General features: G+C 37.9%; 184 protein-coding genes, 8 tRNA genes, 2 pseudogenes and 1 other annotated feature (2 of these 195 only partly in view). Of the genes and pseudogenes, 162 read left to right on the top strand and 32 right to left on the bottom strand.

Translation table 11 applies throughout. From position 1 onward, the window contains the following. The 15 genes and pseudogenes from NAG76_14780 to NAG76_14850 form a co-directional block, all read left to right on the top strand. On the top strand, positions 1 to 879 hold the 3' end of the coding sequence (locus NAG76_14780; GenBank protein ID URN93101.1) for a hypothetical protein. 2,484 nt of this gene lie to the left of the window's left edge; only the last 879 of its 3,363 coding nucleotides appear in the window; its start codon lies off the left edge, out of view; the stop codon is at positions 877 to 879. Positions 880 to 881: 2 nt separating this feature from the next. Next, positions 882 to 2,111, top strand: a complete 1,230-nt coding sequence (locus NAG76_14785; GenBank protein ID URN93102.1) for a DUF2220 domain-containing protein — start codon at positions 882 to 884, stop codon at positions 2,109 to 2,111. A gap of 120 nt (positions 2,112 to 2,231) precedes the next feature. Continuing rightward, the gene (locus NAG76_14790) at positions 2,232 to 3,116 is read left to right on the top strand and encodes a hypothetical protein (protein URN93103.1); all 885 of its coding nucleotides are present in this window, start codon (positions 2,232 to 2,234) and stop codon (positions 3,114 to 3,116) included. Further along, on the top strand, positions 3,113 to 6,691 hold the full coding sequence (locus tag NAG76_14795; GenBank protein URN93104.1) for a DEAD/DEAH box helicase: 3,579 nt from the start codon (positions 3,113 to 3,115) through the stop codon (positions 6,689 to 6,691). The genes NAG76_14790 and NAG76_14795 overlap by 4 nt, the downstream gene beginning before the upstream one ends. Before the next feature lie 278 nt (positions 6,692 to 6,969). Further along, entirely contained in the window at positions 6,970 to 9,021 is a 2,052-nt protein-coding gene (locus NAG76_14800; protein URN93105.1) for an AAA family ATPase, read from the top strand. Further along, the gene (locus NAG76_14805; protein ID URN93106.1) at positions 9,018 to 10,712 is read left to right on the top strand and encodes an ATP-dependent helicase; all 1,695 of its coding nucleotides are present in this window, start codon (positions 9,018 to 9,020) and stop codon (positions 10,710 to 10,712) included. Before NAG76_14800 ends, NAG76_14805 begins: the two co-directional genes overlap by 4 nt. A gap of 1,952 nt (positions 10,713 to 12,664) precedes the next feature. Further along, complete coding sequence (locus NAG76_14810; GenBank protein URN93107.1) at positions 12,665 to 13,195, top strand: DsbA family protein; 531 nt, start codon at positions 12,665 to 12,667, stop codon at positions 13,193 to 13,195. Beyond that, entirely contained in the window at positions 13,192 to 13,995 is an 804-nt protein-coding gene (locus NAG76_14815) for a transporter substrate-binding domain-containing protein (GenBank protein URN93108.1), read from the top strand. The genes NAG76_14810 and NAG76_14815 overlap by 4 nt, the downstream gene beginning before the upstream one ends. Positions 13,996 to 14,064: 69 nt before the next feature. After that, positions 14,065 to 14,748, top strand: a complete 684-nt coding sequence (locus NAG76_14820; protein ID URN93109.1) for an amino acid ABC transporter permease — start codon at positions 14,065 to 14,067, stop codon at positions 14,746 to 14,748. After that, positions 14,745 to 15,488 carry an amino acid ABC transporter ATP-binding protein gene (locus NAG76_14825; protein URN93110.1) on the top strand — a complete coding sequence of 248 codons (744 nt, stop codon included), beginning with the start codon at positions 14,745 to 14,747 and terminating at the stop codon, positions 15,486 to 15,488. The genes NAG76_14820 and NAG76_14825 overlap by 4 nt, the downstream gene beginning before the upstream one ends. Before the next feature lie 502 nt (positions 15,489 to 15,990). Continuing rightward, a complete protein-coding gene (locus tag NAG76_14830) occupies positions 15,991 to 18,024 on the top strand; it encodes a PBP1A family penicillin-binding protein (GenBank protein ID URN93111.1) in 2,034 nt (677 codons plus the stop codon). Positions 18,025 to 18,166: 142 nt separating this feature from the next. Continuing rightward, a complete protein-coding gene (locus tag NAG76_14835; GenBank protein ID URN93112.1) occupies positions 18,167 to 18,682 on the top strand; it encodes a hypothetical protein in 516 nt (171 codons plus the stop codon). A 381-nt stretch (positions 18,683 to 19,063) separates the two neighbouring features. Then, positions 19,064 to 19,279 (top strand): annotated as a pseudogene (gene rsgA / locus NAG76_14840) (GTPase RsgA). After that, positions 19,276 to 20,292: an aminoglycoside phosphotransferase family protein gene (locus tag NAG76_14845; GenBank protein URN93113.1), complete on the top strand. Its 1,017-nt coding sequence runs from the start codon at positions 19,276 to 19,278 to the stop codon at positions 20,290 to 20,292. Before rsgA ends, NAG76_14845 begins: the two are co-directional and overlap by 4 nt. A gap of 229 nt (positions 20,293 to 20,521) precedes the next feature. Continuing rightward, on the top strand, positions 20,522 to 21,373 hold the full coding sequence (locus NAG76_14850; GenBank protein ID URN93114.1) for an AraC family ligand binding domain-containing protein: 852 nt from the start codon (positions 20,522 to 20,524) through the stop codon (positions 21,371 to 21,373). 212 nt (positions 21,374 to 21,585) lie between these two features. Here NAG76_14850 and NAG76_14855 read toward each other — a convergent pair whose 3' ends face one another. After that, positions 21,586 to 22,746, bottom strand: a complete 1,161-nt coding sequence (locus tag NAG76_14855) for a glycoside hydrolase family 27 protein (protein ID URN93115.1) — start codon at positions 22,744 to 22,746, stop codon at positions 21,586 to 21,588. 391 nt (positions 22,747 to 23,137) lie between these two features. Here NAG76_14855 and NAG76_14860 point away from each other — a divergent pair, with 391 nt between their 5' ends. From NAG76_14860 to NAG76_14895, 8 genes are all read left to right on the top strand, one after another. Further along, complete coding sequence (locus NAG76_14860) at positions 23,138 to 25,483, top strand: glycoside hydrolase family 95 protein (GenBank protein ID URN93116.1); 2,346 nt, start codon at positions 23,138 to 23,140, stop codon at positions 25,481 to 25,483. A gap of 127 nt (positions 25,484 to 25,610) precedes the next feature. Continuing rightward, positions 25,611 to 26,681, top strand: coding sequence for an alpha/beta hydrolase-fold protein (locus NAG76_14865; GenBank protein ID URN93117.1), 1,071 nt, complete (start codon positions 25,611 to 25,613; stop codon positions 26,679 to 26,681). Positions 26,682 to 26,845: 164 nt separating this feature from the next. Further along, the gene (locus NAG76_14870) at positions 26,846 to 27,619 is read left to right on the top strand and encodes a helix-turn-helix domain-containing protein (protein ID URN93118.1); all 774 of its coding nucleotides are present in this window, start codon (positions 26,846 to 26,848) and stop codon (positions 27,617 to 27,619) included. Between the two features lie 276 nt (positions 27,620 to 27,895). Further along, a complete protein-coding gene (locus tag NAG76_14875; GenBank protein ID URN93119.1) occupies positions 27,896 to 29,605 on the top strand; it encodes an extracellular solute-binding protein in 1,710 nt (569 codons plus the stop codon). A 77-nt stretch (positions 29,606 to 29,682) separates the two neighbouring features. After that, a complete protein-coding gene (locus NAG76_14880; protein ID URN93120.1) occupies positions 29,683 to 30,582 on the top strand; it encodes an ABC transporter permease subunit in 900 nt (299 codons plus the stop codon). A gap of 13 nt (positions 30,583 to 30,595) precedes the next feature. Then, the gene (locus NAG76_14885; protein ID URN93121.1) at positions 30,596 to 31,498 is read left to right on the top strand and encodes a carbohydrate ABC transporter permease; all 903 of its coding nucleotides are present in this window, start codon (positions 30,596 to 30,598) and stop codon (positions 31,496 to 31,498) included. A gap of 92 nt (positions 31,499 to 31,590) precedes the next feature. Further along, on the top strand, positions 31,591 to 33,363 hold the full coding sequence (locus NAG76_14890; GenBank protein URN93122.1) for a histidine kinase: 1,773 nt from the start codon (positions 31,591 to 31,593) through the stop codon (positions 33,361 to 33,363). Then, entirely contained in the window at positions 33,341 to 34,984 is a 1,644-nt protein-coding gene (locus tag NAG76_14895; protein ID URN93123.1) for a response regulator, read from the top strand. Before NAG76_14890 ends, NAG76_14895 begins: the two co-directional genes overlap by 23 nt. Before the next feature lie 67 nt (positions 34,985 to 35,051). Here the strand turns inward: NAG76_14895 and NAG76_14900 are convergent, their stop codons facing one another. Then, positions 35,052 to 36,752 (bottom strand): SGNH/GDSL hydrolase family protein, encoded by a 1,701-nt coding sequence (locus NAG76_14900; protein URN93124.1) that lies wholly within the window; start codon positions 36,750 to 36,752, stop codon positions 35,052 to 35,054. Positions 36,753 to 36,920: 168 nt separating this feature from the next. Here NAG76_14900 and NAG76_14905 point away from each other — a divergent pair, with 168 nt between their 5' ends. The 18 genes from NAG76_14905 (at position 36,921) to NAG76_14990 (ending at position 64,663) form a co-directional block, all read left to right on the top strand. Beyond that, positions 36,921 to 37,361, top strand: coding sequence for a DUF3237 domain-containing protein (locus NAG76_14905; GenBank protein URN93125.1), 441 nt, complete (start codon positions 36,921 to 36,923; stop codon positions 37,359 to 37,361). Positions 37,362 to 37,541: 180 nt separating this feature from the next. Continuing rightward, positions 37,542 to 39,173, top strand: coding sequence for a response regulator (locus tag NAG76_14910; GenBank protein URN93126.1), 1,632 nt, complete (start codon positions 37,542 to 37,544; stop codon positions 39,171 to 39,173). A gap of 233 nt (positions 39,174 to 39,406) precedes the next feature. Beyond that, positions 39,407 to 41,092, top strand: coding sequence for an extracellular solute-binding protein (locus NAG76_14915; GenBank protein ID URN93127.1), 1,686 nt, complete (start codon positions 39,407 to 39,409; stop codon positions 41,090 to 41,092). A 35-nt stretch (positions 41,093 to 41,127) separates the two neighbouring features. Further along, entirely contained in the window at positions 41,128 to 42,876 is a 1,749-nt protein-coding gene (locus NAG76_14920) for a histidine kinase (GenBank protein ID URN93128.1), read from the top strand. Between the two features lie 211 nt (positions 42,877 to 43,087). Continuing rightward, complete coding sequence (locus NAG76_14925) at positions 43,088 to 47,137, top strand: family 43 glycosylhydrolase (protein URN93129.1); 4,050 nt, start codon at positions 43,088 to 43,090, stop codon at positions 47,135 to 47,137. A gap of 145 nt (positions 47,138 to 47,282) precedes the next feature. Continuing rightward, complete coding sequence (locus NAG76_14930) at positions 47,283 to 47,600, top strand: hypothetical protein (GenBank protein ID URN93130.1); 318 nt, start codon at positions 47,283 to 47,285, stop codon at positions 47,598 to 47,600. Positions 47,601 to 47,861: 261 nt separating this feature from the next. After that, complete coding sequence (locus NAG76_14935) at positions 47,862 to 49,247, top strand: extracellular solute-binding protein (GenBank protein ID URN93131.1); 1,386 nt, start codon at positions 47,862 to 47,864, stop codon at positions 49,245 to 49,247. A 124-nt stretch (positions 49,248 to 49,371) separates the two neighbouring features. Then, on the top strand, positions 49,372 to 52,293 hold the full coding sequence (locus NAG76_14940; protein URN93132.1) for an extracellular solute-binding protein: 2,922 nt from the start codon (positions 49,372 to 49,374) through the stop codon (positions 52,291 to 52,293). Beyond that, positions 52,283 to 53,239: a sugar ABC transporter permease gene (locus tag NAG76_14945; GenBank protein ID URN93133.1), complete on the top strand. Its 957-nt coding sequence runs from the start codon at positions 52,283 to 52,285 to the stop codon at positions 53,237 to 53,239. The genes NAG76_14940 and NAG76_14945 overlap by 11 nt, the downstream gene beginning before the upstream one ends. An 8-nt stretch (positions 53,240 to 53,247) precedes the next feature. After that, on the top strand, positions 53,248 to 54,117 hold the full coding sequence (locus NAG76_14950; protein ID URN93134.1) for a carbohydrate ABC transporter permease: 870 nt from the start codon (positions 53,248 to 53,250) through the stop codon (positions 54,115 to 54,117). 15 nt (positions 54,118 to 54,132) lie between these two features. Next, positions 54,133 to 55,593 carry a hypothetical protein gene (locus tag NAG76_14955; protein ID URN93135.1) on the top strand — a complete coding sequence of 487 codons (1,461 nt, stop codon included), beginning with the start codon at positions 54,133 to 54,135 and terminating at the stop codon, positions 55,591 to 55,593. Next, positions 55,590 to 56,216: a YIP1 family protein gene (locus tag NAG76_14960; GenBank protein ID URN93136.1), complete on the top strand. Its 627-nt coding sequence runs from the start codon at positions 55,590 to 55,592 to the stop codon at positions 56,214 to 56,216. Before NAG76_14955 ends, NAG76_14960 begins: the two co-directional genes overlap by 4 nt. Positions 56,217 to 56,231: 15 nt before the next feature. Beyond that, complete coding sequence (locus NAG76_14965) at positions 56,232 to 58,781, top strand: DUF5696 domain-containing protein (GenBank protein URN93137.1); 2,550 nt, start codon at positions 56,232 to 56,234, stop codon at positions 58,779 to 58,781. Between the two features lie 11 nt (positions 58,782 to 58,792). Then, complete coding sequence (locus tag NAG76_14970) at positions 58,793 to 59,680, top strand: sugar ABC transporter permease (GenBank protein ID URN96850.1); 888 nt, start codon at positions 58,793 to 58,795, stop codon at positions 59,678 to 59,680. Between the two features lie 22 nt (positions 59,681 to 59,702). After that, a complete protein-coding gene (locus NAG76_14975) occupies positions 59,703 to 60,650 on the top strand; it encodes a carbohydrate ABC transporter permease (protein URN96851.1) in 948 nt (315 codons plus the stop codon). A gap of 91 nt (positions 60,651 to 60,741) precedes the next feature. After that, positions 60,742 to 62,034: an endo-1,4-beta-xylanase gene (locus NAG76_14980; protein URN93138.1), complete on the top strand. Its 1,293-nt coding sequence runs from the start codon at positions 60,742 to 60,744 to the stop codon at positions 62,032 to 62,034. Positions 62,035 to 62,080: 46 nt separating this feature from the next. Beyond that, entirely contained in the window at positions 62,081 to 63,097 is a 1,017-nt protein-coding gene (locus NAG76_14985; protein ID URN93139.1) for an endo-1,4-beta-xylanase, read from the top strand. A 30-nt stretch (positions 63,098 to 63,127) separates the two neighbouring features. Then, entirely contained in the window at positions 63,128 to 64,663 is a 1,536-nt protein-coding gene (locus NAG76_14990) for a glycoside hydrolase 43 family protein (GenBank protein ID URN93140.1), read from the top strand. 43 nt (positions 64,664 to 64,706) lie between these two features. Here the strand turns inward: NAG76_14990 and NAG76_14995 are convergent, their stop codons facing one another. Continuing rightward, on the bottom strand, positions 64,707 to 65,477 hold the full coding sequence (locus NAG76_14995) for a helix-turn-helix domain-containing protein (protein URN93141.1): 771 nt from the start codon (positions 65,475 to 65,477) through the stop codon (positions 64,707 to 64,709). A gap of 406 nt (positions 65,478 to 65,883) precedes the next feature. Between NAG76_14995 and NAG76_15000 the strand changes: the two genes are divergently transcribed. The 5 genes from NAG76_15000 (at position 65,884) to NAG76_15020 (ending at position 74,534) form a co-directional block, all read left to right on the top strand. Next, on the top strand, positions 65,884 to 66,267 hold the full coding sequence (locus tag NAG76_15000) for a hypothetical protein (GenBank protein URN93142.1): 384 nt from the start codon (positions 65,884 to 65,886) through the stop codon (positions 66,265 to 66,267). Positions 66,268 to 66,674: 407 nt separating this feature from the next. Continuing rightward, positions 66,675 to 68,219, top strand: a complete 1,545-nt coding sequence (locus NAG76_15005) for an ATP-binding cassette domain-containing protein (GenBank protein URN93143.1) — start codon at positions 66,675 to 66,677, stop codon at positions 68,217 to 68,219. A 580-nt stretch (positions 68,220 to 68,799) separates the two neighbouring features. Further along, a complete protein-coding gene (locus tag NAG76_15010; GenBank protein ID URN93144.1) occupies positions 68,800 to 69,555 on the top strand; it encodes an SDR family oxidoreductase in 756 nt (251 codons plus the stop codon). Between the two features lie 55 nt (positions 69,556 to 69,610). After that, positions 69,611 to 70,873, top strand: coding sequence for an MFS transporter (locus NAG76_15015; protein URN93145.1), 1,263 nt, complete (start codon positions 69,611 to 69,613; stop codon positions 70,871 to 70,873). A 499-nt stretch (positions 70,874 to 71,372) separates the two neighbouring features. Next, the gene (locus tag NAG76_15020; protein ID URN96852.1) at positions 71,373 to 74,534 is read left to right on the top strand and encodes a discoidin domain-containing protein; all 3,162 of its coding nucleotides are present in this window, start codon (positions 71,373 to 71,375) and stop codon (positions 74,532 to 74,534) included. Positions 74,535 to 74,620: 86 nt separating this feature from the next. Here NAG76_15020 and NAG76_15025 read toward each other — a convergent pair whose 3' ends face one another. Next, positions 74,621 to 75,790 carry a hypothetical protein gene (locus NAG76_15025; GenBank protein URN93146.1) on the bottom strand — a complete coding sequence of 390 codons (1,170 nt, stop codon included), beginning with the start codon at positions 75,788 to 75,790 and terminating at the stop codon, positions 74,621 to 74,623. A gap of 447 nt (positions 75,791 to 76,237) precedes the next feature. On the opposite strand from NAG76_15025, the gene NAG76_15030 reads away from it, so the two are divergent. The 6 genes from NAG76_15030 to NAG76_15055 all read left to right on the top strand — a co-directional run bounded on the left by NAG76_15030 (position 76,238) and on the right by NAG76_15055 (position 81,155). Beyond that, positions 76,238 to 77,131, top strand: a complete 894-nt coding sequence (locus tag NAG76_15030) for a TIGR01777 family oxidoreductase (protein URN93147.1) — start codon at positions 76,238 to 76,240, stop codon at positions 77,129 to 77,131. A gap of 36 nt (positions 77,132 to 77,167) precedes the next feature. Beyond that, a complete protein-coding gene (locus NAG76_15035; GenBank protein URN93148.1) occupies positions 77,168 to 77,587 on the top strand; it encodes a GNAT family N-acetyltransferase in 420 nt (139 codons plus the stop codon). 119 nt (positions 77,588 to 77,706) lie between these two features. Next, positions 77,707 to 78,108 (top strand): RDD family protein, encoded by a 402-nt coding sequence (locus tag NAG76_15040; protein URN93149.1) that lies wholly within the window; start codon positions 77,707 to 77,709, stop codon positions 78,106 to 78,108. Positions 78,109 to 78,316: 208 nt separating this feature from the next. Further along, positions 78,317 to 78,733, top strand: a complete 417-nt coding sequence (locus tag NAG76_15045; GenBank protein URN93150.1) for a riboflavin kinase — start codon at positions 78,317 to 78,319, stop codon at positions 78,731 to 78,733. 50 nt (positions 78,734 to 78,783) lie between these two features. After that, on the top strand, positions 78,784 to 79,038 hold the full coding sequence (locus NAG76_15050) for a YuzB family protein (protein ID URN93151.1): 255 nt from the start codon (positions 78,784 to 78,786) through the stop codon (positions 79,036 to 79,038). 869 nt (positions 79,039 to 79,907) lie between these two features. Next, positions 79,908 to 81,155 carry an MFS transporter gene (locus NAG76_15055; GenBank protein ID URN93152.1) on the top strand — a complete coding sequence of 416 codons (1,248 nt, stop codon included), beginning with the start codon at positions 79,908 to 79,910 and terminating at the stop codon, positions 81,153 to 81,155. A gap of 149 nt (positions 81,156 to 81,304) precedes the next feature. Here the strand turns inward: NAG76_15055 and NAG76_15060 are convergent, their stop codons facing one another. The 5 genes from NAG76_15060 to NAG76_15080 form a co-directional block, all read right to left on the bottom strand. Continuing rightward, a complete protein-coding gene (locus NAG76_15060) occupies positions 81,305 to 81,514 on the bottom strand; it encodes a YrzA family protein (protein URN93153.1) in 210 nt (69 codons plus the stop codon). A gap of 443 nt (positions 81,515 to 81,957) precedes the next feature. Continuing rightward, positions 81,958 to 82,033, bottom strand: a tRNA-Thr gene (locus NAG76_15065). A gap of 30 nt (positions 82,034 to 82,063) precedes the next feature. Continuing rightward, positions 82,064 to 82,139, bottom strand: a tRNA-Thr gene (locus tag NAG76_15070). Positions 82,140 to 82,170: 31 nt separating this feature from the next. Next, positions 82,171 to 82,246 (bottom strand) — tRNA-Thr (locus tag NAG76_15075). Positions 82,247 to 82,399: 153 nt separating this feature from the next. Next, entirely contained in the window at positions 82,400 to 83,719 is a 1,320-nt protein-coding gene (locus NAG76_15080; protein ID URN93154.1) for a hemolysin family protein, read from the bottom strand. Positions 83,720 to 84,453: 734 nt separating this feature from the next. Between NAG76_15080 and NAG76_15085 the strand changes: the two are divergent. From NAG76_15085 to thiI, 3 genes and pseudogenes are all read left to right on the top strand, one after another. Then, a pseudogene (locus NAG76_15085) lies at positions 84,454 to 84,828 on the top strand (lytic transglycosylase domain-containing protein). A 201-nt stretch (positions 84,829 to 85,029) separates the two neighbouring features. Continuing rightward, on the top strand, positions 85,030 to 86,124 hold the full coding sequence (locus tag NAG76_15090) for a cysteine desulfurase (protein ID URN93155.1): 1,095 nt from the start codon (positions 85,030 to 85,032) through the stop codon (positions 86,122 to 86,124). Continuing rightward, a complete protein-coding gene (thiI, locus tag NAG76_15095) occupies positions 86,121 to 87,350 on the top strand; it encodes a tRNA 4-thiouridine(8) synthase ThiI (GenBank protein ID URN93156.1) in 1,230 nt (409 codons plus the stop codon). Before NAG76_15090 ends, thiI begins: the two co-directional genes overlap by 4 nt. Before the next feature lie 137 nt (positions 87,351 to 87,487). Here thiI and NAG76_15100 read toward each other — a convergent pair whose 3' ends face one another. Beyond that, positions 87,488 to 88,174, bottom strand: coding sequence for a TerC family protein (locus NAG76_15100; protein URN93157.1), 687 nt, complete (start codon positions 88,172 to 88,174; stop codon positions 87,488 to 87,490). A 133-nt stretch (positions 88,175 to 88,307) separates the two neighbouring features. Here NAG76_15100 and NAG76_15105 point away from each other — a divergent pair, with 133 nt between their 5' ends. From NAG76_15105 to NAG76_15125, 5 genes are all read left to right on the top strand, one after another. Beyond that, positions 88,308 to 88,973, top strand: coding sequence for a TerC family protein (locus tag NAG76_15105; GenBank protein ID URN93158.1), 666 nt, complete (start codon positions 88,308 to 88,310; stop codon positions 88,971 to 88,973). Between the two features lie 157 nt (positions 88,974 to 89,130). Further along, on the top strand, positions 89,131 to 89,610 hold the full coding sequence (locus NAG76_15110; protein ID URN93159.1) for a hypothetical protein: 480 nt from the start codon (positions 89,131 to 89,133) through the stop codon (positions 89,608 to 89,610). Between the two features lie 41 nt (positions 89,611 to 89,651). Beyond that, positions 89,652 to 91,493 carry a translational GTPase TypA gene (gene typA / locus NAG76_15115; GenBank protein URN93160.1) on the top strand — a complete coding sequence of 614 codons (1,842 nt, stop codon included), beginning with the start codon at positions 89,652 to 89,654 and terminating at the stop codon, positions 91,491 to 91,493. A gap of 35 nt (positions 91,494 to 91,528) precedes the next feature. Next, positions 91,529 to 91,837, top strand: a complete 309-nt coding sequence (locus tag NAG76_15120; GenBank protein URN93161.1) for a YlaH-like family protein — start codon at positions 91,529 to 91,531, stop codon at positions 91,835 to 91,837. 104 nt (positions 91,838 to 91,941) lie between these two features. Next, on the top strand, positions 91,942 to 93,027 hold the full coding sequence (locus NAG76_15125; GenBank protein ID URN93162.1) for an LCP family protein: 1,086 nt from the start codon (positions 91,942 to 91,944) through the stop codon (positions 93,025 to 93,027). A gap of 165 nt (positions 93,028 to 93,192) precedes the next feature. Here the strand turns inward: NAG76_15125 and NAG76_15130 are convergent, their stop codons facing one another. Next, positions 93,193 to 93,783, bottom strand: a complete 591-nt coding sequence (locus tag NAG76_15130; protein ID URN93163.1) for a YhcN/YlaJ family sporulation lipoprotein — start codon at positions 93,781 to 93,783, stop codon at positions 93,193 to 93,195. 98 nt (positions 93,784 to 93,881) lie between these two features. On the opposite strand from NAG76_15130, the gene NAG76_15135 reads away from it, so the two are divergent. Together NAG76_15135 and NAG76_15140 are read left to right on the top strand one after the other, a co-directional pair. Beyond that, positions 93,882 to 95,219, top strand: a complete 1,338-nt coding sequence (locus tag NAG76_15135; protein ID URN93164.1) for a PhoH family protein — start codon at positions 93,882 to 93,884, stop codon at positions 95,217 to 95,219. A 189-nt stretch (positions 95,220 to 95,408) separates the two neighbouring features. Further along, complete coding sequence (locus tag NAG76_15140; GenBank protein ID URN93165.1) at positions 95,409 to 96,728, top strand: extracellular solute-binding protein; 1,320 nt, start codon at positions 95,409 to 95,411, stop codon at positions 96,726 to 96,728. A 66-nt stretch (positions 96,729 to 96,794) separates the two neighbouring features. Here NAG76_15140 and NAG76_15145 read toward each other — a convergent pair whose 3' ends face one another. Then, a complete protein-coding gene (locus NAG76_15145; GenBank protein ID URN93166.1) occupies positions 96,795 to 97,910 on the bottom strand; it encodes a hypothetical protein in 1,116 nt (371 codons plus the stop codon). Between the two features lie 412 nt (positions 97,911 to 98,322). Continuing rightward, positions 98,323 to 98,559: a DUF2626 domain-containing protein gene (locus NAG76_15150; protein ID URN93167.1), complete on the bottom strand. Its 237-nt coding sequence runs from the start codon at positions 98,557 to 98,559 to the stop codon at positions 98,323 to 98,325. A 268-nt stretch (positions 98,560 to 98,827) separates the two neighbouring features. On the opposite strand from NAG76_15150, the gene NAG76_15155 reads away from it, so the two are divergent. From NAG76_15155 to NAG76_15315, 33 genes are all read left to right on the top strand, one after another. Next, on the top strand, positions 98,828 to 99,475 hold the full coding sequence (locus tag NAG76_15155; protein URN93168.1) for an RsfA family transcriptional regulator: 648 nt from the start codon (positions 98,828 to 98,830) through the stop codon (positions 99,473 to 99,475). A 369-nt stretch (positions 99,476 to 99,844) separates the two neighbouring features. Then, positions 99,845 to 100,798: a 2-dehydropantoate 2-reductase gene (locus NAG76_15160; GenBank protein ID URN93169.1), complete on the top strand. Its 954-nt coding sequence runs from the start codon at positions 99,845 to 99,847 to the stop codon at positions 100,796 to 100,798. A gap of 21 nt (positions 100,799 to 100,819) precedes the next feature. Then, positions 100,820 to 101,209 (top strand): DUF3397 domain-containing protein, encoded by a 390-nt coding sequence (locus tag NAG76_15165; GenBank protein ID URN93170.1) that lies wholly within the window; start codon positions 100,820 to 100,822, stop codon positions 101,207 to 101,209. Positions 101,210 to 101,361: 152 nt separating this feature from the next. Continuing rightward, positions 101,362 to 103,005, top strand: a complete 1,644-nt coding sequence (gene bshC, locus NAG76_15170; GenBank protein ID URN93171.1) for a bacillithiol biosynthesis cysteine-adding enzyme BshC — start codon at positions 101,362 to 101,364, stop codon at positions 103,003 to 103,005. 417 nt (positions 103,006 to 103,422) lie between these two features. Then, on the top strand, positions 103,423 to 104,679 hold the full coding sequence (locus tag NAG76_15175) for an adenosylhomocysteinase (GenBank protein ID URN93172.1): 1,257 nt from the start codon (positions 103,423 to 103,425) through the stop codon (positions 104,677 to 104,679). A gap of 132 nt (positions 104,680 to 104,811) precedes the next feature. Next, a complete protein-coding gene (gene mraZ / locus NAG76_15180) occupies positions 104,812 to 105,249 on the top strand; it encodes a division/cell wall cluster transcriptional repressor MraZ (GenBank protein ID URN93173.1) in 438 nt (145 codons plus the stop codon). A gap of 28 nt (positions 105,250 to 105,277) precedes the next feature. Next, positions 105,278 to 106,228, top strand: coding sequence for a 16S rRNA (cytosine(1402)-N(4))-methyltransferase RsmH (gene rsmH, locus NAG76_15185; GenBank protein ID URN93174.1), 951 nt, complete (start codon positions 105,278 to 105,280; stop codon positions 106,226 to 106,228). 12 nt (positions 106,229 to 106,240) lie between these two features. Further along, positions 106,241 to 106,642: a cell division protein FtsL gene (ftsL, locus tag NAG76_15190; protein URN93175.1), complete on the top strand. Its 402-nt coding sequence runs from the start codon at positions 106,241 to 106,243 to the stop codon at positions 106,640 to 106,642. Positions 106,643 to 106,654: 12 nt separating this feature from the next. Continuing rightward, a complete protein-coding gene (locus tag NAG76_15195; protein URN93176.1) occupies positions 106,655 to 108,937 on the top strand; it encodes a penicillin-binding protein in 2,283 nt (760 codons plus the stop codon). A gap of 405 nt (positions 108,938 to 109,342) precedes the next feature. Continuing rightward, a complete protein-coding gene (locus NAG76_15200) occupies positions 109,343 to 111,280 on the top strand; it encodes a stage V sporulation protein D (protein ID URN93177.1) in 1,938 nt (645 codons plus the stop codon). Between the two features lie 580 nt (positions 111,281 to 111,860). Then, positions 111,861 to 113,261: a UDP-N-acetylmuramoyl-tripeptide--D-alanyl-D-alanine ligase gene (locus tag NAG76_15205; GenBank protein URN93178.1), complete on the top strand. Its 1,401-nt coding sequence runs from the start codon at positions 111,861 to 111,863 to the stop codon at positions 113,259 to 113,261. Between the two features lie 4 nt (positions 113,262 to 113,265). Beyond that, positions 113,266 to 114,222, top strand: a complete 957-nt coding sequence (mraY, locus tag NAG76_15210; protein ID URN93179.1) for a phospho-N-acetylmuramoyl-pentapeptide-transferase — start codon at positions 113,266 to 113,268, stop codon at positions 114,220 to 114,222. Between the two features lie 606 nt (positions 114,223 to 114,828). After that, positions 114,829 to 116,280, top strand: a complete 1,452-nt coding sequence (murD, locus tag NAG76_15215; protein ID URN93180.1) for a UDP-N-acetylmuramoyl-L-alanine--D-glutamate ligase — start codon at positions 114,829 to 114,831, stop codon at positions 116,278 to 116,280. Positions 116,281 to 116,324: 44 nt separating this feature from the next. Continuing rightward, positions 116,325 to 117,422 carry a stage V sporulation protein E gene (spoVE, locus tag NAG76_15220; protein URN93181.1) on the top strand — a complete coding sequence of 366 codons (1,098 nt, stop codon included), beginning with the start codon at positions 116,325 to 116,327 and terminating at the stop codon, positions 117,420 to 117,422. Between the two features lie 5 nt (positions 117,423 to 117,427). Beyond that, positions 117,428 to 118,543 (top strand): undecaprenyldiphospho-muramoylpentapeptide beta-N-acetylglucosaminyltransferase, encoded by a 1,116-nt coding sequence (gene murG / locus NAG76_15225; protein URN93182.1) that lies wholly within the window; start codon positions 117,428 to 117,430, stop codon positions 118,541 to 118,543. Between the two features lie 155 nt (positions 118,544 to 118,698). Continuing rightward, a complete protein-coding gene (murB, locus tag NAG76_15230) occupies positions 118,699 to 119,604 on the top strand; it encodes a UDP-N-acetylmuramate dehydrogenase (protein ID URN93183.1) in 906 nt (301 codons plus the stop codon). A 15-nt stretch (positions 119,605 to 119,619) separates the two neighbouring features. Then, the gene (murA, locus tag NAG76_15235) at positions 119,620 to 120,903 is read left to right on the top strand and encodes a UDP-N-acetylglucosamine 1-carboxyvinyltransferase (protein URN93184.1); all 1,284 of its coding nucleotides are present in this window, start codon (positions 119,620 to 119,622) and stop codon (positions 120,901 to 120,903) included. 71 nt (positions 120,904 to 120,974) lie between these two features. Continuing rightward, positions 120,975 to 121,727 carry an FtsQ-type POTRA domain-containing protein gene (locus NAG76_15240; protein ID URN93185.1) on the top strand — a complete coding sequence of 251 codons (753 nt, stop codon included), beginning with the start codon at positions 120,975 to 120,977 and terminating at the stop codon, positions 121,725 to 121,727. Between the two features lie 289 nt (positions 121,728 to 122,016). Continuing rightward, the gene (ftsA, locus tag NAG76_15245) at positions 122,017 to 123,258 is read left to right on the top strand and encodes a cell division protein FtsA (GenBank protein URN93186.1); all 1,242 of its coding nucleotides are present in this window, start codon (positions 122,017 to 122,019) and stop codon (positions 123,256 to 123,258) included. A 16-nt stretch (positions 123,259 to 123,274) separates the two neighbouring features. Next, positions 123,275 to 124,366, top strand: coding sequence for a cell division protein FtsZ (gene ftsZ, locus NAG76_15250; GenBank protein ID URN93187.1), 1,092 nt, complete (start codon positions 123,275 to 123,277; stop codon positions 124,364 to 124,366). 230 nt (positions 124,367 to 124,596) lie between these two features. Next, positions 124,597 to 125,529 (top strand): sigma-E processing peptidase SpoIIGA, encoded by a 933-nt coding sequence (spoIIGA, locus tag NAG76_15255; GenBank protein ID URN93188.1) that lies wholly within the window; start codon positions 124,597 to 124,599, stop codon positions 125,527 to 125,529. 287 nt (positions 125,530 to 125,816) lie between these two features. After that, on the top strand, positions 125,817 to 126,539 hold the full coding sequence (sigE, locus tag NAG76_15260) for an RNA polymerase sporulation sigma factor SigE (protein URN93189.1): 723 nt from the start codon (positions 125,817 to 125,819) through the stop codon (positions 126,537 to 126,539). Between the two features lie 202 nt (positions 126,540 to 126,741). Continuing rightward, a complete protein-coding gene (locus NAG76_15265) occupies positions 126,742 to 127,134 on the top strand; it encodes a DUF4352 domain-containing protein (protein URN93190.1) in 393 nt (130 codons plus the stop codon). A gap of 118 nt (positions 127,135 to 127,252) precedes the next feature. Next, on the top strand, positions 127,253 to 128,035 hold the full coding sequence (gene sigG / locus NAG76_15270; GenBank protein URN93191.1) for an RNA polymerase sporulation sigma factor SigG: 783 nt from the start codon (positions 127,253 to 127,255) through the stop codon (positions 128,033 to 128,035). Positions 128,036 to 128,272: 237 nt separating this feature from the next. Continuing rightward, positions 128,273 to 128,554 (top strand): YlmC/YmxH family sporulation protein, encoded by a 282-nt coding sequence (locus NAG76_15275; protein URN93192.1) that lies wholly within the window; start codon positions 128,273 to 128,275, stop codon positions 128,552 to 128,554. 301 nt (positions 128,555 to 128,855) lie between these two features. Beyond that, entirely contained in the window at positions 128,856 to 129,707 is an 852-nt protein-coding gene (gene pgeF, locus NAG76_15280; protein ID URN93193.1) for a peptidoglycan editing factor PgeF, read from the top strand. Further along, positions 129,707 to 130,420 carry a YggS family pyridoxal phosphate-dependent enzyme gene (locus NAG76_15285; protein URN93194.1) on the top strand — a complete coding sequence of 238 codons (714 nt, stop codon included), beginning with the start codon at positions 129,707 to 129,709 and terminating at the stop codon, positions 130,418 to 130,420. Before pgeF ends, NAG76_15285 begins: the two co-directional genes overlap by 1 nt. After that, entirely contained in the window at positions 130,420 to 130,872 is a 453-nt protein-coding gene (sepF, locus tag NAG76_15290; GenBank protein URN93195.1) for a cell division protein SepF, read from the top strand. Before NAG76_15285 ends, sepF begins: the two co-directional genes overlap by 1 nt. 81 nt (positions 130,873 to 130,953) lie before the next feature. Further along, a complete protein-coding gene (locus NAG76_15295; protein ID URN96853.1) occupies positions 130,954 to 131,172 on the top strand; it encodes a YggT family protein in 219 nt (72 codons plus the stop codon). 18 nt (positions 131,173 to 131,190) lie between these two features. Next, positions 131,191 to 131,973 (top strand): YlmH/Sll1252 family protein, encoded by a 783-nt coding sequence (locus NAG76_15300; GenBank protein ID URN93196.1) that lies wholly within the window; start codon positions 131,191 to 131,193, stop codon positions 131,971 to 131,973. A 95-nt stretch (positions 131,974 to 132,068) separates the two neighbouring features. After that, positions 132,069 to 132,557 (top strand): DivIVA domain-containing protein, encoded by a 489-nt coding sequence (locus NAG76_15305; GenBank protein URN93197.1) that lies wholly within the window; start codon positions 132,069 to 132,071, stop codon positions 132,555 to 132,557. Between the two features lie 142 nt (positions 132,558 to 132,699). After that, positions 132,700 to 132,973, top strand: a binding site (T-box leader). 54 nt (positions 132,974 to 133,027) lie between these two features. Further along, positions 133,028 to 136,120: an isoleucine--tRNA ligase gene (ileS, locus tag NAG76_15310; GenBank protein URN93198.1), complete on the top strand. Its 3,093-nt coding sequence runs from the start codon at positions 133,028 to 133,030 to the stop codon at positions 136,118 to 136,120. A gap of 870 nt (positions 136,121 to 136,990) precedes the next feature. Continuing rightward, positions 136,991 to 137,308 carry a DUF5665 domain-containing protein gene (locus NAG76_15315; protein ID URN93199.1) on the top strand — a complete coding sequence of 106 codons (318 nt, stop codon included), beginning with the start codon at positions 136,991 to 136,993 and terminating at the stop codon, positions 137,306 to 137,308. Between the two features lie 11 nt (positions 137,309 to 137,319). On the opposite strand, the gene NAG76_15320 is transcribed toward NAG76_15315, so the two are convergent. Next, positions 137,320 to 138,015 carry a molecular chaperone DnaK gene (locus NAG76_15320; protein URN93200.1) on the bottom strand — a complete coding sequence of 232 codons (696 nt, stop codon included), beginning with the start codon at positions 138,013 to 138,015 and terminating at the stop codon, positions 137,320 to 137,322. Between the two features lie 323 nt (positions 138,016 to 138,338). Here NAG76_15320 and lspA point away from each other — a divergent pair, with 323 nt between their 5' ends. From lspA to NAG76_15430, 22 genes are all read left to right on the top strand, one after another. Continuing rightward, entirely contained in the window at positions 138,339 to 138,830 is a 492-nt protein-coding gene (gene lspA / locus NAG76_15325; protein URN93201.1) for a signal peptidase II, read from the top strand. Then, complete coding sequence (locus NAG76_15330) at positions 138,823 to 139,764, top strand: RluA family pseudouridine synthase (GenBank protein URN93202.1); 942 nt, start codon at positions 138,823 to 138,825, stop codon at positions 139,762 to 139,764. The genes lspA and NAG76_15330 overlap by 8 nt, the downstream gene beginning before the upstream one ends. Positions 139,765 to 140,028: 264 nt before the next feature. Further along, positions 140,029 to 141,264: an LL-diaminopimelate aminotransferase gene (locus NAG76_15335; protein ID URN93203.1), complete on the top strand. Its 1,236-nt coding sequence runs from the start codon at positions 140,029 to 140,031 to the stop codon at positions 141,262 to 141,264. A gap of 204 nt (positions 141,265 to 141,468) precedes the next feature. Beyond that, on the top strand, positions 141,469 to 141,876 hold the full coding sequence (locus NAG76_15340) for a VOC family protein (protein URN93204.1): 408 nt from the start codon (positions 141,469 to 141,471) through the stop codon (positions 141,874 to 141,876). 397 nt (positions 141,877 to 142,273) lie between these two features. Further along, complete coding sequence (pyrR, locus tag NAG76_15345) at positions 142,274 to 142,837, top strand: bifunctional pyr operon transcriptional regulator/uracil phosphoribosyltransferase PyrR (protein URN96854.1); 564 nt, start codon at positions 142,274 to 142,276, stop codon at positions 142,835 to 142,837. Positions 142,838 to 142,849: 12 nt separating this feature from the next. Further along, positions 142,850 to 143,749, top strand: a complete 900-nt coding sequence (locus tag NAG76_15350; GenBank protein ID URN93205.1) for an aspartate carbamoyltransferase catalytic subunit — start codon at positions 142,850 to 142,852, stop codon at positions 143,747 to 143,749. A 134-nt stretch (positions 143,750 to 143,883) separates the two neighbouring features. Next, a complete protein-coding gene (locus NAG76_15355) occupies positions 143,884 to 145,170 on the top strand; it encodes a dihydroorotase (GenBank protein URN93206.1) in 1,287 nt (428 codons plus the stop codon). A gap of 28 nt (positions 145,171 to 145,198) precedes the next feature. After that, the gene (gene carA, locus NAG76_15360; GenBank protein ID URN93207.1) at positions 145,199 to 146,338 is read left to right on the top strand and encodes a glutamine-hydrolyzing carbamoyl-phosphate synthase small subunit; all 1,140 of its coding nucleotides are present in this window, start codon (positions 145,199 to 145,201) and stop codon (positions 146,336 to 146,338) included. Continuing rightward, positions 146,331 to 149,552, top strand: coding sequence for a carbamoyl-phosphate synthase large subunit (carB, locus tag NAG76_15365; protein ID URN93208.1), 3,222 nt, complete (start codon positions 146,331 to 146,333; stop codon positions 149,550 to 149,552). The genes carA and carB overlap by 8 nt, the downstream gene beginning before the upstream one ends. Positions 149,553 to 149,757: 205 nt before the next feature. Then, the gene (pyrF, locus tag NAG76_15370; protein URN93209.1) at positions 149,758 to 150,489 is read left to right on the top strand and encodes an orotidine-5'-phosphate decarboxylase; all 732 of its coding nucleotides are present in this window, start codon (positions 149,758 to 149,760) and stop codon (positions 150,487 to 150,489) included. Then, positions 150,482 to 151,129 carry an orotate phosphoribosyltransferase gene (gene pyrE, locus NAG76_15375; protein ID URN93210.1) on the top strand — a complete coding sequence of 216 codons (648 nt, stop codon included), beginning with the start codon at positions 150,482 to 150,484 and terminating at the stop codon, positions 151,127 to 151,129. Before pyrF ends, pyrE begins: the two co-directional genes overlap by 8 nt. 251 nt (positions 151,130 to 151,380) lie before the next feature. Next, positions 151,381 to 152,100: an ABC transporter ATP-binding protein gene (locus NAG76_15380; GenBank protein URN93211.1), complete on the top strand. Its 720-nt coding sequence runs from the start codon at positions 151,381 to 151,383 to the stop codon at positions 152,098 to 152,100. Then, positions 152,063 to 153,130: a biotin/lipoyl-binding protein gene (locus tag NAG76_15385; protein ID URN93212.1), complete on the top strand. Its 1,068-nt coding sequence runs from the start codon at positions 152,063 to 152,065 to the stop codon at positions 153,128 to 153,130. Before NAG76_15380 ends, NAG76_15385 begins: the two co-directional genes overlap by 38 nt. A gap of 3 nt (positions 153,131 to 153,133) precedes the next feature. Next, the gene (locus NAG76_15390; protein ID URN93213.1) at positions 153,134 to 156,055 is read left to right on the top strand and encodes an FtsX-like permease family protein; all 2,922 of its coding nucleotides are present in this window, start codon (positions 153,134 to 153,136) and stop codon (positions 156,053 to 156,055) included. Positions 156,056 to 156,058: 3 nt separating this feature from the next. Continuing rightward, a complete protein-coding gene (locus tag NAG76_15395) occupies positions 156,059 to 156,952 on the top strand; it encodes an ABC transporter ATP-binding protein (GenBank protein URN93214.1) in 894 nt (297 codons plus the stop codon). A gap of 357 nt (positions 156,953 to 157,309) precedes the next feature. Next, positions 157,310 to 157,492: a hypothetical protein gene (locus NAG76_15400; GenBank protein ID URN93215.1), complete on the top strand. Its 183-nt coding sequence runs from the start codon at positions 157,310 to 157,312 to the stop codon at positions 157,490 to 157,492. A gap of 157 nt (positions 157,493 to 157,649) precedes the next feature. After that, a tRNA-Met gene (locus tag NAG76_15405) sits at positions 157,650 to 157,725 on the top strand. 36 nt (positions 157,726 to 157,761) lie between these two features. After that, positions 157,762 to 157,838, top strand: a tRNA-Ile gene (locus tag NAG76_15410). 16 nt (positions 157,839 to 157,854) lie between these two features. Next, positions 157,855 to 157,943, top strand: a tRNA-Leu gene (locus tag NAG76_15415). A 52-nt stretch (positions 157,944 to 157,995) separates the two neighbouring features. Beyond that, a tRNA-Leu gene (locus NAG76_15420) sits at positions 157,996 to 158,084 on the top strand. Positions 158,085 to 158,513: 429 nt separating this feature from the next. Then, positions 158,514 to 161,297 (top strand): S-layer homology domain-containing protein, encoded by a 2,784-nt coding sequence (locus tag NAG76_15425; protein URN93216.1) that lies wholly within the window; start codon positions 158,514 to 158,516, stop codon positions 161,295 to 161,297. A gap of 650 nt (positions 161,298 to 161,947) precedes the next feature. Next, on the top strand, positions 161,948 to 162,163 hold the full coding sequence (locus NAG76_15430; GenBank protein URN93217.1) for a hypothetical protein: 216 nt from the start codon (positions 161,948 to 161,950) through the stop codon (positions 162,161 to 162,163). Between the two features lie 408 nt (positions 162,164 to 162,571). On the opposite strand, the gene NAG76_15435 is transcribed toward NAG76_15430, so the two are convergent. Continuing rightward, a tRNA-Val gene (locus NAG76_15435) sits at positions 162,572 to 162,646 on the bottom strand. 211 nt (positions 162,647 to 162,857) lie between these two features. Here NAG76_15435 and NAG76_15440 point away from each other — a divergent pair. The 3 genes from NAG76_15440 to NAG76_15450 all read left to right on the top strand — a co-directional run bounded on the left by NAG76_15440 (position 162,858) and on the right by NAG76_15450 (position 165,953). Beyond that, on the top strand, positions 162,858 to 163,775 hold the full coding sequence (locus NAG76_15440) for an S-layer homology domain-containing protein (GenBank protein ID URN93218.1): 918 nt from the start codon (positions 162,858 to 162,860) through the stop codon (positions 163,773 to 163,775). A 178-nt stretch (positions 163,776 to 163,953) separates the two neighbouring features. Next, complete coding sequence (locus NAG76_15445) at positions 163,954 to 164,499, top strand: cysteine hydrolase (GenBank protein URN96855.1); 546 nt, start codon at positions 163,954 to 163,956, stop codon at positions 164,497 to 164,499. Positions 164,500 to 164,507: 8 nt separating this feature from the next. Further along, the gene (locus NAG76_15450) at positions 164,508 to 165,953 is read left to right on the top strand and encodes a nicotinate phosphoribosyltransferase (GenBank protein ID URN93219.1); all 1,446 of its coding nucleotides are present in this window, start codon (positions 164,508 to 164,510) and stop codon (positions 165,951 to 165,953) included. 52 nt (positions 165,954 to 166,005) lie between these two features. Here NAG76_15450 and NAG76_15455 read toward each other — a convergent pair whose 3' ends face one another. After that, positions 166,006 to 166,236 carry a DUF3892 domain-containing protein gene (locus tag NAG76_15455; protein ID URN93220.1) on the bottom strand — a complete coding sequence of 77 codons (231 nt, stop codon included), beginning with the start codon at positions 166,234 to 166,236 and terminating at the stop codon, positions 166,006 to 166,008. Positions 166,237 to 166,253: 17 nt separating this feature from the next. Then, positions 166,254 to 166,979, bottom strand: coding sequence for an MBL fold metallo-hydrolase (locus tag NAG76_15460; GenBank protein ID URN93221.1), 726 nt, complete (start codon positions 166,977 to 166,979; stop codon positions 166,254 to 166,256). Between the two features lie 360 nt (positions 166,980 to 167,339). Between NAG76_15460 and NAG76_15465 the strand changes: the two genes are divergently transcribed. After that, positions 167,340 to 167,921, top strand: a complete 582-nt coding sequence (locus tag NAG76_15465; GenBank protein ID URN93222.1) for a copper amine oxidase N-terminal domain-containing protein — start codon at positions 167,340 to 167,342, stop codon at positions 167,919 to 167,921. Positions 167,922 to 168,001: 80 nt separating this feature from the next. Then, positions 168,002 to 168,310: a DUF1292 domain-containing protein gene (locus tag NAG76_15470; GenBank protein ID URN93223.1), complete on the top strand. Its 309-nt coding sequence runs from the start codon at positions 168,002 to 168,004 to the stop codon at positions 168,308 to 168,310. Between the two features lie 129 nt (positions 168,311 to 168,439). On the opposite strand, the gene NAG76_15475 is transcribed toward NAG76_15470, so the two are convergent. Further along, entirely contained in the window at positions 168,440 to 169,909 is a 1,470-nt protein-coding gene (locus tag NAG76_15475; GenBank protein ID URN93224.1) for an aminotransferase class I/II-fold pyridoxal phosphate-dependent enzyme, read from the bottom strand. A 191-nt stretch (positions 169,910 to 170,100) separates the two neighbouring features. On the opposite strand from NAG76_15475, the gene NAG76_15480 reads away from it, so the two are divergent. Next, positions 170,101 to 171,273 carry an MFS transporter gene (locus NAG76_15480; GenBank protein URN96856.1) on the top strand — a complete coding sequence of 391 codons (1,173 nt, stop codon included), beginning with the start codon at positions 170,101 to 170,103 and terminating at the stop codon, positions 171,271 to 171,273. A 98-nt stretch (positions 171,274 to 171,371) separates the two neighbouring features. Here NAG76_15480 and NAG76_15485 read toward each other — a convergent pair whose 3' ends face one another. Next, positions 171,372 to 172,013 carry a DUF1054 domain-containing protein gene (locus NAG76_15485; GenBank protein URN93225.1) on the bottom strand — a complete coding sequence of 214 codons (642 nt, stop codon included), beginning with the start codon at positions 172,011 to 172,013 and terminating at the stop codon, positions 171,372 to 171,374. A gap of 351 nt (positions 172,014 to 172,364) precedes the next feature. On the opposite strand from NAG76_15485, the gene NAG76_15490 reads away from it, so the two are divergent. Both NAG76_15490 and gndA read left to right on the top strand, forming a co-directional pair. Continuing rightward, a complete protein-coding gene (locus NAG76_15490; protein ID URN93226.1) occupies positions 172,365 to 172,961 on the top strand; it encodes a hypothetical protein in 597 nt (198 codons plus the stop codon). Between the two features lie 228 nt (positions 172,962 to 173,189). Beyond that, positions 173,190 to 174,602 carry an NADP-dependent phosphogluconate dehydrogenase gene (gene gndA, locus NAG76_15495; protein URN93227.1) on the top strand — a complete coding sequence of 471 codons (1,413 nt, stop codon included), beginning with the start codon at positions 173,190 to 173,192 and terminating at the stop codon, positions 174,600 to 174,602. Positions 174,603 to 174,609: 7 nt separating this feature from the next. Here the strand turns inward: gndA and NAG76_15500 are convergent, their stop codons facing one another. Beyond that, complete coding sequence (locus tag NAG76_15500; GenBank protein URN93228.1) at positions 174,610 to 174,906, bottom strand: hypothetical protein; 297 nt, start codon at positions 174,904 to 174,906, stop codon at positions 174,610 to 174,612. Between the two features lie 171 nt (positions 174,907 to 175,077). On the opposite strand from NAG76_15500, the gene NAG76_15505 reads away from it, so the two are divergent. The 4 genes from NAG76_15505 (at position 175,078) to NAG76_15520 (ending at position 178,570) form a co-directional block, all read left to right on the top strand. Next, a complete protein-coding gene (locus NAG76_15505) occupies positions 175,078 to 175,611 on the top strand; it encodes a shikimate kinase (protein URN93229.1) in 534 nt (177 codons plus the stop codon). A gap of 23 nt (positions 175,612 to 175,634) precedes the next feature. Continuing rightward, positions 175,635 to 176,936 carry a 3-phosphoshikimate 1-carboxyvinyltransferase gene (gene aroA / locus NAG76_15510; protein URN93230.1) on the top strand — a complete coding sequence of 434 codons (1,302 nt, stop codon included), beginning with the start codon at positions 175,635 to 175,637 and terminating at the stop codon, positions 176,934 to 176,936. A 313-nt stretch (positions 176,937 to 177,249) separates the two neighbouring features. After that, a complete protein-coding gene (locus NAG76_15515; GenBank protein URN93231.1) occupies positions 177,250 to 177,675 on the top strand; it encodes a CoA-binding protein in 426 nt (141 codons plus the stop codon). A gap of 298 nt (positions 177,676 to 177,973) precedes the next feature. Then, complete coding sequence (locus NAG76_15520; protein URN93232.1) at positions 177,974 to 178,570, top strand: YdcF family protein; 597 nt, start codon at positions 177,974 to 177,976, stop codon at positions 178,568 to 178,570. Positions 178,571 to 178,629: 59 nt separating this feature from the next. Here the strand turns inward: NAG76_15520 and NAG76_15525 are convergent, their stop codons facing one another. After that, positions 178,630 to 178,827 carry a hypothetical protein gene (locus NAG76_15525; protein URN93233.1) on the bottom strand — a complete coding sequence of 66 codons (198 nt, stop codon included), beginning with the start codon at positions 178,825 to 178,827 and terminating at the stop codon, positions 178,630 to 178,632. Positions 178,828 to 179,018: 191 nt separating this feature from the next. On the opposite strand from NAG76_15525, the gene NAG76_15530 reads away from it, so the two are divergent. Continuing rightward, positions 179,019 to 180,905, top strand: coding sequence for a glucose PTS transporter subunit IIA (locus tag NAG76_15530; GenBank protein URN93234.1), 1,887 nt, complete (start codon positions 179,019 to 179,021; stop codon positions 180,903 to 180,905). Continuing rightward, positions 180,902 to 182,641 carry a phosphoenolpyruvate--protein phosphotransferase gene (gene ptsP, locus NAG76_15535; protein ID URN93235.1) on the top strand — a complete coding sequence of 580 codons (1,740 nt, stop codon included), beginning with the start codon at positions 180,902 to 180,904 and terminating at the stop codon, positions 182,639 to 182,641. Before NAG76_15530 ends, ptsP begins: the two co-directional genes overlap by 4 nt. Here ptsP and NAG76_15540 read toward each other — a convergent pair. After that, positions 182,638 to 183,168 carry a type 1 glutamine amidotransferase gene (locus NAG76_15540; GenBank protein ID URN93236.1) on the bottom strand — a complete coding sequence of 177 codons (531 nt, stop codon included), beginning with the start codon at positions 183,166 to 183,168 and terminating at the stop codon, positions 182,638 to 182,640. The genes ptsP and NAG76_15540 overlap by 4 nt on opposite strands. Positions 183,169 to 183,448: 280 nt before the next feature. Between NAG76_15540 and NAG76_15545 the strand changes: the two genes are divergently transcribed. From NAG76_15545 to NAG76_15560, 4 genes are all read left to right on the top strand, one after another. Continuing rightward, positions 183,449 to 183,844: a VanZ family protein gene (locus NAG76_15545; protein URN93237.1), complete on the top strand. Its 396-nt coding sequence runs from the start codon at positions 183,449 to 183,451 to the stop codon at positions 183,842 to 183,844. A 99-nt stretch (positions 183,845 to 183,943) separates the two neighbouring features. Beyond that, on the top strand, positions 183,944 to 184,363 hold the full coding sequence (locus NAG76_15550) for a hypothetical protein (protein ID URN93238.1): 420 nt from the start codon (positions 183,944 to 183,946) through the stop codon (positions 184,361 to 184,363). Positions 184,364 to 184,515: 152 nt separating this feature from the next. Next, positions 184,516 to 185,520: a catabolite control protein A gene (gene ccpA / locus NAG76_15555; protein ID URN93239.1), complete on the top strand. Its 1,005-nt coding sequence runs from the start codon at positions 184,516 to 184,518 to the stop codon at positions 185,518 to 185,520. 4 nt (positions 185,521 to 185,524) lie between these two features. Beyond that, complete coding sequence (locus NAG76_15560; GenBank protein URN93240.1) at positions 185,525 to 186,229, top strand: 5'-methylthioadenosine/adenosylhomocysteine nucleosidase; 705 nt, start codon at positions 185,525 to 185,527, stop codon at positions 186,227 to 186,229. 448 nt (positions 186,230 to 186,677) lie between these two features. On the opposite strand, the gene NAG76_15565 is transcribed toward NAG76_15560, so the two are convergent. Together NAG76_15565 and NAG76_15570 are read right to left on the bottom strand one after the other, a co-directional pair. Beyond that, complete coding sequence (locus NAG76_15565; protein URN93241.1) at positions 186,678 to 187,859, bottom strand: acetoin utilization protein AcuC; 1,182 nt, start codon at positions 187,857 to 187,859, stop codon at positions 186,678 to 186,680. 39 nt (positions 187,860 to 187,898) lie between these two features. Next, complete coding sequence (locus tag NAG76_15570; GenBank protein ID URN93242.1) at positions 187,899 to 188,537, bottom strand: GNAT family N-acetyltransferase; 639 nt, start codon at positions 188,535 to 188,537, stop codon at positions 187,899 to 187,901. Between the two features lie 185 nt (positions 188,538 to 188,722). On the opposite strand from NAG76_15570, the gene acsA reads away from it, so the two are divergent. Continuing rightward, positions 188,723 to 190,447 (top strand): acetate--CoA ligase, encoded by a 1,725-nt coding sequence (acsA, locus tag NAG76_15575; protein URN93243.1) that lies wholly within the window; start codon positions 188,723 to 188,725, stop codon positions 190,445 to 190,447. Positions 190,448 to 190,618: 171 nt separating this feature from the next. Here the strand turns inward: acsA and NAG76_15580 are convergent, their stop codons facing one another. Further along, complete coding sequence (locus NAG76_15580) at positions 190,619 to 193,708, bottom strand: transglycosylase domain-containing protein (protein ID URN93244.1); 3,090 nt, start codon at positions 193,706 to 193,708, stop codon at positions 190,619 to 190,621. 385 nt (positions 193,709 to 194,093) lie between these two features. Here NAG76_15580 and NAG76_15585 point away from each other — a divergent pair, with 385 nt between their 5' ends. Together NAG76_15585 and NAG76_15590 are read left to right on the top strand one after the other, a co-directional pair. Continuing rightward, a complete protein-coding gene (locus NAG76_15585) occupies positions 194,094 to 194,621 on the top strand; it encodes a protease (protein ID URN93245.1) in 528 nt (175 codons plus the stop codon). 96 nt (positions 194,622 to 194,717) lie between these two features. Further along, positions 194,718 to 196,238, top strand: coding sequence for an SPFH domain-containing protein (locus NAG76_15590; GenBank protein URN96857.1), 1,521 nt, complete (start codon positions 194,718 to 194,720; stop codon positions 196,236 to 196,238). Between the two features lie 354 nt (positions 196,239 to 196,592). On the opposite strand, the gene NAG76_15595 is transcribed toward NAG76_15590, so the two are convergent. Next, positions 196,593 to 197,171, bottom strand: a complete 579-nt coding sequence (locus NAG76_15595; protein URN93246.1) for a DUF4358 domain-containing protein — start codon at positions 197,169 to 197,171, stop codon at positions 196,593 to 196,595. A 262-nt stretch (positions 197,172 to 197,433) separates the two neighbouring features. On the opposite strand from NAG76_15595, the gene NAG76_15600 reads away from it, so the two are divergent. Further along, entirely contained in the window at positions 197,434 to 197,652 is a 219-nt protein-coding gene (locus NAG76_15600; GenBank protein URN93247.1) for a hypothetical protein, read from the top strand. A gap of 435 nt (positions 197,653 to 198,087) precedes the next feature. Here NAG76_15600 and rpsD read toward each other — a convergent pair whose 3' ends face one another. Next, positions 198,088 to 198,687: a 30S ribosomal protein S4 gene (gene rpsD, locus NAG76_15605; protein URN93248.1), complete on the bottom strand. Its 600-nt coding sequence runs from the start codon at positions 198,685 to 198,687 to the stop codon at positions 198,088 to 198,090. 371 nt (positions 198,688 to 199,058) lie between these two features. Here rpsD and NAG76_15610 point away from each other — a divergent pair, with 371 nt between their 5' ends. The 6 genes from NAG76_15610 (at position 199,059) to NAG76_15635 (ending at position 204,445) form a co-directional block, all read left to right on the top strand. Continuing rightward, positions 199,059 to 200,954 (top strand): diguanylate cyclase, encoded by a 1,896-nt coding sequence (locus NAG76_15610; GenBank protein ID URN93249.1) that lies wholly within the window; start codon positions 199,059 to 199,061, stop codon positions 200,952 to 200,954. A gap of 159 nt (positions 200,955 to 201,113) precedes the next feature. Then, the gene (locus NAG76_15615; GenBank protein URN93250.1) at positions 201,114 to 201,836 is read left to right on the top strand and encodes a hypothetical protein; all 723 of its coding nucleotides are present in this window, start codon (positions 201,114 to 201,116) and stop codon (positions 201,834 to 201,836) included. Between the two features lie 156 nt (positions 201,837 to 201,992). Beyond that, positions 201,993 to 203,117 carry an aminopeptidase gene (locus NAG76_15620; protein URN93251.1) on the top strand — a complete coding sequence of 375 codons (1,125 nt, stop codon included), beginning with the start codon at positions 201,993 to 201,995 and terminating at the stop codon, positions 203,115 to 203,117. Positions 203,118 to 203,217: 100 nt separating this feature from the next. Beyond that, complete coding sequence (locus tag NAG76_15625; protein ID URN93252.1) at positions 203,218 to 203,460, top strand: HPr family phosphocarrier protein; 243 nt, start codon at positions 203,218 to 203,220, stop codon at positions 203,458 to 203,460. Between the two features lie 136 nt (positions 203,461 to 203,596). Further along, positions 203,597 to 203,893: a YlaN family protein gene (locus tag NAG76_15630; protein URN93253.1), complete on the top strand. Its 297-nt coding sequence runs from the start codon at positions 203,597 to 203,599 to the stop codon at positions 203,891 to 203,893. A gap of 171 nt (positions 203,894 to 204,064) precedes the next feature. Further along, on the top strand, positions 204,065 to 204,445 hold the full coding sequence (locus NAG76_15635) for an Asp23/Gls24 family envelope stress response protein (protein ID URN93254.1): 381 nt from the start codon (positions 204,065 to 204,067) through the stop codon (positions 204,443 to 204,445). A gap of 27 nt (positions 204,446 to 204,472) precedes the next feature. On the opposite strand, the gene ftsW is transcribed toward NAG76_15635, so the two are convergent. Both ftsW and NAG76_15645 read right to left on the bottom strand, forming a co-directional pair. Continuing rightward, on the bottom strand, positions 204,473 to 205,675 hold the full coding sequence (gene ftsW / locus NAG76_15640) for a putative lipid II flippase FtsW (GenBank protein URN93255.1): 1,203 nt from the start codon (positions 205,673 to 205,675) through the stop codon (positions 204,473 to 204,475). Positions 205,676 to 205,690: 15 nt separating this feature from the next. Next, the gene (locus NAG76_15645) at positions 205,691 to 206,035 is read right to left on the bottom strand and encodes a YugN-like family protein (protein ID URN93256.1); all 345 of its coding nucleotides are present in this window, start codon (positions 206,033 to 206,035) and stop codon (positions 205,691 to 205,693) included. A 374-nt stretch (positions 206,036 to 206,409) separates the two neighbouring features. On the opposite strand from NAG76_15645, the gene NAG76_15650 reads away from it, so the two are divergent. Next, the gene (locus NAG76_15650; GenBank protein URN93257.1) at positions 206,410 to 207,588 is read left to right on the top strand and encodes an amidohydrolase; all 1,179 of its coding nucleotides are present in this window, start codon (positions 206,410 to 206,412) and stop codon (positions 207,586 to 207,588) included. A gap of 23 nt (positions 207,589 to 207,611) precedes the next feature. Here the strand turns inward: NAG76_15650 and NAG76_15655 are convergent, their stop codons facing one another. Continuing rightward, on the bottom strand, positions 207,612 to 208,442 hold the full coding sequence (locus NAG76_15655) for a lamin tail domain-containing protein (protein URN93258.1): 831 nt from the start codon (positions 208,440 to 208,442) through the stop codon (positions 207,612 to 207,614). A gap of 179 nt (positions 208,443 to 208,621) precedes the next feature. Between NAG76_15655 and NAG76_15660 the strand changes: the two genes are divergently transcribed. From NAG76_15660 to NAG76_15675, 4 genes are all read left to right on the top strand, one after another. Then, positions 208,622 to 210,292 carry a DEAD/DEAH box helicase gene (locus NAG76_15660; protein URN93259.1) on the top strand — a complete coding sequence of 557 codons (1,671 nt, stop codon included), beginning with the start codon at positions 208,622 to 208,624 and terminating at the stop codon, positions 210,290 to 210,292. Continuing rightward, on the top strand, positions 210,289 to 212,040 hold the full coding sequence (locus NAG76_15665; protein URN93260.1) for a hypothetical protein: 1,752 nt from the start codon (positions 210,289 to 210,291) through the stop codon (positions 212,038 to 212,040). Before NAG76_15660 ends, NAG76_15665 begins: the two co-directional genes overlap by 4 nt. A 71-nt stretch (positions 212,041 to 212,111) precedes the next feature. Beyond that, positions 212,112 to 212,588, top strand: a complete 477-nt coding sequence (locus tag NAG76_15670) for a YlbF family regulator (protein ID URN93261.1) — start codon at positions 212,112 to 212,114, stop codon at positions 212,586 to 212,588. A 106-nt stretch (positions 212,589 to 212,694) separates the two neighbouring features. After that, the gene (locus NAG76_15675; protein ID URN93262.1) at positions 212,695 to 212,958 is read left to right on the top strand and encodes a YlbG family protein; all 264 of its coding nucleotides are present in this window, start codon (positions 212,695 to 212,697) and stop codon (positions 212,956 to 212,958) included. Positions 212,959 to 213,095: 137 nt separating this feature from the next. Here NAG76_15675 and NAG76_15680 read toward each other — a convergent pair whose 3' ends face one another. Further along, positions 213,096 to 213,503: a hypothetical protein gene (locus tag NAG76_15680; GenBank protein ID URN93263.1), complete on the bottom strand. Its 408-nt coding sequence runs from the start codon at positions 213,501 to 213,503 to the stop codon at positions 213,096 to 213,098. A 196-nt stretch (positions 213,504 to 213,699) separates the two neighbouring features. Between NAG76_15680 and NAG76_15685 the strand changes: the two genes are divergently transcribed. The 3 genes from NAG76_15685 to NAG76_15695 all read left to right on the top strand — a co-directional run bounded on the left by NAG76_15685 (position 213,700) and on the right by NAG76_15695 (position 216,136). Further along, positions 213,700 to 214,137, top strand: coding sequence for a hypothetical protein (locus NAG76_15685; GenBank protein ID URN93264.1), 438 nt, complete (start codon positions 213,700 to 213,702; stop codon positions 214,135 to 214,137). 242 nt (positions 214,138 to 214,379) lie between these two features. Then, complete coding sequence (locus NAG76_15690; GenBank protein ID URN93265.1) at positions 214,380 to 215,291, top strand: selenium metabolism-associated LysR family transcriptional regulator; 912 nt, start codon at positions 214,380 to 214,382, stop codon at positions 215,289 to 215,291. Continuing rightward, entirely contained in the window at positions 215,282 to 216,136 is an 855-nt protein-coding gene (locus tag NAG76_15695) for a PHP domain-containing protein (GenBank protein URN93266.1), read from the top strand. Before NAG76_15690 ends, NAG76_15695 begins: the two co-directional genes overlap by 10 nt. Positions 216,137 to 217,094: 958 nt before the next feature. Here NAG76_15695 and NAG76_15700 read toward each other — a convergent pair. Beyond that, positions 217,095 to 218,906, bottom strand: a complete 1,812-nt coding sequence (locus NAG76_15700; protein ID URN93267.1) for an NFACT family protein — start codon at positions 218,904 to 218,906, stop codon at positions 217,095 to 217,097. Positions 218,907 to 219,060: 154 nt separating this feature from the next. Here NAG76_15700 and NAG76_15705 point away from each other — a divergent pair, with 154 nt between their 5' ends. From NAG76_15705 to priA, 9 genes are all read left to right on the top strand, one after another. Continuing rightward, positions 219,061 to 221,820: a calcium-translocating P-type ATPase, SERCA-type gene (locus NAG76_15705; protein URN93268.1), complete on the top strand. Its 2,760-nt coding sequence runs from the start codon at positions 219,061 to 219,063 to the stop codon at positions 221,818 to 221,820. Between the two features lie 106 nt (positions 221,821 to 221,926). Continuing rightward, positions 221,927 to 222,760, top strand: coding sequence for a diaminopimelate epimerase (dapF, locus tag NAG76_15710; GenBank protein ID URN93269.1), 834 nt, complete (start codon positions 221,927 to 221,929; stop codon positions 222,758 to 222,760). 24 nt (positions 222,761 to 222,784) lie between these two features. Continuing rightward, positions 222,785 to 224,647, top strand: a complete 1,863-nt coding sequence (locus NAG76_15715; protein ID URN93270.1) for a bifunctional homocysteine S-methyltransferase/methylenetetrahydrofolate reductase — start codon at positions 222,785 to 222,787, stop codon at positions 224,645 to 224,647. 695 nt (positions 224,648 to 225,342) lie between these two features. Beyond that, complete coding sequence (locus NAG76_15720; protein URN93271.1) at positions 225,343 to 225,603, top strand: DUF370 domain-containing protein; 261 nt, start codon at positions 225,343 to 225,345, stop codon at positions 225,601 to 225,603. A 19-nt stretch (positions 225,604 to 225,622) separates the two neighbouring features. Next, positions 225,623 to 226,234 carry a guanylate kinase gene (gmk, locus tag NAG76_15725; GenBank protein URN93272.1) on the top strand — a complete coding sequence of 204 codons (612 nt, stop codon included), beginning with the start codon at positions 225,623 to 225,625 and terminating at the stop codon, positions 226,232 to 226,234. A gap of 16 nt (positions 226,235 to 226,250) precedes the next feature. After that, positions 226,251 to 226,508 carry a DNA-directed RNA polymerase subunit omega gene (gene rpoZ, locus NAG76_15730; protein URN93273.1) on the top strand — a complete coding sequence of 86 codons (258 nt, stop codon included), beginning with the start codon at positions 226,251 to 226,253 and terminating at the stop codon, positions 226,506 to 226,508. A 207-nt stretch (positions 226,509 to 226,715) separates the two neighbouring features. After that, positions 226,716 to 227,240 (top strand): putative metal-dependent hydrolase, encoded by a 525-nt coding sequence (locus NAG76_15735; protein ID URN93274.1) that lies wholly within the window; start codon positions 226,716 to 226,718, stop codon positions 227,238 to 227,240. A gap of 259 nt (positions 227,241 to 227,499) precedes the next feature. After that, positions 227,500 to 228,720: a bifunctional phosphopantothenoylcysteine decarboxylase/phosphopantothenate--cysteine ligase CoaBC gene (coaBC, locus tag NAG76_15740; GenBank protein URN93275.1), complete on the top strand. Its 1,221-nt coding sequence runs from the start codon at positions 227,500 to 227,502 to the stop codon at positions 228,718 to 228,720. Then, positions 228,710 to 230,686: the 5' portion of a primosomal protein N' gene (gene priA / locus NAG76_15745; GenBank protein ID URN93276.1), read on the top strand. Its footprint extends 507 nt past the window's final position; the window shows 1,977 of its 2,484 coding nt (coding positions 1–1,977); its start codon is at positions 228,710 to 228,712; the stop codon falls past the right edge of the window. Before coaBC ends, priA begins: the two co-directional genes overlap by 11 nt.

Here is a 230,686-nt window from a genome sequence, read left to right on the forward strand (position 1 = left end):
TATAGATCCGATAACAAGGGGTGCTCATTAAAGTATACCGACTTAACAAACGATGCCTGGCTAAACGAACTAAACCAACTCCAGGATACTGCTCTTTCTAGCTACGAAGATAAAATTAATCTAGCGAAACACAGAGCGCAGGTACAGTTCCAAGAGGACTTTATAAGTAAATTACGCGCGAATATCGAAAATGTCCGCGATGAGATAAACGATCTCAATCATTCAATTGCTAATTATCCGTTCGGTAGAAATAGATACGAATTCGATATGCGACCTAATCCACAGTATATCGAGTTTTATAAGATGATCATGGATGATCTATTAGTTCAAGGTTTTACGCTGTTCTCTTATGAATTTATGGATAAACATGCTGAAGCTGTTGACTCGCTATTCAAGCAGATTCTTGATACGGGTGAGGATTACTCTCCTGAACATTTGAAGAAATTAGAAGAGAATCTGGCAAAGTTTGTTGATTATAAGACCTATTTAGATTTCGATTTAATCGAGCTTGGTGAAGATGATTCTTCATCCAGATTATCTAAAGACTTATCTACTAAATCTGGTGGAGAAACACAAACGCCGTTTTATATTGCTGTTCTTGCGTCATTTATGCAGACGTATCGAGTAAAGGTTAGTGCTCATAACAATACACCGCGACTTGTTATCTTTGACGAGGGCTTTAGTAAAATGGACCACCAGCGTATCCAAGAAAGTATTAAACTCATTCGAAGCATGGGACTCCAACTCATTATTTCTGCACCAACCGAAAAAATTGCGGATATCGCACCATTAGTGGATCGCAACTTGATCGCAGTCCGAGTTGGGGAGCAGTCTGTCATTAAATCATTTGATCCTGCTGAAATTTTGGAAGGTGAGTAAACATGAACTTCGCTAAAGATATACTAAATGAATTAATCAACAAGTATAATAACAGCTTTCACCGCAAAGGCAGTGCAAAGATTAATCGTAGAATTAAATACGAGTTTACTGAGACTGGTCTTCCTGAGTATTTCCGCGATGGGCTCCAGAATCAAAGAGATATTATCAACCACGAAATGATTATATTAACTGGGATGGATTTTATTTCGATAGATTGGGTCTATGACAATCAAATTATCAATGCAGTGTATTTAAACATTGAAAAATCTGATCGTGTTTGCGAATGGTTGGGTAGACCGAAGATGAGTACAATAATCGAGGAGCGGACTGTTTGGTTTACGCAGCTAGCATCCAAGTTGGAAGGGACTTGGATGCTAGGTTTCGCACAGGATTGTTTGTCCAAACTTAACAAACAAGACCTACCTAGTGTTGCTCATGATCTATCATTGCTGCAACTACTTGAAAAAGCTTTGGTAGGATTAAAAGACAAAGGTGAGGAGTCCTTACCTGAAAGGCTATTTAGTAAAAAGTACTTGGGAGATAGTAAAATTTTTGAGAGGCATTTACGGAATAGAGTTATATCTCTTTATAAGAAATATTCTGGCCAAGTTTATGATTGGGAAGTAGATGTTCATGTCCTTGAAGAATTAGGGATCGAAACATCCAATGAAGAGCCTCAGGTTATTGGAAACATTGTATATGAACTAAACGAGAACCGTATCGATTTAAGTCTTTTTCATTATGGAATTGGCTTGAATAAGCAAATGATTCGGGTTGGGAAAATCTTAGATGTGAAAGCTGATCAATTACTCATTATTGAAAATAAAGCTGTATATCTGGAGTATATCAAAAAACATAAAAAGAATAACGAGGTAGTTGTCTATGTTGGAGGTTTTCCAGGAGTATATAAAAGAATACTATTAATGCAGATTTACAACTCCGCTACTCATAACAGAACTGATTTCAAATCATTCTTTTGGGGGGATATTGATCTCGGGGGGTTCAATATTTTCATTCATATTCGCGAGAGGGTCATACCTGATTTGCAAGCCTACAATATGAACAAGGATATTTTTCTTAAATATAAATACTACGCTGAACCGATAGACATCACGTATAGAACTAAGTTATCTCGCATGGTGGGAGATCTACGCTATGAAACTTTTCAACCAGTCCTAGAAGTTATGCTTAAAGAAGGCCTACGTTTAGAACAAGAAGCGCAGCTTCTTTAATATATTTCATTGATGATAATTAGAATAATTAGTATCTGTTAAAAAACAATTGAAGATATAAAAGTAGAAACAATAAATAAGAAACATGGTAATAAATAAATAATTGGGAGGCGTTCTATAATGTCTTTAAAAATAACTGATATAGAAAAATGGCTTAGAGAAGACAGGAGTCACACAGTCGATCCTAATTACTATCATCTTATGCTGAAAGAAGAACCGAGTGATCGTGCTTTAATTATTAAGCAGCTAAAAAAGTTGTATTACGAAGCTCATGAAGACTATAGACGTCATTTTCGTTCTCTCATGAGGTATTCATTAGACCCGTTAAATCCTTCGGATGAGAAAGATCCCGCCTACGGGTATCCAGAATTATTGGACATGACTACATTAAAAGGGTATTTCGGTGAAGTTTTTGGGGCTATTATAGCAGAAAATTTTGCCCCATTTAATGAGAAAACATGGAAGGTTCCCGCTTTCTTTTTTCGCAATCATCACCAAGCTTTCGATGCTCTTGAAAAATATAAAAGAACAGGAAAAATAAAAAAAGCTACTATGGGGCGAACAGGCGATGACTGTCTGGCTTTTGTAATGGATACTAAGGGTTCAATCAAGAAAGTACTGTTCTGTGAAGCCAAATGTTCAGCAGCCCACAAGAAAACGCTAGTAGATGATGCTTATGAAAAAATAAGTGATTCAATGCCTATTCCAGTTGAAACATTGAGAATTATCGATATTCTCGAAGACTATGATGATGAGGAATCGGCAAAATGGGTAATTGCATTACGTCAACTATATTTAGAAGATAAACCTAGTTGTGAAAGGTTTGATCTGATTAGTTATATTTGTGGTCAACATCCAATAAAAACGAAGACTTGGATTTCTAATAATAAGATCTCTCCTTTATACACAGGAGGGCGTAAGTTAAAGGTAGTCGAATCGCATTTATTTGATATTGATACATTCATTTGTGAAATATACGAAAAGGCGGTAGTTAGTAAACCATGAATGCTGACAATAAATATCCTATAAAAGAATTACGGGAATTTCAAGAGAAGTTTGCGAGTGAGAAGTTGTTACCTAACTTTGCAAAATTATATAGTCATCACACAAGACTAAATTACCAGCAATCAGGTCTTTTAGGTTGGAATGGGACATCGGAATTTAATAATAGAATAAATGATGCAATTAAACTCATTGATGTAGGATTATTTGATAAAAAACACAATGGCACCAATTGGAGAAGTACTTTGCGACGGGCAGGTGAGGTTCTTGAGTGGCTCTCTCATCCTGATCTTAATACAGAAAAATATCCAACGAGATTTCTTTCTGCCGCTTCATACCAGCTTGCAGGTTATCCTGCAATGGCAACTGGTTTATTAAATGCTGAAAATTTTGATTTTGAAGATTCAGATATTCTGAGGTCGTTGCTGTCAGCTGATTTTCCTCAATTGGATATGTATTTGCATGATTATTGGAGTGAAGAGATAGGGCTAGATACTCAGTCTATCCATGAAGAAATGCTCATCAAGGAGTTAATAAGATCGCTCGGTGTACTTAACATGTACATGCGCTGGGGCGAAGAATCTAGAATTTCAATCGCTCAAGAAAAATTAAAAGCTATCAGTAAGTTACAAACACACCATGAAGATCCGATGTCCTGGCTACTTTCCAAATTATGTTCAGAATTATTTGAAGAATATTATAAAAACTCACTTCGTGATCAAGTGAAAAGCTTAAAGTCTTTAATAACAACTGAGGGAGATAAAGCATTAGATAAATATTTGCGTAATAGTTATTTGGGAAAAAAGTCTTTAGTATGGAGTTCTCAAATTAAAGGGATTCAACAATTACTAGAAAACAAATCCTTTGCTTTGTGTACTCCAACTGGTACAGGAAAAACTACAATTGCTGAGCTTGCAATAATCATGAGTTTGTTTAAGCCAAATGAGTTCGATGAAGATTCAAAGTGGATCGAAGAACTGCTGGGAGATTCTCTGCCATCGGCTATTGCTATATACCTAGTTCCTTCGAGGGCACTAGCAACTGAAGTTGAAATAAAACTGAATACGGTATTTAAAGATATTAGTGATAGACCAGTGAAAGTCACAGGACTATATGGTGGAATTGATTGGGGACCTACAGATGCTTGGATAACTTCAAATGAAAAAACTGTATTAATTTGTACTTATGAGAAAGCTGAGGCACTAATACGGTTTTTAGGCCCGCTGTTTTTGTCCAGAGTATCATTAGTTGTCATAGATGAGGCACATTCTATACAATTTGATGGAAAATATGAGAGTCTTATTAGTTCAGATAATCGCTCACTTAGATTAGAGGCTCTCTCTAACCGTTTAGTTATGCATCTCGATGAAAAAAATTCAAAGGTTATCGCATTATCCGCCGTAGCTGCAGGTGGATCAGATACATTAGCACAATGGGTTAGTGGAAGCCAAAATGCACAGGCTGAAGCAACTTCTTATCGTAGTACTCGTCAATTAATTGGTAGATTAGAATGGAGTAAGACAGGAAATTATAGAATTCTCTATGATATCATGAATGGTTCAGACTTGAAATTTGAGAGAACACTTGACGAAGAGAATGTTCCTTTTATACCTAGACCCTTCACCCCATTTCCAATAAGGTACTCTGAGATCCCTAAAATGTTTACAGGAAAGGGTCCCTCTAAAAAACTAAGACCATATCTATTTTGGGCTGCTATTCAAATGGCAAAGAAAGACGCTCTAGGTAACCATAGTTCTGTGTTAATATCCGTCACACAATTTATTAGTGGGTATGCACAGGATTTCTTATATACTCTTGAAAAACTTTTGAAAAAAATTGAAATACCCGAATTTTTTAACGAGCCCACTCAGGAATCAAATAAACAGTTATGGGAGAAGTGTCTTCGTTCATGTGAGGATTACTTTGGTAACAGTTCAGTGGAGTATAAATTGTTGAAAAAGGGAATTGTAGTTCACTATGGAAATATGCCAGGTTTGACTGCCCGTTTACTAGTGGAGGTGATCAATAAAAAAATTGTTTCAATTGTCCTTGCAACTTCAACATTATCTGAGGGGATTAACTTACCATTTGAAACAGTGATAATTCCTACGGTGATTCGAAATCAGGAACTTTTGCCTATTAAGGAGTTCTCCAATTTAGTTGGTAGGGCAGGAAGACCTGGTGTTGCAACAGAGGGAAGGACTTTGGTTATGTTAGAAGATAATCCTCATGACTGGGGAGATAGACAGCCCGCTGTGAATTATTATACTATTTTAAATCAGTTACATAATTTGGAGGGTAATGTCTCTTCAGCAAAAAGTCCTATTGCTGAATTATTAAGAGAACTTGAAAGCAAATGGAATATTGCCTTTAATTCTAACGATAAGAAGCAGTTTATGAAGTGGCTTGAAGAAACAGTTCCTTTAAAAGATGAAGATAATCTAACCATTAATCTTTCATCTGAGGAACTGCTTGATACACTTGATGGAATTCTTATATCTGCAATTGTAGAGCTTGAATTAATTGAGGAAAAAACAATTTCATTATCTGATCTCGAAGCAAAGCTACAAGGCATTTGGAGAAAGAGTTATGCATATTTTGCATCAGTAGAAAGAGAGTATTTAGAAAAAGTTTTTTTGAAACGGGGATTATCCATTCAAAGTAACATATACCCCAATTTTGTAGATAGAAGGAAAATATACCGAACTAGCCTTTCACCAAGATTTGCAAATGAATTGATATCTTTAATGCCTACTATAAAAATGCACTTATCTAATGGTGTTAATTATCATGGGTGGGATACAGATAAAAGATTAGGATTTATTTTAGAATCAGCTAGCATCCTCTTTTCATTAAAAAAATTTCACGTAAAAGAGTCCGTAGGTAGTGGAAAGGATCCGGCTACTATGGAAGAAGTGCTTCGGTGGTGGTTAATTCCGGATCAAACAGTAAGCAAACCCAAATCTACTCAACTTTCTCAATGGGTTAAATATATTAATAGTAGCTTTACTTATCAGTTCAATTGGGGAATAGGTACTGTTATTTCTTTAATCTTGGATGAATTACATGACGGGAGAATCATCCCAACACGATTAGAAGATTGGACTGACTCTGGATTACCTTGGATTATTTTTTGGTTCAAGGAAATGATTACTTGGGGGACCTTAGATCCAGTTGTTGCGTACTTACTAGCTCGTGGTGTTTGTGATACTCGCAAAGATGCTCTAGAACTTGCAACGCAGTACTATGTTTTTGCAAGTGAACTTGATGTTGACGTTTATAATGCTGTTGTTATTCGTGATTGGGTTATACTTCAAAATATTAAATCTTCTAAAGAAAATATTATATTGATGGACGATATCCCCGTACATCTTATAAGGGATTTCACGAACCAATCTACCGTTGAATGGTTGGTGTACCCCATTTTCAGAGAAGATAAATTAATTTGGATTGATCCCGCAGGATATGAACTTGCATATAGCTTTCTGCCGACTAATGCATTATTGGAAATCAGTAAGATAGATTATATTTTGAATTATAAAGAAAAAATTGTAAGAGTAAAAAAATATATTGAGTAGAAATTGAATAGTGCTAGCAGTTGATCTGCTAATAAACATAAATTGTAAATTTGTGGCTTGTTAATGTATACAAGAGATATAGTACAGAAGATAAAGTGCAAATTTAGATTGTGGGTTTCGAATGAAATAATGTACTAAAAAGCATATTTTGAATGTAACATTACAAACTGAGGGTTCTATTTTTTAACTTAGCGGCTTTGTTACATTGCCCCATGGCTCTGTCCTACCGAAATATTCATCAGTTATTATTTAATATCCATTAGAGGGGACTTAAAAATATGTATATATCAAAAATTGGAATAGAAAATTTTCGTAATTTCAAAAGCAAAGAAATACAATTTAATGATGGTGTAAATGTTATTATCGGTCATAATAATGCAGGTAAAACAAACTTAATAAAAGCGTTAGCTTTGGTACTTGATTCTCAAGGAACAAAAAGATTAGATATTGATGACTTTAATAAACATATTTCATTGGATGAACTTAAAGTGAATCCACCTAAAATTAGTATTACTGTTACCCTTAATCAAAGTGTGGATGAAGATCTAAATTCAGATGATTTGGCGACAGTTGGAAATTGGCTTATTAGATTAGAGGAGCCATATGAAGCATCATTGACATATGAGTTTTTTCTTCCTGAAAAAGAGAAAGATAATTATTTGGCGGCTATTATAACGACCACAGATATAGATATGGCATGGAAAATTATAAAGCATGATTATATTAGACTTTACGTTCATAAAATATGGGGAGGAAATACTGTAACACAAACAGTTGCTGATAACGAATCATTGTTGAAATTCGATTTTCAATTTTTAGAAGCTATACGTGATGTTGAAAGAGATATGCTCAGTGGTAAAAATACATTACTAAGAAGTGTACTAGACTTTTTTATGGATTATGAAATAAAATCCGATGTTGTTAAGCTGGAGGAAGATAAAAAAGCAGAAATTAAAAAGAGAAAACAAGATTTTAATGATAATGCAGTTGAATTACTTAAGGAGCTTCAAACAAGAATGAAAGAAGGTAAGAATAAAATCTTATCATATGCTAGAGATACAGGTGCTTCTTTTAATAAGGCTACACCTAATTTTGAAGGAAGCATATCCGATGTTGAGATGTTCTCTGCATTTAAATTAATATTAGAGTATGGAACTGGTATGAAAATACCTGCAACTCATAATGGCTTGGGATATAATAACTTGATATTTATGTCTTTACTTTTAGCGAAGATGCAAGTTAATGCAGATGGTAAATATTTGGGGAGTAACGCTAAAGTGTTTCCTATTTTGGCTATTGAAGAACCTGAAGCCCATTTGCATCCTTCAATGCAACATCAACTTCTGAAATTTTTGAAAAAAAATAAAACGGAGAAAAAAGTAAGACAAATTTTTGTCACTACTCATTCAACACATATTACATCCTCAGTATCTTTGGATGAGATGATTTGCTTGCACAATGAAGCAGGAGAAACATCAGTAGGCTACCCTGGTAAAGTTTTTCCTTCAGATGGAAAGAGTAAGAAGTATGTTCAACGATTCTTAGATGCGACTAAATCCGACATGCTATTTGCGCAAAAGGTGATTTTAGTGGAAGGTATAGCAGAACAATTACTTCTTTCGATATTCGCAAGATATGAAGGTGTGTCATTAGAGGAAAATCACGTCACAGTAATAAATGTTGGTGGCAGATTTTTTGAACATTTTTTGTATTTATTTAATGGTGAAAATCCAAATACATTAAACAAGAAAATTGTCTGTCTGACGGATAGAGATCCAGAAAGACAAATATCTACAGGTGGTAGATTCAATAAATGTTATCCTTTTGAGTATCGTCAAGTTAACGATATTTATAATTATCAAAACAACCCAAGTTCAAATATATATCCTGTCACAAATACAACAACTAATATTGTTGTTTATAGTCAACAAGAAAATTATGGTAAGACTTTTGAGTATGATTTAATTTTACATAATCCTACTCTTGAATTATTGATAACAGAATCAATGAGTAATCAGTCTGAAATTAAAGAACTTATGACACTTTTTAGGGAAAATAGCAACATTACTAGCTACTTTGATAAACTAAGAGACAGTGATGAAAACAAACGTATTATTGAAAGTGTTACTAGAAATACTTCGTTTACACATGATCAGAAATGTAGAGCGATAATAGCAGCTCGATATCTAAATTCTGTCGGGAAAGGGGAAAACGCACTGGAATTAGCATATACCTTAGAAGAAAATCTGAATAAAGTAGGAACATCTGAGTACAAAGAGTTTATAGTTCCTGATTATATCAGACAAGCCATTGCGTGGATAAGCCAATGATTTCAATAAATTCAGATTCTCTAATTTCAATTGATAATCATTTTAGAGTGTCAGCGGGACCCGGAGCTGGTAAAACTCATTGGTTAGTAGAACATATTAAAAATGTATTACATAATTCTAAAAGATTAGGAATGATAAGAAAAGTTGCATGTATTACATATACAAATGTTGCTGTTGATACAATTTTAGGTCGTTTGGGGACTACGTCCCACCATGTTGAAGTTTCCACGATTCATAGTTTTTTATACAAGCATATTGTAAAACCATATACCTCCTTTCTTAATGCCGACTATGGTTTGAATGTAGCATTAATGGAAGGCCATGATGAAATTATATTATCAAATTATTCTTTTTTGAAAGAATGGAAAGAAAGGACTAGACAGCAAAGAATCACAGATGACAAATTACTAGTTGAGGCATTTAAAGCGGCAAAATGGAAATTTGATCAATCAGTTAATCTGGTTGTGAAGCCTGATTACCCACATAGAGTTGGAGCATATTCCATTAAAAATGATTCGTACTATGAATATAAAAGAATGACCTGGGAAAAGGGAGTAATTCATCATGATGATGTTCTTTTTTTCAGTTATCAATTAATTAGAAAACATCCTTTTATTTTGAAAGTTTTAAGATCCAAGTTCCCATATTTTTTTGTTGATGAGTTTCAAGACACAAATCCAATCCAGGTTGCAATTCTGAGATTAATTGGAGAAGAAGAAACAATTGTTGGTATAATTGGTGATAAAGCGCAATCAATCTACGGTTTTCAGGGTGCAGAACCTTCACAGTTTCATTCATTCGTTTTGCCTAATTTGGTTGACTATGTCATGGACGATAATAGAAGAAGCACGAATCAAATTATTGATATATTAAATACAGTACGTTTAGATATAAAACAGAATAAATTTAGAGATGCAGATGGTGATAAGCCAACAATTATCGTTGGTGAAATGCTTGTTGCGCTTAGAAAAGCAAAAGAGTTGAGCAACAATGAACCACTAAATTCGTTATCTAGACTAAATATTACATCAAATGTACTAAAGCAGGAAATTGGAGGCACTTCATTTAACGATAAGTTAATTGAAGAACTTGCTATTAAAGATGCACCAACAAGTGGAAATAATTATAGAAGTAAAGTAGTTGTAGCTTGTTTAATAGCAACGGTACTGGCTCGTGAAGGAAAATATAAAAATGCTATTAAAGAATTAGAGCGAATTTTTAAGGATGAAAAAGACAAAGATAAAAGAAAAAAAAATGCTCTAAGGTCTCTTTGCTTGCTACTATCTAATTATAACGATTTTAAAGACAAATCGCTGTTAGATTTTCATTCAATTGTAAAAATTCATATTAAACCTGATATTTCAAGATTAGCAAATGGTGCTGCTAAAGCTTTTTATGAAGGGCATAGTTTTCAAAAACTAACATTGTGCGTAAAAATTGATGAGGATATTGGAATCAACAAAACAATTCATAAAGCTAAGGGAGACGAATTTCATAATGTGTTAGTTGTTCTGAAAGAAGAAGGTGACATTGAATTTTTAATGAAACCTAATTTAGATGATAAAGAAGAGCAAAGAATATACTATGTAGCAATAAGCAGGGCAATTGAACGATTATATATCAATATTCCAACATTGTCTGAAGATAATTCTGGAAAATTAAAATTGATGTTCGAAATTGTAAGAGTCTAATTAACATTCTAGGTTTAATAGTTATTGATTGTAGATTGTATTTGTTTTGCTTGTCGGTTGAGAATGGATCTAACATATATATTATACAATTTCACTATTTGTCGAATGCATAATCGTGAATATTGTTTATTTATTCCTCACAGAGGATTTCTCAATTTCTGTGATTCATTTAAAGTCTTTATTTAATGGGAACTAATTATTTTTCATCTTTCGTGAGTCACCTTGCTTATTAAATAAGGTTTTCATTCCCTGTTTTTTGCAACAGTCGTGATCCATCACATTGTTGTGGTGTTATGTCTCATTTACTGTGAGAAAAAAAATTGAATTGTATTTATAGTCAACTGAAAATGTAATAGACGTTAAGAAAGTGCATCTTGGTACTAGATGCACTTTCTTTGTGATTTTTTGTAATTATTAGTATATAACTACCTAGAATTGAAAAGAGGAGTTAGCACTATGGAGTTTTTATTAGTACCTGAACCACACAAGGATGAGATTTTTACTAGTTATTTTATAAGGGTTTGTGAAAAAAATATGAAAGTTTATATTGGTTAAAATGAAGAGCAGCCCTGCGTAGGGTTGACTCTAAAAAACTCCGAAAGCCCTTGAATGTATTGGTTTTCGGAGTTTCTTTCATTACTCCGTTCGTTCTAGACTTAAGGTAGTTAATATTCGCGAGAGCAATAAATCCGGTCTAGTACTTTTTTCTACCATAACTATTTTTGTATGGATGCTAGATTAATTGAGAATAAAATAGTATTAACCTTTTGAGGTGATTACTTATGAAAGAATTATTTTTAGTTCGTCTAGAATTATAGAGAGTGAGAGCTTAATTAACAACTATTTATGTCACACTACACTACAAGAAATTATAACTTGATGCTTTCAGCCAACGACTATTTGCTTACAGCATTTATGCTTATTAGTAGATCAATGTCCATCATGCTCTAAGATCATTGTAATTACAGAATTGATGAATGGAGATTACAGCTAATATCATTTAGAAAATAACCTTACTCCCTTTACTGCTACCAAATAACCAGCCAATCGGTTTTATCTCAACAATCGATTCTTTCCAATAACCTAGTACATTTACATTATTTAGGAATAAAAGATGTAAACACTCTTCTCACTATAGCTAGGAATGCATTCTATTTATTAAATGGAACACTATCATTGACTACAGACGGAGTATCTTATGTAATGTGTTACAGCAACATAAAAGAAAGATCATTAACTGTAACAGATTATCTAGAAATGTGGAAGAATGTGCATTATATCCTCCTTAACTTTTCTACCAATTATTATTTCTTCTTGATTCATATATTTAAGAATAAAAACAAGCATATCTTTTACATACAAAAGCACCGTTATGAATTGATGTTGAATGAAATCGGTCTACCTTTAATAAATGAAGAGCTATCCGTAAATATAATGCAATAGTGGAGATTTTGGATTGCGTTGTGAGTGAAGGGAAGGGAAGGGGAGGAAATATCTCGTTGTTGATCAAAAGATTAAAGATCAAATTGTAGATAGACAAAAATATATAAGTAAATCAGTAGCTGCTAGAAAGCTAGGACTATCTATTACATTAGTTAAGGAAGATAGATTATTAAGAAGTAGTTGTTAAAATTGCAGTAGTAGAAAACCTCTATGATTACTTCTTCCGTATTCAAGCGTGCCATATTTTACGAAAAATGTTCCTCTTATAGTTTGAGAATATAACACACTATTTATTATAATTTGTACTACTTTAATTATATGTTGACAATTCCGATGAGTTTAGTTATATTTAATACATAAATTCCTAATTGCAACAATTTTTTATGCATAAGAAGTCCTAAAAATCACATTTACACTATATTTTTTATATTATTAATTTCACCAAACGACTTCACAAACAATGATATATGTAAATCTAGTGAAAAATAATAGAAAAGAGGGTTTTTAATTTGGAAAAAATCAAGAATACACATTTAACGTTAGGTCATAAAGAAGCACCAATAAAAGTAGAAGTGTTCTTAAATCTAGCATGTCCATATTGTGCGTCATTTTATGAACTTGTAGATGAAGTGCTTCTACAATACATAAACCAGAACAAAGTTGAATTAATTGTTAAACATTATGATAAACCTCGAGAAATGCTATTACCAGGAACACTTATCAATCTAAACTTAGACTACAATGATCCTATAAAAACATTAGACAATGTTAAGTCTTTGTTTAAAGAGCAGGGGACATGGGATAAATTCTCAAGTCATGGTATTAAGGAATACATTGAAAAGAATCATGGATTGAAGGAAGAAGAACAGAATATTGAAATTAGTCTTCAAGTGACTGCTGAAGCCATTGCTCGTGAAGTCAAAATGGTTCCAACAGTATTTATCAATCATTTAGAATTTCAATACCCTAAAGAAATTTCCGCTGAAGAATTAATTCAAGTGTTGGAACAACAACTAATAAAGGAGAAAAAACAATCATGAAATTCAAAACACTTTTATTTTTAACTTTAATAGCATCATTAACTATATTACTAGTAGCTTGTGGTAAAAATTCAGATGAAACTTCTGAAAAAAAAGTTTTAAAAGTAGGTTCTTCAGGTATATATCCTCCGTTTATTTCAGTTGACGATAAGGGAAATCCACAAGGTTACGACGTTGAAGTACTAGAGTTAGTAGCTGAATCATTGGGTTATGACATTGAATGGACATTTGCCGAATTCTCAGGGATTTTTGGAATGTTAGATGCAGGTAATATAGATACGGTAGCGAATCTAATTGCAGCTACGGATGAACGTCGTGAAAAATATGATTTTTCTTCGCCATATGCATTCTCAGGAGCAACCCTAGTTGTGCATGAAGACACTAACGATATTAATAGCATTGAAGATTTAAAGGGAAAAAAAGTAGGTGTATTACTTGGTAATAACTTACATAAATTTTTAGAAGATTGGAATAAAGAAAACGGGAACGAGATTATTATTACTCCTTACCAAGATGTAAGTGGTACTTATAATGAGGTAGCCTTAGGTCGCTTAGATGCATTTATTGATGTAAAAATTACTGCTGCTTCTCGTATATCAAAGGAAGGCCTTCCTTTGAAAATTTATGGTGAGGATTATTTAATCAATTACGATTATGCTTTCCCATTTGTTCGATCAGAAGATAATAAAGAGTTCTTGGATTCTTTTAGTTCTGAAATCGAAAAATTATTAAAGGATGGGACTCTGAAAAAACTTTCAGATAAGTGGAGCGCAATTGATGTAACGGTTCCTCACAAGTGATAATAAACGAAAGGCTACTCTTTATAGAGTGGCCTTTCGCTAGTTGACATAAGAAAGGTTGGCTACTGTATGAAGTTTGATTTTGAGTATATGCTCAGTCTATTTCCAGAAATAATAAAATTTTTACCGATTGTTTTATATATAGGTACATTATCGTTTCTATTAGCTATCGTAATTGGATTTTTCTTTTCCATCATTATAAAAAATAAAGTCAAACTACTTTATCCTATTCTAAAAGTCATCATTTCCTATTCTCGTGGAGTACCAACCTTAATTCAAATATTTATTTTATACTTTGGGGCGCCACAAATATTTCCAAGCCTGAGCTCTATGAATGCCATTACAGCTGTTATTATTTCTCTTAGTTTGCGAAATGGAGCCTATTTATCAGAGGTTTTCCGTTCAGCATTTTTGGCGGTGGATAAAGAACAGTATGAAGCATGTTTATCCGTTAATATGACGAAATGGCAAGCCTTACGAACGGTTATTTTACCCCAGGTTGTGCGTATTACCATCCCACCAGCAGGTAACTACTATATTATGATCATTAAAGACACTTCTTTAGCCTTTACTATCGGTGTAATTGATATGATGGCGCGTGCTAAGCTTGAGGCTGCCGTATCGTACAAGTTTTTAGAAGCATATTTGATGGTTGGTCTTATTTACTGGATGATTTCTATTGTGCTTTCGTTCCTACAATCTGAACTTGAATATACTGTTGAAAAGCCCTATCGAAAGGAGGAGTTAAAATGATTAAAATAACGAATCTACATAAAAGCTACGGTTCTACTGTTGTATTAAAAGGAATCGATCTAGAAATTGCTGAAGGAGAAGTTGTAGCTATCATAGGGCCATCTGGTTCAGGGAAATCAACGTTTTTACGTTGTATAAATTTCTTAGAAGAAGCTCAAGTGGGGACTATAGAAATTGATGGAATCAAAGTAGATTTAGAGAATTATACGAAGAAACACGTAAGTGATATCCGTAAGAAAACAGGAATGGTCTTTCAAAACTATGGCTTATTCAAAAACAAAAATGCGCTTCATAATGTATCTGAACCAGTACGCCTAACACGTAATACATCTCGGCAAGAAGCTGAACAATTAGCTTATAAAATTTTAGCTAATGTTGGTCTTCAAGGTAAGGAGCATAATTATCCTGTAGCTCTTTCAGGTGGTCAACAACAACGTGTAGGGATTGCCCGAGCTTTAGCCCTTGATCCATATGTTATTTTATTCGATGAGCCTACTTCCTCGCTAGATCCGGAGTTGGTTGAGGAAGTTTTAATTGTTATGAAATCTGTTATAAATAGTAAACGTACTATGATTGTTGTGACACATGAAATGGATTTTGCGCAAAGTGTGGCAGACCGAGTTGTTTTTATGGCTGACGGAGTCATTGTAGAACAAGGTACGCCAAAGGATATCTTCCAAAATCCGCAAAATGAAAGAACACAAAGATTTTTGAGAAGCTACTTACACAAATCTAAATAAGGCTTGGGAAATTGGAATGACTGCCGGCTTGGAGGGTTATTACGAATAACTTGGTGTTCCATGCAGGACATTTATTCCATGGTCATGGTTACTAATAGGGCTTTTCTTCATTAATTTTTGCAGCAGTCGTAATCCATCACAAAGAATTTTGTGAAGGCTCATTTATCACTGTGAAAAAAATATTAAATTGTATTTATAGTCAACTGAAAATGTAATAGACGTTAAGAAAGTGCATCTTGGTACTAGATGCACTTTCTTTGTGATTTTTTGTAATTATTAGTTTGTAAATATATAACAGAAATTTTTATGGCAAAATATTAATTTGACTATCATTCGATTGCTCCCCATTATTATAGAATATCGACCGCTCTGAGAGCGTTCTTTACTACAGTGGGAGGCATCTATGAATAGTCATAATTTACATAAAAACCAAGGAAACAGCCGGAGGCTCTCCGGCATTTTTAAGTTGCTGAAACGATTCCGAATGTGGATCATCGGGATTGTGTTACTACTTTCGTCGTTATTAGCAATCGGGGCCTATTGGATACATACTCTTGATATCGCGGAACTAGTTGTTCCAATATCTGCTCCGACCCAATTCATAGATCGGAACGGAGAGGTTAGTTCCGAGGTCACTTCTGCAAAAATCGAATATGTGCCAATCGATCAAGTTCCGTTGCATCTCCAACAGGCGATCGTCGCGGTAGAAGATAAGAGATATTATGATCACACCGGAGTGGATATCTTCGGAATTGTTCGCGCGGCTTTCCGTAATGCAAAAGAAGGCGGTGCAGTACAAGGCGGAAGCACGATTACTCAGCAGCTTGCTAAGAACGTATTTTTAACGGGTGAAAAAACATTCTCTCGCAAGATGACGGAAGCTGCTTATGCACTCAAGATCGAGGCACTTTATGATAAGAATCAAATACTCGAAATGTACTTGAATCAAATTTATTTCGGAGAAGGGCAATGGGGAGTGCAAAGAGCAGCCAAGCGATATTTCGGTAAACAAACGAGTGATTTGACATTGGCTGAGAGTGCTTTGCTTGCCGCATTACCGAAAGCGCCAAGTCGATATTCTCCGCTTAAAAATAAGGAGATCGCTTTGGAGCGTCGCAACCTCGTGCTAGGTTTAATGAAAGATGAGGGTTTTATCTCCGAAATAGATTATCAACATGCCAAAGCAGAACCGATTAAAGTGCTGAAGGAAATACCTCAGGAACAGGTCAACCATTTGCTAGGACAGTATGCTTCATATATGGATGAAGTAATCGAAGAGGCCATACGAGTATATGGATTTACCGAGCGTCAACTACTTGCTGGAAATCTACTCATCTACACAGAGCTGGATCCGGCGGTTCAGAACGCAATGGAAGAAACGTACCGCAATGAATCTCTTTTCCCAGAAAGCGCATCCGACCAACTGCTGCAGAGCGGGGCGGTCATCATGGATCCGTCTACTGGGGGGGTACGCGGAATTGTTGGGCAGCGAGGGCAGCATACATTCCGTGGTTTTAATCATGCTACACAGCTTGTCAGGCAACCTGGATCGGTATTCAAACCACTAATTGTCTACGCGCCTGCTTTGGAAAAAGGGTACGATAAAAATTCACAGTTGTATGATGGTCCATTGGATATTAAGGGTTACCGACCTAATAATGTGGATCACTTGACTTTAGGGCAAGTATCGCTCCAAGAGGCGGTTATCCAGTCCAGAAATATTCCAGCGGTATGGCTATTGAACGAAATTGGAATTAATACCGGAATAGAGTTTGTAGAGAAGCTCGGTATTCCGCTAGTAGAGGAAGATCGTAATTTAAGTGTGGCGCTGGGCGGATTGTCTCAAGGAGTGTCTCCACTTCAAATTGCGCAGGGCTATAGTGTGTTCCCTAATCTTGGAGTACAGGTTGAAGCGCATACGATTACAAAAATTACAACTGTAGACGGACAAGTTTTAGCTGAGGCTGAGCACCAACCGGTTGAAGTTATGTCTCCGGAGAACGCTTATGCGATGACCGAAATACTGCAAAATGTTGTAAGGGAAGGTACAGGAAAAAATGCGGCAATAGATCGTCCGGTGGCTGGGAAAACGGGATCGACGCAACTTCCGCAAAGCAAGCAGTTCGAAGGGGTTGCAGGCGGTGTTAAAGATGCATGGTTTGTCGGCTATACGCCAGAGCTGGTAGGTGCGGTTTGGCTAGGCTACGATCTCACGGACAGCAATCATTATTTGACTACATCGGGCGGTCAATACCCTGCTTTAATTTTCAGCAAAATGATGTCCTTAGCCTTAAAGGATGTTCCTGCATCTGAGTTTAAACGTCCTATACTCGAACAAACGAAAGACAAAGAGAGTACTATTATTACGAATAAAACAAATCAGGGAAATAAGAAAGAGGAGGAAGGGAAAAAAGAGAAGAAAGAAGAAAATAAAAAGAAAAAAGAAGAAGAGAAAAAGAAGAAAGAAGAAAAGAAAAAGAAGAAAGAAGAAGAGAAAAGAAAGAAAGAAGAGGAGAAAAGGAAAAAAGAAGAATAGAAAATATGTCTAATAGATAAAATACTAGATTATCGAGGACATTAAACTAACAGGCAGTTTAGTTGAACATTAATTAAAGTGAACGGTATCATAAGTTATATTATTTTGACAAAAAATATTATATTAAAAGGTGAGATCTCGTATGTCATTAGCAAATGATTTTATGATGTATAGGGATGAGATTGAATTGATACGTGCTCAAAACCTAGTGGAATGTGATTTGTACTCAATAATTGCTTGTATCATCAGAGAAAGAAAACAAGGTAATGAGATTTCTTTAAGAGATGTTTCTGTACGGCGGGAAACTGATTTTTCTAAACGATTTAGAGGAAATTCGGGATTTCCAGACTTTGTGATACGGACAAGAGATAAAACCAATAATGCAAATATTCTTGGAGCGGTTGAAGTGAAATATGTGGATGAGGATTTGGATTTGGAAAATCATTTAGAACAGTTAATAGGTCATCTTGATTTCTACAAAAGAGTTATTTACACTAATGGCCTCAAATGGCGGTACTATGTTATAGACGAGATTCAAGAGAACAATGTTATATGGGAGATTGAGCTTGGAGAAATTCAAAATGGAAAAGTCTTATGGTATAAAGAAGATAAATGGACAGAATTATTGAGAAAATTAGATAGTATTAAATGGAATTAAACGTAGCCTTGTGAATTCCGATTTAAGATGTCCGGCATTGAAATTTTTTCTATAATATGTTAATTTATAGACAGCTTAGAGATAAGCAAGTTCCTGACACGAAGGGAGATGTTTTTAATGGCAACTACTTATATGGTGGTTTGGTCTTAAAACTGAATAGCAGGCATACGTAGAAAAAGCGGGATAACGTCCGTATTATTTGGTGTGCCATCCGAAGTAACCTTTCGTGAATATTGCTGTTTGCAAGATACGATGAAGGTCGTATCTTTTTTGCGTCCTGATGCCGCGTGACAGCAGCTTCTTTAGAGGCTGCTTGTCTGTGGCATTTTTGCGTCCAAAAACATCTTTAAAGGAGCTAACAAAAAAACTATGATGAATTTGAAATCGTCACTGCTTAATGCGTTGATAGAACAGAACGTAATGAAGGTTCAGCCAATCCGTGAGGTAGATAGTCGGTGGAGGCATACGACAACGCAACGTCAGCTGTTCTTGTATGTCCAGAATAAAACGAGCTACCTCTTTGACAAGGACTCTAGAAACAAAACGGCCTCCATGTGGAGCAAGCAATCGAGGAAAAACGGAGGATTGAAAATATGAATATTAAATTAGAAACGCTGACCTATGCCTTAAGCCAACTGTTCAAGAAGGATATCATCTCGGCCGACTACCAAACCATGTCATTACAGGGCGGAACTGTGGGAAATGTGTACCTGGTGACGGGAATCGCGGAAACCGCGGAAGTGGAAAAATTGCCGTACCGTATCGTGCTGAAAATCCAGAAGAAATGGGACCGTTACGGTGATCCTGGTTCATGGCGTCGGGAATATGATCTCTATGAGTCAGACTTGGGATCGACGTTCCGGGATACCTTCCGTTGGCCGACATGTTATCACGCCGAGATGAATTCCGAAGAAAATGAATTCCAGCTGTGGATGGAATATATCGATGGGATAACCGGTTTAGACTTGACCGGTGACATGTATGAAGAGGCCGCGCTGGAGTTAGGACGCTATCAAGGCAAGTTGTATGCGGAGCAGCCCGCCGTGCTGCAGAGCCTGACCAACTTGAGCCATTCGGATCTCATGAAGAATACGTATTTGCATTATCGGTCATGGCCGGTCGTTTACGATTATATACGCTCAGAAGACTGCGAATTCCCGCAGAACGTTAGGCAAATGCTCATCGACATCGATGAGCACGCTGACGAGATATTCGCCCGTATTGAAAAATTGCCCCTTGTGCTATGTCACCGAGACTTTTGGGTGACCAACCTGATCTATGCTGAAGGAAAAATCGTGCTCATCGATTGGGATACATGCGGATGGGGTTACCTAGGGGAGGATCTCGCAAGCCTGATTGCTGATGAAGCGGATACCGATCACATGGTTGAATACTATCAGCGATGTGTCCCAGCGTATTACAAAGGATTTTCGGACCATGCGGATGTAACCACTATCGCCAATCATTGCGTCTACGAGCTGATCCTTCTCGTATTCGGGTACAGGCTTGTGGAGTGGTATCTCCACACAGAGGAGCATGACGAGAAGGCGAAGCATGTCGATACGCTTCAAAAAATCTATGAAATGAAGACCAGCCCTGTGCAGGGTTGACATTAATAAGAACTCAGAAAACCCTTGAATGTATTGGGTTTTCTGAGTTTCTTTCATTACGCACTTCATCTTATATATAGAAATATTCGATCTCTAGATAGTATTATAGAATGAATAAAAAAAACAGTTAGTTGCCGGGTTGTTTTTAGTTGTTCGATTACTGTAGACTCTAGGACAGATATTACAACTTGTCTATCATTGCGGAGGGAGATTCCAATACTAGTGGACGATGGAAACAGACACAAAATATGAAGATCTAATAGTAAAGGAAAGCGAGGGGGAAGTTATTCATCGTTTGCACAACGAGGCAGCAATAAGTTACGTTAGTAGCGGCTATAAGCCATGTAATATGCATCAGTGGGGGCCCGGAGTAAGGGATATTTATGCATTGCACTATATTATAAGCGGTCAAGGCTACTATGAAATTGGTCAACAAAAATTTCATCTTCATGCTGGTGAGAGTTTTATTATTTTGCCGCACATTCCAATTTATTATTATCCAGAACCACAAGATCCATGGGAATATGTATGGATTGAGTTCAAAGGAAGCGAAGTGCCGCAGCTGTTAGCATTAACTACCTTGAAGCCGGAATATCCTATTACGAAGGCAGCTCCGCAAAGGATGGACTCTTTTTATGATGTGAGTTCGTATAGCGAATTAAAGGCTTATGAAAAAATACGGTCTGATGCAAAAATTCGTTTGTTGATTTCGTATTACATAGAATTTTATCCGGCAGAAGCTACTTTAGACGATACTGATTATGTAAGGTTATCGAGGGAATATATTGAGCTTCATTATTGGAAGCCTTCTTTGACGGTTACGACTGTTGTAGAGCATGTGAATATTGAACGTAGTTATTTGTTTCGCTTATTTAAGAAGGCAACAAGTATGTCGGTATTAAGCTACGTCACAATGGTTCGTATTCAGCGTGCAAGTGAGTTGTTAAAGGATGCAGGTTTACCAATTAAATCAGTTGCCTATTCCGTTGGATATAGTGACCCATTATATTTTTCAAAGGTATTTAAAAAAGCAACAACTTATAGCCCAACAGAGTATAAGTTGTTGCATCAGAATAAGTAAGGGATTAACGAAACAGTACACATTTACCAGACGCACGATAATATTGAATTAATCGTTCAATTGGCTCGCGTCCACAATTGAGCTTTTCTCCTAAGCAATCAATGCACAGAAAGTCTTTCGTTGTCATAGAGACTAGCTTCAAATAAATGGCAACGTCATCGGTGATAAGTGGCACTCTACAGCTAAAGCAACATCTCATGCTGTTCATGCCTCTACACTAGCCTAGCTCTAATAACGAGGCAATCATGTGCGGGTACGATAGGGGAGAAGCGCTCTTTGAAGATCCCTAGCTCCTTATGCTCCCAGCAATCATACAATGACAATGAAAAGTTTGAAGCGTATGGTAAGCCAATATCCCAAAACAGCAAAGAAATTTCACGTTGGCTATCGCTTAGGTTGAAAAAGCCGATGGCTATGTCTCCATTAGTAAGTACCTTTACAAGCATAAATACTTCGTTATCATGAAACCACTGTGGTTCTGGCTTGATACGGTAAGCCCCACGTGCCTCCAAATCTTGATTTATCGCGAGAATATCTTTATTTAGCAATATATTTTTTGTAGCTGGCGTTGCTTTACGAATATCACTACCGATCATTAGTGGAGAACCCATCATACTCCATAAAGAAAAATGAGTCTTATACTCAATATCACTACAGCCACCTATTTTTCCAATATAGTCGTCGTTGCTACCACCATACATGCCAACAATAAGCATATCCATATCGTTATGACAGAATGAACCAGTATAGCACTCCTTGTCTAGCTGTGAAATGGCTAACTCCTTTATAGAAATCCAGTTATCACGAATATCTCCAGTAGAACGATACATGTGTGCACCTGACTCGCGAATCCAGTGATAGACATTGTCTGCTCCCCAGTTACAAGCAGAAAAAAGAATGTCTCTACCGCAGTTTTTCAGTGCTAGACTCATGCGTTTATAAAGCAACTCGCCAGAAATATGACGAGGCTTGAAGCAATAGTCGTACTTCAAGTAATCTACTCCCCACTCGGCGAACTTCTTAGCATCCTGAAATTCATGTTCAAAGCTGCCAGGATAGCCAGCGCACGTGTGGGTTCCCACACAGGAGTACATCCCAAACTTTAAGCCTTTGGAATGAATATAGTCTGCGAGTGCTTTCATGCCGCTTGGGAACTTCTTGGGATCAGCCACTAAATTTCCATGCTCATCACGTTCCTTCAAACTCCAGCAATCATCAATAACAACATATTCATATCCTGCATCTTTATAGCCCTCAGATACGAATAAATCAGCGATTTCACGAATTAATTGTTCATTAATATCCCATGTGAAAGTGTTCCATGAATTCCAACCAAGTGCAGGGAGCAGGCCAAGCTGCTTATCATTGTTCATCTTAATAAAACATCCTTTTTCGTGTGGTAGAAGCTACAAACATATTTAAGCATAGGCTAGAGAGTGAATCCTATAGTAAAACGTTGCTTACACATGTATAAATGTTGCTTTTTAGTAGTTTCTATCTCTCGTAATCCTACTAGTAACGGTGACAACAGCGAAAGTATTAAATTTGACCATTCGTTGCGCGTTGAAGTAACTGGTTACATTCATGGTAGTTAGTTATCGGATCACAATGATTACAATCACCTTCTCGTGATTTTATAACATAAAATAACAAATTTTGTGAAGAAAATGAAAATAAGGATATTACACTATTAATAGTTATAGTTTAATATGATAATAGTTGCATCTGTACTTAGAGATAGAAGCCATTTTTAGGAGGACAATGATGAATCCACAGTCTGAATTTTGGTACAATAAGCCGGCAGCTAGCTGGAATGAGGCGTTGCCTATTGGTAACGGATTTATGGGAGCCATGGTATTTGGTGATCCTATCGAGGAAAGAATTGCCTTAAATGAAGACAGTGTTTGGTATGGAGGACCTCGAGATCGGAACAACCCCGATGCATTGGCTAATCTTCACTCTATTCGTGAGGCGATTCGTTCAGGGGAGTTAAATCGAGCGCACGATATATCATTGTTGGCGTTGTCTGGTATGCCGGAAACGCAGCGCCACTTCATGCCGCTTGGTGACTTGAACATACAATTTTTCTCGCCTGATACACATCACACAGCAGAGGCTAGTACTGAGAAAGTAGTGGCTACTAGTGAAGTTGAACATTATTTACGAGAGTTGGATATGTCAAGTGGAATTGTTGCTAGTTATTATAAGCAATTCGGTATCTCGTATCGTAGAGAAAGTTTTGTCAGCTATCCTCACAATGTTATGGCGTTTCATTTTACAGCAGATATCCCGAATGCACATAATTTTCGTATCAGATTAACACGTGGTAGCAATCGCTACTATGAAGTCGTATCAAGAGTGAACGCGTGTACATTAATGATGAAGGGTGAATGTGGTGGGGCTCAGGGATCAACTTTTCGTGCCGGGGTACGAGTAATAGCAGAAGGTGGAGAGGTACAAATTATTGGTGAGCATCTCATTGTCAAAAACGCTGATCGTGCGTTGATTCTGCTTGCAGCAGCGACTTCGTTCAGACATGATAATCCTGAACAGTACGTATTGCAACAATTGGATAAAGCTGCGGCTGTAAGTTATGAGCAATTAAGGCAGCAACATGTTGAAGATTTCAATTCATTGTTTAGCCGCGTTGAATTCAAGTTAAAGTCAAAGGAAGATGTAAGTGGCGTGCCTATGAACGAGCGCTTGGAGAGAGTAAAGGGTGGCAAAGAGGATTTGCAATTAATTGAAATATTGTATCAATACGGACGTTATTTACTAATTTCATCTAGTCGCCCAGGTTCATTGCCAGCAAATTTACAAGGCATCTGGAATGAACATATGCAACCACCTTGGGACAGCAAATATACAATTAACATAAATACCGAGATGAATTATTGGCCAGCAGAGAACTGTAATTTATCAGAATGTCATGAGCCGTTGTTCGATCTTCTGGAAAAAATGCGTGATAACGGGCGAGTGACAGCAGCTAAAATGTATGGCTGTCGCGGTTTTGTTGCGCATCATAATACCGATATTTGGGCAGATACTGCCCCACAGGATCGATATGTTCCGGCTACGTATTGGCCGATGGGCGCGGCATGGCTTAGTTTGCATATGTGGGAGCACTATTTGTTCACACAAGATCATGTTTTTTTAAGACAATCAGCATATCCGATTATTACGGAGGCTGCACATTTTTTTCTTGATTTTCTAATTGAAACTAAAGATGGTTTATTAGTAACCAGCCCATCTGTATCACCTGAGAATAGCTATGTTTTACCTAATGGTGAAACAGGAACCCTTTGTGAAGGACCAGCAATGGATAGTCAAATTTTACGCGAGTTGTTTGCTGCATGTATTCGGGCTTCCGAGATATTGCAATGTGATCCGTCATTACGTAAGCAATGGCAGCATATATACTCGCGTTTGCCACAAATTGAAATTGGCAGCGAGGGACAATTGCTTGAATGGTTAGAGGAATATGTGGAACAAGAGCCTGGTCACCGTCACATCTCTCATTTGTTTGCCTTGCACCCAGGTAGTCAGATATCAGTGCATAAGACGCCAGATTTGGCGGCAGCTGCAAAAATAACATTAGAAAAGCGGCTTGCAAATGGCGGAGGGCATACGGGTTGGAGTAGAGCGTGGATTATTAACTTCTGGGCACGGCTTGAAGAGGCAGAATTGGCGTATGAGAACATTGTTGCTCTGATTTCGCATTCGATGCTTCCAAATTTATTAGATAATCATCCTCCTTTTCAGATTGATGGGAATTTTGGAGCGACTGCCGCTATTGTTGAAATGATTTTGCAAAGTCATTGTGACGAACTTAGATTGTTACCTGCTTTGCCTATGGCTTGGAAAGAAGGGCATATGAATGGATTGCGTGCTCGAGGGGGGTTCACTGTGGACGTAGCATGGAAAGATCATCGCTTAATATATACGCGTATATGTGCGACAGAAACGACTACTCATTGCCGAATCCGCACCAATCTTCCTGTTCGCATTCAATCATCTGAGCAAGCTTCTACATTTATATACAGTCAGGATTCTTTTGTAGCGGAATGGCAGGCAATGAAAGGGATTGTATATACAGTATTACCATTATAAGAAAATATATAGAATTTGAACGGTTATCATACCCTTATACCACGTGATAGTATTGATGTAATTATTAAGGTTTTTATCAATGATTACTCAGTATGAAAAACGATAACTAAAGGAGCGATAATAATCTATGGAAAGCATAAATGTAACGGAATTACCTGAGAAATATGTAGGCACGGTTAATAAAGAACTCCAAGGAACTGTTCAAGAGGTTACCTATACGGTAAACAATTATATTAATCTTTCTCGACAACTTGTTACGACAGAAAATATCGAGATACATGAAGCAGGAAGAGAAATCGTTACGGGTGATGCCCTGATAAAGAGATGTAACATCTACTTGCCTGCGGGATATGATCCAAACGACACAGAAGTCAAATACAATGTATTGTATTTACTTCATGGAGTAGGTGGGGATCAATATGAATGGTTAAGAGGTAGTGGTGAGGTCAACGATCGATTCATCATTTGCAATATATTTGATAATCTTATCGCAAATGGCGATATAGATCCGCTAATAATCGTGTTTCCCAATGGAAGAAGTGCCTATGACTGGACGGATAGTTCCTTCAATTCAGAGGGAACCAATATGTTGGGATTCTATTACTTTGATTATGAGTTAAGATATGATCTAATTCCATTTATAGAATTAAACTATAATACATACGCAGATATTACAGATATATCACCTGAGGGTGTAATATATAACCGTACGCGAAGAGCGATTGCCGGGTTGTCAATGGGCGGGATGCAAGCTCTGAACTTGATTCTTGGGGGATACAGACATGATTCCGCGCTATTCACTAGAACTGAGAGTCCTTGGAACAACGGGCTCGACAAGACTGTACTTGCTCCTGGGATGATAGATTTGTTTGATTATGTGGGGGCTTTTTCAAACGCTCCTACGTCGAGTGACGGCAAAACTCTTGGAGCGAGTCTGGCATCATGTACTCATAAGCTTCAATTATTATACACTACCTGCGGAAGTGAAGATGGAATTGCAAATAATAGTTTCTTAAATTCGATAGATCAACTAATACACCAAGCAGGGGATGATCTCGCTCAATATTATGAAATTATAATTCAAGGTGGTCTTCATGATTTCAATGTTTGGAATAATGGTGCCTACAACTTTAGTCGATTGGCATTTAGAAATGGTGATGAACAAGTATTGTCGAATGTAGTGAGGAAGACGCTTTAAGATAAATCGGAGACACAAGCAACTAGCTGACAACATTTCATATAATGTATTCAACCATTAGTATAAAAATTCAACCAATGATTTAGTTGTAAAACTACGCCTCCATATCGTCAAGATATAGATAAGTTATAATTAATTTATAAATTAGGGAGGTGTTTTAAGCGATGATCATGGACAATAATAACTTTGGAGAACGGATTAGTCAGCTTCGTCATGACAAAAGTTTGACACAAGAAAAGTTAGGACTGCTCCTTAATGTTTCAGCACAAGCAGTTTCCAAATGGGAAAAAGGAGACTCCTTACCCGATATTTCGCTTTTAACGGAGTTGGCAAACGTATTTGATTGCACAACAGATTACTTGCTCGGAAGAGCTAGCAATTTGCAAGCTTTGTTGCATCAAATAAGGATGGAACTTCAGAAGACGACCCAAGAGCAAAAAATTAACTTTCTTGGTGAGGTGATTGCTGCATCATCTTACATTGAGCGGCAACCAGCATCACATCCATCTCTAACTCATATCCAGTTAGGTCCAACCGGATTGGGTTTGTGGGCAAAAGATAGATTAGTTTGTATCGCAACATCTCTTTTCTTAAACGAAGCTACTGATGCAATGCATGAAACAGTTGAATTTCCAATGAATATTTTACCCGTGAATATTATTACAGTACTATTTGAGTTATTGCTTGATAATGAAAACTTACAGCCAGATTTCACTCCAATAGAAGAATCAGTACTTCGCTCACGTTTACCTGTGGACATGGATTTTGACAAAGTAATTATAGATTGCATTGAACTCGGTTTTGTGGATAGAGTTCGAGGTGGATATAGACTTAATGTGAAAGGTGATATTGCAACACGTTTGTTTTCAATCGTTCATAGAGTGGTAAGTAAACCTAGTGGGTTTTCCTTAGAGTTTTCGACGACTGAATCACATTAGCTTAGTGAATTGCATGTTTACTAAAACATAGAAACTTAAAAACGAACTATTTTGAATCTTGAAGTTAGAGTTTCAATAATAGCTCGTTTTTTTCATTAGTTTACGCTAGTACATTTGTTATTCTGAATCTCTTTCTTACCCCATTTATTAAAGCGCTTTCATAATTGTAAAGAGAAGTTAATGAATGTAAAGAGATGTATATGGTAGAAGCATAATCTCTTCAATCATAATAAAACTGTAGTCATTTATCTTGATATAGTTGAATGGGGGATGTAAATGAAAAGTATGAAATCTTTATGGTTTAAAGGAACCTCTATTGTATTACTCGCAACTGTAATCCTTTCTGCATGTTCAGGTAACAGTGATTCAAACAATGCAGGAAAAAAAGCGAATAGCAGTAACACTCCGACTTTATTGACAAATGATGAACCACTTGGTAAATATGATCCTCCAATTGAGTTGTCATTTGTTAGAGATTTGAATGACGTTGTGGAAAATAATGTGCTTAGCGTACTTGAAGGTGAAACGATAGAGGACAATCGATGGTCACGCATTTATGAAGAAGAACTAGGGATTAAAATTACGTATGATTGGATCGTTAAGGGAGCATCAACATCTGATCAATATGTTCAGAAAATTAATGTGACACTTGCCTCAGGTGCTCTACCAGATGTAATTCCGGTAGATGCGACACAGTTGAAGCAACTTGCAGATTCGGACCAAATTGAAGATCTTACAGAAATATATGAAAAGTATGCTTCTCCGTTAACAAAAGAGGTTCTGTCTCAGGAGGGAACAAGCCCGTTTGATGCCGTTACTTTCGACGGCAAGCTTATGGCTATTCCACAGCTAGAGTCTTCGATCGAGCGCTCTATGTATATTTGGATTCGTACAGATTGGCTTGAACATCTTGGATTGCAGCCACCTAAAACAATTGCAGATGTGTTAGTTATTTCGAAAGCGTTCAAAGAAAAAGATCCAGATCAAAATGGACAGGATGATACGTATGGTTTAGCTATTACCAAGGATTTATGGGGAGGCGCAATGGGGTTAGAGGGCTTTATGGCAGCCTACAACGCGTATCCTAATATGTGGATTGAGAATGGAGACGGCGAGCTTGTCTTCGGAAGTGTTCAGCCGGAAGTGAAAAAATCTTTGCAGATCTTGCAAGCAATGCATGCAAACGGCGAAATTGATCAGGAATTTGGTATTAAGGATGGAGGTAAGGTGTCCGAACAAATCGCAGCTGGGAAAATAGGATTGGAATATGGTGAGCAGTGGAATTCAATCTGGCCATTGCAGCTTAATCGCAACAATGATCCTAATGCCCAGTGGCAAGCTTTCCCGATTGTATCTGAGTCAGGAGAGAATCCAAAGGTTCCACTTAAATTCAGTACAACTCGTTTCTTCGCAGTGAAGAAAGGTATTGCGCATCCTGAGGCAGTTATCAAATTATTTAACTTGCACCTTGAGAAAAACTGGGGTGAGTCTGCTGAGTTTGATAAATATTATGCACCACCAGAGGCGGAAAGTGTATGGCAATTATCTCCTGTTACACCGTATCCTGCAATGAAAAATGTTGACGCCTTCCGAGCAATTGATGCTGCTCGCAAAGCAGGAGATACTTCTGGCTTGAAGGGGGAAGCAAAAACAATTCAAGAAAAACTAGAGTCATTTAAGTCAGGGACATCAGAAGGATTCGCACTATGGGGCTGGGAACGAATTTATGGTGAACAAGGCTCGATGGGAATTGCCGATCAATACGCTAATAACAATCAGTTTCTAATGGAAAAATTTGTTGGCGCTCCGACACCAACTATGGTAGAACGCAAATCTACATTAGATAAGATGCAAACCGAAGTATTTACAAAAATTATTTTGGGTGGATCTATAGATGAATTCGATCAATTCGTAGCGGATTGGAAAAAGCTTGGTGGTGACCAGATTACAGAAGAAGTGAATGAGTGGTATGCAGCGGCAAAGTAATAGGTAAGGAAAATGCAGAGGAGGAATTGGAAATTCTTCCTCTGCTCACTTTTATTCACCAATGTGGAGGATAAGCTATGAGAGCTAAATTAATTAAAGAACTGCCGCTACATTTGATGATATTACCAGGTCTAATATTCATCATATTATTTTCATATATTCCAATGTCTGGTATTGTCATTGCCTTTCAGAAGTTCATTCCCGCGAAGGGATTGTTTGGTGATCAGAAATGGGTAGGATGGGACAATTTTGAGTATGTAATGAGCTTACCAAGCTTTACACAGGTGATGTGGAATACACTCTTTATTGCAAGTGTCAAGCTTATACTAGGTTTAATTATTCCAATTATATTTGCGATTTTATTAAATGAACTGAAAAATCAAGTCATTAAACGTTCAATACAAACAGCAATATATTTGCCGTACTTCTTATCTTGGGTCGTACTAGGTGGGATACTAATAGATATTCTTTCTCCTTCTGGAGGAATTGTAAATTGGTTTTTAGATATGCTCGGCATATCCAAAATATTTTTTCTTGGAGACAACAATTGGTTTCCATTTACGTTAATTGGGTCAGATGTGTGGAAAAACTTTGGATACGGAACAATCATATATCTGGCAGCCATAACGGGGATCGATCCAGGATTGTATGAAGCCGCTACAATAGACGGAGCAAATCGTTGGCATAAAGTATGGCATATTACTCTACCAGGAATGCGTATGGTTATTGTATTACTATCGGTACTATCGTTAGGACAATTGTTGAATGCTGGGTTTGATCAGGTATTTAATTTATATAGCCCGATAGTTTATGAAAGTGGAGATATTTTGGATACTTTTGTTTATCGGATTGGGTTACTGGATGCACAATACGGTGTAGCAACTGCAGTAGGATTTTTCAAATCAATTATTTCGCTAACGCTAATTTCTATTTCCTATTTTCTAGCTTACCGATTTGCTAAATATCGTATCTTTTAGAGGAGGACGCACAATGGAGAAGCAAGTTGAGCATGTAAAGTTAAGCAGCAAAAAAATTGAATGGTTCCCTTTAATAAATGCCATTGTGTTAATTGTAGTTGCGCTGTTATGTATATTGCCGTTAATTCATATTATTGCAGTATCATTTAGCTCCAGTGCAGCGGCTTCCGCAGGATATGTTAAACTGTGGCCTGTCGATTTCACTTTCGCATCCTATAACTATACAGCTAGTCGAAATGAATTCTGGGGATCTATGATTGTCTCCTTGAAAAGAATCAGTATTGGAACGCCGTTAAATTTACTATTAACGATTTTAATTGCTTATCCGTTATCAAAGGAAACTCACTCTTTTCGTTTAAGAGTTGTATATGCATGGGTATTCTTTATGACCATGCTCTTTAATGGTGGATTAATTCCTTGGTATATAACGGTAAAGGAATATGGACTGCTAGATTCGATTTGGGCGTTAGTGTTACCAGGTGCAGTTCCTGTCTTCAGTGTAGTTTTACTATTGAACTTCTTCCGAGAAATTCCGAAGGAGCTTGAAGAAGCCGCTCTTATGGATGGAGCGAGTCATTGGAGAATTCTTTGGACAATTTTTGTTCCGATCTCTAAGCCAGCACTCGCTACACTTGCTTTGTTTTCTTTGGTTGAACACTGGAACAGTTGGTTTGACGGATTACTACTTATGGGTAATCCCAATAACTATCCATTACAAAGCTATATTCAAACGATTGTTATACAACAGAATCTCTCCAACATGTCACGAGACGCTATGCTTAATTTAGCATTGATTTCAGATAGGACGTTGAAATCATCGCAGATTTTTCTAGGATCTTTACCGATTATTTTGGCGTATCCATTTTTACAAAAATATTTTGTGAAAGGTATTGTTCTTGGTAGTGTCAAGGGATAGCTAACTGATTAAGTATAAATTACTACGATTAGGAGGGCTTTCAAAATTTAGTATATCGTATATAATGAAGAAAAAATTTGGAGGTATCGCCTTTGTTATACCGACTAGATTTTTCACTTCGCAATACTATATTTCTTCGCTTACTCATTACCTTTTTGCTCATTATGCTCCCCATTATGGCATTTGGGGCTTACTTGTATCATTGGATTGTACAGACGGCCAGAGAAGATATTTCAAAAACGGCTGTATCTCAGCTTTCATTCTATATGACTGATCTGGAGAATGAAATTGAACGTATGAAGCTACTGGAATACAGTTTGCTTGATGATGATGATCTTAATAAACTTGCGCTTACGTGGGAAAGAATGGATACAATAGACCGCACAAACAGCATGAATTCCTTAATCAAAAGGCTATTTACGGTTCAGAATAGCAGTATGTATATTGAGGATGTTAGTGTTCATATTGCAACTATTGGAAGAACTATGTCTGCTAATGAAGGGGTAAGAGATTTACAGGTTCAGCGGTTTCATGAAATTAGATCGGTATTTGGCGGTTCAGATTCTGATATTATTGAATGGAATAATGGGTTATTTCTAGGAGCAGCTAAGCAGAGAGGAATAAAGGGGGCAGAACCTTTATTCACAGTTGAAATCGAGTTGAACAACCAGAAGCTGCAGCAGGCATTAGCTCAATTCAATACTTATACGGGCAGTGGTACTGTATTACTGTCAGAGAAGTCTAATGTTATGCTTGGAAGTGTTACGGGAGATCTTGCAAAGGTGCAACTAGCTGATTACCTTGAGTATATAAACTCGTTAAATCCAGAAAATAGCCAACTAGTAACGATAGCAGAGCAGCGTTATTACTATGTAATAGCGCACTCTCCTGACTTAGAAATTACAATTTATCGCTTTATTCCTGAACAAGTTTTTCAGCAACCATTGAATAAATTTTATAAATGGGGATGGATTTTTATTGTTGCAGCAATGGGAATTATAGCTGCGTTTGCATTTTCAACCTATAGATTTATTCATAAACCAATGCTAACACTTGTGAAAAGCTTTAGAAAAATGGAATATGGTGATTTGGATATTTATATAGCACATGAATCAAAGGACGAGTTCCGATATTTATATGGACGTTTCAACCAAATGGTATCGAATTTGCGTGTCCTTATTGATCAGGCTTATAAGCAGAAAATATTGGTACAACGAGCTGAGTTAAAGCAGCTACAATCACAAATCAATCCACATTTTCTATATAATAGTTTTTTTATTCTTAATACGATGGTGCGTACAGGAGACGTTGAACGAATGGAACAGTTCACGACTTTACTTGGTGAATATTATCAATTTGTCACTAGAAATGCATCAGATTTTGTAACCTTGGAGCAAGAAGTGCAGCATGCGAGAATATATACAGAAATTCAGCAAATGAGATTTTCTAGAAGAATGAAAATAGAATTCAATGCGCTACCGAAAGAACTTGATCAAGTACTTGTTCCGAGATTAATTGTGCAACCAATAATTGAAAACGTATTCAAACATAGTTTGGAGAAACGAGTGAGTGAGGGGTTAATAAAAGTACATTTTCATCACAATGAAGAAAGCATTGCTATTATTGTAGAAGATAATGGTGAGCAATTATCGAATGAAGTTCTAATACGGATAGAGCAGGCTATTCAAGATACGAACGAGCACATCGAAACAACCGGAATGGTCAATATTCACCGCAGATTGCAAATTACGTTTGGGATTGAAAGTGGACTAAAAACGGAGCGAAGTGAGCTTGGTGGTTTAAAGGTTAAGCTCCTTTTTTCGAAGGGGGGTAAGCAAGAATATGTACAGAATGTTAATCGTTGATGATGAGGAGATTATTACTGATGGTTTAATGGATATTTTCAGTAGGCTAGATCTTGAGCTTGATTTGTACAAAGCCTATTCTGGTGTTGAAGCGTTAGAGCTATTAAATCGTACAAGGATGGACATCGTATTGTCTGACATATGTATGCCTGCTATGGATGGTCTACAACTGATGGAAACGATCCGCTGGAAATGGCCCCAATGTAAAATTGTTTTCCTGACAGGACATAACGATTTTCAGTATGTATATCAAGCCATCCAAGTACCAGGTGTACAATATGTACTTAAAAATGAAGGCTATACCAAGCTAATCGAAGCTGTTCGACGTTCATATGACGAGCTGGATGAAGACATACGCACTAACCATTTAATTACAGATGCCAAGGAGAAGTTGAATATACTAGAAACACTTGCTCATGGTGATTTTTTTAGATATTTGATTCACGATAGTCCAACACGACAAGCACTTAGCGAGGATTTTGGAAGGTTAAACATTTCGCTGAATTCTGAACTTCCAATTCTTATCGTTCATGGAAACCTGGACTATACGGATTTGGAGCACTCCTATTCAGAACGACAGAATATCGCACTTGAGGTTAAATTTCTTGCAGAAAGTTTTCTATCTGAGAGAACATCAAATATAGGTATACTTGATCGATATGGTGATGTCATTTGGATTATTCAACCGATTCAACATATGACAGAAGGGGACGTGATATTATTCGAACAAACGGTTATGTTTCTAGAAGGAACATTCGAGCTGATTCAGCAAGCGTGTATGAGTTTTCTTCATATTTCAATTTCAATTACTTTAAGCAATGAAGCGATTAGATGGGAGTCGCTTTCGGCTGCCTATGATAAGCTGAGACAACTTCAGCATATGAGACCTGGTGATGGAACTAGTATGGTGCAAAAAGTTTGTTTGCTTGATAGCTTGTCTTGTAGTTCAACAGATTCAGTTCGTGATCAATTACTAAGTAGCAAGCTTGAAGCGTTAGCTATGCATTTGGAAGGGGGAAGGCAAAAAGATTTTAATAAGCTTTTTGAAGAGCTAACGACTTATTCTGTAGTAAGAGATAGAGATTGTCCATATTTGACGGAAGTATATTATGCGATAGCGCTAATGCTACTTTCTTATATCAATAGATGGGAAGTGCAGGATAAGGTCGGACCCTTAACTATGATGCATCTGGAAAGCCATCGATATTGGGTAGATGCATTTAGATTATTAAGAGATCACTCAGAAGCGTTATTTGCAGCTAGAAAATGTGGGGAACAAAAGAGAGCTACAGCAGTCATAAACAAAATACGCACCTACATTGAGGTGCATATTGCTGATGATTTATCGCTTATTCGCTTAGCAGATGAAATGCATTTTAATCCTTCTTATTTATCACGATTATTTAAGCAAGAGTATGGAGTTAATTTGTCGGAATATATTGAGCAATCTAGAATTCGTAAAGCTAAAGAATTGCTTGCTGTAATTGAGTTGAAAATATCGGAGGTCGGTATGCGAGTTGGTTACGAATCTCCACAGTCATTTACTCGATTCTTCAAAAAGTTGACGAGCATAACTCCACAGGAATACCGTCAGTTTTCTGAGAGCCATACTGGAGCTTAAAAATATAGCCCCACTATCGAATTTTGAATTCGGCAGTGGGGCTATAGCTGTAGTACTTATTCTATTCTTATTGCACAACTCCAAAGCCAAGTATTGTGAAGCACTTTTCTTCATGACCTGCTGACATGTGGATCTCAATAGTATGATCATTTGCTTCTTGCTCGTTGAATACAATGATAGGATGGCAGTGTGTCCATTTAATAAGAAGCGGATCCACCGTTTTTACAAGCTTACCGTCCACCAATATATCTGCACTTCCAAACTGATTACTACCGGTATCTTTATATATTAGTAAGAGACTTTTGCAATGTAGCTTCAGTATAAAGCTGTTACTACCCGTTTCTTTGGTATGCATCCAGTTATTTGGAAATTGAGGAGTACGGATGGTCTGATCATCTAATCCCACCGAATGCAAATCAGTATCAGTAGCTTGGAAGCTTCCCTCATAAATTTGAGCGATATGTGTGTTATGAATGCGATCGAGAAGTGAGATGTGAACAAAATCATTACCGATAATAGGCAACTTGTTCAAGTCAATATCCATTTCACTATGTATACTACGATCAACTTTGTCAATTAAGTAACCTAAGCAATCTGCCATTATGGTATGTCCAATGTTTGTGGGATGATAAATATCATAAAAGTATTGTTGCTTCGTAATGACAAGCCCTTCTTGCCTCGTCATACCAAATTGCTCGACTAAGGCATCCTTAACGCTAACCATCGGTAGATCATAATGCTTGCCGACGGGTGAAAGTCGATCCTGTAAGTTCCAATCATTAATAAATACACTAAACAAAAGGATAACAGCAGGCTTATTTGGCTCCTGCAGTGCTCTGAGTACTAGACTTTCGTAGCAAACTCCTTCAGTTTCGTCTTCTGCATCATTAACAGCGAATTCAATGATAACGATATCTGGTTGAGCAGCGCCATGCTTTAATACATCTCTTTCGTAGCGAATCATACCAAGCTCGGATGGAGTACCGCCTACACCAGCTTTTATTAAATGAATATGCTCCCCATTATCCTTACCATATCGTTGCTTGAAGTTAACGTACGATTGATGGGCATAGCATGAATTATGAATGGGTCTTGCGCTGGCGCCTTCAGTAATCGACCCACCAATATAAGCGATGGTTACATCTTCGCCGTTTCGGGCCTTATTAATAGCATTTTTTAATCGAGTATTGTTTCCGAGCTGTAGTAATGATTTACTTATCATATCGCGATATTCTGGAGATTTAGTGTCAATAGGTCCATTTTCTATATGCTGTGGCGATTCATAGCCTTCATTAAAGTAGAAAAATACACTTACTGTGGCTAAGGCACCAGCACGAGAAAATTCAAAGCTCAGCTTGCCAGGCACATCATCTTCTTCTGACCAATCGTAATCACTAAGAAGGATGATCATTTCAGAGCCATCGGTTGGACATAATGTTTTCATACGAGTACCAGTCTCGTATTTGTTCGTCTTTCCCCAGTTTTCATAGATGACGGGCATACTTGGTTGATTCGCCTCATCACACTGGACCGTTATGCCAATGCTGTGTACTAATTGGCGGAAGCCGTTGCAACTTTTTAATAGCTCTAACAGTGTCTCGTCCGCTATTCTACTTGCGTGTTTAGCCATATCAACTAGACGGCCTTCCATATAGATTTCTTGACAAAAACTCCCGTCTGGTTGAGCGTTAGCTTCAATAATAGAATCAAATAGGAAGTAAAATCCGTTACTTCTGTTTGTTATCATCTGTAAAGAATCGTTGGTCATTTATATCAATCCTTTTCTTAGTTATATCTATATTTTAATGGGTTTTATTTCAAATATAAACCTGTTAAAGTATGTTAAGTGTTGCAAAACCAACATGAAAATAAGCTTAAAAAGCAATGTTAACAATGAAATTGTGTGCCTTACTAAACATAAGAGGTGAAATGTAGTATGAGTTATGAAGAAGTATTTACAGTACATGTTAATATTAAGAAAACTATCGAGTTGAAGAATGACGATGGAGATTCAGTTGTAATGATTTCATTTACAGGTAATGTGAGCGGTAAGTATTTCAACGGAGTGGTGTTGGATGGAGCGATAGATACTCAAATTATAGGGAATGTCGGAGATCGACATACCTTATCTGCAAGGTATATGCTTGAAGGAAAGGATCAAACAGGAGAAGTCTGTCGAATTTACATTGAGAACAATGGGGATTTCCACAATCAATGGAATGATGCATCGTTCCGCACTTTTCCTAAGATAGTTACGAATAGTAAAGCATTATCTTTTTTGAATCATGAACTGTTTGTTGGAAAAGGAGTTCAGACGGAAGTAGGAGTAGACATTATTATTTACAGATCTACCAAAATTCAGAATGTTAATATATAATATCTAATTAATAGTAGTTTAACAGTTAAATTAGTAAGAAAAATCTATTGAAATAAATGTATGCGCTTTCTAAAGTGAATAATCTACTGCATAAAGATGATATGTATCACCTTATATACTAGTTCTTCATTAGTAAGGAAGTAACGTGATTGCTCATTAAGCAGAAGGAGTAAACTTTGAATGTATAGACTACTAATTGTAGATGATGAAGAAATTATTACAGAGGCTTTGTACGAAGTATTCAATCAATCCATGAGTGATGAATTAGATATCTGTAAAGCTTACTCAGCAACAGAAGCATTGAATTGGTTAGCACGAACAAGAGTTGATATTGTACTTACCGATATTCGTATGCCAGGTATGAGCGGGCTGGAGTTGATGGAAGAGATTCGGATGTTTTGGCCCAGATGTAGAGTAGTTTTTTTAACCGGTTATAGTGAATTTGAATATGCTTATCAAGCCATTCAAAAATTGAACGTTAGATATTTATTGAAAACAGAAGGCTACACCAAGGTGACTCAAACTGTGCAAGAAGTTATTCAAGAGATTAATACTGAAAATCAAATGAATAATTTATTGCAACAATCACAAGAACATATGGATACGTTGAAATTTTTGGAACAAGGTGAATATTTCAGAAACTTTCTACATGATAGTTACACAACTGATGAGATCCAAAATTTGTTGGTGTTAGAGTTCGAAGGCTTAAATATCGATTTAGATGCAAAAGTCCCTGTGGTGTTAGTTCTTGGTCATTTATCATATCCCTCTGAAGTTGCTTATGTTAAACGAAGTGAAATGATTACATTAACGAGAGCTATTTGGAATTCATTTATGGTAGATCAGATAAACTGTGTTACTCTCGTCGATAAACATGGAGATTTATTATGGTTACTCCAAACATCAGAGCAGGCAGATGAAAAATTTAGCAATCACTTAATTAGATATTTAGAAGGGACTTTAGAATTGATTCAACAAGCATGCTTAGAATCATTAGGTGTCTCTATATCTTTTACAATAAGTGGAAGCGCATGTGAATGGAGCGAAGTAACGAAACAGTATGAACGGCTTAGACAGATGCAAAAGATGAAAATCGGTGATGGCATCTCGTTAATCCAAATTGATCGTAATGAGCAGACCAACACATCAAATTTGAATGAAGGTTTTCGGCTCGCACCTAAGATTGAGGTATTGAGTGCGCACCTAGATGCAGGAAGGTCTGAGGAATTTATCTTATGTTTTAATGAAGTTACGCAACAAACTTTACGAAATAGCGATTTAGTTCAACGTACTATTGAAACCTACTATTCTATTGCATTAATGTTACTAACTCATATTAATCGGTATAATTTACGACATAGTATTGGTGATTATAGTAAATTAATGCGTTTTGATGAACATATGTCAATACAGGAAGCCTCACAGTATCTACAATTATTAGCTGAACGTATATTTAAACATCAAAGCTTAGATGAAAGAGATAGATCAACTATGATTATTCAGAAAATATGTAGATTTATTCAAGAGCATTTAAGTGAGGATTTATCACTCGTACGTTTGGCGGAACTTTATTATTTTAATCCATCTTATTTGTCACGTTTTTTTAAGCAGGAATATGGTATTAAGTTGTCTGAGTATATTGATGAATGTCGGACGAGAAAGGCGAAAGAGTTATTATGTAATGGAGATCTTAAAGTCCGTGATGTAGCTTTATTAGTTGGATATGATGCAGCACATTCATTTACACGTTTTTTCAAAAAAACTACAGGAATGACTCCACAGGAGTACCGAGATTCTATTATAGTGGAATGATAGTGATAGTTTTAGTCGTTGTTTTAGATTTTGTTTGAAGAGTATAGTTGGCTCTTAAGTCGGGCTGATTATACTTTTTTTATGAAGAGTTGTCACTCTAGTATTGCCATATATTAATAGTAGAAATCCTTTATAGATAATAATCGTTAACAAAGTAAAAATTTGCACGTTGATATTAAAATGAGTTACTAGAGATAATGAAATAATATCTTTATGAAAAGAGGGGGAGTCTTATGCACATATTTTTGTTAAAATGGGTCAAGCTAATTGTTTTGACTCTATTGCTGATGCTATTAGTCATAGGTTGCAAGAATGAGAATAGCACGAACAGTATTAATGACGAGCCCTTTGAACAGACCGAATATAGTAATGTATATGATGAGATTGGACTTAGTAAATATGATCCACCCATAGAAATATCTTTCGTCCGTGAAACGAGTGACTCTTTGGAAGATTTATTAAATTTATTACCTGGAGAAACATTAGAAGATAATAGATGGAGCCGAATCTACGAGCAAGTATTAGGCATTACAATTAATTACGATTGGAAAGCGAAGGGGGATTTATATAAACAAAAGCTTAGTTTCTCCGTTTCCTCAGGTCAACTTCCAGATGTTATAAAAGTTAGTTCAGAGCAATTAAGAATATTAAGCAACGCAGGTTTAATACAAGATTTGACGGAAGCTTACAATAATTATGCGACACCATTAACGAAAAATATATTAGAACAAGAAGGAAGCACAACTTTTGATGCTGCCAAAATAGATGGAAAATTAATGGCAATACCAGATACTAATTCCTCCATTGAAGGAGCGATGTATATTTGGCTAAGAACGGATTGGATGGAAGCGCTTAGATTACAGCCACCACAAACGATGAATGACATATTAGAAATTTCGAGAGCGTTTACAGAAATGGACCCAGATCAAAACGGTCAAGATGATACTTTTGGTTTGGCTATTACAAATTATTTATGGGACCCTATAATGAGCATTAAAGGTTTTATGGCGGGGTACGAAGCATTCCCTGAAATTTGGATTGTTGATGATTCAAATAATCTTGTATTTGGTGGAATCCAACCAGAAGTTAAAGCATCACTTTTAGCACTACAACAGTTATATAAAAGTGGTCAACTCGATCCGGAGTTCTCATTTAAGAACGGTGAAAAAGTGAAGCAACAGATTGCTAATGGAACAGTTGGGATGATGTACGGTGAGCAATGGGGCTCGTTTGTTGCGCAATCCAGTCAAGTACTTGATAGTAATGCAGATTGGAAAGCATATCCTATCGTTTCTTTGACAGGTAATCCTGCCAAGATTCCATTAAGATTAAGAACATATCAGTATTTTGCTGTACGCAAAGACTTGGAGCATCCAGAAGCAATTGTCAAATTAATTAATTTGCATCTCGAGAAAAATTGGGGTGAGACTGCTGAATATACAAAGTTTTATAGCTCATCTTATCCAGTGTGGCAGTTATCACCAGTAACTCCATATCCAGCTCAAAAAAACTTAGAAGCTTATCGCCAGATAGCTAAAGCTCGTCAATCAGGGGATTGGACGGGTTTAAATGATGAGGCTCAGTCTATTCAGAAGTTAATTGAGCAGTATTATGCGGGGGGAACAGATAAATATCATGGTTGGGGTTGGGATAAGACGTATGGCGTAGATGGTGCGTTTTCTATCTTGGATGAATATGAAGTTAATGGTCAATTATTATATGAAGCATTTACAGGTGCTCCTACAGAAACGATGATTGAGCGAAAAACATTACTGAACGATTTGCAGCATGAGACATATATTAATATCATTCTAGGTAATTCTATTGAGGAATTTGATCAATTTGTAGAAACATGGCATGAGCTAGGAGGAGCGGAAATAACAAAAGAAGTCAATGAATGGTATCAACATAACAAATGATTCAAGTGGTAATCTAAAGGCTCGGGGGTATTCCGTTGTTTAACTTTCCTGTAACATCACTACGCAGAACGATATTTTTTCGTTCAGTATTCACGTATCTGCTAGTTATTATCCCAATAATTATATTAGGCCTTTACTTATACAACTGGAGCTATAATAATGCTAGTAAAGATATTTCAAGAGCTACCGTGACACAATTAAACTATTATTTAGAGGATTTAGAACGAGAAATAGAGTGGATGGAACTACAACAATTTGATTTAGTCGAGGACGGTGAATTAAGTAAGTTAGCTGTCACATGGGGTAAGTTGAGTAACGTGGAAAGAAGAGCAAGTATGAACTACTTATTACATCGCCTTACATCATTCAAAAATAGCAGTGCCTTTATTAAAGATATTAACGTACACATTTATAGTATTTCCAAAACTATTTCTGCAATGAATTCTGTTATTGAACTTGATGAGCAAGCATATACGCAATTAATTGCTAATGTTTCAAAAAATCGAGATCGATTATATTATTCAGATGATGCTGTTTATCTTATTGCTTCTAAATATGGGGGCGGTAAAGGAGATTTGCCAAGCTATGTCGTTCAGATTGAATTAGATTCAGAGAAGCTGAAAGAGTCGTTGCAGTTACTTAGTATCTATGAAGACAGCGGCTCATTTCTTACTTCCAGTTATTCGGGATATACAGTGATGAGTAATGATGAATCTAAAGATGTAGTTGAGAATTATTTGGAGAAGGTAAAAGAAACTAGAAATTTCTTGACACAGTTAACTGTTAATCAAGAAAAGTATCATATTGACAATGCATATTCAAATAAATTAAAGCTAATGTTAGTCACGTATTTACCTGAGGAGACGGTGAAAAGACCTCTAAGCTTTTTTTATAATTGGGCATGGTTATTTGCAATGTCTTCGGTAATAGCGATTGTCGTTTTTTCATATTCTACATATCGATTTATTCATAAACCATTATTAATGTTAGTCCAAAGTTTTAGAATAATGGAGGCTGGAGAATTAGATCGACCAATCGTTCATGATAAGAAGGACGAATTTGGTTATTTATATACTCGCTTTAATCATATGCTTATCAAATTAAAAAACCTTATAGATCAAGATTATAAACAAAAAATGATGATGCAAAAATCTGAATTAAAGCAGTTACAATCTCAAATTAATCCCCATTTCCTATACAATAGCTTCTTTATATTAAATTCTCTAGCAAAAGTGGGAGATACTGAACGGATTGAACAATTCACAATAATGTTAGGCGAATATTTTAGATTTATTACACGTAATGGCGAGGATCTAGTGTTGTTGTCGGAAGAGATAAAACATTCTCGAATGTATACGGATATTCAAGAACTACGTTTTTCGAGAAGAATTCGTGTGCAGTTTAATGAGTTACCTATGGAGATGGAAACCGTTAAGGTACCTAGATTAATCGTTCAACCTATTATAGAAAATGCTTATGAACATAGTCTTGAGAAGATGAGCGAACAGGGATTACTTAGCATTACATTTGAAAATGTTAATGATACCATCCATATAATTGTAGAGGATAATGGTACCCTCCTATCTGATGAGCAACTATACAAGCTACAACATCGAATCCAGAATAATTCAGAAGAAAATGAAGTGACAGGTATTATTAACATCCATAGAAGACTTAGTTTAACGTATGGTGAGGGCAGTGGACTTGTAGTAGAACGAAGTGAGCTTAATGGGTTAAAAGTTATGATATGCATTCGAATTAATGATGATACACAGTTAAAGTGACTCGAGAGAGTCACTTTTTTAATGGGATTTTGAGGATATGTGGAATTCTATAACTTGAGGGGTTAATCACCCTCAGTTTGACGGGTTGAAGCAAGTATAGTGAAACGTTACGATTTAAGAGGTAGTTCAAAAGCAAGCTTTGATCACAAAAAGTATGTTAACGCTACCTATTCAGCATTGAATACTAATTATACTAGGGAAGGGGCTATTAATGAGGGTTAAATCCAAAAAAACATATATCATATTAGCAATTGTGTTAGTCTGCATTGCAATGCTATTTGTAGAATCTATTCGATTATTTGATAAGAGAGCAGAAATGATGACCGAAGAGGGTAGGATAACTACTAATAACCCTATAATGTGGGCAGATGTACCTGATCCAGACGTTATTCGTGTTGGTAATGACTATTATATGGTAAGTACCAGTATGCATATGATGCCTGGTTCGCCTATTATGCAATCTACTGATTTAGTAAACTGGGAAATTATTGGATATCCGTATGAACGCTTGGAGGACAACGTCGAGCATAATCTTCGAAATGGAATGAACATCTATGGAGAGGGCTCATGGGCTAATAGCTTTAAGTACCACAACGGTAAGTTTTATGTACTTACGGCATCATTGGATTCTGGTAAAACCTATCTATTTAGTACCGAGAATCCAAGTGGAGATTGGGAACGTACTGAATTTAACGAATACTTACATGATCCTGCATTACTTTTTGACGATAATGATAAAGCATATATTATTTATGGGATTGAGAATTTCAATATTAAAGAATTAACTTCTGATTATAAAGCAATTAACCAATCTGGTCTAAATAAACAAATTGTCACATCAGGTCAAGAGGGAATGGAAGGGGCACATGCTTATAAAATTGATGGAAAATACTATATTACTGCCATATGGTGGGAAAAAGGAGGTATTAGACAGCAGTACGTATATCGTTCTGACAACATAAATGGTCCTTACGAAGGAAAACTCGTACTAAGTGATACGACGGGCTACAAAAATAACGGCGTTGCACAAGGAGGATTAGTAGATACACCTGATGGTAGCTGGTATGCTATGCTATTTCAAGATCATGATGCAGTAGGGAGAGTTCCAGTATTAGTACCTGTTCGTTGGAAAGATGATTGGCCAGTTTACGGTAATGAGGAAGGAAAAGTTCCGCTATCATTAAATACAACAGCTAGTAGTAACTTTGTTACGGAATTAACGAAAAGCGATGAATTTAATCAAATTAATCAAGATTTTGATTTAACTGATTTACTAGCGTCTGAGGTGCCTTCAAGTACACAGTCAATGGGCGTAGAGCTGGTAGCCAATGGTCAATTTAATAGCAATATTGCTGACTGGATCGGGAAAGATCAGGCTAAGATAGAGGTTATTATTGATCCTTCGTCTAGTGACAATAACATTGCATATGTTTCAAATCGTACAGCGACGTATGCCGGTATTGAACAGAATTTTACAGGTAAACTTAATAAAGGGCAGCGCTATAAAGCAAGCTTTAGAATAAAGTTTACCGAAGGTCCTGAATCTAAGGAGTTTTTATTAACTGCCAAAAAAGTTAATTCCGGCGAAACGTCTTATGAGAAATTAATAAGTGGTACTGTGAAAAAGAATGAATGGACAGAAATATCTGGAACATTTTCTGTTAGTGATGACCCTGAATTTATCTATTTATTTGTTGAAACACCATGGGTAGCAAAACCTGAAGTTGAGCGGGATATGATAGATTTCTACGTTGACGATATATCAATTAAGAGGGGTCCAGTAACTGCTTTCGAAGCTGCAGAAAGTATGCCTAACGGCTCAAAACTTGGTCTACAGTGGCAATGGAATCATAATCCGAACAATATGAAATGGTCACTAACTGAGCGACAAGGTTTCTTGAGATTAACGACTGATAATGTTGTGAGTAATATACTGGAGGCACGCAATACATTGACCCAAAGAGGCCAAGGTCCTCATAGCTCTGGTTGGACATCAATAGACGCTAGCCATATGAAGGATGGAGATTTTGCGGGGTTAGCCGCCTTCCAGCAAGAGTATGGATTTGTTGGTGTAACTCAGGAAGCGGGAGTTCAGTATATCGTTATGGTCGATAAAGGTATTGAAATTGATCGAACACCTTTAATACAGAAGCAAGTCTATTTCAAAATTGACTTTGACTTTACAACGGATAAGGCTCAATTCTTCTATAGTCTCAACGGTTCGCAATGGACAATTTTTGGGCAAGAGCTACAGATGCGCTACACATTACCTCACTTTATGGGATATCGTTTTGCATTATTTAATTTTGCTACTGAGAACGTAGGGGGTTATGTAGATTTTGACTATTTCAGATTCAGTCCAATAGCAACTGCTCTTAAAACAACTACGGTTCTGAGTGCTTATTTGAAAGAAAGTCATGTTGAACTAAGTAAAGAAAAGGGCAGTAGCTATGAACTAAGTTTATTATTAGATGAATTACCTGAGGAACAGACGTTTCAACAACTTCGTACAACGATACAATTTCCAGATTGGCTTGAAGTTGAACGTATCGTTGCTAATGATCATAATGTGCCTGACGTAGAAATATTTTATGAAGAAGTGACAGGTGGCATAACATTACAAATAAATACTGCAAATGAAACGATGCGATTTTATGAAAATGTGGATTTTAGTAAGAAACTTGTAACGATTACATTTACACTTAAAAAGGAGCTAGTTGAAATGATGAATGGTGAAGTAAAGGTAGACTCTATGGAAATCGTAAATACAGCACAACAGAATGAAAAAATTGATGTAAGTGGAGCAGTATCCAAGCTTAGCTATGCACCACCTGCTCAACCGGTAGGTAAAGATATTTTAAATGGTAATCCGTTGGTATCTCACAAATTTGGAGCAGATCCGTATGCGTTAGTATATAAAGATCGAGTCTATCTTTATATGACCAATGATGTATTTCAGTATGACGAGAGTGGCAATGTCAAGGATAATACGTATGCTAATATTAATAAGCTTTCAGTCATTTCATCAGATGATCTAGTCAATTGGACGGATCATGGCTTTGTTGATGCAGCTGGTCCAGATGGCGCCGCAAAATGGGCAACACAATCTTGGGCACCTGCTGCAGTACATAAGGTGATCGATGGAAAAGATAAATTCTTTATCTACTTTGCTAATAATGCGAGTAATATTGGGGTATTAATGAGTGACAGTCCGACAGGGCCTTGGATTGATCCTATAGGTAGACCACTAATTACAAGAGAAACTCCAGGTGTTGAAAAAGTAACTTGGTTGTTTGATCCAGCTGTGTTAGTAGACGATGATGGCAAAAGCTATATCTACTTTGGCGGGGGTATTACTGAAGGACAGGAAGAGATGCCGAACACTGCTAGAGTGATGGAACTAGGCGAAGATATGATTAGTGTAGTAGGAGAAGCTCAACCAATTCCAGCTCCGTTTATGTTTGAAAATTCCGGCATTAACAAAGTGAATGATAAATACTATTATACGTATTGTTCAAATTTCTATGGTGGTGTTCGTCCTGAGGGAAGCCCAGAAGCTGGACAAATTGCATATATGGTTAGTAACTCACCTATGGGGCCATGGACTTATCAAGGAGTAATTCTGAAAAATCCAGGACATTTCTTTGATGTAGGTGGTAACAATCATCATGCTATTTTTGAGTTTAACGAAAATTGGTATATCGCGTATCATGCACAGACGTTGTCAAAAGCGATGGGAGTTCCAAAAGGATATCGTTCAACTCATCTGAATCAAGTATCCTTTAATGAAGATGGAACGATTCAAGAAATTATTGCCGATTATGAAGGTGTTAAGCAACTGAAATCACTTAATCCATATGTTCGAGTGGAAGCGGAAACGATTGGCTGGCAAGCAGGAGTAAATACGGAGCAGATTAGTGATAACGCGCAGGGATCTTTTTCAAATAGAGTGGTAACAGATATTGATAACGGCGATTGGATAGCAGTTTCCAATGTTGATTTTGGCAGTATTGGTGCTTCATTATTTACGGCAGCAGTAGTCAATGGTAATGTAGCTAGCACCATTGAAATTCGATTAGATAGCCCAGATGGGAAATTAATAGGGGAGCTGTCTATTCCTGCAACAACTGGCCTAGATCAGTACTCTGAGCTTCAAACGAAAATTGAAGGTGCAGATGGAGTTCATCATTTATTTTTAGTGTTTAGAGGAGAAGACAACAGCAAATTATTCAATCTTGATTACTGGCAGTTTCATGAATAGTTAGGATGTAGTTTCCCCCGTATCTATTAGATACGGGGGATTTTCATTTTAAAAGGTAATTCAAAAAGCAGACTTTGATAACGTTGATTAGTCTAGCAGTTTCGTCGACATCGCATCTGAAACGAACTTGGAAAGTACGGTTCGCGTGTACAAGCACGTACACTTGCGCTTCCGCCTTTCTCAAGTAACATTTCACCTGCTCGGTTCTGAAAGCCTGCATTTTGAACTTTCATTGGAATGGGTAATTCAAAAAGCAGACTTTGATAACGATGATTGGTCAGGTAGATTCGTCGACATCGCATCTGAAACGAACTTGGAAAGTACGGTTCGCGTGTACAAGCACGTACACTTGCGCTTCCGCCTTTCTCAAGTAACATTTCACCTGCTCGGTTCTGAAAGCCTGCATTTTGAACTTTCATTGGAATGGGTAATTCAAAAAGCAGACTTTGATAACGATGATTAGTCTAGCAGTTTCGTCGACATCGCATCTGAAACGAACTTGGAAAGTACGGTTCGTGTGTACAAGCACGTACGCGCGAGAAGTGTGCAATCTTTTTGATCATAAGCAATTCTTTACTCATTTTTTTACTGTCTAAAAAAGCTACAGTATTTATTGCTAAAAACCTATAAAGCAACAGGTATTCACCTGAATACAGGCAGGTTGTTGAGCAATATATGAAAGCGCTACACTTCTTATGTAGTTAACTATTAAGGGGGAAAGAAAATGCTAAAGAAACAAAGATTGTTAGTACTGTTGTGTCTTGTTTTTGTTTTAGTAGTCTCTGCATGTAGTGGAAATACAGGGGGTAGCAATGCAGGAAATAATGCTGCACCTGGTACATCTAATGAACCGGTAGTTACAGAAGATGTACCAAATGAAGATGCTGAAGTTGTTAACGAGAACCCAAATGCAACACCTGAAATGGATTTTGATCTTGGTGGTAAAACAGTCAAGTTTGTTGCTTGGTTTGATCTTGCAATACAACAAGATGGCCCGGACAATATCCAGCGCCAGAAAAATCTAGAAGCATTAATGGAAAAACATAATTTCAAAGTTGAGTATGTTGCTTTGACATATGATGAGTATGTTGAAAAGGTATCAGCTTCAATGTTAGCCAATGATCCAGTTGGTGATATTCTCTTGATTTCTAGACCTTGGGCAATTCCAAGTATGGTTCAGCAAGACTTCTTCTGGCCACTTGATGAATATACCAAAAATGATAAAGCATTCAGTCCAAGCGGTAAGAAATTCTCTGAATACGAGGGAAAAACTTACGGATTCTCCATTTATGATGGCGATAATGGTGCAAATGGAATCATCTATAACAAAACATTAATGAACGAATTAGGCATGAAGTCTTTACAAGAGTACGTTAATGAAGACAACTGGAACTGGGATACTTTCATTAAAGTTGCTAAAGAAGGAAACAAAGATACAAATAACGACGGAGCAGTAGACGTTTGGGGTCTTGCGAATGTGTCTATCGATGCGGCAATGGCTTCTAATTTTGCTGACTTCACTAATGGAGATAAACAAGCTTTAGATGATCCAAAAACGCTTGAAGTATTTAATCATATCAGTACGTTTGCAACAGAGAAGCTTGTAAGACCGACAGAAGGTGGAGATTGGACGGAGCCAACACAATTCTTCCGCCAAGCTAACACATTAATGGTTAATGGTTCGATGTATGAAATTGGTGGATATCGTACGGATATGCCTGACTCCGAAATAGGTTTCGTTCCATACCCTAAATCTCCAAGTGCAACAGAATACACTAGCGTTACTGCAGCACCTTCATTTTACGTAATTCCAAAAGCTGTCCAAAATCCAGAGCAGATGGTGTACATCATGGAGAAAATCCAAGACTACGAGTCTGTTAGTGAGTATTCAGCTCAAGCATACTACGAATCAATTTTCGATAACGAAGATGATGTTGCTAACTTAAGAACAGCGAATAAGAAAACACATGCACTAGATAGACAGACTTATCCTTCTTTCCCATACTGGGAGATTCTTGGTGACTTGAATAATGGCGTTTCTGTTTCAACGGTTGTTGAGACGTATAAAGCTAAAGTTCAGGCTGCTGTAGATGAAGTTTGGAAAAAATAGCCACATAAAATAGTAGTAACTTAATGTAAATACAACATTCCTCATGAATAATTAATTGTTGTCTCATGAGGAATGTTGAATAAAGTGCTCAATATTAAAATAATGCATCAGGAGGGGAGAAACGTTGAACACAAGAAAGAAAAAGAAAGTAATTGTTCTAATGGTTCTTGCCGCACTTTTATTATCCCTATGGGCTTTCTCACCTTCAGATTCCACCACTCAAACGTATGTTCATGCTCTAGGTGGTTTCGATGCTGTTACAGGCTCTACTGAAGAAGATGGCTATGCTACTTATTTGAATCGTTATTCAACAGTGGATAAACCTAGTGAGACGATTCGAATCGAAGGGGAGAACTTTTCCGAGACAAATGGAGACGGGTTCGAGATCGTTAACCAGTTTGAAGGATTAGATGGGCAAGCAGTAGTAACTCCTGAAAAAGGCAACATCAGTTGGAATGTATCAATTGAAAAAGCAGGATTATACAATATTAAAATTCATTATTTTCCGTTAGAAGGAAAAAGCTCTTCTATTGAAAGAGAGTTTACCATTAATGGTGAAGTACCATTTAAAGGGGCAGAAATACTATTATTTGACCGAATTTGGGGAAACCGTTATGAAGAAATTCAAAGAGATGACAGAGGCAACGAATTACGTCCTAGACAGGTAGAGAAGCCAGCATGGCAAATAAGTGATTTTAAGGATAGGAATGGATATTTTGAAGATTCGTATTCCTTTTACTTAGACAAAGGTATTCAAACACTTACATTGACCTCATTACGTGAGCCAATGGCTATTGATTACATTGAACTCTATCAGAATAAGAGTCTGAAAAGTTATGAAGAACTGGAAAATGAGTATGAAGCCAAGGGTATTAAAGTTGCCCAGGATCAATATATGATTATCCAAGCTGAAGATGCCATTTCCAAGTCGTCTCCAACTTTATTTCCAGTTTCAGACAGATCTAGTCCTACAGTTATTCCGTACGATGTATCAAAAATCAGAATTAACACAATAGGCGGATTGAATTGGAAACTACCTGGTCAGTGGATTGAATGGGAGATTGACGTCGAAGAGGATGGTTTGTATCAAATAGCATTAAAGCAAAAGCAGAACCAACTTCGTGGTGTCTATGCTACACGGAGCTTGATGATTGACGGGGAATACCCATTTGAAGAAATGAAGCAAATTCGCTTTAAATATGGAAGGGATTGGAATATGAATGTATTGGGTGAAGACGAGCAGCCCTATCTATTCCATCTAACCGAAGGTAAACATCGTATTCGCATGACAGTTTCTCTTGGAGATATCGCTCCATTGCTTCAAACGATCGAGTCTAGTGTACTGGAGCTCAATGAGATGTATCGAAAGGTGTTAATGATTACTTCAAATACACCAGATCCATTCCGCGATTATCAATTGGAGAAGCGTATACCTGATATGACAGAGGTATTCGCTGAACAGGCTGAAATTATTCAAAGCGTAGCGGACTACCTAGAAGAAGCAACTGGAGAACGAAGTGATAAGGTTGCCGTTCTTCACACCATGGTTCAGCAATTGGAGGAAATGGTTAAATACCCTGATAGGGTAGCCAAACAATTGAAATCGTACAAGATCAATGTCGGAGGTTTGGGAACTTGGATTTTGACCGTTCGTGAACAGCCATTATCGCTTGATTATCTTATTGTGGCTTCTCCTGAACAAGAACTACCAAGAGCTGACGCTACAGTACTAGAAGTAGTTGGACATGAACTTGGTGCATTTGTTTCTTCTTATACAGAAGATTATGACAGTATAGGGAACACGGGAGAAAATGATAAGTCGATAACAGTCTGGGTTACGACAGGACGCGATCAGGCACAAGTATTGAAAAGCTTGATTGATGATTCCTTTACACCTGATACTGATATATCAGTAAAGCTTCGTCTTGTACCTGGAAATATTTTATTGCCAGCTACTCTTGCTGGTGAAGGTCCGGATGTAGCAATGCAGCTCGGCGAGGATATTCCTGTAAACTATGCGATGAGAGACGCCGCGGCAGATTTGACAGAGTTTGATGATTTTGATGAGGTTGTAACCAGGTTCCGTGACAGTGGTATTGAGCCTTACAAGTACAATGGAGGCGTGTTTGCCTTACCGGAGCAACAGACCTTTCCAATGTTGTTTTATCGCAAAGACATTCTTGAGGAATTGGAATTGACACCGCCGCAAACTTGGCAAGATATTTATAACATGATCTCAGTGCTCCAGAAGCATAACATGGAGTTTTATTTGCCACTTGAGACTACAAATGCAAATATGGTCCCGAATGCGACATACTCTATGCTTCTTTATCAGAACGGTGGTCAGTTCTACAGTGATGATGATACAAAAAGTGCTTTAGATTCAGAGATTTCCATGGATGCCTTCAAAAAATGGTCGCAATTTTATACTAGCTATAAGTTTCCATTAATAGCAGACTTCCCGAATCGATTCCGTACTGGTGAAATGCCGATAGGTATTGCAGACTATACAACGTATAACATGCTGACGGTTATGGCTCCTGAGATCAAAGGATTATGGGAATTCACCCTTGTACCAGGAACAGAACTTGCTGATGGTACGGTCAATCATGAAGTAGCCAGCCACACAACCGCAGTTCTAATGCTCGAAAACTCGAAAAATAAAGAGATTTCTTGGGAATTTATGAAATGGTGGACGGACAAGGAAACTCAGGTCGCTTACGGACGCGAAATGGAAGGTCTAATGGGCGAGGCGGCTCGTTACCCTACTGCTAACATTGAGGCTCTTGAAGAATTACCATGGCCAATAGAGGATTATAATAATTTGGAGAGTCAGTGGAAATGGGTAAGAGGTATTCCACAAGTTCCAGGTGGATACTTTACTGGAAGACATCTAGATAATGCCTTTAGAAAAGTTGTAAACGCTAGTGAAAATCCTCGTGAAGCGTTATCTGATTATATTTTGTACATTAACGATGAAATTGAAATCAAACGGAAAGAATTTAACTTACCGTATCAGTCAGGGGTGAAAGCTGATGCAAACTGAAAAAGTTACTGGGGTCGCAAAGGAAATCATACGTCCTCAGAAGATATCTAAGTGGGCACATCTCTCAAGCGAGTTGAAACGTAACAAGCATTATTATATTTTAATTAGTCCATATATGACGATTTTCTTTTTATTCACTGTTATTCCGGTCGTTTTCTCATTGGTATTAAGTCTGTTCTATTTTAATATGCTGGAATTTCCTCGATTCGTAGGGTGGCAAAATTATTCCAGACTGTTGCTTAACGACGATGTATTCATGATTGCTTTGAAAAACACTCTTCTCTTTGCGGTTATTACTGGTCCTGTTAGTTATATTGCCTGTTTTTTATTTGCTTGGATAATTAATGAACTGTCACCTAAAGTGCGTGCCTTTATGACATTAGTTTTTTATGCTCCGTCGATTTCAGGCAATGTGTTTTTTATTTGGCTAATCGTATTTTCCGGTGATAGCTATGGTTACTTGAACGGGTTTTTGATGAAAACAGGCATTATTTTAGAACCTATTCAATGGCTTCTTAATGAGAAATATATTTTGCCGATCGTCATTCTAGTTCAATTATGGCTTAGTTTAGGAACGAGTTTTCTTGCATTTATTGCTGGTTTACAGACGGTCGATAGAACTTTGATTGAGGCAGGAGCTGTCGATGGAATTAGAAACCGTTGGCAGGAATTGTGGTTTATTACGTTGCCATCAATGAGACCGCAGCTTATGTTCGGAGCAGTCATGCAGATTACAGGAGCATTTGCAGTTGCCGATATATCAGTCGCACTTGCAGGCTTTCCGAGTGTCAATTATGCGGCACATACTATCGTAACGCATTTAATGGACTATGGTAGTATTCGTTTTGAAATGGGCTACGCTTCCGCCATTGCAACTGTTCTCTTCGGCATTATGCTTGGAACTAATATGCTGACACAAAAAATGCTGAGAAGGATAGGTGAGTAACGTTGGTCATGAAAATGATAGCGATCTTTCGAACACCTAAAAAACTTAATCGTTCTTTTACAGTTAGCTTTATGTTGTTTGCGTTGCTTGCTTTTTTCGGTGCCTTTATGGCTTTGCCGCTAGTTTATGCGGTAAACAATGCATTCAAACCACTCGATGAGTTGTTTATATTTCCACCTCGGTTCTTTGTCAAAAACCCGACGATCGAGAACTTTTTAGATTTAATATCCTTAATGGGGAACTCATGGGTGCCTTTATCTCGTTATATCGCCAATACTTTGCTGATAACGATTGTCGGCACAGTCGGTCATATCCTGCTTGCATCGGCAGCAGCTTATCCGCTTGCGAAATATCGCTTCCTTGGTTCAAAGACATTATTCTCTATAGTTGTGTTAGCTTTAATGTTCTCACCACATGTAACAGCTACACCCAACTATTTAATCATGTCTTGGTTAGGCTGGGTAAATACACATGCATCCATTATTATTCCTGCATTGGCCTTCCCACTAGGATTGTTCCTAATGAAACAATTCATGGAGCAAATTCCTGACGCTTTAATAGAGGCGGCTAAAATTGATGGTGCTAATGAATATAGAATTTATTGGACTATTGTTATGCCCAACGTAAAGCCTGCATGGTTAACTTTAATGATATTGCAATTTCCAATGTTATGGGGAAGTGACGGGGGAAGTTTTATCTACAGTGAGAACTTAAAAACACTTAATTTCGCCTTAGGACAAATTACTGCTGGGGGAATTGCTAGAGCAGGGGTTGGTGCGGCAGTCGCACTATTGTTAATGATTGTTCCAATATCAATGTTTATTATTTCTCAGAGTAGCGTCATTGAGACGATGGCTACTTCCGGGATGAAGGATTAGAGGGGGCTGTGCACGATGTTGACTAGAAACCCCAAAATAAGAAAGGGACTCTTCATGGTACTTTGTTGTCTTATTGGCATAAGTGTGTGGGGAAGTCCAATTCAAGCTAATGGCAATGCAGAATCCTACAACTATTCTTATTGGGGAAGATCAGTTGCTTCTCCTGCCGCCTATCAGGCGACCGGTTCGGTTAATGGGTTGGATATTGGAATAGGGATATTGAAAGAACCTAGCGATATTCAAGTCACATTCGATAATTACATTTATATAATGGATTCTGGCAATAACAGGGTGGTTATTTTAGATCAAAACTATGAATTATTCAATGTTATTGATTCTTTTGAAAATGAAGGAACCATCGAAACATTTCTCAACCCGCAAGGACTTTTTGTAACGCAAGATAAAAAATTGTTAATTGCTGATACTGGACATAAACGTATCGTAGAACTTGACAAGGACAATAGTCTAATAAAAATTATCGAAGCACCACAGTCCGATATGCTAAATTCAAATTTTGATTTCCAACCAGTTCGGGTAGTAGCAGATAAAGCACAGCGAATATATGTGATGTCCATCGGGGTATTTGACGGCTTGATGGAATTTAACGCTGCAGGGGAATTCAATACATTTACAGGAGCAAATCGAGTAACAGTCGATACGCTTGAGTATTTTTGGAAATCAATATCTACAAAAGAGCAACAAAGTAAGATGATTATGTTTACACCTACAGAATTCACAAATTTAGACATAAATGAAGAGGATTTCATTTATGTTACAAATGGTGATAGATCGGGTGACAATATCAAAATGCTAAACGCTCAAGGAAGCGATATATTACGTAGAAATGGATATTTCAAACCGATGGGCGATATAATCTACTATTTTGATGAAGGTCCATCCAGAATAGTAGATATCGATGTGAGTGATAGCGAAATATATTCCGTACTTGATGCAAAAAGAGGAAGGGTTTTTACATACAATGGGGATGGACATCTGTTGTATATATTCGGTGGTCTAGGAAACAAATTAGGAGAGTTTAAGACACCAACAGCAATTACTAGAATAGGAGATGATTTCCTAGTACTAGATAAAGCGCTTGGTGAGATCACGGTGTTCCAAACGACGGAATATGGTCGAATGTTAAATGAGGCAGTTAGAAGTTATTATCGAGGAGATGAAGGAAAGGCATTCGCTTATTATCAACAAACGATAAATATGAACTCCAATTTAGAGTTTGCCTATGGTGGAATTGGTAAGGCACTTCTTCGTCAAGGTGATTACAAAGAAGCAATGTTTTACTTTAAGAAGAGTATGGATCAGAAAAATTATTCCAAAGCTTACTTACTCTATCGTAAAGAAGTGCTTAGGGAATACTTCTCGATCATTATGACAGGCATATTCGTATTGGTGGTTGGATTTACAATTGCAACAAGATACCGGAAGATAGTGCGGAGAAAGAGAGGGGATTTTCATTGAATAGAGATCTTGTGAAATATCCTTTTTATCTCATATTACATCCCTTTGATGGCTTTTGGGAATTGAAATACGAACGCAATCAGAAGCAGAGCTTAATCTTTGCCATTGCCATTCTATTTATGCTTGCTTTAACAAACATTTTGTCCAGTCAGTATAGCGGATTTGTAGTGAATATTGTAAATCCAAAATCAATGAATAGCTTTATGGAAATTATATACGTCATAGTGCCAGTATTGTTCTTTTGCATAGCAAACTGGTCACTAACAACATTGTTAGACGGAGAAGGGAAATTTATTGAGATATTTACTTCAACATGCTATGCACTTATTCCGTTGGTACTTATTAATTTTCCTTGGATTTGGCTAAGCAATGTTATTTCGATGGAAGAATCAGTATTTTATTATTTTTCGAGCAGTCTAGCATTAATCTGGTTTGTGTTTATGCTGTTCATTGGAAATATGACGGTACATCAATTTTCACCATCTAAATCAATTCTAACCATTCTTCTCACTATTGTTGCGATGGGATTTATGGCATTTCTTAGTTTATTATTTTTCAGTTTAATCCAACAGATCGTCTCTTTCATTTCCGTCATTTATCAAGAACTGGCATTGAGAAACTGAGAAAGGAGGGCACAAATGATACAGACTAGAAATATTTTAATGATAGTACTTGTTATAAGCGCAATCATCATTGCAGGTTGTTCAAATTCAACGGATGAGCTTCCATTGGATAGTGCTGCGCTTACAGAGGAATTCATACAAGGAGAATCGTTAAAGGCCTCCTTTACGGATTCGAGACTTGAGGGAATGAAGGGGATTGCCGAGAATAATAACTTACAGTTGTTGGTGATGGAGCAGACCGGGGAAATTGCCGTTATCGATAAAAATAGTAATGAGATTTGGTATAGTAACCCACCTGAAAGTGACTCAGATACCATTGCTATGGGGGTTAATAAGCAATTATTATCTTCACAAATGAAACTCGACTACTACAATATGTCTGGACAGATCAATTCAATTAACTCTAAAACAGATAGTGCAGACTATAAACAGATTAAGTATGAACCAATCTCTAATGGTGTCAGAGTGTCTTATCGATTCGGTAAGTATGAAAAAACCTTGGATAATTTGCCAATGCTCATGAGCAAAAGTCGCTTCGAACAATTAGCAAGTAAATTAGACGAAAAGGGGAGAGCTGCTTTACAAACTGCATATACCGAAGATGAAGAAAAATCGGTATACGTAAGAAGCAACGATAAAATACTTCAAGGAATTCGACTTAAGCGTGCGCTCCAAGCTCTTGAGGATGCGGGTTACACGGAAGAAGATCTATTGAAAGATATTGAAGAACATCAGTTGGACCAGTCAATTTCTGAACCAAGAGTCTTTCAGGCTGCGATAGAATATACGTTGGACGCTAATAGTCTAGTTGCAAAAGTTCCAAGCTCAAGCATTGAGTACCCTGAGGACTATCCTATTAGCCAGCTTTCCATAATGAACTATTTTGGAGCAGGAGGAGTAGAAGAAAAAGGCTCTTTATTTGTCCCGGATGGTTCTGGAGCACTCATTCACTTTAACAATGGAAAAACTCAGTATTCAGCATACCAACAGCAAGTTTATGGAACCGATATGACGCTGGAATCTTACGTATCGGCTGTGAATGAAGAATCGGTTAGACTGCCAGTGTTCGGCATTATTCGTGAAGGCAGTGCATTTTTAGGTATTATTGAAGATGGCGCCGCGGCTGCATCTATTCAAGCTGATATTAGCGGGAAATTAAATAGCTACAACTATGTATATCCCATCTTCACTGTGCTTAATAATGGTGAAGTCACCTTGAATGCGGATGGAAAACAGCGTTCACTACCAAGATTTCAAGAAAATAAGATGAAGTCTGACTTTTCAATTCGTTATACTTTTTTAGGCGGAGAAGAGGCGTCCTATGAGGGGATGGCACATTACTACCAAAAGTATTTGTTGGAAACGAACGGACTTCCTCAGCTTGCAACAGTTAACAAGTCAGAGGATTTACCTTTTTACTTGCAAGTGATCGGAAGCATAAATAAAGAAAAGCAATTTGCTGGGATACCTTATGAATCACTAGAACCGCTTACGACATTTGAACAAACAAAAGGTATTATTACTCAGATGAAACAGCGTGATATTAACCATATCAAACTTCAGTACTCTGGTTGGTTCAATGATGGAATGAATCACAGTATTCCGAATAAAGTTTCTATCGATAAAGTAGTAGGCGGTAAAAAAGATTTCATTGATTTCGCAGCGTTCGCCCAAGAACAAGAGATATCTTTATATCCTGATGTTGCCTTACTGACAGCATACACAGATGATAGATTTAGTACATCAAAGGATGCAGCAAGATCGATAAGAGGGGTTCCCTCTAAAACATATACCTATGATATGGGACTAGATGGTCGCGATAGGTCAACTACTCCTTCTTATGTAATTTCGCCTCGACTTGTCAATAAATATGTCGATGGCATGTTAAACGATCTGCAAAAGCTTCCAATTCAAAGCATATCATTACGGGACTTGGCTGATCAATTGAACAGTGATTATCGTAAAAACAAGCAAATTGATCGGACAGAATCTGAGGTAATATCTATTAATGCGTTGAATCAGATCGGTGAGGCGAATTTAAGTATGATGGCTAATGGTGGAAATTCTTATGCTCTTCCTTTTGTGAGCGACATAACGAATGCTCCAATGTCAAGTAGCAAATTTAAGATTACAGATGAGGAAATTCCTTTTTATCAAATGGTAGTTCGGGGATCCATTAATTATACGGGAGCACCGTATAATCTTTCTACATTTACGAGTGTGGAGCAATATATATTGAAATGTTTGGAATATGGATCAGGTGTCTACTTTGAGTGGATTTATGAACCGAATCATACGGTGAAGGATACCGATTATAACAATCTGTATGCAGTCAATTACGAGTTATGGATGGACCAGGCATCGGAAATTTATAGTAACGTGAACGAGGTTCTACAGAATGTTCAGAATGAGCGAATCATCGCTCATGAAAAGTTGAGCGAGGGCGTCTACAAAACCGTTTACGAGAGCATGTACGTAATTGTGAATTATAATGATTCACAAGTGACAATCGACGGCAGAACTATTGATGCCGAGAGCTATATTACAGGTGGTGAACAATCTTGAAGAAGCTCGGCATGAAACAAAGGACTTATCTACAACAAAAGGCTTTATGGGGGATAATATTTGCTTTTCCATGGATCATTGGCTTCATTTTTTTCTTTCTAGTTCCAATGGTAGATTCCTTGCGGTACAGCTTTAGTTCGGTTGTATCCAGTTCAGAAGGGTTAAACATCAATTTTATAGGTTTTGATAACTTTATTAATGCATTGACTGTAAATGCGAGTTTTAACCGTTCATTAGTCGAAGCTATTGTGAATATGCTCGTTAACGTACCTTTAATCGTCATATTCAGTCTTTTTGTAGCAGTACTACTGAATCAGAAGTTTTTAGGAAGAGCTTTTGCAAGATCAATTTTTTTCTTACCTGTAATTTTGGCTTCAGGAATCATCCTCTCTCTAGAAAGTTCAAGTTTGATTCAAGCTGTTAATGATGAGAACATCGGATCTGGTTTTGCTAGTGCGATGGGTGTTTTTGAACTAGAAAGGATTATGCTTAGAGCAGGAGTAAGTGAAGTTATCGTTGAATATTTAACCGGGGCAGTTGATCGTATTTATCAGATTGTTAGTCAATCTGGGGTACAAATACTAATATTCCTTGCAGCGATCCAGACGATTCCTCCTCAGCTGTATGAGGCATCTACAATGGAGGGCGCTACTGGATATGAATCCTTTTGGAAAATCACTTTTCCTATGGTGAGTCCACTAATTTTTGTGAATATGATCTATACAATTATTGACTCTTTCTCCGTAAATGCACTGACAGATTTGATAAGGCAAACGGGCTTTACCTCATTCAACTTTGGGCTCAGCTCGGCGATGGCATGGATATATTTCCTTGCGATTGCAATTATTTTAGCGACCAGTTCATATATAGTATCCAAAAGGGTATTTTATTATGACTAGGAGGAGGATGAATGAGTTGAAGATTGTAGGTAAATTATTGTCACTAGAACATTGGAAGCGTTGGATCTGGTCAATCGTGAGACTGACGCTTATTGTAGGTCTATCATTCGTTATCTTGTTCCCCATCATTCAGAAAATTTCTACAGCGCTCAAAGATAAATCTGATCTCTATTCACCCGTCGTGGTATGGATTCCAGAGACATATACGCTGGACAATTTTAGACTGGCGATGTCTATTATGAATTATGGGAAAACATTGGTTAACACATTTGCGCTTTCAGGATTAACGACTATTCTAGCTGCGGCGTCCTGTGCACTAGCAGGTTATGCTTTTGCCCGGCTTAAATTTAGAGGAAGCAATTTACTATTTGGAGGTGTCATACTTACAATTCTAGTACCACCTTCAACGATTTTAATTCCCCTATATCTCAATATGAACGACTTTACGTTATTGGGGCTCATTCCTTTATTTACCGGAGGAAAATCTATTAATCTATTAAATACGTATTGGCCTTTTATTTTAACGTCAATTACGGCAAACTCTCTTAAAGCTGGACTATATATATTCATCTTTAGGCAATTTTTTAGGGGAATACCAAAAGAGGTTGAAGAAGCCGCATATATGGATGGTGCAGGTGTCCCTTCAACATTCACTCGCATTATGCTACCTAATGCAATACCTTCTGTTGTTACGGTTGCGCTCTTCTCATTCGTATGGCAATGGAATGATAGCTTCTTTACAACGACCTATTTAACAAGCGGAAAGGTCATGTCTACTCAACTTTCCTCATTACCGTATAATGTTTCCGCTACTCTCCAAGGTGGAGTAGGGGCGACTGTAGATCCGTTTTATTTGAGTATGATTCAAGACACAGGTATATTACTAGCTATTTTACCATTAATAATCATTTACTTATTTGTTCAACGCTATTTTGTAGAAAGTATTGAACGTACAGGAATCGTTGGATAAATAGTAGATAGGTAGAGCGCCATATGTTGAACGTTTAGATTGACAAGTTCACATATGGCGTTACTAATATCCTGCAAAGGTGGATGAAATAGTGAATTCCATATTTAATAAAAAAATATTAGCTATTACCGGCATTGTTATCGTTCTAGTGGTTACATTTTTTATTATTAACTCCTCGAGGAATAATCAAGAGAATATAAAAATTGCTAGTAACGAGGCTGAAAACATTGAAGTTAAACCCGCAAATGAAGTAATAGAGCCAACGGATGATTTAGAACCTAGTCCTACTTTAGAAGTCATAGTGAAAGAAGAAGTAGAGCCATCCGTAGAAGAAGATATTCCATCATTGTACGAAGTATATTCGGATTATTTTCCTATTGGGGCAGCAATAGAGCCTTTCCAAACAAATGGACTAAAGGCAGATTTACTTAAGAAGCATGTCAATTGGATTGTAGCTGAAAATGCGATGAAGCCTGTTTCGCTTCAACCTACAGAAGGAAACTTTAATTGGACGCAAGCAGATCAACTTGTTGAATTTGCAAAGGCGAATAGTATGGAAGTTCGATTCCATACATTAGTATGGCATACTCAAGTAGGAGATTGGTTCTTTAAAGATTTGGAAGGCAAGCCGATGGTTGACGAGACAGACATAGATAAGAGAGAGGCAAACAAACAGCTCTTACTTGAACGTCTAGCTACTCACGTTCGAACGATCGTTAATCGTTACAAAGACGATGTAAAATCATGGGATGTTGTCAATGAAGTTATTGAGCCAGGCGATCCGGATGGTATGAGAGCAAGTGAATGGTATAACATAACAGGGACTGATTACATTGAAACCGCATTTCGTGTTGCACGCGAAGCGGGAGGTCCTGATATTAAGCTCTACATTAACGACTATGGTACAGATGATGTAGTAAAACGAGACCGTTTATACGATTTAGTTAAAGAAATGCTGGAGAAAGATGTACCAATCGATGGCGTTGGACATCAAACTCATATCAGTATAAATTGGCCTCCGGTTGGCTCGATTATTGAGTCTATGGAGAAGTTTGCAGGACTAGGTCTTGATAATCTAGTAACAGAGCTAGATATGAGCTTATATGTATGGGATGATCGCAGTGATTTTGGTGAAGAAATACCCGATCATATTGTTGAAAAACAGGCTGACCGCTACGCTGAATTGTTTGAAGCATTCAAAGAACATAAGGATATTATTGGTGGAGTTGTATTTTGGGGGATTGCAGATGATCATACTTGGCTAAGTACATTCCCAATTACTCGTACAGAAGCACCTTTTCTATTTGATAAACAGCTACATGCAAAACAAGCTTTTTGGGCTGTTGTCGATCCATTGACTAGACAAAAGCTATACAAACAATAGATAAATAGAACATGCACTAATAGAAAAGTAAGGAGGTTATTGACTGATGAAAACAATAAAAAATGAAGGTTTACCAAAGCTATATGAAAAGTTTGAAGAGCATTTTTTAATAGGGGCAGCAGTTAATAAATTTACGGTTAATTATCAAGAGGACTTACTCAAACAACATTTCAATAGCATCACAGCCGAAAATGAAATGAAATTTGAAAGTTTGCAGCCTATTGAAGGACAATTTCAATTTGAAGTTGCAGATCAATTACTAGATTTTGCAAAGGCAAATAAAATGGGCGTAAGAGGACATACACTCGTATGGCATAATCAAACCCCAAATTGGATGTTCGAACAACGTTCAGGTGGAGTTGTTGATCGTGTAACATTATTAGAACGAATGAAAGCTCATATTGACACTGTTGTTACTCATTATAAAGGTGATTTTTATGCATGGGACGTTGTTAATGAGGCTGTATCTGATAGTGGTAATGCTATTTTGCGTTCATCGAAATGGCTTGACATTGCAGGGGAAGAATTTATTGCAAAAGCATTTGAATATGCTCATGCTGCTGATCCTAATGCGCTACTATTCTACAATGATTACAATGAGTGTGATGTTGTTAAAAGAGAAAAAATCTATCGTCTCGTGAAATCATTAAAGGAAAAAGATGTACCAATTCATGGTATTGGCATGCAATCACACTGGAATCTAGAGCACCCTTCTCTAGATGATATACGACGTACTATTGAACAATATGCTAGCTTAGGAGTAACACTACATATAACTGAAATGGATTTGTCGATGTTTCAATTCGATGATCGTAGAACTGACTGTATAACTCCATCAGAAGAGATGTTGGAAAAACAAGCGGAGAGGTATGGTCAAGTATTTAAGCTTTTTAAGGAATACAGTGAACATATTTCGTCAGTGACATTTTGGGGTGCAGCTGATGATTATACTTGGCTAGATCATTTTCCAGTACGTAATCGTAAAAATTGGCCATTTCTATTCGATACGGAGCATAAGCCAAAGCAATCATTTTGGAATGTTATTAATAGCGCTAAATCTTAAATATCAATTTCAGGCAGGGGTGATCGTGAGATGAATAATGCGATAATTACTAATCCAATTATATGGGTAGATGTACCGGATCCAGATATTATTCGAGTCGGTCATCATTATTATATGGTTAGTACAAGTATGCATGTAATGCCTGGTTGTCCTATTATGAAGTCACAAGATTTGTTGAATTGGGAAATTGTTAATTATGTCTATGATAGCTTTGAGAATAATGACGCTCATAATATGGTGGATGGGAAAAACATTTATGGTCAAGGTTCATGGGCAGCAAGTTTACGTCAACATAATGGACTGTTTTATGTATGTTTTTCGAGTAATGACATGCATCAGTTTTATATGTACACAACCGATGATATTGAAAATGGTAATTGGCAACGCTCAGTAATCAATGGTTTATTGCATGATCCGAGCTTATTATTTGATGAGGATAGAGTATTTGTTATATATGGAAATGGTAGTATTTATATTACCGAGTTAACAGAAGGCGCAACCGCATTGAAAGAAGGCGGAATTGTTCAGCTGCTATTAGAAACTGAAAGTGAAGGTATTGGCCTACGATGTGAAGGATGTCATGCTTATCGAATAGATGGAATGTACTATCTATTCTTTATTGAATGGCCGAAAGTAGGTAATATGCGTCGTAGACAAGTATGTTATCGTTCCTCAGAACTTCTTGGACCTTATGAACGGAAGATCATTTTGGATGATGATATGGGCTATCATAATAAGGGAGTTGCGCAAGGTGGAATTATTGAAACAGTAGATCATAAGTGGTATACGCTATTATTTCAAGATCATGATGCCGTTGGAAGAATACCAATCGTACAGCCTATAACATGGGTTGATGGCTGGCCGATCGTCGGTATAGATGGTAAAGCTTCGGAAAAGTTTGCAACAGATTTTCCTTATACACCATGTAAACCAATTGTAATTAGTGATGAGTTCGATTACAAAGAGAATCAATTGTCACTGAATTGGCAATGGAATCATAATCCGAACGACCAGTTGTGGTCGGTGACCGAGCGAGCCAGTCATCTACGCTTAACAACTGGCAATGTTGTAGATAGTGTGCTTAAAGCGCGTAATACGTTAACACAGCGTACGGAAGGTCCAGCGTGTGTAGCAACGATTGTAATGGATATATCTAATATGAAACATGGTGATCATGCTGGATTGATTGCCCTTCAAAATCAATTTGGTACTGTTGGTGTTAAAGTAGACAGCAATGGTGATAGGTTTGTCGTGATGACCGTGAACGATAGTCAGGGGATGGAGGCAGTAGTTGAATCCGTATCCTATAACCTCAGTACTATCTATTTCAAAGTTGAATTTAATTTTGAAAATAGCATTGATATCGCAAAATTTTATTACGCTTCAGTAGATGGACAGTGGCTAGAAATTGGACATCCTTTAGAGATGAAATATACGTTAGATCATTTTATGGGTTATCGAATTGGTATATTCAATTATGCAAGTGAAAAATCTAGCGGCTATGTTGATATTGATTATTTCCACTTTATGAAGTTAATAAATGGAACATATGAACGTATAATATAGTAACAAAAAAAACACCAATTTGGTGTTTTTTTTGTTATGGTAATTAATTTGCTTGTGAATATTCATATTTTTTGCGATATTCATTAGAGCTTAACCCAGTATATTCTTTGAACTTTTTATAAAACCAGTCAATCTCGATATAGCCTACCTCATTAGCAATTTCATATATTTTCATATCCGTTTTTTTGAGTAATACTTTGGCTCTTTCCATTCTTTGTTGTAGTAAATATTCATTGAAAGACATGTTTTCATGCAGTCTAAATTTTTGTCCTAAATAAGCACAGTTAAAATGCAGTAAGCTAGATATCTGTTTTAATGTAATGTTTCGATGCAGATCATTCTGCACATATTTTTTAACGGTCTCTATTATGGAATTTGACAGTGCATTTTTTTTGAATGAATCTAAAGAGGTTGGTACATAATCCGGTTCGTATGTAAAATCAATAGTAAGCGCTTTCTTAATAGCTAACAAGCTAGATTCTAAGGCGAACTCTCGAAATGGGTCAGTTAAATAGTCATTAATCTGATATGTTAATGCTTTTCTCGCAAGTTGAAAATCATCTCTCCCACCAATAAGAATAATTGGTATTCGACTTATATTACGAATTTTTTTGCAAAGTAATATTCCAGTTGTGTTGTAACCTTTAATATTAATGACAATAAGTGAGAAGTGATGTGCCTCTATTAATTGAGGCACATCATGAAATTGATTTGTATGATTAGTAACTTTGAAATCAATGTCAAATCTCTCAATTAGTTTTGTTGTTTGATGGAGTGTAAAATCATTAGGATCAACAAGCAGCACTTTAAACATGGAAATTTCCCCCTTAGCAGTAAAAGCTATGTTGAATAATATTTGTATACGCTTTAATTATGGGAAATAACTGAGTTGCAAACAATGTGCAATTCTTTGCTCTTGTTACATTCTTTTACTAGTTGTTAAAAATTAATTTTTGATAAGGACAACTCGGACAACTCTTAAGCAAATCATTTTGTAATCGCTACGCACAGTACGTCACCAATATTAACTATAAAAATGAGCCAACTAATTGACTCATTTAGAACGAGTGCAGATATGAAGATATTCACCCAAGAGAGCGGCATGCAATAAATCAGAAGTCCATAATAGTCATCTTACATGATTAGAGAGTATAATAGATTAAAGTTGTAAATAACTACAACTCAGATTTATTTTGATACCTTGAGAGGAAACGCCAATTATGTCTTATATTCAACAGCTTGAACCCTCATCTATTTCGTTAATCGTACCGTTTAAACAATTAAAATCAATCGCAGAAGAACTTATTGAACAAGCGATTGGAGTTCAAGTGTCAGTGAATATTGAAGCTGAAGAGCTGAATGATGGAGAATTACGCATTTTAGCTAACTTTGATGATAGTCAGTTATCTGATGAGGAAGTTCGTTCGCTTTCTAAGGCAGGCTTTGCGACTAGTGAACCATATCGTAATGCAGATACGGCTTTAGATGCTATCTTCATAGGTCGATATGATATTCAACCTACTTTAGGTGATGAAGAAGATGGCGATTATTATTTCATTGTGGAGATAGAGTACAATGATTATCAAAGATCATTGAAACGCTAGAGAATGGAAGTTCAACAAGCAGACTTTGATAACGATGATTAGCTTAGTAGGTTATTCGACATCGAATCTGAAGCGAACTTGGGAAGTGAGTTACGAGGACACAGCAGTTTGTGTCCTTTTTGCTATGATAAGGAAGCACATTTTAAATGAGGAAAATTACTAAAGATTGTTAATCATTTCGCGTATGTATAGTTTATGATATACTTAATAGCGTTGTTATAGAAATAGGCTGTACCGAGATCTAAAAACATAAAATAATAATAGTTAATATAAGGCAGTGATAGCTTAGAATTAGCGTTTTTCTAAGCCGTTACTGCTTTTTTATGGAAATATATATTGAAATAATTTAGCTTAGTAAGTAACATGACAAATTTATAGAATTGCATAGAAAAGGACGTAGATCATTCATGAGTATTTTGACAGTTGAAGAAATGAGCCATTCATTTGGCGATAGAGTAATATTTGATAAAGTTTCTTTCCGAATTTTAAAGGGAGAACATATCGCACTGGTAGGAGCAAACGGTGAGGGTAAATCTACTTTAATGAAAATTATTACTAATCAGTTATTACCTGATAACGGAAAAGTAACTTGGGGTAGCAAAATTAGTGTTGGTTATATGGATCAGTACGCTGACCTTAACAAAAGCAAAACTGTAGAAGATATATTGAAAGAAGCATTCTCGACTTTGTTTGATGCGGAGCAAGAAATTAACGATTTGTACGGGCAACTTGGAGAATTAAGCGAAGCAGAAATGGATATTGCACTTGCACGAATTGGTGATATGCAAGAAATGCTTGATACGAATGACTTTTATAATATTAATTCCAAAATTCAGACGACAGCTCTGGGACTTGGCATTCTAGAATTATTAGATAGAGATGCCTCTTCATTAAGCGGTGGACAAAGAACAAAAATTTTACTTGCAAAACTATTGTTAGAAACACCCGATATTTTACTATTAGATGAGCCGACAAACTATCTTGATGTAGAGCATATCGAATGGTTGCAAACGTATTTGAATAACTATGAAAATGCATTTGTATTAATTTCTCATGATACTGATTTTGTAAATAGTGTCATTAATGTGGTCCAACATCTTGAGCATAAAGTATTAACAAGATATGTAGGCGACTATGAAAATTATCTAAAAGTATATGCAATCAAGAAGGAACAGCTAGAGATTGAATTTAGAGAGCAAAAGAGAGAAATTGCTAAACTAGAGGACTATATCGCTAGAAATAAAGCAAGAGCATCAACTTCAAAACAAGCAAAATCAAGAGAGAAAAAGCTTGATAAAATTGATAGAATTGAAATTAAGAGTGAGAATATTAAACCTCAATTTAAGTTTATGAAAGCAAGAACGTCGGGGGAAATGATTTTCGAAGTTGAAAACTTAGTTGTAGGTTACAACAAACCACTAAGTAAACCATTGAATCTAAAAATGAAGCGTGAACAAAAGATTGCTATCGTTGGTACTAACGGATTAGGAAAATCAACGCTCCTGAAAAGTTTACTAGGTGTATTAACACCAATAAGCGGTGAAATCAATCTTGGGAATTATCAAGAAATAGGTTATTTCCAACAAGAAATACTTGAAGTTAATACAAATATAGTTATGGATGATGTATGGAACGAATTCCCAAATTCAACGAATAAAGAAATTATGGGTCAATTATCTAGATGCGGCTTAACAAGAAAAAACATTGAAAGTCCAGTTAATATTTTAAGTGGTGGAGAGCAAGCAAAAGTTAGATTATGTAAGCTAATAAACAAACCATCCAATATTTTGGTGTTAGATGAGCCGACAAACCATTTAGATATACATGCAAAAGAAGAACTGAAGCGAGCATTACAAGATTATAAGGGAAGCATCTTGTTAGTATGCCATGAACCAGAATTTTACAAAGATATTGTAACGGATGTGTGGAATTGTGAAGACTGGGCACTGTAATTAAATACTGTTAACCTACTTTTTCATTTTATTGCAGAAGAAAAGTAGCAATAAGGATTATCTAAAAACTTATAAAAACAAAGGTTGATCATTCCATACGAGTGATCAACCTTTGTTTTTTATTATGCCCGAATGAGTAAAATCATCGGAAGACAGTATGGATGGTTTCTGTCTAAATTGTTACAGTTGTAAGAATGAAAAAATAATAAAACTTGAACTTTTTGTGGAAAAATAGGGTTTGAATATTGAAAAAAAGCAGAATTTACTGCGTAAAGTGCCAGTAAAGACAGAGTTTATGTGCGTTTATTTCTATGTCCAATTTTTGAAATTTATATGGATATCTTTACAACAAAAATTAATTCGTTCGTTTTATTGACACATTTTGATAATTGGACTATCATAATTATGTGCTTGGCTATAAAAAATATAGTAACTTCGCTAATAGCAGTTTTAAGGATGATTTTTCTTAAAAACATCGTAACTTAAAGCAAACAATAGTCGAATTACAGATTGAGAAAATTCAATTTTATAGTAAGCAATTATATAAAATAACTTGTTTAAATAAAGGGGTTCATACATCATGAAAAAACTTGAAGGTAAAGTCGCTTTAATTTCTGGCGCAGCAGGCGGTATTGGTAAAGGAATGGCTACTGCATTTGTTAAAGAAGGTGCAACGGTTGTTATAGTTGACCTTAATGAAGAGCTAGGTAACCAAACGATAAAAGAATTGCAAGAGTTTGCACCTGAATCTATGTTCATTCAAGCTAATCTTGCTGAACATGATAAATTAGCTGGAATCGTACAACAAGTTGCTGATAAATACGGTAAACTAGATATTTTGGTAAATAACGCACATGCTTCGCGAATGAATTCAATGGAAAACACTACGCAAGCTGATTTCGATCTTTCCTTCAATACTGGATTCTATCCAACGTTCTATTTCATGCAAGCAGCATTACCATACTTAAAAGAAACAAAAGGCAAAATTATCAACTTTGCATCAGGCGCTGGAATTAACGGTGACGTGAATCAAGTTTCTTATGCAGTAGCTAAAGAAGCTATTCGTGCAGCTACACGCGTTGCAGCAAATGAATTTGGTCCATTCGGAATTAATGTAAACATCATTGCTCCAATTGCCAAGTCTCCTGGTCTAATTGAATGGGCAGAGAAAAATCCAGAGTATTATCAAGGTATGCTTGCTAAGATCCCTATGAGAAGACTTGGTGAACTTGAAGATGATATCGGTCGTGTTGCTGTATTTTTAGCAAGCGAAGACTCCGATTACATTACAGGCCAAACAATTATGGTTGATGGTGGATCTATCAAATTACGTTAATTCTTAGATATAGTTACTTGACAACTATAACAGAAAAGAAAAAGAGGGATACAGCATGATTCAGCAAAAGAAAAAGATTCACTATGCTTGGTGGCTATTATTAGGAGTAGCCCTGATGGTCGGTTTAGCTAAAGGCGGTATTATGACGGCTGGTGGATTGTTCTTAACTCCGGTTACAGAAGATTTAGGTATCGGTATGGGTAACCTAACGCTGTACTTTAGTATTTCGTCAATCGTAACAATGATTTTCTTGCCAATCGCAGGTAAAATGATTGCGAAGTATGACATTAGAAAATTGTTAGTTGTTGCAATAATACTACAAGCAGGTTCGTTTGCAATGTTTGGCTTAATGAACTCCGTATGGGGTTGGTACTTGTTCTGTATTCCAATGTCAATCGGTTCTATCTTCGTTACACAAATGGCTGGTCCAGTATTAATAAACAACTGGTTTAAAAAACATAATGGTCTTGCTATAGGTATTATGGTCGCTTCAGGTGGATTATTTGGAGCTATCCTTCAACCAATGGCAGGTAACCTGATTAATAGCGAAGGTTGGAGATATACGTATATCTTCTTGGGACTATTGGTAATGGCGATCGTTATTCCAACGGTGATTCTTACCATTAGAATGGCTCCACAGCAAAAAGGCTTACAAGCTCTAGGTGCTGATGAAGTAAAAGTTGAAGATAAAACTCCAAAAGAAGTTGTAGTAAAAGGCGTTACAGCTAAAGTAGCATTGAAGTCATCTTCTTTTTATACGTTACTTATTTTCTTCTTCTGTGTAACTTCTATCGGTAGTTTCGGTCAGTATGTAGCACCGTTTGCGATGAACATAGGTTATGATATTGTATTTGCTGGTTCTGCAATGGGCGGATGGCAGATTGGTACGTTGATTGGTGCATTGGTATTCGGGATGTTAAGTGATAAAATTGGCGCGAAAAATACGGCGATTTTTGCAATGTTACTTGGACTAGTTCCAGTTATTATGCTCTTAACTGTTGCTGATAATGCCACAATGTTTAATATTGCAATTGCTATTTTTGGATTTGTTGTTGCATCCATTGGAACATTGGGCCCGCTTCTTACGACAGCACTATTCGGTAATAAAGAATACGGTCAGATCTATTCGACTGCTGTTATGGGACTAGCTATTGCGGGTATGGTTGCTTTACCTGCTTATGGATATATTGCTCAAATTACAGGAAGCTATACTGCGATTTTATATGCAGTAGCAATTATGATGGTAGTCAATGTTATCGCTGTAATCTTCGCCTTTAACGGTAAGAAGAAGCTTGTAAAAGCTGGATTATGGAGTTAATAATTAGACAAATAATATAGAGATTATTTCACTTGATTTGAAATACACCTCATAGAACAGACTTAGGAAAGTCTTAGACCAATCCGACGTCATTCTAGAGGTGTTTTTTGTCTTTTAATGTATAAATTACTTCTAAAAGACGCGAATTCCTTTCTACTAATCGATAGTTTATTCACAAGATTAGTTGGACGAAGCTATCTTTATATAATATTTGATTTTATCTTAATTTGGTAAAAGTTCTAAAAAACAACACGGTATTTCTAAATTTTAACATATTATTATTGTTAAATCCTAAATCTATAATTGGTTTGTAAGCGTGAAGATAACGCTTTCATGCATTTCTTACATCGTCCAAATGCTGTACATCTATGAAAAATATTTGGAGAGGAGAGGTTCGATAACTGTAATATAATCGCTTACTTATGATCTGACAGGAGAGCAAGAAGGAGTTAATCAACGTTTGTTAATCCAATTATAGGAGGTAAAGTAATTGAAAAACGTGACAAGAATGATCTCCACAATCTCAATGTTCGCTATCCTAGTGAGTTTATGCTACATACATCCAGGTGTTTCAACAGCAGCAATACCTGTCACTTCGGCGAATTCATCTATATTTGGCCCTAATGTCTATGTATTTGAACCGTCGATGTCCACGTCTGAAATTCAAAACATTACAAATTCAGTTTTCAGCGATCAGGAAACTAATGAATTTGGAAGCGATCGTTACGCATTACTCTTCAAACCTGGTACTTATAATGTGAATTTTAATGTAGGCTACTACACACATGTAGCGGGTCTTGGTAAAAATCCAGGAGATGTTACGATATCAGGCGGTTTGAACGTTAATGCAGATTGGGATAATGGCAATGCGACTCGCAACTTTTGGCGTGCGATCGAAAACCTTACGATTAATCCCTCGAGTGGAATAACACAAATTGCTGTTTCACAAGCCGCACCATTAAGACGATTGCATGTTAAGGGTGAATTGGATTTATTTGATTTTGACTCTAACTGGAATGCAGGTTGGGCAAGTGGTGGATACTTAGCTGATTCTATCGTCGATGGTCCGATTGTTCCAGCATCCCAACAACAATGGTTTTCGAGAAACAGTCAATATAACAATTGGACAAATGGAGTTTGGAATATGGTCTTTGTAGGTGATAGTAATCCACCTACCGGTCAATTTCCTGATCCTCCATATACAGTTGTTGAGAAGACACCAATCATACGTGAAAAGCCATATCTTTACGTAGATAATGCTGGTCAATACCAGGTGTTTGTTCCATCGCTACAAACGAATACGCAAGGTGTTAGTTGGGCGAACGGATCCACACCAGGAAAATCGATTTCAATTGATCAGTTCTATATTGCTCGTGAAGATACATCCACTGCAGCAAGTATTAATGCTGCGCTTAGTCAAGGAAAAAACTTATTGTTTACACCAGGTAATTACCATCTGAATGATACCATTAGAATAACTAATGCTAATACTGTAGTGTTAGGCATCGGATTACCTACTTTAATACCGGACAATGGTCAAATTACAATGTCAGTTGCAGATGTTGATGGAGTGCAAATTGCAGGGTTGGTATTTGATGCAGGTCCTGTTAATTCATCTACACTACTTGAAGTAGGACCTACTGGAAGTTCTAATACACATACATCGAATCCAATCTCTCTTCATGACCTTACCTTCAGAACCGGTGGAGCTACTAATGGTAAAAATGATGTAGCAATAATGATTAACAGCAATAATGTAATTGGTGATCATTTCTGGATTTGGCGGGCTGATCATGGTGCTGGTGCAGGATGGAATAGTAATGTCTCTAAGAATGGTCTTGTTGTCAACGGTAATAACGTAACTTTGTATGGATTGTTTAACGAGCATCACAATGAGTATCAGACCATTTGGAATGGTAATGGTGGGCGACTCTATTTCTATCAGTCCGAAATTCCATATGATGTTCCAAGCCAATCAGCTTGGATGAGTAATAACGGAAGTGTCAACGGATATGCTTCTTATAAAGTAGCAGACACTGTAACAAATCATGAAGCATGGGGACTCGGTATCTATTCCTTCTTCAGAGATGCACCGGTAAAGCTAGAAAGTGCGATAGAGGTGCCAAACGTTCCAGGAGTGAAAATACACCATGCAACTACAATATGGTTGGCTGGTACAGCTGGAAGTGAAATAACACACATTATTAACAACATAGGTGAAAAAGTATATGCTAACTCACCAGCTGAAGCAATGCGACAAACAGTAACTGAATTTGTAGGCAATGGAACTGTAGATACAATTGCACCAAGTGTGCCAACGAACCTAACTGCAACTGCATCTTCAAGTAGCCAAATTAATTTGAACTGGGCGGCATCAACTGATAATGTTGGTGTTATCGGATACGATATTTATCGAAATGGAATAATTGTCGGGTCATCATCGCAAGCCTCCTATAGTGATACTGGTCTACTTGCATTAACGTCATATAGCTACTTTATTAAAGCTAAAGATGCTGTAGGCAACTTCTCTTCTTCCAGTAATACCGTTACTGCCGTTACTTTGAATGGGGGAGTGGCGACAGCGTTAGATCGAACAGGTTGGACAGCCTCATCTAATCCTTCAAGTGGCGATGTAGCTGCTAATTTATTGGATGGCAATATATCTTCTCGTTGGAGCACTGGGACAGCAATGGCACCTGGGCAATCTATTGTAGTCGATATGCAATCAGCGAAAAACATAAGTAAAATCGTTATGGATTCTACAGGTAGTGATCAGGATTATGCACGAGGTTATGATGTATATGTTTCGAATGATGGTACGAATTGGGGAACAGCGATATCCAGTGGTACTGGCAGCGGCCCGATAATTACAGTGAATTTTCCAACCCAAACTTCACGATATATTAAAGTAGTACAAACCGGTTCGGTATCTAACTGGTGGTCTATTCTAGAATTCAATGTATTCGGTAGCGCAGGTCCAGTTGATACCGTAGCACCGACTATACCTGTAAATGTGATGGCAACAGCAACTTCCAATAGCCAGATTAATTTGAGCTGGACGGCATCCACAGATAATATTGGAGTTTCAGGTTATGATATTTATCGCAATGGTGTTATCGTTGGATCATCTACAGCCACTACTTATAATGATATTGGTCTAACTCCAGCAACCACATACAATTATTTCATCAAAGCAAAAGATGTTGCTGGCAACACATCTGTTGCCAGCAGTACAGTCAACGCGACTACCTCTGGTGGAGGAACAGGTAATGCACTTGACCGAGCAGGATGGGTTGCATCATCTTCTCCTATTAGTGGTGATGTGCCAGCGAATTTATTAGATGGCAATATGTCTTCACGCTGGAGTACTGGAGCGACAATGACACCCGGACAATTTATTACTATAGACATGTTGAGTGTCAAAGGTTTTAGTAAGATCGTCATGGATTCAACAGGAAGTGATAATGATTATGCGCGTGGTTATGAGGTATATATGTCTAATGAAGGGATCAATTGGGGGAGTGCTATTGCTACAGGCTCAGGCACCGGCCCAGTAGTGACGATTAATTTCGCAAATATAAATGCTCGTTATATCAAAATTGTTCAGACAGGAACTTCGTCAAGTTGGTGGTCAATCCGAGAGATTAATATTTACAGCTAGAAGAATAGAAAAGCATTGATTCAGGATTTTCTGAATCAATGCTTTTTATTGTATCAGTGGACTTGAGGGTGTAGACCATTTGTACATTATTTATTCGGAACAGCCTTCAAAAATTCTTCCAATTTTTCTGTTTCATCATAGGACAGTTTAATAGAATATCCGTCATTAAAATCCATTGTGAATAAATAATCTTCATCTTTAGCATTGTATGGTAACGCATATTCGGTTCTATTAGAATATCTTCTTTCTGTTTCAGGAGCCATATTAGGAGGGAGAACTAGCATAGATAATACCGACCTATCAATCGTTAATTCATCATTAAATTGTGTAATCACCTCAATCAAAAACGGAGAGTTTTTTTTGAAGTAAACTATAGATGACGACTCTTCTTTTCGTAAATTTTTATACTCATCGATATAACTTAATAATCTGTTAATGTCATCGTACTCGATAAGGATATATTTTTTTTCAATACGAGAAGCAAAATCAGAGGTGTCAAATGAATCACCCAACAATAACAAATTATAGTAATTACTATGTAATAGTTCTAGAACAATTTTTCTAACATCTGTGTTATTAGAAAATATCACATTATTGGTAAACGTAATAAACTCATAACGATTATGCACTTTCATGCTGTATTCTTCATCAATAATATCCTTCATCTTATTGTATTCAATATTTAAAGTAGATCCGTAGTAGGTTGTAAGGTTAATGCCCTTACCAGATTCAAAATTAATCTGATTAGATGCGTAGTTTTGATTTAAGAAATTGGCATAGAACTGATAAAATTTACGACTGTTATGATGTAATAATAGATCTACTTGATCTTCAGAAAGAGAAAAGTCTAAACTATCCACAATTTCAATCTTCGTAATATCAATGTATTGATAATTAAGTACTTTATTTTCATTGAAAGGATAATTGATCTCATATAATAGAAATTTATTCTCCCAGTAATCATATAACCGGACAAAATATAGTGAATCTCCGTTATAAAGAAATACGCTATCAGGTTCAACATGTTGCAAAGTATTATATTGGAAATCTGGTGGCATGTTCAGCTTGTATTCATACGGAGTACTATCAATCTCCATAGCTAATATGTTCTCACTACTATTATTTTCAAAGAAAGGATTTACATCAATTAACTGGTATCTAACATTTTTATGATGAAATATCGAAGAGAGATAGTCTGAGACATTAACGGGCTGTGAATATAGAAAGTGCGGATCAGAGATGAAACCACCGTACAAAGGAAAAATTCCAGACCACATAAAATTTCGTAAGTTGTACTTATCTCTTCGGATTTCTATGTTGTCATTATCATAATCTGTAGAAGATATTTGATTTGAACCAAAAATTTCTTTTTCATAGGTTTGTATAAGTAAGAAAGAAAACACAAGCAGACCTACTGATATGAGAAATATGAAAACCCATTTTAATTTCACCATTACTCTTCTATCTCCCCTTACACCTTCAAATAGCGCTACATAAACGGATACAATGATCTTAACTTATTTTACCAGTAATGCGAAACGAATGTTATAGTTCTTTAGATTACCTAATAGCAGAGAGAGAACAAGTACGGAGTTAGTGATGTGTTTGTTCTTTGTATTGTTGAAATTTACAGGTAATTTTTGGGTTTTATGTGCTAGGATATATAAAAACAATCTAATCTCAATCAGAAATGAGCTGATTCTATGAAGAAGAAAGTCGTTTTAGCGGGTGGGACTGGTTTTGTCGGAAAATACTTCAATGAGAAGTTTAGTGATATGGGCTATGAGGTGAAAATTATTTCAAGGCAAGTAGGTCATATATCTTGGGAAAATGAGGAAGAAATAATCGCAGCGATAAACGATTCAGAGATGCTCATTAATTTAGCAGGGAAGTCAGTAGATTGTCGTTACAATGAAAAGAACAAACGAGAGATTCTAATGTCGAGAGTAGACACAACTCGTATACTTGGTCAAGCAGTACTAGAATGTTATAATCCGCCTTCATTGTGGATTAATTCAAGTACTGCTACGATTTATCGACATGCGGAAGATAGACCTATGACGGAGGAAACGGGAGATATTGGTTCTGGTTTCTCAGTAGACGTGGCAACAGAGTGGGAGAAGGCATTCTTCTCTTTCGACTTACCTACCACTAGACAGGTTGCTTTGAGGCTTGCTATCGTACTAGGTGAGCATGGTGGTGTAATGACAGCTTTCAAAAACTTAGTTAGATTTGGTCTTGGTGGTGCACAAGGATCCGGTTATCAGAAATTTAGTTGGATTCATATTGAAGATTTATTCGACATGACACTCTTCATTAGAGATAATGAGGACATTATTGGGGTAGTTAACAGTTCTGCACCTCATCCCATCTCAAATCGTGAATTGATGGAGACCTTACGGAAAACGATGAATGTCAAATTCGGATTGCCTTCTCCAAAGTGGATGCTTGAGCTAGGTGCAGTAGTTATTAAAACAGAGACGGAGTTAATTTTGAAGAGCAGATGGGTCATTCCAGACCGGATAGAGAAAGCAGGGTATACATTTAAATATCGGACGATAGATAAAGCACTTCAACAAATATTACGAGGCGTGTAATAACAATAATGAATAACAAGGTGAGGGTTGATCGGTATGTCATTATCAATAACTTCTGAATCAAATGTTGAACGTAAAGAGTATATAAGAAGCAAATTAGTCGAATATAACTGGATGCACTTCCCAGATCATTTAAAAGGGAGATATCAAGAATTAACGTTATCGCTTATAGATGAAGGTGGGCAAATCTACGGTGGCCTAATCGGAGAGATTTGTTGGAATTGGCTAGAAATACAATACCTGGTTGTTGATCAGCAATATAGAAAACTTGGGTATGGAAGAAAGCTTATGATGGAAGCAGAGAGAATAGCAAAAGAAAAGCATTGTGAATTCATTAAATTAGATACATTAAGTTTTCAAGCATTAGATTTTTACAAGAAGGAAGGCTTTCAAGTTTTTGGAACGATCGAAAATGCAGGTAGTCATACACACTATTACTTGAAGAAAGATATTTAGTTGTTCTTTTTCCATCATTAAAATAAGGAATAATGAGGCTGGATCAGTAGTAATATACTAGTTGGATATTTTTAATATTAATCAAATTATCTCAAGTTAATCTAGTATAGGATGTGTGGATGATGGAAAGAGAAGCAGGGTTTTGGATACGTCTTGGTGCTAAATTTTTAGATGGAATTATTATCGGTATCCCAATAGCAATTTTAGCTTCCATACTTACAGGGGAGCATGCTGAAGATTATTTGAAAAATGCTTTGAACTTGCTCTATTCAATGTTACTACCAATATTTTGGAATGGTTATACGGTAGGAAAGCGTATATGTAGCATCAGAATTAGAAAAGTGAATGATCATATGCCTCCAACTTTTTTGAATATGTTATTACGTGATGTTGTGGGTGGGCTAGTTTATGGTCTTACTTTTGGAATAGCCCTCATCATAAGCATTTGTATGGTTTGTCTGCGAGAAGATAAACGGTCTTTGCATGATTTAATTGCAGGGACTGAAGTCATTCATGATTAATTCAGATGAAACACTGCCTAGCATGATTACATAGGCAGTGTTTTTTGTATTAATAATAAGCTATAGGGTGGATTAGTAGTAGTGTCCAATAAGAAGGAGAGCAATTTTCTTCACACTTTTTAAACATTAATGTATACTAAGTTTACTGAGTTTAATAATTGGGGTTTATCAAATAACTACATTGAAATTGAAAGAGGTGTAATAACGAATGAGCGGATCATCTTATGTTATTGGAGAAGTGGTACATGGTGCTGCACTTGGGCGTGAATTGATGTTTCCAACGATTAATCTAGGAGGAAATGTTGATCAATATGATTCTCCTAAAGCTGGGATATATCTTGGAATAGCTGAGATCATCACGGGAGTATTCGCTAATCAGTCGTTTTATACTCTTATTAGTGCTGGATATCGCCCAACTGTGAATGGTGATTCTTATAAAATAGAAGCATATTTACTTGATTTTTCAGGTGATTTATACGGAGAACAAGTAAAGGTAACATTTTCAACATATTTACGTGATGAGATTAAGTACGACAATTTGGATGATCTTATTGAGCAGATGAAGCTTGATGAGTTGAATGGCAGAGCAATGATTGCGCAAGGTAAGATAGAAGCTTTGACATAAAACAATTGAACAGCTAATTTATTTGTGCATGTGAAGGATGTGAGCTTAGTATGGGGTTAGGGATCGTTGTTGTTGAGACCTGTACTAGAAATGAACTATCGAATTTAGATTTGGAACAATTGGAAACAGAATACGAAGAGGTAGCTGTCATACGAACAGATTGTCTTAATATGTGTAATCTATGCAGGGCTAGACCATATGCGTTAGTAAACGGTAATAAAGTATATGAAAAAACAACAACTGAATGTTATGAGAAGGTTGTGGTTGTTGTACAATCTGAACTAAAAGATTTCTACCAATACTAGAGGTAGTTCAAAACATCCACTCGTGATCACGATGTGGTGCTTCGTAGCGTAATCGACGGCGAATATGCCCTCCATCGAAAGCCTGCGTGTGCTCTCGTACACAATACGTACGCTGTGCTACTCGTTTTCGCTGGAGTGCATCTTCTTGGTGCTGACAAGCGAATGTTTTGAACCTTTATTGGAAGAAGTAGTTCATAAAGCGGGCTTTGATAACGATGATTAGCTTCAAAGCATAATCGCATCGAATATGAAGTGAACTTGGGAAGTCCGGTACGCGTGTACCAAACACGTACACTTGCGTTTCCTCCTTCCGCAAGTAGCACTCCATCTTCTTGGTTCTAAAATCCCGCTTTTTGAACCTTTATTGGAAGAAGTAGTTCATAAAGCGGGCTTTGATAACGATGATTAGCTTCGAAGCATAATCGCATCGAATATGAAGTGAACTTGGGAAGTCCGGTACGCGTGTACCAAACACGTACACTTGCGTTTCCTCCTTCCGCAAGTAGCACTCCATCTTCTTGGTTCTGAAAGCCCGCTTTTTGAACCTATATTGGAAGAAGTAGTTCATAAAGCGGGCTTTGATAACGATGATTAGCTTCGAAGCATAATCGCATCGAATATGAAGTGAACTTGGGAAGTCCGGTACGCGTGTACCAAACACGTACACTTGCGTTTCCTCCTTCCGCGAGTAGCACTCCATCTTCTTGGTTCTGAAAGCCCGCTTTTTGAACCTTTATTGGAAGAGGTAGTTTAAAAAGCTGATTTTGAAATGAAGGTAATAAATTAACGCCCATTCATTAGAGTAATAACGTTAATGATTGGGCGTTACTTGTGTGAACATAGTAAATACATATAGGAGATATTATAATATGACATCTTTACAGCAAGAGTTAAAGGCAGAAAAACGTAATTATACATGGCAGTTGCTTACAATATTTATTGGATTCATTATTTTTGGTTTATCAGAAAACATTAAAGGGCCCGCAATCCCAAGAATGCAACTGCAATTCCATCTAGATGAAGGGCAACTCGGCACTTTATTATCATTAAATTCATTAGGCTACTTATTAGCTTGTTCATTTACCGGGTTACTCGTTCGGAAGTTTGGTATGAAAGTAGTTACGATATGGACATTCGTTATTATGTTCTTATCAGGTGTGCTTGTTTGGTTTTCTTATTCCTACACATGGCTAATAGGTTCGAATTTTGTGCTTTACATCGGAAACGGAATGCTAGAGATTGGATTAGCTATTCTCGGTGCTCGTATTTTCACGAAAAATACGGGTACGATGATGAATCTTTCACATTTCTTCTATGGAATAAGTTCTGTCGTAGCGCCGCTATTAGCAACCGGTTTAATGAGTGTAAATATATTCGGTTACGCAATAGATTGGAGAACGATGTATCTAATCGTTCTTGCGCTCTCGTTAATTCCGATTATACCAGCTTTACTAAGTCGTTTCCCAGGTGATGATATTAAAGCAGAGGATCGTAAATCTTTCAAAACACTAATGAGAGATAAATCGCTATGGTTATTAATTGCGATACTGACATTTGGTGTTGTGTCCGAACTTTCTGTAGGAGGATGGCTAGTAAATTTCTTAGAGAAAAGCTATGGCTGGACGACATTAGCAGCGTCTAGCATGCTTTCTTCTTTCTTTATTGGATTCTCATTGGCTAGATTATTTCTTGGTCCAATTATTGATCGAGTTGGATTTACCGTCTCGATTATTGGAGTTTCCATGAGCGCTGCTATTTCTACGTTTATTGCAACGTTAGGAGGGGAGAGTTATGCCATTTTCTTTGCGATTGCAGGTTTTGGCGTTGCACCAATCTATCCAACCGTAATGGCATTTATCTCAAAACGTTACCCTAATGATAGTGATGTAGTTATTGGTTTTGTTGCAACAGTTATGGGTTTAGGTTCAGTCATTGGCAATTATCTCATTGGAATTATTATTAAAGGTGTAAAGAACGCGTACGGTGCTGATACGAGCTTGGCGTTAACGAGAGGGTTACAGGCTGGTTATCTCTTTATCGGGGTTTGTGCGCTGTTATGCTCGTTGTTGGCGGTTGTTATGTATAGGTACTTAAAGAAACGCAATGAACTCATCTAAATGAGAGGAAGTCCAACAAGCGGACTTTGATAACGATGAGTATGCTAACGAAGCATAGTCGACATCGAAGAAGAAGCAACTAACAAGTCGAAAGTAACATTCTCCTTGTTGGTTGCTTCTTTGCACACATATATTGTGTAAGCAACACATTAGCGTTTTAACTTAAAATGAACGACTGCGGAGTATAACATTTTTTCGCGAATCGGGTGAAAGGTCACGTTATGGGAGATTGAATGTGGCTCCAACATAAGTGCTTTATTATTATCAATTTGTTGCGCAATTTCATTTTCAAGCTCTTTAAGTGATAAAGATTCAAAAAATTCAATTTTAGTATCTAGTAGGTCAAGGCGAAAATCCATGTTGTCTGCTCCTTTTGTTAGAAATTTGTCGATATTAAACATTTATACCAATGAATAATTAGTGTACACTATAATGGTAATAATGTAGTTAGCGTATGTTATAATATATCTTTGAAGTTAATGATTAAAGGATTATTGAGCAATACTAAGATATACATATATTAAACTTAAGGAGGGGTAATATTGAGCGGTGTACCAGGCTCTGTATGGTTTTTCACTATTATAATTATTGTGATCATCACTTGGGTGACGTTATGGGTAACAAAAAAAGCATATTCGAAAAAATGGGATCAATCTGATAAATAAAGATCAAAGAACTGCTGCTAATCTTGCGGCAGTTTTTTTATTTCAAATTGAGATTAACTCACAACTGTGGAACACGCTTAATAAAGCATAAAAAAACTTCTTCACTCGTGAGAGTAGAAGAAGTATATGTTGTGAAATGGTGCCGTCGAGAGGACTTGAACCCCCAACCTACTGATTACAAGTCAGTTGCTCTACCAGTTGAGCTACAACGGCGAATATGTAACATATAAGTTTGAATGAAGATGGTGCCGTCGAGAGGACTTGAACCCCCAACCTACTGATTACAAGTCAGTTGCTCTACCAGTTGAGCTACAACGGCGAATATGTAACATATAAGATTGAATGAATAATGGTGCCGTCGAGAGGACTTGAACCCCCAACCTACTGATTACAAGTCAGTTGCTCTACCAGTTGAGCTACAACGGCATATTATTTTCGAAGACAAAAAGTATTATTACATATTTAATGACATAAATCAACCCTTTTGAAAAAGATTAAATTTTCCGAAAAATCAGATCGATAATTTTACGAAAAAAGAGCTTATTGTCTATACCTAAGTATAACAATAAGCTCCTTATATTATGCGGTATGTTCTTCAGATAGATCGACTGGTAACTCGATCTGCATTTCGATTTTACGAATACGATTTTTGCTTGTTTCACGGACAATGAATTTCAAGTTTTCGTATTGTAGCGACTTGCCTAACTTAGGATCTTGCATTTTACTGTATACCCAACCACCAATGGTTTCTACTTCTTCATCTTCAAAATTAGCTCCTGTAAGCTCATGAATTTCATCAAGTAGAACTTTACCATCTAACAGGTAACAGTTCTCATCAAGTTGCTCAATTTCTTTGCGTTCGTCAGCATCGAATTCATCACGAATCTCACCAACGATTTCTTCAATAATATCTTCGATTGTAATAAGACCTGATGTACCACCATACTCATCCACTAATATAGCAATATGAACACGTTCTAACTGCATGCGTTTCAATAATGTTTTAATAGGAGTTACTTCAGACACGCTTAGTACAGGATGAATTAATGATTTCAGATCAAATTGATTTGTCTTATGATGTTCAAGAAATAATTGCTTCGTATTAATCATACCTACGATATTATCTTTACTTTCCATTGCTACAGGGAAGCGAGTATATTGTTCACGCTCAATAACTTCAAAGTTTTGCTCAAGCGAGTTATTTGTATACAAACACACCATATCTGTACGTGGAACCATGATTTCTTTAGCTAACAATTCATCGAAAGCGAAAATACGACTAACATAACCATATTCAGTGTTATTAATTTTTCCACTTTGATAACTCTCATTCAAAATAATTTGAATTTCTTCCTCACTATGAGCATTTTCATGTTCATTCGCAGACTTTAAGCCGAATAGACGAGTAAGGGCGTTAGCTGAACCATTTAGAGTCCAGATAAATGGATATAATACTTTATAGAAAATAATAAGCGGCCTAGCTGTTAATAATGAAATTTGTTCAGCTTTTTGAATGGCCCAAGTTTTAGGTGCTAATTCACCTACGACAACATGGAAAAATGTGATGACGATAAATGCAATTGCAATTGACACGGGATGACTAATGGATTCACTAATACCTAAATCATGGAACAACGGTAACAGGATAGCAGCTACTGTCGGTTCACCCAGAAAACCTAGACCTAAAGCGGTACAAGTTATACCTAGCTGACAGGCAGATAAATATGCATCCAGATTGCTTGAAATTTTTTGTACTGAAGCAATACCTTTCTTTCCTTCGAGTACTAACTGATCAATGCGGCTTGAACGTAAGCGTACAATAGCAAACTCTGCAGCTACAAAGAAAGCAGTTAAAAAAATCAGTAACGCAATCATGAATAATTTGAGACCTATGTCCATTTCTAATTCTCACTATCCTTTTTCTATTATTTTTATTTTGAACTACGTCTTACACTATATCATATAAAATAAGAGGTTAAGATAGCAAATGACAAAAGCGGCGATAACGCAGTTATTAGGGGGTATGGAACGTAAAAGTCGGATAAATAGCAAGAAATCAGACAATTTAAGTATGAAAAGGTACGTTTTTCGCCATATTGCTTTGGTATTGAATATTTTTTTGGATATTATTAGTAGACGAACGTCACTTTACTCTCATTTTGAATAAAATGGAAATGCTATACATTGATTTATGATATAATTGACGAGATATTATATTTTCACTATTTAATGAAAGTAATGATCTGCCGATATATTAATTATCAGTCATGGAGTGGGGGATAGAAAGAGTTATGGAAATTAATACTACAAAAGCTATGAAGCAACAACAAATAAATTCTCAACTTAACTATTATACAGGTAAAAAAGTTCAAAGTGATTCCAATAATAAGACTCAGTTCGATGAATTGCTGCAAGAAGCGAAAATTTGGGATCCTGCGCTTGGGAAAGCTTCTGAGGAAGCAGATCAAGATCTTATATGGGGATACTTAGCTAATGCAGGAGTAAGTCATGTTCAACTTTATGGAGAACAAGAACCAAGTGCGGTTCGGGCATCAGGTGTTACCTCAACGTCAGAAGCAGTAAATGGTGGAAGTAGCTATGGTAGCTCTCAATATGCATCGCTAATTGGTGCAGCATCCCAAAAGTACGGAGTTGATGCTTCTTTAATTGAAGCAGTTATTCAAACAGAGTCTAACTTTAATGCTAGCGCAGTGTCTTCTGCCGGAGCAAAAGGGCTTATGCAACTGATGGATGGGACGGCAAGAGGACTTGGTGTAATGAATTCATTTGATCCACAGCAAAATATTGATGGCGGTACTCGTTACCTAGCTATGCTACTTAAAAAGTATAATGGCAATGAACAGGTCGCTCTTGCAGCTTATAATGCAGGCCCTGGTCGTGTAGATCGCCTTGGTATTGCAACCGATGCTGACTTAGAACAAAAAATGTCATCATTACCCCAAGAAACACAACGTTATATTGGTAAAGTATTAGCAGCTCAAGCGTAATATTTAGTTGATCATATTTGATAAATAGGAAACGGGAATACGCGTTCCACTTAATGGAAGTTAAAGTGGCACTTTCGTATATCCCGTTTTTATCGTATATTGTAGGTTGTACATTTAATTATTGTGGAAGAAGGTTTACATCTTATGCTTTATTTTGACCATTGCGCATCTACCCCTCCTCATGAGGATGTTGTGCGTACGATGATGGAAGTTATGACGAAACATTATGCAAATCCATCCTCGTTGCATAGTGGTGGCGTAGCGGCAGCAAAACTTATTGAAAAAGCACGTGAACAAGTGACTAACTTAATGCATACGAAGCAAGGCAAATGGATGTTTACTTCAGGTGGCACAGAATCTAATAATTTAGCGATTAAAGGCGTGGCCCGTCAATATGCTAATCGCGGCAAACATATTATCACCTCAGCTGTAGAACATGCTTCCATTTATGAAGCTATGCAACAACTCGAGCAAGAAGGTTTTTCGATTACGGAACTTCCAGTTAACAATACTGGACATGTCTCACTAGATCAATTGAAACAGCACATCACGGATGAGACTATTCTTGTCAGTATTATGCATGTTAATAATGAACTAGGATCAGAACAACCGATTGCTCAGATCGGACAATTGCTAAAGCAATATCCAAAAGTAATCTTCCATGTTGATGCTGTACAAAGTCTTGGTAAGCTCAACATTGATATTGATAATTGGGGAATCGATTTATTAAGTGGGTCAGCACATAAATTGCGTGGTCCTCGAGGGGTCGGTTTTCTATATATGCGAAATGGGATACAAATAGTACCGTTACAAGTAGGTGGGTCGCAAGAACATAACTTGCGAGCGGGGACAGAGAATGTTGCAGCGGTTGTTGCTAGTGCGAAAGCATTGCGATTAGCAATTCAATCATTAGATCAGCATTATAATGATGCTGCAATACTAGCGACATATTTACGTGAACAGATTCAAAAAATCCCAGAGTTAAAACTTAACGGCGGAGCGCCTCAATCTCCATACATTGTTCACTTCTCATATCCAGGGATGAAGCCGGAGGTCGTTATTCATATGTTGGAGCAACGCAATATTTTAGCATCGACTCGTTCAGCTTGTTCCTCCAAGGATGATAAACCTAGTCGTGTACTTATGGCTATTGGGGCTACAAGAGGAGAAGCTACGGGAGGCATTCGTATTAGTTTTGGACAAGAACATACAATAGCAGATATGGATACATTAGTGGATGCGTTGCATGAAATAATACTATCATTAAAACATCTTGAGAGGGGCAATACACATTGATGTACGATCGTATAGTGTTACGATATGGCGACTTAACAATGAAAGGTCGCAATCGTAAAATTTTTGAAGATAAAATGCTTAAGTCAGTGAAGCGAGCAATGAAAGAGTTTCCTGAGGTAACTTACTGGAGAACATTCGGAAGATTATATGTCATTCTAAATGGAACACCACATCAACCTGTTATTGATCGTTTGAAAGATTTGTTCGGGATTGTGTCTGTTAGCCCGGTTCTTTCTGTACCTTCAGAAGTTGAAGCAATTAAAGCAGCTGCCGATCAGGTTATGAATTCTCTAGCGACAGTTCCTGCTACTTTCAAAATTAATGCTCGTCGTGCTTGGAAAAAGTTTGCACATGGTTCTCATGAAATGAATCATTTGATTGGTTCTCATATATTACCGCAATATCCTGATATGAAAGTAGATGTTCACAACCCTGAACTTGAACTGAAGATTGATATCCAAGAAGAAGCAACTTATTTGTATTGGGAAAACATTGCAGCAGCAGGTGGTTTTCCTTATGGATCAAATGGCAAAGCGATGTTACTGCTTTCAGGTGGTATCGACAGTCCTGTAGCTGGCTGGATGGCGCTTCGTAAAGGACTTGAAATTGAAGCGGTACATTTCCATAGCTATCCTTTCACGAGTCAACAAGCCACCGATAAAGTAATCACGCTAGCTCGTAGATTGTCATATTATAGTGGTGTCCCAATTCGTCTACATCTTGTTCCATTTACAGAAATTCAAACTCGCATCACTCATAGTAATCAAGAGAACTTAACGATTACATTGATGCGTCGTGCTATGCTTCGCATTACAGAACAACTAGCAGTAAAATATAAAGCAGGCGGTATCGTTACGGGGGAAAGTCTCGGGCAAGTTGCAAGTCAAACATTGTCTAGTATGAACGTAATCGGTCGTGCGACTGTATTGCCGATGATCAAGCCAGCTATTATGATGGACAAGCAAGAGATTATAACTATTGCTCGTAAAATTGGTACGTTTGAAACATCAATTTTACCATTTGAAGATTGTTGTACGTTGTTCTTACCGAAATCTCCAAGCACAAATCCTAATTTGCGTATTGTTGAGCGTGTAGAGAGTCAACTACCAGATCTTGACGACTTGATTAAACAAGCGGTTGAGGGGACAGAAAGTATACTTCTTAATATGACTGAAGGAAATCATGAGCACGAACAAGCGGATAAATCAGAAGAAGATTGGTTCTAATCGTATTCTGTTAACGAAATGTTTAAAAAGAAAAAGTGTTTAGAGAGGTAGTTCCTCTCTAGACACTTTTTTTCTTTTTAAAAGTCCGCCAGCCCTCAACTGATGCGAGTGCTGGCGGACTTTTTAAGTTAAGTAAATTAAGCAGTAGCTGTTGCTTTCCTAGCATTACGCTTATTGACCATATATCCTAATCCCAAAACACCTACAATTAGAACAATCTTTAGTAGCCATTGTAGCCACACATTTGCTTCAAATAAATTTCCGAATTTGTGTTCATCAATAAACATCTTAGAAGCAGTGTAAGCTAATACAGCTGCCCCTAGATAGATGATCCATTTGAAGCGATCAACTAGCTTAATGAACAAAGTACTACCCCATACAATAACAGGTACGCTTATAAGCAATCCAATAATAACTAATAAAGTATGTCCTTGAGCAGCACCTGCAACCGCGATGACGTTGTCTAACCCCATTGCAGCATCTGCTATAATAATCGTTTGAACGGATTGCCATAATGTATTTCCTGCTTTTACATTGTCGTGTTGTTCTTCTTGTACGAGTAGCTTGAAAGCAATCCATATTAGAAGTAGCCCACCTACTAAGTGCAACCACGGAAGATTAAGTAGTTTTACAACAAGTAATGTTGCGATAATCCGAATAGAAATGGCACCGACTGTACCCCAAATAACTGCTTTCTTCTGTTGATCTTTCGGTAAATTACGAGCAGCAAGGGCGATGACAATGGCATTATCTCCTGCTAGAATAAGATCGATAAATACAATGTTGAGCAAGGCTAGCCAAAATTCTCCTGATAAAACGTTCATGGTCGGTTCCTCCTTTTCAATTGTCCATATAGAAGCTTACACCAAATATAGCCAAACGTGAAGTGAAAATTTTCAGGTACATGGCATATTGATACAAGCTTATTCATACCTCTAGTAAAGAGGAGGGGAACATGTGGACAGCTTAATTGTTTTTATAGAAATCGTACTAATTAACTTGTTATTAAGTGGTGATAATGCCATCGTTATCGCAATGGTAAGCAACCAACTACCCGTACATCAAAGAAACAAAGCAATGTGGTGGGGAACGCTAGTTGCAGTTTTGTTAAGATGTCTTCTTGTATTACTTGCACTTCCATTACTACAAATCCCCTTTCTACAGGCGGTTGGTGGATTACTCTTGTTATATATATCAATTAAATTACTTATTGATATGCAACAAGCAGGGCACCAAGAAATGAACGTAAAAAAAATAACGCTTATAAGTGGTATCTGGACGATTATAACGGCAGATTTCGTTATGAGCTTGGACAATGTACTAGCTATAGCCGCAGTAGCCAAGGGAGATGTTATTCTTATTATGCTCGGAATTGCGCTAAGCATTCCAATGATTATTTGGGGAAGTAAACTGCTCGATCATCTGATGAAGAAGTTCCCGTTCCTTGCTTATATTGGTGCATCATTATTAGCATTTGCTGCTGGAGAGATGTTAATCAGAGATCAAGGACTACATAATATCTTCTTTAATAAAATGAATAACTCTCTTACAATTGTTCCGTTATTATGCATTCCTTTGGTCATTATTGCAGCAATAATAAGGCAAAAACCGATAAAAAAATGAATTAATTTGGACATATTCCCACGTTTTTTATGAATGGGAATATGTTTTTTTGTGCAAACCTACTCATAACCCTAGTTTTTTTGTCTCAATTCCGTTAAACTAATATAGATATAGATACAGTAACAGGTAATTATAGAATTAAGGAGCGGAACGTGTAATGAATAATAAATATTCCGCTGGGATAATTTTATTGCTTGCAGGGTTAGTCATTCTTCTAGGTAAGTGGGGAGTATTTAGTTTTCTCGGCTCGATATTCTGGCCGATATTAGTTCTCATCCCGGGGATTCTTATTCATGTCCTTTACTTTGGTAGAGTACTTCCAGCAATTACATTAGTTCCAGGCGGCATGATGGTTGTGTATGCCATACTTTTTATTTTCTGTAATGCACTTGGATGGAGTAATTTACGTTATCTTTGGCCGCTGTTTATTTTTGGTGTAGCGCTAGGTATGTATGAGTACTACCTGTTTGGATCACCGAAACAGCGTTATATAAAGACAGCTGCTATCGGGCTTGGTGCTGCTTCAATTGTTGGTTTGTTACTTGTTGCATTATGGGGTTGGGGCATTTATGTCATAGCGTTATTATGTGTTGGTGCAGGTCTTTACTTGATGTTAGTTTCACGCAAGCGTAGGTAGACAAATGAGTTTAACTTAAGAAAATGGAGTGGTAACAGTTAATGAAGGCAAGAGAAAATTTACGTAACATAGCAATTATTGCGCACGTAGACCATGGTAAAACAACTTTGGTTGATAAGTTGCTACAACAATCAGGTACTTTCAAGGATCACGAAGCTGTACAAGAACGTGCAATGGATTCCAATGATATTGAGCGTGAGCGTGGTATTACCATTTTGGCTAAAAATACTGCAATTAACTACAAAGATTATTTGATTAACATTGTAGATACACCTGGACATGCTGACTTCGGTGGTGAAGTTGAGCGTATCATGAAAATGGTTGATGGTGTACTGCTTGTAGTTGACGCATTTGAAGGCTGTATGCCTCAAACGAAGTTCGTTCTTCGTAAAGCTCTTGAGTCTAACTTGACTCCAATTGTTGTTGTTAACAAAATTGACCGTCCTAATGCTAGCCCAACGCAAGTAATTGACGAAGTATTAGACCTATTCATTGAATTAGGCGCTAATGATCAACAATTAGAATTCCCTGTCGTATATGCTTCAGCATTGATGGGAACTTCAAGCTTGGACGTTGATAAGCAAGACGAAAATATGCAAGCACTGTATGAAACAATTATTGAGAACATCCCTTCTCCAACTGAGAGCACGGTTGATCCTCTTCAATTCTTAGTTACTTTGCTTGATTTCAACGAATATCTTGGTCGTATCGCAGTTGGTCGTGTAAACCGTGGTGTTATTAAACAAGGTCAAAGCGTTGCTGTTATTAACCGTGATGGAGTTACTAAACAAGCAAGAATTGAGAAACTATTTGGTTTCCAAGGATTGAAACGTCTAGAGATCGAAGAAGCGGGTGCTGGTGATATCGTTGCAATTGCAGGTATCCGTGAAATTAATATTGGTGAAACAATCGCTGATCCAGCGAATCCAGAAGCATTGCCAGTATTGAAAATAGATGAGCCAACATTGCAAATGACATTTGTTGTTAACAACTCTCCGTTTGCAGGTCGTGAAGGTAAATGGGTAACATCTCGTAAACTTCGTGAGCGTCTATTCAAAGAGCTTGAAACAGACGTAGCACTTCGTGTTGATGAAACAGATAGCCCAGACGCATTTATCGTATCTGGTCGTGGTGAACTTCACCTAAGTATTCTTATCGAGAATATGCGTCGTGAAGGATATGAACTACAAGTTTCTAAACCAGAAGTTATCGTTAGAGAAGTTGATGGCGTGAAGAGTGAACCTTATGAGCGTCTTCTAATTGATGTGCCAGAAGAGAGCATGGGTGCAGTTATGGAAAGCCTAGGAACTCGTAAAGCTGAAATGATGAACATGATTAATGATGGTTCTGGTCAAGTTCGTCTAGAATTCGTAATTCCTGCTCGTGGTTTGATTGGTTACCGTACTTCATTCCTAACACTAACTCGTGGTTATGGTATTATGAACCATGCGTTCGATAGCTATGGCGAATATGTACCTTCTAACGTAGGTGGTCGTCACTCAGGCGTTCTAGTTAGTAGTGAAAACGGCACAACAACTTTCTATGGTATGATGGGTGTTGAAGATCGTGGTCATCTATTCCTAGAGCCAGGTGCTGATGTGTACGAAGGTATGATCGTTGGTGAACATAACCGCGATAATGATATCATTGTGAATATCTGTAAAGAAAAACAATTAACAAACGTTCGTTCTTCAGGTAAGGACGACACTGTTAAATTGAAAACTCCAGTGCTATTCTCACTAGAGCAAGCACTTGAATATTTGAATGACGATGAATATTGTGAAATCACTCCTAAAACGATTCGTCTTCGTAAAAAAATTCTTAATAAGAGCGAACGTGAACGTGCTGAGAAGAATCGTAAAGCAGCACTAGCAAACTCATAATAATAGTATGATCAGACTGTGAGGAGGTTGTAAGAATGCAAGCATGGTTAAGTGAGCATATGCTCATCTCATATCTACTCATTCTTGGAATGACTTTTTTCATCTTTCAGAAGGTATTCCGCCCTCAACAGGCTAGATTACCATTAATTCGTGAAATTCTTTTGTATGCTACAATGATTTTTGGATCAGCTATTCTTCTTATTATGCAAATAGATAAGCTACCAATTATTCAATGCATGGCTATTGCAATTGTTATGATGCTCACACTTCGTTTGCGTCAGCTATACGATAGCTGGAAACAAAAATCTTCAACAGATAATAAAGTCAATACAGAAACGAAGTAATGACTTAATTCTTGATTTGGAGCAGCACTCACACCATCCGTCTTTACGTTTGGCAACGGGTGCTGCTTTTTTTATATTCAAATGACAATAGAGTAGGTGAACATATGAGCAAGCAGAATTCAAAAAATGCTCAACCACAACCGACCGAAAGTCGGGTGACATCAAGAGGAACACGTAAGAAGAAGAGTAAAAAGAAAATAATAATTACAACGATCTTATCTATTTTTATATTTATAATTGCGGCAGTAGTAGTATTCGGCTCATACATATTTATTAAGGGCAATAGTAAATTACCTGCTATGAGTCTTGTAACGGATGTGGAGGGTAAGCCAAATAGCGTTACGCCGATCCCACAAGGTGAATCTGTGAAGGACAAGCCAGTCACGATGGTATTATTAGGTGTTGATCAACGTAAGGGTGGAGGTGGCTTGAACACCGATGTGATGTTGGTTGCTGCTCTTAATCCTACTACCAAAAAAGGGGCAGTTATTGCTATGCCTCGCGATACCCGAATTTCTTATTATAATAAAGATAAAGACGCTGTAGAAGTTCGTAAAGCGAATGCGTTTTATGCGAACTATTATGTAAAAGCTCAAAAAGATGGTGAAGATAAAAATGGAGCTATGCTGAAAGGTAAAGGGGCTGTGAGGGATGTACTCGGACAGTTCTATGACATTCCCATTCAGTATGCTGTGTCTGTTAATTTCCAAGGGTTCAGAGATGTTGTTGATGTACTAGGTGGCATTCATGTCGATGTGGACATGCGAATGAAATGGTCCGATTCTCATGACGGTACGGATATCGACTTGCAGCCCGGCCCTCAAACACTTAATGGTAAGCAAACGTTAGATTTTGTACGCTTCCGTCAATCTAAAGATAATCCTAATGCTTCAAGTGATTTTGAACGAAATAATAGACAAAGTATCGTTCTCTCCGCTATTATGAAAAAAATGATTTCATTGGGTGGTATTACGAAGATCGGTGATGTCATTGATGAAGTAAGTGATGACGTTTATACCGATATGCCGACTTCAGAATTAAAACGTATGTTGTCAACTTATTATAATATTAATATAGATAATATTACGTTTATGAGTTTACAAGGTAAATGGGATAATCCTTATGTAATAGCAAGTGAGGAATCGCTTGCAGAAGCCAAGGAATTATTACAATCTATATTAGCAGAATGAGTAGCATGAACATATCATATACTATCAATAGTTAAGCTTCGATTATCACTTAAAAGTGAAATGAAGGGGGAAAAGCTATGGTCGTATTATGGGAGCTACAGAACATAGCTTTATTTCAATATGAAACGAAAGAAGCCTAGTGGCTACACTAGGCTTTTTGTGTATTTATTTCCCTTTTAAGCTATGCTCATAATCTTTAACCAATTCGTCGGGTGTGTTGTATGTTTTGTCATTGTTTGTAGCTTTGTATTGAAGATCTTTTTGTGAGGGCATTAGATCTGCAGGAACTTGTGGAATAATACGCCCTACAATATCTGACAACTCCTCAGCGATACCCATTACAGGATGTCCTGCGGAAATATCTGCCCCAATCTCTTTAATGCGTTCACCAAGATCCATGTCTGCTGTTACGATTGCATTGACCCCATAAGTGTCATTGCGAAACGCTTCAGCGACGGAATACTTAATGACACCAACACGTGACCTTTCGAGATCTGCATTAACATCGATACCGACGATCGCATTATTTCCCATAATGACAACATGAGCATTGTTAACTCCTTCAACACTTTTAGCTAGCTCTTCAAGATGCGCAATTGTATCTTTGTGATTGTTAGAGAGATCTTGTTGCTTAACTGATTGCGTATTAATGTTCTCATTTTGATTGGTGGAGGGTGATTTATTACTACTGTTCATACTACCGCAGCCTGATAGCAACAGTAACAGAGCTGTTATCATGACTAGTTCCTTTTTCATTTGTTTCACCTCTGTATATATCTTGATTGTACTTTCATAGTGTGTCCGTAATGGCTGTTAGCTATGTACGCTAACGATGATGATGGGGAGGAACTAATATGGGGAAAATAATTGTGCTTGATACGAATGTATTATTGCATGATCCTAAAGCCATTTTTGCATTTCCTGACGATGAAGTTGTTATTCCAGCCATTGTTCTGGAGGAAATCGATTCGAAGAAAAGACTTGCCGATGAGTTAGGTCGAAACGCAAGATCTGTATCTCGATTGTTAGATAAAATAAAAGAAGAGGGTAAGTTACACTCGGGAATTATGCTGGATTCAGGTGGTATTATTCGAGTGGAATTGAATCATCGTAATTTTGCGCAGATTCAGGAAATGTTTGGAGAAATTACGAATGATCACCGAATTATTGCTGTTGCTTTGAATTATCATAATGAGCAAACTTTGCTTCCAGAAGAAGAACAACAGAGTGTAGTGCTCGTCAGTAAAGATGTATTAATGAGAATAAAAGCCGATGTCCTCGGATTAGAAGCAAAAGATTATGTTAGTGACCCCAATATTCAGGAAAACGATCGTTATGTAGGTTTTTTCAATATGCATGTTCATCCTTCTATTATTGATGAATTTTATAATCAGCGATTTCTTACAATAAATAATTTTCAAATAAGACAACGATTTAATCCACATGAGTTTATTATTTTGAAAGATGAGATGGGAACTACCAAATCAGCCTTGTTAAAGGTAAACGCTCAAGCAACGAAGTTAGAGCCTTTATTTCTAAGTAATGATCCGGTATGGGGAATGACCCCACGCAATGCACAACAGCGTATGGCACTTGAATTGCTATTGAATGATGATGTCCCACTTGTTACATTGACTGGTAAAGCAGGGACAGGGAAGACTCTCCTAGCACTTGCTGCAGGACTTATGAAAGTGGAAGATGAACGGAAGTATAAAAAGTTGCTTATTGCAAGGCCAGTTGTTCCAATGGGAAAAGATATTGGTTATTTGCCTGGGGAAAAAGACGAAAAATTGCGCCCTTGGATGCAACCGATCTATGATAACCTTGAATTTTTGTTTGATACGAAAAAATCAGGTGATATTGATAAAATATTAATGGGACTCGGCAGCATACACGTTGAGGCATTAACGTATATCCGTGGTCGATCAATACCTGGACAATTCATTATTATTGATGAAGCGCAAAATCTTACGAGTCATGAAATAAAAACAATTGTGTCAAGGGTAGGAGAAGGTAGTAAAATAGTTTTGGTTGGAGATCCTGAGCAAATTGATCATCCTTATTTAGATTCTATGAGTAATGGCTTAACTAACATTGTAGAGAAATTCAAACAAGAACAACTAAGTGGACATATTACGCTAGAAAAAGGCGAACGATCAAAATTAGCACAATTAGCAGCGGATTTGTTATAAGTAAATACCAGTTAGACATTCATTAGTTGAATCGTCTAACTGGTATTTTTTATCTGATTTCACACATAAATAAAGGTAAAAATATACTAAAATACCATTTACCATTGATTATAGAAGAATGAAAGCGATATAATTACAATTAGGAAATTGATATGCTTGAAGTATACCGTGAGCTAAAGGAGATAAATTGTGTTCAATAAACGTTACATATTGTTGATGCTAGGTTCTATGGTGTTCATTATAGTAGCTTTTATCTTTTTGACGCGCGAATTAAACTGGAATTATGTAAGCGATCTATATAAAGATAAAGATGAGCCAGCAGCTATTATTATCAATGAAAAACAAGTTATTGAAACAGCTCAATTACACATATTTGTTTCACTAAATGAAGAACAGTTCGAAAGGTTAGAACAGTTACGCATGTCGATTGAGGATTTGAATCCTCATATCGAAATTTCTCTTACGAATCAATATTCAGAGCAATATAATTATGAAGAGTGGGAACTGAAGTCTAAACTTGATGAACTTGGAGATGTACAACTTGTTCCCAATGAATGGATATTGCCATTAGCTACAAAAGGGCTGTTACAGCCCGTAGATCGGTTAATGAATAGTGATTCATTAGCAAGTCATTTGCCAGGATATACTGATGCACTAAGGTGGAATGGCTATCTATGGGGAGTTCCGTATTCTAGCAATCCGTACATTATTTTACCTCATAAATTATTGAAAGAGTTTGAAGAAGAAGTTGCTGACGTTGATGTAAATACAGAACCGACAGATGGAATTATCAATAATAATATATCGGAGGTTTCAACAGAAGTTGAAGTAGCAATAAATAGCAATTGGGATCATATGTTGGAAATGCTTGCAAAAGTAGAGGCGAATAATGCTGAAATTAATTTGCTTAATTTTGCAGATAATAGCTATAATGCTTTGTTAGTCTGGTTAATTTATGGTGATATCGCTACAAAAAGTGGAATATCAAATAATGAGTTAAGTGAGGAGCAGCAAACGATTGTAGAGTGGTTAGCTCAGCACGAGGACCGAATTCAACTAGATAATGCAGTAAAAGAACCTAATGAAGAAAAACCTAACTGGCCTCTATACTACATGACTTCGTGGGACGAATTGACTACCAGCAAAGAAGAACTATACGAACAATATGGTGATACTGAAGTGCTTATTCCAGTGCCATGGCTTAACGGATACAGTTTTGTTATACAAGCGAATAGTAAACAAGCAAGTGCTGCGATAGAGTGGATTGAGCAGGTTACACAATTAGCTAGTGCCAATGGATCTCAATCCCAAGGAGCTCCTACAAGAAATATGGATTTCAATTCAGGTAGTAACTCTTTTGTAACTAATATGGGTATTACGTTAAATCAGAAGTTAATGGAATCACAAATGATGAACGTTACACCAGATTGGCCAATGGAGTATGCTATGATGAAACAACGGTGGGATGCGGCTTCATCATTCTCGGACAAGCTCAACTTATTCCAGTAATATTGAAAGGCAAGTACCAGCACTTTATAAGTGCTAGTACTTGCCTTTTTCCTTGTAATATTAAGCTTAGATGGATAATTGAAGTTCAATTGTTAATGTTCCATCGCTCGTTGTAACTGATTTTGCACGAAGCAGTGAAATAATATAGGAAGGATAAAAGTTCAAATCGAATTGTGACTCAAGATCTTTTTTCGTCGCATCAGGTAGTAAGAATCCATTGAAATAGAGCTCATCAACAGTAAACTGGATATAGTTAGTAGGATCTTCGATAAGTGAATAATGTCCCTGAATTTCAATTTCGATATTATCCCGTTTCCCTTTTGCAATGATAGCATTTTCTTTGAATATAAACTCGAAATCATTAAACATATCATTCTGACTTCTTAAGAAGCTATTAAGTGCTTCATCAGGTAATTCGATCGTGTATTTGAAGCCCTTCATTGAGATATATTGCTGGTTTTCCTGTAACCAAGTAGGTAACGCATTCATAGACTCTGCTAACTCTTGGAAGTAGGTTTTTACTTCAGTCAGCCCTTTTTCTTCCCAGAAAGTAGTCAACTGTTCAATAAGTAATTGGACGCGATCTGCATCAGTTCTTCCTGCCAATTGCTCGTCAATCTGTTGCTCTAGAGCGATGACACGATTTCGTTGTAATTGTAGTTCTTCTTGGAGTGTTGTAAGTTTATCCTGTTCAACCTTATACGCATCGTAACTTGTTTGTAATACCCGATAATCATCTACGTAAGAGGTTAGTATTTCTCTATCATTTGATATAATTATTTCTACAAATTCGATAGCAAGGAGTATTCCTTCCAATGTATCACTTTTGAGAAAATTAAGAAAGATACCATCTCTCTCTCCCATATAGTAAGCAAGAAGTACTTTACCCGCCTGATCACGTTTATCAGCAATTTGTAATTCTTGTTGAGCAATCTGATCCTCCGTTAACGTTAACGTTTGCTGTAAAACTTCAAGCTTTTGCCCGATTCTGCTAATTTCTTTATCTAGTTCAACAACAGATAAACTTGATTGTAATATTTGTTGTAGATCCTCATCTTCATTAGTAGGTGATATCGTTTCCATAGTGGGCTCAGCAATCGCGGAAGGTGTCGTTATTGTATAAAACATGAGTACCGCTAGCAAACATATGATGACACGTGGTTTCATCACGATTAGATTCAACGCTACCTTACCTCCTAAAACTTTTCGTAGCTTATTGTAATGCTTCTTAGTAAGAAAGTTTTTGCTTATCCATAATTGTATGCAATAGCATGGACTATTATTTCTTGCAATATTGCTTTTTGAATTACCTAATAAAATGAAAGTCCGCTTTTTGAACTACCTAATAAAATGAAAGTTCAAATAGTGGGCTTTAAGAACCAAGAAGATGGAACGCTACTTGAGGAAGGAGGAAACGCAAGTGTACATGTTTCGTACACGCGTACCGGACTTCCCAAGTTGGTTTCATATTCGATGTCGAATAAACCCCAAAGCGATTCATCGCTATAAAAGTCCACTTTTTGAACTACCTCTAATAATGGAAACAGGTCGTACAAGTAATTAACCTGTACGACCTGTTTGAAAATTTGATGTCTTAGAAAGGAATACTCATCTGGAATACCGACCAATAGGTGAATCCTACAAATGAGATCACCATATATCCCCAGAACATCGTTATGTAAGTTTTTTCTGAGAAATTCAAATATCCTAGGAAAACGAATGCGACCGCTTGCGCAAAGAATAATAGAGAAAACTCATACATATGTCCAGCAAAAGCCATCAATCCGATTACTAAGCACCAGAAACCTAGTACTCTATACATACGTGCCATACAGCAACCCCCTTTCATGATGAACGACCTAATTTCCTAAATCTCATTATATCGTTAGCAGTTACAACTGTAAACATCCTCCATGTCTAAATATCGAAAATATTTCATCATATTTGTGAACTTGTTCATAGTATGTACACGATTATTAGAAAAAATGTATGAGTTTTTTTGAAATTGGTTATACAAAATAGTAACCAATAGATTCTATGAACTCTACTAAGCACATAGAATCTAAGTAAGTGCCTTTACGTTAGGAGGTTATAATAGCATGACAGCTATAAGACAAGATGCATGGAGTCAAGATGATGACTTAATGCTCGCAGAAGTAACACTGCGCCATATTAGAGAAGGTAGTACTCAGCTTTCAGCCTTTGAGGAAGTTGGTGAACGTATTGGTCGTACATCAGCTGCTTGTGGGTTCCGTTGGAATAGTTTTGTTAGAAAACAGTATGATGAAGCTATTCAAATCGCTAAACAACAACGACATAAACGTAATTATATGAAGAAACAGGTGGCTTCACTTCCACAAGTATCATCTATAACGATGTTTGAAACAGATGAAAGACCTATTAGAATGGAACAAGGTTCAATAGAAGAGAGTATGTCTATTGATTCAGTCATTCGGTTTTTACGCGAATGGAAAATGACATACCAAGATTTAGCTCGCCAAATTCGTAGTTATGAAAAGTCATTGAAAGATCGTGAAGATGAACTTTATCGACTTCGTCAAGAAAATGAAAGATTGGCGAAAGAAGTAAATATCGTTCAAACCGATTACCATGCTGTGAATGATGATTACAAAACATTAATTCAAATTATGGATCGTGCAAGAAGATTAACAGTTCTTTCAACTGAAGAAGAGAAGAAACCTCGATTCAAGATGGATGCAAATGGCAACCTTGAGAGAATTGAATAGAGTAAGAGGTGGGAGAAGTGTTACTATATATAGTAACACTTTTTTTATTGCTATAAAGAGGTAGTTCAAAAAGCGGGTTTTGATAACGATGAGTAAGCTATGTAGGCTACTCTACATCGAATATGAAACGAACTTGGAAAGTGAGGTTCACGTGTACCAATAACGTACACTTGCGCTTCCTCCTTCCTCAAGTAACGTCTCATCTTCTCGGTTCTGAAATCCCGCTTTTTGAACTTTCATATAAAGAAGTAGTTCAAAAAGGGGGTTTTGATAGCGAAGCTTAGCATTGTCGTATATTCGACATCGAATATGAAGCAGCATGATAGCTTACAACTGATATAAAACTTGTAGAAAGGTATGTGGATATCCATGAGGTTCGAGATCATTGGTAATGGCGCAATAGGTATGTTATATGGAGCAAAGCTTTTACAAGCTGGGTATGCTGTGCATTTTTGGACAAGATCTATCGAACAGGCTGAATTTCTGCGAAAAGAAGGTATTACATTAGTTGATAGATCAGGCAATAGTAGCACAGAAACTGAAGGGACTTATGGGCAACTTAGAGAGTTTGCTTTGGATTCATCAGATGACAAGTTAACAGATGAAGTATACATATTTCTTACCGTTAAACAAACTCAATTAACTACTGATTTGTTGGCACAAATAAAGCTACTTCTAGAGCAATATAAGAACTGCACATTAGTAGCTTTTCAAAATGGTATAGGTCATATTGAGAGGTTATCCGAACTTTCGAATAAGCCGATCATAACCGCAGTGACTAGTGAGGCTGCCCTTAGAACATTATCTAATGCAGTAAAACATACAGGAACTGGACTAACGACCTTTGGTGATCAATTAGGTCGTGATTCTGATAAGATACATCAGAAAATATTGGAAGAAGTTTTATTTGAGGCAGGATTTAAGGCATTAGTGTCGAAAAACATCAGAGAAGCGATCTATCGTAAATTAATTGCAAATGCAGTCATTAATCCATTAACGGCTCTTTTTGGTGTGAAGAATGGACAATTATCATCCGACTCTACCAGATTACTGTTAATGAAACAATTGTTTGAAGAGACTAGAGCTATTTTAGTGTTAGATGAATTGGAGATTGCAAATATTACTTTTGACAATGTCATTCAAATTTGTGAAGCGACTTCGAGTAATACTTCATCCATGCTAAGTGATGTTATGGCTAATCGCGAGACAGAGATACAATCCATTAATGGCGCTATTGTAAAAATGGCCTCACATTTTGGATATGAAGCAGTTCTTAATCAAGCTATATTACAATTAATATTAGCACTACATCCTGAAAAATAGGGGAGTGAACAATAGTAGCTTATGTGGGATATCATTAGAAGTATCTTTTCGGGTATTGCAATTATACCAATTTTTCCTTTTATTATTACTTATCTAGGCTATGGTGCATTTGTAAAAGATCGCAAAAAAGCGATTCGTTTAGCAATGGACGTATCTACCTTATTTTTAATACCTTGCGTTGCTGCCTTGTTTAATAAATTATTTAATAGTGAATCTAGTATATATGGAATATTATTAGTCATGATTATAGGTGGCGGCCTACTGGGAAATTTGCACTATCGAAAAGATGGCATCATTCCATGGAAGAAGATCCTTAGAGTCGTATGGCGTATTACGTTTTTCGCTACTGCATTTTTATATATCATTCTTATTATTGTTATGTTGTTACAATTGGCATTTACTGTTTCTTAATAAAGGTAACATCAAACGTCTCTACTTTGGTAGGGGCGTTTTTCTTTTGACTTGAAAGTTAGCTATTGTGTACAATGACAAGGTAATGAGTTATCGTTATATAGCAATAGAGAAATAAAACATATTGTGAAGTTTAAGGAGGTAGTGAGACAGTGGTCGATCTACATAAATATGAATTGCCGATTGCTCAAGCATTATCAGCAGATTATATAGAAGGTAAGCAGCAAGTTGTCGAAACGCTGTACGGCTACTATGCTGGTAATCAAGAGGATTGGGCTAAGCGCTCATCAAGATTAACACAATTGCAACATACACGCGTGGAAAGTGAGTCGTTAGCCAGTGTACTTAAAGCATACAATGAACGTTTGTCTGCAGGCGAAGAAACGATTGCTAATATTACTCATATCGCACAAGGGGCAAAAGTTGTAATTGGAGGTCAACAAGCAGGTATTTGGACAGGGCCATTACTTGTTGTTCATAAGGCAGTATCTGTTATACAAGCAGCACTATCAGCAAGTGAGCAGTTAAAAGAGAAGGTAGTTCCTGTATTTTGGATTGCTGGTGAAGATCATGATTGGGATGAAGTGAATCATACGTATTTGATCTCATCAGAACAGCAATTGAAAAAATTATCTATTAATAGAGATGCTTCATTAAGAACTTCTGTAAGTCGCACCACTATTAGTACGGAACAATGGCAAGAAACTTTAGAAGAATTGTCTCAGCAGTTACCTGGATCTGAGTTCAAAGAGCAGCTCATTCAAGAGCTAGTAGCAATGGGAGAGAAATCAACCTCATTATCTGATTTCTTTGGTAATATGTTGAGCGCACTATTCGCTAAGTATGGCTTAGTACTTATTGATTCCGATGATCCTAAGGTTAGAGAGATTGAACGTAACATGTTTGCACGATTGTTAAAACACAATGATGAATTAGAACATGCGTATCTTCAAACAGCACAGGCTGTGCGTGATTTAGGATATTCATTACAGGCGGATGTAACAGCGAATAGTGCTAACCTATTCCTGTTTGTTGAGGAAAGTCACGATGATCGGGTCTTGTTATATAAAGAGAATGGTGAATTCCGTGATCGCAAAAAACAGTATCATTGGTCGATGCAACAGCTAGAAGACTTGTTGCAGAACAAACCTCAAAGTTTCAGTAACAATGTATTAACACGTCCTTTAATGCAAGATTATCTATTCCCTGTACTGGCAACTGTACTTGGTCCAGGCGAAATTTCATATTGGGGATTAACGAAACAAGCCTTTGAAGTACTAGGTATGGAGATGCCAATCATTGTTCCTCGTATGTCTTATACGTTAGTAGAAGGTATTATTGCTAAAAATATGGCGAAATACGAATTATCTTTCGCTGATGTAATGGATCATTTCCAAGAGCGTAAGCAACAATGGCTACATGATCAAGATGAATTACATGTTGCTGATCAATTCAAGCATGTGCGTGAACAATTTACAGCAATGTATGCTCCTCTAATCGAACTTGCTGGTTCGATCCAAAGTGGGTTATCTAAGCTTGGTGATACGAACATGAACAAAATTATTGAACAAATGTCTTATATGGAAGCAAAAACGGTAGATGCACAGCAGAAACAGTTTGAAGCTGCTATTCGTCAATTAGATCGAATTGAGCTCTCGTTGAAACCTGGTGGTAAACCACAGGAACGAGTACTTTCAATGATTTCATATTGGAATCGATATGACAAAGCATGGTTGGATGCTATCTTTGCGGTAACTTACTGTAGAACCGGTGGACATGAGATAGTATACTTGTAAGAGTAAGTTCAAAAAGCAGACTTTGATAACGATGAGTATGCTTACGAGGCTTATTCGACATCGAATATGAAGCGAACTTGGGAAGTCCGGTACGCATGTACCAATAACGTACATTTGCGTTTCCTCCTACCACAAGTAGCGCCTCATCTTCTTGGCTCTGAAAGCCCGCTTTTTGAACCTTTATTGTAAGAGTAAGTTCAAAAAGCAGACTTTGATAACGATGAGTATAATACCGAAGCATAGTAGGTGTTGAATGCCTACTAAAGTATATGGCGTTTCTCGGAAGACAAGCATGATCTTCCGAGAAATGTTTCTTTCAGAAATAATTTAGTTGCTAGTGTACAGACAAGTTATCTTGTACGACATATAATAAGTTGTTGGTTCACATTAAATATGGATAATTACTGGAGGATGAATATGAACGTTTTAGACAAAAGTATTATTACAGACATTTCACTTGCCCCTCAAGGTCATCTAAAAATTGATTGGGCGAGCAGTCATATGCCTGTTCTGAATGAAGTTCGCGCTCAATTTGAGAAAGAACAACCATTCAAAGGGTTGAAAGTTTCAATCTCTTTGCATCTAGAAGCAAAGACAGCATACTTAGCAAAAGTCGTTCAAGCGGGTGGAGCTGAGGTTACAATTACTGGAAGTAATCCACTATCAACCCAAGATGATATTTGTGCAGCGTTAGTAGAAGATGGTATTAAAGTTTTCGGTAAATATAATCCATCCCCAGAAGAATTTAAAATGCTTAATATGAAAGCTTTGGAAAACAATCCGGATCTAATCATTGATGACGGTGGAGATCTAGTAACATTATTGCATACAGAAAGCAAACAACATGCTGTTAATGTACGTGGCGGAGCTGAAGAAACGACAACAGGTATTATTCGTTTGAAAGCATTGGAAAAAGAAGGAACTCTTACTTTCCCAATGGTTGCTGTAAATGATGCATACTGCAAGTACTTGTTCGATAACCGCTATGGTACTGGTCAATCTGTTTTTGATGGTATTAATGGAACAACTAACTTAGTTATTGCTGGTAAAACAGTAGTTGTTGCTGGTTATGGTTGGTGTGGTAAAGGTGTTGCCATGCGTGCTAAAGGTCTTGGTGCTAGCGTCATTGTAACAGAAATTGATCCGATTAAAGCTGTTGAAGCTTACATGGATGGTTTCAAAGTTATGCCAATGGAGGAAGCAGCTAAAATTGGTGATTTATTCGTTACTGTTACAGGTAACCGTGATGTTATTCGTAAAGAGCATTATGAAGTGATGAAGGATGGAGCAATTCTTTCAAATGCTGGACACTTTGATGTAGAAGTAAACAAAGTAGACCTAGAAGCAATGAGCGTGAGTAAACGTACGGTTCGTCGTAACATCGAGGAGTACAAACTTGAAGACGGTCGTAAATTCTATCTACTTGCAGAAGGTCGTCTAGTTAACTTAGCTGCTGGTGATGGTCATCCAGCAGAAATTATGGATATGACTTTTGCACTTCAAGCACTAAGCTTGAAATATGTAAATGATCAATATAAAGCAATTGGTAAGCAAGTGGTTAACGTTCCTTATGAAATTGATCAACAAGTTGCTAATTTGAAATTAGAAGCACTTGGTATGGGGATTGACTCTTTAACGCAAGCTCAAGTGGCTTATCTTGATAGCTGGGAATAAAAATTAAAATAAAATAATTAGAGAATCCTGCTTATAAAAGCAGGATTTTTCTTTTTTGTGGCGAAATAGTCTTACTTAGTGGTGGAAAGTGGAGCGAAGTGGAGTAAAAAGGGGAGAGGGTGGAGCGAAATTATGTTTATGGGAGAATATCAACATAGCATTGACGACAAAGGTCGTATTATAATCCCAGCCAAATTTCGTGATCAACTCGGATCAACCTTTGTAGCAACACGAGGCTTAGATAATTGCTTGTTCATATATCCTGCAAGTGAGTGGGAAGTATTAGAGCAAAAATTAAAAACTTTACCATTAATGAAAGCAGATGCACGTGCCTTTACAAGATTCTTCTTCTCTGGCGCAATAGAATGTGATCTGGATAAGCAGGGTCGTATCAATCTACCACAACATCTAAGGGAATATGCAAAGCTCGAAAAAGATTGCATGGTATTAGGTGTTTCTAATCGGGTAGAGGTATGGAGTAAGTCATCTTGGGAAGGCTATTATGAAGAATCAGAGCAAACGTTTAATGAGATTGCTGAAAAACTTGTAGACTTTGATTTTAATTTCTAATAGGACAACATGAATTGGGGGATTTAACGTGTTTTTGCATACAACAGTTTTATTGGAGGAAGCAGTCAAAGGGCTTAATATTAAGCCTAATGGAATATATGTCGACTGTACGCTTGGTGGAGCGGGACATAGTCAGTTAATTGCCGCATCATTAGGGGATCAGGGACGTCTTATCGCTTTCGACCAGGACGACTGGGCACTCGAGAATGCAAAGGTTAAGCTTGCCCCTTATATGGATAAAGTTACGCTTGTTCGCAGTAATTTTCGCTATCTTGAACAGGAGTTAAAGCATTGTAATGTACCTATGTTGGACGGTGTTCCACAAGTTGATGGTATTCTTTTCGATTTGGGTGTATCTAGTCCTCAGCTTGATGAAGCGGAACGCGGATTCAGCTATAATCAGGACGCACCATTAGATATGCGTATGGATCGTGATGAGGAATTGACGGCTTATCATATTGTGAACGAGTGGGATGAAAGAGAAATTGCTCGTATTCTTGATCGATATGGAGAAGAGAAGTTTGCGCGCAACATCGCTCGTTCCATTGTGAAAATCCGCCAGGTCAATGCGATTGAAACAACAGAACAATTAGCAGAGATTGTTAAAAATGCGATTCCTGCAGCTACAAGACGTACAGGAGGGCATCCTGCAAAACGTTCATTCCAAGCGCTCAGAATAGCTGTGAACGATGAGCTTGGTTCTGAGGAAGAAGCTCTTGAGGCGGCAGTGCGTTGTACAGCTCCCGAAGGAAGAATTTCCGTCATAACATTCCATTCGTTAGAAGATCGTATTTGTAAACAAACTTTTGTTAAATACGTAGAAAAATGTACTTGTCCACCTGATTTCCCAATGTGTGTTTGTGGGACGAAAGGTACATTGAAATTAATTACACGTAAGCCAATCTTGCCAAGTGAGTTAGAGATTGAACAAAACTCACGATCAAGATCAGCCAAATTAAGAATAGCAGAAAAGCTGTAGGGGGGATTAATCTTGGCATATCAATATGGTAATTTAGCAATGAAACCTAAGCGTAAAGAACAAGAAGAGTACATCATACGCGAAACGAAGAAAAAAGTCGTTCGTAAAAAACCAATACCAGCAGGGGAAAAAGTATTATATCTTGCAGCTGTACTATTAGCTGTTATCATCTCGGGAATTATCATATTTAGGTATGCTAATATCTACGGTACGAATATGCAAATTAAGCAAGTTAATAATGAAATACAAGCAATGACAATTGAAGTTGAGCAATTACACCGTGAAGTTCAAACGCTAAGTGATCCTAAGCGAATTCGTGAATTCGCTGAATCATTAGGAATGGTAAGTAGCTTAGATGCTGGGATTGTTGTCAAGAAGTCGAGCTCCTCAGGGGCAACGGCAAAGCTTGAATAGGAAGTGATAGATATGATAAAACGAATTAAATTACGTACACTACTACTTGGAGGGGTAATTACCCTCCTTTTTCTCTTTCTAATTTTTCATATTTATAAAGTACAAGTAGTCGAAGGGTCGATGTGGCTGCAATTAGCAGAAAAACGTTGGTCTACTTCTGAAACTTTCAAATCCAAACGCGGTACCATTACAGACCGTGAAGGCAATGTACTTGCGATGGATGCCATAGCATATAACGTGTCTATTAATCCTAAATTGATTCATGGTGCTGAAATTAATGATGAAGTGATTGAAGCATTAGTTTCCATTCTTGGTATGTCAGAAGAAACGGCAAGTGCTAATGTGAATGCAAAGCGAGAAGATGGAACTTATTACTCAAATCGTGAATTACGTAAAGGCGGCTGGCAGATCGAAAAAGAAGTGGCCGATAAATTAAAAGAATTTTCTGATGAGTTAAAGAAGAAATTATCGATAGAAAAGAAAACAGTAGATTCAGGCATTTATATCGTGGAAACCTATGAGCGACTCTATCCTCAAAATAAAATAGCATCTCAATTACTAGGTTATATTAGTGTAGATGGTGAAAATAAGATGGGTGTAGAATCGACGTTCAACGACAAATTAACTGGTTCTGATGGTTATATTTCTTACCAAAAGGATGGTAATAAAGTTCAGATTGCTGGTAGTGATGTAGAATATGTTGCTCCAAAAGATGGACAGAAAATTCAATTAACCATAGATAGCGAAATTCAAAATTTTGCGGAAGAAGCGCTTCGCAATGTTGTAAAACAGTATAGTCCGAAGAGTGCGACTGCTATTGTTGCAGATCCTAATACGATGGAAATATTAGCGATGGCTAATATGCCAGATTTCGATCCGAATAACTACGGTGATAGTGATTATAGTAATATGTACAATCATGCTGTTGGTTCATTGTATGAGCCTGGTTCGACTTTCAAAATTGTTACATTAGCTTCAGCAATAGAAGAAGGCGTCTTTGACCCAGATGAGTTATACCAATCAGGTACGATCTATGTGCCTGGAGATCCAAAACCGATTAGTGATCATAATAAATATGGATGGGGTATGATTTCATTTCTTGATGGCCTGAAATATTCTAGTAACGTTGCCTTTGTTAAATTAGGGTTTGAACGTCTTGGTGGCGAGAAGTTGAGGGAGTATTACACTAATTTTGGCTTTGCACAGAAAACAGGAATTGAAATTCCGAATGAAGCAGTAGGTACGATACGATTCAAGTATAATCGTGAGATTGCTGCTGCTGCCTTTGGACAAGGCGGTGTTGTAGTAACTCCAATTCAACAAGTTGCAGCAGTTGCAGCCGTCGCTAACGGCGGAGAATTAATGAAACCATTTATTGTGAAAAGTATAACTGATCCTACTACTCAAACAACGACTATAACATCACCAACCGTTGTACGTAGAGTTATTTCTGAAGAATCTTCTAAACTTGCAAATGAGTATTTAGAGCAAGTTGTATCCGATCGTATTAATGGTACAGGAAGAAATGCTTATATTGAAGGTTATAGAGTAGCAGGTAAGACAGGTACCGCGCAAAAGGTTGTTGGTAAAGACTACTCGACTGATAAGTATGTCGTTTCCTTTATCGGATATGCACCAGTGGATGATCCACAATTAATTGTTTTAGTAATAGTAGATGAGCCTAATGATAAACATGCTGGAGGTAGTAAAGTAGCTGCGCCAGTATTCCAAGAAATTATGTTGAAAAGCTTAAGAAAGCTTGATATTGCTCCTAACTATGAAAATAGTGAAGTAGAAGAAAATAATATGCCGACAGAAATAATGGTATCTACACCTGATGTTACAGGGATGAAGGGTGGACTTGCCAAAGAAAAACTTAAAAATGCAGGCCTTCCATATGAATTTATAGGTGATGGCTCGATTGTAGAGCAACAGATTCCTACAGCAGGTTCATTAGTTCATCCTACACAAACTGTCTACCTAGTAACTGAGCAAAAAGAGAATTTGAACGTGCCTGATCTGACAGGTGTATCGCTTCGTGATGCTGTAGAAATTGCTGCCTTACTCGGTGTACAACTGAAAATAGAAGGTACGGGATATGTATACTCTCAAAAACTCGTCGAGGATGGAAAAGCGAAAGTATTGAACGTTAAGCTGTCTCCCGTGAAGGAATCGGAATATTACGTTGATGGAACGTTAGATCAGGTCGATGAAGAAGATAGTGATGAAGTTGCTACGGATGATCAAGAAGCATCAGATGATAGTGAAGTAGAGCAACCATCATCTGAGGAATAAGCCGCTTCCTGAAAAATGAATGATCTAGTTCAGATTACTTGCGCAAGTGTGGCGCTACGATTTCAAATTGCCGATCAAACATCGTTGTCCTCAGATTTAAGTAATAGTTTAGTAGTATAAATACGAGGACAACTACTTGATCGGTTTTCTGTTAGTGAATTGTCATCCTTCGTTACGATGTGCAGTTTGGAGCGCCTACTAAGCAATAACATATTGTCAGGCTGTAAGCGGCAGTTGCAATAATGAGAACGGATGGTACAGGTTCTATCTTGTCCGTATTATGAATAACATGTAGAGAACGTAATAACGTTTTTTAATACGTGTGTTCGTAATTCAAACTTATGATGTAATTTACTTCGAAAATCATTTTGAAGTAGTACATGAAAAGTTTTAGGGGGATAGAGTATGAAAGTTTCTAATGTGACGGTTAGAAGAAGACTGTTCACCATTCTCATGTTTGCAATTATCGCTTTTATTGGCTTAATCGTACGTTTAAGTTATGTACAGCTAATTGAAGGCGCGGAGTTATCAGAGAAAGCGGAAAATTCTTGGCGTCGTAATATACCTTATGTCGCAAATCGTGGAGAAATATGGGATCGTAATGGCGTGCGGTTGGCATATAACGTAAGTACGCCGACCGTATGGGCGATTCCAGTACAAGTGAAAGAGAAAGAGAAAACAGCACAGACATTAGCTCCATTACTCAATATGACGGTAGAAGAAGTATTAAAAGAAGTTTCCAAAACTAAGATGATTGTCAGTTTAAAACCAGGTGGTCGCAAAATGACAACCGAACTTGCAACCACAATTCGAGGTTTGAGTTTGCCTGGAATTGTGGTTGCAGAAGATAATAAGCGATATTATCCTTATGATGAACTTGCTGCGCATATTCTTGGGTTTACTGGTATAGATAATCAAGGCTTAACGGGAATTGAACTTACTTATAACGAGCGATTGACTGGTACACAAGGTATGGTTTCATTTCTATCTGATGCAGCAGGAAGACAAATGCCTAACTCATCTGATACGTATGTAAAACCACAAGAAGGACTAACACTTCAACTTACTATTGATCAGCAAATCCAGACCGTGATGGAACGTGAATTGGATCAAGCGATGACTGGGTTGAATGCTGATGCTGTAATGGCGATAGCAATGAACCCAAATACAGGTGAGATATTAGCAATGGCTAGTCGGCCTAGTTACAGTCCAAGTAACTATCAGGAGGTAGATGCTTCGGTTTACAATCGTAATCTTCCAATTTGGATGACTTATGAGCCGGGATCAACTTTCAAAATTATTACGTTAGCCGCTGCACTTGAAGAGAATAAAGTTAATTTAAAGACGGATAGCTTTTATGATGGAGGCGCCGTAGAGATTGGCGGAGCAAGACTGCGTTGTTGGAAAAAGGGTGGGCACGGTAGTCAAACTTTTTTACAAGTAGTTGAAAATTCTTGCAACCCAGGTTTTGTAGAGCTAGGTAATCGTCTAGGCAAAGATAAACTTTTTGAATATATTAGAAACTTCGGATTCGGCACTAAAACAGGTATTGATATTGGTGGCGAAGAGAACGGGATTTTATTCAAATTAAGTCAAGTAGGTCCGGTAGAATTAGCAACAACGGCATTTGGTCAAGGTGTATCTGTTACTCCAATCCAACAAATTACTGCCGTATCAGCCGCCGTCAACGGCGGCACGCTTTACAAGCCATACGTCGCCAAAGCCTGGATAAATCGAGATACTGGGGAAACTGTTCAATCGAATGAACCGACTGTAGTGAGACAAGTCATTTCAGGAGAAACTTCTAAGCAAGTTCGTGAGGCGCTAGAAAGTGTTGTAGCGAAAGGCACAGGTAGAAATGCATTTATAGATGGTTACCGTGTGGGAGGGAAGACAGGAACCGCTCAGAAGGTTATTGACGGCAGGTACTCGACGACGGAACATATTGTATCATTTATTGGAGTAGCTCCTGCAGATGATCCTCAGATCGTTATCTACGTTGCTGTAGATAATCCAGAAGGTATACAATTCGGTGGTGTTGTTGCAGCACCAATTGTACGTAACATTATGGAGGATGCTCTGCAAATATTAGAAGTTCCGAAACGTACAAATCAAATCGATCGTTTATATAAATACGGTGAAACACCAATCGTTGAGGTACCTAATCTAATTGGGAAAAGTGTATCTGAAATATATGAAGATATGAACATGAATTTCATGCTCACTAGTGCAGGAACAGGTAAGGTCGTAATTAAGCAAGCGCCTGCAGCTGGAGAGCGTGTAGATCGGGGGTCGACGATACGGATCTACCTAGGAGATGAAGAGGATATTCATAATCATTGACTGTGATCACGATGTATCGCGTGGTAGCTTAGTCGACGGCGAAGCTGCCATTCATCGGTCACTCCAGTGCTCACGTACCAAGTACGTACGCTGCGCGCTTCGCTTCCCTAGCTTCATGGCATCTTCTTGGTGCTGACAGCCAACGATTTTGAATTTTTATTATAAGCCTCGGGCTAAAGAATCTTCTGCTCGTGTACTTGAACCGTACACATTACTGGGTATTGTTTCATAGTACTCTGAGGGTTGGATACTCAGTTGATGACTTCATATGAAATTATAGAAATTTCATATGAAGCATAGTGGTAAAGAATTTTCCGCTCGTGTACTTGAACCGTACACGTTGCTGGGTAGCGTTTCAGAGTGCTTGTATTCATTAGAAATTTCACATGGTGTCTTGAAAGGACGCTTTCTTTCGCCAATTATTACTTAATATTTGGTATGTTTCGAACGGGCCTAACATAATTGTTAAAAATAGCTATTGAATTGTCAAGCTATTCAGATGTAGTATAGTTGACGGGTATAAATATTTGGAAAGAACTAGAGTTTGATACATAGTTTTTTCAAGAAGGAGATAATGACATTGATTACTAGAACAGTTGCGCAGCTCGCAGAGATGAGCGGTGCTATTCTAAAGAGTGATAATACAGAGTTAGTCGTGCAAGGTGTTATGACGGACTCGCGAACTGTAGGTGGACAATTGTTCGTTCCGCTAGTAGGGGAACACTCCGATGGTCATCAACATATTTATCATGCTGTAGAAAAGGGCGCAACAGCGGCACTTTGGAAAAAAGGTGTGCCTGTTCCTGAAGATTTGCCACATATTCCTTTCTTGCTTGTTCGTGATCCATTAGCAGCCCTGCAAAAGCTTGCAATGAGTTATCGAAGTGAATTGTTTACAAGAGTAGTCGCAATTACAGGAAGTAATGGTAAGACAACGACGAAGGATATGACAGCAGCATTATTATCTACAGTGTACAAGGTAAGTAAAACACAAGGGAATTTCAATAATCATATCGGACTTCCATTAACTATTTTGGCATTAGAAGAGGATACAGATATTGTAGTTGTTGAACTAGGTATGAGTGGCTTTGGTGAAATTGAACTATTAACTCAAATTGCCCAACCTGATGTTGCCATTATTACAAACATCGGCGATGCCCATATGTTGCAACTTGGTAGCCGCAATGGAATCGCTCAGGCTAAACTTGAAATTGTAAATGGGCTTGGTGATGAAGGTGTATTCATCTACAACGGTGATGAACCATTGATCGAAGAAGAAATGAATAAACTGCATAATTTATCTTCATTGGAGAAAAAGCGTTTTGGATTGGAAGCGAGTAACGATTGGTCAGCGGCTAACATTGAGCTAGATCCATTTGGTAGTCGCTTTGACGTGTTATATATGGGCGAGTCTTGCAACATCGGACAGCAACATATTACAACGCCAGGTCGTCATAATGTAAGTAATGCTTTGGCAGCCATTGCAGTCGCTCGTTTGTTCGGAGTAGCTGCTAATCTTATTCAGGAAGGCTTTAATCGATTGCAATTAACAGGTATGCGTATTGCTCCTACAAAAGCATATAATGGAGCTACTGTACTTAATGATGCATATAACGCCAATCCAACGGCAACTCGAGCTGCCATTGATTTACTTGGAAGCTTAACTGGCTTCCGTAAGAAATGGTTAGTACTTAGTGATATGCTAGAGCTTGGTCCCGATGAAATCGCTATGCATGTTGATATGGGTCAATATGCGACAAGTGATAAAGTAGATGCCGTCATTACGTATGGTAATCTCGCTGCTCATATCGTTGAAGGTGCGAAAGATCATTTCTCAGAAGAACTACTAAAATATTTTACAACAAAGGAAGAGCTGATCGATTGGCTATTGCCTCATATTTCACCTGATGACCTTGTTCTTGTTAAAGGCTCAAGAAGTATGAAGATGGAGCAGGTTGTCGAAGCTTTAGAAAAGGGGTGAGTGTATGGACATGATGGTCATTCTATTATCTTTAGGTGTTTCATTCATACTAGCAGTTTTATTCGGACCATTGTTCATACCGTTACTGAAACGATTAAAATTCGGACAGCAAATACGGACAGACGGTCCACAGTCACATTTGAAAAAGAGTGGTACTCCAACCATGGGTGGAGTTATTATCATGCTTGCACTGTTAATTTCATTCGTAAAGTTTGCTGAGATTTCTAGTGAATTTTGGGTGCTGTTAACGGCGTCGCTTGGTTTTGGTATCGTAGGATTTCTTGATGACTATATTAAAATTGTATTTAAGCGTTCACTTGGTCTAACGGCAAAGCAAAAGCTCGCGGGACAACTGTTATTCTCGATTATCGTTTGTGCACAACTTTACAATATGGGTCATAGTACAGAACTTCTTATACCTGGAACACAAATTGGGTTTGATCTTGGATGGTTCTATTATCCTTTTGTCATCATTATTTTGTTTGGAGCAAGCAACGCTGTTAACTTTACAGATGGTATTGATGGTCTATTGGCTGGAACTAGCGCAATAGCATTTGGTGCATTCACTATCGTTGCACTGTTAGCCGATTCATATGATGCTGCAATCTTCTCGTCTGCAATGGTTGGAGCTGTATTAGGTTTTCTTGTATACAATGCACATCCTGCTAAAGTTTTCATGGGTGACATGGGATCTCTCGGTATCGGTGGTGGTATTGCGGCAGTAGCCATTATAACGAAAACAGAATTGCTTTTAGTTATCATTGGTGGAGTATTCGTCTTGGAAATGTTATCTGTTATAATTCAAGTAACATCCTTCAAAATTCGAAAAAAACGCGTATTCCGTATGAGTCCAATTCATCATCATTTTGAGCTTTCTGGTTGGTCTGAATGGAAAGTGGATGCTGTATTCTGGACGGTCGGGTTAGTGCTCGCTATTATAGGTTTATTGCTTGTTCTATAAGATGAAATTCAAAACAGCCACTTGTGATCACGATGTAACGCGCTGTAGCATAGTCGGCGGCGAATATGCCCCCCATCGAAAGCCTGCGTGTGCTCACGTACACAAAACGTACGCTGTGCTACTCATTTTCGCTGTGGGTCATCTTCTTGGTGCTGACAGGCGACTGTATTGAACCTTTATTATAAGCTCAGATGAAATTCAAAACAGCCACTTGTGATCACGATGTAACGCGCTGTAGCATAGTCGGCGGCGAATATGCCCCCCATCGAAAGCCTGCGTGTGCTCACGTACACAAAACGTACGCTGTGCTACTCATTTTCGCTGTGGGTCATCTTCTTGTTGCTGACAGGCGACTGTATTGAACCTGTATTATAAGCTCAGATGAAATTCAAAACAGCCACTTGTGATCACGATGTAACGCGCTGTAGCATAGTCGGCGGCGAATATGACTTTTCTGAATATAAGATATAATGATCAATGTAACGGTTCTCGCTGGGCGGGGACCGTTACATCTATAAGTAGATAGTCAAAAGATTAGACGTTGATTTGAATTGGACTTGAGCTACATAAAATATGTATTCCAAGAAAAAAAGAGAGGTATTCTATATGAAGCATCCATCGCAGTATAAAAATGAAAAAGTAATAGTACTAGGTCTAGCAAGAAGTGGTGTTAGTGTAGCCAAACTATTTCATCAGCTAGGGGCGAATGTTACAGTTAACGATCGTAAGCCTCGTGAAGAATCACCTGAAGCAGCACAATTAGAAAAACTAGGCATCGAAGTAATATGTGGGTATCATCCTGAAAATCTAGTAGATAAGACGACTGCATTATTAATAAAAAATCCTGGTATTCCTTATCATGCATCACCTATTATTGATGCACAAACTAATAGTGTAGAAGTTGTTACTGAAGTTGAGATTGCATATTGGATAAGTAAAGCTCCAATTATTGGCATTACAGGATCTAATGGCAAGACGACGACAACCACTTTAATTGGAGAGTTATTAACATCAGCCGAACTAAATCCGGTAGTTGGTGGTAATATCGGTTTGCCACTATGTGAGATTGCTAGTGAAGTGTCGAGTGAAAACTGGATTGTTGCTGAATTAAGTAGTTTTCAATTAAAAGGCACAATTACATTTGCTCCAAAAATAGCACTAATATTGAATTTAGCTGAAACTCATTTAGATTATCACGGTAATATGCAGGATTATGTAGCTTCAAAAGCGAAAATATTAAGCAACCAAACAGATGATGATATTGCTATCTTGAATTGGGATGATGAGATTACTCGTCAATTGATGCCACATTGCAAAGGTCAACTGTTTCCATTCTCGCTTTTTGAAAAATTAGAGCAAGGTGTTTACATTGATCCACCATTTGTACCGATTACTCCAGGAGATCCGTTGCCGAATGCGGCAGAGGAAGCTTCTGTAAGATCTATCGTATATCGGATGAATAATGATTCAGAGCAACATGTACTTATGCCGCTAAGTAGTCTTGGTATTCCTGGGCGTCATAATGCCGCAAACGCAATTGCAGCGATTGCAGCATGTCTAGTAGCTGGCGCTGAACCTGGGAAACTTGTAGAGCCTTTAGTGAATTTTAGAGGCGTAGAGCATCGCTTAGAGTTTGTGAGAACGAATGAAGGTGTATCTTATTACAATGATTCCAAAGCGACGAATTCGACAGCGACAACCATGACAATTCGATCTTTATCAGCACCGTTGGTACTTATTGCTGGAGGATTAGATCGCGGATCTGATTATATGGAATTACTACCTATTTTCACAGACCGTGTGAAAGGTATCATTGCAGTTGGTGAAACTCGTCATAAACTTGAACATATTGCTAAACTAGCAGGTTTAGATCAGATCAAGATCGTCGAACCTAAAGCTAGTGCCGAAGAAACACTAGATGAAGCTGTTAAGCTTGCTAGTGAGCTAGCGGAATCAGGAGATATTGTATTATTATCACCTGCATGCGCAAGCTGGGATATGTTTTCTTCGTATGAACAAAGAGGAAGCATGTTTAAGAAATCGGTGCATACCTTGTAAGTAGGGGGGTTGTCCCTACTTCATTTTATAGAGGTGTGTATAGCATGGTTAAGTCACGTTCTGCTCCAGATATATGGCTATTAATTTCCATCCTTCTTATATTATTTATTGGACTAATGATGGTATATAGTGCGAGTGCTGTATTAGCTTTTCATGAATTTGGTGATAAGTTCTACTTTTTGAAGCGACAATCGATATTTGCAGGATTAGGTTTATTATCTATGTTTTTCATGATGAATGTGAATTACTCTGTCTGGAAGAAATGGGCTCCTATGCTACTTATTATCTGCTTCGGCCTACTTATCCTTGTATTAATTCCAGGAGTAGGTGTTGTGCGTGGTGGTGCGCGTAGTTGGCTAGGCATTAGTTCATTCGGTATTCAACCATCTGAATTTATGAAACTTGGGATGATCTTATTTCTTGCAAAATGGTTGTCCACAGAACAACAAAAAATTACTCAATTCACGAAAGGTTTATTACCGCCTTTAGGTCTTGTATTTCTGGCATTTGGCTTAATAATGTTACAACCCGATTTAGGAACTGGAGCAGTTATGGTTGGAGCTTCAATGATTCTCATCTATACTGCTGGTGCTCAGATGCGTCATCTTGGCGGTTTAGCATTACTCGGTGTTATCGGTTTCGTTGGACTGATTATTGCTGCACCTTATCGCTTGAAACGGATTACTAGTTTTCTAGATCCGTGGTCAGACCCACTTGGCGGTGGATATCAGATTATTCAATCGTTATTTGCCATTGGTCCTGGAGGTCTAGTTGGACTTGGATTAGGCATGAGTAGACAAAAATTTAGTTACTTACCAGAGCCGCAAACAGATTTTATTTTCTCTATATTAGCTGAAGAACTTGGTTTCATCGGCGGGTTCACATTAATTCTATTATTTCTAGTCGTCATATGGCGTGGTGTCCGTACTGCAATCTCAGCTCCGGATACGTTTGGAAGCTTACTTGCGATCGGTATCACAAGCATTATTGGTGTACAGGTGCTTATTAACATCGGTGTTGTCATTGGTATGATGCCAGTAACAGGGATAACTCTTCCATTAGTAAGCTATGGAGGCTCTTCCTTAACATTACTACTGACAGGATTAGGCATCTTGTTGAATATTTCTCGATACTCGAGGTGAAAGAGATGAAAATTTTATTAACAGGTGGAGGCACTGGAGGGCATATATATCCCGCTTTAGCGATTGGGAAGTATATGCAACAGCAAGACCCCTCTACTGAGTTACTATATATTGGCACGGAGCGTGGGATGGAAAGCAAAATTGTGAGAAGAGCTGACGTCCCTTTTGAAAGTATTGAGATTACAGGATTTAAACGTAAACTGTCTTATGATAATGTTCGGACAGTTATTCGTTTTTTACGTGGTGTCAATCGTTCGAAACAATTAATTAAACAATTTAAACCAGACGTCGTTATCGGTACGGGTGGTTATGTATGCGGGCCTGTCGTGTATGCGGCAGCCCGTTTAGGCATACCCACTTTTATTCATGAACAAAATGCAATTCCTGGTTTGACGAATAAATTTTTGACATCCTTTGTATCTCATGTTGGTGTAAGTTTCGAAGATTCATTAGCTTACTTTGCAAAAGCGAAGCAAGTGAGTTTTACCGGTAATCCCTGTGCGTCTCAAGTGATCGAGGCTATACCAGGTCGTGGAAGAACATCATTAGAACTTGATTCTAACCAACGTTACGCACTTATTGTTGGTGGTAGTCGCGGGGCGAAGGCGCTTAATCAAGCGGTTATAGCATTAGCCGGTGAGCATGAACAATTAGAAAAACTTTCGCAGTACCGTATTGTATTCGCGACAGGTGAAATTTATTATGATGATACGTTGCAAGCATTGAAAGATACATCTGCTTATCGAAGCGGGCAGATCATATTACTTCCATATATTAATAATATGGCGGAAGTGTTGAGTGATGCTTCTATCGTAATTAGTCGTTCTGGAGCATCGTCGCTAGCGGAGATTAACGCGCTAGGAAAACCGTCTATTCTAATTCCTTCTCCAAACGTAACGAATAATCATCAAGAAGCAAATGCGCGCAGTTTGGAGTCTGTTGGTGCTGCAGAGATTATTCTGGAAGCTGAACTTACAGGTAAACATTTATTGGAAAAATTAAGCACTTTATTGTTGGATGATCATAAGCTTGCCAAAATGTCTGCAGCATCACAATTTTTAGCAGTACCTGATTCAGCAAGCAGAATTGCTTTAGCGATAGCGAGAATAATGAAACGATAACTGAACGTGAACTCTAGGCGATTGTCACACAACGAAGTGATGAGGCATAAGATACTTTATAATTCGTGACCAGAAAGTCTAGGAGTTGATCACATGTTCAGGTGGGGCATACCCACAACGATGGCAACTGCCATTTTTGGAAGGAGGATATACAATTGAATTTATTTATAGAGGAACTTGAGGAGTTAGAAATTGGGGAATATCTCTTCAACGAACCACTGTCGAAGCATACAACATGGAAGATTGGCGGTACGGCTGATCTAATGATCCTTCCACGAGGCAAGGAGCAACTTATATCACTAATCAAGCTACTTGGTAAGCATAGTATTCCGTGGACGAGTATCGGGCGTGGATCCAATATGCTAGTAAGTGATAAAGGGATTCGTGGTGTTGTGATTAAGCCAACTGATGGCTTAGATTATGTGCGCTTCGAAGGCAATACTGTCATTGCAGGAGCAGCTTATTCATTTATTAAGCTTGCTGTTATGGCAAGCAAACAAAGCCTAACAGGCTTGGAATTTGCAGGCGGTATTCCAGGGACTGTAGGCGGTGCTGTCTACATGAATGCAGGTGCGCATGGGTCTGATGTGTCACGTATTTTTAAGTCAGCCGAAATTGTTCTGTCTAATGGTGAATTGGTAACGTATAAAAGCGATGATATGAAATTCTCATATCGTCATTCTGTTTTGCAGGAAATGAGCGGATTTGTCGTTGAGGCTAGCTTTGAATTAGAAGCTGGTGACAGGCAAGTGATTGCTGCAGAAATGGCAACGCATAGGGAACGTAGATTGCAAACTCAACCGCTGAAGAGCGCAACCTGTGGGAGTGTCTTCCGTAACCCACCGGGTGATTTTTCAGCAAGATTGATTGAGGAAGCAGGACTGAAAGGGTTCCAATGTGGAGGAGCACAAGTATCAGAGCTTCACGCCAATTTTATTATCAACACAGGACAGGCGACAGCTAAAGACGTTTTCGCTTTAATTACCCATATTCAAAGTGTTGTGAAAGAACGCTATGGTATTGAATTGATACCGGAAGTATTGGTAATGGGCGAGCGGTAACTCGGAGGTGATACATTGGACAGATTGGTGATTGAGGGCGGCAAACCTCTGTCAGGAACTGTTGTAATCCAAGGCGCGAAAAATGCAGTGCTGCCGATTATGGCTGCCAGTCTGCTGGCTGAAGGAACGACCGTGCTCGAAAATGTTCCTCATTTACTTGACATTGAAGTGATGATTCATATTTTGCGAGAATTAGGATGTCGAGTTGAGCATAAGGGAAGTACGATTATCATTGACACGGAGCAGGCATCTGCTTCACATGTACCAGAATCGTTGATGAAGCAAATGCGATCATCAATTTTTCTCATGGGCCCACTACTTGCAAAGTACAGTAAGACTCAAGTTTATCAACCAGGCGGCTGTGCGATTGGCGAACGTAAGATTGATATTCATCTAGATGGCTTAAAAGCACTAGGAGCGCAAATTGAGGAAACAGGTAATTCTATTATTTGTAGTGCACAGAAACTAACGGGTGCAGATGTACATCTGAATTTCCCGAGTGTAGGTGCTACTGAGAATATTATGATGGCAGCGGTACTAGCGGATGGTCGAACAACGATTACAAATGCTGCAAGAGAGCCAGAGATTCAAGATTTGCAACATTTCCTTAATGCAATGGGTGCTAAAGTGCTTGGTGCAGGTACAGATACGATAACAATCGATGGTGTGCAGCGGTTACATTCATGTGAGCATCGTATCATTCCAGATCGAATTGTTACAGGAACTTTAATGATTGCAGCAGCGGCAACTCGTGGACTAATTACATTACACAAAACGCAACCAAGTCATCTAACTTCTTTAATTCATGTCATGCGTCGTGCAGGTATTCAAATCCATGTTGACGGTGATATAATAAAAGTTGACAGTAGAGTCAGAAGCAAAGCGGTAGAGAAGATTGTTACGGCACCTTACCCTGCTTTCCCTACTGATTTGCAATCACAGATGATGGTTATGCTTGCACTCTCAGATGGTGTCAGTGTAGTGAAAGAAAATATCTTTGAAGGCAGATTAAAGCATGTAGATGAACTGGCTCGTATGGGCGCTGATATTCGCGTAGATATGAATACAGCGTATATTCGAGGGGTGCCCCGGCTTTATGGTGCGACGGTTGAAGCGACAGATCTTCGAGCGGGTGCAGCACTTGTTATTGCTGGTCTTGCAGCACAAGGGAGAACGATCGTAGAGCGAATTCACCATATTGATCGTGGTTATGATCGAATTGAGGATATGTTAACTTTATTAGGTGCTAGAATTACGAGATTAACGGCATTATCCAAAAACGAAACATATGCGCAGTAATCGTTGGAATGATAATCGGCTTCCTCATCATCGATGAGGAGGCCGCGTTGTGTTAAGGAGTGGACGAGTTTATGCAATCTCAAATGCCAGTGCTTAAAGAGCCGGAGCCGAAAAAAAAGGGAAATAAAAAAATAATTGCAATTATTGTTATTTTATTTCTTGCTATTTTTTCTATTATTTTTTTTAATTCTACATTAAGTAAAATCACTGAGGTGCAGATTACTGGTACCCAATTTGTAAATGGTGCAGAAGTAATGAGTGCTGCAGGTCTAAAAGTAGGGGATTCTTTCGTTTTCAGTTCTGCAGAAGAAATTGAAAATAAAGTAACAACGTTAAACACGATTAATAAAGCGGTAGTTACTAAGCATTTTCCAGGCATAATCAAAATTGCTGTTACAGAATATAGTGTCGTTGCGTTTGAATTTGATAATAGTGGCGAACTTATTGCTTTACTAGCTAGTGGGGCGAGTATTAAAACAACTAATGATCGTATACAAATAATGGACAAGCCTATATTAACCGGATGGAGCAAAGATGATCCTTATAAAAATGAATTAATGAAGCAACTCGCTTCCATTGATTCAACGTTGCTCGCTGATATATCTGAAATCGCACCGATTCCATCTGTTGCTTTTCCGGATCGAATTCTAATATATACACGCACAAAATTTGAGGTTACTACAGCTGTTAGCTTAATACGTGAGAAGGTAGAAGCGATGAATGGCGTTATTGAAACACAAGCACCAGGGAAGCTAACCCTATTACTTGCAGATACATATGAACCATTCAATAGAGAAGAAATGGAAAATACGGAAACTGAGTAAAAAGACTCTACTCAACAAGAGTAAAGAATGGTAAAATTTTAGTTGTCTATTTATTTTTATGAGTTTATCGTAACTATTATGTCTAGTTAAACTAGACTTCTAATTCATATTTTCATGAACTTTTCGTTTTTTTTAGATGAATCTCTGAAAAAATTGTTGAAAAAAGAGGGAAAATGCAAATAGTGTTGAATAGAATGTTATGTAGACTATTTTCCTATTAGTGCAATAACGAATAACTAAACTCATTCATTACAACTATAAATATTTATTGAAACGGAGGTGCCGCGCAATGAGCAACGGTGACATAATTGTCAGTTTGGACATCGGTACATCCAAAGTTCGAGCAATAATTGGCGAAGTAAATGATGGAACCATTAATATCATTGGTGTTGGTACAGCAGACTCTGAAGGCATTCGTAAAGGTGCTATTGTAGATATTGATCAAACGGTTCAGTCTATTAAAAATGCGATTGAACATGCTGAACGTATGGTGGATATTGAAATTTCAGAGGTATATGTTGGTATCCAAGGTAGTCATATTGGAGTACAAACGAATCATGGAGTAGTTGCAGTTTCTAACGAAGATCGTGAAATCGGTGAGGAAGATATCGATCGCGTTCTTCAAGCTGCAAAGGTAGTAACTTTACCTCCAGATCGTGAAATAATTAATCTTGTACCTAAGCAGTATGTAGTAGATGGACTAGAAGGAATTTCTGATCCTCGAGGAATGATAGGTGTTCGCTTAGAGGTAGAAGCTACAGTTATTACTGGTGCCAAATCTTCTGTACATAATCTAGTTAGATGTGTTGACAAAGCTGGTCTGAAAATTAACGGGGTTATCCTGTTAACGCTCGCATCAGGTGTAATGACATTGTCTAAAGATGAAAAATCAGCAGGTACTGTACTCGTTGATATCGGTGGTGGATCTACAACGATTGCTGTCTATGAAGATGGTGGTATATGTGCGATCTCTTCATTGCCAATTGGTGGTCAGTTTGTTACTAACGACATCGCTTATGGATTGCGTTCGCAAACGGATCATGCAGAAAAATTAAAATTAAAATTTGGTTGTGCTGTTGCAGATGATGCAGCTGACGAAGTAAAGTTCAAAGTTCCACGTATGGGTAGTAATATAGAAAAAGAATTTTCACAAAGAGATTTGGCTAGCATTATCGAACCACGTATGCAAGAAATATTCCAGCTAATTAAGCAGGAAGTTCACGCACTTGGTTATGGTGATAAAGTTGATGGATATGTATTAACAGGAGGATCAGTGTCTCTTCCGGGTACACTTGCATTAGCACAAGCGGAACTTGAAAGCAATGTAAGAATAGCTTCACCAGATTATATTGGAGTAAAAGATCCTTCTTATAGCAGCGGGGTAGGAATGATACAATACGTATCAAAGTACATGGGTGTACGAGGAGCTAGCACTACGAAGAAGGCTGTTAGTCGTAAAGGAAATTCTCCAGCTTCGTCAAAACCCCGAATGTTAGAACGCATTAAAAATATGTTTCAGGAATTTATTTGACGGGGGAGTCGTGTAGATGTTGGAATTTGACTTAGAACTAGAATCACTAGCGCAAATAAAAGTAATTGGTGTAGGTGGCGGCGGTAGTAACGCGGTTAACCGTATGATTGAGAATGGTGTAAAAGGTGTAGATTTTATAACAGTAAATACTGATGCGCAAGCATTACACCTAGCAAAATCTGAGCACAAACTGCAAATTGGTGATAAGCTAACTCGTGGTCTTGGTGCTGGTGCAAACCCTGAAGTAGGTAAAAAAGCTGCTGAAGAGTCTCGCGATCTAATTGCTAATCAGCTTAAAGGAGCCGATTTGGTATTCGTTACAGCTGGTATGGGCGGTGGTACAGGTACTGGTGCAGCACCTGTTATTGCTGAAATTGCTCGTGAGTGCGGCGCTTTAACAGTTGGTGTAGTTACTCGTCCATTTACTTTTGAAGGACGTAAACGTTTTGGACAAGCTGAACATGGTATCGACGCTCTAAAAGAAAAAGTAGATACACTAATCGTCATCCCTAATGATCGTCTATTAGAAATCGTAGATAAGAAAACTCCAATGCTTGAAGCATTCCGTGAAGCAGATAACGTACTACGTCAAGCAGTCCAAGGTATCTCTGATCTAATCATGGTTCCTGGTCTAATCAACCTTGACTTTGCAGATGTGAAAACAATTATGACTGAGCGTGGCTCAGCACTTATGGGAATTGGTATTGCCTCTGGTGAGAATCGTGCTGCGGAAGCTGCTCGTAAAGCTATTCAAAGTCCATTACTTGAAACATCTATCGATGGAGCTCGTGGTGTAATTATGAATATTACTGGTGGTAGTAATCTATCACTATATGAAGTGAATGAAGCAGCTGAAATCGTTATTTCTGCATCTGATCCAGATGTGAATATGATTTTCGGTGCGATCATTGATGAAGATCTTAAAGAAGAAATTAAAGTAACAGTTATTGCGACTGGTTTTGAAGCAAAACCTAGCGAACCAGCACCTCGTCGTCAAGCTGGTCAAAGCAATGATGCAGGCGAAGCGGGAAAGTCACAAGCGACGAAGCCTATTGGTACAAACCTTTCTAATGATTTAGAAATTCCTGCTTTTTTACGTCGCAAATAACAACTTAGTATAAACATATTAAAGGGCTATACACTTACAGTGATGTAAGTGTATAGCCCTTTTTCTAGTTTAGCAATCTAGTAATGACCGCTTTTTCCGACAAAAATAGAACTCTCATGCTGACATAAACAGACAGACTTTGGAGTATATATCCAATATACTGTTTTAGAAGTAATCGCTTGTTACTACAGGAAGAATGAGTTTTTATTGTAGTTGAAGGAAGGTATTACATGAAAGTATATCTAGACGTTCTGCTGCTACGAGAATTGTTAGTAGATGGAGTATTGTTGTTAACAACAGGGTGGATACGCGGTTATAAGCCTAAGGCTTGGCGTGTGCTACTTGCTGGCTCTGTCGGGGCGTTATATACGATGGCAATGGTCTTCCCTAGTCTCTCGTCTCTATACCATGTTTCGATTAAACTATTTGTCTCTATACTCATGATATACATTACATTCGGCTATTATTCATTACAATCTTTTTTAAGAGACATAATAAGCTTTTATATCGTTAGTTTTGTAGCAGCAGGAGGGATGATGGCACTATATTTTCTACTAATGAGAAGCTCTCAAGAAGTATGGGCAAATGTACTATTTATTGGTGGGACGGTTACAACTAAGCTACATATTGGGATTTTTTATTTGTTTGCTAGTTTTGCAATTGCACTTTTTATGTTTTCAAGCTTTGTAAGAAGTAAAAAGAAACATCAACTGATGCAATCTCATCTTGCTGAAGTAGAGGTAGATATCGAAGGTCAAATGTTTACATGCACTGGGCTAATTGATACAGGAAATCAATTATATGACCCACTTACAAAACACCCAGTTATGATTATCGAAGTATCAAAATTGGAAGATGCGTTACCCGCTAAATTTTTGAAAGCTTTAAAGCAAGGAGAAACGAATGATGCGTTAATGTTGTTGTCTACCGAACAACTTCAATTTCAATGGCAAGATCGAATTAGAATAATCCCCTTTCGGGGTGTGAATAAGGGTTCACAATTTCTATTAGCAATTAAGCCTGATTGTGTCAAAGTCAATCATGACGGCAAGAGCTTTGAAAGTATCAAAGTACTCATCGGTTTTGATGGAGGTCAGTTGAGTGGGGATGGGTCGTATCAGGCTATCATCCACCCCTCAATGGTCAGTGGGGGCGGGCTTTGATAACGATGACTGGTCTTCGTAGGTTATTCGACATCGAATATGAAGCGCTACTTGGGAAGTCCGGTACGCATGTACCTAATACGTACATTTGCGTTTCCTCCTTCCACAAATAGCACTCCATCTTCTTGGTTCTGAAAGCCCGCCTGCGGGACAGAGAGCAACGCAGGTAGGTTAATAATTATACCTAGATGCCAATGAAAAGTTTTAGTCTATGCTTTTTGATGTAACTTATCATTCTTATGAAGTTATAACGTGAAGCCAATGAAAAGTTTTAGGAGGAACAAACTATGATGCTGAAGTATAAGTTGTTAGCGCAAATTTCTTTTTATCGGTTGATGTTAAAATTAGGGTTAAAGAATGAGATGATCTACTATATTGGTGGTAGCGAAGCATTACCTCCACCATTAACACGTGAAGAAGAAGAGTACCTACTCCTCAAATTACCTTCTGGTGATGGTAGCATCCGTACGATTTTAATTGAACGAAATCTACGTCTAGTCGTATATATTGCCCGAAAATTTGAAAATACTGGAATTAATATTGAAGATCTTGTATCGATAGGTACGATTGGTCTTATTAAAGCAGTTAATACATTTGATCCAGAAAAGAAAATTAAACTAGCTACGTATGCTTCTCGTTGTATTGAAAATGAAATATTAATGTATTTGAGAAGAAATTCTAAGACGAGATCCGAAGTATCTTTCGATGAACCGTTAAACATTGATTGGGACGGTAATGAATTACTATTATCTGATGTGCTTGGTACAGAAAACGATACAATCTATCGTAATATCGAAGAACAGGTTGATCGAAAATTGTTACAGAAAGCACTTGAGAAGCTTTCTGATCGCGAACGCATTATTATGCAATTACGTTTTGGTCTTGCAGATGGAGAAGAAAAAACACAAAAAGATGTTGCGGATATGCTAGGCATATCTCAATCCTATATATCGAGACTAGAGAAACGAATTATTAAGCGATTGCGAAAAGAATTTAATAAAATGCTCTAAAATACATGATACTAACCTAAACAACCACAGTACATTTTGGATAGTGAAGCATACGCTATTAGTAGGAATCTTAATATGTCCGCATGCAATTATGAGGTATCTCCGTGTAAATATCTTCTTAGATCAGTCATGCGTACAATTCGAACCTCTATAGAATATGTTTAACCAAAAAAATGTGGCAGGGAGGTGTGTATTTCAGCTTATGCCTACTATCATGACTTCTGCAGAGCCAATTATGCTAAGCTATTTGAGCTTCCAACTAACCTTTTCAATGATCGAATTGCAAAGAGATCAACATTCCGTTGTAATAAAAACGAATGTTAAAAATACTGGAAAATATGAAGGTTCAATTTCGAGTAATAATTTTATGCTCGTATCGGATGGCAAGGAAGTGCTTCCTAATGTTAGTTATATTAGTGAAGAACATAAACATGGGATGATATGGGCCTGGAAGCGGTTAAAGCCTGAGGAACTCTGTACGGTTATCTTAAAATTCAATATTGACCCTAATTTATCCGAATATAATTTTAAATACAATTATAGGAAAATCACACAACTTATAAAGCGTTTTCAAATGCATGGTGACAATGAATAGAGCAATTTAAAGTGCGCTTAGCAGTCACAGAATCTTGTCGCAAATTGTCAAAACAGGAATAAAATCATTCCCCAAGGAGATAATGATCATTAATGTTTCTCCTTGGGAGGTAATGATATTGACCCGTAATAAAGTTGAAATCTGTGGCGTGGATACTGCTAAGCTACCAGTCCTAACAAATGTTGAAATGCGCGAATTATTCACTGGTCTACAAACTCGTAATGAATGGGGAGCGAGAGAGAAATTAGTTAATGGAAATCTAAGATTAGTTCTAAGTGTCATTCAACGTTTTAATAATAGGGGCGAATTTGTTGACGATTTATTTCAAGTCGGTTGTATTGGGTTAATGAAGGCAATCGATAATTTTGATCTAGGTCAAAATGTGAAATTTTCTACTTATGCTGTTCCAATGATTATTGGTGAAATCCGAAGGTATTTACGCGACAATAATCCGATTAGAGTTTCACGGAGTTTACGTGATATTGCCTATAAAGCTTTACAAGCGAGAGATAGTTTAACGAATAAGTTTGCGCGCGAACCGACCGTTATGGAAATTTCGCAAGTTCTTAATGTTCCGAAAGAAGATGTCGTTTTTGCATTAGATGCTATTCAAGACCCAGTATCTTTGTACGAGCCTATTTTCAACGATGGCGGCGATCCAATTTATGTGCTAGATCAAATTAGTGATGAGAAAAATAAAGATATTACATGGATTGAAGAAATCGCATTACGTGAGGCGATGCATCGCTTGAACGATCGTGAAAAAATGATCTTATCTATGCGGTTTTTTGAAGGGAAAACTCAGATGGAAGTAGCCGATGAAATCGGCATTTCACAAGCACAAGTATCGCGATTGGAAAAATCAGCAATTCAACAAATGCAAAAATATGTTAATGCCTAAAGTATAAAAATTGACGTCTACAGCTGTTTTGAGACTATTCGTGAATGGATTTGTAACCATATGTAATTGCAAAATACATAGGTTACGGCTACTTCATAAATGGATCTTGAAACAGCTTTTTCTTTGTACATTTGAACATTGAAATTCTATTTGGATTTGCCTTACAGTCAGATATACTTTAACTTTTACATACATATACTAAATGATCATAGCTTGTTAAAGGGGCGGATGAGTAGTATGAAAATATCTGATTTCCAATCCAAAGATGTTATAAATATTGTAGATGGCAAAAAGCTTGGGCATATTAGTGATATTGAATTAGATTTACGTCAAGGGAAAATCGATTCGATTGTTATTCCTCAAGTGCAACGCATGTTCGGTATATTTGGCACAGCCGGTTCAGAGATTGTTATTCCATGGCGCAATATTGTGAAAATCGGAACAGATGTCGTTCTTGTGCGAATGGAAGAAACGAGATCAGTTCGCGCAGAGGATGAGGATTTGCATGCTCGTATCTAACAAGTTAAACTTAAAGAGGTTGTTCAAAAAGTGAACTTTGATAACGATGATTAGGCTACCGTAGGTTACTCGACATCGAATATGAAGCGAACTTGGAAAGTACGGTTCGCATGTACCAATAACGTACACTTACGCTTCCGCCTTTCTCAAGTAACGCGTCATCTTCTTGGTTCTAAAAGCCCACTTTTTAAACCTTTATTGGAATTGGCTGTTCAAAATCGATGACTGTGATCACGCGGCTATACAACGTAGCCGAGTCGGTGTCGAATATGAAACTAGGAAATAATCTGAGGTGAGTGAGATGGAACCATTTGTTGCAGGTGTTGCATCGCATCAATTGTTACTCCAAAAATGGATGTTACAATGTGCGAATTTGACAACAGGATTTACGACTAGAATAGGGGGCTATAGCGATAAGCCATATGCCTCTTTCAATATAGGTTTACATGTTAATGATGAAGTAGAATCAGTTGTTCGTAATCGACAATTATTAACGGATAGTATTGGATGGGAATTTGATGCTTGGACGAATGCGGAGCAAGTACATGGCAATGTTGTCGTAAAAGTAACAGCTGAAGATCGTGGACGCGGTAGACTCTTAATGTCAGATGCGATTCAAGGTGCAGACGGAATAATTACGAACGAACCTAATATTTTGTTAACTTCATTTTATGCGGACTGTGTACCCTTATTGTTCTGGGATCCCGTTCATGAGGCAATTGGTTTAGCACATGCAGGGTGGAAAGGAACGGCTTCAGCCATAGCAAAAGAGATGGTTGAAGCAATGAATTTACATTTTGGAACAAAGCCAGATCAACTTATGGTAGCGATAGGACCATCCATTGATCAATGCTGCTATGAGGTAGATCAATACGTTGTAGACCAATTCGAAGCTTTATGGCAAAGACTTGAACTACAGGAAGATACGATTAATGGAGTAATTAGGCCTATTTCTGAGTCAAAGGCTTATATTAACTTGAAAGAAATCAACCGACAGATTATGATAAAAGCAGGAATATTGCCGACTCATATCGAATTAAGTAATTTATGTACTGGCTGTAGGACTGATATGTTCTTTAGCCATCGTATGGAAAATGGCTTAACAGGTAGAATGGCTAGTTGGATTGGCCTATCGAGAAAGGTGATCTATTAATGAGTATCAAAGATCGAATACACCATGTGCAGCAGACAATAACTCAAGCAACTTCTCGTGCAGGTAGAGAATCGGACGCTGTGAATGTCATTGGAGTAACAAAGTATGTTTCCGTAGCTAGAACCGTAGAAGCCGTGGAAGCAGGCGTGTTACATTTAGGTGAAAACCGTTGGCAAATTGCAAAAGACAAATGGGATTACATACATGAACATACAGGAGCGGGACAAGCAACTCCAACATGGCATTTTATTGGATCATTGCAACGTAATAAAGTGAAAGATATTGTTGGTAAGTTTCAGTACATTCATTCCTTAGATCGACTTTCGTTAGCAAAAGCGATCCAGGAGCAGGCTGAGAAGTTAGATACAACAGTTAAATGCTTTATTCAGGTCAATGTATCTGGAGAGCAGTCGAAGCAAGGAATGAATGCTGCTGAGGTATCGCTATTTTTGGAACAGCTACAAGAGTATCCACGCGTTTTACCAATTGGTTTAATGACTATGGCTCCATTTGAACTTGAGAAAGAGGAGACAAGGTTTGTTTTCCGTCGATTAAGAGAATTGCGTGATGAGCTGATTGCAAATGGGAATGGCAAGTGTACCGTAACTGAATTATCGATGGGAATGTCCAACGATTATGAAATTGCAATTGAAGAAGGAGCTACCTTTGTACGACTTGGCACAATATTAATTGGAACAGAGGAGGATGAATAATGAGTGTTATTAATAAGTTTATGAACTATTTCGGTTTACAAGAGGAAGAAGAGATTACGGAACGTGAACGTGTAGCTACACATGACGATCAAGAAGTTGAAACGAATCCATTCGAATCACGTAAACAATCAAGAAATCAACAGTTTTCTAATGTTGGTAACAATGTCGTAAGTCTACACACTCAGAAAAATACACGCATGGTTTTATGTGAGCCGAAGAGCTATGATGAGGCACAAGCCATTGCAGATGAAATTCGTAATCGCAGATCAGTTGTAGTAAACTTACAACGTGTTCAAAGTGAACTTGGCTTGCGCATCGTAGATTTCTTATCTGGAACAGTGTACGCACTTAGCGGCTCAATCTCTAAATTAGGACCAAATATCTATTTATGTGCTCCTGAGACAGTTGAAGTACAAGGTTCTATTACAGAATTGGCACATTTTGATAGATAAATGAAGACAGAATGAGGTGACATAAGTTTGTTGGTAGAATTCAAAAATATTGTAGAGCTACTATTTACAGTATACAATTACATGATTATTGCATACATTTTATTGTCGTGGTTTCCCAATGCAAGAAGCAGCTCGGTTGGTCAAATTCTAGGGAGGATTGTTGAGCCTTATCTATCTATTTTCCGTAGATTTATTCCGCCAATCGGAGGAATGCTAGATATCTCGCCAATCGTGGCATTTATCGCATTAGGCTTCATTAAATCAGGAGTCTTTTTCATCATCGAAGCAATTGCTGGATAAAATTAAAGGTGAGTGGATATGAAGGACGGATTTTATAGTCATTTCCATCCTGAAGAGAAGCCATTTGTTGATCGCGCACAAGAATGGATAGAACGGTCCGCTGAGCTACATGAGCTTAGACGGACCGATTTTTTAGATCCGAGACAACAATTTATTGTGACAACGATAGCTAATCGGATAGGATCAGTAAATATTAAATTCGATGGTGGTTACGATGATGCAGAACGTAAGCGTGCGATTATCGTACCAGATTACCGCGATGTGGAATACGAAGATGCAGATTTGAAAGTTCTTCAAGTCACTAGCCAAAGCGATAAGTTTCATGAATTAGATCATGGGGATTTCCTTGGAGCTTTAATTGGGCTCGGAATTAAGCGAGATCGAGTAGGAGATATTCATCAACATGATGATTTCTGTCATATCGTTGTTACATCAGAAATGGCACAATTCCTTGATATTGGTTTTAGGCAAGTACATCGCCTAAATGTATTAACGGATATCATCTCGATTGAACAACTACAACCTGTCGTGGCTAAGTTCGAGGAGTTGAGCTTTACTGTTGCATCTCTAAGATTAGACGGTATTGCTAGCGATGCTTACCGTGTAAGTCGAACTAAAATCGTTGATCCAATTAAGGCCGGTCGTTGCCGGGTAAATTGGCGAACAGAGGAAGATCCATCTAAGCAATTGAAAGAAGGCGACGTAGTTTCGATTAAAGGTATGGGTAGATTTAAAGTTGCTGAAGTTGATGGTGTAACTAAAAAGGGCAGAATTCGCGTGAAAATCAGTAAATTTATTTAGAGAATTTGCAGGAAATTGCTTATCGTTGTCGAATATGGTTTCATACATAGTTAGACAGTTTGGTTTGATTAGAAATGACCATAGGAGGTGCTCCAATGCCATTGACACCATTGGACATACATAATAAAGAGTTTTCACGTAGACTTCGTGGATATGACGAGGATGAAGTAAATGAATTCTTGGACCTAGTTATTAAAGATTATGAAGCACTTATCCGTGAAAATAAAGAAATGCAAAATCAAATGCTTACTTTGCAAGAGCGTTTGAATCATTTCTCTAATATTGAGGATACGTTAAGCAAAACGATTATTGTCGCACAAGAGGCTGCAGATGAAGTTCGAAGTAATGCGAAGAAAGAAGCTCAATTGATCGTGAAAGAAGCCGAGAAAAATGCTGATCGAATCGTAAATGAGTCTTTGAACAAATCACGTAAAGTTTCACTTGAAGTGGATGAACTGAAAAAACAAGCATCTATCTATCGCGCAAGATTCCGTACGCTAGTTGAAGCTCAATTAGAGTTGTTAGCAGAAGAATCATGGGATACGCTTAAATCAGATCGCCCTGAACCTGTTGTTCACGAATAGAGTTAGCTAGTAATGACCATACTTAGGGATAGTTAATTAATATCTTTATGAATGACATATCTAGAAAACCTTTAGCATATTTCAATTGACATTATGCTATCAATCAGCTATAAATATTGTTATAATCATTGATATTTATATTTGCAATTCGATGACGAGAACACGTTCATGTATGTACTGCCTCAGAGAGCCGATGGTTGGTGAAATTCGGTGCACGGACATAGATGGAATATCATCTCCGAGAAGCTATCCTGAACCTTATCTATCGATAAGTAATAAGGGTAGACGGGTTTTCCTCCGATATAAGGAATACGAATCAAGTATTCGTACCAAAGTGTCGTTCTGATCATTTATGCGCAAGTATAATCGTTTCAGAGCGGAACAAGGGTGGTAACGCGACTAACCTCGTCCCTTTCCATAGGGATGAGGTTTATTTTTTGTTTTTTGAGAATGAGAGGAGCTGTTCAAGTATGCAACGCGTAGACGTTAAAGAACGTGCACGTACTCGTGAGTTACGTGTATTAGCACAATGGCAAGAGCAAGATACTTTTAAGAAATCAATCGAAAATCGTGAAGGTAAACCGAATTTCGTATTTTATGAAGGACCTCCAACAGCGAATGGTAAGCCGCATATCGGTCATGTTCTAGGACGAGTAATCAAAGACTTTATTTGTCGTTACCGTACGATGTCTGGATATCGTGTCATCCGTAAAGCAGGCTGGGATACACATGGTCTACCTGTAGAACTTGGAGTTGAAAAAGAACTTGGTATTTCTGGGAAACAGGAGATTGAAGCATACGGTGTTGAGAAATTTATTACGAAATGTAAAGCCAGCGTATTTGAATATGAGAAGCAATGGCGTGAATTAACAGAAGCGATTGGTTACTGGACAGATATGGATAATCCATACATTACACTTGATAACAAATATATTGAAAGTGTATGGCATATTCTTTCCAAAATTCATGAAAAAGGGCTATTGTATCGTGGACACCGTGTAAGTCCTTATTGCCCATGTTGTCAAACAACATTAAGCTCTCATGAAGTAGCACAAGGCTATGAAGATGTGAAGGATTTGAGTGCGACTGCTAAGTTTAAGCTGACGGATAGCGACGAATTTATTCTAGCCTGGACTACAACACCTTGGACATTGCCTGCCAATGTAGCGTTAGCAGTTAATCCAGAGCTTGATTATGTTCGCGTAGCTAAAGATGGCGAAGTGTATATCGTTGCAGCCAACCTAGTTGAATCAGTTATGAAAGAAGATTTCAAAGTGCTTAGCACATTGAAAGGAAGTGAGCTAGTAGGTCGTAGCTACTTACCTCCGTTCAACTATGTATCAATCGAAAAAGGTCATTTAGTAATTCCAGGTGACTTTGTAAGTGACTCTAGCGGTACCGGTATCGTTCATATCGCACCTGCTCATGGTGAAGATGATTACCGTGTTGCCCGTGCTAATGGTATAAGTATGTTAGCAGTAGTAAACAATGCAGGACGTTACATCGACGAGATTACTGATCTAGCTGGTCGCTTCGTTAAAGATTGCGATGTAGATATCGTGAAAATGCTAAGTGAAAAAGGACTATTGTTCTCTAAAGAACGTTATGAACATAGCTATCCATTCTGCTGGCGTTGTAAGTCTCCACTTCTGTACTATGCAACAGAAAGCTGGTTTATCGAAACAACTGCTGTAAAAGATCAATTGATTGCTAACAATGCTGGAGTAGAATGGTATCCAGGCCACCTTCGTGAAGGACGCTTTGGTAAGTTCCTTGAGGATCTAGTCGACTGGAATATTAGTCGTAATCGTTACTGGGGTACTCCACTGAACGTATGGATTTGTGAAGAGACTGGCAAGCAATATGCGCCAAGTAGCATCGCTGATCTACGCGCGCGTGCTGTAGACTTCGTACCAGAAGATATTGAACTACACAAACCTTATGTAGATGAGATTTTACTGAAGAGCCCATTTGCTGAAGGTGCAGTAATGAGACGTACTTCTGAAGTTATTGATGTATGGTTCGACAGCGGTTCTATGCCGTTTGCACAACAACATTATCCATTTGGCGACAATGCGAAATTCGAAGATCAATATCCTGCTGATATTATTTGTGAAGGAATTGACCAAACTCGCGGGTGGTTCTATAGCTTATTAGCAGTTTCTACGCTCTTCAATGGTAAAGCGCCATATAAAGCAGTTCTTTCTACAGGTCATATTCTTGATGAGAATGGGCAAAAAATGTCCAAATCTAAAGGAAATGTTATCGATCCATGGGAAATCATCGAAGAATTTGGTACAGATGCATTCCGTTGGGCTTTGCTTGCAGACAGCGCCCCTTGGAATAGTAAACGTTTCTCTAAAGGTATTGTAGCTGAAGCGAAATCTAAAGTTATTGATACAATTGTAAATACTCATGCATTCTATGCGTTATATGCTTCTATTGATGGTTTCAATCATGAAGAGCATGCAACAGTAGCATCTACGAATAAATTAGATCGTTGGGTTATTTCTCGTCTAAACACGCTAATTAAAACGGTATCTAAAGGACTTGAAGTTAATGACTTCTTAAATCCTGCAAGATCAATTGAAGTATTCGTTGATGAATTGAGTAACTGGTATATTCGTCGTTCGCGTGATCGTTTCTGGGGAAGTGGTCTTACAGAAGATAAAGTAGCGGCTTATCAAACATTACGTCATGTTCTTCTTACACTATCTCAAGTGATCGCACCATATACACCGTTACTTGCTGAAGATGTATGGGGCAATCTTGGTGGCGTAGAAAGTGTTCATCTTGGAGATTATCCGGTAGCAGATGAAAGCCTAATTGATACAGAGCTTGAGCGCGATATGGAAAGCTCGAAAGTCATCGTGGAGCTTGCGCGAAATGTTCGTAACGAAACGGGTATCAAAACTCGTCAACCACTTTCTGAGCTAATCGTTTCTCTAGATCGTGAATTTGAAGTGACTTCTTATGAAGACATTATTAAAGACGAGATCAATGTTAAAAATATTGTTGTCCAAAATTCTGACAGCGGCTTTGTAGATTTCAGTTTGAAATTGAATCTTAAAGTAGCGGGACGTAAATTTGGTAAACAAGTTTCTCCGATTCAGAATACACTTAAAGAAATGTCTGCTGAAGAAACGCGTGCTATCGTTAATAGTGGTAACTATACGTTCACGACAGAAGAAGGCGAGACTTTAGAAGTTACACTTGATGAATTGCTTGTTGAGAAAAAAGCAAAATCAGGATTCGCTTCCGCTTCTGGTAATGGTGTGACTGTAGCGCTTAATACAGACATTACGGAAGAGCTAGAACAAGAGGGTTGGGTTCGTGAAGTTATTCGCGCGGTGCAAGATACTCGTAAGAAGTTAGACCTTCCAATTGAAAAACGTATCGATCTAGTATTGCATGTTGATCATGATTTGCAATCTGCTTTACAGAGATTTGATCAGTTGCTGCAAGAAAATCTTCTTGTTCAATCTGTTTCATTTGCTGAAAAAGCGGGTATGGAGATTGTACAACTCGGCGATAAATCGATAGGCATTTTCATTAACAAATAAGGACATATTAATAAAAGCCCGCGTGCCTAGGTGGCTAGCGGGCTTTATTATAAGGTAGTTCAAAACGTCCACTTGTGATCATGATGAATTGCGTTGTAGCTTATTCAACTACGAAGCTGGCATTCATCGAAAGCCTGCGATGCTCGTGTACCAAGTACGTACACTGTGCTTCTCATTTCCTAGCTTCATGTCACCTTCTTGATGCTGACAAGCGAACATTTTAAACTTTTATTGTAAGGTAGTTCAAAACGTCCACTTGTGATCATGATGAATCGCGTTGTAGCTTATTCAACTACGAAGCTGGCATTCATCGAAAGCCTGCGATGCTCGTGTACCAAGTACGTACACTGTGCTTCTCATTTCCTAGCTTCAGGTCACCTTCTTGATGCTGACAAGCGAACATTTTAAACTTTTATTGTAAGGTAGTTCAAAACGTCCACTTGTGATCATGATGAATCGCGTTGTAGCTTATTCAACTACGAAGCTGGCATTCATCGGAAGCCTGCGATGCTCGTGTACCAAGTACGTCCACTGTGCTTCTCATTTCCTAGCTTCATGTCACTTCTTGATGCTGACAAGCGAACATTTTAAACTTTTATTGTAAGGTAGTTCAAAACGTCCACTTGTGATCATGATGAATCGCGTTGTAGCTTATTCAACTACGAAGCTGGCATTCATCGAAAGCCTGCGATGCTCGTGTACCAAGTACGTACACTGTGCTTCTCATTTCCTAGCTTCAGGTCACCTTCTTGATGCTGACAAGCGAACGTTTTAAACTTTTATTGTAAGGTAGTTCAAAACGTCCACTTGTGATCATGATGAATTGATTTTATATAAAATGGAAAAACCGAATGATAAGGAGGAGTAACAATGACAAAACCTGATGATGATGAGCTATCCAAGTTAAAGCAATCTCTCGATGCAATAGAGGAACGGCTAGTCAAAGTTACGAATGACCTTGAACGCACACAAATAGCAGATTACGTAACCCTTATGAATCGACCATTTAAGTTATTATGGCGTAATTTTATGGGTGGAATTGCTAGAGGTGTAGGCTCAGCTGTTGGATTGGCGTTCTTTGCGACGTTTATTGTTTGGCTGCTTCAAGCATTAGGCGCCCTTAATTTGCCGATTATTGGTGACTACATTGCTGATATCGTAAGAATTGTTCAGAAGCAAATAGAATAACTGCAATGAGTTTATATTAATTCCAGATCTTCGTCGCCTTCATGAGCTTTCATATACTCTTGATATGCTGCATTACGTACAATATGAACATGTGATCCAGTTATATCAGTAGCAACAAAACTTTCTAATGGTTCTACATATCCATGAAGCTCCTCATTGATTTCAGCTGCGAATTCAGTATCAAGCATTTGTGAGTTTTGAGCCAGATTACTATTTCCGTAGTCCCACAAAGCCTGACTCATATCTTCACCATCGAATCCGGTGTAGTCTTCGTCGTCGTAGTTGAGTCGAGTAAATGCTAATGGTTCGTATTCGTATTGAGGGTTAGCGACATGGTTTGCATTTGCATGTTGCTGACAGTAAAGTGTCTCGGGTATAGCTTCTAATCTTTCTGTATCTATTGCAGATTGACAGGTTACGCAACTTCCGTAATTTCCTGATTCAATTCGGTTCAATGCATCATCAATTTGTGTAAGTTGACGTAATTGCGCTTGAGCGAAAGACTTATCGCGTTCTTGTTCATATAATTCAGTTGCTTGATCTGCTGGATGGTTATCATACATTGATAATTCAGCATCTACATTACTCTGACTACTTATTGGAGATGTTTCAGCGTACGTTTGTTGTTGCTGAATAATACTGTTTTTATCTTCAAGCAAAATAGAACGGAAATGCTGCAGTTGTTGCGATGTAAGAGTTGATTTCACGTATTGCACCACCATTTCGTTTTATGGAATGGTTATATTGTTTGCTAAATGTATGTATTTCAGTACGAACAATCTTTGGGATAAGAGATTATTAACCCCATCTTGAAGAAGTAATGTAAAACTAGATTGTAAAAGTTGGATGTGCTACACTTATTTTGGACAGTACATGAAAAGTTAGGTTTATTCTTACGAATTAACTTTTCAACCGCAAGAAGTTAAGCCAATGAAGGACATGAAAAGTTTTAGTATATGCTTACGAAGTGACTTTTCATTTGCAAGAAGTTAAGCCGTTAAAGAACATGAAAAGTTTTAGGAGTGGGAGAATGCGATTTTATTATTATGTTATTGCAGTAGTCGTTTTGATTTTGGATTTTATATCCAAAAAATGGATTGTTAATAATATGAAGATTGGTGATCATTTTAGTGTGATTGGTGATTTCTTTCAAATTACTTCTCATCGAAATCGTGGCGCAGCATTCGGGATACTGCAAGATCAACGAGTATTTTTCATTATCATTACTATTGTCATTGTTGGAGCAATTATTTGGTATGCTCAATCCGTTCGTAAAAGTGGAAGTGTATTGTTATTATCTGGATTAGGACTAGTACTTGGTGGCGCTATTGGTAACTTTATTGATCGTGCACGCTTTGGAGAAGTTGTTGACTTCTTTAAATTTAATTTTGGTAGTTATACATTCCCGATTTTCAATGTTGCAGATTCTGCAATTGTAGTTGGGGTAATTCTTATTATGCTTGATACGCTTCTAAGCATAAAAGAAGAGCAGAAAGGCAAGGTAGCCGTAGAAAATGAGTAACATTATAGAACAACAAGAGAATTACGAGTTTATCGCTAATGATGAGGCTCAAGGAATACGTATCGATAAATTTATAACGGATGCGATTGAAAATGCAGCAATTTCACGTACCCAAGTGCAAGAGTGGATAAAAACAGCTCATGTACAAGTAAATGGAGCAATTATTAAAAGTAACTATAAAGTTCAAGAAAACGATACGATAACTGTACGAGTACCAGAAACTCAAGCTTTAGAAATTATAGCTGAAAATATTCCATTAGAAGTTATTTATGAGGACAGAGATGTCATTGTAATTAATAAGCCTCGTGGTATGGTGGTGCATCCTGCGCCAGGTCATCCTAATGGTACGTTAGTCAATGCGCTCATGCACCATTGTAAAGATCTCTCGGGTATTAATGGCGTGTTACGTCCGGGTATTGTCCATCGTATTGATCGTGATACGACAGGATTATTGATGGTAGCCAAAAATGATCTAGCACATGTCTCTCTTGCGGAACAATTGAAGGAACATTCGGTTACAAGACGTTACACTGCACTTGTACATGGTAATATGCCACATGATTCTGGTTCAATAGATGCACCAATTGGACGTGATAGTAACGATCGTAAATTATATACGGTAACGGATGTTAATGCGAAGGATGCCATTACACATTTCACAGTGATTGAACGAATTGGTGGGGATTACACAGTTGTTGAGTTACAACTCGAGACTGGTCGTACGCATCAGATTCGTGTGCATATGAAATATATTGGTTATCCATTAGCTGGTGATCCTGTATATGGACGTAATAAAACAATTCCGTTAAAAGGACAAGCACTTCATGCTGGTATTCTTGGTTTCACGCATCCTCGCACAGGCGAACGATTACAGTTTGAAGTACCATTGCCGAATGATTTTATTGAAATATTAACGAATTTGCGATCCCGTTAGAACGCAAGTGTTCAAGACTGTATACAAACTAGAAGAATTTCTTCTAGTTTGTATACAGTCTTTTTATTTCAATGTTATATTTTGCGATAAATGATGAAATGTTTTTAATTTAATATATTACAAATTATTAGATTTTTCTTGTTCAACAAATATTAAAACCTGCAATATGTACAAACAATTGATTACATTCTGCATTATGTTTTAATTCGATTTACGCTATCCTTATACATAACGAAAAGATACGAAAAGGATCGGTGATTGAGTATGACAACAATGAACCAGCATTTTCTAGAGCTACAAGGTAGCTATTTATTTTCAGAAGTAGCTAAACGTAGAACGAAATATATGGAACAAAATCCACAAGCAGATGTTATTAGTCTAGGAATTGGTGATGTTACGAGAGGACTTCCGCAAGCAGTTATTAAAGCGATGCATGCTGCTGTTGATGATATGGTTAATGTAGAAACATTTAAAGGATATGGTCCTGAACAAGGATATTCCTTCTTGATTAATGAGATTATTGCTAATGATTATAGAGCTCGGGGAGTAGAGCTCAATAATGATGAAGTGTTTTTAAGCGATGGTTCGAAATGTGATGTTGGTAATATTCAAGAAATTTTTAGTAGCGATAGTATTGTAGCTGTACAAGATCCTGTATATCCTGTTTATGTCGATACGAATGTCATGGCTGGACGTGCTGGAGCATTTATTAATGATATGGGTCGTTATGAAAAAATTGTCTACTTGGATTGTTCGGCAGAGAATGACTTCAAACCAAGTCTTCCTACTCAAAAAGTTGACTTAATCTACTTATGCTATCCAAATAATCCTACTGGTATGACATTAACAAAAGAAGAACTTAAAGTATGGGTCGATTATGCGATCGAAAACAACTGCATTATTTTATTCGATTCTGCGTATGAGGCTTTTATTACTGAAGATAATGTACCTCATAGCATTTATGAGATCGAAGGGGCCAAAAAAGTTGCGATTGAATTCCGTAGCTTCTCTAAAACTGCTGGATTTACTGGTATCCGTTGTGCGTATACTGTTGTACCGAAAGAAATTCAAGGTCGTGACGTGAATGGTAATGCAGTTAGTGTTAATGAGTTATGGAATAGACGTCATACTACGAAATTCAATGGTGTATCATATGTGACACAAAAGGGTGCAGAAGCGATTTATTCTCCAGAAGGTAAAGCTCAAATAAGAGAATTAGTCGATTATTACATGACGAATGCAGCTATGATTCGTGATGGTCTACGTGAAGCGGGCTTCTCAGTATTTGGCGGAGTAAACGCGCCTTACATTTGGTTGAAAACACCAGAGGGGTATAACTCATGGAGTTTCTTCGACTACTTATTAAGTGAAGCTAATATTGTGGGAACACCGGGAGTTGGATTTGGTCAATGCGGCGAGGGTTACTTCCGATTAACTGCTTTCGGTAGTCGTGAGAACACAGAACGTGCAATCGAACGTATTAAACAGCTTAGTCTTTAATATATAATGAATTTATTACATCAATAATTTGATGTTCACACATTAACAGACACTGCATACCTTATTTGTTCAAGGTCGACTACATTTCGTCGATTTGAAACAAGGTATCAGATGTCTGTTTTTATGTCGATAAATATAAGTTGCTCCAATTTTGTACGTATTGATATAATCATAATAAATTTTCATAAAGGGGTATTGTACGAGATGAGAGTAAAATTAGAAGGGATTACTGTATTATCGAATGATGTCCTTGGTTTAGCACGTTTTTATCGTGAAGTAATTGGGTTTACTATCGTTATTGAGGAAGATCATTATGTAGAATTTGAGAATAGCGGAGTTCGCTTTGCAATATGCTCGAAACCTTTAATGGCTGATAATACTAACGGGCATCCTTCTTTTAAAGAAATACATAGTGGGCAAGCCTTTGAACTCAATTTTCAATGTGAATCTACACAAGTTGCTCATGAGCTTTATCGTGATTTCGTCTCCAAAGGAGCTACTCCGATTGCAGAACCAGTAACAAAGTCTTGGGGTCATACAACGGGGTTCTTTGCCGATCCTGAAGGTAACATTCATTCTATTTTTGCGGAAAATAAAGATCTTAGTAATTGAGAAGCCAACACTAGATAAATTGATTCAGAAGTATACGCTGAGATCAATTTGTTTTCTTCAATGCTTCTGCTTTCTGTAAGTTCTCAAAACGTAGTAATCTGTATTATCAAATATGCTGCGGTTCTCTTGACATATCATGTCGAACATGGGATAATTATTTCAATACAGATGTACCTTTAATTCAGCCCCGTGAGGCTGGCAAGGTAACGTGAAGTAAGGCTAATAGGTGAATTGTGTCCAACATACGCTCCTCGATGAAGGAAGCACTATTTGGCACAGGCAACCTATCGAACCATACAGCTTTCACAACTCCTTGCGGACTGACGCAAGGAGTTTTTTTGTTACTTTGCGACAGTTCGGTATTGATGATGGACATATTAATGAAAAGTGGGGTGAGATGCTCGTGTCAGAAGGAGAACGTCATGTAATCATGGATGAAACCGCAATTAGACGTGCGCTAATTAGAATTGCACATGAGATTGTAGAGAAGAACAAAGGTATTGAAGATTGCATTATCGTAGGTATTCGGACTAGAGGCGTGTATCTTGCCAATCGAGTAGCAGCGAGAATATCGGAAATTGAGGGCACAATAGTACCTGTAAGAGAACTTGATATTACGAAGTACCGTGATGATCGAAGCGAAATAGCTGAAATGATGGTTGAACTTGCCAATGCACCAGGTGATACAGAACTAGATTCTACGTTGGTAAAGAACAAAAAAGTCATTCTGTTCGATGATGTTTTATATACAGGACGAACGATCAGAGCTGCTATGGATGCCATTATGGACTTAGGTAGACCACAAAATGTACAACTTGCTGTACTTGTAGATCGTGGTCATCGCGAGCTGCCGATTCGACCAGATTTCATCGGTAAAAATGTTCCCACATCAAAACAAGAAGAGATACAAGTTCAATTCACTGAAATTGATAGTATTGATCAGGTTACGATTATTCACTAGGGAGGCCATTTTATGACGATTACTCAAACTCAAACAAGAAGTTTACTTGGTTTGAAGGATCTTAGTCAAAATGAGATTCAATCCATTCTTGACAGAGCTGCCTTCTGGGAACAACATGCAAATAAAACACATAACTTACTTAACGGAAAATTTGTTGCTAATATGTTCTTTGAGAACAGTACGCGTACTAGAACTTCATTTGAAGTTGCTGAAAAGCGCTTAGGTGCCGAAGTTATTAACTTCAGTGCAGCATCATCAAGTGTGGAAAAAGGTGAATCCATCTACGATACAGTAAGAACATTAGAATCAATGGGTATCGACATGGGGATAATTCGCTTAAAACCAATTGGCTTGCTTGCAGAAATGGCACCTAAAATTAAAGTTCCACTAATTAACGCAGGTGATGGTAACAACGAACATCCAACTCAAGCTTTGCTTGATCTATATACAATGCAAAAACATTTCGGCTCATTAAAAGGATTGAATGTAGCGATTATTGGAGACATTCTGCATAGCCGAGTGGCAAGAAGTAATCTGTATGCACTTCGTCAATTTGGAGCGAATGTAATGTTCTGTGCTCCTGATGATATGCAAGCAAAAGATCTTGATGTGCAATATGTAAGTATGGACGAAGCAATAAAAGCAGATGTAGTTATGATGCTGAGAGTTCAGCTAGAACGTCATTCATCTGGATTATTGAAGTCAGCTGATACTTATAGAGCGAGCTATGGTCTAACGGTAGAGCGTGCAAATCAAATGGCGAACCATGCGATTATAATGCATCCAGCGCCAGTGAATAGAGATGTGGAGATTGACAGTGACCTAGTAGAGGCAGCAAATTCGAAAATATTCCCGCAAATGGCAAATGGGGTACCGATTCGAATGGCGGTTATCGAGCGTGCACTTGTATAAATGGTGAATAATGCTTCCGATGTACTTTTCGTTTGCGAGAAGTAATATCCAAGAGGTAACGAGTGCTTACGAAGTAACTTTTCTTTAATAAAAGTTACACAAGATGCAAAAGAAAAGTTTTTAGGAGGATGACAATGTCTTTATGGATTTTGAACGGTAAAGTATGGAATGAGTCTAGTGCTAGTTTAGAAGGTAAGCATATACAGGTAGTAGATGGTAAGATTGCTGCGATTGTTGATGCATCTGAAACGGTTAATACAGAAGGTGCAGAAGTAGTTGATGCACAGGGGAAATTAGTATCTCCAGGTTTTATCGATATGCATGTGCATTTACGTGATCCTGGCTTTACTCATAAAGAAGATATTATTACTGGTTCTCGTTCTGCTGCAAAAGGCGGTTTCACTACAATCGCTTGTATGCCTAATACAAGACCTGTTACAGATACTGCTGAAACGGTTAGATACATTATCGACAAATCCGAAGAGGCGCAATTAGTTAAAGTGCTTCCTTATGCTTCTATTACAAAAAATGAGCTTGGACGTGAGCTTACTGACTTTGCATCATTAAAAGAAGCTGGAGCTATTGGTTTTACAGATGACGGTGTAGGCGTGCAAAACGCTCAAATGATGAAAGACGCAATGACACTGGCAAAATCTCTTGATATGCCAGTCATTGCACACTGTGAAGATGATTCATTGGTTGTAGGTGCTTGGGCATCTGAAGGTGAGTTTTCACGCAAACATGGACTTAAAGGGATTCCTAATGAATCTGAAGCGATTCATGTAGGTAGAGATGTTTTACTTGCAGAAGCTACTGGCGTACATTATCATGTTTGTCACGTAAGTACAGAACAATCTGTTCGATTGATTCGCCTTGCAAAACAAGTTGGTATTAAAGTAACTGCAGAAGTTTGTCCCCATCACTTAATCTTATCTGATGAGAACATTCCTGGTCTTGATGATGCAAACTGGAAAATGAATCCTCCACTTCGTACTCCACGAGATGTAGCAGCTGTTCTTGAAGGATTAGAGGATGGTACTATAGATATTATCGTTACAGATCATGCGCCACATAGCGCTGAGGAAAAAGCAAAGGGTGTTGACCTAGCGCCATTTGGTATCGTTGGTTTGGAAACAGCATTCCCATTACTTTATACTCACTTTGTAGAGACTGGTCGCTGGACACTAGGCTTCCTACTGAAACGTATGACTCAAGATCCAGCTAGAGTGTTCCGTCTTGAAGAAGGTAGCCTTGAAGTTGGAAAGCCTGCTGATATTACAATTGTTGATATCGAAAACGAACAAGCTGTTGATCCAAGCACATTCTTATCTAAGAGCAACAACACACCATTCGGTGGTTGGAAACTTAAAGGATGGCCTGTAGCAACAATCGTTAATGGAAACATTGTCTGGACTGAATAGAAATAACAACTTTTGAGGAGTGAAACGGATGCAAGCAAGACTATTGTTAGAAGATGGAACTTTATTTAAAGGATTATCATTCGGTGCTGAAACTCAAACGATCGGTGAGGTCGTATTCAATACAGGTATGACAGGATATCAAGAACTTTTGTCTGACCCATCATACTGTGGACAAATCGTAACAATGACTTATCCACTAATTGGTAACTACGGTATTACTCGTGATGACTTTGAAGCGATTCGTCCTAATATTTATGGGTTAGCGGTTCGTCGTTACGAACCAATTCCAAGTAACTGGCGTGCACAATATTCACTAGGCGATTTGTTGAAAGAATATGAGATTCCAGGTATTTCTGATATTGATACACGTATGTTGACACGTAAAATTCGTCAATTTGGATCTATGAGAGGTCTTATTACAACTGGTAACGAGCATGTTGAAGAACTACTAGAACGTTTGAAAGCTACTCCAATTCTTCATGATCAAGTAGCAAGAACTTCTACGGATTATGTATACACGAATCCAGGTAGCAAAGAACGTATTGTACTAATCGACTGTGGTTCTAAGAGTGGAATTGTTCGTGAACTATCCAAACGTAATTGTGATATCGTAGTTGTTCCTCATGACACAACTGCTGAAGAAATTCGTCGCCTTGCACCAGATGGCATTCAATTGTCTAATGGCCCTGGGGATCCGAAAGATAATCTTCATGTTGCAGAAACAATTAAACAACTACTTGGTGAATTCCCAATCTTCGGTATTTGTCTTGGTCATCAACTATTTGCTCTTGCATGCGGTGCTGATACAGATAAATTGAAATTTGGTCACCGTGGTGGTAACCATCCAGTTAAAGAGTTAGAAACAAACCGTTGTTACATTACTTCACAAAACCACGGTTACGCAGTTACTGATGATTCTATCAAAGGTACTGATCTAATCGTGACACATATTAATAACAATGATAAAACAATTGAAGGCTTGAAACATAAAACGTTCCCAGCATTCTCTGTACAGTATCACCCAGAGGCTGCTCCTGGACCAGAAGATTCAAGCTACTTATTCGACCAATTTATTGAAATGATTCGCAAGCATAAGCAAGAAAATCCGCAAAAACCTCGTCAAGCTGTATTGTCGGAAATGTTGAGAGGAGAATTACAAAATGCCTAAAAATAATAAACTTAAAAAAATCCTTGTAATTGGCTCTGGTCCTATCGTCATCGGACAAGCGGCGGAATTTGACTATGCTGGTACTCAAGCATGTCAAGCTTTGAAAGAAGAAGGTTATGAAGTTGTACTAATTAACAGTAACCCAGCAACTATTATGACAGATACAAACATGGCTGATAAAGTTTACATCGAGCCGATTACACTTGACTTTGTATCTCAAATTATTCGTCAAGAACGTCCGGATGGTTTGCTTCCAACACTTGGTGGTCAAACAGGCCTTAATATGGCGGTAGAACTTGCTCGTGCTGGAGTACTTGAGCAAGAGAATGTTCAATTGCTAGGTACTCAACTTACTGCAATTGAAAAAGCGGAAGATCGTGATTTGTTCCGTGAATTAATGCGTGAACTAGAACAACCAGTACCAGAAAGTGATATCGTAACGACAGTTGAAGATGCTGTAACGTTCGCTAACACAATTGGTTATCCTATCATCGTTCGTCCTGCTTATACACTAGGTGGTACAGGCGGCGGTATCTGTGCAGACGAAGAAGAACTTCGTGAGACAGTAGCTTCAGGTATTCGTTATTCTCCAATCAACCAATGTCTAATTGAGAAATCAATTGCAGGTATGAAAGAAGTAGAGTACGAAGTAATGCGTGATGCTAACGATAACTGTATCGTAGTATGTAACATGGAAAACTTCGACCCAGTTGGCGTTCATACTGGTGACTCTATCGTAGTTGCACCTTCTCAAACCTTGTCTGATCGTGAATATCAAATGCTTCGTTCTGCTTCATTAAAAATCATTCGTGCTCTGAACATTGAAGGTGGCTGTAACGTACAGTTCGCTCTTGATCCGTTCAGTTTCCAATACTATGTAATCGAAGTTAACCCGCGTGTATCTCGTTCATCTGCTCTTGCTTCTAAAGCGACGGGATATCCAATTGCGAAAATGGCAGCAAAAATTGCAATCGGTTATACACTTGATGAGATTGTTAACCCAGTTACAGGTCAAACATATGCTTGCTTCGAGCCAGCACTTGACTATATCGTATCAAAAATTCCTCGTTGGCCATTTGATAAATTCGTTGATGCGAACCGTAAATTAGGTACGCAAATGAAAGCAACTGGCGAAGTTATGGCGATTGGTCGTACATTCGAAGAATCAATTCATAAAGCAGTTCGTTCATTAGAAATCGGTGCTCACCGAATTCATTTGAAAGAATCTACTGAGCTTTCTGAAGATGTGCTTCGTACACGTCTAATGAAACCTGATGATGAACGTATGTTCTTAGTTGCTGAAGCATTCCGTCGTGGTTATGCTCTTCAAGAAATTCAAGATCTTACGAAAATCGACTGGTGGTTCCTTGATAAGATCGAAGGTATCGTGAAGTTTGAAGATATTATTCGTTCAACAGCAGAACTAACAGAAGAGTTATTATATGAAGCGAAACGTAAAGGTTTCTCTGACCGTTCAATCGCTGAACTTCGTCAAGAAGGATTCCCAGGTGCTGCATTCACGAACGAAAATGATATTCGTGCACATCGTAAAGCTCAAGGTATGGTTCCAGTTTACAAAATGGTTGATACTTGTGCAGCGGAATTTGAAGCAGTTACTCCTTACTACTACTCCACTTATGAAGTTGAGAATGAAGTAACTGAAACAACGAAAGAAAAAATCCTTGTTCTAGGTTCTGGTCCAATCCGTATCGGTCAAGGTATTGAGTTTGACTACTCAACTGTACATGCTGTATGGGCAATTCAAAATGCAGGATATGAAGCAGTAATTATTAATAACAACCCTGAAACAGTTTCAACTGACTTCAGCACATCTGATCGTCTATACTTTGAGCCTTTGTTCTTCGAGGACGTAATGAACGTAATCGAGCAAGAGCAACCCATTGGTGTAATCGTTCAGTTTGGTGGCCAAACAGCGATTAACCTTGCTTCTCCACTTGCTAAAGCTGGCGTAAAAATTCTTGGTTCTAGTCTTGAAAGTATCGATGAAGCGGAAGATCGTAAGAAGTTTGAAGCTCTTCTTCGTAGCTTAGAGATTGCTCAGCCAGAAGGTAAAACAGTAACGACGGTTGAGGAAGCAGTAGCTACAGCTCGAGTTATTGGTTATCCAGTTCTTGTACGTCCGTCTTATGTACTTGGTGGACGTGCAATGGAAATTGTATACTCTGACGAAGATTTGTTAAGCTATATGAAAGTAGCAGTTAAGATTAATCCTGAGCATCCGGTATTGATTGACCGTTACATGCTTGGTAAAGAAGCAGAAGTTGATGCGATTTGTGATGGCGAAACAGTTCTTATCCCAGGTATTATGGAGCATGTTGAGCGCGCAGGGGTTCACTCAGGTGACTCGATTGCCGTATATCCACCACAATCACTTTCTGAAGACATTAAGCAACAAATCGTAGACATTACAATTAAAATTGCAAAAGCACTTAAAGTTATCGGGCTTGTAAATATTCAGTTTGTTATTCACGAAGAGAAAGTATATGTTATCGAAGTTAACCCACGTTCTTCTCGTACAGTACCATTCTTAAGTAAAGTAACGAATATTCCGATGGCAAATCTTGCAACTCGTGCAATCTTGAATGATAGCCTTGCTGAGCTTGGTTATGTAGATGGCTTGTGGCCTGAAGATGATCATGTATCGGTTAAAGTTCCAGTATTCTCCTTCGCGAAACTTCGTCGCGTTGACCCTACACTTACTCCTGAAATGAAATCTACAGGTGAAGTAATGGGCCGTGACGTACAATTTGCTAAAGCATTGTATAAAGGACTTATTGGTGCAGGCATGAAGATTCCTAACTCTGGTACAATTCTTGTAACAGTAGCGGATAAAGATAAACAAGAAACAGTTGAGTTAATGCGTGGTTTTGCTAACGTAGGTTACAAGCTAATGGCAACTGGTGGTACTGCAGATGCTCTAGAAGCTGCTGGATTATACGTAGAGCGTGTTAATAAACTAAGTGAAGATGTTCCAAATATTCTTGACCATATCCGCGAAGGACATGCTCAATTCGTAGTAAATACACTTACGAAGGGCAAAACTCCTGAGCGTGATGGCTTCCGAATTCGTCGTGAAGCAGTTGAGAATGGGGTAGTTTGTATGACATCACTTGATACAGTAAGAGCTTTACTGACAATGATGCAAACAATTAACTTCACTTCTAGCGCGATGCCAGTATTGCAACAGAAGTAAGGATTAAGCTATAGAAAGTAATTAGTCGCTACATCTTTCTAATAGGAAAGGTGTAGCGATAACTTCATCAAGTAACAAAAAGTTTTAGATGATGCTTCCGAAGTAACTTTTTATTATTAAGAAGTATTTTCATCAAGTAACAAAAAGTTTAGATTATGCTTTCGATGCAACTTTTCGTTGCACGAAAAGTTTTAGGAGGCAAGGTATGTCACTTACAAAAGCAGAAGCGGCTTCGAAAATTATGGTTGCACTTGACTACCCGAGTGCAACTGCTGCGGAGCAGTTAATTCAGCAATTGAACGGAATTCCTTGCTACATGAAAGTGGGCATGCAGCTATACTACGCTGCAGGCCCCACTTTTGTAGAAGGGCTTAAAAAACGTGGTTTTCGTGTGTTTCTAGACTTGAAAATGCATGATATCCCTAATACTGTAAAAGGTGGAGCTGCGAGTATTACTGCGTTAGGCGTTGATATGTTTAATGTTCATGCTGCAGGTGGTCGGGCTATGATGGAGGCTGCGCTTGAGGGAGTCGGGCAAGCTAGTTCTAGTGCAGGGCGTCCTTCAGTCATTGCAGTTACACAATTAACGAGTACTAGTCAGGCAGTTATGAATGACGAAATCGGAATTGCTGGTACGGTTGAAGATGCAGTTCTTTCATATGCTAAGTTAACACAATTGGCGGGGTTAGATGGAGTAGTTGCATCGCCATCAGAAGTCATTGCGATTAAAAATGCTTGTGGACAAGCTTTCCAGACGATTACCCCTGGTATTCGTCCGTTAGGAGCAGAACTGAATGATCAATCTCGCATCATGACACCAAGTGAAGCGCTTCGTCAAGGCACAGACTACATGGTCATTGGTCGTCCTATAACAGCAGCAACTAATCCACGTTTAGCAATTGAATCTATTATTGAGGAGTTAATCTCATATGAATAATGTATCATTGGAACAACTTGCAAAAGATATTGCAGCGTCATTACTAGAAATAAAGGCAGTAGCTCTAAGTCCAAATGAGCCATTTACATGGACTTCTGGCATCAAATCACCTATATATTGCGATAACCGTCTTACGATGACTTATCCGGAAATTCGTGAAAAAGTAGCTGATGGATTTGTAACTTTGATTAAGGAATTGTATCCTGATGCTGAAGTAATTGCGGGTACTTCTACTGCGGGTATTCCACATGCTGCTTGGGTAGCGCAGAAAATGAATTTGCCTATGGCTTATATTCGTGATAAAGCTAAAGGACACGGTAAACAAAATCAAATCGAGGGTCGTATCCTTCCAGGTCAAAAAGTAGTAGTAATCGAAGATTTGATTTCTACTGGTGGTAGTTCTTTGAAGGCTGCATTAGCAGTTCGTGAAGCTGGAGCGGAGCCTCTTGCAGTATTGGCTATCTTTACTTACCAGTTCCAATCTGCTGTTGATGCTTTTGCAGAAGCTGGTATTCCACTGCAAACGATTTCCAATTATACAGCATTAATTGAACAAGCTGTAGCGGCTGGCGAAATTGCTCAAGATGATGTAGCAGCACTTCAATCATGGAGAGCTAATCCACAAGCATATGGTAACTAGAATCTAGTTATTGTGCAGCTATACGGACAAAATTACTAGACATTATCGTTTCAGCATTAGTGAAATGATGATGTCTTTTTTTCAGTTACTAAAAGAGGAAGTTGATCGCACACTATAAATAAACCTATGAATCCTTACTAGTAAATCAACTTTCTGAGAATATTTTTAGAAAATAATAAAAAAGTTGTAACCTTTTCCAACTCTAAAACGTCTCTAATGTAGAATAAGTGTGAGGAGTGTCGTGAGATTATATGAATGAACAGTTACATATTCAAGAAAATGATGCCGAGTCTAGTCACACTCCACTATTAGAAGTGCGAGAAATGGAGCGAATCTTTCAAGTAGGTGGGAAAGAGCTTCATGTGTTAAAAGGACTTAATATGACAGTTAACCGTCAACAACTAGTTATGTTAAAAGGCAGATCTGGCTCTGGGAAAACGACTCTTTTGAACAGTCTTGGTGGGTTAGATACTCCAAGTCGAGGGAGTATCTATTTCAATGGAAAGCCGTTCGATACGTTAAGTGATAAGGCCAGAACATTAATTCGTCGTAATGAAATGGGCTTTATTTTTCAGGCGTTTGCACTAATGCCGCTATTATCTGCGTATGAGAATGTAGAACTTTCTTTAAGGATGGCGAATCGTCCTAAGAAAGAATGGAAAGAACGCGTTGAGGAATGCTTAACACTTGTTGGATTAGAAAAACGTATGCATCACCGTCCTTACGAATTATCAGGTGGTGAACAACAACGTGTTGCTATAGCTAAATCTATTGCACATCGCCCGATTCTATTATTAGCAGATGAGCCTACTGCTGAACTAGATACTGCGATGTCTGCGCAAGTAATGGCGTTATTTCAAAGTATTATTAAGTATGAACAAATTTCGATATGTATGACGACACATGATCCTACAATTTTGGAGGTTGCAGACCATGTTTATGAAATGGTGGATGGCAAATTTATCTCGTAAAGCAAGTATATTAATGATTATTTTAGCACTCTTATTAAGTGGTTGTAGTCTATTACCTAATGAGAAAGAAGAGGAAGTTTTACCTGATATTATTCCTCCGAAAATCTCGCAAAAGCCAGAGCATACCGTTGCTACGAAAACATTAGAATCAACTGTAACTCTTATTGGGAAAATTATTTCATTAGAAGAAGAAACGATGTATTTCACTAAAGGTGATCTTAATGTGAAAGATGTATATGTAAAGTCTGGTGATACTGTTACTGCTGGACAAGTGATTGCAGAGCTTGATGTAAGTGAACTTGAAAAAACTCTTCGCCTGGATAAGTTGGCCTTCCAACGCGATGAACTAGCGATGAAGGAATTACTTCGCTCAAGAGATGAGATGGATCAAGCTGAGTATGAATCACAACGTATTGCTTTTGAAGAAAAGAGACAGAAGCTAGCAGATGCTGAAGTAGAGATTGCAAAAGGTGTAATAACTGCTCCGTTCTCAGGAACAATCGTTTCGCTTACTGCCAAAAAAGGAGATCTTGTTAAAGCTTATGCTCCGATTGCAATTGTAGCGAATACTACGCTTCTTGTTCCTGGTGCAAAATTAACAAAGACTGAGCAAGAGAAAGTTGCTATTGGAATGGAAGCAACCGTATCAATCAGTAATGGTGGTTCCATTACGGGGAAAATTAAACAACTTCCTAACAAAACTACGGAATCACCAGGTGGAGAAGGATCTGGCGGCGCAGCTGCTGCAATTGACCGTATCGAGGATTATATGATTGTACAGATTGATAAATTACCAGAAGGCGCTGCTAGAGGTCTTACTGCTTCTATTAAAGTTATTACTAGTCGTACAGAAAATGCGATAGTAATTCCACCATCTACACTAAGAAGCATTGGTTCTCGTACTTATGTTCAAGTGATTGATGAAAAAGGGCAGAAGAGCGAAGTAGATGTAGAAGTCGGACAGCAGACTGCTACTGATGTCGAAATTTTACAAGGCTTAACGCCTGGTCAGAAAGTAGTAGGGAGATAAGTTATGGGGATACCCTTCTTTCGCTTTATTTTCCGTAAAATGTGGAATACTCGTTGGCTAACATTAAGTACTTTACTAGGACTTATTGTTGCTGTCGCATTTGCCACAAGTATTCCAATGTATGCTGATGGAGCTTTAAAACGCGTCATTGCACAACAATTGAAGGTCGATAGTGAAAGTAAACCTGCTGGCTCTTTAATGATGAAGTATCAAGGTGTACCTTCAGTTGGAAATAACTTGGATGGTTTACTTTCTGTAGAAAAGTACATACAAGAACAGATTCCGAAAACGATTGGTTTTCCTCATGATACTTTTGTACAACAATATGGCATTCGACCAAGTAATGTGACTCCGGTCTTTCCTGATAAGGTCGATGCGAGTCGTACACGTTCAATGAATATTCAATCAATGAGCGGTTTCAAAGATAACAATGAGCTAGTTCAAGGTCAATGGTTTAGTGACAAGCTTACAGACAAAGGTGTTCTGGAAGCAGTAATGATTGAGGAAGGCATGTATCGTAATGATGTACATGTTGGCGATCTATTCTATTATCGTGCAGATAATAGCAAACAAATCGTCGTGCAAATTGTAGGTATTGTGTCACCACTCGATGTCACTGATGCCTATTGGGCGCAAGGAATTGAATCGCAATTCGGTACATTATTTGTTGATGAGAAGTTACTTCAAGAAGAATTATTGAAAAAGAAAAATATCTTTTTACAGTCTGCAACTTGGTATTATTCATTTGATCTTTCTTCAATAAAAAGTAGTCAAATTAATGAACTGGCTTCTACACTAAATCGTCTAGATATTGAGTTGTACCAACGACTTAAAGATACGAAAGTGGAGCAGTCATTCGCAGAAACGTTAAAAGAATTCCGTAAGCAAAGTAATGAATTACAAACGATGTTATTTACTTTAGCTGCTCCGATGCTTGCAATGGTTATTTACTTCATTATGATGAATGCGAGACAATCGCTAGATAAGCAACGTAGTGATATTGCGGTACTTCGAAGTAGGGGGGCTGGAACAAGGCAAATTGTCGGGATGTATGTTGTCGAGAGTATCATGCTTGGTATTGTTGCTCTTGTTATCGGTCCGTTAATTGGTTGGTATATGTCCAAAAGTATCGGATCTGCAGATGGATTCTTATCCTTCGTCAATCGTAAATCAATTACGATAGGATTTTCAGTTGAAACTATCATCGCGGGCGTAATAGCTGTTATCGTCGCATTATTAGCGACAATTATACCGGCTGTACAGTACGCAAGAGCTTCAATTGTTAGTTACAAGCAGGATTTAGCTCGATCTGATAAAAAACCTTTTTGGCAAAAATGGTATCTTGATATTGTATTAGTACTTGTTACGGTCTATGGTTGGTATCTATTTAATGAACGTCAACTACTTACGCTTAATTCAGGCGTATCAAGTGATCAAATGCAAATTCAACCATTTTTATTCTTTGTACCAGCGATAGCAATTTTTGCACTTGGGTTGCTATGTTTAAGAATTTTCCCTTGGATATTAGCACTATGCAATTGGTTAGGTAAAAAGTATTTGCCTGTTTCTTCTTACTTGACGTTAACACAATTATCTCGCTCATCTAAAGGCTATTATCCATTGATGATATTGCTCATTCTAACGATAGGTCTAGGGGTTTACAATGCTTCGGCAGCACGAACGATAGATTTGAATTCGACGGAACGAACGCTTTATAAAAATGGTGCTGATGTTGTTATTCAAACCAATTGGGGTGGCGTACCTGAAAAACTCCCTACTACCAAACCAGATGATGGTAACAATGGCGGAAATAACGGTGGTAATGGTGGCAATAACGGCGGAAATGGCGGGAATGGCGGTAACGGTGGTGGCAATGGCGGTGGTGGAAACGGCGGAGGCGGTGGGAACAATAACCAACCTCAAAAATTACTGTATACAGAACCACCGTTCGAAGTATTCCGTTCTAGTCCTGGCGTAGAAAATGCAACAAGGGTACTTCAGTCCAAAAATAATATTATTGTATCAGGTAAGACGGTTGGTAAAGGTACGATTATGGGAATTGACAATAAAGATTTCTATGATGTAGCTTGGTTCGGAGAAGATTTGTATGATTACGACCCTGCCTATTACTTGTCTTTCCTTGGATTGGCAGAGCATGGCGCTCTTATTCCAGAAAACATAGCTGAAAAATATCAACTTAAGTTAGGTGATATCGTTTCAGTGAGTTTCACAGATGGGACATTAGAATTTACTGTGCAAGGTATCGTACCGTTTTGGCCTAATTTATACCCAGATAGTGAACCGTTTTTAATTGCTAACTTGGATTATATTTATGATCAATTACCTCTAATTCCTTATGAAGTATGGGTGAAGATGGAACCGGATGCTCTTCTTGCTCCAGTACTTGAACACTTAACTGCTTCGAAATTAGACGTAGTTACTTGGAAAGATGTACGTAAAGAACTACTTACTCAATCGAAATTACCTACAAGAGGTGGAGTATTTGGAATTTTAAGTCTTGGATTCCTCGTTACGATTGCGGTTACTTTAGCAGGTTATCTATTGTACTGGTTCTTCAATTTGTCTGGTCGAGTTGTGCAATTTGGTGTGTTACGTGCGATGGGACTTTCGAAATCTCAGTTAACTAGCATGCTCTTAATTGAGCAAGTATTAACGGCGGGACTTGCAATTGGTCTAGGATTCGGTATAGGAAAAGTTGTCAGTTATATTTTCTTACCATTTTTACAATCGGCAGACAATGCCGCAGAAATGGTTCCACCATTCCGTGTTATCTTCCAAGCTAGCGATACGAATCAATTGATGATTGTCGTACTTGTGATGATGCTAATTGGTGCAGGCTTCTTACTCGTCCATATCAAAAAGCTTAAAGTACATCAAGCTGTGAAAATGGGAGAGGAGCGATAATTCATGATCTATTGTGAAGGTTTAGTAAAAATATATAAAACTGACGACTTGGAAGTTGTCGCTCTACAGGGCTTGAACCTAACCGTAGAGAAGGGTGAATTGATGGCTATTATCGGTAATAGTGGTAGTGGTAAATCAACGCTCTTAAATACACTAGGTGGCTTAGATCGTCCGTCTGCAGGGCAAGTTAAAGTTGGTCCTTGGGATCTACTGAAAATGACGGAAGAAGAACGAGTAAGTTACAAGCGTGATACAGTCGGATTTATCTGGCAAAATAACGCGCGAAATTTATTGCCTTATTTGACTGCATTAGAAAATGTTGAAATGCCAATGATGCTTTCTGGAAAGTTGGATCGTGCGTATGCGATGCAACTTCTAGAATGGGTCGGTCTGAAACATCGTATGCACAATAAATTGCATCAACTCTCAGGTGGTGAGCAGCAGCGTGTAGCAATCGCTATCTCACTATCTAATCGACCAGAGCTTCTACTTGCCGATGAGCCTACAGGGTCGGTAGACACTGCGACCTCAGATATGATTATGAATATATTCCGTAAGCTTAATAAGGAGATCGGTGTCACGATTGTTATCGTAACACATGATATGACCTTGGCCAGTCAAGTAGACCGCGTTGTAGCGATTAGAGATGGCTTAACCAGTACGGAATTTGTGAAACATAATCCAGAGATCGGATCACATGGGGAAGGCTTTGTGTCGCTATCAGCTCATACCTCACAAAATGAGCATGTTGCGTATGTGGTCGTTGATAAAGTTGGTCGTCTCCAAGTACCGAAAGAATATCTGAAAGCAATGGATATTAAAGATAAAGTACTAATGGAATTTGATGGTGAGAAGATTACGATTAGATCCCCTCAAATTCAGAAGAAAGAAGATTAATTAAACTTATAGATTCTTTTGCTTTACTTTGAAACATTAGTAATATGACAATGAATGAGCTATTGCAAAATCCCTTTATGTTAATCGGTGTATGAAGATTTCTGATATTAGGAACCTTACACATGGTTAAACATAAGGGGATTTTTCTTTATATTGACCTTCACATTATTATGAACGCAATTTAATGGATGGATTATTTAACATTTTTCATGAAATGGAAAAAATGATATGTAGCAGTAGAATGATTTTGTTAAAAATGGGTAATCTATCGTTATCTTTGGCTCATACTTCCGAAATACTTTTCGTTACTAGGAATTTAAGCAAAGAGATATGAAAAGTTCTTGGGGGTAACAATAGATGTGGATATATTGGATTAGATTATATGAATCAAAGTTTCAAGCGAGTTGTGTTGTACAGAGGATGGAGAATGATTATTGGATGTACGGTCTTGATTGTCCTCAGGAAATTGAAATTTTCAAATCATTAAAAGGAAGATATGGTGTAAAGTATTTATTAAATAAAACTCGAAAATTAACGTAGTACATGAAACAAACCAATATAAAACATAACAAAATTGTTAAATTTTATGGTTAAAAATAAATAAAATAAAAAATATTAAAAAATGCTTGACGTAATATAGTCGGATGTTGTATATTAATACATGTCGCCGTTGCGATAACGTAAGAAATGGCAATGACGCGGGGTGGAGCAGTTGGCAGCTCGTCGGGCTCATAACCCGAAGGTCACAGGTTCAAGTCCTGTCCCCGCAACCAACCTTTGGACATAATGAGTCATCATTATATTATCAAGGGCCCTTAGTTCAGCTGGTTAGAGCAGTCGGCTCATAACCGATTTGTCGGGGGTTCGAGTCCCTCAGGGCCCACCATTAGCTACATACCCTTGCCGGGGTGGCGGAACTGGCAGACGCACAGGACTTAAAATCCTGCGGTAGGTGACTACCGTACCGGTTCGATTCCGGTCCTCGGCACCATTCTTACTAGCATTACTGATTTTTCAATTGAATATTGTATACATAGTACTACGCCGGGGTGGCGGAACTGGCAGACGCACAGGACTTAAAATCCTGCGGTAGGTGACTACCGTACCGGTTCGATTCCGGTCCTCGGCACCATTAATTCTTACTGATTTACTCTATTATGTAGCAATTTCATTGAATAATCCAAACCTCTTCAAGCTTAGCTTGAAGAGGTTTTTTTGTTTTCATATTAATAGATCTGGATTTTTGCGCAATTTTAAAGTATCTAATTGATTTTTAAATACAATGTTCAAATGAGAAATAGATCAAAGAATTTTTAAAATACTATTGACTAAAGAGAACGATATGGGATATTATCACTGAGGATGATAATTATTCTCAGTTCTAGTAGCATCGCTTTCTGCTAATATTTTTTTTTGGTTATGAATGAGAATGATAATCATTATTTTAATTAATCAGGAATTCGATAACTCATTCTATTTTACGAGACTCTTATCTAAGAAGTTAGTCGAATGGATTGATGAGTAGAGTTCACTAGATGATATTCAGAGGAGAAGATTAAACATGAAATTCAAGTGGTACAAACAGCTATCTGCGGTACTGATTATTGCATTACTTGTTTCAGTAATGCCTGTGTATGCTGCAGAACCGACTGAAACAAAGACAGCAACGGTTATTCATTTTGTAAATGCGGATGATAGTACAAAATTATCAGCAGCTAATGGATTCTTTACTAATCCTTATATTGTTATAAGTGAAGGCAAACAATTATTAGAAATAGAAATGACTTTGTCTTATGATCTAAATGTAATCATCAATGGCAATTCAGGAACTACAGTAGAAACAAAAGCTAATACGGTAGTAAAAAGATATGAAATTTTAAATCTTAATGAGCCATTTACGGCAGTAACAGAGTACAAAATTTCATCTGGAGATCAGTTATCTTCTCATAACACGACAGTAATTGTAGGCAATGATATTAATTCTACTAAAGCTCTATTGATTAGTGCGATTGTAGAAGCTGAGGCACTTACTGATCGCTCAGTAGCGTTTGATGCAACGATTGCGAGTGCAAAGACTGCTAATACATACTTAACAAAACTAGCAGATATGCAAGCTGCTTTGACAGCTTTGCAAGCAGCAATTAATGAGCATAATAATCCTACAGCACCTGAGCCAGAACCGGCTTTAGAAAAAGTTGTACTTTCTTTCTACAAAAAAGAAACGAATGGTACATATACTCCTAATTATGCTGCTATCAGCGATCCCTATACTGATCCTTATGTATACGAAAAGGATGGAAAAACATTTTTACGTGTTACGCAGGTCAACAATGACAGCATAAACTTCCAAACCAAATTAAACGGAGTGACTGGTACGACTGTAGAAAAGTTATACAATAATACTAGCAATCCTACAGTTGTTACTCACTATGTTATCGATTTTGAAATTCCATCTAAAGATAAATCTATTTTCTGGAATGTTTCATATACTGCTGGATCATATAATGGTTCACATGATGGTTATGCAGTAATCAATCAAGATTCTACTGATGCAGATCGTGCGAATTTGACAGAGGATATAACTAAAGCTGAAGCTGTAGATGAGAAAGATATTGCACTTCAAACAGCGATTACTTTAGCTAAAGCAGATAACAATTTACTTACGCGTAAATCAGTGCTTGATGCACATATTTCTCGATTAACAGAATTAACTACAAATAATGATGCTATTTTGAATTCGCTTGTAAATACTACATCGGTAGATTATATTAACGCTGCTGATTTGACAAAATCATTCAATAGAAACTTTGCTAGTTTCTTTGCTGATGCAATATTATACAAAGTTGATGATAAAAATTATTTGCGAATTAAAGTGACTAATAAATTCGATTTGAAATTAACAATTGAAGGTAAACAGGGTCAAGTAGCAGAGTACATCGGCGAAAGTGGAAACATTACGCATGTTGTATATGATTACGAATTATCAAGTATTGTTGTGCCTGTAATAAGCAAAGTAACGTATGTATCAGGTGCCCATGTGGGACTACATGAACAATATATTGTTATTAACCAAGACGCTGACACAGCTTCAAGAGATGCACTTAAAGTAGCGCTAGTTGAAGCTAAAGCAGTTGCTAATAAAGGTGCTGCGTTAGTTACAGCAATTAATAATGCAGAAGCGGTAGATAACTTATTAACTCGTAAAGCGGAATTAGTTGCACAAACTACAGCACTTAATGCTGCAATTGCTGCAAACAGCACAACAACACCTCCAACAGGTGTAGAAATTCACGAAGGTTCTGGATTAGAAACAGGATATTATACGGTGAGTGTATCTGCACTTCAAGATACAAGTGATGCTTTATCGTATATGAACGGTTATTTGAATAGTACGGCTAGATTACTTGTTACAAAAGACGCGCTAACAGTATATGTCGTTTTACGTGACCCTGCTATGATTCAAAGTCTATCTGTCGAAGGAAGAAGTGCAGCACAAGTAAATAACTATACTGCAGATAATGTGGCTAGATATTCATTTAACGTATCTTCTCTAAAAGCTCCAGTATCAGGTAGTGTTCATGTCATTGCGAAACTACCTAGTGGTGAAGAATTATACAACACCACTCATGGTATCCGTCTTTCATTTGGTACACCTGTTAAAGTTACGAATTGGGTAGATGAAGGTTATAAAAACAAAGTTGAAACAGATGGTTCTGAAAAACCAGATGAAACTGATACTGATACAGGTTCTAACGATGGGGGATTAAACGGTAATAATGGTGGAACAACAAATCCAGCTCCTAAGTTTACAGATATTGATAATAGCTGGGCAAAAGGTGCAATCGAACGTGCAATTATTCTTAAACTTGTAACTGGTTATAGTGACGGTACGTTCAAACCGAATCAAGAAGTCAATCGTGCTGAATTTACTGCAATTCTAGTGCGTGCAATGAAACTTGATGCAGCTAAAGGTGAAGTGCAATTTGCTGATGCTGACAATATTCAAGGTTGGGCTAAAGAGTATATTCAGCAAGCAGTAGAGGCAGGTATTATAACAGGTTACAAAGATAATACATTCCGTCCTGCTGGTAATATTACACGCGCAGAAGCTGCGGTAATGATTGTTAAAGCGTTAGGTCTTGAACTTGTTTCAGAAGATGAGTTATCTTTCACAGATGCTTCAAGTATTCCTGCTTACGCAAGAGCATATGTTGCAACAGCGGTTAAACATGGTTTAGTAGTAGGATATAGCAATAATACATTTGGTCCAAATAAAGTAGCTAATCGTGCGGATGCAGTTACACTAGCACTTCGTGCGCTTGATTACAATGTAAGCCATAAATAATTGATCTGAGTGTACATGAGAAGTAATGTACTCGCATGTAAAAAGAAACATGACGTCATTATGGCGTCATGTTTCTTTTTTATATGTATAAATTGACACTGTACTCTTACACTCATGATTAGAATTTGCTGAAGGGGCGACTAATTGTATAGTCGCCCCTTCAGCAAGATTAAGTCTTACTAAGAGTGATGACGACGTCTTCTTTTAGCTATTACAAGCACCCTTTGCCCAGGTCTAAGGCGAACAACTAATGTTCTTTTTCTTCTGTTACTCATTGAGGGCACCTCCTTTTATCAAGATAAATTAATGTATGAAAATTATTCTGATTTGATCTAGACGGATATAATGATTTTTATTTTTGTGTATTTATTGTAGTTGGTAACGATGAAATTCATTAAGAAGGGATAACAAAACGAGCAGGTATTGAACCCTGATGATAGGACGGTTGGTGATGGAATCGACAACAGAATTCAAGACAACTAAATTTTTGAGTATTCTAGCTATACAATTCAAGCCGATATATTAAGGGAAGTAGATTAATATTATTAGTCAAATGTATTAATTAATTAATTAATTACGGAATAATGTACTTATGCAACAGTCACCTTATTACAACAAACCCTATGACAGTGTGGGATAAAGATACTCACATGATCGTTCGCGAAGATTTAACACCACCAAACCAAGAGGATTTTGGAACGGAACAACAAATACATGCCGAGTATAAAGCGAATATGATTCGACTTTATGGAGACGATGCCTTTATTTCTCTTGACTTTGAAGGTGTATGTGAAGCTTATGAACCGGTAAACATTGAGATCACACAAAAGCTGTCTGAGTATGCTAAATCATTCTGGGAGGAGTGAGTAGTGAGTGAAGTATTCAATATCATTTAATTTTTTGGCATTATATCTGAACATTGCTGTAACCAAGAAATAAAATTAACGATAAGTTGAGGTGTATTTTATGAGAAAGAATAAGAATAGAGAAGATTATCCGTAAGGACTTGAACCCATTCATATAAAAGAAATACTAGGGAGATAACTAATAAGAAGAAAAAAACGAGCAGGTAGTAACCCTGCTCGTTGATTAAGTGGTTCTGTATATTTGACCCTACCAACATCTAATTTGGTAGAATGCTTGGTAGGTGTTTGGTCGGATTTCGGTAGGAAATGTCTAAACATGATTCGACATGCTATGATCCAATTATAATTCTTGTTTAGGTTTATGCTGTGATAAACTGTAACACATCAACACATTTGAGTATGAACTGATGGTAGGACGGGCGGGGATCGAACCCGCGACTTCTACCCTGTCAAGGTAGCACTCTCCCGCTGAGTTACCGTCCTATGCAATACAAAATATATTAGCATAGGATGCTGTTATTTTCAAGCCATAATCTAGCAACTTATAGCAGTGTAATCTATTTTTATTGATTTTTGCAACATTATGAGACGTTAAAACGTTTATGGAAGTAGTTAATAATAATAACATTATTTTCATTAAGCTGTTTTATACAAGAAGTTAATTAAGCAGCCAAAAAGTTTAGGAGGATATTTGATGAAGAAGAAAAGTTTACTTACAGCAGTGTTATCATTAGTGTTTCTCTTAGCATTAACTCCAGTTCTACATGCATTTACAGATGTGTCAGGTCACAAAGCAGAAAGCCATATTTTAAGTTTGAAGGAGCGAGGCGTTATTAACGGTGTTAGTTCAGGAACTTTCAATCCAGATAGTGAATTAACATACGCTCAAGCTGTTTCTTTACTTGATAGAGCATTTGAACTGGACTTAAGCCGTTTTCGTTTTGTGAAACAACCTCTAGCTAGTGATATGTACAGCAATGTTGCTGATGATCAATGGTACTCAGAAGCATTTGTAGATGGTTATTACAATGGGGTGGTATTTGCTGCAGATGTAGATCCAAATGCAACAATCAGTCGTCAGGAGTTTGCATCGATCTTAATTGATCAAGTAGATAACAAAGGTAATTACCCGCTTATAATGATCTATATCGACTATGTTGATGCTAAGGAAGTAAAGCCAGACTATAGCAATGCTATTCAAAAGCTGCTTATTCTAAACTTCGCTGAGCTTACTGAAGATCACAAGTTTAATCCTACTCAATCTATTACTCGTGGTGACGCTGCGATTTGGTTAGATAAAGCTCTTATCTTTGCAGATACGATAAAAGGTAATGAAGAAGTTCAGCCTTCAATCCTACCTACCAATGTAAAGTTGACTACAGAAGCATTAACTGACAATGTAAATAAAGTAACGATTTCAGCTGATGTACCTCATCCTGGATACGGAATTAAAGTCTCTCATATTAATTTTGTTGATAATATCGCATATGTAGATATTGATATTGTTGAGCCTAATCCGGATATGATGTATCCTCAAGTGATTACTAACGTATCAACAGTTGTTTATGTAGACAAACAATATAAAGTTGAATTTGTAGAAAAACAATATTAAACTGAAGACTTATAACAATATATTTGTATGAGAACGCTGTATAGTAGTCATTCGTTGACTATTTATACAGCGTTTTTCTGTTTATGAACAAAAAAAGATCAAGCATTCCATTATTCGAATTGACTTCCTTGAAAAAAACTTCATAATGATACTATTAATTAATATGAGGTGAATGATGATGAAAGCATTGATCGTTATCGACTACACCATTGATTTTGTTACAGGTAAATTACCATGCGGTGATCCAGGCATTGCTATTGAGCAACGTATAACGGAACTAACAGAACAATTTATACAACAAGATGAAATGGTTGTAATGGCGGTAGATTTACATGAAGAGAATGATCCATTCCATCCGGAAACCAAGTTATTCCCTCCACATAATATTAGAGGTACAGAGGGTAGAGAGTTATATGGAACCCTTAAACATATATACGAAAAACATTCCAATCGCATCTACTGGATGGATAAAACTCGCTATAGTGCATTTTGTGGAACAGATCTTCATCTCAAGCTTATAGCGCGTAATATTAATGAGCTTCATCTCGTTGGTGTATGCACCGATATTTGTGTGCTTCATACCGCAGTTGATGCTTATAATCTTGGATATAATGTAGTTATCCATGAAGATGCAGTAGCAAGCTTCAATGCTGCGGGGCATGACTGGGCACTTAGTCACTTCCGAGGGTCTTTAGGTGCTCAAATTGTTAGTAACGGAGAGTAGGTAAAGTAATGACGTCTGAACATCTTATGCTTCATACAGATAAATATCAAATTAATATGATGTATGCTCATTGGAAGCATCATACTCACCATCAAAAAGCGATTTTTGATGTTTATTTTCGAAAGTTACCATTCGGTAATGGTTTTGCTGTAGCTGCAGGCCTCGAAAGAATTGTTCATTACATTCAAGGTCTGAAATTTTCTGAGGAAGAAATTGCATTTCTAGCTTCACAAGAGGAAAACTATGACCTTCCATTTCTCGAGGAACTTAGACAATTCAAGTTCACTGGTGATATTTATGCTGCGATTGAAGGTACGTTGGTTTTTCCTAATGAGCCCATATTAAGAGTAGAGGCTTCTATTTTTGAAGCGCAAATTATTGAGACAGCAATATTGAACTTCTTGAATTATCAATCGCTAATCGCAACTAAGGCGGCGAGAATTAAGCAGGTAGCCCCAAATGATATATTGATGGAGTTTGGCACAAGGCGTGCTCAAGAGGCAGATGCGGCAATATGGGGAGCGCGAGCGGCCTGTCTAGTTGGTTTCCATGCTACCTCTAACATGAGAGCTGCTATGATGTTTAATTTATCAGCCAAAGGCACTCATGCTCATGCTTGGGTACAAATTCATGATAATGAACAGCAGGCATTTGATCGTTATGCTGAAGCGTTACCTGATGATGTAACTTTACTCGTAGATACGTATGACACATTACGTGAAGGCGTACCTCATGCTATCGAAACTGCACGTAAACTTGCTGAAAAGGGAAAACGGATGAAAGCCATTCGACTCGATAGTGGAGATCTAGCGTATTTATCAAAGCGTGCTCGTGAAATGCTTGATGAAGCGGGTTTCCCTGATGTGAAGATTGTTGCTTCTAATGATTTAGATGAAAACATAATCGTTGAATTGAAGGCGCAAGGTGCACGTATCGATAGTTGGGGCATAGGTACGAAACTAATTACCGCTTCAGATAACCCATCACTAGGTGGCGTATATAAGCTTGTAGCGAAAGAGCGTAACGGACAATATGAACCCGTTATTAAAATTTCTGGTAATCCGGAGAAAATAACGGTACCAGGCAAGAAAAATGTATATCGTATTGTGAACTATGATACAGGGAAAGCAGAAGCAGATTATATTGTCATGCATGATGAAGTTCTTGCTCCATCTTTAGTGGAACCATTAATGCTGTACGATTCAGCTCATTCACATATTAGACGAAAGGTAAATCGTTATACAGCTCTGCCGTTGTTACAACCTATATTCGTAGAGGGTCAGTGTGTATATAAGCTACCTACAGTACAAGAAATTGCGCAATATCATCAATCCCAGCTTGATTTATTTTGGCCGGAAACATTACGTAAATTAAATCCTGAAAAATATTCAGTAGTACTAAGTGATGATGTTTGGAATAAACGTAAAGATTTATTAAGTCGACATAATCAATGATAAGAAAAGGGTAGTACGCACATTAATGCGTACTACCCTTTTTGTCGTAGAATTAAAATGTAGGTAATTGATCTAAGTTATTAGCAACTGTATCATCGGGCCGTGAACGAATATGTTGCTCATGATCTCTACCTTTGAACAGTTGTAAATTTTTAATCTCATCGTTACTAACCATTTCTTGAGCTTGCATATAATCAACTACTTGGCCAGAAGATAGTTTGAATTCTACTATACTTCCTTCAGAATTTCGTCTTACCGCGACAACTTCATGTTGCTCTGACATTGTTACACACTCCCTCACTACATAGTAGACGGTATACCTTGCTGAACAATTTCCATTAAGCCCGTCTTACCTATATAGTCCCCGATTGTGTCACCATAATGCATTAATTTAATTTTTTGTTGTAATTGGTCGGGTAAAGATAATAATTCTTCTAATGATGTATGGACCACACCCGGGCTTTCTAACTGACAATCATGATAGATCGTTTGTACACCATCGTTTACTAATTGCTGCAGCAATTGTGGATTGAAAGTCATATCTGCTGAGTAGAAAAATGTATCATTGAATAAGATAGAGTAACTATCTTTGTTCGGTATATGTTCTGTTTGAATTAACTTAATGTGCAAATCAGGAGCTAACTCATAAGTCGTATTCGGTATTAGTGGGATGACATTAAAGTAATCCTCGATACTTGTGAAATTACCCTGTACAAGCCCACCTTTGAGTGAAGTTTCCCATAAAGGTTCCACTAGTGACTCAGCAATAAATAGTGTAGCCTTTTTCTTGTATCTGAACATCATCTGAAAAGCGTATGATTCCAAGCCACCAACATGGTCTGAATGGATATGACTAATTAAAACACCGTCTAATTGATCGAAGCTGTAGCCTTGCTCATACAGTGCATGTGGGAGTGTAATCCCACAGTCAACTAGCAGATTGAACGAATTTTGTTGTATTAACGCATTATTATTATAATGCTGCTTGGCAAAAGCATTACCAGTGCCAATCATAGTAATGATCACATAGAAACCTCCTCTAGCATGAGCTAAGACTTATATATTATATCCGATAACTGAGCCGAACTCTGTAATATAGCTCACAAATATGACGGAAATTATATAGATTTATTGTACAAACCATTTCCTAGAATTGTAACTAAACTGTAAATGTTATTCAACAGTTCTTTCAAGGTTTTTAAACTCTTACTTGAGTCCGTTAAATAACATAGTGAACAAATAATAACTTACGAAATGAGTGATTACTCATAATTTTAATAATATAGGCAAAAAACATTAAATCTTTTTCATTTTAACGTAACTTTTTATTTAAACTGGAGTCTAACTGCTTAGGAATGATTTAATAAATGGAGGTTATAACAAACGATGAAACATAAGAAAATTTTCATTCTATTAAGTGTAGTTATGATTTGGAGTGCAACGGTTGTACTCGCAAATGCATCTAGTTCCAAAATAAAAGTAATTATTAATGATGCGAATTTAGGCGAGATTGGTGAAAATATAGATAATAGCACGTATTTACCACTTCGCAAAGTCGGTGAAACGTTGCATGCTATAGTCGATTGGAACGCTAACACAAAGACAACTACTATTTATTCGCCGAATGTGCATATGTTTTTATATAGTAGTAGCAATGGTGAAGAAACTACATTTGGTGAAGTGAAGAAAGGATTTAGCGGCAAGATAAAAGTGTTCGCGCAAGTAGATAATGTGAGTTTTAAGTTGAACGATACTAAATTCACGATCGTTGACCCGAATGGAAAAGAAACGTTAATTCAGCAAATAAAAGTAGAAAAGAATCGAGATAATTATTGGTTTGTAACAGAAGAAACCAATTATCGCTTCTCATTAAGTGGAAAATATACAATCCGATGTTACATGAAGCCTGATAATAGTGATGATTGGACGATTACATCTGAGAAATTAATTACCTCGTCTGCTAACTAAATCCTGTTTGACCATGGCAGAACATTCTGTTAACATGATAACGTATAAATTATATTTTCAACTGAAATGGGGTAACTACTGTGAGTGAACATCAACATGATGCAGATTGTGGCTGTGGCGAAGACCATGAGCATGAAGAACATGTGTTTATCATAGCAAATGATGAAGGCGAAGAACGTGAAATGGTAATGGTATATACATTTGAGTCTGAGGACATGATGTATGCCGTACTACTTGATCGTCAAGATCCAGAGCAAGACGGAGTAATTTTCCGTGTTGAAGAAGAAAATGAGGAAGCTTTCTTAGTCGGAATCGAAGATGACGAAGAGTGGAATCGTGTTCAAGCAATCTATGAAGAAATCGCCAACACTGAAAACGGCGAACAATAATAGAAGCAAGTAAAGTAGAGCTAAGGATTTCCTTAGCTCTACTTTTTTGACTGTTTACATAAAAAAACTGCCCCCAATAGATAGATGAACCTAACGCTTGGAGTGCAGTTTTGTAGTTATTACTTATGATTACGAAATAGCTGTTTCTTCGAAAATAACTTTAACGAATTCGATGTTTCGGTCTTCTGGACCTTTAACAGGTAAACCAACTTCAACATGCTCAATAATGTAATCAATATTTTTTTGCGAAATAACTTCGCCAGGTAAAAGAATCGGTATACCTGGTGGATACACATAAATAAATTCAGCAATAATACGACCTGCTGACTCTTTGAAAGGAATCGTTTCTGTTTCCCCATAGAAAGCATCACGTGGTGTCAAAGACAATTGCGGGATATCAGGTATTTTCACGACAAGCTCACGAGCTTCTGCTCCTTCAAAATATGTTTCAGAAAGAGTTTTCAAGGCAATAATAAGTTTTTGTATAGATTCAGAAGTATCACCTGGAGTAACAAGGCACAATATATTGTACATATCACTCATTTCAATTTCTAAGTTGAAATGTTCTCGTAACCAGTTTTCCGTATCATAACCAGTAATGCCAAGATGTCTAACGTGAATCGTTACTTTTGTTGGGTCGAAATCGTAAGTTGCTTCATCACCAAGAATTTCTTGACCGAAGCTATACAGTCCGGGAATCTGGTTGATCGCTGCACGGGCCTGCTCAGCTAATTCAATAGCTTGATTCGCGATCGCTTCACCATTTAACGCGAGATTTCTTCTCGAAGTATCAAGTGATGCTAATAAAATATATGAAGTTGATGTTGTTGTAAGCATACTTAGAATAGTTTGAATACGTTGAGGGTTCACAAGTCCTTTTTTGACATTAAGAACAGAACTTTGTGTCATTGACCCTCCGAGCTTGTGAACGCTTGTTGCAGCCATATCTGCGCCGGCTTCCATAGCAGACATTGGTAATTTCTCGTTGAAATGAATTAGTACACCATGAGCCTCGTCAACAAGAACAGGGATCTGGTAACTATGCACAAGGTCTACAATCTCTTTCAAATTCGCACAAATACCGAAATATGTCGGATTAATAACTAGTACAGCTTTAGCATCAGGATGACGCTGTAATGCACGTTTTACTGAACTAGTCGTAATACCGTGATCAATACCTAAGTTTTTGTCACGTGCAGGTGAGATAAATATTGGTCTAGCACCTGCAAAAATAATAGCAGACAGTACTGATTTATGAATGTTACGTGGAATAATGATTTTATCGCCTGGTACACAAACTGATAAAATCATCGCAATAATCGCACCGCTTGTCCCTTGTACAGAGAAGTAAGTGTAATCTGCTCCAAAAGCATCTGCTGCTAATTGTTGAGCGTCTTCAATGACTCCAGTTGGCTGATGCAAATCATCAAGTGGAGCAATATTAATTAGATCTATGGACAAGGCATTATCACCGATAAAAGAACGAAATTCTGGGTCACTTCCGATGCCTTTTTTATGTCCTGGTATGTGAAACTGGACGGGATCTTGCTCCGCATGGTTGCGAAGCGCAGTAAATAATGGAGTACGACGATGGTCCATCGTTGACATCCCTGCCTTTCATTAGATGTACAAACAAAGTTGAGTATAACAAAAACATGATGGAATGCAATACGTTTTTTATAAATTTAATATATTGCATATTATTGGGAAGACAAGTTGTGACGAAATGTTCATAGTTTAAGATCGATTAATTATGATAGTATTGTTAGATGCGGAGGGATTAGAAAATGATGGATAAAAGAATGTTAGTGGTCATGGCAATTCTGATGACTACATTTATTGGCTTCGGCATTATAATTCCAGTTATGCCTGAAATTATTCTGGATACTGCAACGAGTAAAGCAGAAATACATAATGGTGCAATCCTTGCTATTTACTCGCTCGTATCGTTTTTACTTTCACCAATTTGGGGTGGGTTATCTGATCGAGTAGGAAGAAAGAAAATTATTGTTATTGGTTTACTAGGATTCTCAATTAGTTTCTTGATGTTTGGCTTATCAGCTCATCATCTTACTTTAATGTATATCGCTCGTGCTTTAGGTGGTTTATTCTCTGGTGCAGTAACATCAGTTATTGTTGCTTATGTAGCTGATATAACAACACCTGAAAATCGTACGAAAGGAATGGCCTTTGTTGGTATTTCTATCGGGTTCGGTTTTATGATCGGACCAGCAGTAGGTGGCATGCTAAGCGTTATTGATCTGACGACACCATTCTTTGTGGCAGCTGCACTCGCTTTAGTCACAGCAATCTTTGCGATATTAATATTGCAGGATACCGGAAATTTAATTTCTGCTAATGAACCTAAAGTTTCGAGATGGACTGCATTCCAAGGTACATCAAAATATTTATATGTACTAGCATTCTTCGTAACATTTACATTAGCCTTTCTAGAGGCAACGCTTCAGTTATTCGGGATTGAACGGTTTGATGTTACACCATCTCAAGTTGGGACGATGTTCTTATTCAGTGGTTTAGCAGGGGCATTGGTACAAGGTGGAATTGTACGTCGTCTAGTGAAGCCAGGGGATGAACCGAAATTTATCGTTATTGGTTCCATAATATCCGCTGTAGGTTTCTTTATGCTATTGGGTGCAAATACATTTCTTTGGGCAACGATTTCAGTTACAGTGTTCGGGATTGGTAATTCGTTAACCCGTCCATGTATCACTTCGTTAATTACATTGAAAACAAAAGTAAGTATTGGGGTTGCATCTGGCTTAAGCAATTCTATGGACAGTTTAGGACGTATCGCAGGTCCGATTATCGGTACACTACTATTTACGGTTTCCATTGGTTTACCATATCTAATAGCAGGTTTACTAAGTATATTAGCATTACTCCTTGTATATGGCTTCAAACTTGCAGATCGACATGAAAAGATAATTGAATCCAATAACTAATAAAAAGGAACTTCAATATGAATTGAAGTTCCTTTTTCATTTTCTATGAGCAGAGCAGTAATAATTATATGATGACTGCCAGTGGCTAATATATTGCATTAAGCTTCGTATGCTAATTTGTATAATGGAAGAAGTTGTAAATAGGTTTCAGCCGCATAATCTATAAGTTTCTGTTGATCATGAGCGATATCACTATCTGGAGTCAGGTGACGTCCAATAAGCAACTCCGCTTTTCCAACATCTCGGAAACGAGTTAGAATGGAGGTCCAATCTTCTTCGTCAAGATTCTGAACAGATTGAGCTTTCTTTTGCATATGATCCTGTGAAATAACATAGTCACTTGGCACTTGATGGATCACTTGTTGGAGGTTGTTCAACAAAGTATTAGCTATACTTTTTTTGTTGGGAACTTCATAGATCAACGCAAACCAGATAAATAGATGATCGTCGAACAATCCTAATTGAAAATGGGGATGTGCTTTATATCCTCGTTTGTTATTACAAATAGCTAACCAAGTATCTTTTGGAGGGTTAACAGTACGGCGAGCATGTTTAGCAATATGAAGAAACATTTCATTACTGGCATGTATACTTAATTCTGTAGTTAACTGTTCTCCGATAGCTTGGAATTTGGGTCTAATTCGTTCAATGATGGCGCTCATTCGCTCATCAAGTCCTGCTATATGAAAGATATCAAAATCTTCAGCAGTAAATCCAGCTTGAATTATTTGTTGTGTCATAAGGTACTCCTTTTCACTAATCATAGGCATTGAGAAGATTTATCATTTAATAATGATTATAACATAAATGCTCTTTTCTGTCCTGTTTCAATTTTAGAAATGATGGTTAGACTAAGCTCAAACATAACATTATTGAAACGAGCGAAAAATAGTCAATAAACCAAGTTGCCAATACATAAGATGAAGTATAAGATAATGGTAAAAGTAAATAGTCAGAAGATTTAGGCTATTGTCTTGATTAAAGTTTTGGAGTTTACTTTCATCGTTCTCAATCTTCAGAAGTAAGTGTTTTACAGTCATTAATGGGAGATTTTGCTTAAGAAGCACAGAAAAGTTTTAGGAGGGAATGCCGTGAACAGAAACTATGAAGTAGAATATTGTAATCTCGAACTTCGTTTCGAGCGGCGCCAAATCCAAACTCTCATCAGAGAGCTGATTCAGGAGGGGTATTCGCTATATTGGAGTGAGACTGAGGGGAAATTTCTAGTTTCGATTAGGACGGGTAGAAAACTAGTTAAACTTCATTTCGAGAAAGTGAATCAACGCTACCGCATTGTTGGGGATTATATAATCAAGGACGAGAGATTATCAGAACTAATCGAAAAGCTTATTAACGACACACGTGGGCATGCTGTAGTTAAGCGGATCAAAGATCGACAAATTGTCATTGAGAACATTATGTTCGGTGAAATTATTCGACTGGTGGAGGTGTCTGGTATGGAACATCGTATCATTTATCAGAAAAAGCCTTATGTAACTTTCGAGGATATGATCCAAGCTTTTCAGAACAAGCGGGCTGAGCAACGTATTGCTGTGTTACGTTTGGAATTAGATTATGAACTCAGTTGCTTAAATGATGCACTCATTGAGCAAGATGAGCAAAAGTCTCAGCAAATCATTGATAAATTGGAGCTGTTACGTCTTGAGATGTTACAACTCGAAATGTAGACATATAATGAAAACGATATTCAAACGGTCTGTCCTCTAAGAAATTTGGTGGCTGACCGTTTTTTTTGTTGAACAATTGGAGAATATAAGCTAAACTTTAGTCCATTATTGATAAAATTGATGAGATTTCATCACAATTTCATCGTAAACTGTTTTCTTCTTTGCACAAAAAGAGTAGAATATAGCTATTGTGAGAAAAATATAAAGATGAAGGATGGAATAAACCAGATGTCTAAACAACAAATTGGCGTTATCGGTATGGCTGTAATGGGTCGTAATCTAGCCCTTAATATTGAAAGCAGAGGTTTCACAGTTTCTGTGTTTAACCGTTCAAGAGAAAAAACAGACGAATTGATTGCTGAATCTCCAGGTAAAAACCTTGTTCCAACTTTCACAATTGAAGAGTTTGTTCAATCACTTGAAGTTCCTCGCAAAATTCTTATCATGGTACAAGCTGGTGCGGGTACTGATGCAACAATTAACTCTCTAATTCCTCATCTTGCTGAGGGCGACATTATTATCGATGGTGGTAATGCTTACTTCCCTGATACTCAACGTCGTAGTAAAGATCTTGAAGCACAAGGTTTCCGCTTTATCGGTACTGGTGTTTCTGGTGGTGAAGAAGGAGCACTTAAAGGCCCTTCTATTATGCCAGGTGGTCAAAAATCAGCTTACGAGCTAGTTGAACCAATTCTTACTGCAATTTCTGCAAAAGTTGGCGAAGATGCTTGTTGTACTTATATCGGTCCAGACGGTGCTGGTCACTACGTGAAAATGGTGCACAACGGTATCGAGTATGGCGATATGCAATTAATTTGCGAAGCTTACGACCTATTGAAAAACGTACTTAATGTTTCTACTGAAGAACTTCATGAAATCTTCACAGAGTGGAACAAAGGCGAGCTTGATAGCTACCTAATTGAAATCACTCGTGATATTTTCTCTAAATACGATCCAGAAACTGGAAAACCAATGGTGGATGTTATTCTTGACTCTGCTGGTCAAAAAGGTACTGGTAAATGGACTAGTCAAAGTTCACTAGATCTTGGCGTACCATTGTCCATCATCACTGAATCTGTATTCACACGCTTCTTGTCTGCAATGAAAGAAGAACGCGTAGCTGCAAGTAAAGTACTTAGCGGCCCTGAGCGTCCTGCATTCACTGCTGATAAAGCTGAATTCATTGAATCAATTCGTAAAGCTCTTTATGCAAGTAAAATTTGTTCTTATGCACAAGGTTTTGCTCAAATGCGTGCTGCATCAGATGAATACGGTTGGGATCTTAAATACGGCGAAATCGCAATGATCTTCCGTGGTGGTTGCATTATCCGTGCTGCATTCTTACAAAACATCAAAGATGCTTACGATCGTGATCCAGAACTTCGTAATCTATTACTTGACCAATACTTCCAAAATATTGTTGAGTCTTATCAATCTGCATGGCGTGAAGTTATTGCGACAGCTGTGAAATACGGAGTACCTGTACCTGCATTCTCTAGTGCTCTTGCATACTTCGACAGCTACCGTTCTGAGCGTCTACCTGCAAACTTGCTTCAAGCTCAACGTGACTACTTCGGTGCTCACACATTCCAACGTGTGGACAAAGAAGGTTCATTCCACTTCAACTGGATGCAATCTTAATTATTTGTTACAGTAACCCTCTTGAAGCTTGACGAAGCCATTGGCGTAATCGTTCAGCTTCCTGATCACTACTGTTGCGGCGCCCAATAAGCGCCATAGCTACTTCAGCATAAGCGTGGAAATTTTGTAATAACTGTGGCTGCGACAGACCCGTAATAGACGGGTCTTCGTCAGCCACTTTTTTTGTAATATAACCAAGCATCCACACGACATCGTCACGAGATAATGGATATGTGGAATCAAGAATTCGTTCGATTTTTTGTTTCGTATGATCTTGAAATGAATGTTGTTGTATATCTTTCATCAATAATCCCTCCTAAAACTTTTCATTGGCATCTCGATACTCATCATTGAAAAATGAAAAGTAGCATCGAAAGCATAAGCTAAAACTTTTCATTGGCATAACTTTTCCTATCCTTACGATTACTAAAGATGATATGATAGTGTAGATGAGCACTCGTAAAGGATGAATATTATGCAAACTAATTCATTACGTAACAAAATTATTTTAATCGGCTTTATGGGAACAGGTAAATCAGCAGTAGCCGATGGGTTAGCAAGTGTATTACAGCTACATAAACATGATGTTGATGTTGCAATTGTTAAACATGCGGGTCAAGCGATTTCAGAAATTTTCGCACAGTCTGGCGAGGAGACATTCCGAAATATTGAGACTGAAGTTCTTAAGGAATTACTATCTTCACCTGACGCGTCAATTATTGCGACTGGTGGCGGAGCTGTCTTAAAACAAGAGAATCGAGATTTAATGTTAGAGCATGGTTTAGTTATTCATTTAATCGCGAGCTCAGATGTTATTATTGCTCGTGTAAAACATGATACAGGTCGTCCGTTATTGCAAGGCGACGTTACTGAACGTGTCCATCAACTAATGTCTGCTCGTGCTGGTGCTTATGACTTTGCACATTATTCAATTGATACATCGAATCTTTCTTTACCTGAAGTAGTTAGCCAAATCGTTGAAATATGGCATCAAGCCAATTTGAAATAGATAATGAAAAGGAGATATCAATCATGGATGTTATCGTTACCCCAACCCCTAATTTACAAGGTGAAATCGGAGCTTTATCTTCAAAAAATTATACAACACGTTATTTGCTAGTTGCTGCATTAGCAGAAGGTACAAGCACGATTCATTTCCCAGCACATAGTGAAGATAGTGACGCTATGCGCCGTTGTATCCGCGATCTTGGAGCAGTTCTAGAAGAAGATGAGCAAAAAATCGTTATTACTGGTTTTGGTTCTAATCCGAAAGATATTAAAGAGCTTGATGTTGGTAATGCAGGTGCAGTACTTCGCTTTTTGATGGCAATAGCATCAATATGTCCCGATGTAACCTTTATTAACCGTTATCCAGACTCGTTAGGGAAACGTCCACATCAAGATTTGATTGATTCTCTTACAGCCATGGGTGTTGAGATTGAGCACAATGAAGGAAAGCTACCGATTCGTATTAAAGGTGGTAAGCCTCGTGGCGGACATATCCAAGTATCGGGAAATATTAGCTCTCAGTTTCTAAGTGCTTTACTATTCCTTACACCTTTACTTGAAGAAGATAGCGAAATTGAAGTACTACATGATTTGAAATCAAAAGTAGTAGTAGGTCAAACACTTGAAGTGCTTGAGCAAGCAGGTATTATCATACATGCTGATGAAGATTACATGCGCTTCAAAGTGCCAGGTAACCAATCTTATCAAGCAAGAGAGTACACAGTTCAAGGGGATTACCCTGGTTCTGCAGCTATTTTAGCGGCAGCAGCTGTAACTAACTCTAATGTTATTGTACACCGTTTAATGGAAAAAAGTAAGCAGGGAGAACGTGCGATCGTTGATGTTCTTAAGATGATGAACGTACCTCTTACTCATGAAAATGATATTGTACATGTACAAGGTAATAGTCAATTAAAAGCTATTGAATTCGATGGTGATCATGCAACTGATGCCGTTCTAGCGATGGTAGCAGCTGCAGTATTCGCTGAAGGTACATCTCGTTTCTATAATGTAGAGAACTTACGTTATAAAGAATGTGATCGTATTACAGATTACTTGAATGAGCTTCGTAAAGCGGGAGCAAATGTTGAAGAGCGTCAAGCTGAAATCATCGTTCATGGTTCTCCAGAAGGTCTACCGGGTGGCGTTGAAATCAATGCACATTATGACCACCGTGTTATTATGGCATTAACGATTGTTGGCTTACGTTCTAAAGCTCCTCTACGTATTAAAGATGCTCATCATGTTGCAAAATCTTACCCGAATTATTTTGATCATTTGAAGGCTCTTGGCGCACAAGTAGAATGGGTAGAAGCAAGCTTGTGATCACGATGATAAGCTTCGTAGCTTAGTCGACATCGAATATGCCATTCATCGGTTGCTCCAGTGCTCACGTACCAATTACGTACGTTGTGCGCTTCGCTTCCCTTGCTTTATGGCATCTTCTCGGTGCTGACAAGCTCGCTGCTCGCTAGTGATCACGATGATAAGCTTCGTAGCTTAGTCGACATCGAATAATAACACCGAATGTACAATCGCTTTTTAAGATATATATGTTTGTTAACATATATATCTTAAAAGTACTCATACTATTACAAGAGGTTGTACAACTTTAATAATTAGTAGGAGGTGTTGGGCAGTGGCATTTGAAAATCCATCACGAGATGAAATTAAAAGTTTATTGTCTCAAACAAAAGTGATCGCAGTTGTTGGTCTATCAGATAAGCAAGAGCGGACTTCTTATATGGTATCTGAAGCGATGAAGAAGAAGGGGTACACGATTGTCCCCGTTAATCCTAAAGCTACAGAAATTCTTGATGAAACATGTTACCCTTCTTTGTCTGACATTCCCTTCCCTATTGATCTGGTCAATGTATTTCGTCGTAGCGAATATACTGTAGAAGTTGCGGAAGAAGCTGTTAAGATCGGTGCTAAGGCGTTATGGTTGCAACTTGGTGTGTTTAATCAAGAAGCCGCAGATATCGCAATAGAAGGCGGTCTAACGGTTGTTATGGATCGATGTATTAAGGTAGAGGATTCGATTCTACTTCCACATGGCAAATGAGTAATATAAACATAATAAGTTTTTGAACGAAGAGAATAGGTATTTCGTACTACAAAAATGTAGCTGCGAAATACCTTTTTCATTTATTTTCAATAATGCTATGAGAACATGTAAATATCGAGCGTATGTCCAATTTAATTAAAGAGCTTAAGCCATTTTAACTAGCTATATTAGAAATTATAGATAGCAGCAGTTATCTACAAATGAAACTTATGATAATCTAAAAATATTATAAGTTTCATTAATACTGCTTAAATATGTGAGACTTTATGTGATTTCATTAAGGGAATGATATGTAATGACAAAAAAATTAAAGCTTAAGTTAGCGATCACAATAATAGCTTCTTTCCTTATCTTTGTGATCTATTCTGGTGTAAGCATTTGGACTTTTGGTAATCAAGTTCAATTAGTGAAGACAGACGTAGCAGTTGTACTTGGTGCGGCTGCATGGGATAGTGAACCATCGCCAGTTCTACGTGAACGGGTAAATCACTCTATTTGGCTATATGAGAATGGTTACGTAGGTAACATAATCTTTACAGGTGGTAAAGGAAGTGGTGCTCAGTATTCCGAATCAGAAGTAGCGAGGGAATATGCGATACTACATCATGTTAATCCTGAACATATTTTTATTGAAACGAAATCAAAAATTACAGAAGAAAATCTTACATACGCATACGAAATTGCGGCAGAGAACAATTTTACAAGATTCACAATTGTAAGTGATCCCTTGCATATGAAAAGAGCCATGTTAATGGCGGAACAAACAGGCATGGATGCTTTTTCATCCCCTACACAAAGTTCTGCATTTAAGTCACTAAAAAGTAAAATTCCATTTTTCTTAAGAGAGCTTTTTTTCTATATTGGTTATATTGCTAGTATGCCATTTAGGTGAAATAACAAACTTCATATTGATTGGAACTGCATCAAGTTTTTATTCACTTAACGGTGAAACTAATCTTTTCTTATAAAGCTATTCATCGCAAGAGCAATTTTCTTCTCTTGTTCTGAATCACTTCCAACAGAGAAGACTAGGCTATTTTTGACTTGATAAATCTCATGTGCTACAAGATTAGCGGTAGCGGTGCTATCGAAGAATTGCTGTAATCCTTGCTGCGCTTCTCTTTGTGTGCGATATATATAGATATACACATAAATATTGTCAGAGCCCTCTTCATCATGTATATAATTCCCAGGTCATTCATCATTATAGGATTCATCGAACCAAATACAACAATGCTTTTGACAAAAACGAACATTACACGTAACATCTTAATAGGTGTTTATTAACAATCGCATATGTTGAAATTTAATATAAATATTTGTCACAAAGGAGGGTCGACATGGCTTTCGTTGGTAATTTACAGCAATTAGGGCGCTCGGTTATGCTCCCTATGATTATTCTACCTGCCGCAGCAATTTTTCAAAGTTTAGCACAATTACCATGGGAGTATGTAGGACTACCTGGCATGAACGAGATTTTATTGCTAGCAAGTCAATCTATATTTCATTTTCTACCCTATATTTTTGCGTTAGGTATTGCGCTTGGATTAACAAGTAATGGTTTAAGTGCGGGCATGGCAGCACTTGTAGGGATGTTTATTTATACAGGAATCACTTCGAAGTATGCGCCTGGTACTGAGCCTACTGTATTAATAGGTACATTTATCGGGATCGTTGCTGGTGTATCTTATCAAAGATTCAAAGACTTGCGCTTACCGGAATATATTCAATTTTTTGGTGGTCCTCGTTTTGTCCCGTTTTTTGTAAGTTGTTTTACATTGTTATTCTCTATAGCAATGGTTAACTTATCGCAGCAGCTTGAATGGCTATTAGTTGAGCTAGGTGAGGTTATTTCGCTCGCTGGTGGTTTTGGTGTTTTCTTATATGGATTTATTCATCGCATATTAGTTATTTTTGGATTGCATCATTTAGTCAGTCATATCTTCTGGTTCCAAGTTGGTGGTTATGAGACAGATGCTGGATATATGGTCTATGGAGATCTACCAAGATTCTTTGCAGGAGATCCAACTGCTGGAGTTTTTATGGCTGGGTTATATCCGACGATGATGTTTGCTTTACCGGCAATTGCATTAGCTATTATTCATGAAGCGCGCGAAGATTTGAAACCGAAAATTCGTCGTACCTTTACATTAGCAGCACTTGCTTCGTTTCTAACCGGTGTCACTGAACCGATTGAATTCGCATTTCTATTCGTTGCACCTTATTTGTATGTTGTGCACGCGTTACTATCAGGGCTTATTATGTGGATTACATATGAACTTGGTATTTTGCATGGCTTCTCATTCTCCGCTGGAGCGATCGATTACGTTATAAATATGCACCTATCGACTAAAGGTTGGTTAATTATTCCGATAGGTATAGTCACTGGGATTATATATTACTTTCTATTCCGCTGGGCGATTACGCGCTTTCAGATTCCAACCCCTGGACGAGAAGAAGGCTCGCAACTTGATGAGTGGGTCGGTGATATCCCATACCGTGCTCCGCTTATATTACAAGCAATTGGTGGTAAGCAGAATATAATACAGATGGAGTCATGTATTACTCGTCTCCGCTTAAAAGTTACGAATGAGAAGGATATGGATATTAATGCACTTCGTAACCTCGGTGCTGCTGGTGTTATTCGCCTCGGGGGTGGACATGTTCAGGTTGTCTTTGGGACGTACTCGGAGCTTATTCGAGAAGAAATGATTAAGACGATTCATCGTGATCAACAACAAATATCGTTCCATTCTCCGATGCAAGGAAAGATGATTCCATTATCAGAAGTACCTGATCCGATTTTCTCAGCACTACTTGTTGGTAACGGTGTAGCATTTATACCTGATCGAGGAGAGTTGGTATCTCCGGTGAAAGGAAAAGTTATTCACATCTATCCTACAATGCATGCAATTGGTATTTTGACAGACGATGGTCTTGAAGTGCTTATGCATATAGGTATTGATACTTCGAAGTTAGTAGGTAAAGATTATTTTACAGCTGTCGTTAAAGAAGGCGAAGAAGTACTGCCAGGTCAATTGCTTATTCGCTTTAATATACAAAAAGTTAAGAAGGATAGTAAGTCACTTGCTTCTCCAATGGTCATTACCAATTCAGATCGCGTCAAATCTTGGCGGTACGCTCCTTTCAAGGGAGTCAAAAAAGGTCAGTCATCAGTAATGTCAGTTGTGCTTCATGAGAGCAAGGATGAGGGGGATATACAATGACTCAAGGAATAGGCGCATCATCAGGTATTGCAATAGGAAAAGCCTTTGTCCTTCCTAACTGGGAGTTTGAAGTGCCGGAACAACGAATTGATGTAGCGGATTTTGCTCGCGAATTTGAAAGAGTATATGAAGGCATTCGTACATCAAAAGATGAAATTAATCAAATAAAAGATGAGCTTAAGGAAACGGTTGGCGAAGAAGAAACCCAAATTTTTGATGCTCATCTTGCAATATTAGATGATCCAGTGTTTATGAATGAAATTCAAGGCATAATTCAAAGGCAATATAAAGCAGCTGAGGTTGCAGTTAAAGAGGCAATTGATCATTTTGTAACGATGTTTGACTTACTAGAAGATGATTATATGCGTGAGCGCGCTCTTGATATTAAAGACGTAGGTAACCGACTTTTGAAACATTTACTAGGAGTTCCCGAGATACAATTGCCTAGTGATACTCAGCCGTTTATTCTTATTGCCAAAGAGATATCTCCTTCTCAATTGGCACATCTTAATCCTGAGAATGTGCTTGGTATTGTAACTTTATCTGGTAGTACTACTTCTCATTCAGCAATAATGGCTCGAGCGTTAGGCATACCGCTTGTCGTAGGAATGGAAGGAAAGATAACGGAATCATTCGTTACCGGACAAACGATTCTCATTGACGGTGGGGATGGGACAGTATATCTTGATCCAGCTGAACATCTCATCAACCAATATAGAGATTTACAACATAAATTATTCGTCGCAAAAGAACAATTGCATCATCTAGCTGACCAAGAGTCTGTAACTATTGATGGTCAATGCATCAAACTTGAAGCAAACATTAGTTCAGTGAAAGAATTAGAGATTGCTATGAAAGGTGGAGCACAAGGCGTAGGTTTATTCCGCACTGAGTTTCTCTACATGGATCGTCAAGATTTCCCAACAGAAGAAGAGCAATATCAAGTGTATCGTAAAGTAGTAGAAAAGCTGCAAGGTGGCTCTGTTGTCATTCGTACTTTAGATATTGGTGGAGATAAGCATCTTGATTATTATGAGATTGAAGAAGAAGAAAATCCATTTATGGGTTATCGAGCAATTAGAATCTCGCTTGATCAAAAACAACTTTTCAAAACACAGTTAAGAGCTATTTTACGTGCGAGTGCATATGGAACAATTAAATTGATGTACCCGTTCATCACTTCTGTTAATGAAGTTAGAGTGGCGAATACAATACTTCAAGATGCAAAAAATGAACTAATGCTTGAAGGAATTGCGTTCAATGAGGAAATAGCGGTAGGTATTATGATCGAAGTTCCTGCAGCTGTTATGATTGCAGATCACTTAGCGAAAGAAGTAGATTTCTTCAGTATTGGCACGAATGATCTCGTACAATTTACGCTGGCAGTCGATCGTATGAATGAGAAAATCTCATCTATGTATGATCCTTACCATCCAGCTATTATTCAAATGTTATCAATCGCAGTAGATGCGGCAAAACGTCATGAAATTCCGATCAGTGTATGTGGAGAATTAGCTGGAGATATTCGAGCATTACCAATTTGGTTAAGTCTTGGAGTAGATGCATTAAGTATGTCTGCACATTCAATTCTACCTTTGAAGGAGCGATTAATACATTCTTCCAAATTAGAATGTAAGCAAGTATTCAATGAGGTAATTCATAGTGGTACTAGCGAAGAGATAAAACGCGTACTTACTGAATATATGATTGCATTTGAAGAAACAGCGAATGGTTAAACCATTCGCTGTTCTAATGCCTGGACAAATGCTTGTGCATATGGCGGAAGATCAGGCGGTCTACGTGCTGAAATGAGATTTCCATCGACAACAACAGCTTCATCGAACCATGTTGCACCGGCGTTTTCCATATCATCTCGAATACCAGGAGTAGATGTTACTTTGCGATCTTGTAAAATTTTTGCTGAGATAAGTACCCAACCAGCATGACAGATCTGACCAATTGGCTTATTCTGCTCGTTCATTTCTTGAACTAATTGAAGTACCTTTGGATAACGACGTAGCTGATCTGGAGCCCAGCCACCTGGTACAAGCAGGCCAATAATTTCATCACTGTTTACTTCATCAAAAGATAGATCAGCGATCGCAGGTACTCCATATTTGCCAATATGTTTTTTTCCTTTTTCAGGCCCAGCAAAAAGTACCGTCGCACCTGCCTCACGAGTACGGTATACAGGATACCATAATTCCAAATCTTCAAATTCATCATGCAACAAGCAAATAACCGTTTGATTATGTAGTGACATTTAGTTATCTCCCAACTTTTTATTTGCTTCTCGATAGACTTCTTAGTTAATAAAAAGTACATCAAAAGCGATACTTAACTTATTATTTACAAATCGATGGACTTCTTAGTTAATAAAAAGTACATCGAAAGCAATACCAAGCGACATGTATACATTGTAACGAAGCTTCTTCATTTGAGCAAATAATAGTAATATTTATAGATTATGTTTTCGAAGCAACTTATATTTGCAAGAAACTGATCTAAGAAGTTAAATAAAAGTTTTGTGAGGTGAAATGGTAGTGAAGTGGCTACGTTGGATACCGTCTATCCTTTGGATGGCATTAATATATTATTTATCTTCGCGGACAGGCGATGAGATTAATACGATTCTACCGTTTTTCCAAAAGTATTTCCCTTTTATCGAAGATTTTAATTGGGGACATTTTGTAAGTTATTTCGTCCTTGCGATGACTTTTGATTTCGCATTTGGTAAGAAATCAAGTCAATGGCGGTATAAACTCATCATTGTGTTATTATGTACACTATATGGGGCAACAGATGAAATTCATCAATATTACGTTGGTGGAAGAATGATGGATTGGTATGATCTGCGAAATGACTGTATCGGTGCTACAATTTGGGTGTTGCTCATTAAAGTCCCTTATTTAGAACGATTATGGAAAAAATTAAGTTAAATGAAATAGCAGGAATATGAGAAAAAAATGTCGAATCACTTACTTAGATACATGGAAGCCTGAAGAGGCTGAAGTGAGTACTTGTAAGGAGTGATCCTCATGCAAAAATTATGTCTTTGTGGGGAAAATATGTCTCTAAAACTGCGAACAGTTATTTTTTCTGGAAAAGTAGAGATTGATAATGTTCCTATATATACTTGTCAAACATGTAGTAGAAGTGAAGTGATTCCTGAAGTTAAGGCTGATCTTACTGGATTCATACAAGAATTAGGTGAACAACCTAAAAAGGTGAATTTTTTGTTTAACGAGCGCAATGAATGGGCAAATTTATTAGTAGAATACAAACTTACGAAAAAGACAGAACAAACTGCAAAGGATCAATTAGATCAGATGCTCAAGAGTAGAACAAATGAACTTCTCGATCTATACTTATTAGCACAAAGTTTACATGATCAAGATTGGTTAAATTCAATTGTGAAAAGATTGTCACAACTTGGAGCTCAAATAAAATCTTCATAAAGAAAAAATGTACATTTGTAATTTTCAAGTGATATTGTTGCCTAATTGGTAAGAAAAGATCAAAACATTGCGAAATTTGTGTTTTTACAGTATTATAATTCCAATATGTGTCGAACGTTTTAATTAATTTATAGCAAATGGAGAGAGTGCTCGTGACTGTAACAATATATGATGTAGCAAGAGAAGCAGGGGTTTCAATGGCGACGGTTTCCAGGGTTGTAAATAATAACCCTAATGTTAAGCCGGCCACACGTAAAAAGGTGTTTGAAGCTATCGAACGTTTAGGGTACCGACCTAATGCAGTTGCACGTGGACTAGCTAGTAAAAAAACTACAACGGTTGGTGTCGTAATTCCTGATATTTCTAATGCTATTTTTGCTGAAGTAGCACGTGGAATTGAAGATATTGCGAATATGTATCATTACAATATTATTTTGTGTAATGCTGATAAGAAGAAAGATAAAGAAATTCGTGTAATTAATACATTGTTAGAGAAGCAAGTTGACGGTTTATTATTTATGGGCGGAGCAGTAACAGAAGAGCATCAACAGGCATTCAAAACAGCAAATGTTCCAGTCGTGCTTTGTGCTACTTCTGATGAATCTAGAGAAATTCCATCTGTTGATATTGATCATGAAGCTGCAGCTTTTGACGCGGTTCAATCATTAATTAAGCAAGGACATCGTCGTATTGCTATGATTAGTGGTACGTTAGAAGATCCTTCTAATGGTTATGCTCGTTTTAACGGATATAAAAAAGCATTAGCTGATGCAGGGATTGCATATGATGATACTTTGGTTCGTATCGGTAACTACCGTTATGAATCAGGATCAGATGCAATGCGTTACTTCTTAGAACTTGATAATCGCCCATCGGCTATATTCTCAGCAACAGATGAAATGGCAATTGGTGCTATTCATGCGATTCAAGATAAAGGACTACAAGTACCTGCTGATATTTCTGTAATTAGTGTTGATAATTCACGTATGGCTTCTATGGTAAGACCGTTGCTTACTACAGTTGCTCAGCCGATGTATGATATCGGTGCTGTTTCTATGCGTTTATTAACTAAGCTAATGAAGAAAGAAAATGTCGAACAATCACAAGTTATCCTTCCACATGAGTTAATTGTTCGTCAATCAGTAGGAGGCAACTAGATAAATGTTATACAACAAGATTGGCATCATTGGAGCCATGGTTGAAGAAATCGAACTACTTCATCAGAATGTGAAAAACGTTCAGCAGTCTACGATTGCTGGCGTTACTTATTATGAGGGTACATTACATGGACAAGCTGTAATCTATTGCAAATCCGGTGTTGGTAAAGTCAATGCTGCCATCTGTACACAAGTTTTATTATCTATGGATGTAGATTGTGTATGGTTCACAGGTGTTGCTGGTGCACTTGATCCTAGATTAAATGTTGGAGATATCGTTATCTCGAGTAGTGCTCTCCAACATGATATGGACGTTACAGCTCTTGGTTATGCTAAAGGTATTATTCCTTTCCAAGAAGTATCTGATTTCGTTGCAGATGAATCACTGGTGAAGCTTGCGGTTCAAGCTAGTGAAGCATTGTTCGAAAATCGTACTGTCGTTGGTAGAGTTGTTTCTGGTGATCAGTTTATCGCGAGTGTTGATAAAGTAAAAGAATTACATGAAGTGTTCGGTGGAGCTTGCGCTGAGATGGAAGGTTCGTCTGTAGCACAAGTATGTTATGCTAATGGTACTCCATTCATTATCATTCGTTCTATGTCAGATAAAGCTGATGGATCTGCTGATGTGTCTTATACGGACTTCGTAGTAGAAGCTGCGAATAATTCATATGCAATCATCGATTATATGGTTTCACATACACAGTCTTAATCTTAATGAGTATGTTAAAAGCGCTCAAGATCCTAAATATAGGTTCTTGAGCGCTTTTTTATTATAAGCAATAGGACCTCAAAAATAGTGTCTATGTCACCGAAGAAGCTGCAAAGTGCTCTAATAGACCTCAAAAATAGTGTCTATGTCACCGAAGAAGCTGTAAAGAGCTCCGATAGACCTCAAAAATTGTGTCTATGTCACCGAAGAAGCTGTAAAGTGCTCAGATAGACCTCAAAATTGGTGTCTACGGTGCCAAAGAAGCTGTAAAGAGCTCCGATAGACCTCAAAAATAGTGTCTATGTCACCGAAGAAGCTGTAAAAAGCTCAGATAGACCTCAAAATTGGTGTCTACGGTGCCAAAGAAATTGTAAAGTGCTCCGATAGACCTCGAAAATAGTGTCTATGTTACTCAGTTGACACGCAATGGACAAAGAGGTTATGTGACTTATATATCTTGGATAACTATAGCTGCTACTTGTCGATTACGCTCACTTATTTCGGCACGCCTTGGCATAGCTGTGATCATATGAGGTTCATCTTGCCAATACAGTGGTAACTCATCGTTGGCATAGCTACTCCAATACTTTCTCCATGCGTCAGGTAGCGGGTATAGCTCAGTTTTTTTGAATTGTTCTACTAATTCATTATCACTCATGGCTAGCCACACGTGTGACCACGCTCTTGGTACTACTCTCCATAGATCATAGCCTCCACCACCAATTGCTACCCATTTACCATTACAATACTGATGGGCAAATTGATGAATAATGTTTGGAATTTTTTCGTAAATACGCATTGAACAATGGAGATGTGAAAGCGGATCGTATGCATGAGCATCACAGCCATGTTGGCTAAGAATTAGATCAGGTTTGAAATGTTCGATTACTTTAGTTAATGTAAGCTCGAAACATTCAAGCCAGGAGTCATCTTCTGTGTAAGGATCAAGTGGCATATTGAAACAAGAGCCAAAGCCATGATCGAGACCTTTCTCATAGTGATATCCTGTACCAGGAAATAGAAATTTCCCAGTCTCATGAATCGAATACGTACAAACATTGGGATCCGCATAAAAACTTAATTGCACGCCGTCCCCGTGATGGACATCTGTATCTATATATAGAATTTTAACATGATGCTGTTGCTGAATATGCCGAATAGCGATAACCGCATCATTATAGATGCAAAAACCTGCAGCGCGATTCTCAAAGGCGTGATGCAGTCCACCTGCCAAATGATAGGCGTGATCAGCTTCTCCCGTTATGACGGCTTCTAGCGCACTTACAGTGCCTGCTACGATAGCGCAGGAAGATTCATGCATCCCTAGAAAGTAAGGCGTATCATCCCCGTGTAATCCGTACTGCTCAGCAATATCAATAAGACTATTATCGGGAGAACTACTACTTAATCCTTTAATAACATCTATATACTCTTGGCTATGAGCTAAAGTCAGTAAAGGCTCCACATCAGTAATGGCGGGCTCTTGAATCTGATTAGCTTGAAGAGCTCCGATATGTTCTAACAAACTTATCGTTAACTGATAACGAACAGGGTGGAAGGGGTGATTACTTTGAAATTGATAGGAATTAGCTAAAGTAGGATGAATGAAGACAGATTTTGACTTCAACATAAATACAATCCATTCCTTTCTGTATGCTAATCAGCTCACTTAATACATGAAGCGACTGCGGAAACGAACACGATCAAATCTTTCGATTGAGGACAGTGGTACCTCTGATCCGATTTTGACCATTAAGCAATTTGCTGGATGAGCACAGATTTCTTCATCATCTGTCGCATACCAGATCATATCGACGGTCTGCATTAACTTTTCCATCATCTTACGATAATCCCACACATTTAACCCACTACCTTCTAGATCCCAATGCCAATAATATTCCGTAGTATAAACGATCATATTGTCTAGCTGTTGCTGCGCGAAAGAAAGCTGAACCATGTCTTTGCCTAAACCAAGTCCACGATAATCATCAGCTACTTCGATCGCCCCGAGCTCCACAAGATCAATCATTTTACCTTGTGACCAGCGTTCGTATTCGTCAGGATAATGAAATGTTACATAGCCGATAATATGCTGATCTATAGTAGCAGCAATGATTCGACCTTCTGGCAGTGAAGCGATCTCAATCAACGCTTTATGCTGTTCTAATGGTCGTCTGAATGCATCAAGAGTTGCATCCATTGTCATTTCACTTAATTGCTCAGGAGGAATAGGACCGGAGATTCTAATGTTTTTCTGCAAGGAAGGGACATATTTCTCAAACGATTGAAAACGCTTTCTATGCTCCATTGTAGTTCTCCTTTTATATGAGTATGAAAATAATTTTTATGTAATCAACAATTAGTATATAGCATAACTATATACTAATTGTTGATAGATTGGAAATAGCTAGTGCAAAGTAATGTATATATGATATAATAATTACCATGTAAGCGCATACTTATATCTTATGTTTGAATTAGGAGAGTGATTCAATGATTGAATTACATCAAGAGCGTATACCTGCAACGGTGACTAATGGTAATTTACAGAGCTATGAACAGGCACGAAAAAATTTTTCATGGGATCAAGTCGAACAGCAACTAAGTTGGTCATCTACAGGAAAGCTCAATATGGCATACGAAGTAATTGATCGCCATGTCGATAATGGTAAAGGAGATAAAGTTGCGTTAATTTATAGTGATCAACAGCGAGAAGAAAGCTATACATTTTTACAATTAAGTAAAGGTAGTAATAAATTTGCCAATGCTTTAAGAAAACTTGGTATTCAAAAGGGTGAGCGGATTTTTATATTTATGCCACGCACACCAGAATTATATATGAGTGCATTAGGTAGCTTGAAGATAGGAGCTATTGTTGGCCCGTTATTTGAAGCATTTATGGAAACTGCAGTTAAAGATCGTCTGGCAGACAGTGAAGCGATTGCTATCGTTACAACACCTGCATTATTATCTCGGATTAAGCGTGATGAATTACCTGCTTTGAAACATATTATCGTATTTGGTAATGATGTTGAAGAAGGGGATGGCATCGTATCTTATGATAGATTGATGGCTGAATCTAGTGATGAGCAGAATATTGAATGGGTTGATCGAGAAGATGGTATGCTACTTCATTACACATCTGGTTCGACTGGTAAACCGAAAGGTATATATCATGTTCACAATGCGATGGTGCAACATCTCTATACAGGTCAAATTGTACTAGATTTGAAGGAAGATGACGTGTATTGGTGTACCGCTGATCCAGGATGGGTAACAGGTACTTCTTATGGTATTTTTGCTCCTTGGTTGAACGGCGTGACGAACATTGTTCGAGGCGGACGATTTAGTCCAAGTGATTGGTATAGTGTGATTGAGAAATATAAAGTAACGGTATGGTATAGTGCACCTACAGCATTCCGAATGTTGATGGGCGCAGGCGATGAGATTGTTAACCAATTTGATCTAAGCAGTTTGCGACATGTGCTTAGTGTAGGAGAACCACTGAATCCAGAAGTAGTACGCTGGGGGATGAAAGTATACGAACATCGCATTCATGATACATGGTGGATGACGGAAACAGGAGCGCAATTAATTTGTAATTATCCAAGTATGGATATTAAGCCAGGATCGATGGGTAAGCCGATTCCAGGCGTTAATGCAACGATTCTAGATGATTATGGTAATGAGCTTCCACCATATCGCATGGGTAACTTAGCTATTGCTACTCCTTGGCCATCGATGATGCGTAAAGTATGGAATAACGATGCCAAATACGAAGAGTATTTCCGTATCGCTGATTGGTATGTCTCAGGTGACTCTGCTTATCGTGATGAAGATGGCTACTTCTGGTTCCAAGGTCGCGTTGATGATGTAATAAACACTGCAGGTGAGCGCGTAGGACCTTTTGAAGTGGAATCTAAGTTAATTGAGCATCCTGCTGTTGCTGAAGCGGGAGTCATTGGTAAACCTGATCCGATTCGTGGTGAAATCATTAAAGCATTTATTGCTTTGCGAGAAGGATACACAGAATCTGAGGAACTAAAAGCAGAAATATCTCAGTTCGTAAAAGTGGGATTGTCAGCACATGCTGCACCGCGTGAAATTGAATTTAAGGATAAGCTACCGAAGACGCGAAGTGGTAAAATTATGCGTCGTGTACTCAAAGCATGGGAGTTGAATTTGCCTACGGGTGATTTATCAACCATTGAAGACTAATGACCATAGCTTAGATTATTTTAATGATTGCTATGACTAATTGATATCAAATATATCTCATAAAATCAAAAGGCAATTGGAATTTAATATTCCAATTGCCTTTTGTCTACAGTAAGAAGGGATTAAGGAGCACAGTACGTTGTGCCTCTTAATCCCTTTTATCGTTACTTACTATTGTACAACTAGTTTAGTAGACTGTGAAGATTCACCAGACTGGTTCTCAGCAGTGATGATGTATGCTCCGCCAGGTTGAACGCCACTATGTTCAATACTCGTTCCATTTGTAGAACCAAGTAATTGATAATTTCCATCATTAGCAGCACTATAATACACATAATAAAGCGATACTTGATCAGATAGCGGATTAGGGCTCCAACTTAAAATTAAATTAAGTCCAGAGTACTCTGCATACAGACCGGTAGGTGCTGCTGGTACAGGTAACTCTACAGAACCGCTACCATTGCCGCCATCTGGATTAGTCGGAACAGACGGATCAGTTGGGATATCAGTACCTGGATCGGTTTCAGGTGTTGGATTCCAGATGCCTGAAGTGACTGATAAGCTTGGTTGAGACTGTTTCCCGACAACATCGACAGCGACGACATAGAAGTTAGTGAATTCATCTGGATTTACTTTTACTGTAATAGAATAACTATCTTTACTGTAAATAATTGAGTCACCGTATTTTTCGAATTCACCGTTATTTACAGATCGGAATACCCGATATCCTACGACATCTGAAGCTTTACTATTAGAGAATGTTATCACGCCATTGTTCAATCGAACACTTGAAGGTGCATCCGGTATGGAACCATCATCGACGCGAGGATCTGTAATAGACGGTGCATCACGTCCAGCATCAGCAGGAATGTATGCAGAAAGATCGCGACGACTTTCTGCTGATAGCTTGGATTGCGCTGCTTTTAGATCGAGCATCAGTTGATCTAACGGCGTTTTACGAACAATGACAAGTTTTTCAACTAACATATCTTCAGGTGTAAGTGAATTTGGTACATAGTTAATACCGTTATATTCAACGACCTTCATGTTGACTAATGTATCGTCAACCTTTTTCGGAATGAACTGTTTATTGAACCAATCCGTTACAACAAGTCCAGCTTGTTTGTTAAGCGATGAAGGTAATAGTCCACTTGTTGAAGATACAGTAGCTTTCACAATATCATCTGGCTTTGTAAACTCTTTATTCACGAATAACTGCGGTTGCTTTTCTGTTAATTGATTCATAATAATGCCCCAAAGCGATCTTGCTCTTGTACGACCTGCTGTCGTTAACGTATGAGTAGGTTTCTCATACCCAGCCCATACACCTAATGTGACATCTGGTGAGAATCCGACAAACCACACATCACCATAACTTTGTGTAGATCCTGTTTTACCACCGAAGTCAATATCTCGATATGCTTTCAATTGACCAGATAAAGCGTGTGCTGTACCTGCGCCATCTGAAATAACCGTTCTTAGCATATCTGACATTAAATAGGCACTTTGTTCTGAAACGACGCGTTTAGGTTTTGCTTCATGTTCGTATACTACTTTTCCATTTGTATCAGTAATTTTGGCTATCATGAATGCATCGTTGAATACCCCTTTGTTAGGTATAGCACCGTAGGCATTCGTAAGTTCTTCTACTGTAGTTCCGTTAAGCAGACCACCAATTACACCAGTTTTTGCGGAGTAATCACTTTCTGCAATCGTAGTAATACCCAATTCTTTAACGAAATCAAGTGCAACAGGTATTGTAAGTTCTTCGTTATAAATTTTTAGAGCTGGAATATTCATTGACCGATTAAGTGCATTACGTGCAGTGACTAATCCATTAAATTTACGATTAGCGTTCATTGGGATATGGAAGCCCTTTTGACCGTCTTTCAAAATTAAAGGTGCATCATCAATGATACTTGCTGGTTGAATTAAGCCTTTATCAATGGCAGGCAAGTATGCAGCGATTGTCTTCATAGTAGATCCTGGTTGACGTACCATCTGAGTTGCATGGTTAAGCTGTTCTTGATAGAAGTCACGACCTTCAATCATACCAAGAATAGCACCTGTAGTATGATCGATAAGCATAGCTCCAGCTTGCTCGACACCTTTTTCTGCACTATCAGGTGTAAAGTTATCAGGATTACTTCCGATTTCTCTCATAATATCGTAGACATCTTTGTTGATTGTAGTATGAACATGATAACCGCCACGTAATAATTCTTCACGAGCATCTTCAATCAGGTTAGCATTCTCTGGTAATGATAGATCTGCAGCAGTTAATTCTTTATTCTTTTGCAATAGTAATACTTTTGCTGCTTCACGCTCAGCCTCTAACATAAGGAAAGGATAAGTGTTGTAAGCTTTTTCTGTTGGTTCAGCTATTGATGCACGAATGTCAAATGCAAGAGCTGTATTATATTGGTTTTCATCTATTTTTCCATTTTCAAGCATACGACTTAATACTACGCCTTGACGCTTAATCGCGTTCGTAATACCTTTTTCGTTATACTGTCCAGAACCAGTAAAGGCAGTATAAGTTGATGGTAATTGCGGTAAGCCTGCAAGATAAGCAGCTTGTGCAATATTAAGTTTACTCAAATCTTCAATGCCGAAAATCCCTTTTGCGGCAGCTTGAATGCCGAATACTTGGTAACCGTTAGAACCATTACCGAAAGGCATTTTATTCAAATAAGCCGTAATAATTTCTTCTTTTTTCAAATATCTTTCCATTCTCAAGGAAAGGAAAATTTCTTTTATCTTTCTACTATCCGTGCGATCCAAATTAAGAAATACCCGTCTGGCAAGCTGTTGCGTTATCGTACTACCACCAGTTTGGGTGTCTTCATTAAACAGTTTCTCTTTGACGGCGCGACCAAGGCCCCATACATCTATCCCTGGATGAGTAAAGAAATGACTGTCTTCTGTCGCTACTAATGCATCAATTGCGATTTGAGGAATTTCATCGTATGTAACAACGATACGATCTTCATCCGTCCGTAGCTGACCGACAAGTGTCTCATCATTGAAATATACATATCCTGTCATAGAATACTCAGCAACTTTGCTTTGGATATAAGATTGTGATCTTATATCTTCACCCTTAACATTGGCTGCGACATAACCTGCAACGACACCGCCTGCTAATAAACCACCAAAAATGACGAATAATATAATCCATTTGAATGTTAAGAAACTAATAAGTACAAACCAACGCCATTTTCCATAAGGAAGTGGCTGTGATTGTTGTTCCTCATGCATATTTTCACATTCCTCCTCTAGCATAACGGAAATATTATACCATAAATATGTTAGTCAAGTATATTGTTAGTACAAAAGCAAGTGCCAGATTGTTCTTATATTAGTAGAAGCAATCGTTCAGTTGTGACAATTTATGCATCTCTAATTGTATTGAATACTTTCGTTTTTTGCAGCATTACGTAATGAATAGACGGTATTTGTAGGTGATAAGTTTCATTATTTGGTAAAATAAAACGCATTATTTCCGAATGAAATAGATGATCCTAAAGTACTATTTGTATACCTATGAAATAAAATGTGAAACCTATTTTGGAAAATGATGTATTATTTAATGTATTGATGTAAAATGAACATGATTGATATTTTTGATAAAGGAGGAGGGGAAATGGAAACTTTATACTGGGGTTGTCTCATATTCGGTATTTTGTATACCATTATTGTCGTAATTTTTGGGGACACACTCGCAGGGGCTGTTGATGCTTCATTGGAGTGGCTACAATTAGACAACCTACCATTTATTCAGCCGATCACTTTAATTGGTGGGCTAGCAATTTTTGGTGGATCCGGAATCTTGCTTACCAAATACACGGATTTCGCAACAGCATTGGTCATTTTAATATCAATCGGCATCGGAATTATTGGCACAATATTCATTTACTTGCTGTATGTGAAGCCAATGGAACAAGCTGAGATGTCTACTAGTTATTCAATGAGCGAATTAGTAGGGAAAGAAGCTGTTGTAACTACTCCGGTTCCAGTAGAAGGATTTGGAGAAGTGATTGTGAAGACAATTGCCGGTATTACGAGTCATATCGCTACAAGTTATGATCAAAAACCTATTGCATCAGGCTGTCATGTCGTCGTTGTAGAAGTTCATGATCATATACTTTACGTAGCAGAAATTCATTTATAAAATAGGTGATGCTTCCAAAGTGATTATTTATTTCTAAAAAGTTACTTCAAGTAGTTAATTAAAAATTTGGGAGGTAATATTTGAATGAATGAAATTTTGACAGTGCCTTTAATCGTAGTTGGTATTATTGTAATTATCGGTTTAGCATTTTGGGCTAGATACAAAACGGTTAGTCCTGATGAAGCGATGCTAATTACGGGATCATTTCTAGGTTCACGTAATACATCTGTTGATGAATCAGGTCGCAAAGTGAAAATTATCCGAGGTGGTGGAGCATTCATTCTACCAATATTTCAACAGGCACAATTTCTATCACTTTTGTCACATAAATTAGATATTGCGACGCCAGAAGTGTATTCCGCTCAAGGTGTTCCAGTATTTTCAAATGGTGTAGCTATTATTAAAATCGGTGGTGCTGTTGAAGATATTGCTACGGCGGCTGAACAGTTTTTAGGTAAACCAACTGAAGCTTTGAAAAGTGAAGCTCAAGAAGTATTGGAAGGTCACTTGCGAGCTATTCTTGGGATGATGACCGTTGAAGAAATTTATCGTAATCGTGATAAATTCGCTCAAGAAGTGCAAGGTGTTGCAGCACGTGATTTGAAGAAAATGGGGCTAGTGATCGTATCATTTACAATTAAAGATGTACGCGATAAGCATGGATACTTAGATGCACTTGGTAAGCCGAGAATTGCTGCGGTTAAGCGTGATGCAGAAATTGCAGAAGCAGAAGCAGCACGTGATGCTACTATTCAGAAGGCGCTAGCAACGGAAGCCGCACAAAAAGCTGAGCTTATGAAAGATACAAATATATCTGAAGCAGAACGTGATAAGGAAATGAAAATTGCTTCCTTTAAAAAAGATCAAGATACGGCAAAAGCAGAAGCGGATCAAGCATATGCGATTCAAGAAGCAAAAGCGAAACAATCTGTAGTTGAAGAGCAGATGCGAGTTGAGCTAGTTCGTAAAGAACGTGAAATTGATCTTGAAGGAAAAGAAATACTTAGACGTGAGAAGCAATATGATGCAGAAGTGAAAAAGAAAGCTGATGCTGATCGTTATGCTGTTGAGCAAGCTGCAGAAGCAAATAAATTGAAACAGTTAAAAGAAGCTGACGCTATTCAATATCGTATTGAAGCGGAAGCAAAAGCTAATGCTGAACAAGTTCGTTTGGAAGGTATTGCAGTTGCTGAAGTTGAGCGAGCTCAAGGTACTGCGACGGCAGAAGTTATTCGATTGAAAGGATTAGCTGAGGCAGAAGCGAAGGAGAAATTAGCAGTAGCATTCGAGAAATTTGGAGAAGCTGCGGTTTTAGACATCGTACTGAAAATGCTTCCTGAGTTAGCAGGAAAAGTTGCTGAACCAATTAGTGCAATTGATAAACTATCAGTTGTTGATACAGGAAATGGTGAGGGAGCCGCTCGTCTAAGTAATTATGTAACCTCTCTAATGGCTACTGCACCAGAAATGCTTGAAAATGTGACAGGTATAAATGTGAATGAGCTTATTCAAAAATTTGTTACCGTAGATAAGAAACAACCAGATATTATTGAACAAACAATAGCTGCAGTTGTTAATAAAGATAATAAAGTTAATGACAGTGACACTATAGTGTAATCTAACACTCAATAATTGAATGATAACCAATAACCACCAATTGAATTAATTCAATGCTCTATGTTAGGATTATGAGGAGAGGGGCAAGAACCCTCTTCTTAAGGGACTATTTACGTTTGCGTGGTGGCTTACGTTTTTTAGTCCTTTTTTCTTTGTTGGGGTAATAGTTCTGATTCACAAGAAAACACAGCGAAAAATCGAAATTTAGATAATCTAAATATGGTTACTGAAGTGTTAGGTACTAAAGCTGTATATGAATTAATTAAATATACAAAAGTAGAAGTCACTCGTTATTGAGTGACTTCTTTGCGTTACATAACTGCAAGGCGTTATTAACGTTCCTTGTATCCTATACTATTCAGCTATTTCATTAAATGCTTTTACAAGATCTTCAGCACTTTCTGAAATGACGAACAATACATATTTTCCTTTTGTTATGATTTTATAGTTTTGGGCCTGCTTATATGGTTCAGGTAAGTAATTCTCGAACATCTTCTGTACTTCGGATGCACGTTGCTCCATACTCTTCTTAACTGTATCGATATCACTATCATCTTTTACTTTAATTACAGCGATTTCATTCGCTATTAGATTGACAGCTGGAGTTTTGACCGTAAACTCGTCTACAATCTCAGAGTTGATTCCATAAAAGTCTTCCAATTCTTCCGAACTCAGGTCAAAAAGACCAGGTTGTTCAATTTTCTCCAGTATCGTGTTCATAATTTTGTCTGTTGACGACTCGACCTTATTCTCGTCGGGGTTTTGAGGCACAGTCGGGTCAACCTCCGGGCTTGGAGTAATTTCAACATTTTCACTAGGGGTAGGTGAAGGCGTTGCTGCAGGTGTTTCTACATTATTATTGCTGGAGCAAGCTGTCAGTAGACTGCCAAGCAAAGCAGTAGCTACAAGAAGTGAGAGAGTATTTTTTTTCATTGGGTAATTCTCCTTGTATTTTATTATCAAAGAATACCTTTTCTTTGATTATGACCTTTAAACGACACTAATCGACAAAATGTTGCAATTGTCTAGGAGTGCGTTTGGATTAAGACGGATTATGAGATACAAAAGAGTTACTCTTAACTAGTTTATAATTGATAAAAAGCACTCATTGCGAGTGCTTTTTATTATTTTAAATATTGAATAAGAACATGCGTTCGTATATAATAGGATCAAATGATATTAAGGCGGTGGTCTAATGCAACAATATATTGGCAAGATCGTGCAGCTTATTTATGTTGATAGTAAGAAAAATGTAAGTATCAGGAACATTAAAATACTAGTGGCAGGCGAAGCGCGTTTTATGGCTTATTGCTATAAGGCAAGAGAGGTTCGGTCATTTTCAAAAAGTGGGGTAGTAGATATAGAGGTGTTGCACTTGAAAAACGCTAGTGAGGTAATTCAAAGTGTAAGATGATACAAGTAGGAAAGTGTTGAGGATGTTTTTTAGTTTGAATTTCTTGAGTTCTTAGTATTAGATATCAATGAACTTTTCAGATTAATATAGGTCTATTGACCCATTTATCCTGTTAAGCGGTAAAAGAAAAGCGAAGCTTCTGGGGGACTACCTCCGTTTTTTAGACAGGGATTAATAATACTTCACTCTTCATCATCATAAAAATATAGTTGCTGTAATAGAATAAATAAAAAAGGACCGTCTAAATTACAGTTAGGTCTCATTGAATTCAATAATAATCCTACGCATTCACGTCTACCTATTAAATGAATTATAGCTTCAATTCATAGAAGCTTAATGTATAAATTGCGTTGTTTCAAAAAATGAAAAAAGCCCAAGAATCCTATAAACAGGGTTTCTTGGGCTTTAATCACGGTTTCTTAAGCCGAAATCTTATTAACGGCTGTAGAACTCGACGATTTGTTGCAAGTCGATTTCTTGAGAAAGCTCAGCACGTTCAGCTAGACGAGTGTATTTACCCTCAACTGCTGATTCGTTGAACTCAAGGTAACCAGGAAGGTGCACACGAGATTCGATAGCTTCCTTAACTGATTTCATGCTACGGCTACGTTCGCGAAGACCAATTACATCTCCAACAGAAACGGAGTAAGAAGCGATGTCAACTTTTTTACCGTTTACTGTGATGTGACCGTGAGCAACAAGCTGACGAGCACCAGCACGAGTGTTAGCAAAAGCTAGACGGTAAACTAGGTTGTCAAGGCGGCTTTCAAGAAGCACGATGAAGTTATCACCAGCAATACCCTTGATTTTCGTAGCTTTAACGAATAGATTGTGGAATTGTTTTTCGCTCAAACCGTACATGTGGCGAAGTTTTTGTTTTTCCATAAGTTGTTGACCATAACCACTGATCTTACGACGAGAGTTAGGGCCGTGTTGGCCTGGAGGGAAAGCTCTTTTCAAGTCTTTACCTGTACCGCTTAGAGAAATTCCAAGGCGACGGCTTAATTTAAATTTAGGACCAGTATAACGTGACATATGTTTATTAACTCCTTCATCAAATGAAATTATTGAGGATGGGGTTGTGTTTCGCGGATAAGAAGGTTATAAAGTAAGAATTCATTCTTACACTGCCCCGCATGTCAGCCGCAGGCTTGACAGTCCTTACATATCCTGAGGGTGACACAAAACCGTACGCCCATAATACCATCATTCATATATTATAAAGTTTTAGACTTAAAAGTCAAGAAATGAAATGAAACTAGCCTATTTAAATATTTTTTTAGATAAGTGCCTAAAGTCCTAATATTTTGAAGGTTGTTAGTGCAAAGTTCTCAAAAATAGAGTATGATATGTAAGAGAAAGCTCATCTCCTTATGAGTCGCAAGGGAAGGGTTGGGTGTGTGATGATGGACGGAACTATTGGATTAAATAAACCAACAATTTGGTTTGCAGATGAAGACTTCCATGATGCAGATGAACCGTACCTTCCAGAACTGTTATCTGAAAGTTATAAGTCTTGGTACGATGACGCTGGGGATATGAAATTATGTCTGAATGGAATATTTAGACTGTACACAAAAGCGAATAGTTACTATGGTAATCATTCGGAGTTATCGTTACCCGTGAGCGTGCTGCAATTAGATACTCAAATGAGTCGTGTAGCAGAATTATGTTTTGAGCAAGGTCAATTTATTCAATTCAACTATGAGAACATTCAATATAGCGCGATACTTGTTAAACGTCGAAGAGATTCAGTTGCTTTTGCAACATTTGTGTATGCAACTAAAGTTGAGCAAGCGATATCTGAAATCGAACTTGAAGCATACATGAAACATTTTCGTGTACATTTTTATCGTATCTTCGAAAGTGTGTTTGTGAAAGAAATTATGTTACAGAAAACATTGATCGACAAAGAAGCTAGTCACCGCGAGCGATTATTTCTAATTTCGAAGCGATTATATGATCAGATCAATGCTGAAAGCGTCGTTCGTGAGGTGCTTTATAGTCTTGAGGATCTATATCAAGATTCCGAAATTTATTTGTACCTCTCACAAGATCACCTGGAAGGTGATGCTCGTGTTCGTCCGCTTGAGTTCCGAAACACTGCGAATGATATTGTGACGGAAGCGTTTTTGGAAGGTAAATGTTGCATAGACCGCGAGCAGAATGGATACATCAAATTAGCGATACCGATGAATGGTAAACAAGCTGCATATGGTGTGCTATGTATTGAAATCAAAAATTCTCATTGGGATGAATCTGATTTGCCTGCATTTATGTTAATTGCAGACACTGCAGGTTCGGCATTTGAGAACGCAAAGTTATATGAGCAATCTAATTTACTTATTAATGAACTGAAAATCATTAATGATATGACAAAGCGTTTGAATCAATCACTACGCTCTAAAGAGATATTCCGATTCGCAACAACGGAGTTAATGAAAATATTTGAAGCTGATTATTGCTGCGTATTACAACTTGATAGTGAGAGCAATGAGTTCAAGATGAAAGCAAGTAATCATGAAGCATTGGTAGGAAAGACCTACTCTATTGATTACGGATTTACAGGGATTGTGTACCGTACGAAAGAAGCATTGATAACTTCTGATTATTGGAACACACAACCAGTATCTTCAGAATTAATGGACGATACTAATTCTCGCTCATTGATCGGAGCACCTATTTTCGTAGAAGGTGAAGTTGTCGGTGTAATTCTTGTTACGCATCGAGATGCCAATCATTTTTCTTATGATAACTACAAATTGCTGCAAGTGATGAGCTCACACATTGGTTTAGCTGTAACGAATGCCTCCTTACATGCAGAAATGCGTAAAATGGTCATTACTGATAACTTAACAAATTTACATGCACGTCACTATTTGAATGAGCAAATCCAGCGCCGTCAACGTTCAGACGCGCAGGGCTCATTGATTCTTGTTGATATAGATTTCTTCAAAAATGTCAATGATACGTATGGTCATCAAGTCGGTGATCGAATTCTCATTCAAGTTAGTGCAATCATTCGTTCTTCTATTCGTAATGGTGATATCGCGGCAAGATGGGGTGGAGAAGAGTTGGCGATCTATTTGCCAAATGTTGAAGCTTCACGTGCTATTCAAATTGCAGAGCGTATAAGAATTAGAGTAGAGAATGAAACAGATCCGAAAGTTACTGTATCTTGTGGAATTTCAGAGTGGGAAGCTGGTCAAGAAAAGATCAGTGTAGAATCTCTATTCTATCGTGCGGATATGGCGTTATACGAGTCAAAAAAGAATGGTAGAAATCGGATTAATATTGGATAACGTTGATTAGATGAACATGGAATGATGGAGTGGCTGAAAATGAACTGCAAGAAGCAGTTTATTTTCAGCCACTCTTTGCTTTGCTTTTGTACAATCGAATAAGATTAGTGAGAAAGAGTCACTCTAACAACGTAGCATTGAAGAAAGGGTGGTTCGTATATGAACAGAATTAATAGACGTAGTATTGTAACCTTAATATTATGTGTTGTATTACTGCAAGGGTGTAGCATTATCACTGGTAATAGATCTGGTGATGATTGGTTGGAGCTTGTACATGCTGGTATTACTGCTGAAGATGACTTTCGCTTTGATGGCTCGGTTGCGATGGGCTTTACAGATGGCATTGCGTTAGCGCCGTACTCATTTGAAGGAGAAATTCAAAGGCATAAGCAGATTGCTTTATATGTAAAAGAAGGGAATAGTCTTGTGCGTAACCCAGTTAATGATCTTGACTTTATCGCAACGAATTATAGCAACGTTGATATTATGTACGAAGGCTTAGATAAAGATCAAGAAAAAAGTATTGTCGTCATACAAGTAACTGCAGATGAGGAGGCTGCTACAAAGCGGTGGAAGGATCACTTAGAGCAGGAACTATCTAGTGTCACCATGCAAGCTATAGGAGCAGCAGAAGAAGCTGGTGGCAATGTGAAGCTTGTCGAGCAGCAATCTCGTGAAGCAGAGACGGCGCTAACCGAGATGTTGAAAGAGCTTAAGGTGAGCATGACTTATACGATAACTATTGATAAGTTAAAAGCAAAGCCATTGAAGATGGAAGAATACGCGAATCTGCAATACAAGAAAAATGGATCGTTACTCAATGAATATCGTAAAACTAACATAAAATTTGATCTGAGCGGATTAAGTTTAGATCAATCTTAACTGGATTACTGCAAAATTTATGTTGAAGTGATAAAGTAATAAGTGAATTTATGATGATAATTAGCTGGAATGTTCGTAAATGCTTACGAAACTACTTTTTATTTCGAAGAGAAGTTAGTCTAGAGGTTAATAAAAAGTTTTAGGAGGTTTTTTTCAATGAGGGATCCAAGATTGAAACGTTTAGCACAAAATTTAGTGCAATATTCGATCGATGTGCAACAGGGTGAGAATATATTGATTGAGATGATCGGAGAAGAGACTGAACTCGTCAAATGTTTAATTGAAGAAGTTGCGGCTCGAGGAGGTCATCCATTTGTAGAGTTGAGCGATCGGTCCATTCTACGAACGCTTTTACAACATGCAACAGAAGAACAAATAACACTCTGGGCTGAGTTAGATCTAGCACGAATGAAAAAAATGGATGGATATATTGGCGTACGCGCAGGCAATAATGTAAATGAGCTTCAAGATGTTCCAGCTGAAAAGATGAAATGGTATGAACAAATTCATCGAACGAAGGTACATATGGAACAACGAGTTAAGAAAACGAAATGGGTCATACTACGTTATCCAAACGCCTCGATGGCACAGTTAGCGAAAATGAGTACGGAATCATTCGAAGATTTCTATTTCGATGTATGTAATCTTGATTATGCAAAAATGGAACTAGCAATGGAACCACTATTTGAGCGAATGAAAACTACGGATCAAGTGCGCATCGTATCACCAGGCACTGATCTTTCGTTCTCTATTAAAGGTATTGGAGCTAAAAAATGTTCTGGTCATCGTAATATTCCAGATGGAGAGGTTTTCTCAGCACCAGTGAGAGATTCTGTTCAAGGGACGATTCATTACAATACACCGACTGTATACTCAGGAACGACATTCCAAAATATTAAATTAACATTTGAGAATGGTAAAATTGTTGGAGCAGAAGCAGGAGATCAGACTGAGAAGCTAAATCAAATACTCGATACAGATGAAGATGCGCGCTACATTGGAGAATTTGCTATAGGTTTTAATCCATATATTTTGAATCCAATGAATGATATTTTATTTGACGAGAAAATCGCAGGAAGCTTACACTTTACACCTGGACAGTGTTACGAAGAATGTAACAATGGTAACAATAATAGCTCTATTCATTGGGATCTTGTATTAATTCAACGACCGGAATACGGCGGTGGTGAAATCTATTTTGACGGTGAATTAATTAGAAAAGATGGACAATTTGTTGTGGATGATCTTTTGGCATTAAATGCTGAAAATTTAATATCGTAATAAGTTTATATGATTTAATATGGAAAGTACTTGAAGGAAATTACGTTTCAAGGTATGATTGTAACTGAAAAACCTAATTAATAATATGGAGGGATCTCCCATGTCTAATAACGCCGCAATTGTTGAAATTTCTCAAACAGCAGGCAAATTCACTTCTTCAATCGTATTACAAGCAGAAAGTAAATACATCGATGTTAAAAGTATTCTAGGTCTATTTACAACTTTAGTTGGCGGTCACGCTTATGAACTACATGTTCATGGTCCTGATGCTTCTGAAGCAAAAGCTGCTATGGCAGATGTTTTTGCAAAACACAACTTGAATGTAACGATTATAACTGAGTAATAATAAGGAAAAGCACTTCTTCCCACGAAGAAGTGCTTTTTTACATATAAAATGACTTTATCCTTGTACTATAATTGATTTTCGACTAATATAAAGAGAGTAGAAGTTGTTCGAGAAGCAGTGAAGGAGGGATTCGATGTCTGCACTAGAGAATACTGAATTTTTAAATGAACGAGCACTACGTCTTCTGCAAGAAGATGCAGCTAAAATAGAGAAGCTAATAGAAGTTCAGATGGCGAATCTTACAACCCGTCAATGTCCCCTATATGAAGAAGTGCTTGACACCCAAATGTATGGGTTCTCACGTGAAGTTGACTTTGCAGTTCGTATTGGGCTAGTTAATAATAAAGATGGTAAAGATATTTTAAGTCGTCTTGAACGTAATCTGGCGGTATTATATGAGGCACTAGATCAGAAGGGACAATCTCTATAGAGATTGTCTTTTTTATTGTATTAAAACTGTAAGATTATCTATAAAAATTAATAAGTTTTTGTGAAACTATTTGAAATTACCAATTTAATCCTGTTTTCAATTGAATAACCTTGATAAAGGTAACTATATCCTTTACAATGTACATATATGGCATATTGAGGAGTGAATGACATGACCGAAGAACTTCAAACTGGTGTAATTCGTATTTCTGATGATGTAGTAGCTACAATAGCGGGACTTGCGGCGCTCGAGACTCCTGGAATCGCAGCGATGTCTGGTGGGATCTCTGAAGGCCTTGCCAAACGTCTTAGTGGTAAGAATGTCCAAAAAGGTGTTAGTGTAGAAGTAGGGCAATTAGAAGCGGCCATTGATTTACGTATTATCGTTCATTATGGTATTCCTATTCAAGAGGTAAGTCGTCAACTGCAATTGAACGTTCGAGAAGCGGTTTCTAATATGACAGGACTTCAAGTTGTTGAAGTGAATGTAAAAGTTGAAGGTGTAGCCTTCAAAGAAGAAGAACCTGAAGAAGTAGTTATGCGTTTGAAATAATAGATAATAAAAACGACTGCCTGTCCTTTAGTCAAAGGACGGAGCAGTCGTTTTTTTCGTGGTTGTAGAAGTAATCGTTGTTTTTTGGAGTACGCGGTAATATTCTCGCGATATACTAAGTAACACGCCCATACACATCATAGTAACGATTAAAGAAGAACCACCATTACTAATAAATGGTAATGTAACCCCCGTAAGTGGAATAGCACCTGTAACCCCACCGATATTAATAAATGCTTGGAAGGCAAGTAATCCTACGATCCCAACACCCGTAACCATTCCGAATGTATCAGGGCAGCGAACGGCAACGATTAGCCCTCTCCAAATGAATACGAGGTAGAAAATAATAAATAATGCAGCACCGATAAAACCTAGTTCTTCGGCAATAATTGCAAAGATGAAATCACTATAAGCATATTGCAAATAGTGGAGCTTTTGCACACTTTCACCGAATCCAGCACCTGTAATCCCGCCATGGCCTAATGCTTGAAGAGAAGAAACAAGCTGAAAGGAGTCACCTTGGGCATAAGCAAGTGGATCTTTGTAAGAAGTGAAACGAGCAATACGATATCGCCAACTATCAGGGTTAATAAGATAGGATATCGCAACCATTGGCGTAAGTACTGCAACTCCAATGACAGATGTGAAGAATATTTGTTTCAGATTTGCGCCACCTGCCCAAATCATCATCGCAGCAAAGCTCACTATAATGATACATGCACCTAAGTCAGGTTGCATCATGATAAGTGCGCAAACAAAGGCAACAATGATAAGTACGGGCACTAATCCACGCTTGAAATCTCGGAATTTTTCGCCCTTCTTCGAAATAAGCGCACCAAGATATAGAATAAGTGCAAGTTTTGCGAATTCTGTTGGCTGTATTCCCAGGCCACCAAAACCGAACCAACTTCGTGCACCATTAATTTCTTCACTTACGAATGGAACAATAGCAAGCATGATGATTACGGGGATGAATAGCAACATCTGTAACTTCCCTAATTTACGAAATGGAATATTCATCAGGAAAAACATAGAGAATAGACCAACGCAAGCAAAAGCGAACTGGCGTTTAGTGAAATATAGTGGATCGTTGTCATATCTAGGAGATACAACAGCAATACCTGAGCTCGCGCTAAACACCATAACTAGTCCAAAACCAACTAGAATTAAGGTCATAATAAGAAGTAGAAAATCTGGTCTACCCTTGCTGTTTTTTTGCGGAGCTTTCATATAAGTACCTCACTATTAGCTTAATGATGCTTTCAATTGGCTAAGTCCTTTATCAGCAATAGTAAGCACATTTTTCGGAATAGGAGACTCATAATCAAGACCATGCGGGAAAGTAGCTCGTCCGATATATACATCTTCAATGTTAAGCACAGCATGAGGATTTTCTAGCTTTCCTTCAATGGCACGAGTACTTACACGTACATAATAATCCGCATCAGTTTCTTTATCAGAAATTTTCAAATCGTATGTAGCGCGATAGTATTCCCACTGCCAACGCACAAATCCAGCTTTTTCAGCAGCTTCATCTAAATACCCTAATTCGCTAGTTAGTCCATTAAGACCGGAGTTCTCGATAATCATATTATTTCCTCCCAAAACTTTTCATAATATTTCGATGTTACTTCTCAAGAAAGAAAAGTAGCAAAGTTACACAGTGAAGATCATGCTTAGCTTTTAGAAAAACTTTTGTCATTAAATTAGAGTAATAAAATATAACAATTCATCATAAAGAACTGTTGTTATCTTTCATAATGATAGTATGTTTCCAGTTCTAGTGCAAGTATTACTCATAGACAAAAAGCAACAGATGTTGACTACTACTCGATATCAAACTTATTATATTGAGTTTTACTGCTCGTTACTTGGTTAAACGGTTACCCAAAAGCTTATTTTCTGTTACACTATATGATGAGATATTTTTAAAGTAAAAGGTAGTAAAATCAGGAGGTAACACCATGAACATTATTGCACATTTGGAGCCACATATTGAACATATATATGAGAAAGCAGTGCACTGGCGTCGTTATCTTCATGAAAATCCAGAGTTATCTTTTCAAGAAACGAAAACTTCTGCATGGATTCAAAAGAAATTAGAAGACATGGGTTGTCAGGTGCAGAGATGTACGCAAAGCAATGGACTAATTGTATCTATTGTTGGGGATCTCAAAGGCCCTACAATAGCTCTACGTGCTGATATGGACGGTTTACCGATACAAGATGAGAAAACAGTTGCTTATGCTTCGAAAGTGCCTAATGTGATGCATGCATGTGGTCATGATGGTCATACAGCTACTTTATTAGCAATTGCTGATTTTTATATGCAGCATATCGATGAGCTGAAGGGCGAGAGAAGATTGTTATTCCAACCAGCTGAAGAGGTTGCTCCAGGCGGTGCAGCACCGATGATAGCTGAGGGTGCTCTGCAAGGAGTGGATGTCGTATACGGAGTGCATCTGTGGACTCCACTACCTTATGGTAAAGTATCGACTCGAGCAGGTAACTTTATGAGCGCCGTTGACGATTTCTACATCGATATTCAAGGTCTTGGAGGTCATGGCGGCATGCCGCATGATACTGTAGACACGATTGTCGTAGGAACTCAATTCGTTCAATCATTGCAAACGATAGTTAGCCGTAATATTAATCCGATGAATCCTGCTGTTGTGACGGTTGGTTCGTTCCAAGCGGGGCATGCCAGTAATATTATTGCTGATCGCTGTGGAATAAAAGGAACAATTCGTACTTTTGATGAGCCAACAAGAACATTAATTCATAACAAATTAGAAAATATTTTAACGACGACATGTGAAATGTATGGGGCAACTTATTGTTATAATTTGAAAAAAGGGTATCCCTCAGTAATTAATGATGAAAATGAGGCTAATCGAGTGTTATCTGTGGCAAGAGATGTTATCGGCATAGATAATGTTATCGTTGCAGAGCCAATTATGATTGCAGAGGATTTCTCTTATTATTTGAAAGAAGTACCTGGGTGCTTTATGTTCGTAGGGGCAGGTAATGAAGATTGCCAAGCTACTTACGCTCATCATCATGCGAAGTTTGATATTGATGAGCGTTCGATGAAAAATGCGATAAGAATGCTAGTTCATGTCGCTGAGCAATATGCGCATTAAAAAAGCTGATTGTAGTGGGAAGTTTATTCTTCCCAATCTGCAATCAGCTCGTTTTTTGTGTTATACAACTCTGCACTTTCTTTTTGGGTAACATCCCACACATTTTCACTACCCCAATAATACGAATAGAGATCTTTTGATTCTTTTTTTTCAGTGGCATAGATCGTGATTTTTTTACCCGGCTCTAATATAAATTCTTCAAAAATGTAAGTTTGATTACCTGTAACACTTAAAAGTTTCCAATGGCTTAAATCAATTTCAGTTGATGTATGATTAGATATGATTGCTTCTTGTTCACGCTTATTAATTGATAGTGAGATACCTGTGTAACGTGTTTCTTTAAGCGTAACATCTTCATTACTCGTTTCTTCTGTGTTAATCCAAACCCCAGTATGATTACCTTTAGCTTGCTGTTCAATCTGTTTATAGACGTTTTCCATCTTAATGTTTGGTTCTACAATTAGTAATTTAGCATAACCGAGTTCTAATAATTTTTCATTCAAAATTGTTCCATTTTGTAATTGAACAATAGCTTGTAACTGACCATTTTCCTTCCGCATTTCTTTATCAAAGCTTAACATTACTTGCTGCGAAGCGAGAAGTTGATCGGAAATATATTGATGAATTTCCATTCCGAATACTTCATCGTTAATGTCGGTAACATCAAGAGAAAGAAATGTTACTTGCTCAATATGATCGCCTAATACAATTTCAAAAGAGTCATTGTTTAAAATTTTGCCGATTGGAAACCAGGTATTCTCTTTTATTACATTTGAAGTCGTAGCCGGGAGTGCGGAGCATGCTACCAAAAGCATAAAAACTAGGCAAAGCCCAACGTATTTCAAATTTTTCATATAAAGAATATCCTCCAAAATGTAGAAACTCGTAAATAATTAAACGATTATTTTATCTATTATACCATAATTAACAGTAAAAAATATATGTTTCCAGCAAATGACCAAGGAACATAGCATAAAAAATGCAACAATCTTTCATACTGTAACTATAAAGCTAGTTACAAGGAGGAATTTTTTTGCTTGCAAAAGAGGCAATAATTGTGCAAAGCGATCTTTCAATCTTACTGGATAGTCGTTCAATATATGCAGTTGAAGTTCAGAAACAAATACAGCCTTTTGCAGAGCTTATTAAAGTAATGGGGCAGTATGAAGTATATGAAGTGACAGCCATTACGTTATGGAACGCACTAACACTAGGAATGAAGAGTGAACGTATTCTTGATATTCTTCACATGTATGTAAAAGGAACAGTGCCTATACTGGCCGAGCAGAAGCTTCAACTATGGCTGAATCGATTTGGTAGATTACAACTTCAATATATCGATCAACAGTTGGTACTGCGAGGTGACGCAGAGATTATGTGCGAGCTTGCTCAACATAATCTTATTATAGATTGGATTGTGTCAAAAGTAAGTGATACAGATTGGTTGTTAAAGCGCGATAGTAGGGGATTTGTTAAGCAAGAACTGGCTCGCTCAGGTTATGCAGTGACAGATTTAGTTGGGTATCACGAAGGGGAAACTGTATCGCTTCAGTTGCGAGAGAAAACATCTAAAGGACAAACCTTCCAATTGCGAGATTATCAACGTAAAGCGATTGCTGCCTTTCATCGTGACAAATTAGGTGGGAGTGGAGTAATCGTATTACCTTGCGGCACAGGGAAGACGATAACAGGCATTGGTATTATAGCTAGTTTGCAAGCTGCGACACTCATCGTCACGTCTAGTATAACTTCAGCTAATCAATGGCGACAAGAATTAATTGAAAAGACAGATATTGATGCTACGAGGATTGGAATTTACGGTGGCAAGCAACGAGAAGTGTTAGAAATAACGATAGCGACTTACACGATACTTACCCATCGGCAACCTTCTTCTGATCAATACTTACATATGAAATTATTTTCCGAGCGTGACTGGGGACTCATTATTTATGATGAGGTTCAATTATTACCTGCTCCTATTTTCCGTATGACGGCGACGATTCAAGCGACGAGAAGACTTGGTCTAACCGCCACACTAATACGAGAGGATGGTTGTGCTCATGATGTGTTTTCTTTAGTAGGCCCGAAACTTTTTGATATGCAATGGAAGAAAGCAGAAGAACAGTCCTATATCGCGAAAGTGTATTGTACTGAAATTAGAGTGTCATTAGCGACAGAACAACGTGAAACATACCGTCATGCACCACCTCGAACTCGTCTGAGAATAGCAGCTGTCAATCCCAACAAACTCACAATTGTTAAGGAACTACTACAACAGCATCGTGACAAACCTACATTAATTATTGGCCAATATATAACACAACTTGAAGAGATTGCGCAGGAACTTAGCGTTCCAATGCTTAGTGGAACTACAAAGCAAGTTGACCGAGAAGCATTTTATGCGAAATTCCGTAGTGGGGAATGTCCTATTTTAATCGTATCTAGAATTGCAAATCTAGCTGTAGATTTACCTGATGCGTGTGTTGCTATACAAGTTTCAGGAAGCTTTGGCTCAAGGCAAGAAGAAGCTCAGCGAATCGGACGACTGCTACGACCTAAGAAAACATTGAATGAAGCATGGTTCTATACATTAGTAACAGAAGAGACGAAAGAGACAGAGTTTGCTTTAAAGAGAGGAATGTTCATGCTTGAACAAGGTTATCAGTATCAATGTATATCACAGCATGAGGTGTTAAGTGAATGAATATGCACACTTGGCGTGGAAAATTAGATCGTGGTGTTCAGCAGAAATTTATGAGCCATCAGTTGCTGAAGCCATTCAGTCAAGAATGGACATGGGAGCAAGCAATTGTTGAACCTGAGATCATTCGGTCTTTACGAGCAAAATTCAATGAATATGAAGAATTAGTACTTCAATGGTTGTTACAAAGCAAAGGGAATGCCATTACAGAGCAAGAAGAACTGATTAATGCCTTGAAAGTGCAATTACATATTTCAGGACAACAAGCGTTATTTTCTTTACTCACCCTAGCTGAACTGGGTGTTATCCAGTGTAGAAAACATCCATGGAGAGGTCATATATGGCAAATGACATTTCCAATCTTTCATAATTGGCGACTTATTATGAAGCAAGAACGTCAATATTGGCAGCAATCCCGAAATGTGAATTTTGCAAACTATGCTGTTGATCAAGGAAATACAATACCATTAGGAAAAACATTAATGTATCTTTTAATTGCTATGAGTAAGTTGGACTTAAAATATACGAAAAAAGGAGAGCTATCAAAGTTAACAAGAGAGAAGTTAATAGCATATAGCGCTTCTATAGATAATGAGTTTATCCGAGACAAACTTTCAAATCTTAGTAATCCAACATATGGTGCTAATCTACAATTTTTATTGGAATTAGCGTATGCTTTGCAGTTAGTTGAAGAAACCGAAGTAGGTTTGAAATTAATTATGGAGCATATTAATGAATGGCTCTTACTACATGAATGGCAACGAGAAGCATTACATATGCAATGGATGTGTGAATTCTTTCTTGTTCAACCTTATTTTGAATCTGTCGCAGCAACAATTAGCGAACTTATTGCTTGTGACGCAGGTATATGGTATGAATTCTATACTTCATCAACGCAGTTGCAAATGTTTTTGTCTATGTGGAGAGCTTCCGGATGGATAATGAGTCTTTCTGAGGTGAATTCAGAACACTCTAATCGTATGTATGTACAACGACAAGTGTTTGCATTGCATAGTCAATCGCAACTTGCGATCCAAGACAATGGTGAAATAATCGTCATGCCAGGAACTTCCTATCGACAGCTGTGGTTTCTTGAACAGATTGCTGAACGAATGAATGAACAAGAGATTATCATCTATAAATTAACGTTACAACGCTTAATACAAGCAATAGAAAGTGGATATACTTTGGATGAGATTGAGCAATGGTTAGTGCAAAGCTGCGATCATGATTTACCGCAAATTGTATTTCATTTACTACGAGCAGCTCGAACGACCTATGAGGAATCTAACCAACAAGCAAACATTTCAAGTAATACTCTTCATTCTTTACTTGTCATGAAAGTGGAGTTACGGGACGCCATACACTTCTTGCGCCCAATTGAACAATGGGGAAAGTGGTTAGCAACAACCAATCAAGTATTGGCTGAACCTTTATTAGAACATGAGGAACGATGCGAGTTACTTTATAGGCAGGAATATGGTTCGATTACGACTAGTTGGATGACAGAGTGCCGTCAATATCATTATTCTACTAGTAAAAAAATTGTTCAATGTGCTATAGATCAACAACTATCATTGCAAATTAAGAAAGCAGGAAGATTGTTATATTTCCATCCGAATCGAATGTTCGAAGTTGATGATAGTTGGGTAGTAGAAGGTGTATTTGATCGTCAGCAAAATGATGAACTTCAATTGGAACAGCTTAACGACTGGCAAGGTATTAAATTACATATGGCTACAGTTTTATGATTTCTATTGGCGTACATTGCTGATTATGATAATGTATAGTTATAGCAATATGAAAAGGTGGTAGGATGCCGATGTATGATCAAGTACAAGCAGTTGCGACTGAACCAGGAGCAGCAACGTTAGATATGGCGTCGTTACTTCTGAAAGCATATGAGCTTGGTGACACTATTATTGATTCCGCTCCAGTTGCTGATTATTTATATTGGCAATCTGAAGTAGCTAACAATACAGAAGTGAAAGAAATTCAACGTGAGTTCAACAAAGCTAAAGAACTTTTTGAAGAATGTCAACGTTTTGGAAGATTCCATCCGAATTATCATGAAGCAAAAGATAAAGTGAAGGAAGTCGAAGCGAAGTTACAAGCGATTGCTTGTGTGCGACAATTCAAAGAGCAAGAACAGCAGTTGGATGAACTATTGCATGAAGTAGCTACGACAATAGCAAGAGCGGTTTCGGAAACTATAAAAGTACCAAGCAATGAAAAAGGCGCCGGTGGTGGCTGCGGTAGTGGTGGTTCTTGTAGTTGCGGTAGCGGTGGCTGCGGCTAAATTCTTTATATATTGAAAAGCTAAGTATAAGCTTTCGAAGTACTTTTCATTTGCTTATGTAGCAAATCGAGAAGGCAATGAAAAGTTGTAGGAGGAATCATAACCGATGTTACCAGAGCGTACAGGTTTTATTATATGGGTTAGCGATATGAAGTCAGCTAGAGGGCTTGAACGTTTCGGTACAGTTCATTATATGTCCCGTAAGCTACATTACGTTGTGTTGTATATGAATGCTGACAAAGCTGAAGAACAACTCAAGCAGCTTCATCGACTTGCTTATGTTAAAAAGATCGAAAGATCTTATCGTAATGAGATTCCAACAGAATATAGCAAAGATGTTGAAGATAAAACTCGAGCATACAGCATTTAGTATGTGAAGGTGGACAAGGAGCTGAGAGCAGGTAGTTGATACTACCTGCTCTCAGCTCCTTTCTTTATTAAAGGCAAAGTTAGAACTTAATGTTGTTTATATTATTAGAAAAAACCGCCTTAGCAAAGTTGGTGAGATTATTTACTATTTTTCTCAAACAAATCTTTAATGAAATTGTAATCAATGCTCCCTGTACTATCGCTATAAAAAAATGGATCTTTTCGAATGGTATCTTCTGAGTTAATAATAAAAGTCTTATATATTTTCCCGTTTGATTTATAAATCGTCGTTCTAAAAGAATATCCCATATAGCCAATCGAGATTTTATCTTTTCTAAATGAAATTGAATTAATATTATTAATAATATGTTCAATTTCTGATCGGTCTGTAATCACAACTTCTTGACCGTTATTCCCATTAAATATCTCAATTTTTAACACCTCTTGTGGAGTGATCCTGATCATTTTAGTAGGAACTATCCACCATGCACATACAAGAGACACCAGTATAATGGGAATAAGTATAAATGCTGATAATTTTTTCATTTAATATTCCTCCCCCAAAAATTGGATTCTTTATTAATATTCGCGTCGACCAACATGTTTTTATTATTCGATATTGTATTGTTGATATCCTTGCTGTCTAAAATCTTCATGTGAATTTGTTGGAAAATTCAACCAATCATGTTAGTATAGGAATATTGATGCAGGCTTTAATACCTAGTCCAAGGAGGAACATAATATGAGAGAGAAGCGGACAAGGCGTTGGAGTACATATGAAACTTTCTATATTGAGCTTGGTACAAAAAAAGTGGCAGATATTCATATTACAACGCATGCTGAGAAACGTTGGAAAGAACGTGTGACTTTATCATCTAGCGGAATGCAACATATCGCAGATTATATGTGGGAGAGCTTGAGACGATCAGCTATTAGAATGTATTACCAAGGGGAAGAAGAAGCTTATATTATCGACGATGATCTTGTATTTATAGCGGATTTTACTGAATCAGATCATGACCGAGATTTATTAGGTAATCCACTGCATCGTATGCATATCATTACTTTTCTTGGTCATATATCCGAAGTTGTTCAACTTCAAGATTTGAAGTCATATTACACTTGGCTAAGACATAATCGGAAAATGAATTTATTAAAAAATAGAAGAACGATGAGATGATTAATCGTAACTTTATTTCAATAATTAAATAATGATAAATAATTATGAATTTATTTAAAATACTATTAGACATTTATATTTAGCAGAGGCTACCTTTCAAGATCACTGATTTTGGAAGGTAGCCTCTTTACACTTGTCATCTTATTGGATCGTAAGTATTAGGACTATTGTAACGAAACCTTTGTATTATATTATTTTGGAAGTTGTTGTATAATGGCATCAGTAGAAAGGGTGGGAACGACATGGCTTTAAACTTTCATCAATTACATATTTTCCATACCGTTGCGGATCGAGGTAGTTTCTCTGCTGCAGCCCAAACTTTATATATGACTCAACCAGCAGTAACGATGCAAATACAATCGCTCGAAGAATACTTTGGTACAAAGTTATTTATGCGCTCTACGAAGAAGATTGAGTTAACTGAAGCAGGTAAAGTACTACTGCCCTATGCAAAGAAGAGTATAGATCTTATTAGAGATACGGATATGGTGATGTCTAGCTTTACGAAGCAGTTGAAAGGTCGTTTACAATTAGGTGCGAGCTTAACAATAGGTGAGTCAATTCTCCCTCGATGGTTAGGACCTTTCGGTAAGGAATTTCCGCATATCGGTATTAGTATGAAAGTGATGAATACGACTCATCTTATTGAGGAGATTGAGAATCACCAATTGAATTTTGCAATTATCGAAGCACCAATTCAGCATCCAGATATGCATATTGAAGCAGTGATGGAAGATGAGTTGATCCTTGTTGTACCAAGTGATCACCCACTCGCAGATCTAGAAAAGTTACAACTTGAAGATGTACTACAATATCCATTTATATTACGTGAACAAGGTTCAGGTACAAGGCAAGTGATGGAAGATAAACTCATCGCTAATGGCTTTGATCCTCTGCAATTGAAAATTGTGATGGAACTAGGCAGCACAGGAGCAATTAAATCAGCAGTAGAAGCGGGTCTTGGAATTTCATTCTTATCGATCTCCTCCGTGAAGCATGAGGTTGCACTTGGACTTATTAAAACATTACCGATTGAGAATATTACTTTTAAGCGACAATTTTATTCCGTATACTTGAAATCATCCTTATTGCCTATTTCTGCAGTAACATTCTTGAACTTCCTAAGAGAGAGGGATCTCAGCCAATGGCTATAATACACCCCAGAATAGATATGCATGTTCATACGACTGCTTCAGATGGAATGTATTCCCCTACAGAAATAGTTACGATGGCAGCACAACTAGGGTTGGCAGCTGTATCGATAACAGATCATGATACAACGGCAGGTGTCCAGGAAGCACTATTAGCGGCACAGCATGCTCATATTAAATTATTACCTGGTATAGAGATTAGTACAGTCGCTGATGGTCAAGAAATACATGTGTTGGGTTATTTCACGAATAATGACGATGAGCGATGGCAACAGCGTCTTATCCAATTAGGTGCAACCCGTGAAAGTCGTAATGAGATGTTACTTGCGAAGTTGAATGAACTTGGGATAGCTATAACATGGCAAGAAGTGGTTGAGGTAGCAGGAGATTCGCATGGTTCAATTGGCAGACCACATTTTGCACAAATTCTTATTAACAAAGGTTATGTGAACAGTAAGCAAGAAGCTTTCGATCAATATCTTGGTGAATCTGGTAAAGCTTATGTGCAGCCATTACGCATTCATCCGTCAGACGCCTATCAATGGATTAAGGAAGCTGGTGGGGTAGCTGTTCTTGCACATCCTGGTATTTATCATAATGATGTGTTAGTAGAACAATTGTTACAAGCAGGGGTGGATGGAGTGGAAGTTAATCATTCCGATCATACGCCGCAGCAAGTAACGTATTATGAATCGTTAGCTAAACGATTTGGCTTAATTATGACTGCAGGATCAGATTTTCATGGCATTGATGAGCAGGGATCGCAAATTCATGGTCATTTGGGCAGTGTAAGTACGTCGATGACAGTATACGACCAAATCTTTGCACTTCATCAATCCCGTTTATAGGATGTTCAAACATTCACTAGTGATCACGATGTAAAGCTACGAACTGATATCGGCGTCGAAGATGGCATTCATCGGAAGCCTGTGATGCTAGTGTACCAATAACGTACACTCCGCTTCTCGTTTCCTAGCTTCATGGCATCATCTTGGTGCTGACAAGCGATTGTTTTGAACTTCGATTGGAAGAGGATGTTCAAAACATTCACTTGTGATCACGATGTAAAGCTACTTAGTAATTTCGGCGTCGAAGATGGCATTCATCGGAAGCCTGTGATGCTCGTGTACCAAAAACGTACACTCCGCTTCTCGTTTCCTAGCTTCATGGCATCTTCTTGGTGCTGACAAGCGATTGTTTTGAACTTCGATTGGAAGAGGATGTTCAAAACATTAACTTGTGATCACGATGTAAAGCTACTTAGTAATTTCGGCGTCGAAGATGCCATTCATCGGAAGCCTGTGATGCTCGTGTACCAATAACGTACACTCCGCTTCTCGTTACCTAGCTTCATGGCATCTTCTTGGTGCTGACAAGCGATTGTTTTGAACTTCGATTGGAAGAGGATGTTCAAAACATTCACTTGTGATCACGATGTAAAGCTACGAACTGATATCGGCGTCGAAGATGGCATTCATCGGAAGCCTGTGATGCTAGTGTACCAATAACGTACACTCCGCTTCTCGTTTCCTAGCTTCATGGCATCATCTTGGTGCTGACAAGCGAATGTTTTGAACTTCGATTTGAAGTTTCGTGCATTTGATCGTTGGGTGTACTCATACCGTACACGTTGCTTGTTTTGTTACATTGCGAAATCACGATGGGTATGCTCACGTTTCGCCATCGAAGATGAAGCGAACTTGGACAGTTTACCATAAGATTACGAAGTATTTTTCTTCCTTAACAAAACAGGCATGCATGTCCTCTTGAAGATGAGGGCATGCATGCCTGTTTACGTTCAATTCATTATTTTATTACTTGGGGTAAAGCTTTCAATCTCGCTTCATCAGGAGTAATAAATACTGTTTTCTGATGGTCGTAGATGACAAAACCAGGCTTTGAACCACTTGGTTTTTTTACATGACGAATTAGTGTGTAGTCTACTGGTACAAGACTAGAAGATTTTGCTTGTGAATAATTAGCAGATATCATCGCTGCTTCTTCTAATGTTGGATCTCCAAATACAGTACTACGAATAACGACGTGAGAACCAGGAATATCCTTCGTATGAAGCCAAGTATCGTTCGAACTAGCTAGCTTGTTCGTTACGTATTCATTTTGCAAATTGTTCTTTCCGACGAAGATATCAATACCTTCTGATGAAGTATAGCAAAGTAGTTTGGGCTTCGCATTTTTCTTCTTCTTAGGACCTCTACGGACGCGTTCACGCAAATATCCACCACTTACAAGTTCTTCGCGGATTTCTTCAATATCTCCAATTGCTGCGATTTCAAGTTGTTGCAAAATATTGTTGAAATATTCAATCTCTCGACCTGTAAGTTCCATTTGTTCTAATACGACAATTTGACTATTTTTTTGTTTGCTATACCGTTTGAAATAACGCTGAGCATTTTCAGAAGGTGTTTGTTGTGGATCTAGCTCAATCTTAACGGTTGCTTGATCTTCATCGTAATAATTGACAACTTCGACGGTAGTATCTCCGCGTTTCATCTGATGCATATAAGTTGTTAATAACTCTCCAATAATGCGGAAGCGGTCAGCATCTTTCGCTTCTGCTAATGTTGCTTCGAGCTTAGTTAATTTCGTAACATTTTTCGCTTTCTCGTTTTGTACAAAGCGAATAAGATCACTAGCACGTTGCTTAACGGTATCACGTTCGGCTTTATCACCATAGAAAGCTTCTAGACATTCACTAATTGTGCTGTATGTAGAATACTCTCCTGCAATATGAGTTAGTGCTGTAATAGAGAAGGCAGGCTTACTCGTCTGCTCATTAGTAATAATAATCGGTTGATACTGCTTATCTTGAACTTGTTGCTGTAGTTGATTGAAGCTTTGCCATAATGTTTGCCAATCTTCAATTTCGAGTGAACCTCCAAGCAACATTGGTCGTTGTTCAGCAGGTAACCACTTTTTATATTCTCCTGTTAATCCGCGATATATTAGTTCGTTGGCTAGTAATGGACTTAATCCACTAAAGCTATTAACTAATTGCTTACTCGTTAAGCAGCTGTCAGTCGTTAATTCCTCATTGTGAGACAAAAGGATTTCTTCGAACTGATCATAGCTATTTACGGTAAGTGGGTCAACCTTATTTTGTTCAGGTGGCGAAGTATAGCTACTACCTGGCATAACGATACGATAACTACTTAGTGCTGGAGTAACATGGTGAATACCATCATGAATATTTCCTGTATTCGGATCGACAAGAATGATGTTACTGTGACGACCCATAATTTCAATAATGATCCGTTTGAAGGAAGTATCACCAACCTCATCCCGATGACGAACATCAAGATGAATGATTCGCTCACGAGTAACTTGCGAAACGGCTTCAATAACGCCGCCTTCACAATATTTACGCATAAGCATACAGAACATAGGTGCTTCTAACGGGTTGCTATATTGGGATGTTGTCCAATGTACACGTGGGTAAGTAGGGTTTGCAGAAAGCAACAACTTACCTTGCACACCATTACCACGTACGCTAAATACAAGCTCATGGCTCGTAGGTTGATGTATTTTAAGGATTCTTGCGCCTACACATGCTTGAAGCTCATCCACAATTGATTTTGTTACTAATCCATCCAAAGCCATAGCTGTAAACCTCACTTTACTATTTCATATCTCTATCATGCCATAACTTTTGTGAAAACTTAAGTGCTTTAGGGATATTTTATAAGTTGTCCGAATACATTTACGTTAGAAAGGTTGTCTAGCGAAATGGACAAATACAGGAGGGAAGCAGAGAATGAGTCAAATTCTATGGCATCAATTAAATCGTGATGAGCTTACTGAAACATTAGAAAGCTCGGAAGTACGCGGCTTAAGTCAGGATACTGTCACTGAGCGATTGTCACAAAATGGATGGAACGAGCTAGCAGAAGGAGTAAAAGTATCGCCAATTCATCTGTTTTTGAATCAATTCAAAGATTTCATGGTGCTAGTACTGATGGGGGCTACGCTAATATCAGGCCTTCTTGGCGAATATTTAGACGCGATAACGATTGTAACTATTATTGTTATTAATGCAGTGCTTGGCTTTGTTCAAGAATATCGAGCAGAACGTTCTTTACTAGCCTTGAAAGAAATGTCCGCACCAATGGCTAAAGTATTGCGTGATGGGAAGCAAGTATCGATACCTGCGAAAGAAGTTGTTGTTGGTGACATTGTGCTAATTGAAAGTGGGGATCGCGTACCCGCAGATATTCGTTTTCTCGAGGCGAACTATTGCTATGTAGAAGAATCCGCGCTTACAGGGGAGTCGATCCCAGTATCTAAGCATGAGAGCTCGCTACGTGAAGCTGATCTTCCATTAGGCGATCAACGAAATGTTGGGTTCATGGGGACGTTAGTTACACGTGGTACAGCAATAGGTATCGTTATTCGAACAGGGATGGCAACTGAAATGGGCAAAATAGCAAACTTAATTCAATCGACAGAAGAAATGCAAACGCCACTTCAGCATCGTCTAGAGCAATTAGGGAAAATATTAATCGCTGTAGCCATTGCGCTTACTGTAATGGTTGTTGTGGCAGGAATTATGCATGGTCAACCTGCTTATGGAATGTTCCTCGCAGGGGTTAGCTTAGCCGTTGCTGCTATTCCTGAAGGGCTACCTGCAATCGTGACTGTCGCACTCGCTCTTGGTGTACAGCGGATGATTAAGCGAAAAGCAATCGTACGCAAATTACCATCTGTTGAGACATTAGGTTGTGCTTCCGTTATTTGTTCTGATAAGACAGGTACACTGACTCAGAACAAAATGACGGTTACGAACTTATGGTTAAGCGATCGTGCTTTCTCTGTCTCAGGTCATGGATATGTACCTAATGGTGCACTATTTGAAAATGGACGAGAAGTGGACATACGACATGACAATTCAATTAAGCGATTGTTACAAATTAGTGCGTTATGTAATAATGCTAGGCTCGTTCAAAATGAAAGTATAGAGCGAAAAGGGAAAAATCAAGTAGAGCAAGAAGAATGGCTACTTAACGGTGATCCAACAGAAGGTGCGCTAACCGTACTTGCTACGAAACTAGGATCTCCTGCGAAGATGTTGGAAGCATTATATACAAGAGTCAAAGAGTTTCCGTTTGATTCCGAACGTAAACTAATGTCGGTTGTACTTTCACATCAAGGTGGTAGAATCGTCGCTGCAAAAGGGGCACCCGATGTATTGTTAGATCAGTGCTCACATATTTTGTGGCAAGGAAAAGTAATTAGTTTAACTCCTGCATTACGTCAAAAATGTGCTTCTGCTTATGAACAGATGGGTAAATCGGCACTTCGCGTGCTTGCGATGGCGTATCGTGAACTATCTAGTTATGATCGATGTGAACAAGTAGAGGATGCAGAACGCGGTCTCACATTTGTCGGTTTAACAGGTATGATTGATCCGCCGCGTGCTGAAGTGAAAGATGCGATTTCTACTTGTCGAGCGGCTGGTATTAAGACGGTAATGATTACAGGAGATCATCAGCTTACTGCAGAAGCGATAGCGGCATCATTAGGGATTATTCCGCGGGGCGGCGAATCGATTTCTGGACGTCAGCTTGAAGCGTTAAGTGATGATGAGCTCGACAAACGTGTAGAAAATATTTATGTTTATGCCCGAGTCTCTCCTGAACATAAGCTGCGAATCGTTCGTGCCTTGCAACGTAAAGGTCATGTCGTCGCAATGACTGGTGATGGGGTTAATGATGCTCCTGCGATTAAAGCAGCAGATATTGGCATTGCAATGGGGATTAACGGTACAGATGTTACCAAGGAAGCATCCTCGCTTATTTTAAGTGATGATAATTTCTCTACTATCGTTGCCGCCATTGAAGAAGGTAGAGGTATCTATGAAAATATTCGGAAATTCATTCGTTATCTACTAGCATCCAATGTTGGTGAGATTCTTGTTATGTTCTTGGCGATGATGGCAGGCCTTCCATTACCACTAGTGCCGATTCAAATTTTATGGGTTAACCTTGTTACGGATGGATTACCAGCGATGGCGCTAGGTGTAGATCAAGCTGAAAATGATCTAATGAAGCATAGTCCACGTAAAGCAAAAGAAAATATATTTTCACGCCGCTTAGGGTGGAAAATTATTAGTCGCGGCATATTAATCGGCGTATGTACACTCGCTGCTTTCTGGATTACTTTACAAGAGGGTGATCTTGTAAAAGCTCAAACGGTTGCTTTTGCTACACTCGTTGTTGCTCAGCTTATTCACGTATTTGATTGCAGAAGTTCACGCTCGATCTTCCATCGTAACCTACTGCAAAATAAATACTTACTGTTAGCAGTATTATCTTCACTTGTCTTAATGCTCGGAGTTATGTATATTACACCATTGCAGCCAATCTTCAATACCGTATCGATAGGTTTGCGTGAATGGAGTCTGGTTGTTGTAGCAGCTGCAGTTCCTTCTATATTCTTCGGAATGGGAAGTGTATTGAGCGGAAACAAGTCAAAGAAAAAAAGCAACAAATGGAATTCAGCTGCCAAAGCTGCTTAATTGAATAATTGTGCAAATATTAATACAGATCATCAATTCTCATCTCTCTCGTCATTCGATATGCTTAATGACACATAGAACAACACGATGGCGAGGAGAGAGAAATATGGAATTCACAAAAATGCATGGACTAGGAAATGATTTTGTTATCGTATATGGAGAGCAGCAATTACCTGCTAATGCCTCTGAATTAGCACTACAAGTATGTAACCGTTTCTTCGGTATTGGCGCAGACGGTCTTGTATATATATTGCCTTCAGACAAAGCAGATTTTCGCATGAGAATTATGAATTCCGATGGTACTGAAGCAGAACAATGCGGTAATGCGATTCGTTGTGTTTCCAAATACGTATATGATAACAATTTGATTCAATCCGAAGAAATTACAATTGAGACTTTAGGTGCAGGCGTACAAAAAGTACAATTAATGATTAATGATGGTTCGGTAGAAAAAGTTCGTGTAGATATGGGAGCTCCTATCTTACACGGTCTAACGATACCAACTACAATTGATAGTGACCCTGTCATCGAACATCCAATTGAAGCGAATGGACAACAATTCACATTTACAGCTGTATCTATGGGAAATCCGCACTGTGTTATTCCAGTTGAGGATGCTGCTACACTAGATTATTCGGTTATTGGTCCAATTCTAGAAACTCATGAACTATTTCCAAAAAAAATAAATGTTGAATTTATAACGGTTTATAATCGTTCACATATTGAAATGCGCGTGTGGGAACGTGGCGCTGGACCTACGTTAGCATGCGGTACTGGTGCGTGTGCTACTCTTGTAGCTTCTGCACTACGTGGTGTCACCGATCGTGAAGCTACCATTTCTTTGAAAGGTGGAGACCTTTACATTGAATGGAATTCAAGCGATAATCATGTATATATGACAGGACCTGCCGAAGAAGTATTCCGAGGTAAGTTCGAGTAGAGTGATATAGGTGGCGTTGCAGAAATGGATTTGAATTTCAGAGATGCGCTCAAACAGCGTATTTTAGTCGGCGATGGAGCTATGGGAACCTTTTTGTATAAAATGGGGTTCCCTATTGGCGTTCCATATGAACAATATAATGTGCTAAAGCCAGAAGTTGTTCTTTCTGTACACCAGCAATATGTTGATGCGGGTGCACAAGTGATTCAGACGAATACATACCAAGCTAATAGTGTGAAGTTCGCACGTTATGGCATCGAAGATCAAGTAAATGAGATTAATCGTGCAGCTGTTCAACTCGCTAGACAAGCTGCCGGGGATAAAGCTTTCGTAGTAGGGACTGTTGGCTCAATCCGTGATGGTAAACGAGGAAATGTTAGAACGTTAACATTAACCAACGCACTTCATGAACAAATTCATGCACTTCTATCAGAAAATGTGGATGGACTTTTATTTGAAACTTTTTATGATCTTGAAGAAATGAAGTTAGCTGTTCGTATCGCAAGAGAAGAAACTAATGTTCCTATCATTTGTCAATTTGCAGCAGAGGATTCTGGAAGAACGGTTGATGGTTATACGCTGGAAGAAGCTTTTGCTGCGTTGAAACAAGAGGGTGCAGATGTAATTGGCTTCAATTGCAGAACGGGTCCTAATGGTATACTAAAATTATTAGATAGTATTGATAATAAGTCGGATCTACCTTATTCCGTATATCCCAATGCAGGTGCTGCAAGTTTTGTTGATGGGAAATATGAATATACAGCTGGACCAGACTATTTTGCGTCTATGGCTACGAAGTTTGCAGATCGCGGCGCGCATATTATTGGTGGATGTTGCGGAACTACGCCTAATCATGTGAAAGCAATGGCAGATGCGCTTGACGGTTATGTCCCTGTTCCAGTTGAAGCACGCAATGTAATTATGAAGAAGGCAAGTAATGTAGCCCCTTCTAATTCGTCATCAACATTTACTTGGGGAACGGCTCGCCGTAATGAACAGACAATTCTCGATAAAGTGAAAGAGCGTCATACAGTTATCGTTGAACTTGATCCGCCTCGTGATCTTGATATTTCGAAGTTTATGGAAGGCGCAGCAGCGCTTAAAGATATCGAAGTAGATGCTATTACGATGGCAGATAACTCACTTGCTGTTACTAGAATGAGTAATCTTGCACTAGCAGCACTCGTTCAAGAACAGATAGGTATTACTCCACTAATTCATATTGCATGTCGTGATCGTAATCTTATCGGTACACAATCACATCTCATGGGATTAGATGCACTTGGAATTGATCATGTACTTGCTGTTACTGGTGATCCTGCTCGCTTTGGTGATTTGCCGGATTCTAGTTCGGTATATGATATGACTTCATTCGAATTAATTCGTATGACAAAACAGCTTAATGATGGTGTAGCCTTCTCAGGTAAACCACTTAAGCAAAAGGCTAATTTTGTTGTAGGTGCTGCTTTCAATCCTAATGTGAAACATTTAGATAAAGCTGTTCAGCGCCTAGAGAAGAAAATCGCAGCAGGTGCGGACTATATTATGACACAGCCAGTCTATGATGTTGGATTGATTGAACGCATCGCCGAATCAACAAAGCACTTATCCGTTCCAATATTTATTGGTATTATGCCTTTAGCAAATGGTCGAAATGCTGAATATCTTCATAACGAAGTACCTGGTATTCAACTTTCTGATGCAGTGCGTGCGCGTATGGCAGGACTTGAAGGCGAAGTAGGTCGTGCTGAGGGCGTGAAAATTGCACAGGAGTTATTGGATTGCGCAATTAAGCATTTCAAAGGAATTTACTTAATGACGCCTTTCTTGCATTACAATATGGCGGTGCAACTAACAGAATACGTACGCACCCAAACCCAATCCTAAAATTTCGCTTGTGATTACGATGATTAGGCTAACGTAGAGGATTCGACGGCGAATATGCCATTCATCGCTCGTTCCAGTGCTCACGTACACAATACGTACGCTCTGCGCTTCACTTCACTAGCTTCATGTCATCTTCTTGGTACTGACAAGCGAAATATTCGAGGAAGCTTAAAATACTTTTAAGTATTCATTCAAAGGAAACTACATGTTCCTTTGAATGTTTCTAGAAGAAACATTTTTGTATGTGTTTACTCTCGTATTGAAAACTTTCATTATTCGTGAAACTTCTCTTGCTACTGACTAGCTAAACAATCGAGTAAGCTCAAAATACTTTTAAACATTCATTCAAAGGAAACTACATGTTTCCTTTGAATGTTTTTGGAAGAAACATTTTAACTGCTCGTATAAGCATCCTTTTCGATGCATGTTTGTGAATGGATGGCATATCTTTTACAATATTTAACCGTTCTTTGGGCGTTTTAGTTATTATTCTATCAATTATCGACGAAAAGCTTGTTCATAATAGAAAAATCAATTAAAATGAAGCTTATGTTGTGATAGCTCTGTATAGTATGTTACTTTATCTTTTAGTCAACACTAGAATAAGGAATCTTTTTCTATACTTCTATCAATTATGAACTGTGGTGCAATTGTATCTGAACTAGTTGAAAGATGCATGCGGAGGAGGATCTGGCTTGGCAATAAAGCTTATTAATATCGGATTCGGGAACATCGTTTCAGCGAATCGTATTATTTCGATCGTGAGTCCTGAATCAGCTCCGATTAAACGCATTATTCAAGAGGCGCGTGATCGACATATGTTGATTGATGCGACATATGGTCGTCGTACGCGTGCCGTAATTATTACGGACAGCGATCACGTTATATTATCTGCTGTGCAGCCAGAAACTGTTGCGCACCGCTTGTCCACGAAGGACGACGATAACGACGAATAGTACGAGGAGTTTGGAAGAAATGGGATTGTTAATTGTTTTGTCAGGTCCAGCAGGAGTAGGCAAAGGGACTGTATGTACGGCGTTACGTTCACGTATGCCTGAGCTAGTATACTCAGTATCAGCTACGACTAGACATCCGCGACCAGGCGAAATTGATGGCGTGAATTATTTTTTCAAATCTAGAGAACAATTTTTACAGATGATTGACCAAGATGCTATGCTTGAGCATGCAGAGTACGTAGGTAATTTCTACGGAACGCCGCGCGACTTTGTTGATGAGACATTAGCAAATGGTAAAAACGTCATCTTAGAAATTGAAGTTCAAGGTGCGATGAAAGTGAAGGATAAGTTTCCTGAAGCAGTCATGGTATTTTTGCTTCCACCATCACTAGCTGAGTTGAAAGCACGAATTACTGGCCGTGGAACGGAAACCCTTGATACTATTAATACTAGAATGAATGTTGCAGTAGAAGAATTGAGTCTTCTTAGTCAGTATGATTATGCAGTAATGAATGATGAGATTGACACTGCTTGTGATAAAATTCGCAGCATCATTCTTGCAGAAAACTGCAGACGAGAACGTCTTCCAGCCCATATTTTAGCTATGGGTGCTGCAACAGAGAAAGCATGAGTGAGGAGAATGTCCAATGTTATATCCATCTATTGACGAACTAGTCAAAAAAGTTGACAGCAAATATACTCTAGTAGTTGCTGCTTCTAAACGTGCAAGAATGCTACGAAATGGTGAGAAGTCTGAATTGACGACTGCTCGCTCTCATAAAGCGGTAGGCTTTGCACTTGAGGAAATTTATGCTGATATGATTAAAGTTGAGCATATTCCTGGTAAAGAGAAGGATGAACAAAAAGACGAAAGAAAAGACGAGCGCAGAGAAGAAAGAGCCTAGTCTATTACTCTTCGTGAGGGGATGTACGCATTGTAATGCGTACATCTTTTTTAATTTTATTTGCACAAAAAGAAGGTTAAAATAAGTTTAACGTTGAATTACTTAGCTTATATGGAAATATGATAAGATAGATAGTGAATCATGAAAAAGCTTATTATTTCTATGCGGAAAGCGATGACATCAACCTATTTTCTAGGAGGGATTGAGATGGAAAAAGTTACTTATCCAATCGGAAGATTTGTGTTTGAAGGCATGACAGCTGTGCAAAAACAAGAATGGATTGAGCAAATTGAGCAGTACCCAACATTACTAAGAGCGACGGTTGAAGGTTTTTCTCAAGAACAACTAGACACCCCATATCGCACTGGTGGTTGGACGGTAAGACAGGTTGTGCATCATGTTGCAGATTTCTCTACTAATGTACTAACTCGCTTCAAGCTTGCTTTGACGGAAAATAATCCTACAATTAAACCATTCTTAGAAGAAAAATGGGCGCAACTAAGTGATACACGTTCTATGCCAATCGAGTCAAGCTTAAGTATCATTGATGGTACGTATGCACGTTTATTTGTTTTACTTAAATCAATGAGTGTGGCTGAATTTGAAAGACAGTTTTATCATCCTGAAAAGGGTGCTCAAATTTCATTAAAAGCTTTCTTAAGCTTTACGAAATGGCATTCGTTTCACCATCTAGCTCATATTCAATCATTGAAAGAACGTAACAATTGGTAAATACATTATTTCTATAAAGGTTCAAAAAGTGGGCTTTCGCAAGTCAAGAAGATGGGGTGCTACTTGAGAATGACAGAAGCGCAAGTGTACATGTTTGGTACACGGGAACCTACAATGTTTCTGCAAGAAACATACATCGGAAGCTTATGCTAGTCTTTCCAAGTTCGCTTCATATTCGATGTGGATTAAGCTTCGCTAGCATGCCCATTGTTATCAAAGCCCGCTTTTTGAACTACATTATTGAATAGGAGATGGCATAGTGCTACAAGGCAAGACAATTGTACTTGGAATTAGTGGAGGCATCGCAGCGTATAAAGCAGCTACAATTTGTAGTAAGCTTACAGCAGCAGGTGCTAACGTGCATGTTATTATGACAACGTCTGCTACAAAGTTCATTACGCCATTAACTTTACAGACGCTTTCCAAAAATGAAGTTCATATCAATACATTTGATGAGAATAATCCGCAGGTGGTTAACCATATCAATCTGGCTGATGCTGCGGATCTTATTCTTATTGCTCCTGCAACAGCGAATACAATTGGTAAATTAGCTAATGGTATCGCTGATGATATGCTTAGTACGACGTTGCTTGCTGCTACTTGTCCTATCGTAATCGCACCTGCAATGAATGTTCATATGTATGAACATCCTGCTGTAGTTCACAATATGAACTTACTTGCACAGCGTGGTGCAATGTTTGTAGATCCAGGTACTGGTCAGCTAGCATGTGGTTATGTAGCGAAAGGTCGTCTAGCAGAGCCGGAGGAGATTGTTGATGCTGTAAGTAATTGGCTTAGTAAACCGCAATTACTCGCAGGTCAATCGGTTCTTGTGACGGCAGGTGGTACGATAGAAAGACTAGATCCAGTACGTTATCTAACGAATGATTCATCTGGGAAGATGGGGTTTGCTATTGCCGAAGCAGCCAGATCACTAGGTGCTGATGTTACTATCGTTGCTGGTAGAACAAGTGCAACACCTCCTCCAGGTATTCGATTAATTCGTGTAGAGTCAGCAGAGCAGATGCTTAAGGAAGTGCTAGCCCGATATGAGCAATCTAATATTGTCATCAAGGCGGCAGCAGTAGCAGATTATCGTCCTGTTCAACGGTATGGACAGAAGATTAAGAAGAGTGGCGATGTCTTGCAACTTGAACTAGAGCGTACGACTGATATATTACAAACATTAGGTGAGCGAAAACAACATCAGATTCTAGTGGGATTTGCTGCTGAGACTGATAATGTTGAAGAATACGCTTTAGGTAAATTAGAACGTAAGCACTGTGATTTTATCGTCGCAAATGATGTTTCCGCCCAGGGAGCAGGATTTAACGGAGATACAAATATTATTACCATCTATAATAAGCAAGGTATTGTAGAGCGACTTCCGTTGTTGAGTAAAGGTCAAGCGGCGGAAAAACTTATGAATATTGTAGCAGCCCGATTACAACAGATTAAGGATGATAGTCATGATCGCTAATATTATTGTAGATGTGCCGAGCCGACAGACGGATCGGCCTTTTGATTATGAAGTGCCATTAGATATGCAACCATGGATAGAGGTTGGTAGTCGAGTAGGTGTTCCTTTTGGTGGTCGTGTACTACAAGGATTCGTTATTTCGCTTGCAAAGGATTCAGACTATGACAGAAGTAAGTTGAAAAGTGTCTCGCAATTACTTGATCCAGTACCTCCGTTATTGCCTGATCTTATTGATCTATCAGAGTGGCTAAGTCATAAATACGTTTGTTCTCGGATTGCTTCTTTGCAAGTGATGCTTCCATCTGCCTTGAAAGGTAAGGAAGAAAAATATATCGGTTTATCTGAATTCTTTGAGCCGTCAGAGCACTCAGATAAGCCGTGGTTGCAATACATTGCTGCGGAAGGTGGAGTTGTTCCATTCGATAAATTACTATCCGCTTATCCTGATGCTCATAAACATATTAAAGCAGCATTGCAGCAAAATATATTGTCTGTACGAGCGTCTGTGAAGGATCGTATAGGGATTAAAAAAATATTGACAGTCGTATTGCCGGACCAACTTGATACCGTTCGAGAACAGCTACCAACGCTTATGAAAAAGGCTCGTAAGCAATATGAAGTTCTTTCTTATATGTTAGATCATCCTGAATCTATTCCAATGCAACAATTAGTTGCTTCATTACACACGAGTTCAAGCGTTGTTCATGGATTAGTAGATAAAGGGCTTTTACTGTTAGAAGAACGAGAGCAAGCACGAGACCCTTATATGCATCGTCAGTTTGAAGCTAGCACGGCGTTACCGTTGACATCCTCGCAGCATAATGTATATGAACGTATTGTTACGAGTATGATCGCCGAAACAGGACAAACGATGTTGCTGTACGGTGTTACGGGTAGTGGTAAGACAGAAGTATATTTGCAAAGTATTGCCCATTGTCTTCAAATTGGGAAGCAAGCGATTGTACTGGTTCCTGAAATTGCCCTTACTCCACAAATGGTTGAACGATTTAAGTCTCGCTTTGGTGATGCTGTTGCAGTCATGCATAGTCGCTTATCCGAAGGAGAACGTTTTGATGAGTGGCGGAAAATTCGTAACGAGCAAGCACAAGTTGTCGTTGGTGCACGTTCCGCAATTTTTGCTCCTTTCCAATCAATTGGACTCATTATTATCGATGAAGAGCATGAGTCATCTTATAAACAAGAAGATACACCTAAGTATCATGCGCGAGATGTAGCAGTGAAGCGGGCGAGGCAACATGGAGCAGTTGTTGTTCTTGGTTCTGCAACGCCATCTTTAGAAACGTATGTTGCTGCCAATCGTGCTCCTGCTGATGGTAGTGAAGCACCAATTCTTCATATGCCAGAACGTGTCTCAGGACAAGAGATGCCTAAAGTTGAAATTGTTGACATGCGTGAAGAATTACAGCGAGGCAATCGATCTATGTTTAGTGGATCACTTTATACTGCGTTGAAAGAGCGACTAGAAAGACAAGAGCAGACCGTCCTATTGCTCAATAGAAGAGGTTACTCTACATTTGTTATGTGCAGATCTTGCGGTTACACAGCAACATGTCCACATTGCGATATTTCATTAACGTTTCATCAGAAAACAAGATCACTTCGTTGTCATTATTGTGGTCATACGGAGTCATCGCCTAAGCAGTGTCCTACATGCGAATCAGAGCATATTCGATTTTTTGGAACAGGTACGCAAAAAGTTGAAGAAGAACTTGCTAAATTATTTCCGGGTATACGAGTCATTCGTATGGATGTGGATACAACAACTGAGAAAAATTCGCATGAAAAGTTACTGAAGGCATTTGGCGATCGCCAAGCAGATGTGTTACTAGGGACTCAAATGGTGGCAAAAGGTCTTGATTTCCCTTATGTTACGTTGGTTGGTGTAATAGCTGCGGATACGACATTGAATCTACCAGATTTTCGATCAGGGGAACGAACATTTCAA

Origin of the sequence: Candidatus Pristimantibacillus lignocellulolyticus (genome assembly GCA_023639215.1) — a bacterium.
GTDB classification, from domain to species: Bacteria; Bacillota; Bacilli; order Paenibacillales; family Paenibacillaceae; genus Pristimantibacillus; species Pristimantibacillus lignocellulolyticus.

Excerpts from the sequence above, each read along its gene's own strand:
- NAG76_14785 (URN93102.1), top strand. The coding sequence starts at position 882 with ATGAACTTCGCTAAAGATATACTAAATGAATTAATCAACAAGTATAAT.
- NAG76_14790 (URN93103.1), top strand. The coding sequence starts at position 2,232 with ATGTCTTTAAAAATAACTGATATAGAAAAATGGCTTAGAGAAGACAGG.
- NAG76_14795 (URN93104.1), top strand. The coding sequence starts at position 3,113 with ATGAATGCTGACAATAAATATCCTATAAAAGAATTACGGGAATTTCAA.
- NAG76_14800 (URN93105.1), top strand. The coding sequence starts at position 6,970 with ATGTATATATCAAAAATTGGAATAGAAAATTTTCGTAATTTCAAAAGC.
- NAG76_14805 (URN93106.1), top strand. The coding sequence starts at position 9,018 with ATGATTTCAATAAATTCAGATTCTCTAATTTCAATTGATAATCATTTT.
- NAG76_14815 (URN93108.1), top strand. The coding sequence starts at position 13,192 with ATGAAATTCAAAACACTTTTATTTTTAACTTTAATAGCATCATTAACT.
- NAG76_14820 (URN93109.1), top strand. The coding sequence starts at position 14,065 with ATGAAGTTTGATTTTGAGTATATGCTCAGTCTATTTCCAGAAATAATA.
- NAG76_14825 (URN93110.1), top strand. The coding sequence starts at position 14,745 with ATGATTAAAATAACGAATCTACATAAAAGCTACGGTTCTACTGTTGTA.
- NAG76_14835 (URN93112.1), top strand. The coding sequence starts at position 18,167 with ATGTCATTAGCAAATGATTTTATGATGTATAGGGATGAGATTGAATTG.
- NAG76_14845 (URN93113.1), top strand. The coding sequence starts at position 19,276 with ATGAATATTAAATTAGAAACGCTGACCTATGCCTTAAGCCAACTGTTC.
- NAG76_14850 (URN93114.1), top strand. The coding sequence starts at position 20,522 with ATGGAAACAGACACAAAATATGAAGATCTAATAGTAAAGGAAAGCGAG.
- NAG76_14855 (URN93115.1), bottom strand. The coding sequence starts at position 22,746 with ATGAACAATGATAAGCAGCTTGGCCTGCTCCCTGCACTTGGTTGGAAT.
- NAG76_14860 (URN93116.1), top strand. The coding sequence starts at position 23,138 with ATGAATCCACAGTCTGAATTTTGGTACAATAAGCCGGCAGCTAGCTGG.
- NAG76_14865 (URN93117.1), top strand. The coding sequence starts at position 25,611 with ATGGAAAGCATAAATGTAACGGAATTACCTGAGAAATATGTAGGCACG.
- NAG76_14870 (URN93118.1), top strand. The coding sequence starts at position 26,846 with ATGATCATGGACAATAATAACTTTGGAGAACGGATTAGTCAGCTTCGT.
- NAG76_14875 (URN93119.1), top strand. The coding sequence starts at position 27,896 with ATGAAAAGTATGAAATCTTTATGGTTTAAAGGAACCTCTATTGTATTA.
- NAG76_14880 (URN93120.1), top strand. The coding sequence starts at position 29,683 with ATGAGAGCTAAATTAATTAAAGAACTGCCGCTACATTTGATGATATTA.
- NAG76_14885 (URN93121.1), top strand. The coding sequence starts at position 30,596 with ATGGAGAAGCAAGTTGAGCATGTAAAGTTAAGCAGCAAAAAAATTGAA.
- NAG76_14895 (URN93123.1), top strand. The coding sequence starts at position 33,341 with ATGTACAGAATGTTAATCGTTGATGATGAGGAGATTATTACTGATGGT.
- NAG76_14900 (URN93124.1), bottom strand. The coding sequence starts at position 36,752 with ATGACCAACGATTCTTTACAGATGATAACAAACAGAAGTAACGGATTT.
- NAG76_14905 (URN93125.1), top strand. The coding sequence starts at position 36,921 with ATGAGTTATGAAGAAGTATTTACAGTACATGTTAATATTAAGAAAACT.
- NAG76_14910 (URN93126.1), top strand. The coding sequence starts at position 37,542 with ATGTATAGACTACTAATTGTAGATGATGAAGAAATTATTACAGAGGCT.
- NAG76_14915 (URN93127.1), top strand. The coding sequence starts at position 39,407 with ATGCACATATTTTTGTTAAAATGGGTCAAGCTAATTGTTTTGACTCTA.
- NAG76_14925 (URN93129.1), top strand. The coding sequence starts at position 43,088 with ATGAGGGTTAAATCCAAAAAAACATATATCATATTAGCAATTGTGTTA.
- NAG76_14935 (URN93131.1), top strand. The coding sequence starts at position 47,862 with ATGCTAAAGAAACAAAGATTGTTAGTACTGTTGTGTCTTGTTTTTGTT.
- NAG76_14945 (URN93133.1), top strand. The coding sequence starts at position 52,283 with ATGCAAACTGAAAAAGTTACTGGGGTCGCAAAGGAAATCATACGTCCT.
- NAG76_14950 (URN93134.1), top strand. The coding sequence starts at position 53,248 with ATGAAAATGATAGCGATCTTTCGAACACCTAAAAAACTTAATCGTTCT.
- NAG76_14955 (URN93135.1), top strand. The coding sequence starts at position 54,133 with ATGTTGACTAGAAACCCCAAAATAAGAAAGGGACTCTTCATGGTACTT.
- NAG76_14965 (URN93137.1), top strand. The coding sequence starts at position 56,232 with ATGATACAGACTAGAAATATTTTAATGATAGTACTTGTTATAAGCGCA.
- NAG76_14970 (URN96850.1), top strand. The coding sequence starts at position 58,793 with ATGAAACAAAGGACTTATCTACAACAAAAGGCTTTATGGGGGATAATA.
- NAG76_14985 (URN93139.1), top strand. The coding sequence starts at position 62,081 with ATGAAAACAATAAAAAATGAAGGTTTACCAAAGCTATATGAAAAGTTT.
- NAG76_14990 (URN93140.1), top strand. The coding sequence starts at position 63,128 with ATGAATAATGCGATAATTACTAATCCAATTATATGGGTAGATGTACCG.
- NAG76_14995 (URN93141.1), bottom strand. The coding sequence starts at position 65,477 with ATGTTTAAAGTGCTGCTTGTTGATCCTAATGATTTTACACTCCATCAA.
- NAG76_15000 (URN93142.1), top strand. The coding sequence starts at position 65,884 with ATGTCTTATATTCAACAGCTTGAACCCTCATCTATTTCGTTAATCGTA.
- NAG76_15005 (URN93143.1), top strand. The coding sequence starts at position 66,675 with ATGAGTATTTTGACAGTTGAAGAAATGAGCCATTCATTTGGCGATAGA.
- NAG76_15010 (URN93144.1), top strand. The coding sequence starts at position 68,800 with ATGAAAAAACTTGAAGGTAAAGTCGCTTTAATTTCTGGCGCAGCAGGC.
- NAG76_15015 (URN93145.1), top strand. The coding sequence starts at position 69,611 with ATGATTCAGCAAAAGAAAAAGATTCACTATGCTTGGTGGCTATTATTA.
- NAG76_15030 (URN93147.1), top strand. The coding sequence starts at position 76,238 with ATGAAGAAGAAAGTCGTTTTAGCGGGTGGGACTGGTTTTGTCGGAAAA.
- NAG76_15035 (URN93148.1), top strand. The coding sequence starts at position 77,168 with ATGTCATTATCAATAACTTCTGAATCAAATGTTGAACGTAAAGAGTAT.
- NAG76_15040 (URN93149.1), top strand. The coding sequence starts at position 77,707 with ATGATGGAAAGAGAAGCAGGGTTTTGGATACGTCTTGGTGCTAAATTT.
- NAG76_15045 (URN93150.1), top strand. The coding sequence starts at position 78,317 with ATGAGCGGATCATCTTATGTTATTGGAGAAGTGGTACATGGTGCTGCA.
- NAG76_15050 (URN93151.1), top strand. The coding sequence starts at position 78,784 with ATGGGGTTAGGGATCGTTGTTGTTGAGACCTGTACTAGAAATGAACTA.
- NAG76_15055 (URN93152.1), top strand. The coding sequence starts at position 79,908 with ATGACATCTTTACAGCAAGAGTTAAAGGCAGAAAAACGTAATTATACA.
- NAG76_15060 (URN93153.1), bottom strand. The coding sequence starts at position 81,514 with ATGGATTTTCGCCTTGACCTACTAGATACTAAAATTGAATTTTTTGAA.
- NAG76_15080 (URN93154.1), bottom strand. The coding sequence starts at position 83,719 with ATGGACATAGGTCTCAAATTATTCATGATTGCGTTACTGATTTTTTTA.
- NAG76_15090 (URN93155.1), top strand. The coding sequence starts at position 85,030 with ATGATGGAAGTTATGACGAAACATTATGCAAATCCATCCTCGTTGCAT.
- NAG76_15100 (URN93157.1), bottom strand. The coding sequence starts at position 88,174 with ATGAACGTTTTATCAGGAGAATTTTGGCTAGCCTTGCTCAACATTGTA.
- NAG76_15110 (URN93159.1), top strand. The coding sequence starts at position 89,131 with ATGAATAATAAATATTCCGCTGGGATAATTTTATTGCTTGCAGGGTTA.
- typA (URN93160.1), top strand. The coding sequence starts at position 89,652 with ATGAAGGCAAGAGAAAATTTACGTAACATAGCAATTATTGCGCACGTA.
- NAG76_15120 (URN93161.1), top strand. The coding sequence starts at position 91,529 with ATGCAAGCATGGTTAAGTGAGCATATGCTCATCTCATATCTACTCATT.
- NAG76_15125 (URN93162.1), top strand. The coding sequence starts at position 91,942 with ATGAGCAAGCAGAATTCAAAAAATGCTCAACCACAACCGACCGAAAGT.
- NAG76_15130 (URN93163.1), bottom strand. The coding sequence starts at position 93,783 with ATGAAAAAGGAACTAGTCATGATAACAGCTCTGTTACTGTTGCTATCA.
- NAG76_15135 (URN93164.1), top strand. The coding sequence starts at position 93,882 with ATGGGGAAAATAATTGTGCTTGATACGAATGTATTATTGCATGATCCT.
- NAG76_15150 (URN93167.1), bottom strand. The coding sequence starts at position 98,559 with ATGGCACGTATGTATAGAGTACTAGGTTTCTGGTGCTTAGTAATCGGA.
- NAG76_15155 (URN93168.1), top strand. The coding sequence starts at position 98,828 with ATGACAGCTATAAGACAAGATGCATGGAGTCAAGATGATGACTTAATG.
- NAG76_15160 (URN93169.1), top strand. The coding sequence starts at position 99,845 with ATGAGGTTCGAGATCATTGGTAATGGCGCAATAGGTATGTTATATGGA.
- NAG76_15165 (URN93170.1), top strand. The coding sequence starts at position 100,820 with ATGTGGGATATCATTAGAAGTATCTTTTCGGGTATTGCAATTATACCA.
- NAG76_15175 (URN93172.1), top strand. The coding sequence starts at position 103,423 with ATGAACGTTTTAGACAAAAGTATTATTACAGACATTTCACTTGCCCCT.
- mraZ (URN93173.1), top strand. The coding sequence starts at position 104,812 with ATGTTTATGGGAGAATATCAACATAGCATTGACGACAAAGGTCGTATT.
- NAG76_15195 (URN93176.1), top strand. The coding sequence starts at position 106,655 with ATGATAAAACGAATTAAATTACGTACACTACTACTTGGAGGGGTAATT.
- NAG76_15200 (URN93177.1), top strand. The coding sequence starts at position 109,343 with ATGAAAGTTTCTAATGTGACGGTTAGAAGAAGACTGTTCACCATTCTC.
- mraY (URN93179.1), top strand. The coding sequence starts at position 113,266 with ATGGACATGATGGTCATTCTATTATCTTTAGGTGTTTCATTCATACTA.
- murD (URN93180.1), top strand. The coding sequence starts at position 114,829 with ATGAAGCATCCATCGCAGTATAAAAATGAAAAAGTAATAGTACTAGGT.
- spoVE (URN93181.1), top strand. The coding sequence starts at position 116,325 with ATGGTTAAGTCACGTTCTGCTCCAGATATATGGCTATTAATTTCCATC.
- murG (URN93182.1), top strand. The coding sequence starts at position 117,428 with ATGAAAATTTTATTAACAGGTGGAGGCACTGGAGGGCATATATATCCC.
- NAG76_15240 (URN93185.1), top strand. The coding sequence starts at position 120,975 with ATGCAATCTCAAATGCCAGTGCTTAAAGAGCCGGAGCCGAAAAAAAAG.
- ftsA (URN93186.1), top strand. The coding sequence starts at position 122,017 with ATGAGCAACGGTGACATAATTGTCAGTTTGGACATCGGTACATCCAAA.
- ftsZ (URN93187.1), top strand. The coding sequence starts at position 123,275 with ATGTTGGAATTTGACTTAGAACTAGAATCACTAGCGCAAATAAAAGTA.
- spoIIGA (URN93188.1), top strand. The coding sequence starts at position 124,597 with ATGAAAGTATATCTAGACGTTCTGCTGCTACGAGAATTGTTAGTAGAT.
- sigE (URN93189.1), top strand. The coding sequence starts at position 125,817 with ATGATGCTGAAGTATAAGTTGTTAGCGCAAATTTCTTTTTATCGGTTG.
- NAG76_15265 (URN93190.1), top strand. The coding sequence starts at position 126,742 with ATGCCTACTATCATGACTTCTGCAGAGCCAATTATGCTAAGCTATTTG.
- NAG76_15275 (URN93192.1), top strand. The coding sequence starts at position 128,273 with ATGAAAATATCTGATTTCCAATCCAAAGATGTTATAAATATTGTAGAT.
- pgeF (URN93193.1), top strand. The coding sequence starts at position 128,856 with ATGGAACCATTTGTTGCAGGTGTTGCATCGCATCAATTGTTACTCCAA.
- NAG76_15285 (URN93194.1), top strand. The coding sequence starts at position 129,707 with ATGAGTATCAAAGATCGAATACACCATGTGCAGCAGACAATAACTCAA.
- sepF (URN93195.1), top strand. The coding sequence starts at position 130,420 with ATGAGTGTTATTAATAAGTTTATGAACTATTTCGGTTTACAAGAGGAA.
- NAG76_15295 (URN96853.1), top strand. The coding sequence starts at position 130,954 with ATGATTATTGCATACATTTTATTGTCGTGGTTTCCCAATGCAAGAAGC.
- NAG76_15300 (URN93196.1), top strand. The coding sequence starts at position 131,191 with ATGAAGGACGGATTTTATAGTCATTTCCATCCTGAAGAGAAGCCATTT.
- NAG76_15305 (URN93197.1), top strand. The coding sequence starts at position 132,069 with ATGCCATTGACACCATTGGACATACATAATAAAGAGTTTTCACGTAGA.
- ileS (URN93198.1), top strand. The coding sequence starts at position 133,028 with ATGCAACGCGTAGACGTTAAAGAACGTGCACGTACTCGTGAGTTACGT.
- NAG76_15315 (URN93199.1), top strand. The coding sequence starts at position 136,991 with ATGACAAAACCTGATGATGATGAGCTATCCAAGTTAAAGCAATCTCTC.
- lspA (URN93201.1), top strand. The coding sequence starts at position 138,339 with ATGCGATTTTATTATTATGTTATTGCAGTAGTCGTTTTGATTTTGGAT.
- NAG76_15330 (URN93202.1), top strand. The coding sequence starts at position 138,823 with ATGAGTAACATTATAGAACAACAAGAGAATTACGAGTTTATCGCTAAT.
- NAG76_15335 (URN93203.1), top strand. The coding sequence starts at position 140,029 with ATGACAACAATGAACCAGCATTTTCTAGAGCTACAAGGTAGCTATTTA.
- NAG76_15340 (URN93204.1), top strand. The coding sequence starts at position 141,469 with ATGAGAGTAAAATTAGAAGGGATTACTGTATTATCGAATGATGTCCTT.
- pyrR (URN96854.1), top strand. The coding sequence starts at position 142,274 with ATGCTCGTGTCAGAAGGAGAACGTCATGTAATCATGGATGAAACCGCA.
- NAG76_15350 (URN93205.1), top strand. The coding sequence starts at position 142,850 with ATGACGATTACTCAAACTCAAACAAGAAGTTTACTTGGTTTGAAGGAT.
- NAG76_15355 (URN93206.1), top strand. The coding sequence starts at position 143,884 with ATGTCTTTATGGATTTTGAACGGTAAAGTATGGAATGAGTCTAGTGCT.
- carA (URN93207.1), top strand. The coding sequence starts at position 145,199 with ATGCAAGCAAGACTATTGTTAGAAGATGGAACTTTATTTAAAGGATTA.
- carB (URN93208.1), top strand. The coding sequence starts at position 146,331 with ATGCCTAAAAATAATAAACTTAAAAAAATCCTTGTAATTGGCTCTGGT.
- pyrF (URN93209.1), top strand. The coding sequence starts at position 149,758 with ATGTCACTTACAAAAGCAGAAGCGGCTTCGAAAATTATGGTTGCACTT.
- pyrE (URN93210.1), top strand. The coding sequence starts at position 150,482 with ATGAATAATGTATCATTGGAACAACTTGCAAAAGATATTGCAGCGTCA.
- NAG76_15380 (URN93211.1), top strand. The coding sequence starts at position 151,381 with ATGAATGAACAGTTACATATTCAAGAAAATGATGCCGAGTCTAGTCAC.
- NAG76_15385 (URN93212.1), top strand. The coding sequence starts at position 152,063 with ATGTTTATGAAATGGTGGATGGCAAATTTATCTCGTAAAGCAAGTATA.
- NAG76_15390 (URN93213.1), top strand. The coding sequence starts at position 153,134 with ATGGGGATACCCTTCTTTCGCTTTATTTTCCGTAAAATGTGGAATACT.
- NAG76_15395 (URN93214.1), top strand. The coding sequence starts at position 156,059 with ATGATCTATTGTGAAGGTTTAGTAAAAATATATAAAACTGACGACTTG.
- NAG76_15400 (URN93215.1), top strand. The coding sequence starts at position 157,310 with ATGTGGATATATTGGATTAGATTATATGAATCAAAGTTTCAAGCGAGT.
- NAG76_15425 (URN93216.1), top strand. The coding sequence starts at position 158,514 with ATGAAATTCAAGTGGTACAAACAGCTATCTGCGGTACTGATTATTGCA.
- NAG76_15430 (URN93217.1), top strand. The coding sequence starts at position 161,948 with ATGATCGTTCGCGAAGATTTAACACCACCAAACCAAGAGGATTTTGGA.
- NAG76_15440 (URN93218.1), top strand. The coding sequence starts at position 162,858 with ATGAAGAAGAAAAGTTTACTTACAGCAGTGTTATCATTAGTGTTTCTC.
- NAG76_15445 (URN96855.1), top strand. The coding sequence starts at position 163,954 with ATGAAAGCATTGATCGTTATCGACTACACCATTGATTTTGTTACAGGT.
- NAG76_15450 (URN93219.1), top strand. The coding sequence starts at position 164,508 with ATGACGTCTGAACATCTTATGCTTCATACAGATAAATATCAAATTAAT.
- NAG76_15455 (URN93220.1), bottom strand. The coding sequence starts at position 166,236 with ATGTCAGAGCAACATGAAGTTGTCGCGGTAAGACGAAATTCTGAAGGA.
- NAG76_15465 (URN93222.1), top strand. The coding sequence starts at position 167,340 with ATGAAACATAAGAAAATTTTCATTCTATTAAGTGTAGTTATGATTTGG.
- NAG76_15475 (URN93224.1), bottom strand. The coding sequence starts at position 169,909 with ATGGACCATCGTCGTACTCCATTATTTACTGCGCTTCGCAACCATGCG.
- NAG76_15480 (URN96856.1), top strand. The coding sequence starts at position 170,101 with ATGGATAAAAGAATGTTAGTGGTCATGGCAATTCTGATGACTACATTT.
- NAG76_15485 (URN93225.1), bottom strand. The coding sequence starts at position 172,013 with ATGACACAACAAATAATTCAAGCTGGATTTACTGCTGAAGATTTTGAT.
- gndA (URN93227.1), top strand. The coding sequence starts at position 173,190 with ATGTCTAAACAACAAATTGGCGTTATCGGTATGGCTGTAATGGGTCGT.
- NAG76_15500 (URN93228.1), bottom strand. The coding sequence starts at position 174,906 with ATGAAAGATATACAACAACATTCATTTCAAGATCATACGAAACAAAAA.
- NAG76_15505 (URN93229.1), top strand. The coding sequence starts at position 175,078 with ATGCAAACTAATTCATTACGTAACAAAATTATTTTAATCGGCTTTATG.
- aroA (URN93230.1), top strand. The coding sequence starts at position 175,635 with ATGGATGTTATCGTTACCCCAACCCCTAATTTACAAGGTGAAATCGGA.
- NAG76_15520 (URN93232.1), top strand. The coding sequence starts at position 177,974 with ATGACAAAAAAATTAAAGCTTAAGTTAGCGATCACAATAATAGCTTCT.
- NAG76_15530 (URN93234.1), top strand. The coding sequence starts at position 179,019 with ATGGCTTTCGTTGGTAATTTACAGCAATTAGGGCGCTCGGTTATGCTC.
- ptsP (URN93235.1), top strand. The coding sequence starts at position 180,902 with ATGACTCAAGGAATAGGCGCATCATCAGGTATTGCAATAGGAAAAGCC.
- NAG76_15540 (URN93236.1), bottom strand. The coding sequence starts at position 183,168 with ATGTCACTACATAATCAAACGGTTATTTGCTTGTTGCATGATGAATTT.
- NAG76_15550 (URN93238.1), top strand. The coding sequence starts at position 183,944 with ATGCAAAAATTATGTCTTTGTGGGGAAAATATGTCTCTAAAACTGCGA.
- NAG76_15560 (URN93240.1), top strand. The coding sequence starts at position 185,525 with ATGTTATACAACAAGATTGGCATCATTGGAGCCATGGTTGAAGAAATC.
- NAG76_15565 (URN93241.1), bottom strand. The coding sequence starts at position 187,859 with ATGTTGAAGTCAAAATCTGTCTTCATTCATCCTACTTTAGCTAATTCC.
- NAG76_15570 (URN93242.1), bottom strand. The coding sequence starts at position 188,537 with ATGGAGCATAGAAAGCGTTTTCAATCGTTTGAGAAATATGTCCCTTCC.
- acsA (URN93243.1), top strand. The coding sequence starts at position 188,723 with ATGATTGAATTACATCAAGAGCGTATACCTGCAACGGTGACTAATGGT.
- NAG76_15580 (URN93244.1), bottom strand. The coding sequence starts at position 193,708 with ATGCATGAGGAACAACAATCACAGCCACTTCCTTATGGAAAATGGCGT.
- NAG76_15585 (URN93245.1), top strand. The coding sequence starts at position 194,094 with ATGGAAACTTTATACTGGGGTTGTCTCATATTCGGTATTTTGTATACC.
- NAG76_15595 (URN93246.1), bottom strand. The coding sequence starts at position 197,171 with ATGAAAAAAAATACTCTCTCACTTCTTGTAGCTACTGCTTTGCTTGGC.
- NAG76_15600 (URN93247.1), top strand. The coding sequence starts at position 197,434 with ATGCAACAATATATTGGCAAGATCGTGCAGCTTATTTATGTTGATAGT.
- rpsD (URN93248.1), bottom strand. The coding sequence starts at position 198,687 with ATGTCACGTTATACTGGTCCTAAATTTAAATTAAGCCGTCGCCTTGGA.
- NAG76_15610 (URN93249.1), top strand. The coding sequence starts at position 199,059 with ATGGACGGAACTATTGGATTAAATAAACCAACAATTTGGTTTGCAGAT.
- NAG76_15615 (URN93250.1), top strand. The coding sequence starts at position 201,114 with ATGAACAGAATTAATAGACGTAGTATTGTAACCTTAATATTATGTGTT.
- NAG76_15620 (URN93251.1), top strand. The coding sequence starts at position 201,993 with ATGAGGGATCCAAGATTGAAACGTTTAGCACAAAATTTAGTGCAATAT.
- NAG76_15625 (URN93252.1), top strand. The coding sequence starts at position 203,218 with ATGTCTAATAACGCCGCAATTGTTGAAATTTCTCAAACAGCAGGCAAA.
- NAG76_15630 (URN93253.1), top strand. The coding sequence starts at position 203,597 with ATGTCTGCACTAGAGAATACTGAATTTTTAAATGAACGAGCACTACGT.
- NAG76_15635 (URN93254.1), top strand. The coding sequence starts at position 204,065 with ATGACCGAAGAACTTCAAACTGGTGTAATTCGTATTTCTGATGATGTA.
- ftsW (URN93255.1), bottom strand. The coding sequence starts at position 205,675 with ATGAAAGCTCCGCAAAAAAACAGCAAGGGTAGACCAGATTTTCTACTT.
- NAG76_15645 (URN93256.1), bottom strand. The coding sequence starts at position 206,035 with ATGATTATCGAGAACTCCGGTCTTAATGGACTAACTAGCGAATTAGGG.
- NAG76_15650 (URN93257.1), top strand. The coding sequence starts at position 206,410 with ATGAACATTATTGCACATTTGGAGCCACATATTGAACATATATATGAG.
- NAG76_15655 (URN93258.1), bottom strand. The coding sequence starts at position 208,442 with ATGAAAAATTTGAAATACGTTGGGCTTTGCCTAGTTTTTATGCTTTTG.
- NAG76_15665 (URN93260.1), top strand. The coding sequence starts at position 210,289 with ATGAATATGCACACTTGGCGTGGAAAATTAGATCGTGGTGTTCAGCAG.
- NAG76_15670 (URN93261.1), top strand. The coding sequence starts at position 212,112 with ATGTATGATCAAGTACAAGCAGTTGCGACTGAACCAGGAGCAGCAACG.
- NAG76_15675 (URN93262.1), top strand. The coding sequence starts at position 212,695 with ATGTTACCAGAGCGTACAGGTTTTATTATATGGGTTAGCGATATGAAG.
- NAG76_15680 (URN93263.1), bottom strand. The coding sequence starts at position 213,503 with ATGAAAAAATTATCAGCATTTATACTTATTCCCATTATACTGGTGTCT.
- NAG76_15685 (URN93264.1), top strand. The coding sequence starts at position 213,700 with ATGAGAGAGAAGCGGACAAGGCGTTGGAGTACATATGAAACTTTCTAT.
- NAG76_15690 (URN93265.1), top strand. The coding sequence starts at position 214,380 with ATGGCTTTAAACTTTCATCAATTACATATTTTCCATACCGTTGCGGAT.
- NAG76_15695 (URN93266.1), top strand. The coding sequence starts at position 215,282 with ATGGCTATAATACACCCCAGAATAGATATGCATGTTCATACGACTGCT.
- NAG76_15700 (URN93267.1), bottom strand. The coding sequence starts at position 218,906 with ATGGCTTTGGATGGATTAGTAACAAAATCAATTGTGGATGAGCTTCAA.
- NAG76_15705 (URN93268.1), top strand. The coding sequence starts at position 219,061 with ATGAGTCAAATTCTATGGCATCAATTAAATCGTGATGAGCTTACTGAA.
- dapF (URN93269.1), top strand. The coding sequence starts at position 221,927 with ATGGAATTCACAAAAATGCATGGACTAGGAAATGATTTTGTTATCGTA.
- NAG76_15715 (URN93270.1), top strand. The coding sequence starts at position 222,785 with ATGGATTTGAATTTCAGAGATGCGCTCAAACAGCGTATTTTAGTCGGC.
- gmk (URN93272.1), top strand. The coding sequence starts at position 225,623 with ATGGGATTGTTAATTGTTTTGTCAGGTCCAGCAGGAGTAGGCAAAGGG.
- rpoZ (URN93273.1), top strand. The coding sequence starts at position 226,251 with ATGTTATATCCATCTATTGACGAACTAGTCAAAAAAGTTGACAGCAAA.
- NAG76_15735 (URN93274.1), top strand. The coding sequence starts at position 226,716 with ATGGAAAAAGTTACTTATCCAATCGGAAGATTTGTGTTTGAAGGCATG.